Annotated in this window: 202 protein-coding genes, 4 tRNA genes, 1 other RNA gene, 2 pseudogenes and 1 riboswitch (1 of these 210 running past the window's edge); of the genes and pseudogenes, 107 read left to right on the forward strand and 102 right to left on the reverse strand. The window is 73.2% G+C overall.

Annotated elements, in window-relative coordinates; translation table 11 throughout:
- Positions 1–4 precede the first annotated feature (4 nt).
- From efeB to HFV08_RS17325, 3 genes are all read left to right on the forward strand, one after another.
- Positions 5–1300, forward strand: coding sequence for an iron uptake transporter deferrochelatase/peroxidase subunit (gene efeB, locus HFV08_RS17315; protein ID WP_168540517.1), 1296 nt, complete (start codon positions 5–7; stop codon positions 1298–1300).
- Positions 1301–1389: 89 nt separating this feature from the next.
- A complete protein-coding gene (gene efeU / locus HFV08_RS17320; RefSeq protein ID WP_168540519.1) occupies positions 1390–2346 on the forward strand; it encodes an iron uptake transporter permease EfeU in 957 nt (318 codons plus the stop codon).
- Entirely contained in the window at positions 2231–3223 is a 993-nt protein-coding gene (locus tag HFV08_RS17325; RefSeq protein ID WP_512700959.1) for an SCO2278 family lipoprotein, read from the forward strand. The genes efeU and HFV08_RS17325 overlap by 116 nt, the downstream gene beginning before the upstream one ends.
- Positions 3224–3256: 33 nt before the next feature.
- Here the strand turns inward: HFV08_RS17325 and HFV08_RS17330 are convergent, their stop codons facing one another.
- A complete protein-coding gene (locus tag HFV08_RS17330; protein ID WP_168540521.1) occupies positions 3257–3985 on the reverse strand; it encodes a bifunctional DNA primase/polymerase in 729 nt (242 codons plus the stop codon).
- 371 nt (positions 3986–4356) lie between these two features.
- Complete coding sequence (locus tag HFV08_RS17335) at positions 4357–5040, reverse strand: TetR/AcrR family transcriptional regulator (protein WP_168540523.1); 684 nt, start codon at positions 5038–5040, stop codon at positions 4357–4359.
- 176 nt (positions 5041–5216) lie between these two features.
- Between HFV08_RS17335 and HFV08_RS17340 the strand changes: the two genes are divergently transcribed.
- Complete coding sequence (locus HFV08_RS17340) at positions 5217–5429, forward strand: DUF6243 family protein (RefSeq protein WP_210430436.1); 213 nt, start codon at positions 5217–5219, stop codon at positions 5427–5429.
- Between the two features lie 46 nt (positions 5430–5475).
- Here the strand turns inward: HFV08_RS17340 and HFV08_RS17345 are convergent, their stop codons facing one another.
- On the reverse strand, positions 5476–6492 hold the full coding sequence (locus HFV08_RS17345) for a small ribosomal subunit Rsm22 family protein (protein WP_168540525.1): 1017 nt from the start codon (positions 6490–6492) through the stop codon (positions 5476–5478).
- Between the two features lie 245 nt (positions 6493–6737).
- Between HFV08_RS17345 and HFV08_RS17350 the strand changes: the two genes are divergently transcribed.
- Positions 6738–7694, forward strand: a complete 957-nt coding sequence (locus tag HFV08_RS17350; RefSeq protein WP_168540811.1) for an endonuclease/exonuclease/phosphatase family protein — start codon at positions 6738–6740, stop codon at positions 7692–7694.
- Between the two features lie 57 nt (positions 7695–7751).
- Here the strand turns inward: HFV08_RS17350 and HFV08_RS17355 are convergent, their stop codons facing one another.
- Together HFV08_RS17355 and HFV08_RS17360 are read right to left on the reverse strand one after the other, a co-directional pair.
- Complete coding sequence (locus HFV08_RS17355; RefSeq protein ID WP_312885667.1) at positions 7752–8918, reverse strand: serine hydrolase domain-containing protein; 1167 nt, start codon at positions 8916–8918, stop codon at positions 7752–7754.
- Entirely contained in the window at positions 8876–10303 is a 1428-nt protein-coding gene (locus HFV08_RS17360; protein WP_168540527.1) for a multidrug effflux MFS transporter, read from the reverse strand. Before HFV08_RS17360 ends, HFV08_RS17355 begins: the two co-directional genes overlap by 43 nt.
- 101 nt (positions 10304–10404) lie before the next feature.
- Between HFV08_RS17360 and HFV08_RS17365 the strand changes: the two genes are divergently transcribed.
- Entirely contained in the window at positions 10405–11418 is a 1014-nt protein-coding gene (locus tag HFV08_RS17365) for a Gfo/Idh/MocA family protein (protein WP_168540529.1), read from the forward strand.
- Between the two features lie 53 nt (positions 11419–11471).
- Here the strand turns inward: HFV08_RS17365 and HFV08_RS17370 are convergent, their stop codons facing one another.
- Positions 11472–12494 carry a GlxA family transcriptional regulator gene (locus HFV08_RS17370; RefSeq protein ID WP_168540531.1) on the reverse strand — a complete coding sequence of 341 codons (1023 nt, stop codon included), beginning with the start codon at positions 12492–12494 and terminating at the stop codon, positions 11472–11474.
- Positions 12495–13034: 540 nt separating this feature from the next.
- Here HFV08_RS17370 and HFV08_RS17375 point away from each other — a divergent pair.
- The 8 genes from HFV08_RS17375 (at position 13035) to HFV08_RS17410 (ending at position 20550) form a co-directional block, all read left to right on the forward strand.
- Positions 13035–14402 (forward strand): preATP grasp domain-containing protein, encoded by a 1368-nt coding sequence (locus HFV08_RS17375; protein ID WP_168540533.1) that lies wholly within the window; start codon positions 13035–13037, stop codon positions 14400–14402.
- Positions 14399–15703: a type III PLP-dependent enzyme domain-containing protein gene (locus HFV08_RS17380; protein ID WP_168540535.1), complete on the forward strand. Its 1305-nt coding sequence runs from the start codon at positions 14399–14401 to the stop codon at positions 15701–15703. The genes HFV08_RS17375 and HFV08_RS17380 overlap by 4 nt, the downstream gene beginning before the upstream one ends.
- 115 nt (positions 15704–15818) lie before the next feature.
- Complete coding sequence (locus tag HFV08_RS17385) at positions 15819–16100, forward strand: phosphopantetheine-binding protein (RefSeq protein ID WP_168540537.1); 282 nt, start codon at positions 15819–15821, stop codon at positions 16098–16100.
- Positions 16101–16112: 12 nt separating this feature from the next.
- Positions 16113–16931, forward strand: coding sequence for a hypothetical protein (locus HFV08_RS17390; RefSeq protein ID WP_168540539.1), 819 nt, complete (start codon positions 16113–16115; stop codon positions 16929–16931).
- Positions 16928–17566 (forward strand): holo-ACP synthase, encoded by a 639-nt coding sequence (locus HFV08_RS17395; RefSeq protein ID WP_168540541.1) that lies wholly within the window; start codon positions 16928–16930, stop codon positions 17564–17566. Before HFV08_RS17390 ends, HFV08_RS17395 begins: the two co-directional genes overlap by 4 nt.
- Positions 17563–18060 carry a hotdog domain-containing protein gene (locus tag HFV08_RS17400; RefSeq protein ID WP_312885668.1) on the forward strand — a complete coding sequence of 166 codons (498 nt, stop codon included), beginning with the start codon at positions 17563–17565 and terminating at the stop codon, positions 18058–18060. The genes HFV08_RS17395 and HFV08_RS17400 overlap by 4 nt, the downstream gene beginning before the upstream one ends.
- An 82-nt stretch (positions 18061–18142) precedes the next feature.
- Positions 18143–19582, forward strand: coding sequence for an MFS transporter (locus HFV08_RS17405; RefSeq protein ID WP_168540543.1), 1440 nt, complete (start codon positions 18143–18145; stop codon positions 19580–19582).
- On the forward strand, positions 19579–20550 hold the full coding sequence (locus HFV08_RS17410; RefSeq protein ID WP_168540545.1) for a 3-oxoacyl-[acyl-carrier-protein] synthase III C-terminal domain-containing protein: 972 nt from the start codon (positions 19579–19581) through the stop codon (positions 20548–20550). The genes HFV08_RS17405 and HFV08_RS17410 overlap by 4 nt, the downstream gene beginning before the upstream one ends.
- 159 nt (positions 20551–20709) lie before the next feature.
- On the opposite strand, the gene HFV08_RS17415 is transcribed toward HFV08_RS17410, so the two are convergent.
- Together HFV08_RS17415 and HFV08_RS17420 are read right to left on the reverse strand one after the other, a co-directional pair.
- Complete coding sequence (locus tag HFV08_RS17415; RefSeq protein ID WP_040254104.1) at positions 20710–21090, reverse strand: VOC family protein; 381 nt, start codon at positions 21088–21090, stop codon at positions 20710–20712.
- Positions 21091–21340: 250 nt separating this feature from the next.
- Complete coding sequence (locus HFV08_RS17420; RefSeq protein WP_168540547.1) at positions 21341–22108, reverse strand: SDR family oxidoreductase; 768 nt, start codon at positions 22106–22108, stop codon at positions 21341–21343.
- Between the two features lie 243 nt (positions 22109–22351).
- On the opposite strand from HFV08_RS17420, the gene HFV08_RS17425 reads away from it, so the two are divergent.
- Positions 22352–23452: a PQQ-dependent sugar dehydrogenase gene (locus tag HFV08_RS17425; protein ID WP_168540549.1), complete on the forward strand. Its 1101-nt coding sequence runs from the start codon at positions 22352–22354 to the stop codon at positions 23450–23452.
- A 70-nt stretch (positions 23453–23522) separates the two neighbouring features.
- On the opposite strand, the gene HFV08_RS17430 is transcribed toward HFV08_RS17425, so the two are convergent.
- Genes HFV08_RS17430 through HFV08_RS17450 form a run of 5 tightly spaced genes read right to left on the reverse strand, consistent with a single transcriptional unit; the run spans position 23523 to position 28159 of the window.
- Positions 23523–24206: a histidine phosphatase family protein gene (locus HFV08_RS17430; protein ID WP_168540551.1), complete on the reverse strand. Its 684-nt coding sequence runs from the start codon at positions 24204–24206 to the stop codon at positions 23523–23525.
- Complete coding sequence (locus HFV08_RS17435; protein ID WP_168540553.1) at positions 24203–25294, reverse strand: phosphotransferase family protein; 1092 nt, start codon at positions 25292–25294, stop codon at positions 24203–24205. Before HFV08_RS17435 ends, HFV08_RS17430 begins: the two co-directional genes overlap by 4 nt.
- Complete coding sequence (locus HFV08_RS17440) at positions 25291–26040, reverse strand: SDR family oxidoreductase (RefSeq protein ID WP_168540555.1); 750 nt, start codon at positions 26038–26040, stop codon at positions 25291–25293. Before HFV08_RS17440 ends, HFV08_RS17435 begins: the two co-directional genes overlap by 4 nt.
- The gene (locus HFV08_RS17445) at positions 26037–26903 is read right to left on the reverse strand and encodes an SDR family NAD(P)-dependent oxidoreductase (RefSeq protein WP_168540557.1); all 867 of its coding nucleotides are present in this window, start codon (positions 26901–26903) and stop codon (positions 26037–26039) included. The genes HFV08_RS17440 and HFV08_RS17445 overlap by 4 nt, the downstream gene beginning before the upstream one ends.
- A complete protein-coding gene (locus HFV08_RS17450) occupies positions 26900–28159 on the reverse strand; it encodes an acyl-CoA dehydrogenase family protein (RefSeq protein WP_168540559.1) in 1260 nt (419 codons plus the stop codon). The genes HFV08_RS17445 and HFV08_RS17450 overlap by 4 nt, the downstream gene beginning before the upstream one ends.
- Before the next feature lie 40 nt (positions 28160–28199).
- Between HFV08_RS17450 and HFV08_RS17455 the strand changes: the two genes are divergently transcribed.
- The gene (locus HFV08_RS17455; RefSeq protein ID WP_210430437.1) at positions 28200–28871 is read left to right on the forward strand and encodes a TetR/AcrR family transcriptional regulator; all 672 of its coding nucleotides are present in this window, start codon (positions 28200–28202) and stop codon (positions 28869–28871) included.
- Here the strand turns inward: HFV08_RS17455 and HFV08_RS17460 are convergent.
- Entirely contained in the window at positions 28868–29281 is a 414-nt protein-coding gene (locus HFV08_RS17460) for a hypothetical protein (protein ID WP_376770650.1), read from the reverse strand. The genes HFV08_RS17455 and HFV08_RS17460 overlap by 4 nt on opposite strands.
- Positions 29278–29550: a hypothetical protein gene (locus HFV08_RS31695; RefSeq protein ID WP_376770651.1), complete on the reverse strand. Its 273-nt coding sequence runs from the start codon at positions 29548–29550 to the stop codon at positions 29278–29280. Before HFV08_RS31695 ends, HFV08_RS17460 begins: the two co-directional genes overlap by 4 nt.
- A gap of 104 nt (positions 29551–29654) precedes the next feature.
- On the opposite strand from HFV08_RS31695, the gene HFV08_RS17470 reads away from it, so the two are divergent.
- Both HFV08_RS17470 and HFV08_RS17475 read left to right on the forward strand, forming a co-directional pair.
- A complete protein-coding gene (locus HFV08_RS17470) occupies positions 29655–30485 on the forward strand; it encodes a helix-turn-helix domain-containing protein (protein ID WP_168540816.1) in 831 nt (276 codons plus the stop codon).
- Entirely contained in the window at positions 30482–30691 is a 210-nt protein-coding gene (locus tag HFV08_RS17475; protein WP_168540563.1) for a DUF397 domain-containing protein, read from the forward strand. The genes HFV08_RS17470 and HFV08_RS17475 overlap by 4 nt, the downstream gene beginning before the upstream one ends.
- Before the next feature lie 87 nt (positions 30692–30778).
- Here the strand turns inward: HFV08_RS17475 and HFV08_RS17480 are convergent, their stop codons facing one another.
- On the reverse strand, positions 30779–32419 hold the full coding sequence (locus HFV08_RS17480) for an alkaline phosphatase D family protein (RefSeq protein WP_168540565.1): 1641 nt from the start codon (positions 32417–32419) through the stop codon (positions 30779–30781).
- 224 nt (positions 32420–32643) lie between these two features.
- On the reverse strand, positions 32644–32967 hold the full coding sequence (locus tag HFV08_RS17485; protein WP_040254073.1) for a nuclear transport factor 2 family protein: 324 nt from the start codon (positions 32965–32967) through the stop codon (positions 32644–32646).
- A gap of 401 nt (positions 32968–33368) precedes the next feature.
- Between HFV08_RS17485 and HFV08_RS17490 the strand changes: the two genes are divergently transcribed.
- From HFV08_RS17490 to HFV08_RS17510, 5 genes are all read left to right on the forward strand, one after another.
- Positions 33369–33962: a DoxX family protein gene (locus tag HFV08_RS17490; protein WP_168540567.1), complete on the forward strand. Its 594-nt coding sequence runs from the start codon at positions 33369–33371 to the stop codon at positions 33960–33962.
- A gap of 68 nt (positions 33963–34030) precedes the next feature.
- On the forward strand, positions 34031–34522 hold the full coding sequence (locus tag HFV08_RS17495; protein WP_246341829.1) for a MazG-like family protein: 492 nt from the start codon (positions 34031–34033) through the stop codon (positions 34520–34522).
- A 37-nt stretch (positions 34523–34559) separates the two neighbouring features.
- Entirely contained in the window at positions 34560–35168 is a 609-nt protein-coding gene (locus HFV08_RS17500; RefSeq protein WP_168540569.1) for a helix-turn-helix domain-containing protein, read from the forward strand.
- 14 nt (positions 35169–35182) lie between these two features.
- Positions 35183–35395 (forward strand): DUF6126 family protein, encoded by a 213-nt coding sequence (locus HFV08_RS17505; protein ID WP_168540571.1) that lies wholly within the window; start codon positions 35183–35185, stop codon positions 35393–35395.
- Between the two features lie 192 nt (positions 35396–35587).
- The gene (locus HFV08_RS17510; RefSeq protein ID WP_168540572.1) at positions 35588–35767 is read left to right on the forward strand and encodes a hypothetical protein; all 180 of its coding nucleotides are present in this window, start codon (positions 35588–35590) and stop codon (positions 35765–35767) included.
- Positions 35768–35796: 29 nt separating this feature from the next.
- Here the strand turns inward: HFV08_RS17510 and HFV08_RS17515 are convergent, their stop codons facing one another.
- Entirely contained in the window at positions 35797–36240 is a 444-nt protein-coding gene (locus tag HFV08_RS17515; protein WP_040254065.1) for an NUDIX hydrolase, read from the reverse strand.
- A gap of 460 nt (positions 36241–36700) precedes the next feature.
- On the opposite strand from HFV08_RS17515, the gene HFV08_RS17520 reads away from it, so the two are divergent.
- From HFV08_RS17520 to HFV08_RS17530, 3 genes are all read left to right on the forward strand, one after another.
- Positions 36701–37123, forward strand: coding sequence for an RlpA-like double-psi beta-barrel domain-containing protein (locus HFV08_RS17520; RefSeq protein WP_040254064.1), 423 nt, complete (start codon positions 36701–36703; stop codon positions 37121–37123).
- Positions 37124–37136: 13 nt separating this feature from the next.
- On the forward strand, positions 37137–37748 hold the full coding sequence (locus HFV08_RS17525) for a cell wall protein (protein WP_168540573.1): 612 nt from the start codon (positions 37137–37139) through the stop codon (positions 37746–37748).
- A 162-nt stretch (positions 37749–37910) separates the two neighbouring features.
- A complete protein-coding gene (locus HFV08_RS17530) occupies positions 37911–38813 on the forward strand; it encodes a MauE/DoxX family redox-associated membrane protein (RefSeq protein WP_168540574.1) in 903 nt (300 codons plus the stop codon).
- A 328-nt stretch (positions 38814–39141) separates the two neighbouring features.
- Here the strand turns inward: HFV08_RS17530 and HFV08_RS17535 are convergent, their stop codons facing one another.
- A complete protein-coding gene (locus tag HFV08_RS17535) occupies positions 39142–39552 on the reverse strand; it encodes a hypothetical protein (RefSeq protein ID WP_168540575.1) in 411 nt (136 codons plus the stop codon).
- 304 nt (positions 39553–39856) lie between these two features.
- Between HFV08_RS17535 and HFV08_RS17540 the strand changes: the two genes are divergently transcribed.
- On the forward strand, positions 39857–40906 hold the full coding sequence (locus tag HFV08_RS17540) for a CE1 family esterase (RefSeq protein WP_312885669.1): 1050 nt from the start codon (positions 39857–39859) through the stop codon (positions 40904–40906).
- A gap of 164 nt (positions 40907–41070) precedes the next feature.
- On the opposite strand, the gene HFV08_RS17545 is transcribed toward HFV08_RS17540, so the two are convergent.
- The 5 genes and pseudogenes from HFV08_RS17545 to bla form a co-directional block, all read right to left on the reverse strand.
- Positions 41071–41685 carry a hypothetical protein gene (locus HFV08_RS17545; protein ID WP_168540576.1) on the reverse strand — a complete coding sequence of 205 codons (615 nt, stop codon included), beginning with the start codon at positions 41683–41685 and terminating at the stop codon, positions 41071–41073.
- A 121-nt stretch (positions 41686–41806) separates the two neighbouring features.
- Positions 41807–42214, reverse strand: an RNA gene (gene rnpB / locus HFV08_RS17550) — RNase P RNA component class A.
- Between the two features lie 91 nt (positions 42215–42305).
- Positions 42306–43310 carry a non-homologous end-joining DNA ligase gene (gene ligD, locus HFV08_RS17555; RefSeq protein ID WP_168540578.1) on the reverse strand — a complete coding sequence of 335 codons (1005 nt, stop codon included), beginning with the start codon at positions 43308–43310 and terminating at the stop codon, positions 42306–42308.
- A 266-nt stretch (positions 43311–43576) separates the two neighbouring features.
- Positions 43577–44173: pseudogene (locus HFV08_RS17560) on the reverse strand (DNA polymerase ligase N-terminal domain-containing protein); the annotation flags it as partial.
- Positions 44174–44320: 147 nt separating this feature from the next.
- Positions 44321–45265 (reverse strand): class A beta-lactamase, encoded by a 945-nt coding sequence (bla, locus tag HFV08_RS17565; RefSeq protein ID WP_168540581.1) that lies wholly within the window; start codon positions 45263–45265, stop codon positions 44321–44323.
- A gap of 244 nt (positions 45266–45509) precedes the next feature.
- On the opposite strand from bla, the gene yaaA reads away from it, so the two are divergent.
- From yaaA to HFV08_RS17580, 3 genes are all read left to right on the forward strand, one after another.
- Positions 45510–46316, forward strand: coding sequence for a peroxide stress protein YaaA (gene yaaA / locus HFV08_RS17570; protein ID WP_168540582.1), 807 nt, complete (start codon positions 45510–45512; stop codon positions 46314–46316).
- 290 nt (positions 46317–46606) lie between these two features.
- Positions 46607–47356, forward strand: coding sequence for a hypothetical protein (locus tag HFV08_RS17575; RefSeq protein ID WP_040254057.1), 750 nt, complete (start codon positions 46607–46609; stop codon positions 47354–47356).
- Between the two features lie 27 nt (positions 47357–47383).
- A complete protein-coding gene (locus tag HFV08_RS17580) occupies positions 47384–48154 on the forward strand; it encodes a hypothetical protein (RefSeq protein WP_168540583.1) in 771 nt (256 codons plus the stop codon).
- A 70-nt stretch (positions 48155–48224) separates the two neighbouring features.
- Here the strand turns inward: HFV08_RS17580 and HFV08_RS17585 are convergent, their stop codons facing one another.
- The 3 genes from HFV08_RS17585 to HFV08_RS17595 are packed head-to-tail and all read right to left on the reverse strand — an operon-like array spanning position 48225 to position 51194.
- Entirely contained in the window at positions 48225–49529 is a 1305-nt protein-coding gene (locus HFV08_RS17585; protein ID WP_168540584.1) for a bifunctional RNase H/acid phosphatase, read from the reverse strand.
- A 43-nt stretch (positions 49530–49572) separates the two neighbouring features.
- Positions 49573–50316 (reverse strand): zinc ribbon domain-containing protein, encoded by a 744-nt coding sequence (locus HFV08_RS17590; protein ID WP_210430458.1) that lies wholly within the window; start codon positions 50314–50316, stop codon positions 49573–49575.
- On the reverse strand, positions 50313–51194 hold the full coding sequence (locus HFV08_RS17595) for a Nif3-like dinuclear metal center hexameric protein (RefSeq protein ID WP_168540587.1): 882 nt from the start codon (positions 51192–51194) through the stop codon (positions 50313–50315). Before HFV08_RS17595 ends, HFV08_RS17590 begins: the two co-directional genes overlap by 4 nt.
- A 359-nt stretch (positions 51195–51553) precedes the next feature.
- On the opposite strand from HFV08_RS17595, the gene HFV08_RS17600 reads away from it, so the two are divergent.
- Entirely contained in the window at positions 51554–51913 is a 360-nt protein-coding gene (locus HFV08_RS17600) for an SCO0607 family lipoprotein (protein WP_246341830.1), read from the forward strand.
- Between the two features lie 321 nt (positions 51914–52234).
- Positions 52235–53980, forward strand: a complete 1746-nt coding sequence (locus HFV08_RS17605) for an alpha/beta hydrolase (RefSeq protein ID WP_312885670.1) — start codon at positions 52235–52237, stop codon at positions 53978–53980.
- Between the two features lie 160 nt (positions 53981–54140).
- Here the strand turns inward: HFV08_RS17605 and HFV08_RS17610 are convergent, their stop codons facing one another.
- Together HFV08_RS17610 and HFV08_RS17615 are read right to left on the reverse strand one after the other, a co-directional pair.
- The gene (locus HFV08_RS17610; protein WP_168540591.1) at positions 54141–55394 is read right to left on the reverse strand and encodes a PucR family transcriptional regulator; all 1254 of its coding nucleotides are present in this window, start codon (positions 55392–55394) and stop codon (positions 54141–54143) included.
- A gap of 163 nt (positions 55395–55557) precedes the next feature.
- A complete protein-coding gene (locus tag HFV08_RS17615; RefSeq protein ID WP_168540593.1) occupies positions 55558–57039 on the reverse strand; it encodes an MFS transporter in 1482 nt (493 codons plus the stop codon).
- A 281-nt stretch (positions 57040–57320) separates the two neighbouring features.
- Between HFV08_RS17615 and HFV08_RS17620 the strand changes: the two genes are divergently transcribed.
- From HFV08_RS17620 to HFV08_RS17640, 5 genes are all read left to right on the forward strand, one after another.
- Positions 57321–59069: a fatty acyl-AMP ligase gene (locus HFV08_RS17620; RefSeq protein ID WP_168540595.1), complete on the forward strand. Its 1749-nt coding sequence runs from the start codon at positions 57321–57323 to the stop codon at positions 59067–59069.
- A 425-nt stretch (positions 59070–59494) separates the two neighbouring features.
- The gene (locus HFV08_RS17625) at positions 59495–64081 is read left to right on the forward strand and encodes a type I polyketide synthase (protein ID WP_168540597.1); all 4587 of its coding nucleotides are present in this window, start codon (positions 59495–59497) and stop codon (positions 64079–64081) included.
- A gap of 159 nt (positions 64082–64240) precedes the next feature.
- On the forward strand, positions 64241–65269 hold the full coding sequence (locus HFV08_RS17630; protein WP_168540820.1) for an alpha/beta hydrolase: 1029 nt from the start codon (positions 64241–64243) through the stop codon (positions 65267–65269).
- 420 nt (positions 65270–65689) lie between these two features.
- Positions 65690–66895, forward strand: coding sequence for a hypothetical protein (locus tag HFV08_RS17635; protein WP_168540599.1), 1206 nt, complete (start codon positions 65690–65692; stop codon positions 66893–66895).
- A gap of 45 nt (positions 66896–66940) precedes the next feature.
- A complete protein-coding gene (locus HFV08_RS17640; protein WP_168540601.1) occupies positions 66941–67114 on the forward strand; it encodes a hypothetical protein in 174 nt (57 codons plus the stop codon).
- 246 nt (positions 67115–67360) lie between these two features.
- Here the strand turns inward: HFV08_RS17640 and HFV08_RS17645 are convergent, their stop codons facing one another.
- Entirely contained in the window at positions 67361–68215 is an 855-nt protein-coding gene (locus tag HFV08_RS17645; protein WP_168540603.1) for a MaoC/PaaZ C-terminal domain-containing protein, read from the reverse strand.
- 260 nt (positions 68216–68475) lie between these two features.
- Between HFV08_RS17645 and HFV08_RS17650 the strand changes: the two genes are divergently transcribed.
- From HFV08_RS17650 to HFV08_RS17680, 8 genes are all read left to right on the forward strand, one after another.
- Complete coding sequence (locus HFV08_RS17650) at positions 68476–69720, forward strand: sensor histidine kinase (protein ID WP_168540605.1); 1245 nt, start codon at positions 68476–68478, stop codon at positions 69718–69720.
- Positions 69717–70358, forward strand: coding sequence for a response regulator transcription factor (locus HFV08_RS17655; protein WP_168540607.1), 642 nt, complete (start codon positions 69717–69719; stop codon positions 70356–70358). The genes HFV08_RS17650 and HFV08_RS17655 overlap by 4 nt, the downstream gene beginning before the upstream one ends.
- Before the next feature lie 475 nt (positions 70359–70833).
- Positions 70834–72636 carry an MFS transporter gene (locus HFV08_RS17660; protein ID WP_168540609.1) on the forward strand — a complete coding sequence of 601 codons (1803 nt, stop codon included), beginning with the start codon at positions 70834–70836 and terminating at the stop codon, positions 72634–72636.
- A 92-nt stretch (positions 72637–72728) separates the two neighbouring features.
- The gene (locus tag HFV08_RS17665) at positions 72729–73412 is read left to right on the forward strand and encodes a class I SAM-dependent methyltransferase (RefSeq protein WP_168540611.1); all 684 of its coding nucleotides are present in this window, start codon (positions 72729–72731) and stop codon (positions 73410–73412) included.
- A 243-nt stretch (positions 73413–73655) separates the two neighbouring features.
- Entirely contained in the window at positions 73656–74660 is a 1005-nt protein-coding gene (locus HFV08_RS17670; protein WP_168540613.1) for an N-acetylmuramoyl-L-alanine amidase, read from the forward strand.
- Between the two features lie 189 nt (positions 74661–74849).
- Positions 74850–75665, forward strand: a complete 816-nt coding sequence (locus HFV08_RS17675; protein WP_168540615.1) for a DUF5336 domain-containing protein — start codon at positions 74850–74852, stop codon at positions 75663–75665.
- Between the two features lie 352 nt (positions 75666–76017).
- A complete protein-coding gene (locus tag HFV08_RS32375) occupies positions 76018–76104 on the forward strand; it encodes a putative leader peptide (protein ID WP_312885684.1) in 87 nt (28 codons plus the stop codon).
- A gap of 187 nt (positions 76105–76291) precedes the next feature.
- Complete coding sequence (locus HFV08_RS17680; protein WP_246341832.1) at positions 76292–77794, forward strand: hypothetical protein; 1503 nt, start codon at positions 76292–76294, stop codon at positions 77792–77794.
- Positions 77795–77891: 97 nt separating this feature from the next.
- On the opposite strand, the gene HFV08_RS17685 is transcribed toward HFV08_RS17680, so the two are convergent.
- Genes HFV08_RS17685 through HFV08_RS17695 form a run of 3 tightly spaced genes read right to left on the reverse strand, consistent with a single transcriptional unit; the run spans position 77892 to position 81087 of the window.
- Positions 77892–78962, reverse strand: a complete 1071-nt coding sequence (locus tag HFV08_RS17685) for a prenyltransferase/squalene oxidase repeat-containing protein (RefSeq protein ID WP_168540617.1) — start codon at positions 78960–78962, stop codon at positions 77892–77894.
- On the reverse strand, positions 78959–79690 hold the full coding sequence (locus HFV08_RS17690; RefSeq protein WP_168540619.1) for a class I SAM-dependent methyltransferase: 732 nt from the start codon (positions 79688–79690) through the stop codon (positions 78959–78961). Before HFV08_RS17690 ends, HFV08_RS17685 begins: the two co-directional genes overlap by 4 nt.
- On the reverse strand, positions 79684–81087 hold the full coding sequence (locus tag HFV08_RS17695) for a glycosyltransferase family 4 protein (RefSeq protein ID WP_168540621.1): 1404 nt from the start codon (positions 81085–81087) through the stop codon (positions 79684–79686). The genes HFV08_RS17690 and HFV08_RS17695 overlap by 7 nt, the downstream gene beginning before the upstream one ends.
- A 247-nt stretch (positions 81088–81334) precedes the next feature.
- On the opposite strand from HFV08_RS17695, the gene HFV08_RS17700 reads away from it, so the two are divergent.
- The 6 genes from HFV08_RS17700 (at position 81335) to HFV08_RS17725 (ending at position 88177) form a co-directional block, all read left to right on the forward strand.
- Positions 81335–81988: a TetR family transcriptional regulator gene (locus HFV08_RS17700; RefSeq protein WP_168540622.1), complete on the forward strand. Its 654-nt coding sequence runs from the start codon at positions 81335–81337 to the stop codon at positions 81986–81988.
- 30 nt (positions 81989–82018) lie between these two features.
- A riboswitch (cobalamin riboswitch) is annotated at positions 82019–82097 on the forward strand.
- Between the two features lie 132 nt (positions 82098–82229).
- On the forward strand, positions 82230–83480 hold the full coding sequence (locus HFV08_RS17705) for an SCO2321 family membrane protein (protein WP_168540624.1): 1251 nt from the start codon (positions 82230–82232) through the stop codon (positions 83478–83480).
- On the forward strand, positions 83477–84202 hold the full coding sequence (locus tag HFV08_RS17710) for an SCO2322 family protein (RefSeq protein ID WP_376770653.1): 726 nt from the start codon (positions 83477–83479) through the stop codon (positions 84200–84202). The genes HFV08_RS17705 and HFV08_RS17710 overlap by 4 nt, the downstream gene beginning before the upstream one ends.
- 11 nt (positions 84203–84213) lie before the next feature.
- Positions 84214–85476, forward strand: coding sequence for an energy-coupling factor transporter transmembrane component T (locus HFV08_RS17715; protein ID WP_312885671.1), 1263 nt, complete (start codon positions 84214–84216; stop codon positions 85474–85476).
- Complete coding sequence (locus HFV08_RS17720) at positions 85473–87305, forward strand: ABC transporter ATP-binding protein (RefSeq protein WP_168540626.1); 1833 nt, start codon at positions 85473–85475, stop codon at positions 87303–87305. Before HFV08_RS17715 ends, HFV08_RS17720 begins: the two co-directional genes overlap by 4 nt.
- Positions 87302–88177, forward strand: coding sequence for an ECF transporter S component (locus HFV08_RS17725; protein ID WP_168540628.1), 876 nt, complete (start codon positions 87302–87304; stop codon positions 88175–88177). The genes HFV08_RS17720 and HFV08_RS17725 overlap by 4 nt, the downstream gene beginning before the upstream one ends.
- A 64-nt stretch (positions 88178–88241) precedes the next feature.
- Here HFV08_RS17725 and HFV08_RS17730 read toward each other — a convergent pair whose 3' ends face one another.
- Positions 88242–89177, reverse strand: coding sequence for a LysR family transcriptional regulator (locus HFV08_RS17730; RefSeq protein ID WP_168540630.1), 936 nt, complete (start codon positions 89175–89177; stop codon positions 88242–88244).
- Positions 89178–89302: 125 nt separating this feature from the next.
- Here HFV08_RS17730 and HFV08_RS17735 point away from each other — a divergent pair, with 125 nt between their 5' ends.
- A complete protein-coding gene (locus tag HFV08_RS17735; RefSeq protein WP_168540632.1) occupies positions 89303–90547 on the forward strand; it encodes an MFS transporter in 1245 nt (414 codons plus the stop codon).
- 22 nt (positions 90548–90569) lie between these two features.
- Here HFV08_RS17735 and HFV08_RS17740 read toward each other — a convergent pair whose 3' ends face one another.
- Positions 90570–90794: a hypothetical protein gene (locus HFV08_RS17740; RefSeq protein WP_168540634.1), complete on the reverse strand. Its 225-nt coding sequence runs from the start codon at positions 90792–90794 to the stop codon at positions 90570–90572.
- Between the two features lie 243 nt (positions 90795–91037).
- On the opposite strand from HFV08_RS17740, the gene HFV08_RS17745 reads away from it, so the two are divergent.
- From HFV08_RS17745 to HFV08_RS17755, 3 genes are all read left to right on the forward strand, one after another.
- Entirely contained in the window at positions 91038–91253 is a 216-nt protein-coding gene (locus HFV08_RS17745) for a DUF397 domain-containing protein (protein ID WP_168540636.1), read from the forward strand.
- A gap of 202 nt (positions 91254–91455) precedes the next feature.
- Positions 91456–91641, forward strand: a complete 186-nt coding sequence (locus tag HFV08_RS17750) for a Scr1 family TA system antitoxin-like transcriptional regulator (protein WP_246341833.1) — start codon at positions 91456–91458, stop codon at positions 91639–91641.
- A gap of 3 nt (positions 91642–91644) precedes the next feature.
- The gene (locus tag HFV08_RS17755; protein WP_168540638.1) at positions 91645–91860 is read left to right on the forward strand and encodes a DUF397 domain-containing protein; all 216 of its coding nucleotides are present in this window, start codon (positions 91645–91647) and stop codon (positions 91858–91860) included.
- A gap of 37 nt (positions 91861–91897) precedes the next feature.
- Here HFV08_RS17755 and HFV08_RS17760 read toward each other — a convergent pair whose 3' ends face one another.
- The 16 genes from HFV08_RS17760 to HFV08_RS17835 form a co-directional block, all read right to left on the reverse strand.
- Entirely contained in the window at positions 91898–93130 is a 1233-nt protein-coding gene (locus HFV08_RS17760) for a lytic transglycosylase domain-containing protein (protein WP_168540640.1), read from the reverse strand.
- Positions 93131–93360: 230 nt separating this feature from the next.
- Positions 93361–94332 carry a hypothetical protein gene (locus HFV08_RS17765; protein WP_168540642.1) on the reverse strand — a complete coding sequence of 324 codons (972 nt, stop codon included), beginning with the start codon at positions 94330–94332 and terminating at the stop codon, positions 93361–93363.
- Positions 94333–94358: 26 nt separating this feature from the next.
- A complete protein-coding gene (locus HFV08_RS17770) occupies positions 94359–94886 on the reverse strand; it encodes an Rv1363c family protein (RefSeq protein ID WP_168540644.1) in 528 nt (175 codons plus the stop codon).
- Positions 94887–94926: 40 nt separating this feature from the next.
- A complete protein-coding gene (locus HFV08_RS17775) occupies positions 94927–95553 on the reverse strand; it encodes a hypothetical protein (RefSeq protein WP_168540646.1) in 627 nt (208 codons plus the stop codon).
- 3 nt (positions 95554–95556) lie between these two features.
- The gene (locus HFV08_RS17780; protein WP_168540648.1) at positions 95557–96069 is read right to left on the reverse strand and encodes a hypothetical protein; all 513 of its coding nucleotides are present in this window, start codon (positions 96067–96069) and stop codon (positions 95557–95559) included.
- The gene (locus HFV08_RS17785; RefSeq protein WP_168540650.1) at positions 96066–97364 is read right to left on the reverse strand and encodes an MlaD family protein; all 1299 of its coding nucleotides are present in this window, start codon (positions 97362–97364) and stop codon (positions 96066–96068) included. The genes HFV08_RS17780 and HFV08_RS17785 overlap by 4 nt, the downstream gene beginning before the upstream one ends.
- The gene (locus HFV08_RS17790) at positions 97364–98599 is read right to left on the reverse strand and encodes an MCE family protein (protein ID WP_168540652.1); all 1236 of its coding nucleotides are present in this window, start codon (positions 98597–98599) and stop codon (positions 97364–97366) included. Before HFV08_RS17790 ends, HFV08_RS17785 begins: the two co-directional genes overlap by 1 nt.
- Entirely contained in the window at positions 98596–99630 is a 1035-nt protein-coding gene (locus HFV08_RS17795; RefSeq protein ID WP_168540654.1) for an MCE family protein, read from the reverse strand. The genes HFV08_RS17790 and HFV08_RS17795 overlap by 4 nt, the downstream gene beginning before the upstream one ends.
- The gene (locus HFV08_RS17800) at positions 99627–100709 is read right to left on the reverse strand and encodes an MCE family protein (protein WP_168540656.1); all 1083 of its coding nucleotides are present in this window, start codon (positions 100707–100709) and stop codon (positions 99627–99629) included. The genes HFV08_RS17795 and HFV08_RS17800 overlap by 4 nt, the downstream gene beginning before the upstream one ends.
- Entirely contained in the window at positions 100706–101737 is a 1032-nt protein-coding gene (locus tag HFV08_RS17805) for an MCE family protein (protein WP_168540658.1), read from the reverse strand. Before HFV08_RS17805 ends, HFV08_RS17800 begins: the two co-directional genes overlap by 4 nt.
- A complete protein-coding gene (locus HFV08_RS17810) occupies positions 101734–102975 on the reverse strand; it encodes an MCE family protein (protein ID WP_168540660.1) in 1242 nt (413 codons plus the stop codon). Before HFV08_RS17810 ends, HFV08_RS17805 begins: the two co-directional genes overlap by 4 nt.
- Positions 102972–103778 carry an MlaE family ABC transporter permease gene (locus HFV08_RS17815; protein WP_040253993.1) on the reverse strand — a complete coding sequence of 269 codons (807 nt, stop codon included), beginning with the start codon at positions 103776–103778 and terminating at the stop codon, positions 102972–102974. The genes HFV08_RS17810 and HFV08_RS17815 overlap by 4 nt, the downstream gene beginning before the upstream one ends.
- 3 nt (positions 103779–103781) lie before the next feature.
- On the reverse strand, positions 103782–104573 hold the full coding sequence (locus HFV08_RS17820) for an MlaE family ABC transporter permease (protein WP_040253991.1): 792 nt from the start codon (positions 104571–104573) through the stop codon (positions 103782–103784).
- Positions 104570–105607 carry an ABC transporter ATP-binding protein gene (locus HFV08_RS17825; RefSeq protein ID WP_168540662.1) on the reverse strand — a complete coding sequence of 346 codons (1038 nt, stop codon included), beginning with the start codon at positions 105605–105607 and terminating at the stop codon, positions 104570–104572. Before HFV08_RS17825 ends, HFV08_RS17820 begins: the two co-directional genes overlap by 4 nt.
- A 284-nt stretch (positions 105608–105891) precedes the next feature.
- A complete protein-coding gene (locus tag HFV08_RS17830; protein ID WP_312885685.1) occupies positions 105892–107370 on the reverse strand; it encodes a DUF6801 domain-containing protein in 1479 nt (492 codons plus the stop codon).
- A gap of 81 nt (positions 107371–107451) precedes the next feature.
- Positions 107452–108051 (reverse strand): hypothetical protein, encoded by a 600-nt coding sequence (locus tag HFV08_RS17835; RefSeq protein WP_168540666.1) that lies wholly within the window; start codon positions 108049–108051, stop codon positions 107452–107454.
- 487 nt (positions 108052–108538) lie between these two features.
- Here HFV08_RS17835 and HFV08_RS17840 point away from each other — a divergent pair, with 487 nt between their 5' ends.
- Positions 108539–109747: a PucR family transcriptional regulator gene (locus tag HFV08_RS17840; protein ID WP_168540668.1), complete on the forward strand. Its 1209-nt coding sequence runs from the start codon at positions 108539–108541 to the stop codon at positions 109745–109747.
- On the opposite strand, the gene HFV08_RS17845 is transcribed toward HFV08_RS17840, so the two are convergent.
- Complete coding sequence (locus tag HFV08_RS17845; protein ID WP_168540670.1) at positions 109735–111966, reverse strand: bifunctional glycosyltransferase 87/phosphatase PAP2 family protein; 2232 nt, start codon at positions 111964–111966, stop codon at positions 109735–109737. The genes HFV08_RS17840 and HFV08_RS17845 overlap by 13 nt on opposite strands.
- Before the next feature lie 321 nt (positions 111967–112287).
- Between HFV08_RS17845 and HFV08_RS17850 the strand changes: the two genes are divergently transcribed.
- Entirely contained in the window at positions 112288–112956 is a 669-nt protein-coding gene (locus HFV08_RS17850) for an O-methyltransferase (protein WP_168540672.1), read from the forward strand.
- A gap of 79 nt (positions 112957–113035) precedes the next feature.
- Here the strand turns inward: HFV08_RS17850 and HFV08_RS17855 are convergent, their stop codons facing one another.
- On the reverse strand, positions 113036–113431 hold the full coding sequence (locus HFV08_RS17855; protein WP_168540674.1) for an FHA domain-containing protein: 396 nt from the start codon (positions 113429–113431) through the stop codon (positions 113036–113038).
- A 157-nt stretch (positions 113432–113588) separates the two neighbouring features.
- On the opposite strand from HFV08_RS17855, the gene HFV08_RS17860 reads away from it, so the two are divergent.
- Positions 113589–114023, forward strand: coding sequence for a DnaJ family domain-containing protein (locus tag HFV08_RS17860; RefSeq protein ID WP_168540676.1), 435 nt, complete (start codon positions 113589–113591; stop codon positions 114021–114023).
- A 206-nt stretch (positions 114024–114229) separates the two neighbouring features.
- The gene (locus HFV08_RS17870) at positions 114230–114760 is read left to right on the forward strand and encodes a GNAT family N-acetyltransferase (RefSeq protein WP_168540678.1); all 531 of its coding nucleotides are present in this window, start codon (positions 114230–114232) and stop codon (positions 114758–114760) included.
- 147 nt (positions 114761–114907) lie between these two features.
- On the opposite strand, the gene HFV08_RS17875 is transcribed toward HFV08_RS17870, so the two are convergent.
- Entirely contained in the window at positions 114908–117031 is a 2124-nt protein-coding gene (locus HFV08_RS17875; RefSeq protein ID WP_168540680.1) for an MDR family MFS transporter, read from the reverse strand.
- A gap of 761 nt (positions 117032–117792) precedes the next feature.
- Here HFV08_RS17875 and HFV08_RS17880 point away from each other — a divergent pair.
- The gene (locus HFV08_RS17880) at positions 117793–118809 is read left to right on the forward strand and encodes a peptidoglycan-binding domain-containing protein (RefSeq protein WP_168540682.1); all 1017 of its coding nucleotides are present in this window, start codon (positions 117793–117795) and stop codon (positions 118807–118809) included.
- A 332-nt stretch (positions 118810–119141) separates the two neighbouring features.
- Here the strand turns inward: HFV08_RS17880 and HFV08_RS17885 are convergent, their stop codons facing one another.
- Both HFV08_RS17885 and HFV08_RS17890 read right to left on the reverse strand, forming a co-directional pair.
- Positions 119142–119798: an HAD-IA family hydrolase gene (locus tag HFV08_RS17885; RefSeq protein ID WP_168540684.1), complete on the reverse strand. Its 657-nt coding sequence runs from the start codon at positions 119796–119798 to the stop codon at positions 119142–119144.
- 235 nt (positions 119799–120033) lie between these two features.
- Positions 120034–120615: a TMEM165/GDT1 family protein gene (locus HFV08_RS17890; protein ID WP_168540686.1), complete on the reverse strand. Its 582-nt coding sequence runs from the start codon at positions 120613–120615 to the stop codon at positions 120034–120036.
- A 620-nt stretch (positions 120616–121235) separates the two neighbouring features.
- Between HFV08_RS17890 and HFV08_RS17895 the strand changes: the two genes are divergently transcribed.
- From HFV08_RS17895 to HFV08_RS17905, 3 genes are all read left to right on the forward strand, one after another.
- A complete protein-coding gene (locus HFV08_RS17895; protein ID WP_168540688.1) occupies positions 121236–121898 on the forward strand; it encodes an HNH endonuclease family protein in 663 nt (220 codons plus the stop codon).
- 215 nt (positions 121899–122113) lie between these two features.
- The gene (locus HFV08_RS17900; protein ID WP_168540690.1) at positions 122114–124018 is read left to right on the forward strand and encodes an alkaline phosphatase D family protein; all 1905 of its coding nucleotides are present in this window, start codon (positions 122114–122116) and stop codon (positions 124016–124018) included.
- A 754-nt stretch (positions 124019–124772) separates the two neighbouring features.
- Positions 124773–125246 carry a DoxX family protein gene (locus HFV08_RS17905; protein WP_168540692.1) on the forward strand — a complete coding sequence of 158 codons (474 nt, stop codon included), beginning with the start codon at positions 124773–124775 and terminating at the stop codon, positions 125244–125246.
- 300 nt (positions 125247–125546) lie between these two features.
- Here HFV08_RS17905 and HFV08_RS32380 read toward each other — a convergent pair whose 3' ends face one another.
- On the reverse strand, positions 125547–125732 hold the full coding sequence (locus HFV08_RS32380; protein ID WP_312885674.1) for a hypothetical protein: 186 nt from the start codon (positions 125730–125732) through the stop codon (positions 125547–125549).
- 607 nt (positions 125733–126339) lie between these two features.
- Between HFV08_RS32380 and HFV08_RS17915 the strand changes: the two are divergent.
- Positions 126340–126942, forward strand: a pseudogene (locus HFV08_RS17915) (DedA family protein); the annotation flags it as partial.
- A gap of 263 nt (positions 126943–127205) precedes the next feature.
- On the opposite strand, the gene HFV08_RS17920 reads toward HFV08_RS17915, so the two are convergent.
- On the reverse strand, positions 127206–127439 hold the full coding sequence (locus tag HFV08_RS17920; protein WP_168540696.1) for a DUF2277 domain-containing protein: 234 nt from the start codon (positions 127437–127439) through the stop codon (positions 127206–127208).
- 233 nt (positions 127440–127672) lie between these two features.
- On the opposite strand from HFV08_RS17920, the gene HFV08_RS17925 reads away from it, so the two are divergent.
- Positions 127673–128023, forward strand: coding sequence for a DUF8825 domain-containing protein (locus tag HFV08_RS17925; protein WP_168540698.1), 351 nt, complete (start codon positions 127673–127675; stop codon positions 128021–128023).
- Positions 128024–128160: 137 nt separating this feature from the next.
- On the opposite strand, the gene HFV08_RS17930 is transcribed toward HFV08_RS17925, so the two are convergent.
- Positions 128161–128232 (reverse strand) — tRNA-Val (locus HFV08_RS17930).
- Between the two features lie 218 nt (positions 128233–128450).
- On the opposite strand from HFV08_RS17930, the gene HFV08_RS17935 reads away from it, so the two are divergent.
- The 4 genes from HFV08_RS17935 to HFV08_RS17950 all read left to right on the forward strand — a co-directional run bounded on the left by HFV08_RS17935 (position 128451) and on the right by HFV08_RS17950 (position 131861).
- Positions 128451–129260 (forward strand): DUF4097 family beta strand repeat-containing protein, encoded by an 810-nt coding sequence (locus tag HFV08_RS17935; protein WP_168540700.1) that lies wholly within the window; start codon positions 128451–128453, stop codon positions 129258–129260.
- A 210-nt stretch (positions 129261–129470) separates the two neighbouring features.
- Positions 129471–130835: a hypothetical protein gene (locus HFV08_RS17940; protein WP_168540702.1), complete on the forward strand. Its 1365-nt coding sequence runs from the start codon at positions 129471–129473 to the stop codon at positions 130833–130835.
- Between the two features lie 209 nt (positions 130836–131044).
- Complete coding sequence (locus HFV08_RS17945; protein ID WP_168540703.1) at positions 131045–131635, forward strand: DUF4383 domain-containing protein; 591 nt, start codon at positions 131045–131047, stop codon at positions 131633–131635.
- Between the two features lie 10 nt (positions 131636–131645).
- Positions 131646–131861: an FmdB family zinc ribbon protein gene (locus HFV08_RS17950; RefSeq protein ID WP_040253962.1), complete on the forward strand. Its 216-nt coding sequence runs from the start codon at positions 131646–131648 to the stop codon at positions 131859–131861.
- A gap of 88 nt (positions 131862–131949) precedes the next feature.
- Here HFV08_RS17950 and HFV08_RS17955 read toward each other — a convergent pair whose 3' ends face one another.
- Both HFV08_RS17955 and HFV08_RS17960 read right to left on the reverse strand, forming a co-directional pair.
- Complete coding sequence (locus HFV08_RS17955; RefSeq protein WP_168540704.1) at positions 131950–132594, reverse strand: response regulator transcription factor; 645 nt, start codon at positions 132592–132594, stop codon at positions 131950–131952.
- The gene (locus tag HFV08_RS17960; RefSeq protein WP_312885675.1) at positions 132585–133724 is read right to left on the reverse strand and encodes a sensor histidine kinase; all 1140 of its coding nucleotides are present in this window, start codon (positions 133722–133724) and stop codon (positions 132585–132587) included. Before HFV08_RS17960 ends, HFV08_RS17955 begins: the two co-directional genes overlap by 10 nt.
- 133 nt (positions 133725–133857) lie before the next feature.
- On the opposite strand from HFV08_RS17960, the gene HFV08_RS17965 reads away from it, so the two are divergent.
- Positions 133858–134538 carry a DedA family protein gene (locus HFV08_RS17965; protein ID WP_168540706.1) on the forward strand — a complete coding sequence of 227 codons (681 nt, stop codon included), beginning with the start codon at positions 133858–133860 and terminating at the stop codon, positions 134536–134538.
- Here HFV08_RS17965 and HFV08_RS17970 read toward each other — a convergent pair.
- From HFV08_RS17970 to HFV08_RS17980, 3 genes are all read right to left on the reverse strand, one after another.
- Positions 134453–135256: an HAD family hydrolase gene (locus tag HFV08_RS17970; protein WP_376770657.1), complete on the reverse strand. Its 804-nt coding sequence runs from the start codon at positions 135254–135256 to the stop codon at positions 134453–134455. The two genes, HFV08_RS17965 and HFV08_RS17970, sit on opposite strands and share 86 nt — an antisense overlap.
- Positions 135257–135333: 77 nt before the next feature.
- On the reverse strand, positions 135334–137826 hold the full coding sequence (locus tag HFV08_RS17975) for a phosphoribosyltransferase (protein WP_168540707.1): 2493 nt from the start codon (positions 137824–137826) through the stop codon (positions 135334–135336).
- A 209-nt stretch (positions 137827–138035) separates the two neighbouring features.
- Positions 138036–139217, reverse strand: coding sequence for an HpcH/HpaI aldolase/citrate lyase family protein (locus HFV08_RS17980; RefSeq protein ID WP_168540708.1), 1182 nt, complete (start codon positions 139215–139217; stop codon positions 138036–138038).
- A 220-nt stretch (positions 139218–139437) separates the two neighbouring features.
- On the opposite strand from HFV08_RS17980, the gene HFV08_RS17985 reads away from it, so the two are divergent.
- Positions 139438–140244, forward strand: a complete 807-nt coding sequence (locus tag HFV08_RS17985; protein WP_168540709.1) for a TerD family protein — start codon at positions 139438–139440, stop codon at positions 140242–140244.
- A gap of 141 nt (positions 140245–140385) precedes the next feature.
- Here HFV08_RS17985 and HFV08_RS17990 read toward each other — a convergent pair whose 3' ends face one another.
- From HFV08_RS17990 to HFV08_RS18015, 6 genes are all read right to left on the reverse strand, one after another.
- The gene (locus tag HFV08_RS17990; protein ID WP_168540710.1) at positions 140386–141126 is read right to left on the reverse strand and encodes a TerD family protein; all 741 of its coding nucleotides are present in this window, start codon (positions 141124–141126) and stop codon (positions 140386–140388) included.
- A gap of 222 nt (positions 141127–141348) precedes the next feature.
- Positions 141349–142485, reverse strand: coding sequence for a DUF475 domain-containing protein (locus HFV08_RS17995; protein WP_168540711.1), 1137 nt, complete (start codon positions 142483–142485; stop codon positions 141349–141351).
- Positions 142486–142560: 75 nt separating this feature from the next.
- Entirely contained in the window at positions 142561–143136 is a 576-nt protein-coding gene (locus tag HFV08_RS18000; protein WP_168540713.1) for a TerD family protein, read from the reverse strand.
- Between the two features lie 213 nt (positions 143137–143349).
- On the reverse strand, positions 143350–143925 hold the full coding sequence (locus HFV08_RS18005) for a TerD family protein (protein WP_168540715.1): 576 nt from the start codon (positions 143923–143925) through the stop codon (positions 143350–143352).
- A 113-nt stretch (positions 143926–144038) separates the two neighbouring features.
- Entirely contained in the window at positions 144039–144497 is a 459-nt protein-coding gene (locus HFV08_RS18010; RefSeq protein WP_040258261.1) for a peroxiredoxin, read from the reverse strand.
- Positions 144498–144708: 211 nt separating this feature from the next.
- Positions 144709–145146: a DUF3052 domain-containing protein gene (locus HFV08_RS18015; RefSeq protein ID WP_040253944.1), complete on the reverse strand. Its 438-nt coding sequence runs from the start codon at positions 145144–145146 to the stop codon at positions 144709–144711.
- Between the two features lie 429 nt (positions 145147–145575).
- Between HFV08_RS18015 and aceE the strand changes: the two genes are divergently transcribed.
- On the forward strand, positions 145576–148320 hold the full coding sequence (gene aceE, locus HFV08_RS18020) for a pyruvate dehydrogenase (acetyl-transferring), homodimeric type (RefSeq protein WP_168540717.1): 2745 nt from the start codon (positions 145576–145578) through the stop codon (positions 148318–148320).
- Positions 148321–148378: 58 nt separating this feature from the next.
- On the opposite strand, the gene HFV08_RS18025 is transcribed toward aceE, so the two are convergent.
- Together HFV08_RS18025 and HFV08_RS18030 are read right to left on the reverse strand one after the other, a co-directional pair.
- Positions 148379–148780 (reverse strand): peptidase inhibitor family I36 protein, encoded by a 402-nt coding sequence (locus HFV08_RS18025; protein WP_052482591.1) that lies wholly within the window; start codon positions 148778–148780, stop codon positions 148379–148381.
- Positions 148781–148984: 204 nt separating this feature from the next.
- A complete protein-coding gene (locus HFV08_RS18030) occupies positions 148985–150604 on the reverse strand; it encodes an MFS transporter (RefSeq protein WP_168540719.1) in 1620 nt (539 codons plus the stop codon).
- A gap of 142 nt (positions 150605–150746) precedes the next feature.
- Here HFV08_RS18030 and HFV08_RS18035 point away from each other — a divergent pair, with 142 nt between their 5' ends.
- The 3 genes from HFV08_RS18035 (at position 150747) to HFV08_RS18045 (ending at position 153731) form a co-directional block, all read left to right on the forward strand.
- Positions 150747–151397: a TetR/AcrR family transcriptional regulator gene (locus tag HFV08_RS18035; protein WP_168540721.1), complete on the forward strand. Its 651-nt coding sequence runs from the start codon at positions 150747–150749 to the stop codon at positions 151395–151397.
- A 165-nt stretch (positions 151398–151562) separates the two neighbouring features.
- A complete protein-coding gene (locus HFV08_RS18040) occupies positions 151563–152783 on the forward strand; it encodes an alpha/beta hydrolase (protein WP_168540723.1) in 1221 nt (406 codons plus the stop codon).
- 66 nt (positions 152784–152849) lie between these two features.
- Entirely contained in the window at positions 152850–153731 is an 882-nt protein-coding gene (locus HFV08_RS18045; protein ID WP_210430441.1) for a DUF4429 domain-containing protein, read from the forward strand.
- A 264-nt stretch (positions 153732–153995) separates the two neighbouring features.
- Here the strand turns inward: HFV08_RS18045 and HFV08_RS18050 are convergent, their stop codons facing one another.
- Both HFV08_RS18050 and HFV08_RS18055 read right to left on the reverse strand, forming a co-directional pair.
- Positions 153996–155006, reverse strand: coding sequence for an aldo/keto reductase (locus tag HFV08_RS18050; RefSeq protein WP_168540727.1), 1011 nt, complete (start codon positions 155004–155006; stop codon positions 153996–153998).
- A gap of 6 nt (positions 155007–155012) precedes the next feature.
- Complete coding sequence (locus HFV08_RS18055) at positions 155013–155480, reverse strand: MerR family transcriptional regulator (protein ID WP_168540729.1); 468 nt, start codon at positions 155478–155480, stop codon at positions 155013–155015.
- Between the two features lie 184 nt (positions 155481–155664).
- Here HFV08_RS18055 and HFV08_RS18060 point away from each other — a divergent pair, with 184 nt between their 5' ends.
- Positions 155665–156474 (forward strand): serine hydrolase domain-containing protein, encoded by an 810-nt coding sequence (locus HFV08_RS18060; protein WP_168540731.1) that lies wholly within the window; start codon positions 155665–155667, stop codon positions 156472–156474.
- Between the two features lie 38 nt (positions 156475–156512).
- On the opposite strand, the gene HFV08_RS18065 is transcribed toward HFV08_RS18060, so the two are convergent.
- Positions 156513–157202, reverse strand: a complete 690-nt coding sequence (locus tag HFV08_RS18065) for a pirin family protein (RefSeq protein WP_168540733.1) — start codon at positions 157200–157202, stop codon at positions 156513–156515.
- Between the two features lie 82 nt (positions 157203–157284).
- On the opposite strand from HFV08_RS18065, the gene HFV08_RS18070 reads away from it, so the two are divergent.
- The 5 genes from HFV08_RS18070 to fabF all read left to right on the forward strand — a co-directional run bounded on the left by HFV08_RS18070 (position 157285) and on the right by fabF (position 162246).
- Positions 157285–158490 carry a PucR family transcriptional regulator gene (locus tag HFV08_RS18070; protein WP_168540735.1) on the forward strand — a complete coding sequence of 402 codons (1206 nt, stop codon included), beginning with the start codon at positions 157285–157287 and terminating at the stop codon, positions 158488–158490.
- Between the two features lie 89 nt (positions 158491–158579).
- Positions 158580–159515: an ACP S-malonyltransferase gene (locus HFV08_RS18075; RefSeq protein WP_168540737.1), complete on the forward strand. Its 936-nt coding sequence runs from the start codon at positions 158580–158582 to the stop codon at positions 159513–159515.
- 17 nt (positions 159516–159532) lie between these two features.
- A complete protein-coding gene (locus HFV08_RS18080) occupies positions 159533–160564 on the forward strand; it encodes a ketoacyl-ACP synthase III (protein WP_168540739.1) in 1032 nt (343 codons plus the stop codon).
- A 75-nt stretch (positions 160565–160639) separates the two neighbouring features.
- On the forward strand, positions 160640–160888 hold the full coding sequence (locus HFV08_RS18085) for an acyl carrier protein (RefSeq protein WP_040253918.1): 249 nt from the start codon (positions 160640–160642) through the stop codon (positions 160886–160888).
- Between the two features lie 92 nt (positions 160889–160980).
- On the forward strand, positions 160981–162246 hold the full coding sequence (gene fabF, locus HFV08_RS18090; RefSeq protein ID WP_168540741.1) for a beta-ketoacyl-ACP synthase II: 1266 nt from the start codon (positions 160981–160983) through the stop codon (positions 162244–162246).
- Between the two features lie 91 nt (positions 162247–162337).
- On the opposite strand, the gene HFV08_RS18095 is transcribed toward fabF, so the two are convergent.
- Positions 162338–162832 carry a DUF3145 domain-containing protein gene (locus HFV08_RS18095; RefSeq protein WP_168540743.1) on the reverse strand — a complete coding sequence of 165 codons (495 nt, stop codon included), beginning with the start codon at positions 162830–162832 and terminating at the stop codon, positions 162338–162340.
- Between the two features lie 403 nt (positions 162833–163235).
- On the opposite strand from HFV08_RS18095, the gene HFV08_RS18100 reads away from it, so the two are divergent.
- The 3 genes from HFV08_RS18100 (at position 163236) to HFV08_RS18110 (ending at position 166489) form a co-directional block, all read left to right on the forward strand.
- On the forward strand, positions 163236–164144 hold the full coding sequence (locus HFV08_RS18100) for an SGNH/GDSL hydrolase family protein (protein WP_168540824.1): 909 nt from the start codon (positions 163236–163238) through the stop codon (positions 164142–164144).
- A 92-nt stretch (positions 164145–164236) separates the two neighbouring features.
- Positions 164237–165232 carry an aldose epimerase family protein gene (locus tag HFV08_RS18105; protein ID WP_168540745.1) on the forward strand — a complete coding sequence of 332 codons (996 nt, stop codon included), beginning with the start codon at positions 164237–164239 and terminating at the stop codon, positions 165230–165232.
- A 105-nt stretch (positions 165233–165337) separates the two neighbouring features.
- Positions 165338–166489 (forward strand): acyltransferase family protein, encoded by a 1152-nt coding sequence (locus tag HFV08_RS18110; RefSeq protein WP_168540747.1) that lies wholly within the window; start codon positions 165338–165340, stop codon positions 166487–166489.
- A 143-nt stretch (positions 166490–166632) separates the two neighbouring features.
- Here HFV08_RS18110 and HFV08_RS18115 read toward each other — a convergent pair whose 3' ends face one another.
- Together HFV08_RS18115 and HFV08_RS18120 are read right to left on the reverse strand one after the other, a co-directional pair.
- A complete protein-coding gene (locus tag HFV08_RS18115; protein WP_168540749.1) occupies positions 166633–167463 on the reverse strand; it encodes an EI24 domain-containing protein in 831 nt (276 codons plus the stop codon).
- Positions 167464–167560: 97 nt separating this feature from the next.
- Positions 167561–168595 (reverse strand): NADP-dependent oxidoreductase, encoded by a 1035-nt coding sequence (locus HFV08_RS18120; RefSeq protein WP_246341835.1) that lies wholly within the window; start codon positions 168593–168595, stop codon positions 167561–167563.
- Positions 168596–168684: 89 nt separating this feature from the next.
- On the opposite strand from HFV08_RS18120, the gene HFV08_RS18125 reads away from it, so the two are divergent.
- A complete protein-coding gene (locus tag HFV08_RS18125) occupies positions 168685–169134 on the forward strand; it encodes a MarR family winged helix-turn-helix transcriptional regulator (protein ID WP_168540753.1) in 450 nt (149 codons plus the stop codon).
- Between the two features lie 83 nt (positions 169135–169217).
- Here the strand turns inward: HFV08_RS18125 and HFV08_RS18130 are convergent, their stop codons facing one another.
- Positions 169218–170027, reverse strand: a complete 810-nt coding sequence (locus HFV08_RS18130; protein ID WP_168540440.1) for an SCO2400 family protein — start codon at positions 170025–170027, stop codon at positions 169218–169220.
- 151 nt (positions 170028–170178) lie between these two features.
- On the opposite strand from HFV08_RS18130, the gene HFV08_RS18135 reads away from it, so the two are divergent.
- From HFV08_RS18135 to HFV08_RS18160, 6 genes are all read left to right on the forward strand, one after another.
- Positions 170179–170817 carry a hypothetical protein gene (locus tag HFV08_RS18135; RefSeq protein WP_168540755.1) on the forward strand — a complete coding sequence of 213 codons (639 nt, stop codon included), beginning with the start codon at positions 170179–170181 and terminating at the stop codon, positions 170815–170817.
- A 94-nt stretch (positions 170818–170911) separates the two neighbouring features.
- The gene (locus HFV08_RS18140) at positions 170912–172063 is read left to right on the forward strand and encodes a MerR family transcriptional regulator (protein ID WP_168540757.1); all 1152 of its coding nucleotides are present in this window, start codon (positions 170912–170914) and stop codon (positions 172061–172063) included.
- 201 nt (positions 172064–172264) lie between these two features.
- On the forward strand, positions 172265–173713 hold the full coding sequence (locus HFV08_RS18145; RefSeq protein WP_168540759.1) for an acyl-CoA synthetase: 1449 nt from the start codon (positions 172265–172267) through the stop codon (positions 173711–173713).
- Positions 173714–174583: 870 nt separating this feature from the next.
- Positions 174584–175618: a rod shape-determining protein gene (locus tag HFV08_RS18150; protein WP_168540761.1), complete on the forward strand. Its 1035-nt coding sequence runs from the start codon at positions 174584–174586 to the stop codon at positions 175616–175618.
- 31 nt (positions 175619–175649) lie between these two features.
- Positions 175650–177344: a GAF domain-containing sensor histidine kinase gene (locus HFV08_RS18155; protein WP_168540763.1), complete on the forward strand. Its 1695-nt coding sequence runs from the start codon at positions 175650–175652 to the stop codon at positions 177342–177344.
- 232 nt (positions 177345–177576) lie between these two features.
- Positions 177577–177650: transfer RNA gene (locus HFV08_RS18160), tRNA-Ile, on the forward strand.
- 252 nt (positions 177651–177902) lie between these two features.
- On the opposite strand, the gene HFV08_RS18165 is transcribed toward HFV08_RS18160, so the two are convergent.
- The 12 genes from HFV08_RS18165 to HFV08_RS18220 form a co-directional block, all read right to left on the reverse strand.
- The gene (locus HFV08_RS18165; RefSeq protein ID WP_168540765.1) at positions 177903–178499 is read right to left on the reverse strand and encodes a DUF2690 domain-containing protein; all 597 of its coding nucleotides are present in this window, start codon (positions 178497–178499) and stop codon (positions 177903–177905) included.
- A 324-nt stretch (positions 178500–178823) separates the two neighbouring features.
- Positions 178824–179168 carry a helix-turn-helix domain-containing protein gene (locus HFV08_RS18170; RefSeq protein ID WP_168540767.1) on the reverse strand — a complete coding sequence of 115 codons (345 nt, stop codon included), beginning with the start codon at positions 179166–179168 and terminating at the stop codon, positions 178824–178826.
- A 237-nt stretch (positions 179169–179405) separates the two neighbouring features.
- Positions 179406–180476 carry a methyltransferase gene (locus HFV08_RS18175; RefSeq protein WP_168540769.1) on the reverse strand — a complete coding sequence of 357 codons (1071 nt, stop codon included), beginning with the start codon at positions 180474–180476 and terminating at the stop codon, positions 179406–179408.
- Positions 180477–180886: 410 nt separating this feature from the next.
- Positions 180887–182749 (reverse strand): serine/threonine protein kinase, encoded by a 1863-nt coding sequence (locus tag HFV08_RS18180; RefSeq protein ID WP_168540771.1) that lies wholly within the window; start codon positions 182747–182749, stop codon positions 180887–180889.
- A gap of 368 nt (positions 182750–183117) precedes the next feature.
- Positions 183118–184758, reverse strand: coding sequence for an AMP-binding protein (locus HFV08_RS18185; RefSeq protein ID WP_168540773.1), 1641 nt, complete (start codon positions 184756–184758; stop codon positions 183118–183120).
- A 161-nt stretch (positions 184759–184919) separates the two neighbouring features.
- Complete coding sequence (locus HFV08_RS18190) at positions 184920–187796, reverse strand: type 1 periplasmic-binding domain-containing protein (RefSeq protein WP_168540775.1); 2877 nt, start codon at positions 187794–187796, stop codon at positions 184920–184922.
- Between the two features lie 698 nt (positions 187797–188494).
- Positions 188495–190531: a hypothetical protein gene (locus HFV08_RS18195; RefSeq protein WP_168540777.1), complete on the reverse strand. Its 2037-nt coding sequence runs from the start codon at positions 190529–190531 to the stop codon at positions 188495–188497.
- Positions 190532–190690: 159 nt separating this feature from the next.
- Positions 190691–191482, reverse strand: coding sequence for a DUF6114 domain-containing protein (locus HFV08_RS18200; protein ID WP_168540779.1), 792 nt, complete (start codon positions 191480–191482; stop codon positions 190691–190693).
- Positions 191473–192111 carry a DUF6230 family protein gene (locus HFV08_RS18205; protein WP_168540781.1) on the reverse strand — a complete coding sequence of 213 codons (639 nt, stop codon included), beginning with the start codon at positions 192109–192111 and terminating at the stop codon, positions 191473–191475. The genes HFV08_RS18200 and HFV08_RS18205 overlap by 10 nt, the downstream gene beginning before the upstream one ends.
- A gap of 372 nt (positions 192112–192483) precedes the next feature.
- Entirely contained in the window at positions 192484–193110 is a 627-nt protein-coding gene (locus tag HFV08_RS18210; protein ID WP_168540782.1) for a DUF6230 family protein, read from the reverse strand.
- 370 nt (positions 193111–193480) lie between these two features.
- A tRNA-Asn gene (locus tag HFV08_RS18215) sits at positions 193481–193553 on the reverse strand.
- Between the two features lies 1 nt (position 193554).
- A tRNA-Asn gene (locus tag HFV08_RS18220) sits at positions 193555–193630 on the reverse strand.
- Between the two features lie 146 nt (positions 193631–193776).
- Here HFV08_RS18220 and HFV08_RS18225 point away from each other — a divergent pair.
- The 4 genes from HFV08_RS18225 to HFV08_RS18240 all read left to right on the forward strand — a co-directional run bounded on the left by HFV08_RS18225 (position 193777) and on the right by HFV08_RS18240 (position 199496).
- Entirely contained in the window at positions 193777–194079 is a 303-nt protein-coding gene (locus HFV08_RS18225) for a hypothetical protein (protein ID WP_040253872.1), read from the forward strand.
- A gap of 102 nt (positions 194080–194181) precedes the next feature.
- On the forward strand, positions 194182–195627 hold the full coding sequence (locus tag HFV08_RS18230; RefSeq protein WP_168540783.1) for an FGGY family carbohydrate kinase: 1446 nt from the start codon (positions 194182–194184) through the stop codon (positions 195625–195627).
- Between the two features lie 207 nt (positions 195628–195834).
- Positions 195835–197571 (forward strand): ABC transporter ATP-binding protein, encoded by a 1737-nt coding sequence (locus HFV08_RS18235; RefSeq protein ID WP_168540784.1) that lies wholly within the window; start codon positions 195835–195837, stop codon positions 197569–197571.
- A 17-nt stretch (positions 197572–197588) separates the two neighbouring features.
- Positions 197589–199496 carry an ABC transporter ATP-binding protein gene (locus HFV08_RS18240; protein ID WP_168540825.1) on the forward strand — a complete coding sequence of 636 codons (1908 nt, stop codon included), beginning with the start codon at positions 197589–197591 and terminating at the stop codon, positions 199494–199496.
- A 70-nt stretch (positions 199497–199566) separates the two neighbouring features.
- On the opposite strand, the gene HFV08_RS18245 is transcribed toward HFV08_RS18240, so the two are convergent.
- Positions 199567–200442: a PhzF family protein gene (locus tag HFV08_RS18245; RefSeq protein WP_168540785.1), complete on the reverse strand. Its 876-nt coding sequence runs from the start codon at positions 200440–200442 to the stop codon at positions 199567–199569.
- Positions 200443–200698: 256 nt separating this feature from the next.
- Between HFV08_RS18245 and HFV08_RS18250 the strand changes: the two genes are divergently transcribed.
- Positions 200699–201175, forward strand: a complete 477-nt coding sequence (locus HFV08_RS18250; RefSeq protein ID WP_168540442.1) for an MmpS family transport accessory protein — start codon at positions 200699–200701, stop codon at positions 201173–201175.
- 126 nt (positions 201176–201301) lie between these two features.
- Entirely contained in the window at positions 201302–203974 is a 2673-nt protein-coding gene (locus tag HFV08_RS18255) for a protein kinase domain-containing protein (protein ID WP_168540786.1), read from the forward strand.
- A 31-nt stretch (positions 203975–204005) separates the two neighbouring features.
- Here the strand turns inward: HFV08_RS18255 and HFV08_RS18260 are convergent, their stop codons facing one another.
- The 5 genes from HFV08_RS18260 to HFV08_RS18280 all read right to left on the reverse strand — a co-directional run bounded on the left by HFV08_RS18260 (position 204006) and on the right by HFV08_RS18280 (position 211170).
- The gene (locus HFV08_RS18260) at positions 204006–205316 is read right to left on the reverse strand and encodes an RNA polymerase sigma factor (RefSeq protein ID WP_168540787.1); all 1311 of its coding nucleotides are present in this window, start codon (positions 205314–205316) and stop codon (positions 204006–204008) included.
- Positions 205317–205449: 133 nt separating this feature from the next.
- Positions 205450–207354 carry a DNA primase gene (gene dnaG / locus HFV08_RS18265; protein WP_168540788.1) on the reverse strand — a complete coding sequence of 635 codons (1905 nt, stop codon included), beginning with the start codon at positions 207352–207354 and terminating at the stop codon, positions 205450–205452.
- 58 nt (positions 207355–207412) lie between these two features.
- On the reverse strand, positions 207413–208675 hold the full coding sequence (locus HFV08_RS18270; RefSeq protein WP_168540789.1) for an NAD(P)/FAD-dependent oxidoreductase: 1263 nt from the start codon (positions 208673–208675) through the stop codon (positions 207413–207415).
- A 201-nt stretch (positions 208676–208876) separates the two neighbouring features.
- A complete protein-coding gene (locus tag HFV08_RS18275; protein ID WP_168540790.1) occupies positions 208877–210265 on the reverse strand; it encodes a deoxyguanosinetriphosphate triphosphohydrolase in 1389 nt (462 codons plus the stop codon).
- 110 nt (positions 210266–210375) lie between these two features.
- A complete protein-coding gene (locus HFV08_RS18280; RefSeq protein ID WP_168540791.1) occupies positions 210376–211170 on the reverse strand; it encodes a sirohydrochlorin chelatase in 795 nt (264 codons plus the stop codon).
- A gap of 291 nt (positions 211171–211461) precedes the next feature.
- Between HFV08_RS18280 and HFV08_RS18285 the strand changes: the two genes are divergently transcribed.
- Complete coding sequence (locus HFV08_RS18285) at positions 211462–212160, forward strand: SanA/YdcF family protein (RefSeq protein WP_312885680.1); 699 nt, start codon at positions 211462–211464, stop codon at positions 212158–212160.
- 253 nt (positions 212161–212413) lie between these two features.
- A complete protein-coding gene (locus HFV08_RS18290; protein WP_168540793.1) occupies positions 212414–214639 on the forward strand; it encodes a molybdopterin oxidoreductase family protein in 2226 nt (741 codons plus the stop codon).
- A 171-nt stretch (positions 214640–214810) separates the two neighbouring features.
- Here HFV08_RS18290 and HFV08_RS18295 read toward each other — a convergent pair whose 3' ends face one another.
- The 3 genes from HFV08_RS18295 to HFV08_RS18305 all read right to left on the reverse strand — a co-directional run bounded on the left by HFV08_RS18295 (position 214811) and on the right by HFV08_RS18305 (position 216756).
- Positions 214811–215236 (reverse strand): gamma-glutamylcyclotransferase family protein, encoded by a 426-nt coding sequence (locus HFV08_RS18295; protein WP_312885681.1) that lies wholly within the window; start codon positions 215234–215236, stop codon positions 214811–214813.
- Positions 215233–215634 carry a divalent-cation tolerance protein CutA gene (cutA, locus tag HFV08_RS18300; protein ID WP_168540794.1) on the reverse strand — a complete coding sequence of 134 codons (402 nt, stop codon included), beginning with the start codon at positions 215632–215634 and terminating at the stop codon, positions 215233–215235. Before cutA ends, HFV08_RS18295 begins: the two co-directional genes overlap by 4 nt.
- Positions 215635–216108: 474 nt before the next feature.
- Positions 216109–216756: an NADPH-dependent FMN reductase gene (locus HFV08_RS18305; RefSeq protein WP_168540795.1), complete on the reverse strand. Its 648-nt coding sequence runs from the start codon at positions 216754–216756 to the stop codon at positions 216109–216111.
- A gap of 396 nt (positions 216757–217152) precedes the next feature.
- On the opposite strand from HFV08_RS18305, the gene HFV08_RS18310 reads away from it, so the two are divergent.
- From HFV08_RS18310 to HFV08_RS18345, 8 genes are all read left to right on the forward strand, one after another.
- Entirely contained in the window at positions 217153–217686 is a 534-nt protein-coding gene (locus tag HFV08_RS18310) for a hypothetical protein (protein WP_246341836.1), read from the forward strand.
- Between the two features lie 243 nt (positions 217687–217929).
- Positions 217930–218562: a class F sortase gene (locus HFV08_RS18315; protein WP_168540796.1), complete on the forward strand. Its 633-nt coding sequence runs from the start codon at positions 217930–217932 to the stop codon at positions 218560–218562.
- 166 nt (positions 218563–218728) lie between these two features.
- Entirely contained in the window at positions 218729–219979 is a 1251-nt protein-coding gene (locus HFV08_RS18320; RefSeq protein ID WP_168540797.1) for an NAD(P)/FAD-dependent oxidoreductase, read from the forward strand.
- A 112-nt stretch (positions 219980–220091) separates the two neighbouring features.
- A complete protein-coding gene (gene nirB, locus HFV08_RS18325; protein ID WP_246341862.1) occupies positions 220092–222653 on the forward strand; it encodes a nitrite reductase large subunit NirB in 2562 nt (853 codons plus the stop codon).
- Positions 222650–223024 (forward strand): nitrite reductase small subunit NirD, encoded by a 375-nt coding sequence (gene nirD, locus HFV08_RS18330; RefSeq protein ID WP_210430444.1) that lies wholly within the window; start codon positions 222650–222652, stop codon positions 223022–223024. The genes nirB and nirD overlap by 4 nt, the downstream gene beginning before the upstream one ends.
- 177 nt (positions 223025–223201) lie before the next feature.
- Positions 223202–223786, forward strand: a complete 585-nt coding sequence (locus HFV08_RS18335; protein ID WP_168540799.1) for a TetR/AcrR family transcriptional regulator — start codon at positions 223202–223204, stop codon at positions 223784–223786.
- Between the two features lie 173 nt (positions 223787–223959).
- Complete coding sequence (locus HFV08_RS18340) at positions 223960–224736, forward strand: SDR family NAD(P)-dependent oxidoreductase (protein ID WP_168540800.1); 777 nt, start codon at positions 223960–223962, stop codon at positions 224734–224736.
- Positions 224737–224920: 184 nt separating this feature from the next.
- Positions 224921–225247 (forward strand): hypothetical protein, encoded by a 327-nt coding sequence (locus tag HFV08_RS18345; protein WP_168540801.1) that lies wholly within the window; start codon positions 224921–224923, stop codon positions 225245–225247.
- 95 nt (positions 225248–225342) lie between these two features.
- Here the strand turns inward: HFV08_RS18345 and HFV08_RS18350 are convergent, their stop codons facing one another.
- Both HFV08_RS18350 and HFV08_RS18355 read right to left on the reverse strand, forming a co-directional pair.
- Entirely contained in the window at positions 225343–225921 is a 579-nt protein-coding gene (locus HFV08_RS18350; protein WP_168540802.1) for a hypothetical protein, read from the reverse strand.
- 147 nt (positions 225922–226068) lie between these two features.
- Positions 226069–226200, reverse strand: partial view of an oxidoreductase gene (locus HFV08_RS18355; protein ID WP_168540803.1) — the end only. The gene runs 798 nt beyond the window's last position; 132 of the gene's 930 nt are visible here — the last part of the coding sequence; its start codon lies off the right edge, out of view; its stop codon occupies positions 226069–226071.

Here is a 226200-nt window from a genome sequence, read left to right on the forward strand (position 1 = left end):
CACCATGACCGGCAGCAACTCCGCCGCGGGGCAGGGCCCGGAGGCCGAGGAGACGGGCAACTCCGGTAAGCCGTCCCGGCGTTCGCTGCTGGGCTGGAGCGGGGCCGGCCTCGCGCTCGGTGCCGCGGCGGGCGGCGGCGCGGTGGCCCTGGTCCAGGACGGCGAACAGGCGGCCCCGGCCGCCGAGTCGGGCGCGGCGGTGGACTTCCACGGACCGCACCAGGCCGGGATCGCCACCCCCGTGCAGGACCGGCTGCACTTCGCCGCCTTCGATGTGAAGACCGGGGACCGGGCCGAGTTCGTCCAGCTGCTCAAGGACTGGACGGCCGCCGCGGCCCGGATGACCGCCGGGCACGCGGTGGGCGAGGGCGCCTACGGCGGGCTCGCCGAGGCCCCGCCCGACGACACCGGCGAGGCGCTCGGCCTCCCGCCCTCCCGGCTGACCCTCACCCTCGGCTTCGGCCCGTCCCTCTTCGCGAAGTTCGGCCTCACCGACCGGCGTCCGAAGGCCCTGGTGGACCTGCCGAAGTTCCCCGGCGACAACCTGGACCCGGCCCGCGGCGGCGGCGATCTGTGCGTCCAGGCCTGCGCCGACGACCCGCAGGTGGCGGTGCACGCGGTGCGCAACCTCGCCCGGATCGGCTTCGGCAAGGTCGCGGTGCGCTGGTCGCAGCTCGGCTTCGGCAAGACCTCCTCGACCACGCCGAGCGCCCAGACCCCGCGCAATCTGATGGGCTTCAAGGACGGCACCCGCAATATCGCGGGCACCGACACCGCCCGGCTCGCCGAGCACGTCTGGGCCCGGGCGGGCGACGGCGCCCCCTGGATGGCCGGGGGCTCCTACCTCGTCGCCCGCCGGATCCGGATGAACATCGAGACCTGGGACCGGACTTCGCTCCAGGAGCAGGAGGACGTCTTCGGGCGGGACAAGGGCGAGGGCGCCGCGGTCGGCAAGGCGCGCGAACACGAGGAGCCCTTCCTCAAGGCGATGAAACCCGACGCCCATGTACGGCTCGCGCACCCCGACTCCAACGACGGCGCCACCCTGCTGCGGCGCGGCTACTCCTTCACCGACGGCACGGACGGCCTCGGGCGCCTGGAGGCGGGGCTGTTCTTCCTCGCCTACCAGCGCGACGTACGGACCGGGTTCATCCCGGTGCAGCGCCGCCTGGCGCGGGCCGACGCGCTCAACGAGTACATCCAGCACGTCTCCTCCGCGGTGTTCGCGGTGCCGCCCGGGGTGCGGGAGCCGGGCGACTGGTGGGGCAGGACGCTGTTCACCGCGGACCGGCGGGACTGACAACGGATGCCGGAGCAGAGGGAGTTCAGGGCCCGGCGGGACGAGATGAGCGGAGGCCGGCGACAGGGCCGGCGACACAGGGAGCACGCATGTTCGCCAACTATCTGATCGGCCTGCGCGAGGGACTCGAAGCCAGCCTGGTCGTCTGCATCCTCATCGCCTACCTGGTGAAGACCGAGCGGCGGGACGCCCTGCGGCCGGTCTGGGCCGGGATCGCGGTCGCCGTGCTGCTCGCGCTCGGCTTCGGCTGCGCGCTCACCTTCGGCTCCCAGGAGCTGACCTTCGAGGCGCAGGAGGCGCTCGGCGGTTCGCTCTCCGTCGTGGCGGTGGTCCTGGTGACCTGGATGGTCTTCTGGATGCGGCGCACCGCCCGGCATCTCAAGGCCGAGCTGCACGGAAAGCTGGACGCGGCCCTGCAGATGGGCACCGGCGCCCTGGTGCTCACCGCCTTCCTCGCGGTGGGCCGCGAGGGCCTGGAGACCGCGCTCTTCGTCTGGGCCTCGGTGCGCGCCTCGGGCGACGGCACCCACGCCCCGCTGCTCGGCGTGCTGCTCGGGCTGCTCAGCGCGGTGGTCCTCGGCTGGCTCTTCTACCGGGGCGCCGTCCGCATCAATCTGGCCCGCTTCTTCACCTGGACCGGCGCGATGCTGGTGGTGGTCGCCGCGGGTGTGCTCGCCTACGGCTTCCACGACCTCCAGGAGGCCCGCTTCCTCGGCGGTCTTCAGAACAAGGCCTTCGACATCAGCGGGACCCTGCCGCCGGACAGCTGGTACGGCACCCTCCTCAAGGGCGTCTTCAACTTCCAGCCCGACCCGACCGTCCTCCAGGTCACGGTGTGGACGCTGTACCTGGTCCCGACGCTCGCCCTGTTCTTCGCCCCGGTAGGGTTCGGGCCCGGGAAGGGGAAGGTGACGGGAGTCGATGAGCAAGGTGCGCAGGGTGGGCCGGGTCGCGGCGGCAGCGGCGACGGTGACGGCGCTGGCCATGACGGCGAGCGCGTGCGTGACGGTGCACGGGGAACGGGAGATCATCCCGTCGGCGACTGAGGGCGAGGCCGCGGCCGCGCTCGAGGAGTTCACCGCCGCCTACAACAAGGCGGACAAGGAGTTCGACCCCTCCCTGGACGCGGGGTACGTCACGGGACCGCTCGGCGCGATCAACCAGGCGGGGCTGAAGGCGAAGCACAAGAACCACCCCGACGGCAACGAGCGGCACGCCCCGCTGAAGCTGACGGACGCGAAGTTCACCATCCCCAAGCAGGCGGGCTGGCCGAAGTTCTTCCTCGCCGACACCGACTCCAACCGGGACCGCGACGACAAGTCGGCCTACGACAACCGCTGGTTGCTGGTCTTCACCCGTACCGGCGCCGACGCCACCTGGAAGGGCACCTATCTCTCCCTGGTCGGCCTGGACGAGGTGCCCCGGCTGAAGAAGGACTCCGAGGGGCTCGCCGAACCGGTGAAGCCCGCGGATGCCGCCCTGCTCGCCCAGCCGCGCCGACTCAGCGGCGCCTACACGGAGTTCCTCGGCAAGAAAGGCGCCGAGGAGACCTTCGCCCCCGGCTCGCACACCACCCGCTGGCGCGAGAACCGGGCCAAGTCCGCGTCCAGGATGGGCTATTCACGCCAGTACATCGACCAGCCGATGACCGAAGGCGCCTTCGCCCCGCTCGGCCTGCGGACCGTGGACGGCGGCGCCCTGGTCTTCTTCTCCACCCACCACTACGAGAAGACCACCGCCGCCAAGGGCCTGGACCTGCGGCTCACCGAGGACCAGAAGGCGATGATGACCGGCGAGGCGAAGCAGTCGGTCACCCTGGAGCGCGTCTCCAACCAGTCGGCCGTGGACCCCGCCAAGGGCGGCAAGGGCAAAGTGGACATCCTCGGCCGCATCGAGGGCCTGACCGGCGCCCGCGGCGAGTAGCGGGGCGCCGCCGCGGGCCGGGAGCGGTCGCGCTCAGCGGCGCGAGGGCCAGGGCGCGGCGTCCTCCGCGTAGGAGTCGCCCACATGCCGGGCGCAGGCGTCGGTGAGCGCTTCGAGCAGGGTCAGCGGGTCGGGGAGCGGATGCTCGGGGCCGCGCAGCCACCGTACGTCCCGCTCGCCGGGCAGCCGCGCGGGCGGCAGCAGGACGTAGGAGCCCCGGCAGTGCCAGCGCAGTCCGGGGTGCTCGTCCATGGTCTCGGGGTGGCAGTCCAGGGCGCAGGGCCACCACTCGTCCTCGTCCTCGGGGGTGCCGCGGGTGGCGGTGAAGAAGAGCATGCGGTCACCGCCTGACTCGGCGACCGGGCCGACGTCGATCCCCTCGGAGAGCAGGCGCTCCAGGGCTTCGGCGCCCGCGGCGAGGGGCACGTCGAGGACGTCGTGGACCATGCCCGTCGCGGTGATGAAGTTGGCCTCGGGGTCGGCCAGGGCCCAGCGCTCGATCTGCGCCCGGTCGGTGGTCGACTGGGTCTGCCAGGCGAAGGAGACGGGGTGCTGGCCCGGGGTGGGACAGCCGATGCGCTCGCAGGAACATCGGAATCCGGCGGGATGCGCCGCGGGGGCTATCGGCATCCCGGCGGCGGCCACGGCGAGCAGCAGCGCCTCGCGCTCCTCACCCGGTACCGCCTCGTCCTCCTTGGGGCGGCGGCCTCGTAGCCACTGGGAGATCCTGCTCTGCCCTCGGCGGCCGAACTCAGCGCCCATGCATCCCCTCGCCTCGTCGTGGAAGCCCACAGATACCTCCCATGGTCGCACCATCCGATGCCTGGGGTGGCCACAGTCCGCTTCCGGTCCGTACGGGAAGAAGTACACCCCGGGGAGTTGGCGCACTATGACAGGAATCGCCCGCTATCGCTGTCATCGGGGTCACATCTGTGCACCGGCCGCCGGTCCGCCGGCCGGGTCCCCACGTCAGGACCCCGGGGTGACGGCGTCCCGACAAGGAGGAGGGCCCGGAGCGGGGCGGGGTTGCCCGGCGAGGCGGCCGGGTTCTTACGATTCCCTGACGGCTCGCCGCCCGCCGCGCGCAGGGGGCGGGGCGGACCGGGCCGCCGGGAGTCGGCGGCCGCCGGGGGTCAGCGGGGCGAGAGGCCGCCGAGGGCGTAGTCGACCAAGGTGTCCGTGTACTCGTGGGTCAGCGGCCCCGACCGCTGGAGCCACCGCTGGGCGAGCGGCGAGACGAAGAGCTCCAGGGCGATACGGGGATCGACGTCCCTCCGTACCTGCCCTTGCTCCTGCGCCGACTTGAGCCGCTCCACGTACAACTGCAGCTGCGGTTCGAGGAGTTGGGTCACGAAGGTACGGCCGAGCTGCTCGTCCACCACGCCCTGGGCGGCCAAGGCCCGTGCGGGCGCCTCGAATCGGGGATCGAGCATCTCGTCCACCGTGGCACGCAGCACCAGCTTGAGGTCCGCCGCCAGGTCGCCGGTGTCCGGGAAGACCCACTCCTCGCCCAGTTCCTCGGCGGCCCGCTGGGACAGATCGAGGAAGGCCTCAAGGAGCACCTCGCCCTTCGACGTCCACCAGCGGTAGATCGTCTGCTTGCCCACCCCGGCCCGCGAGGCGATCGCCTCGATCGTGGTCCGCGGATAGCCGACCTCTCCCACCAGCGCCAGCGCGGCATCGTAGATGGCGCGGCGCGAGCGCTCGCTGCGCCGGGTCGAGTCGGGCGCCGGCCGGCCCGGAGCCTGGTTGCCGGGCGTGGTCCGCGGCGGGGTGGCGGGCTGGTCGGGCACGGGGGCGGAGGAAGTCGGGGACATACCGCGAATCTACCCCCCACCGAGCCCGGCGAGACGCACCGTCTCAATTCACTGGACAGGACACCGCCGCCGCGCGCACAGTGGAGGCCATGGAGAACGAGACGATACGTCTCGACTCCCCTGCCACCCCGCGCTCGCGGCCGTGGCCCGCAGTCCACCAGTGGAGGTGAGACCCCATGGCCCGCAAGGGAAACATGCTGGGCGTCGGAGGCACCCGCAACAAGCTCTCCCGAGGCGCCCTGCGCGGAAACGGCCGCGGCCCCGGCTTCTCCGGTCAGGACCCCCAGACCCAGAAGCGCGAACTGCTGCGGAAACTCCAGGAGCAGCGGGGCGAGGGACGGCAGACCGGCGAAGCCGAGTCGGCCCCGGAGACCGAGACGGAAGGCTAGGTGGACGGCCTCGGCCCCGGCCCGGGGGCCTGGGCCGGATGAACCCTCACTCCTCGCCCGGCTGCTCCCCCGGCGGCCAGCCGTCACCCCAGTCGATGTCGCGGGCGGCGCGGTAGAGCGGCCCCTGCCGCTTGGTCACCGTCCTGCGGCGCAGCCCCGGCTCGCGCTCGCACAGGTCGAGCAGGACCTGCCCCTTGCGGATCTGCGGCTTGCGCACCACCCGCGCCCCGACCGGGTCCACCGGGAAGCGGGTGGCCGCGACATAGCTGAACTTCTCGTCCTCGTACGCGAGGGTGCCGCCCTTGACCTGCCGGTGCAGGGAGGTGCGGCTCAGCCGTACCGAGAAGTGGCACCAGTCGGTGCCCGGCACGATCGGGCAGTCGGCGGCGTGCGGACAGGGCGCGGCGAGGTGGAACCCGGCGCCGATCAGCTGCTCGCGCGCCTGGAGGATCCGGGCGTACCCCTCCGGCGTGCCCGGCTCGACGACGACCACGGCCTGCCCCGCCCCGGCCGCCGCGCGCACCGCCGACTCCCGGTCGGCGTCGGTGAGTTCACCCAGTACATAGGAGAGGGTGACCAGCTCGGCGGGCGGGACCTCCAGGCCCGTGCCGATCCGGGCCCGCCGCCAGGCGGTCTCCGCCAGCGGCGCGAAGTGCCCGGCGAGTTCGCGGCCGAGCGCGAGCGCGGGCTCCGCCCAGTCGAGCACGGTGACGGGCCGCCGCCCCTCCCAGGTGGCGTTGACCGCCCAGGTGGCGGCGCCGGTACCGCCACCGAGGTCGGTGTGCGAGGCGGGCCGCCACTCGGGCGCCACCGCGGCCAGCGCCGCCAGCGCGGAACGCACCGCCTCGAAGGTCGCGGGCATCCGGTACGCGGCATAGGCGGCGACATCCGCCCGGTCCCGCAGCACCGGGGCACCGGTCGGGGTCCGCCCCCGATAGCTGGCGATGAGCCGGTCGACCGCCTGCGCCGCCTGCCGGGGCGGCAGCCCGTCGAGCAGACCGGCGAGGGCGACGCGCAGCGCGTCGGCGGGGGCGCCGTCGGTGGCGGCGAGAGCGGCGTTCACCTGGGAGATCTTAGGGGGCCGCGCGGGGTGGGCGGTCCCCCGGTGGCACAGGGGGCCGCCCGCGTGCCCGTACCCGCTCCGGAGCGGCGGGGCGGGCCCGGGTGAGCCCGCGAGGGGTACCCGCCCGACGTTCTCCTCCGTGGGCCAGAACCGTTGTCCCCTCCCTCCTCGTCCTCCACGGCAGAGGCCGGAGGAACGGCCCGAGGGAACGGAACGGGAGACCAGTGGACCGGTCGCGCAGCGATATGTTCTCCGCGCTCAAGGCGGCTCTCCCCGGCTGCTTCCGGCGCGGCCGGGTGCTCGCCGTCCTCGCTGTACTGACCGCCGGGCTGCTCCTGTTCCCCGGGGCCGTACCCAACCGCGTGGGTCACCTCGGCAGCCTGCTCGAAGCCTTTCTGCCGTGGCTCGGGCTGGTGGTCGTGGTGTTGTCCGCTCTTGCGCTGCTGCGGCGTTCGGCGCTCGCGCTGGTGGCGCTGACGCTGCCGGTGGCGGCCTGGGCGTACCAGTTCGGCGGGCTGCTGCTGCCCGGGCCGGGGGCCGGTTCGGGAGAGCTGGTGGTGGTGCAGCACAACGTCAGCGACACGAACCGTGAACCGGCTGCGACCGCACGGGAGTTGGCCCGGGCCGAGCCGGATCTGCTCGCGCTCGAAGAGCTGGTGGCCGAGGATCTGCCGGTCTACGAGAGGACGCTCGCCCGGGACTTCCCGTACCACGCGGTGCGGGGCACGGTCGGTCTGTGGTCGCGGTATCCGCTCGCCGAGGTGCGCCGCCTGGACATCAAGCCCCGGGCGGTGGAGGAGGGTTGGCGCCGGGCGCTGCGGGCGGAGGTGCGGGTGCCGGGCGGTGCGGTAGCCGTGTATGTGGCGCATCTGCCCTCGGTGCGGGTCGGGGCGGGCGGTCTCGCCTCCTCCTGGCGGGACGAGAGCGCCGGGCTCCTGGGGAAGGCGATCGGGGCCGAGCGGCTGCGGCGGGTGGTGCTGCTCGGTGACCTCAACGGCACGGTGGACGATCGCGGCCTGGACCCGCTGACCTCCCGACTGGGCGTGGCCCGGCGGGGCTTCGCCTTCAGTTTCCCGGCCCGCTTCCCGGTGGCCCGGATCGACCAGGTCATGGCCCGCTCGGCGACGGTGCGCCACATCCGCACCCTGCCGGCCACCGGCAGCGACCATCTCCCGGTCGCCGCGCGGATCCGTCTCGGCTGACGGGCTCTCACCTGTTGAGGGCTGACGCACCCTCAACCGCCTTGACCAGCAGACGCGTTACACCACCCCCCGCGCCAACTGCGTACCGGCAGCCGCCCGTGGGCCGTTGTCCGGTGGGGTGCGGCGCGGGTGGACGGTGTTGGCGAGCAGGACGAGGAAGGTGTCGCTGGCGGGGTCGAGGACGAGGGAGGTGCCGGTGAAGCCGGTGTGTCCGGCGGCGCCGCGGCCCGCGAGTTCGCCCATGAACCAGGGCTGGTCGATGCCGAAGCCGAGGCCGGGGGCGGAGAGCATCAGCTCGACGTAGTCGGGGCCGAGGATGCGGGCGGTGCCGTAGGAGCCGCCCGCGAGGAGGGTGCGGCAGAAGACGGCGAGGTCGCGGGCGGTGGAGAAGAGGCCCGCGTGGCCCGCGACGCCGCCGAGCGCCCAGGCGTTCTCGTCGTGCACCCGGCCGCGCAGCATGCCCCGGTCGGCCTTGGCCCAGGGCCGCCGCTGGTCCTCGGTGGCCGCCGCCTCGGGGCGGGGGCCGAAGCCGGTGGCGGTCATGCCGAGGGGCCGCGTGATGCCCTGGCGTACCAGCCGGTCCAGGCCGCGCCCCGTCATGCGTTCCAGGAGGTGCTGGAGCAGCAGCATGTTCAGATCGGAGTAGCGGTAGGCGCCGCCGGGCTCGCTCACCGGTTCCTCGCGGCGGAGCGCTTCGAGACGGGCGGGGGCGTCCGGGCAGTCGTACAGCGGGAGTTCGGGGCGCAGTCCCGAGGTGTGGGTGAGGAGTTGACGTACCGTCAGCTTGTGTCGGGCGGCGGCACGGAAGTCCGGCAGATAGGCGGAGAGGCGGGCGTCGAGGCCGAGGGTGCCGCGTTCGAGCTGCTGGACGGCGGCGAGCGAGGTGAAGAGCTTGGTCAGCGAGGCCAGGTCGAAGGGGGTCTCGGTGCGCATCGGCACCCAGGCGTCCCGGGGCAGTTCGACGGGGCGGCCCGCGCTCTCGTCCCAGGCCGCGTAGCGCGAGGCCCAGCCGGAGGCGTCCTCGGCGGCGATCACCGGGCCGCGGCCCGCGAGCACGACCGCGCCCGCGCACCAGGGGCGGGGGCCGCGGTGCAGGGCGCGGACGTCGGCGACCAGTTTCTCCACGGCCCGGGGGTCGAGCCCGGCGCGTTCGGGCCCGGCGAGGCGGAGGCGTGCGGTGCTCAGCGGGCCACCTCCTGCCGTGGTGACCGCCAGGGGCGGCACAGTCCGAGGTAGCTGCCGATGGCGGCGAGGACGCAGCCGAGCTGGACCAGGGTCATCGGCAGCGCGGTGTCCTCGCCCGCGACCCCGGCGAGCGGGGAGAGCAGGGAGCCGAAGAGGAAGGCGGAGGTGCCGAGCAGGGCGGAGGCGGAACCGGCGGAGTGCGGGGTGCGCAGCAGGGCGAGGGCGTTGGTGTTGGGGGAGGTGACGCCCATGGCGGAGACCATCACGAACAGGGCGAGGACGAAGGGCACCAGACCGGTGTCCCCGAAGGCGCCGGAGACCAGCGCGATCAGGGCGAGGGTGGCGAGCAGGCTGACACCGAGGCCGCAGGCGAGCACCTTGTCGAGGCTGACCCGGCCCACCAGGATCTTGCCGTTCACCTGGCCCATGCCGATCAGTCCGACGGCGTTGAGGCCGAAGAGCAGGCTGAAGGTCTGCGCGGAGGCACCGTAGATCTCCTGGATGACGAAGGGCGAGGCGCTGATGTAGGTGAAGACCGCGCCGAAGGCGAATCCTCCGCAGATCATGTACCCGGTGAAGACGCGATCCGCAAGCAGGCCGCGGATGGCGCGCAGGGACTGGCCGACGCCCCCGGAGTGGCGGCGTTCGGGCGGCAGGGTCTCCGGGAGCGCCCGCCAGGCGAGCAGGGTCAGCCCGAGGCCGACCGCGGTGAGCAGGACGAAGACCCCGCGCCAGTCGGTGAGCCGCAGGACCTGGCTGCCGACCAGGGGGGCGACGATCGGCGCGGCCCCGGAGATCAGCATCAGGGTGGAGAAGAACCGGGCCATGTCCATGCCGTCGTAGAGATCGCGGACCACCGCGCGCGCGATGACCACGCCCGCGGAACCGGCGAGCCCCTGGATCAGCCGGAAGACGGTGAGCGAACCGGCGGTCGGCGCGAGGGCGCAGGCCGCGGTGGCGAGGACGTAGAGGACGAGGCCGGTCAGGAGCGGGCGGCGGCGGCCCCAGCGGTCGCTGAGCGGGCCGATCACCAGCTGTCCGAGCGCGAGTCCGGCGAGGCAGGCGGTGAGGGTGAGCTGGACGGTGGCGGCGGAGGTGTGCAGGGAGTCGGTGACCTCGGGCAGCGAGGGCAGGTAGAGGTCCATCGACAGCGGCGGTACGGCGCTGAGGCCGCCGAGGACGAAGGTGACGAGGAGCCCGGTGCGGCGGGCAGCCTTCGGAGCGGCCCCGCCGCCCGCGGTGGGTGCGGGTTCCGGTCCGGCCGCGGGGCCGGTTTCGGCCACGGGGGTCCGGGGGCCCGGGACGGCGGCCGGGTCCCCGGTGTCCGGGCCCGGGGCGCCGGTGGTGGCCGCGGGGCCGGGCGGCACCCCCGCTATGTGACCCTCGGCCGAACGCTCCCCCGTGCCCTGGTCACGTCCCCGCATCTGCCCTCCCCGGTTCTCGCCAATGGTGCTTATCCTCTCAGTTCGACGACGGTGGTCGAGACCAGTAGCGGCGGAGGCTCCGCCGCGGGAGAGGGCTCCGAATGGAACGCGTGCGCTGGGGCGTACTGGCCACGGGCGGTATCGCCGCCCACTTCACCTCGGGCCTGCTCGACTCCCCCGGGGCGGAGGTGGTCGCGGTGGGCTCCCGCAGCGAGGAGTCGGCGCGGGCCTTCGCGGACCGCTTCGGCATCGAGCGGGCCTACGGGGACTGGGCCTCGCTCGCCGCCGACGCGGAGGTCGACGTGGTCTACGTCGCCACCCCGCACTCGGCGCACCGGGCCGCGGCCGGGCTGTGCCTCGAGGCCGGGCGGGCGGTGCTGTGCGAGAAGGCCTTCACCCTCAACTCGCGGGAGGCCGAGGAGCTCATCGCGCTGGCGCGCTCGGGCGGCCGCTTCCTCATGGAGGGCATGTGGATGTACTGCAATCCGCTGATCCGGCGGATGCGGGAGCTGATCGCGGACGGGGCGATAGGCGAAGTCCGCACCGTGCAGGCCGACTTCGGGCTCGCCGGGCCCTTCCCCGCCTCGCACCGGCTGCGCGATCCGGCCCAGGGCGGCGGGGCGCTGCTCGACCTCGGGGTCTACCCGGTGTCCTTCGCGCACCTGGTCCTCGGTGAGCCCGAGCAGGTCACGGCGAGCGCGGTGCTCTCCCCCGAGGGCGTCGACCTGCGGACCGCGATGCTGCTCTCCTGGGCGGGCGGCGCGCAGGCGCTGCTGCACTGCGCGGTCGACTCCGGTACCGGGGTCACCGCCTCGGTCACCGGCTCCGCCGGGCGGATCGACCTGCCCGCGGGCTTCTTCCACCCGGAGCGCTTCGTGCTGCACCGCCCGGGCCGCGAGCCCGAGGAGGTGACCTCGCCCGAGGCCTCGGCCCTGCCGCGCGACAGCATGCGGCACGAGGCGGAGGAGGTGATGCGCTGCCTGCGCGCGGGCGAGCTGCAGTCGCCGCTGGTGCCCTGGGAGGGCACGCTCGCGGTGATGCGCACGCTGGACGCGGTGCGCGAGCGGACCGGGGTGCGCTATCCGGCGGATCTCAGCCCGGCGCCCGCGAGTTGAGCCGACCGTTCAGGGGTGCCCGGCGGATCGGGCCCTGATCCGCCGGGGCCCGCCTACGACCCGGCCGGCCGGCACTCCGGGCGGGCGCGGGGTTCGGCGGGGCGGTGCCGGAAGGTCCTGCGGTAGGCGCCGGGGGTGACGCCGAGGGCGGCGCGCAGCCGCTGGCGCAGGGTGGTGCCGGAGCCGAATCCGGCCTCGGTGGCGACCTGTTCGATGGGCAGGCAGGTGGTCTCCAGGAGTTGCCGGGCGCGGGCGATGCGCTGCTGGAGGATCCACTGCGCCGGGCTCACCCCGGTCTCGTCGCGGAACCGGCGGGTGAAGGTGCGCACGCTCATCCGCCCGTGCTGGGCGAGGTCGGGCAGGGCGAGCGGCTCGCCGAGGTGGTCCAGGATCCACTGCCGGGTGGGCCCCGTGGTGGCGCCCGAGGTCTCCGGCACCGGCGCCTCCACGAACTGCGCCTGCCCGCCCTCGCGCCAGGGCGGCACCACGCAGCTGCGGCTGGCCCGGTTGGCGACCGCGCTGCCGTGGTCCTTGCGGACGATGTGCAGGCACAGGTCGAGTCCGGCGGCGCCGCCCGCCGAGGTGAGGATGTCGCCGTCGTCCACATAGAGCACGTCGGGCAGCAGCTGCACCCGGGGGAAGAGGGCGCCGAAGCGCTGGGTGTACGCCCAGTGGGTGGTGGCCGGGCGGCCGTCGAGGAGCCCGGCGGCGGCGAGCACGAAGGAGCCGGTGCAGATGGTGACGAGCCGGGTGTCCGGGGCCGCTCGGGTCAGCTCGCGCAGCAGGGCGGGCGGCAGCGTGCCGTCGGTGAGCGCGGACGAGCCGGTCGGGGTGGGGATGACCAGGGTGTCCGCCCAGGCCAGGCGCTCGGTGCCGTGGGTCGGGCGGATGTCGTAACCGGTGCTGGTGGCCACCGGGCGGGCGCCCAGCGAACAGGTGGCCACCTCGTACAGCGAGCGGCCCATGGGGTCGGTCGCCGCGGGGAAGACGCGCTCGGCGATGCCCAGGTCGAAGGGGGTCACGCCGTCCAGCGCGAGGACGGCTACCCGGTGGGGGCGGAGGGTCTCTCCTGACATGGCCCAGTCCCTTCGTTTTTTGGCCCGCTTTTTCTGGCATGCGGGCAGGAGAATGCGGCAGTCTTCTCGGCAGAGGAAATGAACGTGAACCTGCCGGGCGGCAGGAAAAGCACATGAGCCTTCCCGGCGATGACATTCCCGACCATCAGCGACGTCCGCTCCCGCACATCACCGCGGGACCTCCGGACGCACTCGGTGCAATCCGAACCCGGCGCCTCTACTTCACTCTTCGCGGCATGGACGCATACCTCGCTCCGCCCCCTCGGGCGGGGCGACGCACATGAGCGGAGAAAAAAACCTTCCGACCGTTTCCGGTGGTGCGGAAGGTGCTGCGGCTCACCGCACAAGACATTCCGATACCCCCGTGGCACATCCCCGTTTTCGCTTTTCCGTCCGGCGGCTCCCGGACCGTCAGGGAGCTACCCGGACCGGAACACCGACATTCTCCGCGGAGGATCACTTCACCAACGTGGCTCATTTTATGGCCAGTTCGCGTCGGCAGAACAAGGGACGTCAAGAGGAATGAGGACTTCTTCACCCATGTCCAGCTATCTGCGCACCATGAAAGAGAGCGTTTCCGGAGACCCGAATGCTGTTTTCGTCTTCCTCTGCAACTTCGAGGTCGAACGGCGCTGGGCGCAGAGCTACACCGGACTGCCGGGCCCGCAGGTCTCCGGCAGCGACGAGACCGTGCAGCGCCTGGAGGAACTCGGCGCGCTGCTCGGCGCCGAGGGCGACTACCTGCTGCTGCGGAGCCCGCTCGACCCCGGCTTCCGCGCCTACGCCGAGGGGCTCGGGCTCGCACCGCCGAGCGAACTCGTCCCGGAGAACTTCCCGGAGGGGGCGAGCACCAGCGCCGCGGTGCTCGGCTCGCCGGTGCTGCTCGACCGGCTGCGCGCACTCGGGCGGGCCGGGGCCCATCTGATGCCGATGGGCACCTCCGCCGACGAGCAGAAGATCGCCGAGATCACCGGACTGCGCCTGGCCGGGGCCGACGCGGACCGGGCGGAGAAGGTCAACAGCAAGATCTACAGCCGCCGGATCACCGAGCAGCTCGGCCTGCGCACCATCCCCGGCGCCTGCTGCGAGAGCGTCGACGAGCTGGCCCGCGCGCTGGACACCGGGCTCGCCGCCGCCCCCGCCGTCATCGTCAAGGAGGCCTACGGGGTCTCCGGGCGCGGCCTGATCGTGCTGCGCGGCCGCACCCAGGCGGACCGGCTGCTCCGCATGGTCCGCCGCCGCGCCGAACGCACCGGCTCGGACCGCCTCGATGTCGTCGTGGAGCACTTCCTGCCGAAGCGAGCCGATCTCAACTACCAGTTCACCGTCGGCCGGGACGGCGGCGTGCACTTCGACTTCGTCAAGGAGGCGCTCACCGAGAACGGCATCCACAAGGGCCATCTGATGCCCTCCCGGCTCGACCGGGAGCAGATCGCGGACCTGGAGAAAACCTCTCTCGCGCTCGGCCGCCGGCTGTTCGAGGACGGATTCTTCGGGGTCGTCGGAGTGGATGCCCTTCTCGGCGAGGACTCGTTGGTCTATCCGGTCCTGGAGATCAACGCCCGGCTGAACATGTCGAGTTATCAGGGGCGCGCCACCGAGGCGCTGTCCCGGCCGGGCGGCGTCGTCCTCGCAAAGCACTATCCGCTGCGTCTCGAACGCCCGCTGACCTTCACGGAAATCCACGAGGCACTACAGGGTTTCCACAGAACCGGTACCGAAGACACCGGAATTCTCCTCACCTGCTTCGCCACCGTCAACGCTCAGGCCGCCGCCGCGACCGGTCCCTTCGACGGCCGCCTCTACACCCTGCTGTTCGCACCCGACCGGGAACGGCTCGGAAAACTCGACCACGGCGTGACCGAACGGCTCGGCGCCCTCACCGCGCGGAAAGGAAACCCCCGATGAGCCAGGAAGAATACGTACCCGGCAGCCCGGTCGACGAGGAGGAAAGGAGCTTCCAGGGAATTCCCGTCTCGGCGATCGCCGAGGAGTTCGGCACCCCCGCCTACGTCTACGACTCCGCGGTGCTGCGCGAGGGCTACACGCGGCTGCGCGGGCTGCTCCCGGCCGCCGTCGACATCTTCTACTCGCTCAAGGCCAACCCCAACGTCAGCATCTGCGGCGTCCTGAACCGCCTCGGCACGGGCGCCGAGATCTCCTCCCTCGTCGAACTGCGCACCGCCCTGCGGGCCGGGGTCTCCCCGCGGGACATCATCTTCCTCGGCCCCGGCAAGACCACCGCCGAGCTCGAAGCCTGCCTGGACGCCGGGATCCACGCCGTGGTCTGCGAGTCCCTGGAGGAGCTGCGGCTGCTCGACCGGCTCGCCGAGGACCGCGGGCTCGCCGGGGTGGGCGCGATGCTGCGGGTGAACCCCGAGTTCCACACCAAGGGCTCGGGCCTCGCCATGGGCGGCAAGCCCCGCCAGTTCGGCATCGACACGGCCCTGCTGCGCGCCGCCGCCCCCACCCTGGCCGGACTGCGGGCGGTACGGGTGCGCGGACTGCACGCCTATATGGGCACCCGCTTCCTCAACCACGCGGACGTGGTGCACAACACCGCCGAGATCCTGCGCACCTCCGAGGAGCTCGCCCGGGAGCTGGGCGTCACCCTGGACACCCTGGACTTCGGCGGCGGTCTCGGCATCGCCTACTTCGACAACGAGAAGGACCTCGACGTCGAGGCGCTCGCCGCCGGGCTGCGGGAGGTCGTCGAGCCCTTCGCCGCCCGCTTCCCCGACTGCCGGCTGATCATGGAGCTGGGCCGCTTCCTGACCGCGCCCGCCGGTACGTACGTCACCCGCGCCCTGTACGTGAAGGAGTCGATGGGCGAGCAGTTCGTGGTCGCGGACGGCGGCACCAACCACCACATGGCCGCGGTCGGCATCGGCAGCTTCGTCAAGCGCAACTTCCCCATCGCCTCGCTGACCCGCTACCACGCCGCCGCCACCGAGGAGTACACCCTCGCCGGACCGCTCTGCACCCCCAACGACGTCATCGGCAAACGCGTGGCCCTGCCGCCGGTACGGGCCGGTGACCTGATCGGCGTGGAGCGCTCCGGCGCCTACGGGCCCAGCGCCTCCCCGGTCAACTTCCTCAGCCACGGCCACCCCGCCGAGGTCCTGGTCCACGAGGGCCGCGCCCGGCTGATCCGGCGCCGCGCCACCGTCGACGACCTCCTGGAACCGCAGCGGCTCATCGACCTGTGAGGACGCCGCCGCCCTGAACACCCGTACCGGGCAGCCGAGTCGGCGATGCCCGCACCGCACCACCCGTACCGCACCCGCCCGTTCACCGCACCCACACCACAGGAGCACCCGCATCATGCAGCGCAACGAGGCCGTCACCGCCATCGAGTCCGCCCTCACCGAGGTCCTCGAACGCGAGGTCAGCGGCACCGAGGAGAGCGCCCGGCTCTTCGAGGACCTGCATCTGGACTCCACCTCCGTACTCGAACTGCTCATGTCCCTGGAGGACTTGGTCGGCATCGAGGTGGACCCCGACGAGCTGGACGCCGACGACTTCCGCACCGTCGGCACCCTCACCGACTTCCTCCTCACCGCCAAGGGCAGCCCGGCCGACGAGCCGCTCGCCGCGCGCGGCTGAGCGGGGCCCGGCATGCCGCACCTCACCGCCACCCGGCACCTGGTCTCCCCGCCGCCCGCGCCGCCGCCCGAGATCCCCTATCTGGTCCGGTACCACCAGGACCTGGTCCGGCCGTTCGGGGCGGAGGTCGACCCCGGGCGCTGGTCGGCGGGCCCCCAGGTCGGCTTCCCGCAGCTGGTCGACCACCTCCTCGCGGCGGCGGACGGCGAGAAGCTGGACCCCGATCTGATCGTGCTCGCCTACGCCCTGCCCGATCTGCACCCCTTCGTGACCACCGCCTCCTACCTCAACCACCGCCTCGGCAACCGGGCCCGCAGCTTCGCGGTCTCCGAACAGGGCCTGCTCGCCCCGTTCACCGCGCTGCGGATCGCCGCCGCCCACCAGCGCGGCGGGCGCGGCACCCGCGCCCTGATCGCGGTCCTCGAACAGACCTCGCTGCCGGTGTACGACCCGCTGGCGCACGACACCGGGCTCGTCGACTCCGCGGTCCTGCTGGCCGTGGACGCCGAGGGGGACGGCCACCCGCGGGTACTGCGCAGCGGCACCGAGGGCCAGCACCTCGGCGGGCTCGGCGCGGTCCTCGCGGAGGCACCGGCCGGGGCCCGGCTCCTGGTCACCGGCGCCCGCACCGAGGTGCCCGAGACCCCGGGGGTGGACGTCCACCGGGCCCGCCCCGACACGTACTGCACCGGCGTCTGGCTGGAGCTCAGCCGCCGACTGCCCGAGTGGCGCGAGCGGTACGACACCCTGGTCCTGCACGACGCCGACCCCCGCTCGGGCGCCCGCGCCACCGCCGTACTCGACCTGACCGGCACCGGAGGACCGGCATGACCCAGGCCCCGCCCCTGCCTCGGGTCCGCGAGCCGGACGCCGCGCCGGGACCGCCGCCCGCCGCCCCGGCGCCGGGCCTCGGCACCGACCTGCTCCGGCTCGACGAGGTCGACGCCCTGCTGCGGCGGCCGTGGCTGACCCGCTTCCTGTACGCCGAGTCCGAACTCGCCCTGGCCGCGGGCCTCGGACCGGCGCGCAGACGGGAGTTCCTCGCGGGCCGCTTCGCCGCGAAGGAGGCCGTGCTGAAGGTCCTGGACTGCGGGCTCTTCGGTCCGGTGCGGCCACGCCACATCGCGGTGGACCGCGCCGCCTCGGGCCGCCCGCTGCTCCGCCTGACCGGCAGCGCGGAGGCACGCCGCCTCGAACTCGGCCTGGGGGCACTGTCCCTGAGCATCAGTCACAAACACGACCTGGTCTTCGCCGTCGCCTTCGCCGTCCCCGTCCCCGTTCCCGCCCCCGTTCCCGTCCTCGCGGACGGTGGCCGGCCGGAACCACCGGGCCCGCCGGATCGGCAGGAGCAGCGGGACCCGCTCGGTCGACTCGACCCGCTCGACCACCTCGACCGGGTCGATGAACTGGACGAACTCGATCAGCTCGATCAGCTCGATCAGCCGGAAAGGAGCACCCCCTCGTGACCACCGCCCGTACCCCCGCCCCGCCGACTCCCCCGCCCGCCGTTCCCGCGCCCGTGCCCGTGCCCGCGAGCGAGCCGGCAGCCACCGACGAGGCCGGGCCGAGCGTCACCCTGCGGGTGCGCATCGGTGCCGGCGAGGCGCACTACGGTGGTGAACTCGTAGCGGGCGCACGGGTCTTGGAGCTGTTCGGCGATGTGGCGACCTATCTGACCATCCGCACCGACGGCGACGAGGGGCTGCTGACCGGATACAGCAGCGTCGACTTCACCGCCCCCGTGCGCGCCGGGGACTTCCTGGAGGTCACCGGCACTGTGCGGCACCGCGGACGGCTGCGCCGCACCATCGCCTTCGAGGCGCGCAAGGTGGTCGCCGCCCGCTACGAGGAGGGCGCCAGCAGCGCCGTCGTCCTCACCGAACCGCAGGTGGTCTGCCGGGCCACCGGGACGAGCGTCGTCCCGGTGGCGAAGGCCAGGGCCGCCCGACGAGCCGGATGACCCGGCGGCCCGGCCCGCGCCCGCGCGGCGGGGGCCGGGCCGCCCGTGGTCGTCCCCGCCACCGGCCGATCAGGAAGCACTGATGGACAAGCTCGACACCACCGCACCCGACACCCCCACCGAGACCCCCGACCCCGCGCCGCCCGCGCCCGCCGCCAACAGCCCCCGCCCGCGCGGCACTTCACGCCTGCCCTGGGTGTGGATCGTGCTCGGCGTGTCCTTCCTCGCCCTCACCGGCGCCTCCGGCTTCCGCGCCGTACCCGGCGTCATGATGGACCCCCTGCACGCCGAGTTCGGCTGGAGCCACGCCTCCATCGCCACCGCGGCCTCCGTCAACATGGTGCTCTACGGGGCCGTTTCGCCGTTCGCCGCCTCCTGGATGGAGAAGTACGGCATCCGGCCGGTGGTCAGCACCGCCCTGCTGCTCATCGCGGTCGGCAGCGCCCTGCCCACCGCCATGGGCGCGTCCTGGCAACTCACCCTGTACTGGGGCGTGTTGGTGGGCACCGGCAGCGGGGCGGTCGCGCTGGCCTTCGTCGGGACCGTCACCAACCGGTGGTTCGCCGAGCACCGCGGCCTTGTCACCGGGGTGCTGACCGCCGGGAGCACCGCGGGGCAGCTGGTCTTCATGCCGCTGCTGGCCTGGCTGGTGGAGCACACCGGCTGGCGGCTCGCCTCCTTCACGGTGGCCGCGGCCGCCATCGGGGTCATCCCGCTGGTCCTCTTCCTGCTGCGGGAGCACCCCCGGGACGTCGGCCAGCGCCCCTTCGGCGCATCCGGGGAAGAAGCGGCGGCCGACGCGGTCGGCACGGCCGGGGCGAAGGACCCCGAAGTCGCCCCCGCCCAGGCCGACTTCAACCCCCTGGGCGTCACCGGCCCCTTCCAGGTGCTGTGGCGGGCCGGCCGCGGGCGAACCTTCTGGATGCTCTTCGGCGGCTTCGCGATCTGCGGCGCCACCACCACCGGCCTGGTCCAGACCCACTTCATCCCGGCCGCGGGCGACCACATGATGCCCCAGACCACGGCCGCCGGACTGCTCGCCATGGCGGGCATCTTCGACCTGATCGGCACCGTCGCCTCGGGCTGGCTCACCGACCGCTTCAACCCCCGGGTCCTGCTCTTCGTCTACTACGGGCTGCGCGGCGGCTCGCTGCTCGTGCTGCCCTCGCTCTTCGACCGCAGCGCGACCCCCAGCATGCTCCTCTTCGCGATCTTCTACGGGCTCGACTGGGTGGCCACCGTCCCGCCCACGCTCGCCCTGTGCCAGGAGCGCTACGGCGCCGCCTCCGCGGTCGTCTTCGGCTGGCTGTGGACCGCGCACCAGGTCGGCGCGGGCGCCGCGGCGATCCTCGCGGGCGCGGTCCGCGACGAACTGGGCGACTACGCCTCGGCCTGGTACGGCGCCGGAGCCCTGTGCCTGCTCGCCGCCGTGATGGCGCTGGCCATCGGGCGCCGGGCCCCGAGTACCCCCGACCACGGCGGGCCGGGCACCGGCGCGCCGACCACCGAGGAGACCGTGTGAACCGCATCGCCACCGTGGCAGCCGTCGAATCCTTCCTGCCCGAACGCTCGTACGCCATCGAGGAGTTGGCCGAGCCGCTCGGCCTCAAGCGCGCCCAGGTACGGCTGCTGCGGAAGGTGCACGGACTGCGCCGGCTGCGCCTGGATCCGGACGGCGGGCTCCTCGACCTGGTGCTGCCCGCCGCCCGCCGCCTGGTCGCCCAGGTGCCGGACCCCACCGACATCCGCTATCTGCTCTATGTGCACTCCACCCAGGAGGTCACCCCCTCCCACCTGGACGCGGCCACGCTGATCCGGGACGCGCTCGGCCTGGAGCACGCCGCCTCCTTCGCGCTGACCCAGCAGAACTGCGCCACCGGCCTGGCCGCGATCGACCTGGCCGGACTGCTGCTCGACGACGACGGCGACCCCTACGCCCGCGCCCTCGTCGTCACCGGCGACAAGGCCTTCACCCCCGGCAACCAACTCCTCTACAACAGCGGGGCGTTGATGGGCGAGGCCGCCGCCGCCCTGCTCGTCGCCCCGCAGGAGGCGCCCGGCGACCGCGTCCTCTCGTACGCCACCAGGACGATGGGCCAGTACGCCGCCGGGGTCCTGATGTCCGTGGAGCAGTCCCGGGAGTACGGCAGGGACGGGGCCCGCGCGCTCGCCGAGGTGGTGCGGGAGGCGGTGGAGGAGGCCGGGCTCACCCTCGCCGACATCCACCGGGTGATCCCGCACAACGCCCCGATGAACGAGACCGTCGCCCTGCTCGGCATCGACCCGGAGATGGTCTATCTGGACCAACTCCCCGAGTACAGCCACTGCTTCGCCTCGGACGTCTTCGTCAACCACACCGAACTGCGCGCCACCGGCGGCCTGGAGCGCGGCCGCCACTACGTGTACGTCGCCTCCGGACTCGGCGCCACCTACTCGGCGATGGTCTTCCAGCACGGCGCCGAGGCCCTGCGCCCGGCCGCGGTGGCCTGAGCCTCCGGCCCCGGAACCGCCCCGCGTGCCCGGCACCCCGGCCGGGCACGCAAACCGGCCGCCCGCCTCCTCGGGTTCTTGGAGGAGGCGGGCGGCGGAACGCGGCGACGGTCGGCCGATCACGACCACCCGGGGGCGGCGCGTCACCGGCGAGAGGCGTCAGAGCGGCGCGAGACGCGTCCTGAGCAGGCAGAACTCATTGCCCTCGGGGTCAGCGAGGACATGCCAGGACTCCTCGCCGGTCTGGCCGACGTCGGCCCGGCGCGCACCGAGCTTCAGGAGGCGTTCCAGCTCGGCGTCCTGGTCGCGGTCGGTGGCGTTGACGTCGATGTGCAGCCGGGGCTTCCCGGGCTCCGGCTCGTCCCTGCGGCTGAGGACGATCGTCGGCTGCGGGCCGCCGAAGCCCTCGCGCGGGCCGATCTCCAGGCTGCCGTCCTCCTCGCGGTCGAGCACCACGAAGTCGAGCACCTCGCACCAGAACCGCGCGAGGAGCTCGGGATCGCGGCAACCGAGGATGAGCTCACTGATGCGGCATGCCATGGACGGACCTTCTCTCACCGTGGGGACTGCCGGGGCGCCCGCGCACAGCTCTCCGGGGCTCCCAGCAGCGAGGAAACTCCCGCGACGGTACCCGGCGGGGCGAGGGGTGACGAATGATTTCCGTCCCTCCCGGAGCCGGTCCACCGGGCGGGGGCGCGGGGCCGCGCCACCGGCCGTACACCCCGCCTCCCGAGGGGCCGCCAACTCCGCTCGCCCGTACGGGACTTGACGACCAGCGCCCCGCCCCGGCTCAGCGGATCTGCTCGGTCGGCCGTACGAGGATCTCGTTCACCGCGGCGTGGCGGGGCCGGGTCACCATGAAGACGACGGCGGCGGCGACGTCCTCCGGCTGGAGGAAGCCGTAGCCGCTCGGGCTGCCCGCGTCGGGGGCGTACTTCCGGCGGGCAGTGGTCAACTCGGTGACCACGATGCCGGGTTCGACCAGCCCGGCCCGTACGTGCGCGGGGGCGAACTCCTGCCGCAGGGCCTCGGTGAAGGCGCCGACGGCGTGCTTGGTGGCCGCGTAGACATTGCTGTTCGGGCCGGGCACCCGGCGCCCGCCGACCGAGCTGACGGTCACCAGGTCGGCGATGCCCCGCTCGCCCCCGGCGGCCCGCACCAGGTGGGGCAGCGCGGCGTGGGCGGTGTTGAGCACGCCGTTGACGTTGACCTCGACCATGGTGTGCCAGTCGCTCAACTCGGCCTCCAGGGCGGGACTCCAGACACCGGTCCCGGCGTTGTTGACCAGGATGTCGATGCCGCCGCCGTCCTCGGCCGCCGCGTCGACCGCGGCCCGTACCGCCTCGGCGTCGGTGACATCGGCCTCGTAGGCGCGGGCCCGGCCGCCGTCGCGGGCGTTGAGGGTCTCGGCGAGGCGGGTCAGCCGGTCGTGGCGCCGGGCGAGCAGGGCGACGTCCGCGCCCTCGGCGGCCAGCGCCTCCGCGGTCGCGGCGCCGATGCCGCTGGAGGCGCCGGTGACCACGGCGAGGGAACCGTGCAGCGGGGAGCCGTTCAGCATGGTGCGGTGCCGATCTGTCGTAGGGCCGCGACGGCCGGGCGGCCGCCCCGCGGCAAGGGTTCCACGGGCGGCGCCCGCCGGGCCGGTCGCCGCGCCGGACGAATATCCGCTCCCGGCCCTGTACCGGGGACCCCGGCTCACGCACCCTGAATCAGGGGCAACTCCCCTCTCGCAACACGGTGTTGCTCGCCGACGGCCGCCTCACCGGCCACCCCCACACCAGCAGCTCACCCAAGGAGCGACATGTCCGTACCCGCACGTACCAGGAAGAGGGCCGTACTGGCCGCCGTCTCGACGGCGCTGCTCGCGGCGGCCGGTCTCGGCGCCACCGGTGCCGCCGCCGCGCCGCCCGCCGGGGCCGCCGGTGAACCGACCGAGGTCAGCACCCTGTCCACCGGCTGGTCGATCCCCTGGGGCGTCTCCTGGCTGCCCGACGCCTCGGCGGCCCTGGTCACCGAACGCGACTCCTTCGGCCTCTTCTCGGTGACCCCCGACGGCACCCGCACCGAGCTGGGCACCGTCCCCGAGTCCGAGACCACCGGCGGCGAGGGCGGCCTGATGGGCGTCGCCGCCGACCCGGAGTGGGAGACCAACCACCGGGTCTACGTCATGCACACCTCGTCCGAGGGCAACCGCATCGCGCGGATGACCTGGGACGGCTCCTCGCTCGGCGAGTACACGGTGCTGCTCGACGGCATCGCCAAGAACCGCTACCACAACGGCGGCCGGCTCGCCTTCGGCCCGGACGGCTACCTCTACGCCACCACCGGCGACGCCCAGGACTCCGCCCTCGCCCAGGACGAGAACTCCCTCAACGGGAAGATCCTGCGGATGACCACGGACGGCGAGCCCGCCCCGGACAACCCCTTCGGCAACCACGTCTACAGCCTCGGCCACCGCAATCCGCAGGGCATCGCCTTCGACGCCCAAGGCAGGCTGTGGGAAGCGGAGTTGGGCGAGAACACCCATGACGAGCTGAACCTGATCAAGCCCGGCGCCAACTACGGCTGGCCGCAGTGCGAGGGCGACTGCGAGGAGCCGGGCACGACCGGCCCGAAGTACACCTGGAGCACCGCGGAGGCCTCCCCGAGCGGGATCGCCGTCGTCGACAACGCTGTCTACATGGCCTCGCTGCGCGGCGAACGGCTCTGGCGGATCCCGCTGGACGAGGACAGCGAGGAGGTCGGCGAGGCGAAGGCCTTCTACGTCGGCACCTACGGGCGGCTGCGCTCGGCCACCAAGGTGCCGGGCGCCGAGGAGCTGTGGCTGTCCACCACCAACGCGGACGGCAACGGCGGCCGGCCGCCCGGCTCGGACACCCTGCTGCGGGTCACGATCGGCTGAACGGGGCCGAGTCGGCCGTCCCCGGACCCGCCGCCCGGTCGGCGAGCGGGCCCGGGGCGGCCGCGGGCACTCAGCGGTACGTCAGCAACTCCCGGTCGTGCTCCAGGTGTTCGTGCGCGTTGAAGGAGACGCAGGTCATCCCGCGGCTGCCCGAGACCACCTTGGTGACCGCGGAGTTGGCCATCACCGGGTTCAGCCGCCCCCACAGCGAGTCGTCCCCGGCGAGCAGCCGGGAGACCACGGTGGCCAGCGGCCCGCCGGAGGTGACCACGAGCACGGTGCCCGGCAGCAGCGCGGCCCGGCCGAGCGCCGCCTCGACCCGGCTGCCGAAGGCCCGGAAGGACTCCGCGTACTCGCCCTCGTGGGCGCCCGCGCGCCAGCGGTCGGTGGCCTGCTCGAAGAACGCCTGGAAGGCCCGCCCGGGGTGCTCGGCGGCGGCGAGGTGGTTCGCGAGGACGGACCGGTCCCGGAACTCGGGCCGCAGCACCTCCAGTACCCCGTCGCCGTCGAACTCGTCCCAGTCCGCGTCCACTTGAGCGGGCGGCAGCTGCCATCGGGCGCCGTCGAGCAGCCCCGCCACGGTCTGCTCGTGCCGCTTCATCCCGCCGCGCAGCACCGCCGCGGGGGTGATCCCCCGGCGGGCGAGGGCGGCCCCGAGCAGCCGGGACTGCTCGTACCCGGTCTCGGAGAGCGCGTCGTAGTCGGCCGCGCCGAAGGAGGCCTGCCCGTGCCGTACGAGCAGCAGGACGCTCACCGGCCCGCCCTCCTGATGATCTTCAGGCAGCGGCGTTCCAGCATCCGGGTGGCCAGCCAGAGGTTGCGGAAGGCCGGGTTGGTGGTCTGCTTGCGGTGGTAGCGGTAGTAGATCTGCTGGCAGATGACCGCGAGCCGGAAGAGGCCGAAGACCTCGTAGAAGGCCCACTGCCGGTCGGTGACCTCAAGACCGGAGCGCTCGCTGTAGTAGCGCACCACCTCCGCGCGCGTCAGCATCCCGGGCAGATGCGTGGGCTGCCTGCGGAACTGCTGGAACAGGCGGGAGTCGTCGGCCTGCACCCAGTAGGCGAGCGCCCCGCCGAGGTCCATCAGCGGGTCGCCGAGGGTGGCCATCTCCCAGTCGAGCAGACCGGCCGGGCGGGTGGGGTCCTCCTCGCTGAGCACGACGTTGTCGAGGCGGAAGTCGTTGTGGATCAGGCAGATCCGGCGATCGGCGGGCTGGTGGGCGTCCAGCCAGGCCATCACCTTCTCGAAGGAGCCGACGTTCCAGGTCTTCGCCTTGCGGTAGCGCCCCGACCAGCCCGCCACCTGCCGGCCCACATAGCCCTCGCCCTTGCCGAGGTCCGCGAGCCCCGCCCCGGCCGGGTCGACGGAGTGCAGGTCGACCAGGAGGTCGATGACATTGGTGCACAACCGCCGTACCTGCTCGGGGCTCAGCTCCAGGCCGCGCGGCATCTCCTTGCGCGGGATGGGCCCGGCGAGCCGCTGCATCACATAGAAGTCCGAGCCGATCACCGACTCGTCCTGGCAGAAGGCGACCATCCGCGGCACGTGCGGGAAGACCCCGGCGAGCTGCGACTGGATGCGGAACTCGCGGCCCATGTCGTGGGCGCTCCTGGCCTTCTGGCCCCGGGGCGGGCGCCGCAGGATCAGATCCCGCTCCGGATAGCGCAGCAGATAGGTGAGGTTGGAGGCGCCGCCGCTGAACTGCCGTACCTGCGGGGTCCCTTCGAGCCCGGTGGCGTCCTCGGCGTGCGCGCGCAGCCACCCGGCCACCGCCTGGACGTCGAAGGCGTCCTCGCCGCGGACCTCACCGGCACCGGAAACCCTTGCGCGGGCCTCGGTCATACGAGCCTCCTCACCACCGACAGCGGCAGCAGCTTCATGGCCGTGGCGATCGGTACCCAGGGCCAGGCGGGGACATACGCCTTGGCCTTGCGCTTCTCGATCGCGGCGACCATGGCCCTGACCCCGCTGGCGGTGTCCACCATGAACCTGGTCTTCTGCTGGACATGGGCGTTCATCTCGGAGCGGATGTAGCCCGGGTAGACCACCGAGACGTCCACGCCCGGCACCCGTTCCGAGCGCAGCCCCTCGGCCATCGCGGCGACTCCGGCCTTGGTCGCCGCGTAGGTGGTCATCGCCTTGCGCATGCCGCGCAGCGCGGAGACCGAGGAGATCATCACCAGATGGCCGTGCCCCTGGCGGCGGAAGATCTCCATCGCGGCCTCCGACTGGGCCAGCGCGCCGACGAAGTTGGTCATCGCGGTCTGCCGGTTTGCGTCGTGGCGCCCGGTGCCGTACGCCGCGCCCTTGCCGAGCCCGGCGTTGACGATCACCCGCTGCACGGTGCCGAACTCGGCGGCGAACTCGCCGAAGACGGTGAACACCGCCTCGCCGTCGGTGACATCGAGCGCCTTGAGCGCCACCGTGCGCTCCGGGTGCCGCGCGGTGATCTCCTCGCGCAGCGCCTCCAGGCGTTCGGTCCGCCGCGCGCAGAGCGCCAAGTCCCAGCCGAGCGCGGCGAACTGACGGGCCATCTCCTCCCCGAGTCCCGAACTCGCCCCGGTGATCAGTACCGTTCGCCCGCTCATCGCTCACCCTCTGCCGCCGCGGGCGCCGACTCCTGTGCGCGGGCGGCCTGTTCGCGGTCCGCCCGCTCACGGTCCGCCTGCTCGCCGCCGCGGCGGAGCTTCTCCCCGAAGGCGAGCATCTGCCGTACGTACAGCGGCGCCAGGAAGCGCTTGGCCAGATAGGCGCGGCGGCCCGCCTTGTCGGTGAGGATCAGCGGGGTGCGCCGGTCGACGGCCTTGACCACGATCGCCGCGATCTCCTCCGCGCCCAGCCGCGATCTTTCGATCAGCTTGCGGGCGACCGACTGCATCATCGGGTCGCTGCCGCGCATCGAGGACGCCAGGTTCGTACGGAAGAAGGAGGGGCAGACCACCGAGACCGCGATCCCGAAGGGCTCCAGCTCGAAGCGGAGCGTCTCGCTGAGCGCGACCACCGCCGACTTCACCGCGTTGTACGAACTCATCGCGGGCGGATGCACCAGCCCCGCCATGGACGCGGTGTTCACGAGGTGCCCGGAGCCCTGCTCCTTGAAGAGCGGGGTGAAGGTACGGCAGCCGCGGACCACGCCGAAGAGGTTGATCTCGGTGATCCAGCGCCACTCGTCGAGGTCGAGCAGCTCGATCCGCCCGCCCGCGGCCACCCCCGCGTTGTTGATCAGGAGATCGAGCCCGCCGAACTCGGTCACGACCCGCTCCCGGGCCGCGTCCCAGTCCTCCTGCGAGGTGACGTCGAGCCGCAAGTACGAAGCGGAGGGCGGGAGTTGAGCGGGCGGCTCGGCGCCGATGTCGGTGACGAGGACCCGGTCGCCGCGGGCCGCGAAGGCGGCGGCGAGGGCGGCGCCGAGCCCGGAGGCACCGCCGGTGACCAGTACCCGGCGGCTCATCGCTTGGCCCCGTACTTGCCGAGCTCCAGGCGGGCGATCATGCCGCGGTGCACCTCGTCGGGGCCGTCGGCGAGCCGCAGGGCGCGGGCGTTGGTCCAGGCCGCGGCGAGCGGGAAGTCGTCGGAGAGGCCGCCGCCGCCGTGGATCTGCATGGCGAAATCGATCACCTGCTGGGCCATGTTGGGCGCCGCCACCTTGATCTGGCTGACCTCGCTCAGCGCGTGCAGCGGGCCGCCGGTGTCCAGCTTCCAGGCCGCGTGGAGGACCAGGAGGCGGGTGGAGTCGATGGCGATCCTGGCCTCGGCCACACGTTCGCGGTTGCCGCCGAGGTTGATCAGCGGCTTGCCGAAGCCGATCCGGGAGAGCCCGCGCTCACAGGCGAGTTCGAGGGCCTTCTCGGCGAGGCCGATGAGCCGCATGCAGTGGTGCACCCGGCCCGGGCCGAGCCGCCCCTGCGCGATGGAGAAGGCCTCGCCGGGCCCGGAGATGATGTTCGCCACCGGCACCCGGACGTCGGTGAAGCTGACCTCGCCGTGCCCGTGCGGCTCGTCGTGGATGCCCATGGTCGGCAGCAGCCGCTCGATCCTGACGCCCGGGGTGTCCCGGGGCACCAGGACCATGGTGTGCCGGTGGTGCCGGTCGGCGTCCGGGTCGGTCAGGCCCATCACGATGAAGATCTTGCAGTCCGGGTGGCCGACACCCGTGGACCACCACTTGCGCCCGTTGATGACGACCTCGTCGCCCTCGACCACGGCCCGCAGCTCCATATTGGTCGCGTCCGAGGAGGCCACCCCCGGCTCGGTCATGCAGAAGGCGCTGCGGATCCGGGCGTCGAGGAGCGGGTCGAGCCACTCGTCGCGCTGGTCCTGGTTGCCGTACTTCAGGAGCACTTCCATGTTGCCGGTGTCCGGCGCGTTGCAGTTGAAGATGTGCGGGGCGAGGAAGGAGCGGCCGGTCAGCTCGGCGATCGGCGCGTAGTCGGTGTTGCTGAGCCCGGCGCCGCCGAGGGTGCCGTACTTCTCGGCGTAGGGGCCCTCGTGCCCGGCGGGCAGGAAGAGGTTCCACAGGCCCTGCGCCCGGGCCTTGGCCCGCAGCTCCTCGATCAGCGGCAGCGGCTGCCAGGGGTCGCCCGCGCCCGCCCGGCGCGCGGCCACCTCCCGGTGGTAGCCCTCTTCGACCGGGTCGATCTCCGTCTCGATGAATGTGCGCACGCGCTCGATCAGGTCGGCGGCGCGGGCTGAGGGTGCGAAGTCCATACCGTTGACGGTAGAGGGTTACTAAGCAATGCTCAATAGTATGAGCGAAGGATCACCGCGCGGAGGATCATCTTCCGAGGAGACACCGGGAGCCTCGGGGGCCGCCCCGGAGGGCCCGGCCCGCAAGCCGCGCACCCGGATGGCGCCGAAGGAGCGCCGCCGCCAGCTGGTCGGCATCGGGCTGCGCAAGCTCGTCGAGCGGCCGATCCACGAGCTGTCCATCGACGAGGTGGCCCAGGAGGCGGGCATCTCCCGCGGCCTGCTCTTCCACCACTTCCCGAACAAGACCGCCTTCCACGACGAGGTGGTCGCCGCCGCGGGCCGCCGCGTGATGCGCAACACCGCCCCCGACGAGGGCCTCGCCCCCGAGCCCGCCCTGGAGCAGTTCGTCCGCCGCTATCTCGCGCAGATCGCCCGCCGCCGGGACTTCTACCTCGCCCTCGTCTTCGGCCGCGGCGCCGTCGCCCTCGGCGGCGAACGCGTGGAGAGCCTGCGCACCGCCATCGCCCAGCGCACCCTGGGCATCCTCGGCCTGGACGAGTCCGCCCTCCCGGTCGCCCACGCCTGGGCCGCCTACGCCGAGGACCGCGCACTCCAGTGGTCGGGACGGCCCGCCGGTGAACGAGCACGCACCGAGGACGAGGAAGTGACGCACTGCGTACGGGCGTTGGGGGCACTGCTGGGTCTGGAGCAGAGCGGCCCGACGGACTAGCCCGGGCCGCTTTCGCCCGGGTGGCGGTACAAGTGCGGGTAGAGCCGGGCCATTTCCGCTCCCAGCGCTTCCATGGTGGGGTCCACCACCTGCCAGGCGTGACCGGAGGGATGCCCGGCGAACAGCCAGCAGGCGTCGCCCCGGCCGTCCGTCGCGGGACACCAGGGCAGCCCGGTCAGGGTCGCGACGCTCCCGCTCTCGCCCCAACGGACCCAGATGCCCTCGCTGTTCAGGTCGTCGTCCCAGAGCATCTGCGCATGGTCCTCGGTGTGCCCCTCACCGAGTTCGCACAGGACGTGCCCGTCCTGCATCGGAAACCCGGGAACGGCGAACCGGGCGAGGTACTCGGGAGCCGGCAGCAGGGCCACCGCGGTGCACTGGCGCACGGTGGACTTCCGGCAGCAGCTCACAGCCGCTCACCTCGGCTGCGCGCGTTGGCGTAGGCGGTCCTGGCCCGTAACTCTTGGCCCCGGGTGGCCCGTTGGACCTGAGCGGGCTCGACCGTCCACTCGATCCCGCCCCCGATCGGCCGCAGCGACCACAGCCCGCACCACTCACCCCGGAACTCACCGATCCGCCCCCGCGCGTCCACCAGGAGCACGCCGAGCGCCGGAAGGCCCGGGGGACTCTGAGACTTCTGCGGTTCCCGCGGTTCCGGGGACACACATTCTCCGGGCACGGCGACTCCTCTCCGTAGCAATTCGACTACCGATGGCGGTCAGCGTGGCTTAGGATCGGACAGTCTTCAACGTGTACGGCTTGCACGGAGAGTTGGTGCGGTGACTGGTGAACCGGAAAGAGCTGGACCCCGAGAAATCACCGAGCGCGCGGTTCGGACAACGTCTTCGCATGTTGAGAGATGAACGAGGCTGGACGCAGGACGATCTGGCCGAGCGGATGGGGTACTCCGGAACGCACATTTCCGCCGTGGAAACTGGTCGACGGCCTCCAACTCCCCACTTCGCGAACAGTGCTGACAGGGCGTTCGGAACCGGAGACACGTTCGAGCGACAGGGACGGGCGGCGCGGAACAGTGCCTTGCTGGAAGGCTTTCCGGAGTTCGTCGCACAGGAGGTGCGTGCGACGGAGATCAGGCTCTTCGAAGTCGGCATCATCCCGGGGCTGCTCCAGACACCGGAGTACGCGGGGGCCATCGCCGCAGGCGCCGTACGGCGGGGAGCGATCACGGAACAGCAGGCAGAGGAGCGGCTGACGCTGCTCGCGAAACGGCAGGCGTCCTTGGAGCGGACTCCGGCACCTCGGATCTACGCGGTTCTCGACGAGGGTTGTCTCCGACGAACGGTAGGCGGACCCGACGTGATGACAGCGCAACTGGACCGGCTGGCTGACTTTGCCGACCTTCCTTCCACCGTCTTCCAGGTGGCTCCGTTCGACCTTGGTGAGCGTCGCTCGTTCGACCTTCCCGTGACGCTCCTTACGCTCCCGGACTGGTCCCATATCGCCTACAGCGAGTCCGCCCAGCAGGGGCAGTTGGAGCGGGATATGAGGTTCGTACAGCCCCTGTTGACGGCCTACCATCAGCTACAGGCCGAAGCCGCTTCCCAGTCGGCATCCGTGGCTCTGATCCAACAGTTACGAAAGGGCACCCCGTGACGACCGAAACCCCGCGTTGGTTCACGTCCTCGTACAGCAGCAACGGCGGCCAGTGCGTCGAGGTCGCCACCAACCTCCACGCGACCCACGGGCACATCCCCGTACGCGACTCCAAGAACCCCACCGGCCCCGTCCTCGACCTCCCCACCCCCGCCTTCACCTCCTTCGTGACCGGCGTGAAGAGCGGCGGGTTCGACCTCGTCTGAGCCCGGCCGTGCGGCTAGGCAAGAGCCCCGTAGCGCCTGAACTCGTAGGCGTGACGGGGCTCTTGGTGTCTCGGTGGGGGCCGGGAGTTATGCGGGCTTCAGGCCGGGGGCGCCCGCCTCGGTGACGAAGGAGGCCGCGGTGGTGACCGGGGCGCCGGGGGTGGTCACGTGGCTGACGGTGTGGAAGTCGGCGCGGGCGCGGACGGTGTCGAGGGCGACGGTGACGTAGCCGCGGCGGCCGTTGTAGTGCTTCAGGTGCGGGTTGGCCTTCATGTACGTGTCCCAGGTGTCCGGCTTCTCGGCGCCGTCCTTGCCGCTGGCGATGGAGGTGGTGACGATCTCGGTGCCGAGGTTGCGGGAGTCCGGGTCGGCGAAGTCCTTCTTGATGTCGAAGGCGTAGCTGACGTGGACGTCGCCGGTGAGGACGAGCAGGTTCTCCACCCCGGCGGCCTCGGCGCCCGCGAGGACCCGGTCCCGGGAGGCGGAGTAGCCGTCCCAGGAGTCCATGCTCAGCTTGGCCTGGGAGTTGAGGTCGAGCCTGCGCTCGGAGAAGGTGACCTGCTGCGGGACGACGTTCCACAGCGCCCCGGAGGTGCGGAAGCCGTCGGTGAGCCAGCGCTCCTGGGTGGCCCCGGTGATGGTCCGCTTCGGGTCGGTGGACTCGGGGCCCGGTACGTGGGCGGTGTCCCCGTAGGCCTGGTCGGAGCGGTACTGGCGGGTGTCGAGGATGTCGAACTGCGCCAACTGCCCCCAGTGCAGGCGGCGGTAGAGCCGGCAGTCGATGCCGCTGGGGAGCTGGGCGCGGCGCAGCGGCTGGTTCTCCCAGTAGGCGCGGTAGGCGGCGGCGCGGCGGATCAGGAAGGGGTCGACCGGCTGGTCCTTCTCCGGGATCTCGTCCGCGTAGTTGTTCTCGGTCTCGTGGTCGTCCCAGGTGACCACCCACGGGTGCGCGGCGTGCGCGGCCCGCAGGTCGGGGTCGCTCTTGTAGAGGGCGTACCGCAGCCGGTAGTCCTCAAGGGTCTCCGTCTCCTTGTCGAACAGCGCGGGCAGCTTCCGGTCGGTGTACTTGCGGGCGCCGCCGACCGCGTCCACCGCGTACTCGTAGAGGTAGTCACCGAGGTGGAAGACGACGTCCAGGTCCTCGGCGGCCAGGTGCTTGTACGCGGTGAAGTAGCCGTCGTGGTACGCCTGGCAGGAGACCGCGGCGAGGGTGAGCGCGGCGGTCGAGGAGGCCGCCGGGGCGGTGCGGGTGCGGCCGGTCTCGCTGACCCGACTCCCGGTGCGGAAGCGGTAGTAGTAGACCCGTCCCGCCTGAAGACCCGTCACCTCGACGTGTACGGAGTGGTGATACTCCGGGTGCGCGGTGACCGAGCCCCTGCGCGCGACCCGGCGGAACTTCTCGTCGTGCGCCAACTCCCACTGCACGGTGACCCGTTGGGCAGGCAGTCCGCTGTCGGCCTGGAAGGGTTTCGGGGCGAGCCGGGTCCACAGCAGGACGGAGCCGGGCAGCGGGTCCCCGGAGGCGACGCCGAGCGTGAAGGGGTTGTCGGTGATCCTGCGCGCGTCGTACTCGCGTGCGCTCGCGGCACCGGCCGGCGGGATGTTGGTGGCGAAGGCGAGCGCGGCGGCGGCACCGGTGGCGGTGAGGAAGCGGCGGCGCCCGAAGTGCCGGGCGGCTTCGACGAGTTCGGAGGTGTGCGACGGAGTCTGACGGCGTGCGGAGGTCATCTGGCTCTCCCCTGACGGTGGCGGTCAGGGGAATTGGAGTGCCGCAGAACGGCCGAGGACTGTCACGTACACGACTGCCCGATGTCGGTGGGATGAGGTCCGTATGGCCGGGCAAGGGCCGCGCGCATGGACGGTGAACGCGCGGCAAACCCCTGCACCGTGGACGAGTCGGCGGCCCGTTCCGCGCGCCCCCGGCCGGTGGGCAGGGGCGCGGGGCGGACGGATCAGGCCTGGCCCGTCTCGAAGCGGGTGATCTTGCCGTCGTCGACGAAGAAGGTCCACTTGGTGCGCATCTCGCCGTAGGTGTCGTTGCGGTAGACGGCGGTGAGGCTGCGGCCGTTCTGCGCCTCGCGGTCCACGTCCATGTGCCCGTGGCTGGCGAAGATCTCCCGGTCGCACCATTCGGCGAGGTCGCGGTCGGAGCCGTCGTCGGACATGGTGGCCCCCGGTGCGAGCGCCGCCTCGAAGGCCTCGCGGTCGTGGGCGTTCACCGCGGACACGAAGGCGCGCACGGCGGGGTCGCTGAGCCTGGTCACCTGAATCGGCATGTTCGTCTGCTTTCCCGGCACCGGACCTGCGCGGCCCGGCGACCGTACGGAGGAGTTCCGGCCGCCGGTCCGCCGCGCGGGGCGCCGGACACAGGGCGGCAGCGGCGTCGCGGCACGCGCACCGCCGCCGGCCCCGGGGCACGCGCCCCGGCGCGCTCAGCCAAACACCGGCCGACCGGGGCCGCCACGCGAGCGGGCAGGCGGGGTACGGAGGCGGGGGCTGCCGGTCCGCCGCCAATCCCGTACGGACGCGCCGATTGCCGGCCTGTCGACACATATACAGGCCCCGGCCGGCCACTCGATCGGACGCGAGAGCGGTCGCCGGGAGCGGGCCGGTGCCAGGGTGGAGAAGGCGTGCCCCGGGAGCGAGGCGCGTCCCCCGGAGCGAGGAGCCCCCCATCGTGAGCTGCTACGACCGCAAGGATCTGGGCCTGCTGCTGCTCCGCCTGGGCGCGGGCGGCGTCCTGGCGGCGCACGGCGCGCAGAAGCTCCTCGGCTGGTTCGGCGGCGGAGGCATCGCCGGGACCAGCGCCTTCATGGCGTCCATCGGCTACCGCCCGGCCAAGGCCAGCGCGATCGCCGCGGGCACCGGGGAGACGAGCAGCGGCGTACTGCTCGCCCTCGGGCTCGCGACCCCCATGGCGGGCGGCATCGCGGTCGGCACCATGGCGGGCGCCTCGGCGGCGCACGCGCCCCAGGGCTTCTGGTCGCAGTCCGGCGGCTACGAGTACCCGGTGGCCCTGGGCCTGATCGGCGCGAGCCTGGCCGTGGCGGGCCCCGGCCGCCTCTCGCTGGACGAGGCGCTCGGCGACCGGCTCGACCGGACGTGGATGGTCCCGGTGGCCCTGGCCACCGCGCTGGCCGGAGCCGCGGCGGTGATCGGCGCGCGCGAGCGGCGGCTGCGGGACGAGGAGAAGGACGGGGAGCCGGACGGGGACGAGGCCGGGGACGAAGCCGGGGACGAAGCCGGGAGCGAGGCGGCCGGGCCGGCGTGAGCGAAGGGCACCCCCTCGGCCCGGCTCCGCAACTCCTGGTCACCCCGCGGGAGTTCTAGGCTCTCGCCATGGACCAAGGGCAGCCGCAGCACTCTCCTCCCCCGCCGCACCCCGCACCGGGAGCGCCGCCCGGCGGGTCCGCCCCCGCCGCACCCGGGCAGTGGGAGACCGTCGACGCGCTGCACGCCTGGCTGGAGGAGAGCAACCGGCGGGCTCCCGCGGAGACCCTGCTGCTGCGGGTCCTGAAGCTCTCCGAGGAGGTCGGTGAGGTCGCCCAGGCCGTGATCGGCGCCACCGGCCAGAACCCGCGCAAGGGGCGCTCGCACTCCTGGGCGGACGTGGAGGCGGAACTCTGCGATGTGATCATCACCGCGATGGTCGCCCTGCGCACCCTGTCCCCCGAGGCCCGGCACCTCTTCGACGCGCACCTGTCGCGGGTCGCGGAACGCTCACTCACCGCCACCCGGCCCGCCGCCACCGCTCCGGCTCCGGCTCCGGCTCCGGCTCCGGCTCCGGCTCCGGCTCCGGCTCCGGGGGAAATTGCCTCAGAGGCAAATTAGTTGCCCCTCGGGTGATCCGGTGCTTGGCTCAGGACTCATGGAACCCGCATTCTCCGCCGCAGGCGACCTGTCCGGCGTGGCCGCGCGGTTGCGTGAGCGGCGGCGTGCGGCCGGGCTCACCCTGGAGGCCGCGTCCGCCCGGGCCGAGCTGTCCCCCGCCCACCTCTCACGCCTGGAGACGGGACAGCGCCAGCCCTCGCTGCCGGTGCTGCTGAACCTCGCCCGCTCCTACGGTACGACCGTCTCCGACCTCCTCGGCGAGACCCCCGCCGAGCACAGCCCCGTACTGCGGGCCGCGGACGCCGAGGCCACCGACACCGGCGGCTGGACCTACCGGCCGGCCGGGAACCCCTCGGGCGCGCTCCAGGCGCTGCGGGTACGCGTCTCCCCGCGGGCGCAGCGCGGGCTGGTGCGGGTGCACCCCGGCGAGGAGTGGCTCTACGTGCTCTCCGGCCGACTCGCGCTGGCCGTGGGCGAACGCGCCTACACCCTCGGCCCCGGCGACTCGGCGCACTTCGACTCCCTGGTGCCGCACCGCATCGCCACGGCCACCGAGGAGGCGGTCGAGATGCTCTTCGTCCACACCCTGCTGCGCGGCAACGCGACCGAGGTGTGCCTGGGCGGCACCACCCTCCGCACCCCCTGAAAGGCGGCACCACCATGCCCGAGACCGAGCCCTCCCCCGCGCCCGCCTCTCCCGTACCCGCCTCCCCTTCGACCGCCTCTCCCTCGGCCGCGGCCGGTCCGGCGCCCGCCCGCCACCGGGAGGCGAAGTTCCCCCGCGCGCACGCCTTCCGGCTCTTCGTCTACCTCGCCGGAGGCCATCTCTTCGCCGCCTTCCTGTGGCTGCTCTTCGCGCTGGGCGGCAAGTGAGCCCGGGGCGTACCGCCCGGTGACGTACGGCCCGGCCGCGTGCGGACGGGAACGTACGGTCCGGAGAGGGGCGGGGCGCATGAGGCGGAGGGGTACGGGAGGGGCGTATTCCCGGAGCGGCGGAAAGTGACCTTGGCCTCCTCGGCCGAGAATCGGCTGTCCCCCAAGCGCCTCGGGGCATATTCTCTTCACATGTCCTCCACCTCCCCGGCCCCAGGAAAATCCCGTCCGGCAGACGTCGTGAACGAGGAGATCCGCGCGCTGTGGATGCGGGCGGAGGGGCAGTTGACGGTGGAGCAGCGCCAGCAGTACCAGGAGCTGGTGACCGAGTGGGCCGAGGCCGTACGTGAGGAAATCGTAAAGGCGGCCTGAGCCCGGCCCGAGGCGCCCGGAGCCGGTGGCTACCGCCCACTCTCCGCGCGCCAGGTCAGGACGGACTTCTTGAAGCCCTCCGCCATGTGCAGGGCGTCGAGCTCGTCCAGCGGGAACAGCCCGATCCGGCCCGACTCCTCGGCGGCCAGCGGGACTTGGTCGGCGGAGCGCACGGTGCAGCCGTAGGTCACCACCAGCGACCGCTGCCCGCGCCGCCCCTCGTGGACCCAGACCCCGCCCTGCACCAGGGGGCCCACCTCGACCAGCCAGCCGGTCGCGGCGAGGAGTTCGCTCTCCAGGGCGCGTTCGGGGCTGAGATCCGCGGGCAGGCCGCCGTCCGCGCTGCCGATCTCCAGACGGCGTCCGGGCAGTTCCCACTCACCCCGCTCATTGCCCAGGAGCAGCACCCGGCGCTCGGCGTCGATCAGGACACCCTTCACGAAGACGGGCCAGACGGGCGGGGTGAAGGTCATGACGGCTCTCCGGGGCGGCTCGGGAAGATGATCGGTTCGCGCCCACCTTCCCCGATGACGGGGCGGAAGCCCAGGGCGCCGGGGTCCGGGCCCCGGCGAGCCCACCCGCTTGCAGGCTCCGGCGGCCGCCGGGGACGGTCTTCGAGGCCGCGCCCACCGCTCGGGGGCGAGGTTCAACGTCCGTACGAGCTGGGGCAGTTCCGCACGGCCGCGCGGACCGCGGCCGAGGCCGCCCCGGTCCGCGCGCCCCACCCCCCGCGGGCCCGGGCGGACCGGCCCCGCCCGCCTCTATGCAACCCGCGTAGATGCGCGCATCATGGGGTTGCTCCGCGCGCGCCACCCCCTCCGGCCGTGGCGCGGGCGCCCTCGTACGACCCCCCGCACGGACAGTCGGCCGGAGCCTGTACGCGTGGACATGTCATGCACTTGTCAACTCCATCCCCCAAGGAGGGACAACACGATGGCTTGCGGATCGACCAGCCTCTGGGCCGGTGAGACGAGCTGGTTCTGTTGCGGAAACGCCTGGGGCCCGTGCGGCAGCGCGGGCGGCGGCGCCTGCGGCAACTGCCAGTCGAGTGCCAACCACGGCGCCTGGCCCAATGCCTCACAGGCCTGCTGGAACATCACCCGGCCCGATCTGTGCGGCGAGAACATCCCCAGACGCGGCTGCGGCGCGGTGATGAACGTCAAGCACGCCTGCTCGGGCGCGACGGTGTGCATCACCATCACCGACTGCGGACCGCGCACCAAGGAGTGGTGCGGCGAGCAGGCCTGCTGCAACGGCGCCTGCCGCGTCAACCGGGTGCTCGACCTGACCCCGGCCGCCTTCTCGGCGATCGGCAACCTCAGCTCCGGCAAGCTGCCGGTCTACATCTACGAGTGAGGAGGAGACCGCGATGAGCACACGACAGGACCGCAGCGGGCTCGGCCGCCGGCGCTTCCTCACCACCGCGGCGCTCAGCGGCGCCACCATCGTCGGCGCGAGCGCGCTCGGCGGACTCGACGCCGACGCGGCCTTCGCCGCGGAGCCCTCCCTCGACCCGGCGATCGCCAAGTCGAGCTTCGTGGAAGGGCGGATCACCGGCATCACCGGCAGCATCCTGGAGGTGGCCGGCTCCCAGGGCGGCCACTCGCGGGTGCAGATGACCAACGCCACCAGCGTGTGGAAGGGCCGGGCCACCACGGCGGCGGTGATCGAGATCGGCGACGGACTCTACGCGCGCGGCGTCGACATGCCCGACGGGGTGGTCGCCGCCGACGCGGTGTGGGTGAACATCGTCAACCTCGACACCCAGATCCGCGGTATCGCCAAGAACCGCATCCATCTCGCCCACGGGCAGCACGAGTTGGTCGGCAACGTCCTCGCGGACACCAGCGCCTCCTACGCGGGCCGGGGGCTCACCTCCGACCTGTCCCGGCTGCGCATCGGCCAGCACGCCCAGGTGCTCGGCGCCTGGCGCCCGTCCGACGACTCCGTGGACGTCGTCCGCATCTCCGTCGGTCACTGAACCCGGGCCGTTCCGGGGGTCCTCGGGCCCCCGGAACCGCCAAGTCCGCCACCTGGAAGTCCACTTGCGGACAGGTCACTCCTGGAGACAGCGCGGAGGCGTCGGCTGGGGACACGCTCCCTGGAGACAAGTCCGCGACGGAGACGAAGAGATGAGGCACAGATGCTGTCACTGACAACGGGCCTCGCCCCCCTGGTCCTCGCGGGCCTGCTCGGCTGGACCGGCGCGGTGAAGGCCTTCAGCAAGGGCACCGCCCGGACCGCGCCGAAGACGGCCCTGGCCCGGCTGCTGCGCAGCAGCGACCGCGCCACGACCGTGCTGCGCGCCACCGGCGGGGTCGAACTCGCCCTCGCAGCAAGCCTGTTGGCCGTACCCGCGACTCCGGCGCCCGGGGCGGCGACCGCGCTCCTCGGGGCCGGTTTTCTCGGCTACCTCGGCTACGGGCGCCTGAAGGCGCCGGAGTCCTCCTGCGGCTGCTCGGCGGACGAGAACGTTCCCGTCACCTGGCGGTCCTTCGCCCGCGCCGGACTGGTCCTCGCCGGGGGCGTCGCGGCGGCCCTCGCGGACGCCTCTTGGTGGTCGGCGCTCGGGGACCGCCCGGCCGCGGGGCCGGTGTTCCTCGCGGTCTCGGCGCTCGTCCTGTTCGCGCTCTCGGCGGACCTGGACCGCTGGTGGCTGCTGCCGCTGCGGCGCACCCGGCTGCGGGTCTTCGGACATCCGCTGCTCGGCGGCGCCCCGGGCGAGCAGGTGCCGGTGGCCGCGACGGTCGAACTCCTGGAGAACTCCCTCGCCTGGCAGGCCGCCGCACCGGTCGTCCGCTCCGCCCTGCTGGACCACTGGGAGGAGGAGGGCTGGCGGATCCTTCTCTACTCGGGGGTGTACGGCTCGGGTGGAGACGCCCGCCCGGTGCAGGTGGTCTTCGCCCTGGACGCCACCGCCGGACGCGACACCCCCGGCGACCCGATGGTCCGCGTCAGCTACGTCGACGCGGACACCGGCCAGGCCCTCGCCGCCGAGGAACTGCAGACGGTGCCCCGCCGCTCGGCCCTGCCGATGGCGGGCTGAGCGCGGGCACGACACAAGGGTTCCCCCGGCCTGCGGGCCGGGGGGCGGCTCCCTGGGCCCGCGGGCCCAGGGAGCGAGCGGGGCCGGACCTGCGGCGGCTGGTCCGGCCCCGTGTCATGCCGTCCGCGGGATGGGCGGCGGCCGGGGCGAGGGGCGGGGCGGGTGCGTCGGGCGACGTGCCGTCGGTGCGACCTGCCGTCAGCGGCCTGCCGCCGGAGCGGTCCGCCGCTGGTGCGGTCCGCCGCTGGTGCGACGTGCCGGTCACCGCGACCGAACACCTCACCGCGACCGCACCTCACTGCGACCGGCCGTCACCACGACCGGGCCGTCAGCGCGACTTGCCGTCCTCGGAAGGCTCCTTGGGGTCGACTCCCGTGTACGCGCTGCTGTCCTTGCCACCGCTCGGCCGCCCGGAGCGGCCGCGCTCGCCGTGGCTGTGGTGGCCCTTGCCCGAGGAGCGGGCGGCGCGTTCCTCCCCGCCCCGAGAGGGGCTCTCGCCGGTCTTGTCGGAGGGGGCGAGGCTCGCCTTGCGGGCCGCCTCCTTCTCCGCGGGCGGAGTGCGCCGGCTCTCGTCGCTCTCGGGCGCGTACTTTCCGGCGTGGAAGGAGCGGTGCGCGCTCGGATTGCTCTCCTGCTTCTCCGCGTCGATGTCGGGGGACCAGCCGTGCTGCTCGGTCCCTCTGTGCTCGCTGGGCCCCTCGCCGTGCCGGGGGTGGGAGCGCTTCGGCGTCTTCGGCATGGCGCCTCCCGATCAGATCGTCTCCCTCCACCCTCCCACTGCCGACGGCCTGCGTCATCCGCTCGCCGGGCGGGGGTACGGGCCCGAGGCCGCCGGGTCACCCGCGCCTTCCTCTCCTCCCCTCAACCCGCGCTCCCGGCCGCCTGGTTGCGGTGGCCCGCGGGAACTCAATGAACGCAAGCTAGGCGCCGCCCCGCGGCTTCGCGAGCATGCTCAGCACTCGGTCCCGGGACGGGCCGGGTGAGCAGCTCCGCTCCATTCCGCATGCCCGGGGCATCCGGCCCCGCCGAGCACAGGGAGAGCCGTGACCCTCCGCAGAACCACCCGGACCAGCACCCCCGCGGCCCGCCGCGCGCACACCCCCAGGACCTTCCGCACCGCCGCGCCCCGAACCCTCTTCGCCGCGCTGGCCGCCCTCGGCTGCCTGACGGCCGGCCTGACCGCACCGGCCGCCGCGAGCGCGAAGGCGTACGAGAGCGCGGGCACCGGCTCCACGCACCGGCCGGGGCAGACCCAGAGCGACGGCTGCGGGCAGCAACCGCCCGTGCCGCCGGGCGAGTCGACCCGCCGGACCCTCACCTCCGGCGGTCACGAGCGCTCCTACCTCGTCCACCTGCCCGCCTCCTACGACCCCGGCGAACCGCAGCCGGTGGTGCTGTCCTTCCACGGGCACGGGCGCACCTCCGAGTACCAGGAGTCGCTGACGGAGATGTCCGCCCTCGACGCCCTCGTGGTGTACCCGCAGGGCCTGACCGGCACCGACGGCGAGAGCGCCTGGCAGGGCGCCCCCTACTCGGCGGAGGCGGACGACGTGGCGTTCACCGGCGAGCTGCTCGACCTCCTGGAGGCGCAGTTCTGCGTCGACACCTCCCGGGAGTACGCGGCGGGCAAGTCCAACGGCGGCGGCTTCGCCGGGCTCCTCGGCTGCCGCCTCTCCGCGCGCCTCGCCGCGGTGGCACCGGTCTCCGGCGCCTTCTATCCGCAGGGCGGCCCCTGCGAGCCCGAACGCCCCGTCCCCGTACTGGACTTCCACGGGCAGCAGGACACCACCATCCCCTACACCGGGGACCCCGCGAAGGGACTGCCGCCGCTCCAGGACTGGCTCACCGGCTGGGCCTCCCGCGAGAACTGCGACGCCGCCCCCGAGACCACCGCGCCCTGGCCCAATGTCAGCCGCCAGCGCTGGACGGGCTGCGCCGAGGGGTCCGAGGTGGTCCACTACGCCGTCTCCGACCTCGGCCACGACTGGCCCAGCACCACCCCCAACGAGGACTCCGAGGTCCCGACGACCTTCGACGCGACGCCGCTCATCTGGGAGTTCTTCCAGCAGCACCGGCTGGAGCCGGGAGCCTGAGAGGAGCGGGCGGGCGCGCGAAGCCCGGCAGGCGCGCCTGCCCGCTCGCCTCACCTCTCCGCCGGTAGCACCCGCCCGCTCGTCTCGCTTCTCCGCCGGTGAGCGCGCCTCACCGAAGAGCACACCCCGTGACGTCTCATTACACCTCGTGACGAACAACCCCGTTACGCCTGCCCGCCCCGCCCCCGGGCCCGCCGCTCCCGTACGTACTCGGCCTCCGCCTCCGCGACCGACTCGGCCTGCTCCCGCTTCAGCTCCAGGGACTCCACGGCATGGCCGTAGGCCTCGTTCGGCTCGGGCAGCGGCTCCTCGCGCTGCCAGGCGCCGACGCACTCCACGGCGTGGCTGAGGATGCCGCGCAGCACCCACGCGCGGGAGCGGGCAGAGGCGCGGCCCCGGTAGGCGTACTCCAGGCCGGACTGCCAGGCGTCCAGCAGGTCCAGGCTCTGGTGGAGGCGGGCGCGCAGGGCCTCGTCGCGGAGGACGCCGACGGCAATGCGCGCGGGGGCGGTGAGGTCCTCCAGCTTCTGGTCCCAGGTCCGCTCGGCGGCGTCGGACTCGGCGAACTCCTCGGTGTCCGGCGCGAGTTCGTGGGGCCCGGGCACCTCGCGGACGTGCCGCTGGAGCTTGCCGAAGGTGTCGGACAGCGTGGCCATCGCGACGTCCTGCTTGGCGTCCAGACGCGCCTGGCGCTCGGCCGCCAAGGCTCTGGACTGCGCCTGCCGCGTACCGAAGTAGCCGGCCCCCGCGCCCACCAGAGCACCGACGAGTCCGGACACAGGAGAGAGCCAGTCCACGGGTCCCCGCCCCTCTTGGTCTGCCGACCTTGTTCCGCCGGCCTTGATCTGCCGACCTTGACCTGCTGACGGATCTGGTCGGGTCCGGGCCGGAGTTGAGCGGCAGACGAGTCGGGCTGTACGCCGGGTTCTGTCGCCCGGGTGCCTCGCGGCGCCCGGGGAGACGGCCATCCATCTAGGGCCGGTGTTGCCACCGGCCTCGTGCGGTCTACCCGCGGACTCGGGCGGGCCGCCCTCGTACATCCGCGCAGGGCCGCGACCGCGGCCCCTTTTGACCTTGCTCCGGGTGGGGTTTACCTAGCCGCCTGAGTCACCTCAGGCGCTGGTGGTCTCTTACACCACCGTTTCACCCTTACCGGGTCGTACGGGTACGTCCCGGCGGTCTGTTCTCTGTGGCACTGTCCCGCGGGTCACCCCGGGTGGCCGTTAGCCACCACCCTGCCCTGTGGAGCCCGGACGTTCCTCGGGAAGCCCCCCGAAGGGGACTCCACGCGGCCGTCCGCCCGGCTCGTCTGCCGTGCCGCCCATGGTACCCGCCTGCCACCACCTTGCTGCCCGGCGCCCGCGGCCCTGAGTCCCGGGCCGGTGCCGCCGCCGGGCGCTCAGGGATGCTCCCGTACGACCTCTCCGGCGGGCTTGTCGGTGCGCAGTCCGAGGAAGCGGGGATGGCGGAGCATGCCGTCGCGGGTCCACTCGGTGAAGCCGATCTCCGCGACGAGCACCGGCTCGGCCCAGTGGGCGCCGCGTTCGCCGACCGGACCGGCGAACGGCGAGGTGGGGCGGGCGAGTTCGTCGAGGAGGGCGCGGATGCGGAGCAGGGCGGTGTGGTCGAAGCCGGTGCCGACCTTGCCCGCGTACCGCAGGCGGCCGTCCGCGTAGTGGCCGAGGAGCAGCGCGCCGAAGCCGGTGCGGGCGCCCCCGGCGGTGGTCCAGCCGCCGATGACGAGCTCCTGGCCGCGCCCGCACTTCAGCTTGAGCCAGTCCGGGGAGCGCCGCCGCAGATAGCGCCCCTCGGCCCGCTTGGCGATCAGGCCCTCCCAGCCGCGGGCGCAGGCCGCCTCGAACTCCGCCGGTCCGGCCTGGTTGCGGTGCGGGGTGAAGCGGATGGGCGGATGGAAGTCGACGGCGCGGCGGAGCAGGGACTTGCGGGTGCGCAGCGGCAGCCGGGTCAGGTCGATGCCGTCCAGGCGCAGCAGGTCGAAGACGTAGTACGTGACGGCGACGCCACTGGCCCGGGCCCGGCGCGGGTCGGTGAGCTGCATGCGCCGCTGGAGGCGGGCGAAGTCGGTGCGGCCGTGCGCGAAGGCGACGATCTCGCCGTCCAGGGTGAGGGCCTCGCCGGGCTGGGCGGCGACCGCCTCGGCGATCTCGGGGTAACTCCCCTGCACCGCACGGCCGGTACGGGAGAGCAGCCGGACCCGGTCCCCGTCGCGGGTGGCCAGGGTGCGGACGCCGTCGAGCTTGCGCTCGAAGAGCCAGCCGGCGCCGAACTCCCGCCGGTCGCTGAGCACCGCCAGCATCGGCGAGGCCGCCGTCTCGACCGGCGCCGGGGCCACCCCGAGCAGCCGCTGCTGGGCCTCGGGCAGGGCGCGCAGCAGCTCGTTCATGACGCTTCGCGGCCGGGGGGCGACTGCGCGGTGCTGCTGGACGGCGGTGCATCCCCGCCACCCGTGCGGTCGCCGCCGCTCTCGCGGTCCCTGCCGCTTCCGCTTCGGCCTGCGCTGCTCTTGCGGTCCCTGCCGCTTCCGCGGTCTCCGCCGCTCCTGCGGTCCCCGCCGCCCGTACGGCCTCCCTCACCTTCCGTGAGGTCTCCCCCACCCCCCGTACGGTCCTCGCCGACCGTCTCCCAGGTGTCCGCCGGGCGCTCCGGGGTCGACTCGGCGGCCACCTGGCGCAGGGTGCGGCCGGTGCGGGCGGAGCGGGCCCGTTGCGGGTCGGGGGCGTCGTGGCCGTCGGCGCGGGCGTCCTTCTTCTTCACCAGGAGCCAGGACTCGCGGTCGCCGGAGTCCGGGCCGCCGCGGAAGCGGGTGAGCGCGTAGCCGCCGTGCAGCTTGGAACCGTGCAGCCGGAAGGTGGCGTGCCCGTGGTCCAGGGCCTCGGCGAAGGTCCGGCCCTTGTCGTCGGTGCTGCCCGCCAGCGGTTCGTAGGTGCCCTCGTCCCAGACGATCACGGTCCCGGCGCCGTACTCGCCCCGGGCGATCACCCCCTCGAACTCCCGGTACTCCATCGGATGGTCCTCGGTGGGCATGGCCAGGCGCTTGTCGTGGATGTCCGCGGAGGGGCCCTTGGGCACGGCCCAGGAGCGCAGGACCCCGTCGACCTCCAGGCGGAAGTCGAAGTGCATGGCCCTGGCGTCGTGGATCTGCACCGCGAAGACCGGCCTCCCACCGGGTCCCGCGCCCTCGTGGGTGTCGGCGCCGCGCGGCTCCCGGGTGCGCCGGAAGTGCCGCTTCTCGCGGTACGTGGCCAGCTTGCCGCCCTGCGCCCCGTCGCCGCCGGTGCCGGTTGCTCGGTTCTCGCTCACGTCCGCCGCCTCCCGCCGGGCCCTGCCGCCTCCTGCCTCCACTGTCACGCGCCTCGGCGGCGCCCGCACGGCACGCGGGCCGCACGCGGGGTGTCAGGTGAGCACCGTCACCGCGTACGCGGTCGCCTCGGCGAGGAGTTCCTCCTGGTGGGCGGCGTCCTCGGCGGGCTTGCTCGACATGAGGGCGAGGAGGAGCGGGGCGGACTTCGGGGGGTACAGGACGGCGATGTCGTTGAGGGTGCCGTAGTCGCCGGTGCCGGTCTTGTCGGCGACGGTCCAGCCGCGCGGGACGCCGGCCCGGATGCGGCGGGCGCCGGTGGTGTTGCGCTCCAGGAGGTCGCGGAGGAAGGCGCGCTTGGCGGTGGGCAGGGCGCCGCCGAGCAGGATCTTGCGGTAGCTGGTGCCGAAGGCGCGGGGCGAGCTGGTGTCGCGGGGGTCGCCGGGGGTGGCCTCGGTGATCGCGGGTTCGGTCCGGTCCATGCGGGTGACCCGGTCGCCGAGGCCGCGCGCGTACGCGGTCAGCTCCGCCGGGCCGCCGAGGTCGCGCAGGAGCAGATTGCCCGCCGTGCCGTCGCTGAACCGTACGGCTGCGTCGCAGAGTTGACGGATCGTCATGCCGGAGTCGAGATGGCGGGCGGTGACCGGGGCGTGCTTCATCAGGTCGTCCTCGGTGTACCGCACGAGGGTGTCCAGATGCGAGAGCGGGTTCCGGTCCAGGACCGCGGCGGCCGCCAGCGCCTTGAAGGCCGAGCAGAAGGCGAACCTCTCGTCCGGGCGGTGGGCGATCGTGGCGCCGGTGCCCGTGTCGAGCGCGTACAGACCGAGCCGGGCGCCGAACTTCCGCTCCAGGGCCATGAGTCGGACGCGTTGCTTGTGCTGCCGCTCCTCTCCGGGACTTCCGGAAGAGGGGGAGGAAGGGGAGGGGGCGGACGAGGCGGGGGCGCTCTCCTCGGCGCATCCGGCCAGGGGGGCCAGGGGCAGGAGCGCGGCGGCGCCGAGGAAGGCGCGGCGGCCGAGCGCCGGGGGCGAGGACGTCATGGGCTCCCCTCCACGGGTGGGCACCCGGCCCACCTCGATGAACACGGGTGAACTGCGAAGGTACCAAGCCCGGTTGAGCCGGACGCCCCTGACGAGGCCGGATCGGCGGTTCCCCCGCTCCCCCGCCCCCGGCCCTTGCGGGAGCGAAGCGGGCTGCCGGGGCGCGGGGCGGGCGTCGTCCGGGCGGTGCCGGGCCGCGTACCCTGGGGGCCGCTCGTCCGCTGTCCTCCCGGGAGATCCGATCGTGCTCGTGCTGCTGCCGCCCTCCGAAGGAAAGGCCTCCTCCGGGCGGGGTGCCCCGCTGAAGCTGGAGTCGCTGTCCCTGCCGGGGCTGACGGCCGCGCGGGAGGCGGTGCTCGCGGAGCTGGTCGAGCTGTGCGCGGCGGACGAGGAGCGGGCCCGCCGGGTGCTCGGCCTCAGCGAGGGCCTGCGCGGGGAGGTCGCGAAGAACGTCGAGCTGCGCACCGCCGGGGCGCGCCCGGCCGGGCAGATCTACACGGGTGTCCTCTACGACGCCCTGGACCTGCCGAGCCTGGACGCGGCGGCGAAGCGGCGGGCCGCGCGTTCGCTGCTGGTCTTCTCGGGGCTGTGGGGCGCGGTGCGCACCGGCGACCGGATCCCCTCGTACCGGTGCTCCATGGACGTCAAGCTGCCCCGGCTCGGGGCGCTGGGCGCGCACTGGCGGCCCGCGCTGGCCGAGGCGGTCCCGGAGGCGGCGGGCGGCGGGCTCCTGCTCGACCTGCGCTCCTCCTCCTACGCCGCCGCCTGGAAGCCGCAGGGGGAGCTGGCCGCGCGTACCGCGACGGTGCGGGTGCTGCACGCGCAGATCGACCCGGCCACCGGGGCTCAGAAGCGCTCGGTGGTCAGCCACTTCAACAAGGCGACCAAGGGGCGCCTGGTACGCGATCTGCTCGGCGCGGGCGCCGCCCCGAAGAACCCCGCGGCCCTCGTGGCGGTGCTGCGGGACCTGGGCCATGTGGTCGAGGCACGGGAACCGGCGCGGGCCGGGCAGCCCTGGGCGCTGGACGTCGTGGTGACGCAGATCCACTGAAGCAGGGGTCCACCGGAGCAGGGGATCACCGGAGCAGGAGATTCACCGGAGCGGGGGATCCCCCCCCCAAGCAGGGGACGCGCCTCCCACTTCTCGTTCCTTTCCTCCAACTCCCTTTCCTTTAGGGGTGGTTGACACCCCAATCGCCCTCTCGCCGGGGCAACTCCGAGCCGCCACAATGCCGTACACGCACGGGGCGGGCGGGCCGAGAGCCCGTACTCCCGCACGGTTCCACGCCCGAAAGCGCACGGACGGTGAGAGCAACCACGGCGAGTGGAGAAGGAGTTCTCGTGAGACTTCCGCCAAGAGGGCGCGCGCGGCGCCGCGCCTCGTGGATCGGCTTCGGCTGGGCGGCCGTCGCCCTGGCGGTCGCGGGCATCGTCGCGCCCGCCGCCGGGGCCTCGCACCACAACACCGATCCCACCCAGACGCACGTACGGAACATGCACTACGCCTCGCCCGGGGCGGACGCGCCGGGTTCGCTGGACGAGCAGTACTGCGGTGAGGTGACGGGGAGTTCGTATCTGACGCACGCGCAGGCGACCTCCTTCCTGCGGGACACCCTGGTGAACCAGTCGGACGAGAAGATCTGGGACGGCACCGGCGACTACCGCATCGACCTCTGGCTGGCGCCCAACTCCTGCTCCTCGTACCCGCAGCCGGAGCGCAACAGCATCGAGATCGAGTACCACTACGCGGCCGACTGGAGCAGCGTCTGCGGCGGGAGCTACGGCTACTACAACTGCGCGCAGAGCCAGAACCCGCTCTACAACGCCGACTACGGCCACACCGACTACCAGTGGAAGGTGATCCGCCTGGTGGACTCCTCGGGCGGCCAACTCAACGAGAAGGGCCGGGCGTTCATCAACCACGAGACCGGCCATGCCTGGGGCCTGCTCGACCCGCGCTTCGAGGGCGACTGCCACACCCCGAGCATCATGCACGGTGTGCGCACCGGCTACGGCTGCGAGAACTGGCCCAACTGGTGGCCCAGCAGCTACGACTTCGCCTCGGTCGTCGAGTCCATGAACGGCGGCTGAGCCGTCGCGAGGAGCGCAGCGGAGGGGATGACCACCATGACGCGCACCACCGCGGAGGAGGGAACCACCATGAGAGGCAAGCGACTTCGGGCCGTCACCGCGGCCGGGCCCCGCAGACGGGCACTGCTCCATCTGACCGCGATGGCCGGGGTACTCGGCCTCGCCGCCGGGTTCCTCGCCCAGGGCGCCAGCCCGGCACACGCCGAACTCACCCCGGAGAACGGCCTGTTGGTGAGCACCCGGGAGGACTTCCGGCTCTGCGTGGACACCACCGGGGCCCGGGCCGCCGCCGGTTCGGCCCGCGGCGAGCTGGCCGCCTCGGTGGCCCGGGTGCAGCAACACCCCGACTGGCAGGCGGCGTTCGGCGCTCCCACCACGGCCAGGGCGGCGGTCGCGGACTCCTGCCCCGAGGCCCGGCTGCCCGGCCGCCTGGACCGGACCTCGGTGGTCGGCCCCGGGGTGACCGAGGAGCCGAGCAAGTACCGGACCTGGGTGCATGTGCTGGACGCGGACACCGCCGACCGGCTGCTGGGCCGGGGGGTCAACTCCCTCAACGTCTCGGCGGAGTTGATGCGGGTGAGCGAGCGGGAACTCGCCACCGTCTCCACGGCCGTCCTGGTGCGCGCCGGCCACCTGGACGACCCCGCCTTCCGCGACGGGGCCCTGACCGAGGGCATCGGCCTGCAACCGCGCGACGGGGCGAAGGACACCTCGGACCGGATCCCCTCCGTCAAGGGCACCTCCAAGGACGCCTCCAAGGGCACCTCGGAGAAGGCGGCGGCCCAGCCCGGCCGGTGAGCCGACCGCGTACGGTACGGCGGCCCGCCACCCTCCGGCGGGCCGCCCCTTCCGGCGGGCGTAGGCGCCCCTAGCCGCGCAGATGCCCCGTGTCGTTCAGGAGCCGCAGCGAGGCGTTGCCGTCCGCGTAGTAGGCGAGGGCGGAGAGCGAGGCGGCGGAGAGCTCCATCCGGAAGAGGGACTCGGCGGGCGCCCCGAGGGCGAGCCGGACCAGGGTCTTGATCGGGGTGACATGGCTGACCAGGAGGATGGTGCGCCCGGCGTGGGCGGCGAGCAGCCGCTGCCGGGCCGCCTCGACGCGCACGGCGACCGCCTCGAAGCTCTCGCCGCCGCCGGTCGGCTCGGCCCCGGGTGAGCCGAGCCAGGCGGCGAGGTCCTCGGGGTGGCGGGCCTGGACCTCGCCGAAGGTCAGGCCTTCCCAGGCGCCGAAGTCCGTTTCCCGCAGGCCCTCTTCGACCGTGACGGGCAGCCCGAACCGGTCGGCGGCCGCCTGCGCGGTCTCCCGGCAGCGGGCCAGCGGTGAGCTGACGACCGCCTGCACGGTGCCCCGGGCGGCGAGGGCTGCGGCGGCCCGCCGCGCCTGCTCCCGGCCCGCCGCCGACAGCGCGGGATCGCTGCCGCCGCTGCCGGAGAAGCGCTTCTGCGGGGTCAGCGCGGTCTCGCCGTGGCGCAGCAGGACGAAAGTGGTGGGGGTGCCGAGGTCGGCGGGGGCCCGGGAGCCCGCGGGGGCCGCGGACGTCGCCGCGGCGGCCGGGGCGGCGCTCATGGCCGGGGCGGCCCCCAGGTCCTCGGCGGGGCCGGTGGCGCCCCCGGCCAGGCTCTCGGCGGCGTTGCGGTCGGCGGCCTCGGCGGCATTGCGGTCCGCGCCCCCGGCCAGGTTCTCGGCGGCACTGTGGTCGGCGGCCCCGGACGGGGCGGGCCGGGCGTCGAGTGCGGCGGTGGAGTCGGCGGGCGACCACCGTTCGCCGCGCTTGCCCGCGTCCATGGCCTCGTTGGCGAGCCGGTCCGCGTGGGTGTTCCGGGCGCGCGGGATCCACTCGTAGGCGACCTGCCCGGGCGGGAAGACGGCGCGGGCCTCGGCGGCGAGCGGGCGCATACCGGGGTGCTTGATCTGCCAGCGGCCCGACATCTGCTCCACGACCAGCCGGGAGTCCATCCGCACCCGTACCGAGGCCTCGGGGTCGAGGCGGTGGGCCGCCCGCAGCCCGGCGATCAGGCCGCGGTACTCGGCGACGTTGTTCGTGGCCACGCCGAGGTACTCGGCTGCCTCGGCGAGGGTCTGCCCGGTCGCGGCGTCCAGGACGACCGCGCCGTAGCCCGCCGGGCCCGGGTTGCCCCGGGAGCCGCCGTCCGCCTCCACGATGAACTCGTTCATGTGCGCGTACCCGCCGTATCCCCCGGAGCCCGGAAACCGCGCCCTACAGTCCGGACTCGGAGGTGCGGACCAGGATCCGGCGGCAGTTCTCGCAGCGCAGCACGGCGTCCGGGGCCGCCTTGCGCACGTCGTTGATCTCGGTGATGTTGAGCTCCAGGCGGCAGCCCTCGCAGCGGCGCTGGAAGAGGCGGGCCGCGCCGATGCCGCCCTGCTGCTCGCGCAGCTTGTCGTAGAGCTTCAGCAGGTCGGCCGGGACCGAACCGGCGAGCCCGGCGCGCTCCTTGGTGACGCCCGCGGCCTCCTCGTCGAGCTCCCGCTGCGCGCTGTCCCGGCGGGCGACGGCGTCCCCGGCCTTGGCCTCCACGGAGGAGACCCGCCCGGTCAGCTCGGCGACGCGCTCCTGCACGCTCTCGCGGCGCTCCATCACCTCCAGGACGATGTCCTCCAGGTCGCCCTGCCGCTTGGCGAGGGAGGCGATCTCGCGCTGGAGGTTCTCCAGGTCCTTCGGGGAGGTGACCGCCCCGCTGTCCAGGCGCTGCTGGTCGCGGGTGGCGCGCTGGCGCACCTGGTCCACGTCCTGCTCCGCCTTGGTCTGCTCGCGGGCGGTGTCGCTCTCCTCGGTCTGCGCGGCGACGAGCAGGTCGCGCAGCTGGGCGAGGTCCTTGGTCAGCGACTCGATCTCGGCGTGCTCGGGCAGCGAGCGGCGCTTGTGGGCGAGCTGCTGGAGTCGTACGTCCAGGGCCTGGAGGTCGAGCAGGCGGATCTGGTCGGCGGGCGCTGCGTTCAGTTGGGGGCTCCTGCGGGGTCGGGGGCCGCCTCGTACGCGGCCCCGTGCGAGGCGGCGTGGGCGGTCCACGGGTCGGTGACCGTCTTCGAGACGTGGACGCGCAGTCCCCATCCGTTGCGGTCGGAGATCTCGTCGAGCTGGGCTGCGGCCAGCTCGCACCAGGGCCACTCGGTGGCCCAGTGCGCGGCGTCGAGCAGCGCGAGCGGTCGGTGGGCGTGGTCCGCCGCGAACTCCGACGCCGGGTGGTGGCGCAGGTCCGCGGTGAGGAAGGCGTCGACCCCGGCGGCGGCGACCGCCCCGAAGAGGCTGTCCCCGGAGCCGCCGCTGACGGCGACGGTACGGACCGGGGCCTCGGGGTCACCCGCGAGCCGGATGCCCTGCGCGGTGGCGGGCAGCCGCCGGGCGGCGAGCGCGGCGAACTCGCGCGCGCTCAGCGGGTGCGCGAGTTCGCAGACCCTGCCGAGACCGCGGCGGCCCTCGGGGTCGCCGGCGTCGGGCACCAGCGGGCGCAGCACGCGCAGATCGAGGGCTCCGGCGAGGGCGTCGGAGACCCCGGGGTCGGCGGTGTCGGCGTTGGTGTGGGCGACGTGCAGGGCGATGCCGTTCTTGATCAGCTGGTGGACCAGGCGGCCCTTGGCGGTGGTCGCCGCCACCGTGGTCGTCCCGCGCAGATACAGCGGGTGGTGGGTGACCAGGAGCTGCGCACCGGTCCTGACCGCCTCCTCGGCGATCTCGCCCACCGGGTCGACGGCGAAGAGCACGCGGTCCACCTCGGCGTCCGGATCACCGCAGACCGTACCGACCGCGTCCCAGCTCTCGGCCCGCTCGGGGGGCCACAGGGCGTCGAGGGCGGTGAGGACTTCAGACAGACGGGGCACGCGTCAAAGGCTACCTGCCGAGCGGAGTGCCTTCCCCCGGGCGGGCGGCCTGCCCCCGGGGCACCGGATCAGGAGCGGCCAGTACGGCTCAGAGCGGGGCGAAGGTACTCAGAATCGGCGGCTGCGGGATGAGTAGCGGAGCGGATGCCCGGGACGGCGGGCCCGGGAAGAGTGCGGGAGGCAGGCAGGCGGACGGACGGACAGGCCGACAGACGCATCCGGTGATTACCGAGACGCGTCCGGTGATTCCGCCGGACCAGAGGCGCGGGATGCCGGGCTGACGAAATACCGGGCTGCCGAGCCGCCGATTTGTCGAGTTGTCGAGTTTTTGAGTTGCAGAGATCTTGAGGAGACTGATCATGGGCACCCAGCAGACCCGTACCGGGCAGCGCACCGCGAGGGGACCGGCGCGGTTGCCGGCCGCCGCCCGCCTCGCCGCCCGGACCGCCGGGCTGGCCGCCGCCACCGCCCTGGCCGGGGCCGGACTTGCCGCCTGCTCGATCGAGGAGGCGTCCTGCGGGGGCGGCGAGTACCCCGTGCAGGCGGTCGGCAGCACCGGCAGCGCCTGCGCCGAGAAGGGCGAGAAGCCGCCGAAGGGCTATGTCCGCTACCCCGAGGGCAAGGTGCCGGAGAAGGTCGGGGACAAGTGGGACACCTACTGGAACACCCACATCATCGAGAAGGACGGCGGCGTCCGGAAGGCCCGCGAGGGCGAGTAGGCGGCAGCGCTCCGGGACGGGCGGGGGCGCGAGGCGCGAGGCGCGAGGGAACGGCCGCCGGTCCGGTACGGCACGGCGAGGGCGAACGGCCACCGGTCGGCTGCGAGTGCGGGACGTGGCGCGCCCCCGGCCAGGGCCGGGCGCCGTCCCGTAGGTGACGACCCCCAGGCGGATCCGGGGTACGCATCCGATCCGCGCGGGTTGCGTACCGGAGGCGTCTGCGGGTGCCGCTCCAGGGCTGCCTCCGGGCCCTCCCGGATGTCCCGCGCGGCGCGGGCGGATGGGATGGGAGGCCTTCAACAAGGCCTGGAGGCAAGCATCGTGACAGCCCATCAGCAAGACGCCGGGGAGCGGTACGCCCGGTGGCACCCGCGCGGCAGAGGCCCGCTGTTCGGCCGGGGCGCGGCGGCGGCCCTGGTGCTCGCCCTCGCCGGAACCGGGCTCGCCGTGGGCGCACCGGCGGAGGGGAGCGGCGCGGACACGGCCGGGGCGGGCACCGCCCAGCGCGCCGGGGCGGCGCACACCATCGACTGGCGGCCCTGCGACGGTGACGGCAAGAGCAAGGGCGGCGCCAGCAAGACCGGTCGGGGCGACGGTGACCCGGGCCAGGACGGGAGCGAGGACCGCAGCGGGGCCGGGAGCGAACCCGGCGCCGAGTGCGGGACCCTGCGCGTCCCGGTGGACTGGGCGGAGCCCGGCGGCGCCTCCTTCGACCTGCACCTGGCCCGGCGCACCGCGGGCTCCCCCGGGAAGCGGGCGGGCTCCCTGGTCTTCGGCCCCGGTGGACCCGGCGACTCGGGGGTGGAGCGGATCCGTACCGGGATGAGCCGCTTCAGCGAGACGCTGCGGGACCGCTTCGACGTGGTCAGCTTCGACCCGCGCGGGGTGGGGCGCAGCAATCCGGTGGTCTGCTCCGCGGAGCTCCTCGCCCGGCAGCCCTCGCCGCTGATCGGGAGCGAGGCCGCGTTCGCGGAGACGGTGCGCTACAACCGCGTCCTGCGCGAGGACTGCCGCCGCCGCACCGGCCCGCTCTTCGACCATGTGGACACGCTCAGCATGGTCAAGGACCTGGACGCGGTGCGGGCCGCGCTCGGGGAGCGGGCGCTGACCTTCCACGGCAGCTCGTACGGCACCCTGCTCGGCGAGCAGTACGCGGAGCGGTATCCGGGGCGGGTGCGGGCCATGGTCCTGGAGAGCGTGGTGGACCACAGCGCGGGCACCGGGGACTTCCTGCGCAGCCAGGCCGCCACGGTCCAGGACTCCTTCGAGGAGTTCGCGGCCTGGTGCGACCGTACGGAGAGCTGCGCGCTGCACGGCCGGGACGTACCGGAGGTCTGGGGCAGGCTGCTCGCCCGCGCCGAGGCCGGGAAGCTGCCCGACCCCGAGGACCCGGCGCGGGCGCTGTCCGCCTTCGAGGTGAGCGTGCTCGCGATGAAGCGGTTCTACGACCCGCAGTGGGCGGAGCTGGCGCAGACGCTGGCCGCTCTGGACGGGACCGGGGACGTGCGGCGGCAAGCGGACGGTCCGCCGCGAGCACAGACGGGCGAGGCACCGCGGGCGCGAGCGGACGAACGGCAGGAGAAGAGGAAAGGGAAGAGCAAGAGCAAGGGGAAGGGCGCGGCAGGGGCCGGCGTGGCGCCCAACCCCTTCGAGGTGTTCTGCCAGGACTGGGACCTGCCGGCCGCCGACTACCCCGCCTACGCCGCCCAGTTGCGCCGGGTGGCGGAGGTCGCGCCGGACATGCGGTACCCGCGTGCGCTGATGTCGGTCTCGGCCTGCCTGGGCGGTCCCTCGCCGGTCGCCAATCCGCAGCACCGGCTGCGGGTGCCGCCGGGTGCGCCGATCCTGCTCACCAACTCCCGCCACGATCCGGCCACCGGCTACGACTGGGCCGCCTCGGTGACCCGGCAGCTCGGCGGGCGCGGCGTACTCCTCGGCTACGAGGGCTGGGGCCACGGCACCTACACCAGCAGCCCCTGCGCCCGGCGGGCCGTCGACCGCTACCTCCTCACCCGCGAGACCCCGGCACCGGGGACCCGTTGCCCGGCGGTGGAACCCGCGGGGTGAGCGGCGCCGCCGGTGCTCCAACCGGCTGATGAGGGAAGGGAGTTGGCGAGCAGGGCCCAAGCGGTCTTCGCAACCCGAGCCCGACCGGTCTCAAGAACCCGAGCCCGACCGGTCTCAGGAACCCGACCCGGCCCGGAGGCGAACTCCCCGCCCCCGCCGCTCACTTCGGCGCGCTCCGCTCCCCCTCCGGCCGCAGACTCCTTGCCTGCAGGGCGAGTTGCATCTCGAACTGGACCTGGGGATCGTGCAGCCGGGGTCCGAAGACCTCGTCGAGCTGGCGGAGCCGGTAGCGGACGGTCTGCGGGTGGACGGCGAGGCGGGCGGCGACCTCGCTGGCGTTGTGGCCGCTCTGCAGCCAGCAGAGCAGGGTCTCGGCGAGCCGTTCGCGCTGCGGCGGGCGCACCTCCTCCAGGGGGGTGAGGTGGCGCGCGGACAGGGCGTCGATCAGGGACTCGTCGCGGAAGAGCAGCAGGGTCGCCAGATGGTCGGTGCAGCGGACGAGTCCGCCGTGCGGCAGGATGCCGCGCCGGGCGAGTTCGAGGGCGTCGACGGCCCAGCGCAGCGAGCGGGCGCCCTCGGCGAGCGGGACGGTGGGCCCGACCGCCGCGGTCATCCCCTGGAGGGCGGCGGCGATGGCCCGGGCGCGGCCGGGGCCCTCGGGGTCGGGGACGACGATGCGGCCGGGGAGTTCGTCGAAGCGGGCGAGGAACTCCCGCGGCACGATGGGCCGTACGGACTCCGGGGTGGCGGCGTGGTCGGTGACCACCACCGCGATCTCGCGCGGCAGTTGCCACTGGGCGGCGTGCGCGAGGTCGCCGATGGCCTCGGCGGCGACCGGCGGATCGGCGACCAGGAGGTCGATGAGACGGCTGCGGCGCAGCTGGAGTTCGCCCGCGGCGTGCAGCCGGGCCTCGGTGTATCCGGCGGTGGTGGCGGCGGCCATCTCGTCCAGGTGCAGCAGCAGGGCCTCGCCGAAGGCGGCGAGCACGGGCTGCGGCACCGAGTCGGCCTCGACGAGGGCGTTGACCCGCCGCCAGGTGACACGGGCGCCCAGGCGCAGCGCGGACTGGAAGGAGTCGAGGCTGCGCCCCTCCTCGGCCTCGCCCTTGCCGATGCGCTGGTAGGTGGCCTTCACGGACTCCCAGTCGGTGTCGGACTGGACGATCCGGGCGATGAAGCCCTGCAGCGCCGTCTCCACGCCCCGGTGCACGACATGCATATAGGTGTCGTTCATGGGGCGGGCGTACTCGGGGATCTCGGTCCTGATGGCCCGCACGATCTCCTCGGTGATGCCGGGCAGGTGCGGGCGCAGCAGTTCGTCGAGGCCGGAGGCCAGTACCCGGAAGGGGGTGGCGGCCGGTTGTGGCGCGCGCTGCGTCGGCACGGCGCGCGGGTGCGAACGGATCGGGCACATCGTCGCTCCCTCGGCTGGAGAAGGGGGTGCGGGACGGGTCACCGCGTCGGCCCCAGCCAAGTTACGGACAAGTAACACGCCTTCCTAGTCATCCGCCCACAGGACTGGCGGCGAGGACTGTGCGCCCGGCACAAGACAGCCCGGGGAGGAAAGGAACGAATACTCATCTACGGGACGTAGGGCGGGTGTTCGGACCGCCGCTCTTGTACGGAACGGAGGGTCGGGCCCCGGCGAGGACGCGGCGGGCGGGCCGCCGGTGCCGGCCCCGGCGGCGGAAGGCGAACCAGGTGACCACCGCGCCGAGCAGCACGCAGAGGGCGGCGATCCGCAGGCCCGCGTGGTAGCCGTCCAGGAAGGCGCGGTCGGGGTGGGTGCCCGCGCCGAGCGCGGCGCGTTCGCGGCGGGCGAGCACCGCGCCGACCAGGACGACGCCGAGGACCCCGGAGATCTCCCGGGCGGCGCTGAGCAGCCCGGAGGCCGTGCCGGTGTCGGATGCGGGGACCTGGGCCACCGCCCGTACGGTCATCGGGGTGGTGAGCGCCGAGCCCGCGCCGATCAGCAGCAGCCCGGGCTGGAGGTCCGCGTAGGAGGCGCCGAGCCCGGCGGTGGAGACGAGCAGGAGCCCGGCCGCGACCGCGGCGAGACCCAGCGCCATGGAGACATGCGCGCCGAGCGCGGCGGCGGCCCGTTCGGCGAAGGGGGTGGCGAGCAGCAGGGCGAGCGCCAGCGGCAGGAAGGCGAGCCCGGCGCCGGTGGGGGTGAAGCCGAGGACGCGCTGGAGGTAGAGCGCGGTGAAGAAGAAGACGCCGTTGACGCCGATGCCCCACAGGATCTGGGCGACGGCGCCCCCGCTCAGCGCCCGGTCGCGCAGCAGCCCCGGGGTGACCAGCGGGGCCGCGGCGCGGGATTCGGCGTATCCGAAGGCGAGGGTGAGGGCGGCGGCCAGACCGAGGCAGAGCGGGACGGGGGCGGCCCGGAAGCCGTGTTCGCCGCCCTCGACGAGTCCGTAGGTGAGCAGCAGCAGGGCGAGCGAGGAGAGCAGGGTGCCCGGCAGGTCGAGGCGGCCGCGCGGCGAGGGGGCCCGGCGCTCGCGCGGCGGCACCGCGGGGACCAGGAGCAGGGCGAGCACTCCGAAGGGGACGTTGAGCAGGAAGACCCAGGTCCAGTCCCCGTGCTGGGTGAGCAGTCCGCCGACCGCGGGCCCGGAGGCGAGCGCCAGGGCGAGGGCCGAGGTCCACAGCCCGATGGCGGTGGCCCGGCGCGCGGCGGGCAGGTCGGCGGCGACCACCGCGAGCGAGGCGGGGATCACCAGGGCGGCGCCCGCGCCCTGCACCGCGCGGGCGGCGATGAGCTGGGCGCCGCTGCCCGCGAGCGCCGCGGCGGCCGAGGAGAGGGTGAAGACGGTGAGGCCCGCGGCGAGCGCCCGCCGGCGGCCGAGCAGATCGGCGAGCCGCCCGCCGAGGAGCAGCAGGGCGCCGAAGCTGAGCACATAGCTGGTGGCCACCCACTCCAAGTCCGTGACGGACAGGCCCAGTTCGCGCTGGACGGTGGGCAGGGCCACATTGATGACGGTGTTGTCGAGGGTGGTGAGGAATCCGGCGACGGCGACCATCGCCAGCACCGCGAGCAGCCGGGCACGGCCCATCCGGGGGCCTCCTTTCCTTGCCGGGACGACTGGTCGGACAACTGGTCGGACAACTGGCCAGACGACTGGTCAGGGGGCGGATTCTCCGGGTGGCGGGGGTGCGGGGGCTGCTGTCCGGAGCGCCGATCGGCCCGGCCGCGGTTGTCAACGGCCTGATAAACGCGGCCCGTTGCTCTGTCAGCAGACCGTCTAACCCACCGGCCCGGGTACGCCGGAACCTGGTCGTCCCCCGTTCCGGGAGCCGTTGTCCGCGTACCGCGATCCCTCAGGCTGGAGCCGGCATGACGTCCGATTCGCCCCCCACGGGCCCGCTGCTCACCGATCACCTGCGGCACTGGGCCACCGCGCGTGCCCATCAACGCGCCTTCACCCACGTCGACTTCCCGGGCCCCACCGCCCCCGGCACGCACCGCAGCCTGAGCTGGCGCGCCCTGGACGAGCGCGCCCGGGCCGTCGCGGACGGGCTGCTCCGGGTGACCGCGCCGGGCGAACGCGCCGCCCTCGTCCTGCCCCAGGGACTCGACTACGTCAGCGCCTTCCTCGGCTGCCTCTACGCCGGGGTGATCGCGGTGCCGCTGTTCACGCCCGAACTGCCGGGCCACGAGGGGCGGTTGGCGAGCGTCCTGCGCGACTGCGAGCCCGCCTGCCTGCTCGTCACCTCGGCGGGCGGGCCGACGGTGGCGGCCTTCGCCGCCGAGCACGGGCTGCCCGAGGCGGCCCAGCTCCCGGTCGACGAACTCCTGACCCCCGGATCCGGTCAACTCCCCTCGCCCGCACCGGAGGACATCGCCTACCTCCAGTACACCTCGGGCTCCACCCGCACCCCCGCGGGCGTGATGATCAGCCACGCCAATGTGCTCGCCAACGCCCGCCAGGGCATCGCCGCCCTCACCCCGGCGGCCCTGCCGGTCACCACGGTCGGCTGGCTGCCGCTCTTCCACGACATGGGCCTGCTGCTCAGCGTCGCCGCCCCGGTGACCGGCGGCTTCCCCTCGGTCCTGATGGACCCGGTGGCCTTCCTGGAGGAGCCCGCCCGCTGGCTGCGCCTGCTCGGCGGCTACCCCGGCGCGATCAGCGCGGCGCCGAACTTCGCCTACGACTACTGCGTGGCCCGCACCGACGAGGACACCGTCGACGAGCTGCGCCTGGACCGGGTACGCGCCCTGCTGAACGGCAGCGAACCGGTCCGCGGCACCACCCTGGAGCGCTTCGCCGCGCACTTCGCCCCCGCGGGTCTCGCCCCGGAGGCGCTCTGCCCGGCCTACGGTCTCGCCGAGGCCACCGTCTTCGTCACCAGCGACTCCCCGGACCGGGCGCCGGTCACCGTGCACTGCTCGGCGGCGGCGCTCGCCGAGGGCCGCGTCGAGCCGGGCACCCCGGGCGAGGGCCGCACCGCCCTCCTGGTCTGCGGCCCGCCCGCCGGGCAGGAGATCCGCGTCGCGGACCCGGCGACCGGCGCCGTCCTCGGCCCCGGCGCGGTCGGCGAGATCCAGTTGCGCGGGCCCAATATCGGCCGGGGCTACTGGAAGAAGGGCCGGCTCAGCGCCGACTGCTTCGGGGTGCACGCCCCCGGCGAAGGGGCCGGGGAGGGCGGCTGGCTGCGCACCGGGGACCTCGGCGCCCTGCACGAGGGCCGCCTCCTGGTGACCGGACGCCTGAAGGACCTGATCATCGTGGACGGCCGCAACCACTATCCGCAGGACATCGAGGAGACCGTGCAGTCGGCTCTCGCGGTGGTGCGCCGCGACCGGCTCACCGCGGTCGGCGTGCCCGCCGGGGACGGCGCCGGCGAGGAACTGGTCGTGATCGCCGAGCACCGCAGAGGCCTCGCCCCCGGCCCCGCCGAGGCACACGAGGCCCTGGCGCTGGCCCGGGCGGCGGTCTCCGCCCGGCACGGGGTACGCCTCGCGGACCTGGTGCTCGTGGCGCCGGGCGCGGTCCCCCGCACCTCCAGCGGCAAGGTCGCACGCGCCGCCTCCCGCGCACGCCTGACCAGCGGCGGCTTCGCCGCGGTGGAGGCGGGGCGATGAGCGGGGCGGAGGGCGTGTCCGTTGGGGGAGCTGGGACGGGGCGGCCTGGCGCGGGGGTGCCTGCCGCAGGGCCGCGCGCCGTGGGGCTGCCCGCCGGGTGGGGTGCGGGGGCGCCGGAGGAATCGGGGCGGGCTGCGGGAGATTCGGGCCGGTCTCCGGAGGGATCGGGCCGGGCTGGTGGGCCGCCGGACTCCGGCCGGGCCGGTGGGCCGTCGGAGGACTCGGGCCGGGCTGCGGGCGTGCGCGGCGAGTCCGGGCGGAGGTCGGGACCACCGTCGGGACCACCGGAGGACTCGGCCCGGAGCACGGCATCACGGGGTGACTCCGGCTGGGCCGCAGGATCACCCGACGACACCACCCGGAGCACGGGATCACGGGCCGACTCCGCCTGGACCGCAGGACCACCCGACGACACGGTCCGGGCCGTGGAACCACCGGACGACACGGTCCGGGCGGCCGTGCAGCCGCCGGACAACTCCGTCCCGTCCGCCCAACTCCCCCATGCCCACGCCCCGTTGACCCAGGCGGACGACACCCGCGAGCGCCCCGCTCTCCTCCCGGGCGCGCCCGACCGGGCCGCCCTGCGGGCCGCGCTCACCGACCATCTGCGGCTGCGCCACGGGATCGACCCGGCGGACGTCGACGACGACCGGCCGCTCGCCGAACTCGGCCTGGCCTCCCGGGACGCGGTCGCCCTGACCGCCCGCCTCGGCGACCTGGTCGGGCACCGGCTGCCCGCCACCCTGCTCTGGGAGACCCCGACCCTCGGTGCCCTCCTCGATCGTCTCGATCGCGGGGAGGCCGGGCACGGCGGTCGTACCGAAGCGGTCGGGCGCCCCGAGTCCGTGCCCCTGGAGGGCAGTTCGCCGGTCGCCGTGATCGGGATCGGCTGCCGGTTGCCGGGCGGGATCCGTTCGCCGCGGGCCTTCTGGGAGTTCCTGGGCGAGAGCGGCGACGCGGTCGGCGAGGTGCCCGCGGGCCGGTGGGAAGCCTTCGTACCCCAAGACGCCGAGCTACCGGCCGAGTTGAACCGGTACGGGGCCTATCTCGGCGGGATCGGGGAGGTCGCCGCCTTCGACGCGGAGTTCTTCGGCATCGGCGCGCACGAGGCCACCGCGATGGACCCGCAGCAGCGCATCCTCCTGGAGGTGAGCAGGGAGGCGCTGGACCACGCGGCGCTGCCCGCCGACTCGCTCGCGGGCAGCAGGACCGGCGTCTTCGTCGGCATCAGCGGCAACGAGTACGCCCATCTGACCACCGCCGCCCTGGAGTCGGTGGACGCCTGGACCGCGCCCGGCGGCTCGCTGAGCGTCAGCGCGGGCCGTCTCGCCTACACCCTGGACCTGCGCGGGCCCGCCCTCGCCGTGGACACCGCCTGCTCCTCCTCGCTGGTCGCGGTGCACCACGCGGTGCGCAGCCTCGCCTCGGGGGAGAGCGACACCGCGCTCGCCGCGGGCGTCAACCTGCTGCTCTCCCCCGCCGTCACGCTCGGTCTGCAACGGGCGGGCGCGCTCTCCGCGGACGGGCGCTGCAAGGCCTTCGACGCCGCCGCGGACGGCATCGCGCGGGGCGAGGGCTGCGGGGTGCTCGTCCTGAAGCGGCTGGCCGACGCCGAGCGCGCGGGCGACCGGGTACTCGCCGTGATCGAGGCCTCCGCGGTCAACTCCGACGGCCGCTCCAACGGGCTCACCGCGCCCAGCGCCGAGGCCCAGCGCGCCCTTCTCCAGGAGGCGCACCCCACTCCGGCCCTGGTGGACTACGTCGAGGCGCACGGCACCGGCACCCCGCTCGGGGACCCCGTCGAGGCGGGCGCGCTCGGCGCGGCACTCGGCTCCGGCAGCGGGCGCGGCGCCGACCAGCCGCTGCTGATCGGCTCGGCCAAGACCAACCTCGGTCATCTGGAGGCCGCCGCCGGGATCACCGGCCTGATCAAGACCGTCCTCGCCCTGCACCACGGCGAGATCCCGCCGCAGCTGCACTTCACCGAGCCGGGCCCGCACGCCGATCTGCCCGCCCTCGGCCTGCGCGTGGTGACCGCCGCCGAACCCTGGCCGCGCTACGCGGGTACCGCCACCGCCGGGGTCTCCGCCTTCGGCTTCAGCGGCACCAACGCCCATGTCGTCCTGCGCGAACACCGCCCCGCCGCCCGCGGTCCGCGCCCGCCGAAGGCTCCGCGGCAACCCGCCGTGGTCCTGCTCGACGCGCCCACCGAGGACCGGCTGCGCGCCCGCTCGGCCGAACTCGCCGCCTGGCTGCGCGGATCCGAGGCGCGGGCGGTACGTCCCGAGGACCTCGCCCGCACCCTCGCGGGCCGTACCGGCAAGGGCCGCCGCCGGGTGGCGGTCGTCGCCCGGGAGCGCGCGGAGATCGCCACCGCCCTCGACCGCCACGCGCGCGGGCAGGCCGACCCGCACCTGATCACCGGCGGCGGTCAGCCCCAAGGACCCGGCGCGGTCTGGGTGTTCTCCGGCTACGGCTCCCAGTGGCCCGGCATGGCACGCCAACTCCTCGGCTCCGAACCCGCGTTCGCCGCCGCCGTGGCGGAGATCGAGCCGGTGCTCGCCGCCGAGACAGGTCTGTCCCTGCGCGCCTGCCTGACCGGTGACGGCCCGTCAGGTCCGCCCGACCTGACCGCGATCGACGTGGTGATGCCCCTGCTCTTCGGCATCCAGGTGGCCCTGGCCCGGCTCTGGGAGTCCTACGGGCTGCGGCCCGCCGCCGTCCTCGGGCACTCGCTCGGCGAGATCGCCGCGGCGGTGGTGGCCGGAGCCCTCGAACTCCGGGACGGCGCCCGGGTGGTCGGGGTGCGCTCCCGGCTGCTCGCCACCGTGTCCGGGGGCGCGATGGCGGTGGTGGACCGGCCCGGCGAGGCGATCGAGGCGCTCAGCCCCGAACTCCCCGGACTGCGGGTCGCGGTGCACTCCTCCCCCGCGCAGTCGGTGGTGACCGGTCCGGCGCCCGAGGTACGGGCCCTGGTCGAACGGGTCACCCGGGAGGGCGGCTTCGCCCGGCTGATGCCGGTGACGGTGGCCGGTCACTCCGCTGAAGTCGACCCGCTGCTCGGCGAGTTCCGCACCGCCCTCGGCCAACTCAGCCCGCAGGCGCCCCGGTTGCCGCGCTACTCCACGGTCACCGAGGACCCGCGCGCCGAGGCCCCGGGCGATGCCGATTACTGGGCCGCGAACCTGCGCCGCCCGGTGCGCTTCGCCCAGGCGGTGCGCGCGGCGGCCGAGGACGGGCACCGCGTCTTCCTCGAAGTCGCCCCGCACACGACCCAGTTGCACCCGCTGACCGAGACCCTGCGGGCGGCGGGCGCGGCCGACGCCCTGGTCCTCGGCACCCTGCGGCGGGAGGCGGACGAGGCGCTCGCCTTCCGCTCCGCGCTCGCCACCCTGCTCGTGCACGGCACCCGCCCGCCCGGACTGCGCGAGACCCTGCACCCGCGCGGCCGCATCACCGAGGTCCCGGCACCCCATTGGCACCACCGCACCTTCTGGCCCGGCCGCACGGCGACCACCCCGGAACCCGCCCCGCCCGGCACCGGCACCGGCACCGGCACCGGCACCGGCACCGGCACCGAGGAGTCCGGCACCCTCCCCCGGCTGCGCCGCTGCGTCGCCGCGGTGATGGGCTACGGCCCCGAACGCCTCGACGCCGACCTGCCGTTGACCGACCTCGGCCTCGACTCCCTGACCGCGGTCCGCATCCGTACCGCCGTGGAGCGGGAGTTCGACGTGAGCGTGCCGCCCGCGGTACTGCTCCGCCAGGGCACCCTGCGCGCGGTCGCCGAACTGCTGGGCGCGGAGGCATCCGTACGGGACGAGGCATCCGTACGGGAGAGGGAAGCACCGCCCGTACCGGAGAGGGACGGATCGCCCGTACCGGAGAGGGACGGATCCGCCGTGGAGGAGAAGGCGGGTGCCTCGGTTGAGGCACCCGCGCGGGAGGCCACCGCGACACCGCCGGGCGCATCCGCCCCGGAGACCCCCGAGGCACCGGCCGAGCCTGCCCCGCGCGAGCCCGCCCCGCACGAAACCGCCCCGCGCGAAGCCCTCTCACGCGAAGCCGCCGCACCGCCCGTCACCACGTCCCCCGACCGCCCCGCGCCCCGGCGCATGACGGCGGGCACCACCTCCGGTCCGGTCCGCGGAACCCCCGGCCGTCTGCGGACCTTTCCCGGCACCGGTCCCGGGGTGCCCCTCTTCCTCGCGCACGCGGCCGGGGGTCTCGCCGATGTCTACGGGCCGCTCGCCGAACGCCTCGACAAGGTGCGCCCGGTGTTGGGCTTCGACCGGTGGGAGGACGAGTACGGGCTGTACAGCAGCGTCGGGCGCGACCGCGTGCACGGCGCGTACGCCGCGGACGATGTCTCGGTGCGCGCGGTCGAGTTCGCCGCCCGGATCCGCGAGGTCCGCCCCGAGGGGCCCTGGCTGCTCGGTGGCTGGTCCTACGGCGGGCTGCTCGCCCAGGAGGCCGCCCGGCTGCTCTCCACCCGCGGCACCGTCGGGGCCCTGGTCCTCTTCGACTCGGTGCTCCCGCTCCCGGCGCCCGCCGCCCTCGACCCCCTCGCCCAGGCCCGCGCACGCTTCGCCGCCTTCGCCTCCTATGTCGAGGAGGTGTACGGCGAGCCGCTGCCGCTGCCGTACGAGGAGCTGGCGCGGCTCGACGACACCGGGCAGGTCGACCTGGTCCTCAAACTCCTGGAGCAGGCCGTCGAGTTGCCCGCCTCGGTCCTCGCACACCAGCGGACCTCCTACCTCGACCTGCGCAGCGGGGAGCGGCACCGGCCGGGACCGTACCCGGGCCGCACCCTGCTGTACCGGGCGAGCGAGGCCGCCCCGCACACCGTGCGCGATCCACGTTACGAACGCGGGGACGAGGCGCTCGGCTGGGACGCGTACTGCTCCGCGCTGACGGTCCGTCCACTGCCGGGGCACCATCTCGCGCTCCTCGACCCGCCGGTCGTCGACACCCTGGCCCGCCTGCTCGCCCACGATCTGTCCGGCTACTAGGCCATGAGGGAGCAGGAGGGGACGCCCCTCCTCCGCCCCGGCCCCCAGACGCGCCGCCCGGTTTCCTCACCCTCCGCCGGACCGGGCGGCGCTCAACCCCACCGCCCTCCCCCGCCCGAACCCCGCGACCCGTACCCCCGTACCCCCGACGAGGTGACCATGCCGTCCTCCCCGCGCCACCGTGCCCGCAGAACTGCCCGGCGTACGAAGCTGTTCGCCCTGGCCGCCGGCGTGCTGCTCGCCGGTTCCGGTGCGCTTCTGGTGCCGGAGGCCTCCGGCGCCCCGGCCGCGGACGCCGGGCGGCACCGGACGGCGGAGGGGGCCCGGATCCTCGCCGAGGAGAAGGCCGGCGCGCGCACCCTCGACCTCACCGTCGCCTCGCCCGCCCTCGGCACCACGGCCCGGGTCCGGGTGATCCTGCCGAAAGCCTTCGACAGCGAACCGGAGCGCCGCTGGCCCGTCCTCCTCCTGCTCCAGGGCGCGCACGACGACTACACCTCCTGGACACGCGAGACCGGGGTGGAGTCCTTCCTCGCCGACAAGGACGTCCTGACCGTGCTGCCCTCCTCGGGCCCGACCGGCATCCCCACCGACTGGTGGAACTTCGGCCTGCCCGGCGCACAGGACTACGAGGCCTTCCAGACCGAGGAGTTGGGGCGGCTGCTGCGCGAGCGCTTCCGGGCGGGTGAGCGGCGCGCGGTGGCCGGGGTGTCCACCGGCGGTTACGGCGCCCTCGCCCTGGCGGCCCGGCATCCCGGCACCTTCGGCGCCGCCGCCTCCTACAGCGGCATCACGGACACCACGGCCTTCGGCATGCCGACCGTGCTGAGCGCCATCGTCGCGCGCGAGGGGAAGCTGCCCGGTGCGCTGTGGGGGCCGCCGCTGCTCGCCCGGGCCAACTGGAACCGGCACAATCCGGCCGCCCTGGTGGACTCCCTCGACGGGACCGGGCTCTACCTCTCGCAGGGCAGCGGGCTGCCGAGCGAGGACTTCGGCAACCTGGAGGCGGCGGTCCTCGAAGGCACCCTCTGGGGCCAGGCGCAGGGCTTCGCGCGGAAGCTGAAGGCCGCCGGGATCCCCGCGCGGGTGCACTTCTACCAGGGCGGACTGCACGCCTGGGAGTTCTGGGAGCGGGAATTCACAGCTTCATGGCCCACACTGGCCGCCGGGCTCGGACTCCCCGGCTGAGGGCGACGCTCGCCGGCCCGGCTGTGGGGGCCGGGCGGGCGATGTGGCGGTGCGCCCCCGGGGAGCGGGGCCCACCGCGGTGGCCGGTCCCCGCTCGGGGGCCGGCCACCGGTGCCGTACCGGATGCCACCGCTGCCGTACCGGATGGTGAGCGGTGCCGTACCGGAAGGTGAGCGGCGGCGCGAACCGGACGGAGACGGTGCTGCCCCCTGGGGCGTGCGCCCTGGCACGCCCGGGCGCGCGGATGGTCGTAGCGCCCGCGTGTGCTGCTTTCCCGCGCGCCCCTGTGCGCGCGAGCACACCCCCTTGGGCGCCCTCAGGGAATCTCCCGAAGCACCACTCTTCTGTGTGAACCGGACGGTCTCCGTTGCCGCGAGGGGCCCGGCGAAAACTAGCTTCGTGCGCCGGAGGTGACCCACGATGACGGCCTGTGCCCTCGAAACCGCGACCGGCGGCCCGGACAGTGCGACCCGGCACCCGCAGTGCTCGATCGCCGCCGACGGCTCCTATGCCGCGCGGCTGGCCACAGATGGAGAATCCTTTTACCCGGAGCGCTGGACCCTGGGCGGACCCGAGCCCTACGCGGTGCCGCTGCCCTCGGCCCGCACCGAGGAACCCGGCGCCGCGGTCCAGCCCCTGGCCGACGGCCGGGTCCTGATCCACCGGCCGGAGGCGGAGAGCCACGCCTTCGCGCTGCTCTACCCCACCGGGCCCGGCACCGGCGAACTCCCGCTCGGCACCGTCGAGTCGGCGGGCCTCACCCTGCTGCCGCCCACCCCGCAGGGCCACGCCGCCTACGCCCTCGCGGTCCGCGCCGAGTCCACCGACCTGTGGCTGGTGGCGGGCGGGGCGCGCGGCCCGGAGCTGGTGGCCGAGGTGCCGGGGCGCTGCTCGGGCGGGGTCTGGCTGGACCGCGCGGGGCGGATGCTCGCCCTGGACCGGGAGAGCGGCGGGCGGACCAAGACCGTCACCGTCGACCTCCAGCGCGGCGGCGAGGTCTCGCCCTTCCTCCAGCTCACCGAGGAGAGCAACGACCGGCTGCTGCTCGCCGACCTGGACAGCGGGCTGCTCCTGCTGCGCTCCGACGCGCCCTCGCCGGGCCGCGAACGCCTCGGCTGGGGCGTGCTCGGCAGCACCCTCCCGGTGCGCTTCCCGGCCTGTCTGCGCCTGCCGGAGTGCACGGTGACGCCGATCGCGGTCCAGCCGGGGCAGACCCTGATGCCGGAGACCGCCGCGGTCGCCCTGCGCATCGAGGGCCCATCCGGGGGCCGGCTCGGCCTCTGGCGCCCCGTCGACCGCACGCTCACCCAACTCTCCCCTCCGCAGGGCTGGTTGACCGGCGCCGGGCTCTGGACCGCGGGGGGCGTGCTGCGGCTGCCGTACGTCACGAACGCGGTGCCCTGCGGAGTGGCGCGGGTACCGGCGCCTCCGTGGCCGGGCCGTGCCGAGCTGCCCGGCCCGGGGGTGGGGGCGGGCCGGGCCACGGGGGCGGCGGAGCGGCAGGCGCCGCCGCCCCCGGACGGGGACGGACCGCCCGCGGGCGGCGGGCGGAACGGGAACAAGAGCCCGGCCCGGCCGGTTCCTCTGCGTGAGGCGCCGCTCGGGCCGAAGGAGACGGCTCGTTAGACTCGGCTGCCGCCATGAACGACCTTGTGACGGAGTGACCTTCCGATGACCGACGCTCACACCGAGCAGCGCACCGAGACGGACGAGAACCAGGCGGCCGAGGGGGCGGGTCGCCATCGCGGCCCGGTCGCCGAACAGGAGCAGGAAGCGGCCCCGCACGGCCGCCACCGCAGGCAGCCCGCCCAGTCGGCCGCCCCGGCCTCCCACGGCGGCGCCTGAACCGGCCCGCACCACCCGGCCGCCCACACCGGCCAGCAGGGCCCGGCACCCCACGGTGCCGGGCCTTCGCCGTCCGCGGGGGCACCAGGACCCCGCCGTGCAAAGAGGCATGCGAGGCGCGCGGCCAGCCTCGGGAATCACCCCCGATGCCCGACGCCGGACTCCCAGAAGCGCGTGATGGCCGGCCCCCAGGAGTGCGCGGAGTCTCGGACGTGCGCGACGCCGGAGCCTCCGCGACTCCCGCCGTCAGGAATGCGTGACCACGGTGTCGGTGAGGACCGGCGCGTCCTCCCGTTCCACCGCGGTGACCTCGGCCCGTACGGAACCCTCCGCCGCCCACATCCGGATCCGCAGCGTCTCCCCGGGGAAGACGACCCCGGCGAAACGCGTGCGATAGGAGCGGACCCGGGCCACCTCACCGCCGAGCACGGTGTCGACGACAGCCTTCAGGGTCATCCCGTACGAGCACAGGCCGTGCAGGATAGGGCGTTCGAAACCGGCGAGGCGGGCGAACTCGGGGTCGGCGTGCAGCGGGTTCCAGTCGCCGGAGAGCCGGTAGAGCAGGGCCTGCTCCTCGCGGACGGCGCGCTCCACGGTGTGGCCGGGCGCGCCGGTGGGCGGGTCGAGGCGGGCGGCGGGGCCGCGTTCGCCGCCGAAGCCGCCCTCGCCGCGGACGAAGATCCGCGCCTCGCCGGTCCACAGCGGGCCGTCCGCGTCGGCGGCCTCGGTCCGCAGCACCAGGACGGCGGCCTTGCCCTTGTCCCAGACGGCGACGACCCGCGAGGTGGTCACCGCCTCGCCCTCGACCGGCAGCGGCCGGTGCAGCTCGATGTGCTGGCCGCCGTGCAGCACATCGGTGAGATCGAGGTCGAGGCCGGGTGCACCGAGCGCGCCCACGAAGCCGAGGCCGCCGCCCGCGACGGTGGCGAAGCTGGGCAGTACGTGCAGCGAGGACTCCAGGGTGTAGCGCAGTTCGGCGGGGTCGGTCGCGGGGACTCCGGCGCCGAGACCGAGGTGGTAGAGCTGCACGTCCTTGTGGCCCCAGCGGATCGTCTCGGAGACCGGCTCCGCGGCGAGCGCCTCGGCGGCATCGATGGGCATACGGTGCTGCTCCTCGGGGCTGGGCGCGGCGGCCCGCGCGACGGTGACCCGGCCGCGCACACCCCGGAGTTCCGGAACGCACCCCTCCTGGCCTCCCCTTGTATAGCCCAGCGCCCCGCGGTTGGGAAGGGCGGCGCAACGGACCGCCTGACGCCGCGTCAGCTCCCGTGACGGCCCCCGCACGACCGTGACATTTGTCCTGCCCAGGAGCGGACAGCCGACTCTGCCGCCGCCGTCCGCGGACTCCGTACCGTCGGGGTATGACGTACACGGGGCACACGGCGGAGCCGACGGCAGACGGGGCGGCGGGGCGCGAGAAGCCGCGGGCGGCGGGGCGCGAGAAGCCGCGGCGAAGGCTCTGGCGCGGGCGGCGGGACGGCGACCGGCCCGGGCCGGCGCCGAGCGGCTTCACCCTGCTGCCCTGGCTGCTGCTCGGTCTGGGGTCGCTGTCCCACCTGCTCCAGGGCAAGGCCTCGAACCCGGTGATCGGCGGGCTCGGCCTGCTCGCCTTCAACTCCCTCTACATCGCGGTGGTCTTCCGCGCCTTCGACCGCGCGAAGCGGGACAGCACGGCGACCCGGGTGGCGCTCGCCGCCCTCGGCCTGGTCACCCTGGCGCTCGCCGCGGGGTACGGCGGCAGCTGGCTGACCTTCTTCCCGCTGTTCGGGCTCGCCTGCGGATCGGTCCTGCGCGGACGGCCGCTGATCGCGACCGTGCTCGCGCTGACCGTCCTGTCCGCGGCGGTCGGCGCCTGGAAGGGCGGCTGGCAGGGCTTCACCATCTCCTACGGCGCCCTGCTCTCCGCCATGGTCACCGCCGCGATCCTGGCCCTGTCCGAGACCGTGGTCGAACTGCGCGCCACCCGGCAGGAACTGGCCCGTACCGCGGTGGAGAAGGAGCGGCTGCGCTTCTCCCGCGATCTGCACGACCTGCTCGGCCACACCCTCTCGGTGATCGTGGTCAAGTCCGAGGTCGCCCGCCGCCTGGCCCCGCGCGACCTGGCCGCCGCGCTCGCGCAGATCGACGAGATCGAGTCGGTCGGCCGCCAGGCGCTCACCGAGATCCGCGAGGCGGTCACCGGCTACCGCGAGAGCAGCCTCGGCGCCGAACTCGACCGGGCCCGCGAGGCCCTGCGCTGCGCGGGCATCGAGACGTCGGTCCGACAGTCCGGCCCGCCGCTCGACCCGCACTCGGCCGCCCTGCTCGGCTGGGTGGTCCGGGAGAGCGCCACCAACGCGGTACGCCACTCCCGGGCCGGGCACTGCGAGTTCACCGTGGAGGCCGAGGGCGAGGAGGTGCGCCTGGTGGTCACCGACGACGGCCGGGGGCCCGGCCCGGGCACGTCCGGCACCGCGGGCAGCGGGCTGCGGGGTCTGGCCGAACGCCTCGCCGCGGTAGGCGGCTCACTGGAGTCGGGGCCCGCGGAGGGGCAGGGCTTCCGGGTGGTGGCCCGGCTTCCCCTGCCCGCCGCCGGGCCGGTCGACGAGCCTAGCCTTGGCCCATGACCGAGACCGCCGAGGCGCACTCCCCCACCGGGTCCGTACGGGTCCTGCTCGCCGAGGACCAGGGCATGATGCGCGGCGCCCTCGCGCTGCTGCTCGGCCTCGAACCCGACATCGAGGTGGTGGCCCAGGTCGCGCGCGGCGACGAGATCCTGGCGGCGGCCCTGGACAGCGCCCCCGATGTGGCGCTCCTGGACATCGAACTGCCGGGCCGCAGCGGGCTGGACGCCGCCGCCGAGCTGCGCGCCCGCTGCCCCGGCTGCCGGGTGCTGATCCTCACGACCTTCGGCAGGCCCGGCTATCTGCGCCGCGCGATGGAGGCGGGGGCCCGCGGCTTCCTGGTCAAGGACGGCCCGGTGGAGGAACTCGCCCGGGCGGTGCGCCGGGTGCTGCGCGGCGAGACCGTCGTGGACCCCGCGCTGGCCGCCGCCGCGCTGAGCGCGGGCCCGAGCCCGCTCACCCGGCGCGAGGCCGACGTACTGACCGCGGGCGCCGACGGCTCCACCGTCGCCGACATCGCGCACGCCCTGCACCTCTCGGAGAGCACCGTACGCAACTACCTCTCCGCGGCGATCGGCAAGACCGGCACCCGCAACCGCACGGAGGCGCTGCGCGAGGCCCGCAGCCAGGGCTGGCTCTGAGGCTGCCGGGGGGAGAGACCGGCCGGTCCCGCGCCGCGCGCCGCGGCCTGCCTCGCGGCCCCCGCGACCGGAGTTGTCCACAACCGGGTGGCTGTCCACAGGCTCCCCCGCGCCGCCCGGCGAGGGTGTCCAATGAAGGCGTCCGAGGAGAGAGGGACGTCCCAGGGGAGGGGGACGCCCGCGAGGTGGAGCAGGAGGGGGACGTCTGAGGAGGGGGACGTCTAATGAAACGGTCAAGGATTCCGCCGGAGGGCCCGCCCGGGGAATAGCCGCGCCGAAGAGGCACGTTCACCGTGCAACTATCTTCTTTCCGACCTTGTCTCCGTGTCTCCGTACGGCCTGACCTCCGTACGGCCCGACACCTCCCGCCGGACGGTGCGCGCCGCTGCCGTCGCGCGCCCGGCGGCCCTTGTTCAGACCCGGCACCTGTTCAGCCCCGGCCTGGCGGCCACGGCCTTCCTGGAGCACGCACGCGATGACGCAGACCGATCCGCACGACAGCACCACCGCCCCCGCGGCCGTTCCCCTGTCCGTACTCCCCGACGACCCCGACAAGGGGCCCCGGGGCACCGGCCTGGTGCCCGTGCTCGCCTTCGCGGGGATCGTGGTCGCGGTCATGCAGACGCTGCTCGTGCCGGTGATCAAGGACCTGCCGGTGCTGCTCGGCACCTCACCGAGCAACGCCACCTGGGTGCTCACCTCCACCCTGCTCTCGGGCGCCGTCTCGACCCCGATCATGGGGCGGCTCGGCGACCTCTACGGCAAGCGCAGGATGCTGCTCCTGAGCCTGGCCGTAATGGTCGTGGGCTCCCTGATATGCGCCTTCACCAGCGATCTGATCCTCATGATCGCGGGCCGCGCGCTGCAGGGCTTCGCGATGGGCGCCATCCCGCTCGGCATCGGCCTGATGCGCGACGAGCTGCCCCGCGAGAAGCTCGGCTCGGCGATGGCCCTGATGTCCTCCTCCATCGGCGTCGGCGGCGGTCTCGCCCTCCCGCTGGCCGCCGTGGTGGCGCAGAACACCGACTGGCACACCCTGTTCTTCGTCGCCGCGGGACTCGGCGCCGTGTCGATCGTGCTCACCCTGCTCACCGTGCCGGAGTCCGCCGTACGGGCCGAGGGCCGCTTCGACGTCCCGGGCTCGCTCGGCCTCTCGGTGGGGCTGATCCTCCTGCTGCTGCCGGTCACCAAGGGCAGCGACTGGGGCTGGGCCTCCGGCCGGGTGCTCGGGCTGTTCGGGGCCTCGGTGGCGGTGCTCCTGCTGTGGGCCGTCTACGAGCTGCGCACCACCGCTCCCCTGGTCGACCTGCGCACCACGGCACGCCGCGAGGTGCTGCTCACCAACCTCGCCTCGATCATGGTCGGGGTCGCCTTCTACGCGATCTCCCTGGTCCTGCCGCAGGTGCTCCAGCTGCCCGCCTCCACGGGGTACGGCCTCGGCCAGTCGATGGTGGTGGCCGGTCTGTGCGTGGCCCCGCTCGGCCTGACGATGATGCTCACCGCCCCGCTGTACGCGCGGATCTCCGCGAAGCACGGCCCGAAGACCACGCTCATCCTCGGCATGCTGATCATCGGCCTCGGCTACACGGCGGGGCTCGGCATGATGAACGCCGCCTGGCAGACCGTGGTCCTCTCGATCGTGGTGGGCGGCGGCATCGGCCTCGCCTACTCCTCGCTGCCCGCGCTGATCATCGGCGCGGTGGACCCCTCCGAGACCGGCGCCGCCAACGGCCTCAACACCCTGATGCGGTCCATCGGCACCTCGGTCTCCAGCGCCGTCATCGGCATGGTCCTGGCGCACACCGCACAGCAGTCCGGCCCCGTGGCGATACCGACGATGGAGGGCTTCCGGCTCTCCTTCCTCATCGCGGCGGGCGCGGTCGCGGCCGGTCTGGTCCTGGCCCTTTTCCTGCCCTCGCAGCGCAAGACCGCCCTGGACAGGACCGTCGCCGCGGAGCCGTCCACCGCCCCGGCGGGCGCCCGGCAGCAGGACGGCTTCCACGGCCGGGTGCTCGACGCCGCGGGCCTGCCGCTCGCCCTGGCCCGGATCACCCTGATCGACGGACGCGGGCGGCGCGCCGGGGCCACGCACAGCGACACCGGGGGCCGCTTCACGCTGCCCGCCCCGCACAGCGGCACCTTCGTCCTCGCCGCCCGGTCCCCCGGCCACGGCCCGGGGGCCTGCTCGGCGACCTATGCCGGGCCCGGTGACCTGGTCGAGGTCGAGATGCGGCTGCCCGCGGCGAGCGAGGCCGAGGAGGCACCGGCCGCGCGCTGAGCCGCGCGCCCCGGGCGCCGGGCCCGGGGCGCGGTACGGCAGCATGGGCCGCGCACGCCCGCGCGCACGCGCCGTACCGCAGGAGGAAGCCCATGGCCGCCGAGGCCGCGCCGAAGACCCCCGAGCCGGAGGTGCTCGCCGCCTTCGAAGCCGCGAAGGGCTTCATGCCGCTGGACGAGGGCCTCGCTCTGTACGCGGCCGCCGCCGAGGCCGCCGCGCTCGGGCTGCCGCTGCTCGAAGTGGGCACCTACTGCGGGCGTTCGACGCTGCTGCTCGCCGCGGTCGCCCGTGCGGCCGGGCTCACCGCGGTGACCGTGGACCACCACCGGGGCAGCGAGGAGCAGCAGCCGGGCTGGGAGTACCACGACCCGGAGCTCGTCGACCGCGCCCCGGGCCTGGACAGCCGGATGGACACCCTGCCGGAGTTCCGCCGCACCCTGTACCGGGCGGATCTGGAGGAGCATGTGGTCGCCGTGGTGGGCCGCTCGCCGCAGGTGGCCCGGCTCTGGCAGGGCGCCCTCGGCCTGGTCTTCATCGACGGCGGCCACACCGACGAGCACGCCAACGGCGACTACGAGGGCTGGGCGCCCAAGGTCGCCGAGGGCGGCACCCTCGTCATCCACGACGTCTTCCCGGACCCCGCCGAGGGCGGCCAGGCCCCGTACCGGATCCATCGACGCGCCCTGGAATCGGGCGAGTTCACGGAGATCTCGGTGACCCGTTCGCTCCGGGTGCTGCGGCGGACGGCACCGGCGGCCGCCGGAACCCACAGCTGACGCCGGTCGCCGCTCCCCCACCCCGGGGCCCGGCTTCCGCCCCCTTTCCGCTCCCGCCCGTCATTCCGCTCCCGCCCGGAGGCGGGCCCCGCCCCGAAGGCCGGGACGCAACCACGAAAGCCGGCACGGACCCCGAAGGCCGGTACGGAACCGCGGGCTCCGCCGCACCCGTACCTCCGTACGGCCCCCGGGAAGCGGCGGTCCCCGGCGCGAGACACCCGGGATGCCCTAGGGTCGGGCCCTGTGTCGTATGTGACCCCGGACAGCGATCCCCGCCCGCCGCGCCGCAATCGCCGCGCCCTGACCGTGACGGCGGCGGCCCTGGTGCCCGCCGCGCTCATCGGCTGGCTGGTGTGGCAGGCGACCGCCGACTCCGGTGACGGGAAGCCGCAGGGCGGGTCCGCGCCCTCCGTCTCCGCCTCCTCGCCGAGCGCCGGCCCCAGCTCCTCCCCCGATGCCTCGGCCTCCGCCACCGATCCCGGCGGCAAGGACAAGGACGGCGGCAAGGACAAGGACAAGGGCCGCGGTGACGGCAAGGAAAACGGCAAGGGCGAAACCGGCAAGGGGCGTTCGGGCCCGCTCAAGGGAAAGACCGTGGTGATCGATCCCGGTCACAACACGGGCAACAGCTCCCATACGGCGGAAATCAATCGCCAGGTGAATATCGGCGCGGTCAGCAAGGAATGCGACACCACCGGCACCGCCACCAACGGCGGTTATCCGGAGGCGAAATTCACCCTGGACGTCGCCCACCGGCTGCGGACCCTGCTGGAGGAGCAGGGCGCCACCGTCCGGTTGACGCACGACGGCGACCGCCCGTGGGGTCCCTGCGTCGACGAGCGCGCCCGGATCGGCAACACCGCGGGCGCCGACGCCGCGGTGTCGATCCACGCCGACGGCTCCGCGCCCGGCAACCGCGGCTTCCATGTGATCCTCCCGGCCTCGGTGCACGCGGGCGCCGCGGACACACGCAAGATCACCGCCCCCTCACGGGAGTTGGGCGAGCGCATCGCGGGCAACTTCCTCCGCGTCACCCGCAGCGCCCCCTCCAACTACATCGGCGGCGGCACCGGCCTGGACACCCGCAGCGACCTCGGCGGGCTCAACCTGTCCACGGTGCCGAAGGTGTTCATCGAGTGCGGCAATATGCGTGACGCGAAAGACGCCGCTCTGGTCACAAGCAGTGACTGGCGCCAGAAAGCCGCGCAAGGGATCTCCGAGGGCATCCAGAGCTTTCTGCGCAGGTAGCACGGTCCAGGGTATGGGCCGGGTAAACACGCCCCGCCGACTGACGATATGGTCACCCTTACGATGGGGGGCCATCCCCGCGCTTCACACCGCGATGTCCGGCCAGGAAGCCGACTTCCGACAGCGCCTGATCCGACTGCGGTGCCAGCGACGCCTCCACGGACGAGACCACCTGACGAAGGACCTGAAGTGAACATCCGATCCCTCACTCGAGGCGACGGCGTGGTGATCGGAGCAGCGGTGTTGCTGTTCATCGCCTCGTTCCTCGACACCATCGACGACTTCGGCGACGACACCCCCATGGCCTGGGACAACCTCGGCCTCGTCATGAGCGTGTACGTCGCGGGGATCGCCGGTGCGGCCCTGATCGTCGTCGCGCGGGGCCTGCCCACTCAGCCGAAGGTGCTGGGCATCGACCTCGGCCAGGCCGGTGTCGTGCTGACCGTCGCCTCCGCCTGGGGCGCGCTCTGGTCGCTGATCGACCCGGGCACCTTCGTGGACGGCGGACAGAACGTCCCGGACATCGACGCCGGTGCCGGTCTGATCCTCGGCTTCATCGCCGCCCTGGTGCTGGCCGCCGCCGCGGTCGCCACCCTCGTGCTCCCGGCCCTCAAGGCCCCGCTCGCCGGCACCCCCGGCCAGGCCGCTCCCCAGCCCTACGGCGGCCAGCCGCAGGGCGGTTACGGCTACCCCGGTGGCCAGCCGCAGCAGTCCTTCGGCGGCCAGCAGCCCTACGGCGCCCCGCAGCCGGGTCAGCCGCAGCAGCAGGCGGCCCCGGCTCCGGCCCCGGCCGCCCAGGGCGGGGCGGACTTCACGCCGTTCTGGTTCGCGGTGCCGGTGGCCCGCCCGCTCTTCGGTGAGGACGGTGCGCCGACGCCGATCGCCGAACTGGCCCCCGGTACCTGGTACCTGGCCGTCGAGCAGCGCGGTCCGAACCTGATCGCGCAGACCCAGGACGGCCGCCGCGGCGTCCTCCAGGACACCTCCGGCATCCAGCGCGGCTGAGGCCCCGCACCCCGCACGGCAGTCCCCGAAGGCCCCCGTTCCTCGGAGCGGGGGCCTTCGCCGTGCCCGGAACACACGCCGCCCACGCCTGAGGACGTTCGGCGCGCGCGTGGCGCACGGTCACGCCAGACCCTCGACCGACCCACCGCCCCCCTCCCAGCCGGGCTCCGCGGTCGTCGTTCGCCATGTCCGTCGTCGTTCGCCATGCCTGTCGGCCTTCCGAGTGCGGGCCCCGCCGTCTCTCCGCCCGCTCCGCCGCCTCTCCGCGCCGGACGTCCTCCCTGGTCCACCCTGCGGGACGCCGCCCGGAAGGCCTTGACCCCGCCGAGGTGCGGCTGCTTCGATCACGCCCATGAAGCCCCGGCGCCAGCTGCTCACCCGCCGACGTCATGTCGACCTCGCGCGGACCTCCGGCGCCCTCTGTACAGCCGCGCGCTGAACCGCCCGCGCCGAACCCGGCGGTGGCTTCGCCCCGGCGGTGACCGCACCCGCACGCCTCGCCCATCCCGGGTCCGGCTCCGGGTCCGGCTCAGAGCCGTACGGCCAATTCCCCTTCACCTCCAGCAAGTTGACCCCGCCACTTGCTCTCCCCTGCCCGCCCACCCGCACGGACGGACCCGTCCCCCATGCCCCACGCACCGCACTCCCCCGCCCCCGGTTCTCCCGCCCGCCCGGGTCCGCTCCCCCGGCGCCGGGCCCTGCTGTCCGCCCTGGTCTGCGTCCTCGCCCTCAGCCTCGGTGCCCTACCCGCCGGGGCGGCGCCGAGCGGTGGCGAGCGTCCCACGGTGCCTCCGCACAACCCGTACGCCGGTCCCGACGGCACGGCGACGATGCACGGTGACACCGGGTCCTCGGACACCACCCCGCTGGCCGGGCCGAGTGCGGGGGCTCTGGACTCCTCGCGGACCGGGCCCGGTTCCGCCTGCCCGACCGTGCTCGTCGGCTCCGACGGGTATCCGGTCGCGCTGTGCACGCCGATCCTCGGCCAGGTGCCGACGGTCCACCTGCTCGACCCGGAGGACGGCCGCTCGCTGGCCACCCTGCGGCTCACCAAGGGCTCGCTGCTCGGCGGGGTCTACGCCTATCTCGACCACCGCGACCGGCTGGTCGTCGCGGACGGCAGCCGGGATCTGCTCCGTGTCGGACACCGCCAAAAGGCCTCCGGGGAATGGGAGTTGGCGATCGAGCGGCGGCTCTCGCTGGCCTCCGCGCTGCCCGAGGGGGACGCGGTGACCGGGCTGTCGCCGGACTGGCGGGGGCGGGTCTGGTTCGCCACCGGCGGTGGAGTGGTGGGCGTCGCCGACGACCGCACCGGCCGGATCCGCTCCCGGCAGCTGCCGGCCGGGGAGCGCATCGCCAACAGCATCTCCACCGCCCCCGAGGGCACCGCCGTCACCACCACCCACGCCACCTATCTGCTCACCGCCGGGGCCGGGGGCAGGCCCGAGGTCGTCTGGCGGCGGGCGTACGACCGCGGGCAGGCGCGCAAGCCGGGAATGCTGAGCCACGGCAGCGGCTCCACCCCCACCTTCCTCGGCCCGGGGAGCGGAACCGACTACCTCGCGATCGTCGACAACGCCGATACCACCGTCCATCTGAAGGTCTACCGGACCGGCACCGGCGAGCAGGTCTGCTCGGTGCCGGTACTGCGCGCCGCGGGCGGCCCCGGCAGCGAGAACTCCCCCGTCGGGGCGGGCCGCAGCGTCTTCGTCGCGGGCACCTACGGCTATCCGTATCCGGCGGTCCCGGAGGGCGCCGGTGAGGCCGTCCCCGCCACGGCGGACTTCGCGGGCGGGCTGACGCGGGTGGACGTACGGCCGGACGGGACCGGCTGCGAGCAGGTCTGGGACACCACCCTGCGCTCGGCGGCGGTGCCGAAGCTGTCGACGGCCGACCACCGGCTGCACACCGTGCTGCGGGACCCGTTGATCCCCGGCACCAAGGGCACCGGCCTGCTCGACCGCTACCGCTACGCCCAGATCGACCCCGGCACCGGCCGCGTCACCCGCTCCCGGCCGATCGGTCGCGGATTCCCGTACGACACCCTGCAGATGGCCGGGACCCTCGCCCCGGACGGCAGCTACCTCCAGGGCAGCGTGACCGGAGTGGTGCGGATCTCGGCGCGGTGACCGCGGGGCCCCGCACCCGGCGGGGCCCCTCTCACCGCGGCGGGCCTGAACCTCAACCACCCCTGGACTGTGGAGGAGTTGAGCTGCCCGGAGGGGCTCAGCAGCAGTCCGGGGCGAGTCCGCGCGGCAGGCGTTCGCCGGAGAAGACCGCGCAGGTGGCCTCGTCGCCGCCGAGGGCGGCGACCGCGAGGAGGACGGATCCGGCGGTCCAGGTGGTGAGTTCGCGCGGCCAGATGGCGGCGTCCTCGAAGACGTAGCCGGTCCAGTAGAGGCCGCTCTCCGGCTCGCGCAGGTGCTGGATGGACTGGAGGATCTCCAGGGCGCGGTCGGATTCGCCCACCGCCCAGAGTGCCAGGGCGAGTTCGGCGGATTCGCCGCCGGTCACCCAGGGGTTGGGGACCACGCAGCGCACCCCGAGGTCCGGCACCACGAAGCGGTCCCAGCCCGCCGCGATACGGGACTTGGCGGCCTCGCCGGTGACCGCGCCGCCGAGGACCGGGTAGTACCAGTCCATCGAGTAGCGGTCCTTGTCGAGGAAGAGCTCGGGGTGCGAGCGGATCGCGTGGCCGAGCGCGCCGAGCGCCAACTCCCAGTCGGGCTGCGGCTCTTCGCGCTGCTCGGCGAGGGCGAGCGCACAGCGCAGGGCGTGGTGCATCGAGGAGCAGCCGGTGAGCAGCGCCTCGGTGACGGGCGTGCCGTCCGCCTCCCGCTTCCAGCCGATCTGCCCGCCGGGCTGCTGGAGCCCGAGCACGAACTCCATCGCCCGGGCCACCACCGGCCACATCCGGTCCAGGAAGGTGTCGTCGCCGGTGGCCAGATAGTGGTGCCAGACGCCGACCGCGATGTACGCGGTGAAGTTGGTCTCGCAGCTGCGGTCGCTGACCTCGTCGAAGTTGCCGTCGGTGTAGGCCGCGTACCAGGAGCCGTCCGGGTTCTGGTGCCGGGCCAGCCAGTCGTAGGCGCGCCAGGCGGCCTCGTGCTCGCCGGAGGCGTCCAGCGCCATGGCCGCCTCGGTGTGGTCCCAGGGGTCGAGGTGGTGGCCCCGGAACCAGGGGATGGCGCCGTCCGGGCGCTGGGCGGCGAGGATCCCCCGGACCGTGCGGGCGGCCTCTTCGGCCGTGAGGACGCCGTCGAGGACGAGGTGTTCGGTCCGCTCGGGGCTCGTCACGCCTCGGCCTTCGGCAGGTGGGGCTTGGTGGCGTAGGCGACGAAGCTCTTGCCGACGACCGGATTGAGCAACTGCTCCGCGAGGCGCGTGGCCAGCGGCTTCTTCATGATGTCCCAGACGAGCAGCTTGTGGTACGCGCGCACCGGCAGCGCCTTGTCGTTGTCCACCCCGAAGGCGCACTTGAGCCACCAGTACGGGGAGTGCAGCGCGTGCGCGTGGTGGGTGCCGTAGGGCTTGAGTCCGGCCTCGCGCATCCGGTCGAGGAGTGCGTCGGCCCGGTAGATGCGGATGTGGCCGCCCTCGACCTCGTGGTAGGCGTCGCTCAGCGCCCAGCAGACCTTCTCGGGGCCGTAGCGGGGCACGGTCACCGCGATCCGGCCGCCGGGGCGCAGCACCCGGACCATCTCGGCGAGGACGCCCTTGTCGTCGGGGATGTGCTCCATGACCTCGGAGATGATGACGACGTCGAAGGAGTCGTCGGGGAAGGGCAGCGCGAGCGCGTCGCCCTCCATCGCGGTGGCGGTGGCGCCCACCGGGGCCTCCCCGGCCTCCTTCATGGCGGCGAACCAGGTGGCGACCTCGCGGATCTCCTCGGCGTTCCGGTCGAGGGCGACGACCTGCGCCCCGCGCCGGTAGCACTCGAAGGCGTGCCGCCCGGCCCCGCAGCCGAGGTCGAGCACGCGATCGCCCGCGGCGAGCGGGAAGCGGGAGAAGTCGACGGTCAGCACGTGGCCCTGCTTTCGCGATCCGGTACGGCGATTTCCTCGGCCGCCGGGCGGGCGGCGGAGACGGGGCGGCGCGCGGGGGCGGCGCCGGAGCGTGCGAGGGCCTCGCGGTAGCGCTCGACGGTGCCCCGGGCGGCCTCGGCCCAGGTGAAGTTGGCGAGTACGCGTTCCCGGCCCGCGGCACCCAGCCTGCGGCGCAGCGCCTCGTCGCCGAGCAGCCGCCCGAGGGCCGCGGCGAGCGCGCCGGACTCGCCGGGCGGCACCGCGAGGCAGGTCTCCCCGTCGGCTCCGGCGACCTCCGGGATGGCGCCGCCGGTGGTGGCGACGAGCGGGGTGCCGGTGGCCATCGCCTCGGCGGCCGGGAGCGAGAAGCCCTCGTACAGCGAGGGCACGCAGGCCACTTGGGCGGAGCGGACCAGGTCGACGAGTTCCTCGTCGGTGATGCCCTTGACGAAGTCGACGGCGCCTTCGAGCCCGTAGCGCTCGATCATCTGGGCGACCGGGCCGTCCTCGGCGCGCTTGCCGACGACGACGAGATGGGCCTCGGGGACCTCGGTGCGCAGCTTGGCGAGGGCCTCGACGAGGTGGACGAGCCCCTTCAGCGGGACGTCCGCGCTGGAGGTGGTGACGATCCGGCCGGGCACCTCGGCCACCGCGGGGTCGGGGCGGAACAGGCCGGTGTCGGCGCCGATGTGCACGACATGGACGCGGGAGGACGCGACGCCGAGGTGGTCGACGATCTCCTGCCGGGAGCTGCCGGAGACGGTGAGCACCGACTCCAGCCTGCGGGCCACCCGCTTCTGCATCCGGGTGAAGGCGTACCAGCGGCGCACCGAGGCCCGGCGGCGCCAGTGCGGGGCTGCGTCCAGCTCCAACTGCCGGTCCACGGTGATCGGATGGTGGATGGTGGTGACCAGCGGGGCGCCGAGGTCGCCCAACAGCCCGTATCCGAGGGTCTGGTTGTCGTGCACGACGTCGAACTCCCCCGCGCGGGCGCGCAGATGGCGACCGGCCCGCAGCGAGAAGGTGAGCGGCTCGGGGAAGCCGCCGGTGAGCATGGTGGCGACTTCGAGGGCGTCGATCCAGTCGCGGTACTCGCCGCGCGCGGGTCTGCGGAAGGGGTCCGAGGGCCGGTAGAGGTCCAGGCTCGGCAGCTCGGTCAGGCGCGGATTGGGGGCGCCGCCGGTGCCGTTCCGGTCGAGGACGGGGTAGGGCTGGGCGCCGATGACCTCGACCTGGTGGCCGAGGAGGGCGAGCTCCCGGGACAGGTGCCGTACGTAGACGCCCTGGCCCCCGCAGTACGGGTTGCCCTTGTAGCTGAGCAGGGCGATGCGCAGCGGCCGGTCACCGTCGGGGGCGGAGCCCGCGCGATGGCCGTCCTTCCTGGCCTCAGCGGTCACTCCGGGCCCCCTTCTCACGGCTCTTTCACGCGAGACTACGCGCGGCGCTAACCTAGAACAAGTTTCAGAGTGGAGCATTCCGGAACGCTCGGAGGATCGAATTTACCGGCTGGTAGCCCGTACTGTGCCGGGCGGACCAGGTGATTCGCGCCACGGCCGAGCCCCCTGCCATGCTGTGCCGTCCGGGGGCAGCGCGGCCCCGGCGCGGCGACGCTCCCGCACCCGGCAGCCCGCACGGAACGGACAGATGGCAACGCACGCACGGCCCTCGCATCCGGCCTCCCCGCAGACCGAGCGGCAGGCGGCCCGGCGCCGCCGGATGCTGCGCGCGAGCGCCGAGCTGGCCGCGCGGGGCGGCTTCGACGCCGTGCAGATGCGCGAGGTGGCCGAAGTCTCGCAGGTCGCCCTCGGCACCCTGTACCGCTACTTCCCGTCCAAGGTCCATCTGCTCGTGGCGACCATGCAGGACAAGCTCGGCCAGCTGCACACCACGCTGCGCGAGCGGCCCCCGGACGGGGCGGGCCCCGCCGAACGGGTCGCCGAGACCCTGATGCGCGCCTTCCGCGCCCTCCAGCGCGAACCGCTGCTCGCCGACGCCATGGTGCGCGCGCTGACCTTCGCCGACCGCTCGGTGAGCGCCGAGGTCGACCAGGTCACCCGGCAGACCATGGCGCTCATCCTGGACGCCATGGGCCTCGCGGATCCGAGCCCGGCGCAGCTGTCCGCGGTCCGGGTGATCGCGCACACCTGGCACTCGGCGCTGATCACCTGGGTCTCCGGCCGCGCCTCGATCACCCAGGTCGGCTTCGACATCGAGACGGTGTGCCGCCTCATCGACCTCACCTCGGCCGGGCCGCCCGAGGAACCGCCGGGCCGGACCGCCCCCGGACCCGACCGGTAAAGTGACCGCGTCGTTCTCATGCCCGCCTCGGGGGAAGCCGGTGGAAACCCGGCGCTGACCCGCAACCGTGAGCCGTCCGTCCCCGAAACGGCGGCGAGCCGGAATGCCCGGGGCGGATATGACCGGCTCGCGTCACCGGGACCCCGGTGACAGGCACCGTCGAGGCATACGGGGCCGCAGCCGCCCGGTGCTCCGTGTGCCGTGCCGCCCGGCTCCGCCACAGGGAGAGGCACCGCCGCTCATGAACGTTCGCCGCACCGCAGCGGTTCTCGCCGCCGTCGCCGTGACCGGGGCGGCCACCGCGCCGGCCGCGCTCGCCGAGACCCCGAAGCCGTCCCCCTCGGTGGCCCTGCCCTCCGGCCTGTACGGGAAGGCGGACCCGCAGTTCGACGGGGTCTGGCGGCAGTCGCTCGCCTTCCTCGCCCAGCACACCGCCTCGGTGCGGCCCGCGGACAAGGCGGTCGACTGGCTCACCGGACAGCAGTGCGCGGACGGTTCCTTCGCCCCCTTCCGCGCCGACGCCGACGCGGCCTGCGGCAGCAAGACCCCCGTGGACAGCAACAGCACGGCCGCCGCGGTGCAGGCCCTCGCCGCGCTCGGCGGGCACGAGAAGACCACCGGCAAGGCCGTCGGCTGGCTGAAGTCGGTGCAGAACAAGGACGGCGGCTGGGGCTACAACCCGGGCGGCGCCAGCGACACCAACTCCACCTCCCTGGTCATCGGCGCCCTGAAGGCCGCGGGCGAGGACCCGGCCGCGGTGCGCAAGGGCGGCAAGTCGCCCTTCGACGCGCTGGACGCGCTGACCGTGCCCTGCACCGTCAAGGACGGCGGCGGCGCCTTCGCCTTCCAGCCCGGCAAGTCCGCGGGCGGGCAGCGGCCGGGCCCGCTGGAGCCCAACGCGGACGCCTCCGCCGCCGGGGTCCTCGGCAGCCTCGGCAAGGGCCTGGCCGCCACCGGGAGCGAGAAGGACGCGGGCGGCGCCTGCGTCGAGCCCGGCGCGGCCACCCCGAAGGAGTCCGCGGCGGGCGCCGCGGACTACCTGGAGAAGGAGCTGACGGGCGGCACCCATCTGATGTCGGTGATGCCGGGCGCCGAGAAGAAGCCCGACTTCGGCAACACCGCGGACACCGTGGTCGCGCTGGCCGCCGCGGGCCGCCCGGACGCGGCGGAGAAGGCGTACGGCTGGCTGGAGGAGAACGCCGCCGACTGGGCGCGCGGGGGCGGTCCCGCCGCCTACGCGCAGCTGGTGCTCGCCGCGCACGCGGTCGGCGCCGACCCCCGCGCCTTCGGCTCCACCGACCTGGTCGGCGCGCTCGGCGCCCAGGGCCCGGCACCCGAGTCGCAGAAGGACGGCAGCGCCGAGGACGCCGGGCAGGACAAGGAGAAGGACGAGGACGGCAACAGCGTCTGGTGGATCGTCGGCGTCGGGCTCGTCGCCGGTATCGGCGTCGGCTTCCTGTTCAGCAGCCGCAACAAGAAGCAGGGGAAGTGACCGGCCGGGTCCCGGAGTCGGCGGCCCCGGCGGACGGGCGCCGCACCCCGGCACCCCGCCGCGCGACCGCCCTGGCCGCCCCGGTCGCCGCCGTACTGACCGCCGTACTCGCCGTCCTGCTCGCGGCGGCGCCCGCGGGGGCCGCCGGTTACCGGTACTGGTCCTTCTGGGAGCGCGAGGACAACGCCTGGCGGTACGCGAGTCAGGGCCCCTCGCTGACGCGCCCCGCGGACGGGTCGGTGCAGGGCTTCCGGTTCTCCGTGAGCGAGGACTCCAAGGACGCCGCGAAGCCGCGCGGCGAGGCCGGCTTCGGCACGGTCTGCGCGGACACCCCCGCCGAGAAGGGCCGCAAACGCCTCGCCCTGGTCCTCGACTTCGGCACCCCGGCCGACGCCCCCGGGCGCGAGTCGCCGCCGAGGCCGCGCACCGTCTGCGCTCGGGTGCCCGCCGACGCCACCACCGCCGAGGCGCTCGCCGCGGTGGCCAGACCGCTGCGCTACGACAGCAAGGCCCTGCTCTGCGCCATCGCGGGCTACCCGAAGTCCGGCTGCGGCGAACAGGTCTCGGGCGAGGCCGAGCACGAGCCCGGCACCCGCGGCGAGACCGGGGACGGCTCCGGCGACGAGGACGGCGGCCCCTCCTTCGGCCTGATCGGCGGCGGCGCCCTGGTCGTCCTGGTGGCCGTCGCCGCCGGGGTGCAGGCCAAGCGCCGCCGCGGCTGAGGCCCGCCGCCGTGCCCCGCACCACCGCCCTGCCCCGCCGCGGCCCGCTGCGCCCGGCCCCCCTCGCGAGCCGCTCGGGCGCCCTGCACCCCGGGGCCTGGTGGCTGTGGGCGCTCGGCCTCGGCACCGCCGCCTCGCGCACCACCAATCCGCTGCTCCTCGGCCTGCTGATCGCGGTCGCCGGGTACGTGGTCGCCGCGCGCCGGACCTCGGCGCCCTGGGCCCGCTCGTACGGGGCCTTCGTGCGCCTGGGACTGGCGGTCCTCGGTATCCGGCTCCTGTTCGCGGTGGTCCTCGGATCGCCGATCCCGGGATCGCACGTCCTCCTCACGCTGCCCGAGGCGCCGCTGCCCGACTGGGCGCAGGGCGTGCGGATCGGCGGCCGGGTCACCGCCGAGGGCCTGGTCTTCGCCGCCTACGACGGGCTCAAGCTCGCCACCCTGCTGATCTGCGTCGGCGCCGCCAACGCCCTGGCCAGCCCCTTCCGCCTGCTCAAATCGCTGCCGGGCGCGCTCTACGAGGTGGGGGTCGCCGTGGTGGTCGCGATGACCTTCGCCCCGCAGCTGATCGCGGACATCGGCAGGCTGCGGGCGGCCCGGCGGCTGCGCGGGCGCCCCGACAAGGGGCTGCGCGGACTCCTCCAGGTCGGACTGCCGGTCCTGGAGGGCGCCTTGGAGCGCTCGGTGGCGCTCGCCGCCGCCATGGACGCCCGCGGCTTCGGCCGCACCACCCCGGTCTCCGCCGCGCTCCGGCGCACCACCGGCGCCCTGACCCTCGGCGGCCTCCTCCTGGTCTGCACGGGCACCTACGGACTGCTCACCGAGGACGGCTCCGGTTACGCACCGCCCCTGCTCGGCGCGGGAGTCGCCGCCGTGCTCGCCGGGCTGCGCCTCGGCGGCCGCCGCTCGCCGCGCACCCGCTACCGCCCCGACGTCTGGGGCGCCCGGGCCTGGCTGGTCGCCGCGAGCGGGGCCGCCGTCGCCGCCGTGATGATCTGGGCGGGGTCCGCCTACACCGAGGCCCTGCGGCCCGGGGTGGTCCCGCTGGTGGCGCCGGAGCTGCCGGTGTGGCCGGCCGCGGGCATCCTGCTCGGCCTGCTGCCCGCCCTGGTGGCACCGGTGCCGCCGCCCGCGCAGCGCCCGGGCCGCACCCCGGAACCCGAAGCGGAGCCAGCCGCCACCGGCAGCGCGGCGCCCCGCCGCGACCGGCTGCGCCCCGCGCCCGCGGACCCGCACACCCCCGAACAGCCGCCCGGCGCCGAGGAGTTCACATGATCCGCTTCGAGGAGGTCTCCGTCACCTACGACGGAAGTGACCGACCCGCCCTCGCCGGGGCCGACTTCACCGTCCCGGAGGGCGAACTCGTGCTGCTCGTCGGCCCCTCGGGCGCGGGCAAGTCCACCCTGCTCGGCGCGGTCGGCGGACTGGTCCCGCACTTCACCGGCGGCACCCTGCGCGGCCGGGTGACGGTGGCGGGCCGCGACACCCGTACCCACAAGCCCCGCGAACTCTCCGACGCGGTGGGCACCGTGGGCCAGGACCCGCTGGCGCACTTCGTCACCGACACCGTCGAGGACGAACTCGCCTACGGCATGGAGTCCTTGGGCCTCGCCCCCGCGGTGATGCGCCGCCGGGTGGAGGAGACCCTCGACCTGCTCGGCCTCGCCCCGCTGCGGGACCGCCCGCTCGGCACCCTCTCCGGCGGGCAGCAGCAGCGCGTCGCCATCGGCTCGGTGCTCACCCCGCACCCGCGCGCCCTCGTCCTCGACGAACCGACCTCCGCCCTCGACCCGGCCGCCGCCGAGGAGGTGCTCGCCGTGCTCCAGCGCCTCGTACACGACCTCGGCACGACGGTACTGATGGCGGAGCACCGCCTGGAACGCGTCGTCCAGTACGCCGACCAGGTGCTGCTGCTGCCCGGCCGCGGCGAGCCCCCGGTGCTCGGCGACCCGGCCGCCCTCATGGCGCGCTCCCCCGTCTTCCCCCCGGTGGTCGGCCTCGGCCGCCTCGCGGGCTGGTCCCCGCTGCCGCTCACGGTCCGCGCCGCCCGCCGCCGCGCGGCCGAACTGCGCGGGCGCCTCGCGCACCGGAGTCCACCGGCCGACAACGGGCGCGCGGACAGGGCGAGTTCGGGCGCGGAGGAGGGCCCGAGCGCAGAGGGACCGGGCACGACAGGATCGGGTGCTGCGGCATCGAGCGGTGCAGGAGCGGGCGCTACGGGATCGGCGGCACCGAGGTCGGTGGCATCGGGATCGGCGGCATCAGGGCCGGGGACAGCCGGACCGGGCGCGGTCCGACCCGGCGCGGCCGGACCGGACACCCGCCGATCGGACAAGAAGGCACCCGCCCCGGCCCCCGTCGCCGTGGTGCGCGGGCTCGGGGTGCGCCGCGGCCGGGTCGAGGCGCTGCGGGGCGTGGACCTGACCGTACGGCCGGGTGAGACGGTGGCGCTGATGGGCCGCAACGGCGCGGGCAAGTCCACCCTGCTCTCCGCCCTGGTCGGCCTCCTCGCCCCCACCGCGGGCACCGTGCACGTCCAGGGCCTCGTCCCCCACCGCACGGCGCCGCGTCAACTCCTCGGCCACGTAGGCCTCGTACCGCAGGAGCCGCGCGATCTGCTGTACGCGGACACCGTCGCGGCGGAGTGCGCGGCGGCCGACCGGGACGCGGCGGCGGCGCCCGGCAGCTGCCGGGACCTCGTGACGCGGCTGCTGCCCGGGATCGGGGACGGCACCCATCCGCGGGACCTCTCCGAGGGCCAGCGACTCGTGCTCGCCCTCGCCGTGATCCTGACCGCGCGGCCCCCGCTGCTGCTGCTCGACGAGCCGACCCGCGGCCTCGACTACGCCGCCAAGTCCCGCCTCGCCGGCATCCTGCGCGAACTCGCCGCCGAGGGCCACGCGCTCGTACTGGCCACCCACGACGTGGAGTTGGCCGCCGAGATCGCCCACCGGGTGGTCATCCTGGCCGAGGGCGAGAGCGTCGCCGACGGGCCGACCGCCGAGATCGTGGTCTCCTCGCCCTCCTTCGCCCCGCAGGTGACGAAGATCCTCGCCCCGCAGCAGTGGCTCACCGTCGCCCAGGTCGAGGAGGCGCTGACATGAGCGGCCGGAGCACCACCGAGCACCCTGAGGCCCCCTCCCGGGCGGCGGTACGCGCCGTACGGATCGGCCCGCGCTCGGTCCTCGCGCTGGCCCTGGTGAGCGCCGTGGGCGTGGCGGCCTTCGGCTGGCCGCTGCTCGCGAGCCGGGAATCGGGGGTCAACGCCCATGCGCAGGACGCCCCTTGGCTCTTCGCGGGGCTGCTCGTGCTGCTTGTCGGGGTGGTCACGGCGGCGCTGTCCGAGTCCGGGCTCGGCCCGAAGGCGGTCGCGATGCTCGGGGTGCTCGCCGCGACCGGGGCGGCCCTGCGCCCGCTCGGCGCCGGTACCGCGGGCCTGGAGCCGATGTTCTTCCTGATGGTGCTCAGCGGCCGGGTCCTCGGACCGGGCTTCGGCTTCGTCCTCGGCTCGGTGACCATGTTCGCCTCGGCGCTGCTCACCGGCGGAGTGGGGCCCTGGATGCCCTTCCAGATGCTGTCCATGGGCTGGTTCACCATGGGCGCCGGACTGCTGCCGGGCCCGGCCCGCCTGCGCGGCCGCGGCGAACTCCTGCTGCTCGCCGGGTACGGAGGCCTGGCCGCCCTCGCCTACGGCACGATCATGAACCTCTCCGGCTGGCCCTTCATGGACTCCCTCAGCTCCGGCGTCGCCTTCGACCCCGACCTCGCCCTGCACGAGAACCTGGCCCGCTTCCTCGCCTACTGCCTCGCCACCTCCCTCGGCTGGGACCTCGGCCGCGCCGCGCTCACCGTGGTCCTGACCTTCACCCTCGGCGGTACGGTGCTGCGCGCCCTGCGGCGGGCGACCAGGCGGGCGGCGTTCGAGGTGCCGGTGATCTTCGAGGGGGCGGGCCGGGAGCCGCGGCCGGACGACTGACGCCCTGACCCCCCTGTCCCCCATGGGCGGAACCTGTGGCAACTCCCCCGCCGAGTACGCCTGTTCAGCGGGGCAGCACCCAGCCCGGTGTCCAGGTCCCGGCGGCGCCGTGACCGGCCGCGGTGGCGGCGAGATGGGCGCGCAGGGTGGCCAGGGCCGGGTGGGGGTTGTCGCGGTGCCACAGGAGCGAGTGCGGGTAGACCGGGGTCGGATCGGTCACCGGGATACGGCGCAGTCCGTGGCCCGCGGGCCAGATGAGCCGGGTGTGCTCGCCCATGAAGGTGGCCAGGGCCGGGGTGTCGGCGATGGTGTCGAGGAGCGCGTCGGAGCCGAAGTTGGGACCGGTCGCCTCGATGGTGAGGCCGAACTCGGCGGTGAGTTCGTCGTAGTAGGCGCCCCACTCGGTACCCGGGACGATGCCGGGCATCCAGATCCGGTGCCCGGCGAGCTGGTCGAGGGTCACCGACCGGGCGCCCGCCAGCGCGTGGGCGGGGCCGGTGAGGAGCTGGAGCGGCTCGTCGAGCACGCGGACGGAGGCGATGTCCTCGTCGAGCGCGTGGCCCGGGGCGGTGACGGCGCGGAAGGAGGCGTCGATCGCCCCGGAGCGGACAGCGCCGAGGGCCGCCTCGATCTCGAACAGCATCACCACGTCGAGGTCGACCTCCGGATACGCGCGGTGGAAGCCGCGCATCAGGCCCGACTGGGCGCCGCGCGAGGCGAGCACATCGACGCGCAGCGGACGGCGGCCGGGGCGCACGGAGGCGACCGCGCGCTCGGCGACCCGCAGCAGCTCGCGGGCCTGGGGCAGGAACGCCTGCCCGTCGATGGTGAGTTCGGCGCCGCGCGGGGCACGGGTGAACAGCCGTACATCCAGGGCGCGTTCGAGCGCGGCGATGCGCTTGGAGACGGCCTGCTGGCTGACCGCCAGCTCGGCGGCGGCCCGCTGGAACTGACCGGCTTCCGCGACGGCGACGAAGGTGCGTACGGCTTCGAGGTCCACGCCGATCCACCTTAGGCAACAACCACCGGTTGTACACATGCGCCCGTGCGGTTGTTTGACCTGCGGCGGTGCCGCTCGCTTGGCTCTCCCGGTCAACGCCGGTTTGTTCGGGGGGAGCGCGGAGCATGGTGGGCGGCAGACCGCTGGGCCGGGAGTTCGGCTGGCTGTGGGCGGCCTACGCGGTGAGCGCCTACGGCTCCGGGCTCGGCTTCGGTGCCCTGCCGCTGATCGCCGTGCTGGCCCTGCACGCGACTCCCGCCGAGGTGTCCGCGCTGTCCGCGGTGGGGCCCGCGGTGGGCGCGCTGATCGCGGTGCCGCTCGCCCCGTGGGGGGAGTTCCGGCGCAAACGCCCCGTCATGATCGCGACGGACCTGATCCGCTGCGCCGTCCTGGCCTCGGTCCCGGTCGCCTACGCCCTCGGGTGGCTCGGTCTCGCCCAGCTGCTCGTGGTCTCCACCGTGGTCGCCGCGGCCAGGATCGCCTTCACCGCGGCCGGGGGCGCCTACCTCAAGTCCCTCGTCCGGCCCGAGGACCTGCTCGTGGCCAACTCCCGCTTCGAGTCCACGAACTGGAGCTCCCTCGCCGTCGGCCCACCGCTCGGCGGCGCGGCGATCGGCCTGTTCGGCCCGGTCGCCACCGTCCTCGCCGACGCCCTCAGCCACCTGCTCTCCGCCCTCGCCCTCACCGCGATCCGCGACCGGGAGGAGACACCGCGGCCCACCGGGAAGAGCCCGGTCCGGGCGGCCGGGGTGCTCGACGGCTGGCGGCACATCCTCGGCCATCCCGGCCTGCGGGCGCTCTACCTCAACAACCTGCTCGTCTCCGGCCTGATCATGGCCACCGAGCCGCTCCTCGCCGTGCTCCTCCTGCGCCAACTCGGCTTCCCGCCCTGGCAGTACGGACTCGCCTTCGCCGCCCCCTGCCTCGGCGGACTCCTCGGCTCACGGCTGGCCCGCCGCGTCGTGGCCCGCCACGGCCGCCACCGGGTCTTCCGCACCGTCGGCACCCTGCGCGTCATCTGGCTGATCGGCCTGGCCTTCGTCCGGCCCGGCGTCCTCGGCCTCGCCACCGTGATCGTCCTGGAGCTGGCGATCATCATCAACATGAGCCTGTACACCCCGGTGCTCGCCACCTACCGGCTCGAACACACCCCCCTCCATCTCGTCACCCGCACTCTCTCGGCCTGGTCCATCGGCCAGCAGGCCGCCATCGCCACCCTCACCGCCCTCGCCGGCCTGCTCGCCGACGCCACCAGCCCCCGCACCGCACTCACCACCGCGGGCCTGCTCATCCTGGCCACCCCGCTGCTGCTGCCCCGGGACGAGGAGACCGGGCGGGGGGTTCCGGACCCGTTGCGGACCATCTCCTGACCGCTCCGCGGCGGCCCGGTTCTCAGTGCCCCGTGCGATCCGTCCGGTCCGCCCGGTCCCGGATCCACTGGGCCAGTTCCCGCACCAACGGCACCGAGGCGCGGCCCAGTTGGACGAGCGGCTCCCCGGTGATCGTCGGCAGGTCACCCCGCAGCGAGGGCAGGGTGAGCCCGGCGAGCCGAAGCGCGTCGGCGAGTTCGCCCGCGGCCTGCTCGCCTTCTTGGGGGCCTCTTCTTGGGGGCCTCATGGCGCGACTACAGAGACCTGATCTCGCTGCCGAAGAAAGGGCGCCCCGGATCGAGGTACGCGGCGAACGACGCCGAGCACTGTCGCGGGAATCCCTGGACGGGGACACCTGCAGCACTACGCTCTTGCGAAGACTGAACGTCGCAACGGCCAACGCCAGTAGAGCGCGACCCCGCGCGCAACGGCCAACGCCAGTAGAGCGCGACCCCGCATTCAAGCCGCCCTCAAGGAAGCGATGCAGAGAATGAATTCCTCCCTCTCCTCCGCCTCACCCGGCGAGTTGACGTGGACCAAGTCCTCATACTCCGGCACCAACGGAAACTGCCTGGAGACAGCCCAACTCCCCGGCGAATCCAGGGCAGTCCGCGACAGCAAGATCCCGCACGGACCGGTGCTCGGCTTCTCCGCCGCCCACTGGGCCAAGTTCACCGCCGGGGTGAAGGCCGGGCAGATCGCGTAACCCCGGCGCTTCTCCACGGGCGCCCCGCCGGTCAGGTGCGCTCGCGGTACTCGTGAGGCTCGGCAAGACGCAGGAGTCCTCGTCCTCTTCTCCCGGAGTGGTGGTCGGCGAGGGCGAGTCGTGGGTGCCGGGCTTGTGGTGTTCGTAGAGGGAAGGGCGAAGTCGCCATGAATTGCTGCCTGTTCGGACCGCCTTCGTCATCATGACCTTCCCCGCCACCGCGGAGACCGACATCATCTACACCGAGTCGCCGACCAGCACCTTGTACTACGAGGAGTCGAGCGACGTGGACACCTACACCACGCTCTTCCGCAGACTCAACGTCGCGGCGGCACATGCCAGTAAATCCCGGGCTCTTGTCCAGGACGCCCTCAAGGAAACGAGGTAGAGAATGAATCTCCCCTTCTCCCGCCGGTCCGTCGACGAGTTGGTCTGGACGAAATCCTCCTACTCCGGCACCAACGGCGACTGCCTCGAAGTAGCCCAACTCCCCTGCGCCCGCAAGGCAATCCGCGACAGCAAGATCCCGCACGGACCGGTGCTCGGCTTCTCCGCCGCCCACTGGGCCAAGTTCACCGCCGGGGTGAAGGCCGGGCAGATCGCGTAACCCCGGCGCCTGCCGTCGGACGCCCCGCCGTGCCCGGTCAGGGGCGGCTCGTGGTACTCGTGGGGGTTGGTTCGCCGCAGGGGTCCCCGTCCTCTTCTCCCGGAGTGGGGGTCGGGGAGGGCGAGTTGGGCGGTGTCGGGCTTGTGGTGTCCGTGGGGCAGTCGGAGGGTTCGCCCGGGGCGGTGGGTGTCGGTTCGCCGGTGGGGGAGCCGGAGCCGGTCGGGTCCGGTGAAGGGCCGCCGGTGTCCGAGGGGTCCGGGCCCGGGCTGGTGCTCGGGTCGGGACGGTCCGGGTGGCCCGGGGCCTGGCTGCCGGAGGAGGTGGGCGAGGGCTTCGGGCCGATGATGATGCCGCCGCTCCCCTTGCCGCCACCGCCCTCGCCGCCGACCGGGCGGGTCGCCGGGGTCTTCCCTCCCGCGCCCGGGCTGGCCGGGACCACACCCGTGCCGTCCGGTACCGCGTGGACGGCGTTGCGGTAGAACTCCAGCCAGTACCGCACGAGTTGGAGGTACTCACGGGAGTGGTTGTAGCTGAGCACCGCACGGTCCAGGTCGGCCGGTACGGACAGGTCGCGGGGGCCCGCGCACAGGTAGTGGCCCGCGGCCAGCGCCGCGTCGAAGACGTTGTCGGGGTCGCGGCGGCCGTCGCCGTTGCCGTCGGCGCCCCAGCGGGCCCAGGTGGTGGGCAGGAACTGCATCGGGCCCACCGCCCGGTCGTACACCCGGTCGCCGTCGTAGGCGCCGCCGTCCGAGTCGCGGATCAGCGCGAAGCCCTTGCCGTCGAGCGCCGGGCCGAGGATCCGGCCGCGGGTGGTGCCGTCCGCGGTCACCGCGCCGCCGCTCGCCTGGCCGGACTCCACCTTGCCGATGGCGGCGAGCAGGTGCCAGGGCAGCCGGCAGCCGGGGTCGCTGCGGCGCACCGAGGCCTCGGCCCCGCGGTAGGCGGCGAGCACGGTGGCCGGGATGCCGGACTGGGCACGGATCTGCACGGCGTCCGGCACCATCCCGATGCCCATCTCGGCGCCGAGCGGCGGCAGTTCGGTGTGGTACGAACCGTCGCCCGGCCCCTCGGCCGGACCCGGGGCCCGCGCGGGTGCCGTGCTCTCCCCCGCCGTCCCGTCCCGGTCGGCGGCCTCGCGTACGAGAGCGGGCGCGCCGGAGGCGGTGAGCAGGGCGACGGCGGCGACCGCCACCGCGGTACCGCGTGCTCCGTGCCGCAGCCTACGCAGCCGTCGGCGCGGTCGTCGGGATCCGCGTGATCCGCCTGTCATGGTCGTCCTCTTCCGTGTGCGTGCGGGGCCGGGTCCGGATAGGTGAGGGGCGAGGGGCTGCTGGTACTCGTCGCCGACGTTCTGCGGTCCATGGAGGCGGAGATGCCGCCCACGGCCTCCATGGCGTGGTGTGTGAAGGGCCGGGTCCTTTCCGATGAGGAGGCGGCCCAAGAGGCTGCGTATGCAGTGGAGTTGTGAGGTCGGCGCCGGGTGACGGCGACGCGGGCCGTTCAGGAGCCGAAGGTGTCGATGCCGGAGACCAGCCAGCGGCCGTCCTTGTGGAGGAGGTCGAGGGTGAACACCGCGCCCGCGTAACTCGCCCCGCCCTCGGTGGAGTCGGAGCCCGCTGCGTCCTTGCCGTCCTTCGCGTCCGGCTGCTCGTCCTTTCCGCTCTGCTTCTTCGGCTTGCTCTTCGCGGGCCCGCCCGCCGTGCTGACGCCGGCCTGGTCCGCGTAGACCAGGACCCTGGCCCGGTCGCCCTCGATGCGCTCCACCGCGCTGTCGGTCACGGTCGTGGTCAGCACCAGCTTCTGCTTCGGCGCCTGGGCTCTGACGTCTGCGAGCAGTGCGCGGTGCTGGTCAACCGCCTTGCCGGTCAGCAGAGTTGCCGCCGCCTCGGCCGCCTTGTCCGGGTCCGCGTAGTCGTACGAGAACAGGGACCCGACCAGCTCGCCGGCCTTGCCCTTGACCTCGCTGGTGCGGGCGAGGTCGGTGAGGGCCGTGTTGCGGCCGGCCGGGTCGTCCTCCAGGGCGGCCGAACGGCTGAAGCCGAGGCCCGCGAAGGCGCCGAGGAGGAGGGTGAGGATGCCGAGCACGGCGAGCAGGAGGCGGGGGGTGCGGGTGGGGGCTGCGGCGGTGGGAGCGGCGGGCTTCCCCGGTTCCGGCCCCGGCTCCTCCGGCTCCGAGCCTGACTTCGACTTCGACTTCGACTGAGGCTCCTCCCCTTGCGGGGCCTCTGCCTCCGACCGTGTCCCGCCTGGCTCCGGTGGCGGCTCCGCCTGCGGGCTCTCCCCCCGCAAGCGTGCGTCGGCGGCCTCTTCCGGCTCCGTCCCCGGCGCCCCCGGCGCGGGCAGGGTGCCGAGGGAGCCCGGGGCGGTGGTCGACGCCGGGGCAGCCGAGCGGGTGGGCGGGGTCTCGGCGCGGACGGTGCGGGCGGCGCTGAGGCGGCGCTGCCGGTTGAGGTGGTGGCGGGTTGTCGACATCCTTGCGGTCCTCCCGGGTCGCCGGTTCAGCCGGTCGCGGTGTCGCCGACCGGGGCCTGGCCGAGCGCGCTGAGTTTCCAGTCGCCCGCGGTGCGGGTGAGTTCGCCGACCATGCGGCTGTCCTTGTCGCTCGGTTCGCCCTCGGGGGCGCGGACCGTGACGCGCAGCGCGATGAGGACGCGCGCCTTGCCCGCCCGGTCGTCGAGTTCGGTGACGGCTCCGGACAGCACCCGGGCGGTGGTGACGGTCTTCGCCTGCTCGACCTGCTTCTCGAAGTCCGCGCGCCCGCCGACGAGTTGCTCGTGCAGTTCGCCGGTGGTCGACTGCTCCCACAGGTCGAGCCCGCCGGAGAGCCTGCGGTGGTCGAGGGTGTTGAGGTTCTGCACCGCCTGCTCCCCGGCGGCGAGCACCTCGTCCCGCTCGGCCGCGTAACCGCCGGAGTCCTCGTGTGCGGCCCCGTACCAGGACCAGCCCGCCCAGGCGGCGAGCGAGCCCGCGAGCAGGGTGAGCAGCACCGCCGCCAGGAGCAGCGGGTGTGCGATCGGCCGTGTCATGCCTCAACTCCCCTGTTTGCGTGGTCTGTTGCGCGCGTGCTCAGCGGGCTGCCAGGTCGACGATGCGCCACTGCCCCTCCTGGAGCCGGGCGGTCACCGCGAGCTGGGCGGCCGCGTGCGTCGGCTTCTCCTTGCCGCGCCGCGCCGACTGGTCGAGGTAGACGAGGAGTTGGGCGCTGTCGCCGTCGAGGTGCGCCACCCCGGCGCGTACGACCTCGGTGGTCAGGGTGATGAGCTGCTCGGCGACCCGGGCCCGCAGCTTCCCGAACAACTCCTCGTACTGTCCGGCCGCCTTGCCGCCGAGGACCTCGCGGGCGGAGCGTTCGGTGGCCGCGGTGCCCTTCGGGGTGTAGGAGAAGATCTTCGCCAGGGCGCTGCTGACCTCGCCGGTCACCTGGGCGGTGGCCCCGCGGTCGGTGAGCGCCTTGTTCCCGGCGGCGCCACCGCGTTCCTGGTGGGCCGCCACCAGGAGCCCCGCACCCGCGAGCACCAGGACCAGTGCCCCGGCCAGGGCGGCGATCAACAGCTTTGGCAGGGGCGGCCGTTCGCCTTCGGGAGCTGCCGGGGCAGCCGTCACCGGCCCGGCGTCCGGCGCGTCCGGCGCTCCCGGTGCCTCCGGCGCGGTCTCGTCGGCCGCCGTCTCCCGGGTGCTCTCCTCGATCGCCATGGTTCAGTTCCTCCCGGCCGTGCCGACGGGTACCGCGCCCAGCGCCTTGAGCTTCCAGCCCTGGCCGGTACGGGTGAGGACGGCCTCCAGCCGTTTGCGGTCGCTGCCGGGCTGTTCTCCCTTGGCCCCGGTGACGTCCACACGCACCGTGGCGAGCAGCTTGGCGGTGCCCGCGCGGGTGTCGAGGGCGGTGAGGGCGGCCTCGGTGACCGTGGAGCGGGTTCGGGTGCCCAACTCGGGCCGAGAACGGGCGAGTTCGGTGCGCAGGGCTCCGGTGGAGGCCGACTGCCAGGCGCGCAGGCCCGCTTCGGCGGACCGCCGGGTGCGGGCGTCGAGGGAGGTGAGTGTGGTGATGCCGGTGCGGCCCCGGTCGAGGACGGTGTCGCGGGTCCGGGAGTAGTCGGCCGAGTCGTCGGTGCGGGCCTCGGCGTAGGACCAGGTGGCGTAGCCGCTGAAGAGCAGGGCGAGGGCGAGGGCGCTCGCGGCGAGGAGCGTGCGCGGGCGGTTCGGGCTCATCGCGTGTCCCCCTGGGAAGGCTTGTCGAGCAGGTCCATGCCGAGGAGTCCGGCGAGGTCGGTGGGGCTGTGCGGGTCGGCCGGGAGGCCGAGGGCGCCGGGCAGCCGGGCGCCGGCCCGGCCGGGGCCGGCGTCCGCCTGTGCCCCGGAGGGCAGCGAGCCGGGCTTGACCGGGTCCGGTACCGCGCCCCCGCCGGGCGCGTGCGCGGAGCCGCGGACATTGACCCCGCTCGACGCCGAAGTGGTGCAGGCGGCGCCGGAGTTGAGGGGTGGGGCGGTGCCGAGGTCGAGGCCGTTGCGGTAGCGCGTGGCGCCGTAGCCCTCGGTGCAGGGCAGGGGCTTGAAGAAGGTGACCGACATGCCGAAGTCGGCCTTCCCCCCGTCGATGGCGGTGGCCCCGGCGGCGACCACGGCGGGCACCTTGACCAGGAACTCTTCGGTGCCGCGCTGCCGGGTCACGGCGACCTCGGAGGTGGTGAGCAGATTGGCGAGGACCACGCCGAGGCTGGGGTCGAGGTCCCGGAGCACCCCGCTGACCTGGGTGGCGGCCTCGGGTGCCGCCTGGATCAGCTTGCGCAGGTCGGCGTCGGAGCCCTTGAGCGCGGCGTTCAGGTCGCGGGCGCCGGTGGCGAAGTCCCGTATGGCGCGGGCCTCTTCGGCCTGGGTGCGCAGCACGGTCCGGCCGTCCTGGAGGAGCCGGGTGGTGGCGGGCAGGTTCTGGTCGGCGGCCTCGACGAAGTCGGCGCTGTTGTCGAGGAGGACCTGGAGGTCGTCGCCGCGGCCCTCGAAGGCCTTGCCGAATTCGTCGACGACGGTCCGCAGGGATTCCAGCGGCACCGACCGGGTCAGCGCGTTCACGCTGCTCAGTACGTCGGTGACCGGGGCCGGGACCTTCGTCGACCGCTGGTCGATCTCGGCCCCGTCGGTGAGGTAGGGGCCGCCCTCGCGGTCCGGCTGGAGGTCGATGTACTGCTCGCCGACGGCGGAGAGGCCGGCCACCACGGCGCGGGTGCCGGAGGGGATCCTCGGGGCGGACTTCCTGATCCGCAGTTCGGCCTCGACGCCCTCGCCGGTGAGCGAGAGGGGTCCGACCCGGCCCACCGAGACGCCCCGATAGGTGACGTCGGAGTGGGTGAACAGGCCGCCGGTGCGCGGGAGTCGGACGGTGACCGTGTAGTAGTCGGCCACCCCGGCGAAGCGGCCGAGGTCGGCGTACTTGATGCCGACGAAGGCGAGCACCAGGCTCCCGGCGAGGAGGAAGGCGAGGTTCTTGAGGTGGGTGGAGAGGGTCAGCATCAGCGGGTACCTCCCGGGGAGGCGGCCGGGGTCCCGGAGGCGGCGGGCGCCGAGGCGGAGGGGGCGGTGACCGAGGGCAGCGGGAGCGGGGTGCCGGTGGCCTTCCCGGTCTTCCCGGTGGCCGGGGTCCGGGCTCCCGCCGAGGGGGTGGGCGAGGGGCCGAGGACCGGGGGGATGACGGTGGTGCCGGGGACGGCGGTCATGTCGAGGTAGATGTTGAGGTAGTCGCCCTTGACGCCGCGCAGCACCTCGTCGGTGAAGGGGTAGGTGAGCAGGACCTGGAGGGAGTCGGGGAGGTCCTTGCCGGAGTCGGCGAGTCTGCCGAGGACGGGGGCGAGGGCCTTCAGGTCGGCGACCAGGTCGTCCTTGGAGCGGTCGACGGTGTCGGTGGCGACCGTGGAAAGGGTGTCGAGGGAGCGCAGCATCGTCATCAGCGCGCCCCGCTGCTTCTCCAGGGTCTTCAGGCCGGGCGAGAGTTCGGTGAGGACCTTGCCGACGGCCTCCTTGCGGGTGGCGAGGCGGGCGGAGAGCTTGTTGACGCCGTCCAGGGCGCCGGTGATCGCCCCGCGGTTCTCGTCCAGTTCGGTGACCAGGGTGTCGACCCGCCGCAGCAGGGAGCGGATCTCGGGTTCCCGGCCGCCGAGGGCCTTGTCGAGTTCGGTGGTGATGGTCTTCAGCTGGTTGACGCCGCCGCCGTTGAGCAGCAGGGAGAGCGCGCCGAAGACCTCTTCGACCTCGGTGTTGCGGCCGGTGCGGGAGAGCGGGATGACGGCGCCGGGCTTGAGCGCGGCCGGGGCGGGCTGCCCGGCGGTTCCGCTCTTCTTCCCACCGGGGGCGAGGAGTTGGACGTACTTCTCGCCGAGGAGGCTGGACTGCTCGACGCGGGCGCCGGAGTTCGCGGGCAGCCGTACCTTGCCGTTGATCCGCATCCGTACCCGGGCCGTCCAGGCGTTCTCGGCGAGGTCGATGCGGGTGACGCGGCCGACGGCGACGTCGTTGACCTTCACCGCGGACTGCGGGACCAGGCTGAGGACGTCGGCGATCTCGGCGGTGATCTCGTAGGGGTGGTCGCCGAGGTCGGCGCCGCCGGGCAGCGGCAGGTCCTCGATGCCGTCGAAGCCGAGGCCGCCGGTGGCGGAGCAGCCGCCGGCCGCGAGGGTGAAGCCGAGGGCGAGCGCGAGCAGGGCGGCGGCGGGGGCGCTCACCAGGCGCAGCCGCTTCAGGCCGGGCTTCATCGCCCTCCTCCCTTCGGCTGTGCGGCGCCCACGGCCGGGAAGGGCAGCAGGGGGCCGCCCATGCTGAGTTCGTTGAGGTCGGCGCGGCCGTCGAGGGTGCGGTGCTCGGGGTTGTAGGCGTTCAGGAGGTTCCCGGCGGCGAGCGGGGCGGTGTCCAGGGCCTCGGCGAGCGAGCGGCGCTGGTCGACGAGGGCCTGGGTGACCGGGACGAGGCGGTCGACGTTCTTCTTCAGTTCGCCGCGGTGGTCGTCGATGAAGGTCTTCACCTTGCCGAGGGCCTTGCCGAGTTCGCGCAGCGCCCCGGAGAGGTCGTTCCTGTTGTCGCCGAGGAAGCGGGTGACGTCGCCGAGCGACTCCTGGGCCCGGCGCACTCCGCCGTCCTTCTTCTTCAGCAGGGTGGTCAGGCGCTGGAGTTGGGTGAGGGTGGCGAAGAGGTCCTTGCTGCTGCCGTCGAGGGTCTTGGCGGCCTTGCCGAACTGCTCCAGGGAGTCGCCGATGGCCTCGCCGTTGCCGTCGAGGTTGGCGGCCCCGGTGTCCAGGAGCGCGGAGAGCGCGCCGTCCTTGTTGGCGCCCTCGGGGCCGAGGACCTCGCTGAGTTCGGTGACCGATTCGTAGAGCTGGTCGATCTCGACCGGGGTGGCGTTGCGGGCGGCGGCGAGGGTGGCGCCGTCCTTCAGCTGGGGGCCCTTGGTCCAGGCGGGGGTGAGCTGGACGTAGCGGTCGGCGACCACGCTGGGCGCGACGATCACCGCGCGCGCCCCGGCGGGCACCTTCACCCCCGCGTCCACGGCGAGTTCGACGCGCACCTGTCTGCCCTCGGGATGGACCCCGGTGACCGAGCCGACGCGTACTCCGAGGATGCGCAGGTCGGAGCCCTCGTAGAGGCCGACGGAGCGGGTGAAGTAGGCGGTGAGGTGGCGCTCGCCGCCGCGGTCGAGGACGCCGAGTCCGGCCAGCGAGCCCGCGGCGAGCAGGGCGAGGACGAGGGTGCCGATGACGATCCGGCGGCGGGTGAGGCGTTCCGCGGTCACCGGTCTCCCCTTTCCGTGGCGGTCTGCTGCTTCGGCGGCATGCAGCCCTCGGCGGGCCCGGAGCCCTCGGGCAGGTAGTTCCTCGGGACGACTCCGCACAGGTAGCTGTCGAACCAGCGGCCGTTGCCGAGGGTGTTGCCGACCAGCCGGTAGTAGGGGCCGACGGCGGCGAGGGTGCGGTCCAGGCCCTCGCGGTTGTCGACCAGGACCTGGGTGACCCGGCCGAGTGCCTTCAGGGTGGGGCCGAGTTCCCTGCTGTTGTCGTCGACGAGTCCGCCGAGTTCGGTGCCGAGGGCGCGGGTGCCGCGCAGCAGGCCCTTGATGGCGGCGCGCCGGGCCTTGAGTTCGCCGAGCAGGTCGCCGCCGTCGTCGATGAGCGTCTCGAAGCTGCTCTTCTTCCGATCGAGGGTCTTGGTGAGGCGGTTGCTGCCGCGCAGCAGCTTCGCGAGCGCGGCATCGCGGGAGGAGAGGGTGCGGGAGAGCGCGGAGAGTCCGCTGACGGCGCGGCGCACCTCGGGCGGCGAGTCCGCGAAGGTCCGCGAGATGGTCTCGAAGCTCTTCGCGAGCTGCCGGGTGTCGATCTCGTCGAGGGTGCCGCTGAGGTCCCCGAAGGCCTCGGTGACGTCGTACGGGGAGGTGGTGCGGCTCAGCGGGATGCGGCGGCCGGGGTCCTGGGGGCCGGTGCCGAGCGGGTCGAGGGCGAGGTATTTGTCGCCGAGCAGGGTCTTGATCGCGATGGCGGCGGTGGAGGCATTGCCGACCCAGGCGTCCTTCACCTCGAAGCGCACCCGGACCGTGGCGCCGTCCAGGCCGACCGAGGTGACCCGGCCCGCCTTCACCCCGGCGATGCGGACCTCGTCTCCCTCGGCGAGCCCGGCGGCCTCGCGGAAGGAGGCGGTGTACTCGGTGCCGCCGCCGATCAGGGGCAGCCGGTCGACGTTGACGGCGGCGGCGCCGATCAGGGCGAGCAGCAGCAGTCCGACGAGGGCGACACCGACCGGGTCGCGGTGCCGCAGCGGGGTGAACAGGGGGCCGCGCGGGCGGCGGTCCGGATCGCGGTGCCGGGAGGGCCATTTCATGCCCCGCACCTCTCTTCGGTGACGGGGATGCCGGTGGGCGGCTTCGAACCGTCGGAGGTCTCGACGCCGCTCACGCGCGCCTCGCAGAGGTAGAGGTTCAGCCAGGAGCCGTACGAGGCGAGCCTGCTGAGGGTGGTCAGCTTCTCGGGGCTGCGCTGGAGGAAGTCGGTGAGCTGGGTGCTGCCCTCGCCGAGGTTGCGGGAGAGCCGTCCGAGGGCGGTGATGTCCTTCTTCAGCGGGGCGCGGCCCTCGCCGAGGAGTCCCGCGGTGGTGGTGGTCAGCTCGTCCATGGCGCCGACGGCCTCGCCGAGCGGCTTGCGGTCCCCGGCGAATCCGCTGACCAGTTCCTTCAGCGTGTCCACCAGGTCCTCGAAGCCGGATTCCCGGGAGTTGACGGTGTCCAGGACGGTGTCGAGGTTGCGCACCACCTCGCCGATCACCTTGTCCTTGGCGGCGACCGTGGTGGTCAGCGAGCCGACGTGGGTGAGCAGGCTCTCGACGGTGCCGCCCTCGCCCTGGAGCACCTGGACGAGGGAGCCGGCGAGTTCGTTGACGTCCTTCGGGGAGAGGCCTTCGAAGAGCGGTTTGAAGCCGTTGAAGAGGAGGGTGAGGTCGAGGGCGGGATGGGTGCGGCCGAGCGGGATGGTCCGCCCGGCGGGCAGGGTGCGGCCGACGGGTCCGCTGCCGCGCTCCAGGGAGACGTAGCGCTGGCCGACCATGTTGAGGTACTTCACCGAGGCGGTGACGGAGGCGGGCAGGCGGTGGTCCTCGCGGACGCTGAAGGTGACCTGGGCGAGGCGCCGGTCGACGATCTCGATGTCCTCGACCTGGCCGACCTTCACGCCCGCGATGCGCACGCTGTCGCCCTCGATCAGCCCGGTGGTGTCGGTGAAGCGCGCCTTGTACGTGAGTGAGTCGCCGACCGGGCCGCCGGCGATGCTCAGCGCGAGGACGGCGGTGGTCAGCGAGGTGACGAGGACGAAGACGAGGGATTTGACCAGCGGCCCGGCCAGTGAGGCGCGTCTCACTTCACCGTCACCTCCGTGCCCCGGTAGAGGGGTCCGGCGAGCAGGCTGCTCCAGTCGGGCAGGGGCTGCTCGCCCTTCTTCGCGGTGGGCGCGAGCAATTCGGTGACCAGGGCGTTCTCCTGCGGGGAGTTGGCGGGCCCGAGGTCCTGCCCGGCGGCTTCGGCGAGGGCGGGGGCGCGCACCGGGCTGCCGAGGTAGGGCACCGGGTAGCAGTGCGGGCCGCCGCCGGAGCCGTAGACGGGGGTGTCCCGGCCGGGCCGGTAGGCGCCGCGGGAGGGCACGGTGGTGAGGGAGACGTGCAGGCCCGGCCGGTCGGTGCCCTTGCCGAGGGCCTTGTCCATGGCGGGCACGAACTGGGCGAGGGTGCGCAGGGTGCAGGGGAAGGAGGGGGCGTACTCGGCGAGGAGTTCGAGGGTGGGGCGGCCGGTGGCGGCGAGCCGGATGAGGGTGTCCTTGTTCTGCCGCAGGAAGGCGGTGAGGTCCTCGGACATCCGGGTGGTGCCGTCGTAGGTCGCGGCGAGCGCGGCTTCCTGCTCGGCGAGGGTGGAGCTGGTGGTGGTGAGGTCGTCCAGGGCGCGCACGATGTCCGGCGCGGTCTCCGCGTAGACCGCGGAGACCTTCACCAGCTGCCGCAAGTCCTCGTTGAGGGCGGGGAGTTGGGGGTTGAACTTCTTCAGGTGGGCGTCGAGCCTGCTGAGGGTGGTGCCGAGCTTCTCGCCGCGTCCCGAGAGCGCGCGGGAGACCGCGGTGAGGGTCGCGGAGAGCTTGTGCGGCTGGACCGCGGTCAGGGTCGGCAGCAGGTTGTCGAGGACCTCCTGGAGTTCGACGGCGCTGCGGGAGCGGTCCTGCCCGATGACGGCACCGGCGGCGAGGGTGCGGCCCGCGGGCCGGGGCGGGGGCACCAGGGCCACGAAGCGTTCGCCGAAGAGGGTGGTGGGCAGCATCTGCGCGGAGACCTCGGCGGGGACCCGGTCCAGGGTGCCGGGCCGCATGGCGAGGGTGAGCCGGGCGCCGGTGGCGGTGGCGTCGATGCGGCGGACCTCGCCGACGACGACTCCGCGCAGCTTGACCTCGGCGCCGCGGTGCAGCTCGTTGCCGACGCTGCCGGTGAGCAGGGTGACCTCGTCGCTGTCCTCGAAGTCCTTCTGGTAGACGGAGACCGCGAGCCAGATCAGCAGCACCGGCACCAGCAGGAAGGCCACTCCGGCGCTCCGCCGCCGGGCGGCCCCGGCGTTCATCCGGCCACCTTCACGGTGGTGGTCGCGCCCCAGAGGGCGAGCGAGAGGAAGAAGTCGGTGACCGAGATCAGCACGATGGCGTTGCGCACCGAGCGCCCGACGGCGACCCCGACCCCGGCGGGTCCGCCGCCCGCGGTGAAGCCGTAGTAGCAGTGCGCGAGGATCACCAGGACGCTGAAGACGAAGACCTTCAGGAAGGAGAGCAGTACGTCCGAGGGCGAGAGGAAGAGCTGGAAGTAGTGGTCGTAGGTGCCGCGGGACTGCCCGTTGAAGAAGACCGTCACCCAGCGCGAGGCCAGATAGGAGCTGAGCAGGCCCATCGCGTAGAGGGGGATGATCGCGACGGTCCCGGCGATGATCCGGGTGGTCACCAGGTACGGCATGCTGCGGATCCCCATGCCTTCGAGGGCGTCGACCTCCTCGTTGATCCGCATCGCCCCGAGCTGCGCGGTGAATCCGGCGCCGACGGTCGCGGAGAGCGCGAGGCCCGCGACCAGGGGGGCGATCTCGCGGGTGTTGAAGTAGGCGGAGACGAAGCCGGTGAAGGCGGCGGTGCCGATCTGGTTGAGCGCGGCGTAGCCCTGGAGTCCGACGACGGTGCCGGTGAACAGCGTCATCGCGATCATCACGCCGATGGTGCCGCCGATGACGCCGAGCCCGCCGGAGCCGAAGGCGACCTCGGCGAGCAGCCGCTGGACCTCCTTGAGGTAGCGGCGCAGGGTGCGCGGCACCCACAGCAGGGCGCGGGCGTAGAAGAGGAACTGTTCGCCGGAGCGGTCCAGCCAGGCGAGCGGGGAGGCCATCGCTCAGCCTCCCTTCGGCGGGACGATCTGGAGGTAGAGGCCGGTCATCACGGTGTTGACGAAGAAGAGCAGCAGGAAGGTGATGACCACGGACTGGTTGACCGCGTCCCCGACGCCCTTGGGCCCGCCGCGCGGGTTGAGCCCCCGGTAGGCGGCGACCACGCCCGCGATGAAGCCGAAGATCAGCGCCTTGAGTTCGCTGATCCACAGGTCGGGCAGCTGGGCGAGGGCGGAGAAGCTGGAGAGGTACGCGCCCGGGGTGCCGTCCTGCATGATCACGTTGAAGAAGTAGCCGCCGAGGGTGCCGACCACCGAGACCAGTCCGTTGAGCAGCACCGCCACCAGCATGGTCGCGAGCACCCGGGGCACCACGAGCCGCTGCACCGGTGAGATGCCCATGACCTCCAGGGCGTCCAGCTCCTCGCGGATCTTGCGGGAGCCGAGGTCGGCGCAGATCGCGGAGCCGCCGGCCCCGGAGATCAGCAGGGCCACGATGAGCGGGCTCGCCTGCTGGATGACGGCGAGGACACTGGCGCCGCCGGTGAAGGACTGGGCGCCCAACTGCTGGGTGAGGGAGCCGACTTGGAGGGCGATCACGGCGCCGAAGGGGATCGAGACCAGGGCCGCGGGCAGGATGGTCACGCTCGCCACGAACCAGAACTGCTCGATGAACTCCCGGAACTGGAAGGGCCGTCGGAAGGCCGCCCGGCACACCTCGGCCGCCAGGGTGAAGAGCCGGCCGGTCTGCCTCAGGGGGCCGAGCAGCGGGGAGGGGGTGCGCGGCGGGGCGCTCATGTGCCGCTCCGCCGGGTGGGCAGCGGGGGCGGTGGGGTGAGGGTGGCCTGCTCGGCGTCGGACCGGCCGGGCGCGGTGGCCCCGTAGGCCTTGCGGATCTCGGCGCGGGCGGCGGGCGGGAGCTGGTCGAGGAGGGTGAGGACCCGGCGGCGGCGGCGCTCGGCGGCCCGCCGGGGGCCGAGTCCCGGGGAGGGCTCCAGCTGCGGGGCGAGCGGCGGGAGGGGGGCCGAGGCGAAGCCGTCGGCGGCCTCCCGGGCGAGGGTGGCCGAGTCCTTCTCCTCGGTCATCCCGATGGGGCCCTCGCGGCGGCCGTTGAGGAACTGCGCCACCACCGGTTCCTCGCTGGTGAGCAGGACCTCCCGGGGGCCGAAGGTGACCAGGCGGCGCAGGTAGAGCATGCCCATGTTGTCCGGCACCGTGGAGGCGATGTCGAGGTTGTGGGTGACGATCAGCATGGTGGCGTCGAACTCGGCGTTGAGGTCGATGAGCAGCTGCGAGAGCAGCGCGGTGCGCACCGGGTCGAGGCCGGAGTCGGGTTCGTCGATGAGGATGATCTGCGGGTCCAGGACCAGGGCGCGGGCGAGCCCGGCGCGCTTGCGCATCCCGCCGGAGATCTCGCCCGGCAGCTTGCCCTCGGCGCCCAGGAGCCCGACGACCTCCATCCGCTCCATGACGATGCGGCGGATCTCGGACTCCTTCTTGCGGGTGTGCTCGCGCAGCGGGAAGGCGACGTTGTCGAAGAGGGTCATGGAGCCGAAGAGGGCGCCGTCCTGGAACATCAGGCCGAAGAGCTTCCGGGTCTCGTAGATGTCGCGTTCCGCTCCGCCCGCCATGTCGACGCCGTCGATGAGCACCCGTCCCCGGTCCGGTTTGAGCAGCCCGATGAGGGATTTCAGAAAGACGGTCTTTCCGGTGCCGGAGGGTCCGAGCATGACGCTGACTTCTCCGGCCGGGAGGGTGAGTGACACGTCCTGCCAGATTTCCTGTTTTCCGAAGGACTTGGTGAGGCCTTCGACGACCACTTCGATTCCCATCACACCTCCCGGTCCTGTGTACTGCGCGACAGAAGCTGAGCGAAGAACTGCAAAACGAGGAACTGGAACACGAACGCGAGCGAGGTGAAAGCGCGCCGGAGCCGAGACGCGAAGGCGGCGCGGCGAAGCGGTGCGGGGCGGCAGTTCGCGGGAACCGTATGACCGGCTTACTGCCGAGTACAAGCGGTCGAACGGCAACTTTCCCCTCGTTTAGGCAAGTTGGTGCGGTTCTTGTCATCGGCTGACAAAGCACCCCGGGCGCTGCTGTCGGCCGCTGAGCAGAGTCAGCGCTCGGGGTCCGTGGCGGGCAGCGGCGGTACGGCCGGCGGGCACCAGGCCGTCGTGGTGGGGGTGCAGGTCTTCTCCTGGGCGAACTCGACATGGTTGCCGGGGCCGGAGATCGCCGCGGTGAACAGCGGGTCCAGGTCCTCGCCGCCGGTGCCGCAGCCGCTGAACTCCGGGATGGCGATGTCCCCGCGCAGCCGCCCGCCGGTGAGGACGTTCGCGTACTCCGGGGCCTTGCCGCGCAGCACCACCTTGAACGGCTCCTTCGTACGGCAGTCGGGGCCGACGTCCAGCGGGGTGCCGTTGACCTTCACGTCGTGCAGCCGCAGCGACTGCCGGAAGGCGATGACGGCGAAGTCCGTGCGGGTGCCGCCCGCCGGGCGGTAGCTGCCGGTGGAGATGCTGAGCGGGCCGTTCTCGAAGGAGACCTTCGCGGTGACCGGCTGGAAACCGAAGGTCAGGAAGGTGGATTCGGCGTCCGGCAGGTCCAGGGAGGCCAGCGAGTCGATCCGGGAGTAGTTGTCCGGCCGGGTCACCGACTGGGTCTGCAGCGAGACGATCACATTGGTGACCGCGGGCTGCCGCTCCGGGTCGTTGATGACCATCGCCCCGTTCAGCTTCCTCACGCTGGCGTAGCCGAGGGCGTACGCGCAGCCGTGGGCCGGGGCCCGGCCGGGGACCGGCGGCGGCGCGTAGTCCGGCGGGGGCAGCGCCTCGCTGAAGTCGATCTCGCCGGTGGGCAGTTCGGGCGGGCAGGACTCGGCCCCGGCGGCGGGCCGCACGGGGTCCACGTCGATGCCGTCGCCGTCTTCCGGTCGGCCGGTGGGCCCCGTCCCGGGCGCCTCGGAGCCGGTGGCCGGATCGGTGGGCCCGCCGGGTCCGGTGACCCGTACGGTCGCGAGGCGGGTGTCCTCGCCGGGGGCCGCCGCGCAGTCCAGGGTGCGGGTGGGCGGCGCCTCGGCGCGGTCCGGTCCGGTGGCGGTCAGGGCGAGGGTGAGCCGCCCGGCGGTGAAGCGCGCCTCGCCCGCGGAGCCCACCGTCACCGAGGGCACCGGGCCGGTGTGCGCGAGGACGAGGGGCTGCCCGGGGCGCACCTCGGCACCGGCCCCGAGGTCCTGCCAGCGCGCGGTCGCCGTCTCGGAGCCGTGCGCCACCTCGACGCTCAACGCGGCGGTGCCGGTGAGGTGTCCGGGGTTCTCGGGGAAGAGCGCGGTGACCTCCTCCGGGTCCAGGGTGATCCCGACCGAGACCGCCTGGGGCCGGATCGGGCTGCCCGCCTCCGCGGCCGCCGGGAACCGCGCCTCGATCACCGCCTCGGCGCGCAGCTCACCCCCGGCGAACCGGCAGTCGTAGTCCGCCGTACCCGCCGCGTCGACCTCGTCCTCCGAGGCCGCGCCGGGGCCCGCGAGCAGTCCCGTCAGCAGCACGACCGCCGCCGCCGAGGCCAGCCGCGCCGCCCGCCGCCGCTCCACCGTCACACGCCTCAACTCGCCCTGCCCTCCTGCCGGGAGCGGGGCCCGCGCCCGGGCGGGCCCCGCGTGGTCGCTGCCGTGCCGCGGTCAGTCCAGGGTGATGGTCTGGCCCGGGGTGACCGCGTAGGCGGCCTCGAAGGAGGCCACGTCGCCGTCGTTGATCAGGCCGAGGCAGTTGGCGTTGGAGGCGGTGAGGTCGCCGCCGCCGTCCACCACGAGTTCGCTGGTGGCGTTGTCGAAGTAGCCGGTGACGTCGCCGCTGAAGTCGGCCGAGCAGCCGGTGCCCTCGATGTGGGCGGTGATGCCGGTGATGGTGCCGTCGACGCGGTCCGGGTCGCCGGAGTTCACGCCGGAGACGTTGATCGCCCAGGGCGTGCCCGAGGCGGTGACCTCGAAACTGATCCCGGCCAGGCCGCAGTTGTCGAAGGTCAGCGAGTCGATCTGACCGATGCCGGCGCCGTTCAGGCCCGAGCCGCTCTTGACCGAGCCGGTCGCGTCGGAGCCGTCACAGGTGAGGGTGGCCGCGGGCACCGTCAGCGTCGGAACGTCGGCGTGGGCCGTGATGGCGCCGCCCGGCGCGACCGTCCAGGTGGCCTGGGCCCCGGCCGAGGCGGAGGTGGCGGTGAGTCCGAGGGCGAAACCGCCGGCGGCGGCCACGACGGCGAATTTGCGCGCAAGCTTGTGCATGAATTCGAGTCCTTCCGGATTTCCTGCCGCACCGGGAATCCGGGGCCGAATACAGCCCCGGATTCGGGCACGGCGCACTTCGCGGAATCGGCCGACCAGTCCCATTGATCAACCGAGCGAGCACCTTGCGCCGTTGACGCTACGAGCGAGTAACCGAGGGCGGCAAGTGATGCGCGAAAGAATCAAGAAGGGCGATTGCCCGGGGTCGCCTTCTTGTCTTTCCCTGAGGGCCCGGCGCATTCTTCTTGTCGCCCGGTGAGCAACTGCCGCCCCCGCCGCGGCGGTCGCGGACCCTACCGCCGCGGCCTCGCACAGTCCATGCTCGATACAACTCTCAGCGTCACGACTCTGTCCTTGTCCGTAACCGTCGTCTATGTTCAACAGCCGCACGCCCTACGGATCGCGCCCCACCCCCACCGCCCGTACGCGGGCACGCAGGTCCCCCCACATCGTCTGGATCCGGACGACGGAGCAACCAGGGAGAGACATGCCCAGATCCATCGAACCGGCCGTCGGCGGCGAGGCCCTGCGCCCGCTCCCCACCGAGTTCGCCGTGGTCCTGCAGCCCGAACTCCCCTCGCTGATCAAGGAGATCAGGCTGGAGGTCACCCGCGCCTATCCCGAGTACGCGGCCCTGCTCGACGGGCCCTACGGCGAGTCCATCCGCTTCGGTGTGGAGCAGAGCCTGTCCGTCTTCGTCGAACGGGTGGCCTCGCCGAGCGCGACCTCCTCGCTGCGCGACGAACTCTGCCGCGGCTTCGGCCGGTTCGAGGCCTACGAGGGCCGCAACCTGGAGTCGCTCCAGGGCGCCTACCGGCTCGGCGCGCGGCTCGCGCTGCGCCGCGCCCAGAAGCTCGGCCGCCGCTACAGCCTCTCCCCCGCGCTGATCCTCTCCTTCGCGGACGCGATCCTCAGCTACGTCGACGAGCTCGAAGCCCTCTCCCGCGACGGCTACATGGAGGCGCAGGCCCGCAACGGCACCCGCGACGAGACCCGCCGCCGCCGGCTGCTGCACCTGATCCTCGCCGGGCGGCCGGTGCCGCAGGGCGCGCTGACCGAATTAGCCGAGCAGACCGGCTGGCGGCTGCCGGAGCAGGTCACCCTGGTCGCGCTGCGCGGTCCGCTGACCCTCGCCCAGGGCGATCTCGACATCGATGTCCTCTTCGACCTGAGCTATCCGCAGCCCCACCTGCTGATTCCGGGCCCGGTCGACGAGGACCGGCGAAGATCCCTGGGGTCCGCTCTCGGCGCCACCCGCGCCGCCGTCGGCCTGACCGTCGACCTCGCGGACGCCGCCGACTCGCTGCGCTGGGCCCGCCGCACCCTCGAACTCGTCGAGTCCAAGATGATCGCGGACTCCCCCCTGGTCTTCGCCCGGGACGAACTCACCACCCTGTGGCTGCTCTCCGACCCGGCCCTCGTCGCCCATCTCGCCGCCCTCGAACTCGCCCCGCTGGACGGGCTGCCCGCCTCCCGCCGCGACCGCCTGGTGGAGACCCTGCGGGTGTGGCTGACCACCCGGGGCACCGCCGACCAGGTCAGCTCCCTGCTCGGGGTGCATCCGCAGACCGTCCGCTACCGGCTGCGCAACATCGACTCGCACTTCGGGGACCGGCTCGCCGACCCCGGGCACCGCTTCGCCACCGAGGCCGTGCTGCGGGCACTGGAACTGCAGGGCAACCGCTACGCGGACTGAGAGGCGTGCGCGGGCGGGGCCTCGGGGTGGTCGCCGCCCTCGGCGGAACCGGACTCGCCGGGCCCGGACCCGTCCGTGCCGGACTTGCCGCCTGACCCGGAGCCGGGCTCCGCGCCGCCGAGCCCCTGCGCGTGTTCGTGCTCGCGGGCCGAGGCGCGTGCCGTGGCCCGGGCGTCCTCGGCCGCCGCGAAGGCGGGGATCGTCCGCGGGCGCGGGCCGGACAGCAGGTGGACCAGGCCGAAGCCGGTGCCGATGACGACCGCGCCGCCGACCGCGTCCAGGATCCAGTGGTTTCCGGTCGCCACGATCGCGGAGATGGTGAACAGCGGGTGCAGGGTGCCGAGCGCCTTCATCCACCACTTCGGCGCGAGCGCGACGATGACGATGCCGCACCACAGCGACCAGCCGAAGTGCAGGGAGGGCATGGCGGCGTACTGGTTGGTGAGCGCGGTGAGCGCGCCGTAGTCGGGCTGGCTGAAGTCCTGGACGCCGTGCACCGTGTCGATGAAGCCGAGGTCGGGCATCAGCCGCGGCGGGGCGAGCGGGTAGAGCCAGAAGCCGACCAGCGCCAGCAGGGTGCCGAAGCCGAGCGCGGAGCGGGCCCAGCGGTAGTCCACCGGGCGCCGCGCGTAGAGCACCCCGAGGATGCCCAGCGGCACGAAGAAGTGGAAGGTCGTGTAGTAGAAGTCGAAGAAGTCCTGCAGCCAGGAGACCTTCACCACCGCGTGGTTGACCCAGTGCTCGACGTCGATGTGCAGGAACTGCTCCAGCGAGTAGACCTGGTCACCGTGTTTCTCGGCGGTGTCCCGGCCGCCCGCCGCCACGGTCCGGATCTCGGAGTACGCGGTGTAGCCGACCCTGATCAGGGCGAGTTCGAGCAGCAGATTGGGGCGGGTCAGCACCTTGCGCCACACCGGCAGCAGCGGCACCCGGCGGAACCGGGTGGGCCCCGGCGGCACCGAGTCGGTGGGGATGGGCCGCGCGTAGAAGACGGAGTCCCGCGAGAAGAAGGGCAGCACACAGGCGGCGGCGACCACCGCGAGCAGGACGAGGTTCTCCCGGATCGGGGTGAGGATCACATCGTCGGGGACCAGGACCGAGGCGGGCAGGGTCATCACCAGGACGACGGCGACCGGCCACATCGGCCGCGCCGAGTCCCGCCGCCCCATCCGGCCCGAGACCGCGAGCAGCAGCCACAGGAGCTGGTGCTGCCAGGCGGTCGGCGAGACGGCGACCGCCACACAGCCGGTGAGCGCGACGGCGAGCAGCAGCTGCCCGTCGCGGGCGTAGCGCACCGCCCGGCGCAGACCGGTGACCGCGACGGCAGCGGCGAGCAGCAGGAAGAGCGCGATCTCCACCGGGCCGTCGAGACCGAGCCTCAGCAGGGCGCCGTGCAGCGACTGGTTGGCGAGCGCGGCCGGATCACCGCCGAGCCCCGCGCCCGCGAGGTGGTGGAACCAGTACGTCGAGGAGTCGCTCGGCAGCGCCGCCCAGGCGAGCAGGGTGCAGGCGAGGAAGGTGGCCGCCGTGGTCAGGGCGGCCCGGCGGCGCTCGGTGCACCACAGCAGCACCGCGAAGAGCAGCAGGGTCGGCTGGAGGGCGACGGCGACACCGACCAGGACACCGCTCGCCCGCTGCCCGCGCACCGCGAAGCAGCCGAGCAGGACGAGCAGCACCGGGATCACGCTCGTCTGCCCGAGGTAGAGGGTGTTGCGGACCGGCAGCGACACCATCAGCAGGCAGATCGCGAACGGCGGGGCGAGCAGCGCCGTCCGCCGGGACACCGGCCCCGGCAGGGCGCGGGCGGCGAGCAGCGCCACCACGACGACCAGGAGCAGGGTCCCGAAGGTCCAGCCCCAGCCGAGCGCGTCCTCGGCCGCCCGGGTCAGCGGTCGGAGCACCATCCCGGCGAAGGGGGTGCCGGTGAACTGGTCGGAAGCGTAGAGGGAGCCGCTGACATGCAGGACGCCCTCGGAGCCGACCCAGGTCTCCAGGTCGATGAGCCGCTCGTCGGGCGGCAGCCTGAGGACCGCGGCCACCTGCCGCACCGCGAGGACGGCCGCCATCAGCCACAGACCGATCCTGACGAGCGCGAAGCGCGTCCTCGCGGTGTCCGCGCCCGCTGCCCCGAAGGCGCCGCTCACCTCTGACTGCCGCACATCTGCCACGCCCAAGTCGCTCCGCCCCGCTCCTCGCTGGTGCCACGCCCGCAGTGACATGGTCCCATCCGGCACCTCACGGTCCCCGTCCAGGGAGACGCGGGCAACCGGGGCTTCACCTGACAGCCGCCGCTGATCCGGCCCGAAGACCCCGAACCCGGCGCCCCTGAAGGCCCCGAGGACGATGATGCGCGGCGGATGATTCTCACTCAAGTCGAACAGAGTCCTGCCCTGGACACCCCAATCGGGATGCTTCCTCGAAAACCGCCGGTCACGCCCCTGTGGACAGACTTTTCCACAGCCTCACACAGCACCCAACGTAACGAGCTATGTTCGTCACAGTTCCTTAGCACGGCTAACGAGAAAGACCGGTGACCCCGCATGAGCGACCAGTTGTGGACCGCAGTCGACGCCTACCTCACCTCGGAACTCGCCCCCGCCGACGAGGCGCTGGCCGCCGCCGAGCAGGACAGCGCCCGGGCGGGACTGCCCCCGATCGCGGTGGCCGCCAACCAGGGCAAGTTCCTGCACCTGCTCGCCCGGATCCAGGGGGCCCGCCGCGTCCTGGAGATCGGCACCCTCGGCGGGTACAGCGCGATCTGGCTGGCCCGCGCCCTCCCCGAGGACGGCAGGCTGATCAGCCTGGAGTTCTCCCCCGAGCACGCCGAGGTGGCCACCAGGAACCTGGCCAGGGCCGGCCTCGACAAGATCACGCAGGTGCGGGTCGGCGCCGCCCTCGACCTGCTGCCCGTGCTCGCCGCGGAGCAGCCCGAGCCCTTCGACCTCGTCTTCATCGACGCCGACAAGGTCAACAACGCCCCCTACGTGGAGTGGGCCCTGAAGCTCACCAGGCCCGGCAGCCTCATCGTCGTGGACAACGTCGTCCGCGGCGGCCAGGTCGCCGACCCCGACAGCGAGGACCCGTCCGTCCTCGGCACCCGCGCCGTGGTGCGGCTCGTCGCGGAGCACCCCCGCCTGGAGGCGACGGCCCTGCAGACGGTGGGCACCAAGGGGTACGACGGCTTCCTGCTCGCCCGCGTGCGGGACTGAGAGCGGCGGGAGGGGCAAAGGCAGCGAGGAGGTGGTGAGGGGGTGAGGCGACCCGGGTGGTTGCGGCTACGGGGTTTGGTCAGGCCTCGTGGTAGAAGCCCAGGTTGACGGTGCGGGCGCTGCTCAGGTCCTGGACGACCAGTTCACCGGAGCCGCCGCGGGGCAGGGCGGCGCTGCCGCCGTAGTCGAGCTCCCGCTCGGTTCCGCCGGTGATCAGGCGTACCCGGGAGGAGGGTTCGGGGTGCGAGCCGCGCAGCCAGCCGACCGTCCACCCGCCGTCCGCGTCGCAGCCGAACTCCAGGTGGACCCGGGAGACGAACAGCCAGTCCTCGGGCGTCACCAGCCTGCACTGAGCCCGGTCCCGGCCGAGGCGCAGGACGGCACCGGGGTGGCTCGGCGCCTCCACCAGCTGCATACCGGCGGTGGCTCCGGAATCGGCGTCCCCCGACACCGTGGCCATCGTGAGTTCGAGCATGGTCAAGGCCTTTCGCGTCACCGGCCGACGGGCCCGTCCCCCGCCGCCCGTGGGCAGTCGGCACCGTCGCCGCCGCATAGTAGGACGCGCGAGGGCCGCCCGGCGATGCGCGTGACGGAGCACACATGTTCCCGGGGCTTCCTGGGAGACTGGAGGTATGACGGAACGCAAGCCACCCGGCGTGAGTTTCGAGAGCTGGGTCGACAGACAGATCCGCGAGGCCGAGGAACGCGGCGAGTTCGCCCGACTCGCCGGTGCGGGAAAGCCACTGCCCTCGGGCACCGACACGACGTACGACGAGCTGTGGTGGATCAAGGGAAAGATGGCCCGCGAGGGCCTCGCCCCACTCCCCCCGACGCTCGCCCTGCGCAAGGAGGCGGAGGACGCCCTGGACGCGGCGTACGCGGCGCCCTCCGAGCGGGCGGCCCGCCGGATCGTCGAGGCGGTCAACGTCAAGATCCTGCGCTGCCTGCGGATGCCGCCGCCCGGCCCGCCGCTGGGGATCAAGCCGTTCGACCTCGACGAGGTGGTGGCGGAATGGAAGGTGCGGCGGGGTGGAGGGGCGCGGGCTGGGGAGGGCGGGGTGGCGTAGGAGGGGGTAACGAGGGCGAGGGTGAGGGCGGCAAGAGGGGTGGGGGCGTTGGGGAGGAGGGGAGGGAGGGGGCGGGGGGGGAGGCCCCCCAGGTGGGAACACCGTCAAAGCGGCGACCCGAGCCAGGGCCCGGCGAGAGGAACACCACCGAAGCCCCGGTCGAATTTCGTTTGCCCGCCAGCCCCCCGGCGCTCCCACAATGCGGGATGACTTCCTGGACCGTCGCCCCCGAGCCCTTCGACTCCCCGGTGGCAGCCGCGCTCTGGCGCGCGTACTACACCGAGGTCAGCGACCGCTGGTACCTGCTGCACGAGGGCGCGCCCACCCCGCCCGAGGAGCTGGCGAAGGGCATCGCCTCGACCACCGGCAGCGAACTCGCCCCGCCGCACGGCCAGTTGCTGGTGTCCCGTTACGGGGGCGAGCCGGCCGGATGCGCCGGGGTACGACTGGTGGACGCGCGGACGGCCGAGCTGACGCGCGTCTTCGTGGGCCGGGCCTGGCGCGGCAGAGGCGGCGGGAGCGCCCTCCTCGACGCGATCGAGGAGGCGGCCAGGGGCCTGGGCGCCGACCGCATGATCCTCGACACCCGCGACGACCTGGTCGAGGCACGCGCCCTCTACCGCCGCCGCGGCTACCGGGAGACCGACGCCCACAACAACGAGCCCTACGCCGACCACTGGTTCCGCAAGGACCTGAGGCAGCGGGCGGAGACCGGAACACCTGCGGGGAAGCGCTGACGTATCCGCGCCGGGCGACGGATCTCCGATTCCCCCTCACGCTGCCCGGTGGACCGCCGAGGGACCCGCAGTTCAATGCCCCCGAGGACGGCCTGCTCAGACGGCCTGCTCAGACGACCTGCTCAGACCGCCTGCTCAGCCGAGAGGTCACCGCGTACCGCGCCGCGTGGCACCCGGAGCAGCAGAGTGCGAGACGCTCTGCTGCGCGACACCCCGCGGCGGCGCGCCCTGCTGCGGGCGTTCGCCGTCGCAGCCGCACAACTCCCCGTTGAGTTCGCCGACCAGGGCGGTGAGGTCCCTCGGCCTGCTGTCGTTCCACCAGTCGCCGAGCAGTTCCGCGAGGGAGTCCTCACGTGCCCGCGCCAGCCGCCGGGCGGCCTCGCGGCCCTGGGGTGTGAGGACGAGCGGCAGTCCCGCCCGTACCGCGAGGCGCCGCTCCTCCACCTGCCGGGCGCCCTCGGTGATCAGGCGCTGCGGCACCCCGGTCCGGGCGGCGAGCAGACCCGGTTCCGCGGAGCCGTAGCGCTGCAGGCGCAGCAGAAGCCAACTGGCCGCGGGCACAAGGTCGTAGCCCGCGCGTTCGGTGATCTTGACGTAGATCTCGTGGCGTCCTTCCCGGCTGCCGAGTACGGACAGGGCGCGGGCCACCTCGTCGCGGGAGGAGCGTTCGACCGGGTTGCAGACGAGTGTCTCGGTGGCCTCCGGGGCGGTCACCGACTTGCGCAGTGACTCCGGCCGGAAGAAGAGGGCGAGGAGGAAGGCGAGCAGTGCCACGGGCGCGCCGTAGAGGAAGACGTCGGTGATCGACGAGGAGTAGGCCTGGAGCACCGGTTCGCGGAGTTGCTCCGGCAGCCCCCGTACGGCGCGTGGATCGTCCTGGAAGGACTCGGGGCTTGTGCCGCCGGGCAGTTGGCGGCCGCGCAGTGCGGAGTCGAGCCGGCCGGTGAGCAGGTTCGCGAAGACGGCGCCGAAGATGGCCACGCCGAAGGAGGCGCCGATGGACCGGAAGAAGGTCACGCCGGAGGTGGCGACGCCCAGGTCCTCGTATGTCACGGCGTTCTGCGCGATCAGGATGATCACCTGCATGACGAGGCCGAGACCGAAGCCGAAGACGAACAGCGAGGCGCTCACGGCGAAGTCTCCGCTGGACAGTTCGAGGCGGTGCAGCAGGAGCAGCCCGGTGGCGGTGACCGCGCCGCCCGCGAGGGGGAAGAACCGCCAGCTCCCGGTCCTGCTCACGATCTGCCCGGAGCCGACGCTCGCGAGGAGGGTGCCGACGACCATGGGCAGCAGGTGCACGCCCGCCATGGTCGGGGAGACGCCGCGGACGACCTGGAGGTAGGTCGGCAGATAGGTCATCGCGCCGAACATCGCGAAGCCGACCACGAATCCGATCACCGCGCACAGCCGGAAGTTGCGGATGCCGAAGAGCTTGAGCGGCAGGACGGGTTCCTCGGCGCGGCGTTCGACGGCGACGAGTACCGCGATGAGGACGACGGCGAGCGCCGCGAGGGCGGTGATCTGCGGCGAGAGCCAGTTCCAGGTGGTGCCGCCGAGGGAGGCGACCAGGATGAGGCAGGACGCGGCGCCCGCGACGACGAGGGTGCCGAGGTAGTCGATGGTGTGCCGGGTGCGGCGGACCGGGACGCGCAGGACGGTGGCGATGACCACGAGGGCCACCGCGCCGAGCGGCAGATTGACGTAGAAGACCCAGCGCCAGCTGAGGTGTTCCGTCAGTACGCCGCCCACCAGCGGTCCGAGCACGCTCATCGTGCCGAAGACGGCGCCGAACAGGCCCTGGTAGCGGCCCCGTTCACGCGGCGAGACGAGGTCGCCGACCAGGGCCATCGACAGCACGATCAGCCCGCCGCCGCCCGCCCCCTGGAGGGCGCGGAAGCCGATCAGCTGGCCGAGGTCCTGGGCCACGCCGCAGAGCACGGAGCCGGTCAGGAAGACCACGATGGCGAGCTGGAAGAGTCTCTTGCGCCCGTACTGGTCGCCGAGTTTGCCCCACAGCGGGGTGACCGCCGTCGAGGCCAGGAGGTAGGAGGTCACCACCCAGGACAGGTGGTCGATGCCCCCGAGGTCGCCGACGATGGTCGGCAGCGCGGTCGCCACGATGGTCTGGTCGAGCGCGGCGAGCAGCGTACCGAGCAGCAGCGCCCCGATCGAGATCAGGACACCTCCGCGGGCGGGCGCGGCATCGGGGCCGGGGCCGGAACCTCCACCCGGCGGCGACGCGGCGGGCCCGGCCTGTGCTTCCTCAGCCATGCTGTGCTTCCTCAGCCTGGGGACTCCCGAGCCGGGAAGCTCCGCGCCCTGCTGAGCACGGACGGCGTCGCTTCCCTCGTCCCCATCCTCAGGGGTGCGGTACGGGTCGGCCTCCTGACCGGATCGAGCCGCCGTCACGGGGAGCGGCTGCGCCGAGCACATAGCGCGACGGCATAATCTCCGGTGCCGCCGCGGCACCCACGCACACGCGTGCACCTGCCGCGGCCGACCGGGAGGGGTCCCTTGTGAGCGGACAGAACTGTCCTGACTGCGGCTCGGCGCACTCCTCCGAGACCGGCCAAGCCTGCGGCTGCCGCCCGCAGAGCACGAAGGAGGGGGCAGCGGAGCGCACTCTGGAGATGCGGGCTGTGGGGGCGGGGGCAGAGGGCGCCGGGTCGCGGGCGGAGGTACGGGGTGCGCGGTCCGGGACGGAGGTGCGGGGCTCGCATTCGGGGGCGGAGGTACGGGGCTCGCATTCGGGAGCGGAGGTACGGGGCTCGCATTCCGGGATGGAGATACGAGGCGCGGAGCCCATAGCGGAGATACGCGCTACCCGGTCTACGGAGCGAATACGGACCGATGAGCCCGCGGCGGAGATGCGCGCGGCCGAGCCCTCGGCACAGACGCATGGCGCCCAGTCCACGGTGAAGGCCCCGGTGAAGGTCCCGGACGCTGAGCCTACGGAGCAGATGCGGACCGCTGAGCCTCCGGTGCAGGTGCGGACCCCTGAGCCTCCGATGCAGGTGCAGGCCGCTGAGTCCATGGCCGAGCCCCAGGCCGTTGAGTCGACAGTGCAGATGCGGGCCGTCGAGGGCGCGGGCCAGCCTCAGGCCGCCCAGCCCTCGGCGCAGCCCCAGGCACAGACTCAGGCTCCCCAGTCCTCGGTGCAGACCCAGGCCACCCAGCTCTCGGCACAGCTCCAAGCCACCCAGTCCCCGGCGCAGACCCGGGCCGCCGAGCACTCCGCGGAGACGCGCACCGCTGGGCCCACGGGACCGGCGGAACCCACGGGTCCCACGGCGGAGGCACGCGCCGCCGAGCGCAAAGAGGCGCGTGCGGCCGAGGCCGCCACGGCCTCGGACTACACCCCGCTGCGAGTACGGCCCTACGTCTCACTCTCCGAGTCGGACGAGCCCCCGCACACGGGCGTGGTGTCCCAGCCGCTGCCGCCGTTGGCGACGCCGGGCGGGGCGGCGGCACGGCAGACGGCCGGGCAGGCGGGTGTTCTCGCCGCGGGCGGCAGGCGCCGATGGTCCGGCCGCCGCCTCGGTCTCGTCGCCGCGCTCGGCACGACCGCCGGTGCCGTCGTACTCGGGCTCCTCGTCACCGACGCCCTGTCCGGCGGCTCCGAGGACGACGAGGCGATACCCGAGGCCCGGTCGAGTCGAGCGCAGACCTACGTTCCCGATCCCACCCCCAGTTCCTCGGCACCGGCGAGCCCGAGCGCGACCCCGTCGAAGAAGCCCAGCCCCACGCGCACCACGGCCCCGCCTCCCCCGCCGCCGCGCCCGAAGCCGACCACGTCCCGCAGCGCGATGCGCCCCAAGCCGGTCGCCGTCCCCGTCCTGCGCGCGGGCAGCCGGGGCCCCGAGGTGGCGGAACTCCAGCGGAGGCTCCGCCAGGCATACCTGTACGCGGGACCGTACGACGGCGTATACGACACCCGGGTCGAGAACGCGGTCCGCGGCTACCAGTTCACCCGCGGCATCAGCTCCGACCCTTCGGGCGTGTACGGAACGGCCACGCGCAAGAGCCTGGAGGGGAACACGAAGGGGTGAGCCGGCGAGATCGGCGAGATCGGCGAGATCGGCGAGATCGGCGAGATCAAGGTAGTCGGCTGAGCGGGCAGGAGGCTGAGCGGGCAGGAGGCTGAGCGGCGCGGCGGGTGAGCCAGCCGCTCCACGGGGGATCAGCGGCGCGGTCAGGGTTCGACGCCTGACCGGCAGCCACCCCACCTGACAGGTAACAGGTGACGGATGACAGATGACGGATTTCACTATCTGTCATCCGTCACCTGTTACCTGTCACCACAACCGACAGCGCCACTACCGCCACTGCCAACACCCCCGCCCCACCTACAGCCCCCACCACTCCCCCACCCCACTCCACCTCACCCCACAAAAACCTCCACCCCATCCCCCACCCCAACCACCCGCACCCCCGTGAGATCCGGAACCACCACATCCGGCTCATGCGCGGCCGCACGCGAACCGATGCCCACGACCCTCATCCCCGCCGCCCGGCCCGCCGCGATCCCCGCGCCCGAGTCCTCGAAGACGACGCAGTCGGCGGGCTCGACGCCCAGTTCGGCGGCCCCCTTGAGGAAGCCCTCGGGATGCGGCTTGCTGGCGCCGACCGACTCCGCCGTGATCCGCACCCCGGGCATGGGCAGCCGGGCCGCGTTCATGCGAACGGTGGCGAGGGGGAGGTTCGCGGACGTGACCAGCGCGTGCGGGAGGCCGACGAGCGAGGCGAGGAAGTCGGCGGCGCCGGGGATGGGCACCACGCCCTCGACGTCCTCGGTCTCGGCGGCGAGCAACTCGGCGTTGTCGGCGATGTTCTCCTCGACGGAACGGTCGGGGAGCAGCAGCGCCATCGAGGCCTGCCCCTGCCGCCCGTGGACGATCCGCATCGCCTCGTCGCCGTCGATCCCGTGCTCGGCCGCCCAGCGCCGCCAGAGGCGCTCGACCACCGCATCCGAGTTGACGAGGGTGCCGTCCATGTCGATCAGGAGGGCGCGGGCGGACAGGACCGTGGTGGCCGGCATCGACTGACTCCAGTGCATCGGATCGCCTGCGGTCCCGAGCGCCGACGGGCGGGTCACCCCGCAGACCGCCGCACACCCGAAACCTTTGTTCACCAACGATACAAAGCGTCCACCGCAGACCCAACACAGACTCGACCCAGGAACAGATCCGGCCCGAGACGGGACAAGAACAGATCCGCCCTCAGATCTCGAGGAAACCGCCCGAGAACAACCGGGCCCGGCCCGGGCCCCTCACTCACCCAGTCGCAGCCTCATAGAGACTCCAGACCCCCAACCCGAGCATCAAGAGCGCGGCGACCTTGGTGATCAGCTTCAGCGGAACCCGCTTCATGAGGGCCTTCCCGCCCAGGATGCCCAGCGCCGCCACGGCCCAGAGGGCGAGCACCGCGCCGATGCCCACGGACAGGGGGTCGTCGTACCGTGCGGCGAGGTTCGCGGTCATGATCTGCGTCAGGTCACCGAACTCGGCCACCAGGATGAGCATGAAGCCGGCGCCGGAGACCTTCCAGAAGCTCTGGTCGGCGGGTTCGCGTACATCCTCTTCCTCCTCGGAGCCCTGCCGCAGCAGCATCGCCGCGCCACCGAGGAAGAGCAGACCGGTCACGAGGTGGACCAGTCGCTGCGGAAAGAGTGTCAGCACGCTGCCCGCCGCGACGGCGAGGACGACGTGCAGGGTGAAGGCGGCGGCGACACCGGCGAAGACGTACGAGGCCCGGTAGCGGGTCCCGAGCACCAGCCCCGCCAGCGCCGTCTTGTCCGGCAGTTCGGCGAGGAAGACAACGCCGAAGACGAGCGCCGTCACGCTGAAGCTGATCACAGTTCCTCATATCGGTCGGGCGCCACCCCACCGAGAGCTGCTGCATGTCGCGAACCTCGGCAGGGCAGCGCACATGAATGTCCCGTACCCGAGGGCACGGCATGGCACTGCTGCCGAAGGTCTCGCTGGCGGACACGGTCTCCGTGTGCCGCTCCGGGCGCCGGCTCAGACGAGCTGAGCAGTATGTCGACGGTCCGGCGAAGAGCTACTCCCCTTCTGCGCCTCACACCATACGGGACACCCCCCGCACCCCTTCAAGTGCCGCCGCCCCCGCCAGTACCCACGACCACACCCCACACACCGGCACCGATCGCCACCCCTCCCCCTCACGTGACTTCCGCCACACGCCCGACGCCCACCCCCAGCCACGCCCGGCCCCACTTCACCCGCACCGGCACCCGGCCTCCCGCAGCCCTCGACCACCGCCCCCTATCAGCCATTTGGCCGCCTTCTTCCCCAAGTCGTGGCACGAGACGAACAGATGACGGATTGCCGCCCCTCTTGAGACTCCGCGCCGTTGACGCGACCCTGTCACCTGGCGCACACCTCCACGAAACCCCGCGCCGACAGCATGGCCGGGCCCCACCCGGTCAACGTCCCCCCACAACGAGGGAGTTCACATGTCCGTTTTCTACGCGCGTGGAACCCTGACCAAGCGGCGTCTCGGCGTGCTCGGCGCGCTCACCGCAACCGTCTCCGCGCTCGCGGTGATGACCGGCCCCGCCGCCCAGGCCTCGCCCCCCACGCCCGTCGACGCCGCCACCGCCCGCACCTACCTCTCCGAACTGACCGTGGCCGCCGAAGGCTCGCTGGACGGCTACGACCGCGACCAGTTCCCGCACTGGATCACCCAGGACGGCTCCTGCGACACCCGCGAGACCGTCCTCAAGCGGGACGGCGAGAACGTCGAGACCGACTCGGACTGCTCGGCCAGCTCCGGCAGTTGGTTCTCGGAGTACGACGACGAGACCTGGACCGCCTCCGGTGACGTGGACATCGACCACGTCGTGCCGCTGGCCGAGGCCTGGCGTTCCGGCGCCAACGACTGGACCACCCCGGAGCGCCAGGGCTTCGCCAACGACCTCAGCGAGCCCCAGCTGATCGCCGTCACCGACAACGTCAACCAGTCCAAGGGCGACAAGGACCCCTCGGAGTGGATGCCGCCGAGCTCCTCGTATAACTGCACCTACGTCCGGATGTGGGTCCAGGTGAAGCACCACTACGACCTGACCATCGACGACGCCGAGAAGAGCGCGCTGGAGTCCACACTGAGCGGCTGCTGACCCGCACCGCGCAGCCGGAGGCGTCCCCTGCGGACGCGTTCCCTCCGGGCATCTCCTCCGCGCCCGGCGCCTCTCCACCGGAAGAACAGCGCCGAGAACCCGTGCGCTGACGATCGGTGCACCGGGGCAGAGAGGGTGGGCCGGCTCACATGGGCCGACCCACCCCTCCCGGCCGTTCCGTGCCGTACGGTGCGGCGATGGAGGAGAGTGAGCACATGGCAGCGCTGCGCCTGGGACCGGTACTGAGGTATGTCGGCGCCTCCAGCGCGACCGTCTGGGTCGAGACGAGCCGCGCCTGCACGGCGGAGGTGCGCTGCCCGGGCGGAGCCGGTGGTCGCTCCCGCACCTTCTCGGTCGCAGGCCACCACTACGCGCTGATCACCGTGACCGGGCTGCCGTCGGGCACGGACACCGCCTACGAGCTGCTGCTCGACGGCGAAAGCGTCTGGCCGCTGGCCGACCGGCGCTTCCCCGCCAGCGTCATACGCACGCCCATCCCCTCCCTGGACACCGCGGCTCCCACCATCACCGCCGGACACCCGCACCGCGCCCAGGACACCGAAGCCAAGGCGGACGCACCGCCGACCGTACCCGCGAGCCCGTCCGCGAACGCGGGCACGGACAAGACCGCCGCTCCGGAAGCAGACGGACGCACGGACGGAACCCCGGACCCCGCAGGGAGCAGGACCCCCGCTCCGGAAATCGGCCCGAACCCGCCCGGCGACGGAAAGCTCCGCATCGCCTTCGGCTCCTGCCGCTGGTCCGCCCCGCCCGCGGACGTGCAGAACCGGGTGGGTCCCGACGCCCTGGACACCCTCGCGGCCCGCATAGCCGCCGATCCGCACGCCGAACGGCCCGATGTCCTGCTCCTCCTCGGCGACCAGGTCTATGCGGACGAGACCTCCGAACCCACCCAGGAATGGCTCGCCTCCCGGCGCGACCTCGACGAGCCGCCCGGCACCCAGGTCGCGGACTTCGAGGAGTACACCCGCCTCTACTACGAGTCCTGGCTCGACCCGGAGGTCCGCTGGCTGCTGTCCACCGTCCCCAGCCTGATGATCTTCGACGACCACGACGTCATCGACGACTGGAACACCAGCGCCGCCTGGCTCACCGAGACCCGCGCCCAGCCCTGGTGGCGGGAGCGGATCCTGAGCGGCTTCATGACGTACTGGATCTACCAGCACCTCGGAAACCTCACCCCGCAGCAGCTGAAGGACGACCCCGTCTACGCGGCGGTGTGCGCCGAGCCCGAGGCGACCGAGACGCTCCGCTCCTTCGCCGCCCGCGCGGACGCCCGGGTCGCCGCAGACCGGGAGACCGCCGAGGAGACACCCGCGGAGGGGCTGCGGTGGAGCTACCGGCGCGATTTCGGCCGGGTGCGGCTGCTGATGGTGGACACCCGTGCCGCCCGCGTCCTGCAGGAGGACCAGCGCGCGATGCTCGGCCCGTCCGAGGAGGCCTGGCTGCGCGAGCAGGCCACCGACGAACCGGGTTCCTACGACCATCTGCTGATCGGCAGTTCGCTGCCCTGGCTGCTGCCCCACCTGGTGCACGACGCCGAGGTCTGGGACGCGGGGCTGTGCCGGGGTGAGCGCGGCGGCCCCTCGGGGCGCTGGGCACGCTTCGGCGAGAAGCTGCGCCAGGCCGCCGACCTGGAGCACTGGTCGGCCTTCCCCGCCTCCTTCGACGCCTTGGCCGATCTCCTCGCCGAGGTGGGGTCGGGGCCGGGCGCCCCCGCGACCGTGTGCGTCCTCTCCGGCGATGTGCACCACGCCTATGTCGCCGAACCTTCCTGGCCGACGGAGAGCCGCCCCTCGGCCCGCGTGCTCCAACTGACCTGCTCCCCGGTGCACAACTCCGTTCCGGCCTACATGAAGGCAGGCTTCCGCTTCGGCTGGAGCGCCCTCGGCCGTGCCCTGGGCAGCCTGCTGCTCCGGCACGCCCGCGCACCGCGCGCCGCCGTCAAGTGGCGCCGCACCGGCGGCCCCTGGTTCGGAAACCACCTCATGACCCTGGAGATCCAGGGCCGTTCGGCGCGCCTGCGCCTGGAACGTGCCCGCCTCAGCGGCACCGACGACCGGCGCCTCGAAACGATACGAGAGACCCCACTCAGCTGAGCAGCACCGAACCGGACCGACCGGCCCTCCGGGCCGAGGTGACCGGATCGGTCCAGGCCGAGGCGAACCGACCGATCCAGGCCGATCCGAACCGAGCGGTCCGGGGCAGTGCGAATCGAGCGGTCCGGGGCCGTCCGAACTGAATGGTCCAGGGTGGTCGGAACTCAGCAGTCCGGGAGAGTCCGAAACGAGCAGCCCACGGCGGTCCGGGGGTACAGGCCACGCCCCCGTCGCCCGACGAGGCAAGGCCTCCTCACCACCCGCCCAGCACCACAGCGCGCCCTGACTCCCGCGCGAGCCCGGCCGCCCGACGAGGCCGAGAGCACCACCTGCACGCCGCCGCCTCCACACTCCGTGCGAGCACAGCCCCCTGCGCAACCTGCGGCTCCACGCCCTCTCCCCCCTCCTTCTCCTTGCCCTTCTCCTCACTCTCCCCCGCACCCCGAACTCGCGGCCCTCCTGGTTGAACAACAGCGCCGCCCCGTCCGTACCACCACGCAGCAGGTCGGCGAAGCGATCGCGCGGCACCGCCGCGTCCACAGAGCACATCGCCCCGCAGCCCTAGTGGCCCGTACATGTACCTCCGCACCCACCTCACGCCTTCCCCTCCCCCTCTCGATCGAATTCCGCTTGGAGACTGTTGAACTCGCAAGCATATGTTAGGGTCGCCTAACCTTCTCCGAGTTGTGTCCGCACGAGCCGTACTGAGCTGCGCGGACCACTCGGCCATGCCCCCACCGAAGGAGTCCCGACCATGACTGAGACCCTCAACAAGGCCCAGCCGTATGCCATCGGTGCATTCCGGATCGTCGTCGGCCTGCTGTTCGCCTGCCACGGAGCGGCCTCCCTCTTCGGCGTTCTCGGCGGTGCCGCGGGCGGCGGCACCATCGACGCCGGAACCTGGCCGGGCTGGTACGCGGCAGTCATCCAGCTGGTCGGCGGCAGCCTGGTCCTGCTCGGCCTCGGTACCCGGGCGGCGGCGCTCGTGGCCTCGGGCTCCATGGCCTACGCCTACTTCAAGGTCCACCAGCCCGAGGACCTGTGGCCGATGCTGAACGGCGGCGAATCGGCCGCGATGTTCTGCTGGGCCCTGCTGCTCCTTGTCTTCACCGGCTCCGGCACCTTCGGCCTCGACCGCCTCCTCGTCGCCTACGGCCGCAACCGCGGTACGGCCGAGTCCCACCCCGAGGGCGAAGAGGCCACCCGCCGGAACACCGTCACCGCCTGAACCCCGGCCGACCCGGCGGCACATGCGCCGACACCGTCCCGCAGCACGCGCGTCGGCACCCGCCATGACCACCGAGGCACGACACCACCCCGGCACCGCGCCACGACACTCAGCCCGCCTTCGCCCGACACCTCCCCCCCCCTCACCCCATCCAGCCCCGATCAGGCGGCGGCCCGCACCCACCCGGGGGCCGCCGCCCCGGCCAACCCCTTTTCCACGACCCTCACTTGAAGGCCCTCAAGGACCTCGTGGAGGGCGGAAGACCGCTTTCCCATACGCCGGAACGGAACCGCGATCACCTCACCCCCGCGGCTCGAACGGCCCGGTGAAACAGGCCAGCCGCTCCCCTGCTCCGCCCGGTTCCTGGTGGATCACCACGGAGTTGGCCTCGCCCGGCCTGAACCCCCACTGGTGGTGCGCCGCGGCGAAGCCCTCCCCGTGCCCATCGGACGTGAAGTCGAGCCACACCTCGTTGTGCGGGTTCACGTAGTCCGGGTCCTCCGAGGGCTGAACCGGATCCTTGCGATGCCGGTAGTGCCCGCCCGCGTCGGCCGGATCGGCAGTACAGCCACCGGTGTGCGCATGCGCCCCGTAGGCGTGACCGGGCCGCAGTCCTCCGACCGCAGTTCGACCACCGCCCCCTGACGGCCGCTGTCCTGCACGACCTGGATCCGCGCCCCGGGCGGAACCCACCGCGAGTCGTACGTCACCGCCGGCGACCGCCCTGCCGAAGCCGGTGCGAACTTCCCTTCCCCCCGCAGCACATGCCCCGTACCGGGGACGGCCACCGAGCCTGCCGTGGCAAGCACAGCCGCGGCCGCGGCACCCGCCAGAACTCCAGCCACCCTCGTCACCCCACTCCTCGAACTCGATTCCCCCGTCGCCCACCCCTCCGTCCCGCCTGAGCCGTCGGCGGGGGAATCCGTCAGCCCCCGTCGACCGAGGGGCGCAGCCGGGTGAACGTGATGTACCGGACAGCAGGGCTTATTGGCGGACGGCCGACGGCACGCGCGGCGTACGCTGTTGGGCGGTCCGGCCGCCCCAAGCCCTCACCGAGGCAGGGCGGCATTGTCTTGCCGACGGGGGAGTCTCGGTGCTGGAGAGTCTGGGCGCGCTTGTCGGCAGCCCGTGGATCTATGCGGCGGTCGCCGTCTCCGTGCTCCTCGATGTCTTCCTTCCTGTGCTGCCGAGTGGTGTCCTCGTGATCACCGCGGCCACCGCGGCGGCGGGTTCCGGAGTCGCCGCCACCGGAGAAGTGCCGCACGAGGTCCCCGACATCCTGGCGTTGCTCCTCTCCGCCGCGACCGCCTCCGTGCTCGGCGACCTCTTCGCCCACCAACTGGCCGCGCGGGGCGGCAGCCGTCTGGAGAACGCCCTCGCGCGCTCCCGGCGCCTGGCGAAGGCACACGCCCAACTCGGCGCGGCACTGGCGCGCGGCGGCGGCCCTCTTGTCGTCCTCGCCCGCTTCGCGCCCGCGGGCCGTTCCCTGGTCTCGCTCGGGGCGGGTGCCGCGAACCGCCGGATACGCGAGTTCTTGCCCTGGTCCGCGGTGGCCGGTGTCGCCTGGGCCCTCTACAGCGTCGGCCTCGGCTACTTCGGCGGACAGTGGCTGGGGGCGACCTGGCTGGCCACGGGTGTTTCGCTGCTCGCGTTGCTCGCCTCCGGGGCCGCGGCGGCCTTTGTGATGCGCCGACCGCGTACCGCCGGCCCCTCGGCGGCCCCCACGGGCTTCATCGGCGAGGGAACGGTCCCGTTGCCGACCTCCTCCTCGGCACCCCACTCCGCGATCGCACGGAACGACTTCCCCGGCAGGAGCACCGTCCCGATACCGGGCCGGTCACACAGCGCCCCGACTCCGGAACCGGCGCGACGACCTCGTACGGACGCCTAGCGGCCTGACGATCGGCCTCAGCAACTCACCATGTCCGGACCCCCCTTGCTCACTTTCTCCGTGTTCGCTCAACTCGCCGCTTGACGACTTCCCTGCCCCCGCACCTGCAGGTCGGACAGGAGCTCGGCCGTCGCCTCGGCGACCGCGTCGACCGCCCGCTCGAAGACTTCACGGTTGTGCGCGGCGGGTGCGCGGAAACCGGAGACCTTGCGGACGTACTGCAGGGCAGCGGCTCGTATCTCCTCCTCGGTGGCTTCCTCGGGGAGGGCCGGGGGACGGAGCGTCTTGATGCTTCGGCACATGCCCCCAGTGTTGCGCAGCGGCGCCGATCCCGCGGAGGCCTGTGGATAACTCCGCAGAGGGCCTCCGGAACCGGGCGGATCCCCCTGACTCGCACCGCTCCAGCGGACCGGGAGGCCGTCGCGATCACGGACGGGCAGGGGTTCGTCACCCCGCGAACGGTCCGCACGGCACCTTCGAGTGAAGAGGCCGGTTCGACTCGCTTCTCGAATTCGAACAGACGTACCATTAGCGCGTGGCTGCGACCTACGACTTCCCGAGCGATCTCCTCGCGGGCCAGGAGGAGCTGCACCAGGTGCGGGCAGAACTCCTCAACCTGCTGAAACGACTCCCCTGGTCAGTGGAGCCCCTCGACGGATTCAGCGACACACAGGGGTGGCGCATGGTGGAGCGTCCCGCCTCACCGGGGTGGAGTCCTGCCGAGCAGGCCGAGGTGGAACTCTTGCGTAAACGGGAACGCGAACTCGCCGTCTTCGTGACCTGTCACCCGTACTGGACCGGCATCGCGGGCTCCGACTCCGTGGACGCCCGCATGGCGCTCAAACACGCCCAGGACCGGGAGGCCGACGAGGACCCGGGCGCCTGAACACCCGCAGTCGCCTGAACACCCGCGATGGAGCGAGCTGCTCCCGAGCCACCCGACCTGAGGGCTCGCGCTTCAGCGGGGCCGCCGGGAACGCCGAGTGCCCCGGCCGGAGTTCGGCCGGGGCACTCGGATCCCGGTGGGCGCGGACGGTTTCGAACCGCCGACATCTGCCTTGTAAGGGCAGCGCTCTACCACTGAGCTACGCGCCCGGGTGAGCCGACAGCCTACCCTGCCGGGGCCGCTGCCTCACAAACCCGTTGTGGCCGGGGGTTATCCCCACCTCGGACCCTCCGGTCCACCGGCTGCCGCGAGCCGCTCGCCTTGCCTACTTTCGAGGTGCGCGCTCGGCACCGGACGACCGAAGTCCCCGCCGACCGCGAACCGACCGCCTCCACGCGGGAAAACAGGGAAGTTCAGGGGGACCACCATGCACGCCCAGTCGCACCGAGCACGCTTCCGGCGCACCTCACTCGTGCTCACCGCAACAAGCGTGGCGGCGGCCACAGCGCTGCTGAGCGGTTGCGGGGCGCAGGCGAGCAGCGACAAGACGCCGGAGCGCCGGGCCTTTGCACTGCAGGGCAAGACCCTGACCATCGACTCGGACGACTCCGCACTGGAACTGGTGCCGGCGGACGGGGACAAGGTGCGGGTGACCCGCTGGTTCGAAGGCTCGGTCGTGCTCGGCGGCGACCCGAAGGTGACCTGGTCGATGAAGGACGACCGGCTCTCGCTGCGCATGAAGTGCTCCGGCGTCGTCGCCGACTGCGCCGCCAAGCACCGGGTCGAGATCCCCCGGGACGTGGCCGTGAAGGTGAGCAACTCCGACGGCAGTGTGCGTGCCGTGGGCTTCCGCAGCCCGCTGAGCGTCAAGACCTCCGACGGCGGCATCTATGTGAGGGACTCGAGGGGCGCCCTGGATCTGCGGAGCCACGACGGCTCCGTGCGCGGTGAGGGCATCCGTTCCGGTCAGATCAAGGCGGACACCCACGACGGTTCGGTGGACCTGGGCCTGCGTACGGTGCCCGACCGCGTCGACGCCAAGAGCCACGACGGTTCGGTGACGCTCGGCCTGCCCACCCGCGGTGCGGGAACGGGCGGCGGCAAGATCGCGTACCGGCTGGACACCGGGGCCCACGACGGCAGCGTCGATGTCGGCGTACCGCGCGACGACCGGAGCGCCCATCGCGTCTCGGCACACAGCTGGGACGGCAAAGTCACGGTGCGCAGCGCGAACTAATCGGCCCGTGTGTTCGTCCTTACCGGGTGGGACAATGTCCCGGACGGGGCGACGACAGCACGGGAGAGGGAAGTGACGGCGAGACCCGCGGAGCCGTACACGCCGCACGCCCTGCGCAAGCCTGCGCAAACGGATGCCGGACACCGGCAGGCGGGGGCAGCGGCGGGCGGCAGCGCTCCTCGCCTCGCGGGCGCCTCCTCGCCCGGCCCCGTGCTCCCCAGGCCCTCCGCCCGCGGAGCCTTCGCCCGCGGCGCGCAGAGTGCGCGCGAGGTGCTGGGCCTGGCCCTTCTGCCGCTCCTCGCCGCGGTCGTGCTGCCCGCGGCGGTGGCCGGCGGCGGAACCCGTCGCTGGTTCGGCGGGCGTTCGGAAGGCCAGCGGGCCGAGGCGCAGGCGGCCAAGGACGCGGCGGCCACGGCCTTCTACGAGCTGGACACCGCGCAGCGGGACCTGCGCATCTCCATCGAGACCATCGTCGCCGTCGACGATTCCCCGGCCGCCAGACGCGCCGTCTCCGACTTCGAGGCACTCGGCCATCGCATCGACGAGTGCAGCCAGCAGTACATCACCGCCGTCGACAGCTACGACCTCGACCGGGACGATCTCGACTCCTCCACGGCAGCGCAGGCGAGGAACGCGCTGACCCACGCCAGGAGCGAGCTCGACCGCACCCGCCAAGACCTCGACCGCTTCGGGCAGAGCCTCGGCCCGCTGCTCGGCAAGGCCGAGACCCAGCTCGCACGGCTCGCCCCCTCCGTCGAGCGGGCCCGCCAGGCGCTGCTCGCCGCCAGCAACGCCCTGGACGCCGCGCGGGGCACCGGCCTCAAGGCGGACGACCTCGCGGCCCGCCTCGCCGCTCTGGGCCCCGAGCTGACCCGCCTCAACGAGGGCGCGGGCCGTCATGGCGTCCCCGAGACACTCAGCCGCGCGGAGCAGGTGGCCCGCGAGTCCGAGGCCGTACGCAGCGAAGCCGAGCGCCTGCCGGAGCGCGCCGCCGAGATAGACCGCCGCCTGGTCTCCCTGCGCACCCGCGCCCAGGCCCTGACCACCCGCTCCGGCCAGGTCGAACCGATCCTCAGCGAACTCCGGCGGCGCTTCACCGCGGCCTGCTGGCAGGACCTGCAGCAGGTGCCCCAGCAGGCGGTCGACCACGTCCAGCAGGCCGAGCAGAAGCTCAAGCAGGCGCAGTCCGCCCGCGAGGAACAGCGCTGGCCCGACGCCACCTCGCTGCTGTCCACCGCACGAGCCCTGCTGAACACCACCGACGAGGCGGTCTCGGCCGCCGGTGACCGGCTGAACCGGCTGAACGCCGTCGCGAAGGACCCCCAGCAGGAGGTCGACCGCACCCGTTTCGCCATCCGGGACGCCCAGCGCCTCGCCATGGCGGGACGGCAGACCCCGGACCCCCGCCACGCCGGCCCCCTGGACAACGCCGTCGCCCGGCTGGAACGCGCCCTCACCGGTCTGGAAGGACGCCACCCGGACTACTGGCACTTCCTGACCGAGACCGAGGCGATCCGGCACGACGTGGGGCTCGTCGTGAACGACATCCGCGAAGAGCGCGGCGCGGGAGCCTGAGACCTCCCCCCTGACGCGCCGACCAGGCCGCCCGTGGGTGGTTCCGCTGGAAATCCTCCCGCTTCGGGCGGATGCTGAAGGCAGAGGCGCCTCCCGCGCAGCTCGCTGTACGAGGTGTGATCCCGGTATCCCACCTCGCGGGTGCCGTCCGGAGCGAAAGGCACTGTGGGAGAGGCCTCACCGAGTGCCCAAGGCGCAAGGAGGCTGAGATGGTCACTCCTCACCCGAACCTCAGGGCCAAGCGACGGATCTCCTTCGACGATCACCTCCCCACCGATCACAGCCTGAACCAGTTCTACCGAATCGGTGCCGGTCTCATGGGCCTCGTGCTGCTCGCCTTCGGCATCCTGGGACTGATCGACCGCATCGGATTCTTCGACCGCGGCGGCGACACCGTCGCCGGGCTGAACACCAACGGCGCCCTCAGCGTGCTGTCCATCTGCGTGGGCGCGCTGCTCTTCATCGGCATGGTGATCGGCAAGAACATCGCCTCCACCGTGAACATGGTCGTGGGCGTCGCCTTCATCCTCAGCGGCTTCGTCAATCTCGCGCTGCTGGACACGGACTACAACTTCCTCGCCTTCGGCATCGAGAACGTCCTCTTCAGCTTCATCGTGGGCGTGGCCCTGATGTTCTTCGGGATGTACGGCAGGGTCGGCAGCAAGCTCCCCCACGACAACCCGTACTGGCGTGCCCGGAACCCGGAGCAGGCCGAGCAGGAGGACCGGCTGAGGAGTCTGCGGCGCAGCGGTGCCACCGAGGTCGGCAATCGCCAGGGCCCGCCGTCCCTCAGCCGCTAATCTGGTCCGCATGCCTCGCTACGAATACCGCTGCCGGACCTGCGGCGACACCTTCGAACTGTCCCGTCCCATGGCCGAGTCCTCGGCTCCGGCCGATTGCCCCGCGGGCCACGACGACACGGTCAAGCTCCTCTCGACGGTCGCCGTGGGCGGCGCTGTCTCCTCACCGGTCCAGGCGCCGTCTTCCGGCGGTGGCGGGTGCTGCGGTGGCGGTTGCTGCGGCTGAACCGGCGGCGCCCGTACACCGAGAGAGCCGTGGAAGCGGTTGGTGCTCATCTGCCCTGTCCCCCATGGTGATGGTTGTGGTGATCGGTCTACGTGCCCAGGTAGCGCAGGACGGCGACGACCCGGCGTGAGTAGCCCGTGCTCCGGGCCAGTTCCAGCTTGTCGAAGATGGCGTTGACGTGTTTCTCCACTCCGCTCTGGGAGATGCTGAGCCGCTGGGCGATCGCCGGGTTGGAGTGCCCCTGCGCCATCTGCGCGAGTACATCGCGCTCGCGTGAGGTGAGCCGGGCGAGGTGGTCGGATTGCTTGCTGTGCCCGACCAGTTGCCGCACGACCTCCTGGTCGAAGGCCGATCGACCGCTCGCCACCCTCTCCAGCGCGTCCAAGAACTCGTCGATCTCGACGACACGGTCCTTCAGCAGATACCCCACTCCCGCCGATTCGACGGTGAACAGTTCCCGCGCGTACCGCTTCTCGATGTACTGCGAGAGCACCAGGACCCCCACGTCGGGCCACCGTCTGCGGATCTCCAGTGCCGCCCGGAGGCCCTCGTCGGTGTGCGTGGGCGGCATCCTCACGTCGGCGACGACCACATCGGGCTGCTGCTCGGCCACGGCCTCCAGGAGCCGTTCGGCGTTGTCCACCGCCGCCAGCACCTTGTGCCCCTCTTCGGTCAGGAGCCGTTCGAGTCCCGCCCGCAGCAGAGTGGAGTCCTCGGCCAGGATCAGTCGCACGGCAGCTCCGCGGTGATCACCGTCGGTCCCCCGAGGGGACTGCGGACCTCGAATCGGCCGTCCAGGGCGGCAGTTCTGCGAGCGAGGCCGGTGAGGCCGCCACCTCTCGCGTCGGCTCCACCCGAACCGTCGTCTTCCACTCGTGCTCTCACCATGCCGTCATCTTCTTCGATCACCACCTCGATACGTGTCGCCGAGGTGTGCTTCACCGTGTTCGTCACGGCCTCGGCGACGACGAAGTACACCACCGCCGCCACCGAAGGCCGCGGGTCGACCGCCATGCGGTAGTCGAGCTTCGCGGGTACGTCCGAACGCTCCACGAGGGTCTCCAGTGCTGCTCTGAGTCCCTCGTCGTCCAGGGTGGCCGGGTAGACGCGCCAGGCCACCTCTCTCAATTCGGCGAGTGCGAGGCGGCTTTCCGTGTACGCCTGCTCCACCAGTGCCTGGGAGTGTGTCGGCTCCCGGCTCCGTCGGGAACGGGCGAGGAGTATCCCCACGGACACGATCCGCTGCTGCACTCCATCGTGTAGGTCCCTTTCGATACGCCTCCGCTCTTCGTGTACTGCTTCCACCACTTCCGCGCGGCTGGTGAACAGTTCGTCGATCCGTCTCCGGAGTTCCTCCTCCGGCCCGGGCCCGAGGAAGTGGCGGGCCAGTCCCCGTTCGAGCGCCCCCACCCCCACGAGTCCGTGCGCCGCCATGAAGAAGAAGACCAGCCCGGCGAGACTGCTGAACAGCAGAGCACCGGGATGCTCCACGTCCGTGAGGATCCATCCGAAGACGATCCCCGATCCGTAGCCGCCTCCGAGCAGAGCGCACAGCAGCACGACGACTCCCAGCAGCCCGAGGGGCCACCGTGCGGCCAGGTAGAGAAGCGCGCGTCCGTCCGCGTAGCTGTGTGTGCACCTCATCCCCAAGTACGCCCCCAGCCGGGCGCGTTCACACTCGACCAGGCGGCGCCCTGCCGCACGGATCGCTCCGCGTACCGTCCGCCGGGTGCGCGGGTGCAGCTGAGCGAGGCCGGCGACGACCAGGGCGAGCACCACGAAGAGGAGCTCGGCGGCCGCCAGCAGGGCGCCGAGCACGAGTCCGAGGACGAGCCTGAGCCCGCTGCGCACCTGTGCAGTCACAGTGGGTAACGTAGCGGGTGCTCGCAGCCCGGCGCACTGCGGAAAACCGCAAGGATCCACTGCGGTGTGCTTCAAGAAAACCTTGCGGTGCACCTCAGTGTGCGGAAACCGGCCCCTGCCTACCGTTTCACGCATGATCGAAAGCAGCGGACCCGACTGGCTCGAGGGCCTCCTCGGCGACTTCGGGGCACCCGGCGCGGGCCTCGCCATCGCCCTGGAGAACCTCTTCCCGCCCCTGCCCAGCGAAGTGATCCTCCCGCTCGCGGGGTTCGCGGCGAGCACCGGGCAGATGAATCTGTACGCCGCGCTGGTGTGGACGACCGCGGGATCCGTCGCCGGAGCTCTCGCCCTCTACGGCGCAGGAGCCGCACTCGGGCGCGCACGCATCCACCGTCTCGCGAGCCGCGTCCCTCTGGTGAAGGTCCACGACGTGGAGCGTGCCGAGGCCTGGTTCGCCCGCCACGGCACCAAGGCGGTGCTCCTGGGGCGCATGATCCCCTTGTTCCGGAGCCTCATTTCGATACCGGCGGGCATCGAACGCATGCCGCTCCCGCTGTTCCTCGGCCTCACCACCCTCGGCAGCGCGCTGTGGAACACCGCCTTCATCACCGCCGGTTACACGCTGGGCGAGCGATGGCCCGAGGTCACGGACTTCGTGTCCGTCTATTCCAAAGGGGTGCTGATACTCGCCGCAGCGGCGGTGGCGGCCTTCGCCCTGATACGCATACTCAAGCCCGGCCGCGGGCGGCGACGCGGGCCAACCGGCGGAGAATCTCCTCCCCCGCCGCAGCACCGGTCTCGGGAACCACGGTGAGCTGCGGGGCCGCCCATCCCGCGTCGGCCAGTTCACCGTGTCCGGGCCGCCAGGACAGGTCGGCCGCGAGCAGGAGGTCCGCGTCCAGCAGGGAATCCCCGGCGGCCAGGGTGAGAGCGGCGCCCGTCCGCCGGGCCAGCTCCCGCATCGCCGCACTCTTGGTCAACGGCCGCGGCACGGCGTAGATCTTGCGTCCCTGGAGGGAGACGGTCCACCCTCGGGCCTCCGCCCACTCCCCCAGTTCCTTGACCCAGCCGTCGGGGAGGAAGGCACGCTCCACCACCAGATACGCGAACAGGTCCTCCGCCACCCGTTCCTTGAGCAGCCACGCGGGATCCGCGGCGGACCGCAGGTGATCGCGTACCTCGTCGAGAGGCGCGCACTCCCGGGCGATCTTCCGCGTCACCTGGTCGTGCCACTCCAGGTCGGGGACGCCGTCGACCAGGATGTGCCCGCCGTTGGCGCAGATCGCGAACCGCGGGCGCGGGCCGGGCAGATGGATACGCCCGTACTGCTCGCGGGTGCGGGTGGTGGTCGGTACGAAGACGGTCGCTCCGGCCAGCTCGGCCAGCAGCCGTGCCGCCGTCTCCGTCATATAGGAGAGGGGCTTTCCCTCGTAGACCTCGACGCACAGGAGCCGTGGCGCCTCGGCGTCGGGAACGCCGAGTTGCAGGGCCGCGGAGGAGTAGATGAGCGTCCGGTCGAGATCACTCGCCACCAGGGTGGCACCGGGCCCGGAAGAAGGAGGTCGCAGTGACAGAGGCGCAGAGGGCGTCGGGCGGGGCTCGGACTCGCTCACTTCGCCGCCACCGCCTTGCCGTCCGTCCCCGTCGCGCCACGGGTGAAGCGGGGGTGGATCAGGCCGATGCAGGTGTAGGGAAGCCCGTCCACCTCCTCGACGGGTACGCCGCGTTGCTCGGCGAGAAGCCGCACATGGTCCAGGTCCGCACCGGCTCCGGTGCGGGCGAGGATCTTCCAAGGCACACGGCGCAACAGCACACGGGTCGTCTCACCGACCCCCGGCTTGACGAGGTTCACATCATGGATGCCGTACTCCTCACTGATTCTCTCCACCGCGGCCCACCCTTCCCAGCTCGGGCTGCGGTCGGTGGAGAGGAGTTCCTTCACCCGCTGGTCGACGGCCGCGGCGACTTCGCCGAAGCGTGCCGTGACGGCGTCGAGGAAGACGCCCGAGACATCGGCGTCGGCCAGCTCGGCATAGAACTTGGCACCGTGGAAGTCGGAGGGGCCCACCAGGTCCGGGCGGAGCACAGTCCGCGAGACGAGGCCGGAGACGGTGGAGTTCAGGCAGGCGGAGGGGATCAGGTAGTCCTCGCGGGTGCCGTAGGTGCGGACGCAGGAGCCGGGGTCGGCGAGGACCGCGATCTCCGGGTCGAACCCTTCGACGCCTTCGGAGCGCTCGAAGTCCCTCACCGCCTCGGCGAGTTCACGGGTGATCGCGCCCTTGCCGGTCCAGCCGTCGACGAAGACCACGTCCGCCGGGTCGTGATGGGCGGCGAGCCAGCGCAGGGCGTTGGTGTCGATGCCTCGGCCGCGGACGATGGACACGGCGTAGTGGGGCAGTTCGAGGCCGTGCCGGTGCTGGGCGTACCTGCGCATGAGCACGCCGACGGGGGTGCCGGCCCGGGCGAGGGAGACCAGGACGGGGCGCCTCGTGCGCTCGGCGAGCACCGTCTCGGTCACGGTGCCCACGGCCAGGGCGATGCGGTCGGCGGAGGCTTCCAGCGCCGACTGGAACAGCTCCTGGTAGGCGGGGCTCGGCTGGTACTCCACGGGGAGGGACTCCGCGTAGTGGGCGCCGCCGTTCTGGATCGCCTCTTCCCGTTCCTCCGTCGGCGCCTCCAGCTGTGTCCGGGAGAGGTCCTGGAGGAGCCAGCCCACCTCCTCGGGAGCGTAGGAGGAGAACTCTGGGCCACGGAGCGGCTCGGGCAGCACGTGGGGCCTTTCCGTGGCGCGGTGCGCGGACGCCGGGACATAGGACGGGACGACCGCGAGCAGCACCTGCCCGGTATGGGCCGCGAGACGGCTCAGCAGGCCGTGGGGGGCGCTGAGTTCGGGGGTGTCGGCGGTGGAGTCGACGACGGCGAGGACGGCGTCGAAACCGGCGCCCGCGACGTTGTAGGCGTACCTGTCACCCGGACCGTCGTCGGGATGGTCGTGGGAAGGGAAGGTGAGGCGGCTGCGGATGGCGTAGCCGGGGTCGTCGATGGCGAGGACGGGCGACCGGGTGGTCGTCGAGAAGCGCACCTCGACTCCGGGGAGCTGTTCCTCCAGGGCGAGGGCGAGCCGCAGGGGCGTGTACATCAGCTCCTCGCAGCCGAGGACGAGCACCTTCGGGGTCCTGGCTGGCGGGGTGGTGCCCGTGGCCCGCCCCTCGGAGCCCAGGCGGGCCCGCAGTTCCTCGGCGATGCCTTCGGCCATCTTGGGCAGGGCGGTCTCGAGGACGCTCCGGTGGCCCGGCAGGAAGCCATGGCGGCCCCCGTCCGGGAGGTCCGCGGGCCAGCCGAGACCGAGACGGGTGAACCGTGGCGAGGGGTCCTGGCCGCTCGGTTCGGTACCTCCGGCCGGCGACTCCTGCTCGGCCGAGGACGCCGCAGACCGGTCCGGTGCGGGCGCTCCGTCAGGGTGGCCCTCCACACGGCTCTCATGGGCCTCGACCAGTGCCTGACCGGCGGTGAGGACATCGGGGGGCAGGCTCACCGTGCCCCGGGCGGCGGCGATCAGGTCGATCCGGGCGCCGATCTCCTCCGCGAAATCGGCGAGGCGCTGCCGGTCCTGCGGGGCGCGCATGTCGACCAGGGCCACGATGACGTACCGCTCGCGGGGGTACCGCCCGTGCAGGGTGCGGATGGTGTTGAGGACGGTGTTCCCGGTGGAGAACTCGTCGTCGACCAGGACAAGGGGGCCGCTGCCCGCCAGCAGTTCGGGGTCCTCGGGAAGGAGGAGGTGCGAGGTGGCGTGCGAGTGGGACTCCTCGAATCCACCGGCCTGGGGCACACCCGGCACCGGGCGCCGCGTCGAGTGCAGATAGGGCGCGGAGCCCAGTCCGTCGGCGACGCAGTGGCCGAGTCCGGTGGCCGTCTCGGCGTAGCCGAGGACGACGGAGGAGGCCGCCTGATCGGGGCCGAGGAGTTCGAGGACCCTGAGGCCGAGGTCATGGCCGGAGCGGTGGACCACGGAAGGGAGTTGGGGGACGTGCTTGCCGAGGACGTTCGACACGAGGAGGTGGGCGCGCTTGGGGTTGCGGCGCAGGGCGAGGCCCAGCATGTCCCGTAGCCGCTCGACGGAGCCCGGAGACTCGGGCCCCGGAGAGGAGGAGCCCGGCGACTCAGACCGCGGCGACCCAGGCCCCGGAGTGACGGACCCCGGTGACGCGGACCGGGCCGACTCCGGGCGCGGGGGCGCGGAGTCCTCGCTCGGGAGGAGGTCGACACCCAGTCGCTCGGCCACCCATGATCCGGACCATGCCACGGTGTTCACGCTCCCTTGCGTTCGGCCGGGGCTCCGGCGGCGAGCAGTTCGACGAAGCCGACGTCCTCGTTGGCCACGCCGAAGACGGCGGCGCGTTCCAGGGTGCGCTCGGCCCAGGCGCGGTGCGGCTTCACCTCGTTCATCTTGTTCGTATAGGCGGAGCGCAGGACTCCGCCGTCGAGTTCCGGACGCAGGATGTCCCGGGCGTCGCTGTACTCCTCGTGGCTGACCACGGACAGGGCGTGCACGGGCGGCACATGAGAGGGGTGGATGCAGGTCTTGCCGAGGAGGCCGTTGGCACGGTCGAGTTCGATCTCGCGCAGCAGGCCGTCCATGTCGTGCTCGATGAGGGCGGTACGCAGTTCCTCCGCCCGGCCGTGGAAGGGGCTGCGGCGCAGCTGGGGCTTGAACATGCGCTGCTGGACCCGGAAGTACTCCCACACCGGTCCGCTGACGGTGAAGCCCGTGCCGTCCGCGCGGGCGAGCTGGTTGACCACATCGGCGATGACCGAGGCGACGATCTGCACGTCGTACGCGGTCATGTCGGGGGTGCGGCGCAGTCCGTAGGTGGAGCAGAAGTCGGTCACGCCGAGGCGGAGGGCGAGGACGCGGTCGCGGTACTTGTCCACGGTGCGGGCGATACCGGCCAGGGCCTCGCGCCGGGTCTCCAGGTGCATGAGCTCGGGTGACTCGAGGACCGGCATGGCGTAGAGGCGGCGGCTGCCGAGGGCCTCGGCGTCACCGAGGGCTTCGAGGAAGGGGACACCCCGTTCCTCGGTGAACTTGGGGAGCACGAATCCGGACAGGAGCCGGACGTGCGGGCCGAGCCTGCGGACCAGGTCGGGTATCTGCTCGGGGGTGCGTACCCGGATGAAGAGCAGGGGCGGGTCGTCCGTCGCCCTCGGCTGGTCGGCGAGAGCGGAGAACTGGCGTATCAGGTTCTCCTCGGCCTCGGGCACATCGGCGTCGCCTATGGAGTCCTCCAGGCACAGCACCATCGAGACCACACCGCGGTCCGCCTGTTTCACCACGTCCTCGGCGAGGTGCGGCCTGGTGGCGGGGCTGTACAGCGTGGCGCCCAGGGCCACGGCGAGCATGCGCGCCGGTGACTCGGACGTGAAGGTGCGCGGCTCCTGGTGGAAGAGACGCTGCCGCACCTCCGGGGCGATGTGCCCGAAATGACGCATGGGACTCCCTGGTGGCGGAGGAGGCAGGACAAGATGTGGCCGGTAATAGTACGTAGGAATGCGTGTCCGGGGTTCCCGCTGAACATGAAGTTCCGGTAACCCGGCCGTGTCGGCGGCGCGCACGGGCGACCCCGGGGCGCGAAGCCCGGTGGCGTCCCCGCCCCGTCCTCGCGACGTCCCCGCGTTGTCCTGCGAGGGGCCGGGAGGGCAGGATGAGCGCATGACGCACGCGATGCTGAAGGGGGCGAACGTCCCGATCGAGGCCACATCGGTGCGTGCCCTGCTCCGATGGGCGCCCGGCCAGGGCGTGCCGGATGTCGATGTCTCGGCGCTGCTCCTCGGTCCGGACGGACGGGTGCGCTCGGACGAGGACTTCGTCTTCTACAACCAGCCCCGCCACCCCTCGGACCGGGTATGGCGGCTGGGCAAGAAGCGCGCGGGCGACCACGTCACCGACAGTGTGCAGGCGGACCTCGCGGGAATGGGCCCCGAGGTGCACCGCATCCTCCTCGTCGCCTCCGCGGACGATGTGCCCTTCGACCAGGTCCGGGCGCTGCGCATCCAGGTGCACGACGCAGCCTCGGAGGCCGAGCCGCTGGCGTACTTCGACATCACCCCGGAGACAGGTGCCGAGACGGCGCTGATCTGCGGGGAGATCTACCGGCGCGGAGCGGGCTGGAAGTTCCGCGCGCTGGGTGAGGGGTATTCGAACGGGCTGGTCGGACTGGCGACGGACTTCGGCATCTCCGTCGACGAGTCCGAGCCCTCGGCCCCGGACTCCGCCCAGGCCCCGCCTCCGGTCGCACCCGAGCCGGTGGCAGCCCCGGCGGCTTCCCAGGCCCAGACCCACGCCCACCCGCCGCCGCCCCAGGGGCCGCCGCCGCAACCGGCGTACGGCTACCCGCCCTCGGCGCCCACCCAGCCGGCGCCGCTGGGAGCCGACCCCGCCTACGGATACCCGCAGCCCGTGGGCGCGGACCCGGCCTTCACGATGCCGCCGCAGGGCCCGCAGTTCATCGGCCGCTGACCCGGGGCCCCGGCCGCCGGGCGGAGCGTCCGGCGGCGGAACCGGGCACCCGGTCGCAGGACCCGGCACCCGGCCCCGGAGGCGGGGCACAGCGCGGGAGCCTGTCCGCTCACCGGCAGCGCGCCGGCGCCCCCGGCCGTGCTACTTGGCCGTCTTGTAGCCGCGGCCCCATTGCAGGCCCCAGCCGTACAGGCGGTCGAGTTCGGCCTGGAAGCCGTAGACGAACTTGACCTCGCGGCGCACCGTCAGTTCGCCCTTGACGTTCTCGATCAGGAGGACGGCGCAGGAGCGGGACTGCGCGGCGCGCTCCTCCAGGCTGATCTCGATCCGGGGGCCGTTGCTCGGGTAGAGGGTGACCTTGGCGTGGGTGCGGTCGAAGGCGGGGGTCTGGTCGTAGATGTAGACGAAGACGAGCAGCCGCTTGATCGACTCGCGGTGGTCCAGGTTGATGTAGATCGTCTCGCCGGAGGGCGAGCCGAAGCGGTCGTCGCCGCTGAGCTTCACATAGGGCGGGGTGTTCAGGTCGCCGAAGAAGCCGCCCAGGGGCTGGACCACGCCCTTCTCGCCGTCGACCATTTCGTAGAGGCAGCCGATGTCCAGGTCGACGTTGACCACGCCCTGGGTGTGCGCCTGCACGACCTCGGGCTTGAAGAGCGTGAGCGGGTTGCGTAAGAGGCTGCCGCCGCTGCGCGAGGACTTGCCCATGAAGTCGGAGGTGCGCATCCGCCAGGAGAGGTTGACGCGGAGGTTACCGCTGTCGGCGCCCTGCTTCGTGAGCGAGACCGCCGGGCTCCGTTTGGTCAACTCGATGGCGTTGCTCGCCGCGCTGCCCGAGTCGAACACCGTCGACCGACCGCGCCACAGACCGTCCCAGAAGGCCATTGCGCCCCCACCTCTCCTCGCGAGGAAGTCCCCTGCCCGCAGGGTGCCCCCTGTCCGTCTTCGGCATGCTCGCTCCGGCACGCCTGCGGGGCGGCCCCGAGGAACCTGTCCTCGACGGCCGCCCCGCACTGATGCATTCCTCTTCCCGTGCCCTCTCACGCACCCCGGTCCGCGTTCGGCCACCGGCAGTTCAGGAGCACGGCCCGGACGGGATCGGACCCGTCAGACGGAGACCTCGGTCTTCTCGTCCGATTCCTCTCCCCCGGCGGCCTCGATCTTCTTGTTGCGGCGTACCGAGGACCAGAAGGAGGCGGCGATCAGGACGACGCCGACCAGGCCGGTGACGACCTCGTTGATCTGGTACTGGATGGTGACGAGGAGGATCAGGGCGAGCGCGCCGATGGCGTAGTGGGCGCCGTGCTCCAGGTAGACGTAGTCGTCCAGGGTGCCCTGGCGGACCAGGTAGACGGTGAGCGACCTGACGTACATGGCGCCGATGCCGAGGCCGAGGGCCATCATCACGATGTCGTTGGTGACGGCGAAGGCGCCGATGACTCCGTCGAAGGAGAAGGAGGCGTCGAGGACTTCGAGGTAGAGGAACATGAAGAAGGCGGCCTGGCCGCTGAGTTTGACCGCGGAGACGTTCTTGCCGCGCTTCTTGGCCTCTTCCTCGGCCTCGTGCTCGCGCTCCTCGGCCTCTTCGAGACGGTTCTCGAAGTAGCCGGAGAGCCCGCCGACCACGAGGTAGGTGATCAGACCCGCGACACCGGCGAGCAGGACCGTCTCGGCCTTGTCGGCGTGGCCGCCGCCGTGCTGGTGTGCGTTGGCGGCGAAGGTCAGCGCGGCGATCATGAGAACGATCAGGGCGATGCAGACCGAGAGCATGTCGACCTTGCCGAGCTTGGCGAGCGGCCGCTCCAGCCAGCTGAGCCACTTGATGTCGCGCTCCTCGAAGATGAAGTCGAGGAAGATCATCAGCAGGAACATGCCGCCGAAGGCCGCGATCGACGGGTGGGCGTCGGTCACCAGCTCCTGATAGCGGTCCTTGTCGGTCATGGCGAGATCGACCGCGTCGATCGGGCCGATCTTGGCGCTGATCGCGACGATCACGACGGGGAAGACCAGCCGCATGCCGAAGACGGCGATCAGGATGCCGACGGTGAGGAAGATCTTCTGCCAGAAGGCATTCATCTTCTTCAGGATTCCGGCGTTGACCACGGCGTTGTCGAAGGACAGCGAGATCTCGAGGATGGCCAGGATCGCGACGACCCCGAACGCGGTCCATCCCCCGTAGAACACCGCTGCGACCAGACCGAGCGCGGTGACCGCGAACGACCAGCCGAAGGTTTTCAGAAGCACTGGCTACCCAATCGTGTGTGTGGGGGTCCCCCCGGAGGATCCGGGGGAGGGTCTCCCCCCTCGCCGTACCCGGCTTTACGAAACATTGACCCCGAAGTCTAGAGCGATGCCTCGCAGGCCCGACGCGTACCCCTGGCCCACGGCCCTGAACTTCCACTCACCGTTGTACCGGTACAGCTCGCCGAAGATCATCGCCGTCTCGGTGGAGGCGTCCTCGGACAGGTCGTAGCGTGCCAGTTCCTGGCCGTCCGCCTGATTGACGACACGGATGAAGGCGTTGCTGACCTGGCCGAAGGCCTGGCCGCGGTTGTCCGCGTCATGGATGGAGACCGGGAAGACGATCTTGTCGCAGTGGGCCGGCACCTTGGAGAGGTCGACGAGCAGCGACTCGTCGTCGCCGTCGCCCTCACCGGTGAGGTTGTCACCGGTGTGCTCCACGGAGCCGTCCGGACTGGTCAGATTGTTGTAGAAGACGAACCACTCGTCGCCGAGCACCCGCCCCGACTGGCACAGCAGCGCGCTGGCGTCGAGGTCGAAGGGGGCTCCGGTGGTGGAGCGCGCGTCCCAGCCGAGCCCGACCATCACCTGGGTGAGATTCGGTGCGGCCTTGGAGAGGGAGACATTGCCCCCCTTGGCGAGTGTGACGCCCATGTTCGTGGTCCTCCCCGATGGTGGTGATCCCCGTTGATACCCCACCCCGCGGTCCTCACGCCCGGTGCACGCGACGGGGGCGGGGTGGCTGGACGGCATCCGGCGGCCCGCGCCTCGGGCGGGACCCTCCGGCACCGGCCGATGCCCCGTGCGCGTCCGGCGCCGCACGGTGGTGTGCGGCGCCGGACGGCGGTTGGTGCCTCGCTTACGTCCTCAGACGTTCACGCCGAAGTCCTGCGCGATGCCGCGCAGACCCGAGGCGTAGCCCTGGCCGATGGCGCGGAACTTCCACTCCGCGCCGTGCCGGTAGAGCTCACCGAAGACCATGGCGGTCTCGGTGGAGGCGTCCTCGGAGAGGTCGTACCGAGCGATCTCGGCCTCGCCGGCCTGGTTGACCACGCGGATGAACGCGTTGCGCACCTGGCCGAAGGACTGCTGGCGGTTCTCCGCGTCATAGATGGAGACCGGGAAAACGATCTTCTCCACCTCGGCGGGGACCCCGGCCAGGTTGACCTTGATCTGCTCGTCGTCGCCCTCGCCCTCACCGGTGATGTTGTCGCCGGTGTGCTCCACCGAGCCGTCGGGGCTCTTGAGGTTGTTGAAGAACACGAAGTTCTGGTCGCTGGCGACCTTGCCCTCGGCGTTCGTCAGGATGGCGCTGGCATCGAGGTCGAAGTCGGTGCCGGTGGTGGTGCGCACATCCCAGCCCAGACCGATCGTGACCGCGGTCAGGCCCGGTGCCTCCTTGGTCAGCGAGACGTTGCCGCCCTTGCTGAGGCTGACTCCCACGAGTCCTCCCTTGGTATGCAGGGGCCTGGCCCCCGTCGTGCGTTGGCTTCTTGTGACAACGAGTGGATCCTAGTGACGGGTTCCCCGCCACGGCCCTCCTTGGGGCGCAGGAATCACAGGGTGTCGAGCGCCTTGACGTAGTCGTTCAGGTCGCGGGCGTCGGGCAGGCCGTTCTCGACCGTCCAGCGCACCACGCCCTCCTTGTCGATGATGAAGGTGCCGCGCACGGCGCACCCCTTCTCCTCGTCGAAGACGCCGTAGGCCCGCGAGGTCTCGCCGTGCGGCCAGAAGTCGGAGAGCAGCGGGTACTCCAGGCCCTCCTGCTCGGCGAAGACCCGCAGGCTGAACGGGGAGTCGTTGGAGACGGCGAGCAGCTGGACCTCGTCGTTGACGAACTTCGGGAGTTCGTCGCGCAGGGCGCACAGCTCGCCGGTGCACACGCCGGTGAACGCGAACGGGTAGAAGAGCAGCACCACGTTCTTCTCGCCGCGGAAGTCCGCGAGCCGCACGGTCTCGCCGTGCTGGTTCTTGAGCGCAAAGTCCGGGGCCTTGGTGCCGACCTCGATCGCCATGGTCACGCCATCCCTTCCACGGGGCTGTCGGAGGCTGTTCAGGTGACCCACCCTACGCAGTGATCCCCCCGGCCCTCGCGGCACGTCCCGGCTGCGACCCCTCGGCGGCCGGCCGTCATGGGCGCCGAGGGCACGAGCCGCCGGAAAAGGGCGCGGGCCCGTGCCCCGGAGCGATGTCCGGGGCACGGGCCCGCTGGTGAGGTCTCGGCCGCTAGCGCTTCTTGGCGGCCGCCTTGGGTGTGACCAGGCGGCTGCCGGTCCAGTCCTTGCCGACGCTGAGCGTCTTGGTCTGGGACAGGCCCGCGGTCTGCGCGGCCTCGTTGATGTCGCTCGGCTCGACATACCCGTCGCGGCCGGTCTTCGGCGTCAGCAGGACGAGGGGCGCGCCCTCGTCGATGAGCGTCGTGGCATCGACGAGGGCGTCCGTCAGGTCGCCGTCGTCCTCACGGAACCAGACGACCACCGCGTCGGCGACGTCGTCGTAGTCCTCGTCGACGAGTTCCTTGCCACTGGTCTCCTGGATCGCCTCACGGAGCTCGTGGTCGACGTCCTCGTCGTAGCCGATCTCCTGGACCACCTGTCCGGGCTGGATACCCAGCCTTGCGGCCAGGCTCGTCCGCTCCTCCGCGTGGTCCGCGGTCGCGCTCACGGATTGCCTCCTGATCATGTTTCGGAAGTGTCGGGGACCTCGCGCGTACGCGGGGCTTTGGCCGTAGTCCACACGTGCGGGACGGATCGCGCAAGTACCCGGCCGTGCAGACCGCCGAAACGGTGACGTTCCGGGCCGTGTCACCGCAACTCATGGCATGACTCCACGGTAACGGGTCTCGGACGCCCCTTCGGAATGAACCCTTTCGCGGCTTTCCTCCCCGACCCCTCCCGGCCCGCGCGTGACCGCGTCCAACACGCGGAAAGCCCGGGCAAAGAGGACATGTCATCCGAAGATCCGCCGCCGGGCCCGGAAAGGTTGCGGTTACCAATGAGTAGAGATGACGTACGCCCCCGCGAGGTCCACGATGGGAGCGGCATACCCGCAGCACCAAGCCCCCTCAGTGCCCCCAGACAGCGAAGGAACAGCGTGGCTTCCGGATCCGATCGCAATCCGATCATCATTGGCGGCCTTCCCAGCCAGGTCCCGGACTTTGATCCCGAAGAGACCCAGGAGTGGCTCGACTCCCTCGACGCGGCCGTCGACGAGCGGGGCCGCGAGCGCGCCCGGTACCTCATGCTCCGGCTGATCGAGCGGGCCCGCGAGCGCCGCGTCGCCGTGCCCGAGATGCGCAGCACGGACTACATCAACACCATCGCCACCAAGGACGAGCCGTTCTTCCCCGGCAACGAGGACATCGAGCGCAAGGTCCTGAACGCCACCCGCTGGAACGCGGCCGTGATGGTCTCGCGCGCCCAGCGCCCCGGCATCGGGGTCGGCGGCCACATCGCGACCTTCGCCTCCTCGGCCTCGCTCTACGACGTCGGCTTCAACCACTTCTTCCGCGGCAAGGACGAGGGCGACGGCGGCGACCAGATCTTCTTCCAGGGCCACGCCTCGCCCGGCATCTACGCCCGGGCCTTCCTGCTCGACCGGCTGAACGAGCAGCAGCTCGACGGCTTCCGGCAGGAGAAGTCGCGCTTCCCCGAGGGGCTTTCGAGCTATCCGCACCCGCGCTCCATGCCGGACTTCTGGGAGTTCCCGACCGTCTCGATGGGCCTCGGCCCGCTCGGCGCGATCTTCCAGGCCCGGATGAACCGCTATATGGAGGCGCGCGGCATCGCCGACACCTCCAAGTCGCACGTCTGGGCCTTCCTCGGCGACGGCGAGATGGACGAGCCCGAGTCGCTGGGCCAGCTCTCCATCGCCGCCCGCGAGGGGCTGGACAACCTGACCTTCGTGGTCAACTGCAACCTCCAGCGCCTCGACGGCCCGGTGCGCGGCAACGGCAAGATCATCCAGGAGCTGGAGTCGCAGTTCCGCGGCGCGGGCTGGAACGTCGTCAAGCTCGTCTGGGACCGCACCTGGGACCCGCTGCTCGCCCAGGACCGCGACGGGCTGCTCGTCAACAAGCTCAACACCACGCCGGACGGGCAGTTCCAGACGTACGCGACGGAGACCGGCTCCTACATCCGCGACCACTTCTTCGGCGACGACCAGCGGCTGCGGGCCATGGTCGAGAGCATGTCGGACGACCAGATCCTGCACCTGGGGCGCGGCGGCCACGACCACCGGAAGATCTACGCGGCCTTCTCCGCCGCCAAGGCGCACAAGGGCCAGCCGACGGTGATCCTCGCGCAGACCGTCAAGGGCTGGACCCTCGGCCCCAACTTCGAGGGCCGCAACGCCACCCACCAGATGAAGAAGCTCACGGTGGCCGACCTCAAGGGCTTCCGCGACCGGCTGCACCTGCCCATCCCGGACAAGGAGCTGGAGAGCGGACTGCCGCCGTACTACCACCCGGGCCGGGACTCGGAAGAGATCCAGTACATGCACGACCGGCGCAAATCCCTCGGCGGGTACGCACCGACCCGGGTGGTGCGCGCCAAGCCGCTGCCGCTGCCCGAGGAGAAGACGTACGCGACCGTGAAGAAGGGGTCGGGTCAGCAGTCGATCGCCACCACCATGGCCTTCGTACGGCTGCTGAAGGACCTCATGCGGGACAAGGAGATCGGCAAGCGCTTCGTGCTGATCGCGCCGGACGAGTACCGCACCTTCGGCATGGACTCCTTCTTCCCGAGTGCGAAGATCTACAACCCGCTCGGCCAGCAGTACGAGTCCGTGGACCGCGAACTCCTGCTCGCCTACAAGGAGTCGCCGACCGGGCAGATGCTGCACGACGGCATCTCCGAGGCGGGCTGCACCGCCTCGCTGATCGCGGCCGGCTCCGCGTACGCCACGCACGGCGAGCCGCTGATCCCGGTCTACGTCTTCTACTCGATGTTCGGTTTCCAGCGCACCGGTGACCAGTTCTGGCAGATGGCCGACCAGATGGCGCGCGGATTCGTCCTCGGCGCGACCGCCGGGCGCACGACCCTGACCGGTGAGGGGCTCCAGCACGCCGACGGGCACTCCCAGCTGCTCGCCTCCACCAACCCGGCGTGCGTGGCCTACGACCCGGCCTTCGGCTTCGAGATCGCGCACATCGTCAAGGACGGCCTGCGCCGGATGTACGGGCAGCCGGAGCCCGGCGAGGACCCGGACGTCTTCTACTACCTCACCGTCTACAACGAGCCGATCAAGCACCCGGCCGAGCCCGCGGACGTCGATGTCGAGGGCATCCTCAAGGGCATCCACCGGCTGCGGCCCGGCCAGGAGGGCGCGATCCCGGCGCAGATCCTCGCCTCCGGTGTCGCGGTGCCCTGGGCGCTCACGGCGCAGGAGATCCTCGCCCGCGACTGGAACGTGAAGGCCGACGTCTGGTCGGCGACCTCCTGGAACGAGCTGCGGCGCGAGGCCGTCGAGGTGGAGCGGCACAACCTGCTGCACCCCGAGGAGGAGCAGCGCACCCCGTACGTCACCCGCAAACTCGCGGGCAGCGAGGGGCCGTTCGTGGCCGTCTCGGACTGGATGCGCTCGGTGCCGGACCAGATCGCGCGCTGGGTGCCGGGCACCTACCAGTCGCTCGGCGCGGACGGCTTCGGCTTCGCGGACACCCGGGGCGCCGCCCGGCGCTTCTTCCACATCGACGCCGAGTCGATCGTGGTGGGCGTGCTCACCGAACTCGCCCGCGAGGGCAAGCTGGACCGCTCGGTGCTCAAGCAGGCCATCGACCGCTACCAGCTGCTCGACGTCGCCGCCGCGGACCCGGGTGCCGCCGGAGGCGACGCCTGAGAAGCGACGCCGGTCAGGAATCGCGGGGCCCGGAGGACTTCCTCCGGGCCCCGCGGTTCTAGCGCTCCCAGATCTTGAACGCCCGTACCCGGTACGGCGCCTGGGGCGTGTAGCTGCCCTTGCCGGGATAGGTGTCGAACTCCCCGGTCTCGGCGCACTCCTCGGACTGGTAGGTCGTCACCGGCCGCCCGGTGCGGTTGGCGAAGGACTGGGCGCCCCCCTTGCCGGGCAGCACCACGCAGCTCTCGATCGGGGTGCCGGAGAGCTCGTAGGTGCGCCGGGCGCCCTTGAACTCCGCCTTGTCCCACAGGCACAGCTCCCCCGCGGCGCAGGAGCCGAGCGCCGCCTTGGGCGCCGAGCGCGGGGCCGGTGCCGAGTGGGCCGGTGCCAGGGCGAGGCAGGAGAGTGCCGCCGCGGTGAGGGTGATGGTCAGGTTCCTGCGGTTGACGTATCGCGTCATGGTGGTGCCCCCGTGTCGGAGTGGATCAGTTGAGGAGCACCCTGATCTGCGGATCCGGCCCCGGGGAAGGGGCAACGGCGGCGATCACCCTGATAGGGGAAAAAGCCCCGCCGGGGTCCCGACGGGGCTTTCCGAACGCGGAGTTGACGCTCCGCGTGGCCGGATGCGGGCCCCTCCGCTCGGGCGGGCCCGCACTCGGCCGACTCAGATGTGACCGCCCGCGGCACCCGCCGCCTCAGCGTTCTGGCCGCGCTTGGTGAACAGGGCGACGAACACCGCGACCACCGAGACACCCGCCGCGACCAGGCAGGCAAGGCCCATCCCGGACATGAAGGTGTCGTGCGCGACGGTGGTGATCTTCTCGGCGAGGGAGGCCGGGGCGCCCTGGGGCACCGGCGCGACCCCGACCTGGACGGCCTCCTTGGCCTTGTCGAGCTGCTCCGGCGGCACCGGCGGCAGCTTCGCCTCGGCCATGTTCCCGGCCAGATCGCTGTCCACCTTCGAGGCCATCACGGCGCCCAGAACGGCCGTACCGAGGCTGCCGCCGATCTGCATGGCGGCCTGCTGGAGGCCTCCGGCGACACCCGAGAGCTCCAGCGGGGCGTTGCCGACGATGACCTCGGTCGCGCCGACCATCACCGGGGCGAGGCCGAGGCCGAGCAGGGCGAACCAGATGGACATGGTGAGGCTGCTGGTGCCGGCCTCCAGCTCGGACATGCCGAACATCGCCGTGGCGGTGCAGACCATGCCGCCCGCGAGCGGGATCCGCGGGCCGAGCTTGGTGATCAGGGCGCCCGCGACGGGGGAGCCGACGATCATCATGCCGGTGAGCGGCAGCAGGTGAAGGCCGCTGTCCACCGGGCTCATGCCGTGCACGTTCTGCAGGTAGAAGGTGACGAAGAAGAGGCCGCCGAGGAAGGCGACGGCCATCAGGACCATGAGGATCACACCGGCGGACAGCGCCACCGAGCGGAACAGGCCCATCGGGACGAGGGGTTCGGCGGTCCTGGTCTCCCAGAGCGCGAAGACGACGAAGCTGACCGCGGAGACGGCGAGGAAGGTCCAGGTGCCGCCGTCGCCCCAGCCCCACTCGGGCGCCTTGATGAGGGCCCAGACGAGACAGAACATGGCCGCCGAGAGCAGCAGGATGCCCGGGATGTCGAAGGACCGGGGCGCCTTCTCCGCGCGGTGGTCGAGGATGATCAGCACGCCGAGCACCACCGCGAGGGCGCCGACCGGCAGGTTGATGAAGAAGACCGACTCCCAGCTGACGTGCTGGACGAGCAGGCCGCCGATGATCGGGCCGCCGGCCGTGGAGGCGCCGATGACCATGCCCCAGATGCCGATCGCCATGTTGAGCTTCTCGGCGGGGAAGGTGGCGCGCAGGATGCCGAGGGCGGCGGGCATCAGGAGCGCGCCGAACAGGCCCTGCAGCACCCGGAAGGCGACCACCGCGGCGATGCCGCTGGACAGGCCGATGGCGCCGGAGGCCAGCGCGAAACCGGCGGCGCCGATCAGGAAGGTCTGCCGGTGCCCGAAGCGGTCGCCGATCTTGCCCGCGGTGATCAGGGCGACGGCGAGCGCCAGGAAGTAGGCGTTGGTGATCCACTGGACGTCCGCGAAGGAGGCGCCCAGATCCGCCTGGATGGCAGGGTTGGCGATGGCGACGATGGTGCCGTCCAGGGCGACCATCGTGACACCGAAGGCCACGGTCAGCAGGGTCAGCCAGGGGTGGCCGCGCAGCCGGCCGGCCGCGGCTGCGGGGGGTGCGGCCGGCGTGCTGTCCGCCGGTTCCTTGGGGTCGACGGTGGTCTGACTAGTCATACGGCCGAGGCTAATGTCAGCGGCTGACGCGAAGCAATCCGATTAGCCGGGCGGCCAGTTGTCTACCGCGTCACGTCGCGGGCGCGCCCCGGTGCCCGCGTAGGATCCGCCGCTCGACACCCCGAAGGGAAACGTCACGGAGATGACCACGGAGTTCCCCGCCCCGGCGCCCGGCCTGCGCGCGCGCAAGAAGCAGCGCACCCGGGACGAGCTGCTGCGCGCCGCCCTCGAACTCTTCACCTCCCAGGGCTACGAGGAGACGACGGTCGACGAGATCTCCGAGGCCGTCCAGGTCTCCCAGCGCACCTTCTTCCGGCACTTCAGCAGCAAGGAGGACGCCGCCTTCCGCGTACAGGACCTCATCGAGTCGCACTTCGTCACCACGGTGAGCGGACGGCCGCCCGGTGAGGCCCCGCTGGAGGCGATGCGGCGGGCCGTGCTCGACGCCTGGAACACGGTCGGGGAGGCGATCGAGGCGCTGGTCCCGCTGGAACTGCACATGCGCACGTACCAGTTGATCGAGTCCACGCCCTCGCTGCTCGCCACCCATATGCGCCGCTCGGCCGATCTGGAGGAGGTGCTCGCGCGGGTGATCGCCGAGCGTGAGGGGCTCGACGTGGACGAGGACCCGCGGCCGCGCCTCGTGGTGGCCGCCTTCAGCGGGGTGATGCGGATGACCGGCCGCAGATGGGGCGCCGGGAACGAGGCGACCGTGGAGTCGATCCGCGAGATCACCGCGGCCTACCTGGACCGCTTCGAGTCGGCGCTCGCCGCCGATTGGCACCGGGGGTGACACCCGGGCGGGCCGGTGTGCCCGCCCGCGCGGGCCCGAAGTCCCGTCGCGCAGCGTCACAAGCCCTGTGGGACTGGTCCGTTCTGCCCCAAAAGCGGCATGGATAAGGTGACCTGGGCCACCCGTTTCACGGTGCGCGGCGGGGTTCTCCTAGGGTGTCCCGCAGTGACTTCCTCCGACACTTCCACCCAGCTCACCGTCTGGCGCACGCTGCTCGCCCTGGCCGTCGTCTTCGTCATGCTGGCGACGACCGGCTGGACCGCCGTGCGCCACCACCGGCCCGCACCCTCCCCGGTGCAGGCCGCCTTCGACGCCTGGGAGCAGGGAGGAATCGGCGGCCGTCCGCTGCCCTCCGCGCACGCGGCGCCCGAGCGGCAGCACCGCTTCTTCGCCTCGCTCGACGGCCGCCAGGAGCGGTGGCTGCTGCACCGGTACCCGCTCGCCGTCGGCAATATGAACGGCGCGCCGGTGAAGCTGCGCTACCGGGCCAACCGGATCGCCCTCACCGACGCCCGCGGGGTGGAGCTGCGGCGTATGCGGGACACCCGGCTCTCCCCCTACGGACGGCACGAGGCGGGCCGCCGGATGCACCGCCTGGAGGCGCTGCTCCGCCCGGAGCGGCACATCCTCGCCTTCGATCCGCTGGGCTCGGGCCGGGTGGCCGAGGTCTACGGCGACCTGGAGAAGGCCGAGCGGGTCTCGGTCGTGGTCCCGGGTGTGGACACCGACCTGCTGACCTTCCAGCGCACCGAGCGCAGATACAGCGCGCCGGCCGGGATGGCCGAGGCCCTGCACCGCGCCGAACGCGCCGCGAGCCCGGGCACCCGTACCGCGGTGATCGCCTGGGCCGACTACACCACGCCCAGCGGGATCGGCATGGACGCGGTGACCGCGGGCAAGGCGGAGGCGGGCGCCGAGCGGCTCAACGCGCTGCTGCACCGGCTGCCCGGACGTTCACCGGTGGCGCTGTACTGCCACAGCTACGGCTCGGTGGTCTGCGGGCTCGCCGCCGGTGAACTGCCGGGCCGGGTGCGGGACATCGCGGTCGCGGGCAGCCCGGGCATGCGCGCCTCGCACGCCGGGGACCTGCACACCCGGGCCCGCGTCTGGGCGGTGCGGGACAACGACGACTGGATCCGCGAGGTGCCCTTCCTGGAAGTCGGCGGCCTCGGGCACGGCGCCGACCCGGTCTCCCCCTCCTTCGGCGCACGGCGCCTGTCCGCCGATCTCGCGAAGGGCCACGCGGGATACTTCCTCCCCGGCACGGACAGTCTGGGAAATTTCGCCGCAATCGGTACCGGCGCCTACGAGTCGGTGCGCTGCGCACAGCAGGATCCTGCGTGCCGGAACGGTCTGACGGACGTCCTGGGCGCCGAACGCGCGTAGATACGTGCAAGAAGTGCGGTCGTCGAAGAGGCGACGTGAAGGGGCCCCGCGCATACGATGACCCGCATGGGTGACGTACTGGCTGGACTTCATGCCGCCTGGGAGTTCGAACCGGACTCCGTGCTCATCCGCTTCGAACGGGGGATCCGCACGCCGAAGCTCTTCCAGGCGCTCGGCGAACGCCGCATCCCCCTGGAGGCGATAGCGGCGGTGACACTGACTCCCGGGCGACGCGGTTCGGTCGTCCTGCACGCCGTGCCGAGACCCGGTGCCGACCCGCTGATGGAGGCGGCCGCCGGGCAGCTCAAGGAGGGCTGCGACCCCTACCGCCTGGTGCTGCCCGCGCAGCAGGAGACGCTCGCCGAGTACTACGCCGACGAACTGCGCGGCCGCCTGGTCGAGGACGCCGCCGAGGAGTCGGACCGGCACCTGGTGGCGCCGCCCGAGCCGCCCCGGCAGTTCAAGGCCTACGACGGCAGGGCGGTCTTCGACGGCGGCGCGGTCTCCTTCCGCTGGTTCTGGACCGGCGCCTCCTCGGCCAAGTGGAAGGCCGGGGACCAGAGCTACCCGGTCGACGAGCTCACCGGCGTCGAATGGCGCTCCCCCGAGGTCTTCGAGGGCCATCTGCGGCTGCGGCGCCGCGAGGACGAGTGCCAGTCCGACCAGCCCGCGCAGCCCGACCAGGACCCGGCGGCCGTGGTCTTCGGCCTCGGCTACGGACCCGTGCACGAATCGCTGCCCTTCGCCGCCGCGGTCCTCTCGGCGATACGTTCCTCCAACGGCGCCCTGAAGACCCGCAAGGTCCCCGAGCCCGCCCGCACCGGCGCCCGCAGCGACCCGGCGGACATCGCCGACCGCATCCGCCACCTGGGCGAGCTGCACCAGGCCGGCCTGGTGACCGACCGCGAGTTCAGCTCGAAGAAGGCGGAACTGCTCGCGGAGCTGTGAGCCCGACGGTGCCGTGATCGCGCGGGAGCCGTGGCCTCACGGGTGCCGGAAGGCCGCGAGTGCCGTGATCGCCCGAGTGCCGTGACCTCACGGATGCCGTCGCCTCACACGTGCCCTGGCCTCACGGATGCCGAAAGCCCATGGATGCCGAAAAGCCCGCGGGCCGGGAGGGCGCCTGAGCGCCGCCCCGGCCCGGAGCCGGTGGTGGTGCGGTGAGCGGGTGCCGCCTTACCGGGCGGCCGGGTCCCGCTCGGTGGAAGCGGCTCAGTCCCGTCCCGCCGAGGTGAAGGACATGTCCGCGTAGCGCTCGCCCGCCACCTCGCCCGCGAGGGGCTCCAGGGCGGCCAGTTCCTCCGCGGTCAGGACGAGGCGGGTGGCCTCGGTGTTCTCCTCCACGCGGCTGCGCTTGCGGGTGCCGGGGATCGGCACCACGGTCAGCCCGTGCACCTGGGCCCGCTGCTGCACCCAGGCCAGCGCGATCTGCCCGGCGCTCGCCGAGCGGGCCTTGGCGATCTCGTGCAGCGGGGCGAGCAGGGCGGCGTTCGCGGCCGCGTTGTCCCCGGTGAAGCGGGGCTGGGTGCGCCGGAAGTCGTCCTGGCTCAGGTCCTTCTCGGCGTTGACGAAGGAGCCGGTGAGGAAGCCCCGGCCGAGCGGCGAGTACGGCACCAGGGCCACGCCCAGCTCGGCGGCGGCCGGGACCACCGCGCGCTCGATGTCCCGGCTGAACAGGGACCACTCGGACTGCACGGCCGCGATGGGGTGCACTTCCTGCGCGGCGCGCAGCTCCCCGGCGGTCACCTCGCTGAGTCCCAGGTGCTTGACCTTGCCCTCGCGGACCAGTTCGGCCATCGCGCCGACCGACTCCTCGATCGGCACGTTCACATCCCGCCGGTGCATGTAGTAGAGGTCGACGGCCTCGACGCCGAGGCGGCCGAGGCTCCCCTCGATGGACTGGCGGATGTAGGCGGGGTCGTTGCGGATGGTGCGCCGGGAGGGGTCCTGGGGGTCGATGGTCAGGGAGTACTTGGTGGCGAGGACGACCTCCTCGCGGTGGGCGGCGAGGAAGGGGGCGAGGAACTTCTCGTTCTCCCCCGAGCCGTAGACGTCGGCGGTGTCGAACAGGGTGACGCCGAGTTCGAGTGCGCGCTCCAGGGTGGCGCGCGCCTCGTCGGCGTCGGTGGGCCCGTAGGCCCAGCTCATGCCCATGCAGCCGAGGCCCTGGATGCCGACCTCGGGTCCGCTGGTCCCGAGCTGTGCGGTGGCGATGCGGGTCATGTGGTGTCAGTGCCTCTCCGACGCGCGGGGCGCGTCAGCGTAGATGCTGATCTTGTGGTCGAGGACGGCGAGCGTGTCCTGGAGCTCGGCGATCCGGGCCAGTACGTCACGGCGGGTCTCCTCCAGGAGCGCGGACCGCTCCGCGTAGGTGCTCTCGCCCTCCCGTACGAGTTCGGCGTAGCGCACCATCCCGGCGACCGGCATGCCCGTCAGACGGAGCTTGCCGACCAGGTCGAGCCAGTCGAGGTCACGGTTGCGGTAGCGGCGCTGCCCGGTGTGGGAGCGGTCCACGTGCGGCATGAGCCCGATGCGCTCGTACCAGCGCAGGGTGTGCGCGGTCAGTCCGGTGAGGGCGACGACCTCGCTGATCGTGTAGTGGTCCTGCCCCTCGGGGCGCGGATGGACCGGCGGCCGGGGAGAGCAGAGCTGTTCCGCCCGGGCCTGGGTCGCGGCCGTGGTCTCGGTCACCGTCATGCCTCCACGCTAGAACCTTGGAGTGCGCTCCAAGCAAGCACCGGCCGGCGGGCGCGGCCGGGACGTCGCGCCAAGGGCCCGGCCGAAGCCGCTCCGGCTGCCCCGCGGCCGGGTGCGCGCCGGGGTCCGGCCCGCCCCGCGCCTGGCTGCCGCACTGTCCGGGCCGCCCGATAGGCTCGCCGCCATGGAGAGCCTGGCCCTGACCGAGAACTGGCCCGTACCGACCGCCGCCGCCGCGGTCGTCCGCGCGGACGGGAGCGTGGCGGGTGTCCGCGGGCCCGCGGACACCCGGTTCGCGCTGGCCTCGGTGACCAAACCGCTGGCCGCGTACGCCGTCCTGGTCGCCCTGGAGGAGGGCGCGCTCGAACTCGACGAGCCCGCCGGGCCCGAGGGCGCGACCGTACGGCATCTGCTCGCGCACACCAGCGGGCTCGCCTTCGACGAGCACCGCGTCCAGGCGGCCCCCGGCGAGCGGCGGATCTACTCCAACGCGGGCTTCGAGGTGCTCGGCGAGCATCTCGCGAAGGCCTCCGGCATCGACTTCACGGAGTATCTGCGCCAGGCCGTGCTGGAACCGCTCGGCATGGGCGCCACCTCGCTCGACGGCTCGCCCGCCAAGGACGGCGTCTCGACCCTGGCCGACCTGACCCGCTTCGCCGCCGAGCTGCAGGCGCCCCGGCTGCTCGACATACGCACCCTGGCCGAGGCGATGACCGTGCAGTACCCGGGCACCAAGGGCGTGCTCCCCGGATACGGCCACCAGAGCCCGAACGACTGGGGGCTCGGCTTCGAGATCCGGGGCGCCAAGTCCCCGCACTGGACCGGGCGTTCGTCCTCGCCGCGGACCTTCGGCCACTTCGGCCAGTCCGGGACCTTCCTGTGGGTGGACCCGGACGCGGGGGCCGCCTGCGTGGTGCTGACGGACCGGGACTTCGGGCCGTGGGCCGTCGAGGCCTGGACGCCGTTCACGGACGCGGTGCTCGCCGAACTCTGAGGCGGCGCCCGCCGGAAGGCGGGTCCGCGCCACGGCGCTCAGCCCGCCGCCGGTGGCGCCCAGCCCGCCGCCATCTCCCACAGCAGCACCTCGGCCGCCCGCCCCGCGGTGAGCAGGCGGTCCTTCGCGCCGGTGATCCGCGCCGCGTCGCCCGGGCCGAGCTGCGCCGGGTGCGCGCCGTCGAGGGTGACGGCCCCGCGCACCACGTGCAGATAGAGGAAGTCGGCGTCCGGGACCGCGGTCCGCTCACCGGCCGCGAGCCTGCGGGTGTGCAGCAGGGCACCGGCGGCGGGCAGGGCGTAGGGCGTGGAGTCGGCTATGCCCCGCACGATCGTGTAGGACGGTTCGCCGCCGGGCTCGCGCGGGGCCAGCCACATCTGGACGAAGACCAAGGGGCCCTCGCCGTCGTTGCGTTCGACATGGCGCACTCCGCCGCCCGCGCTGAGGTGCTGCACATCGCCGGGGCGGACCAGGGTCTCGTGGCCGGTGGAGTCGCGGTGGGTCAGCTCGCCCTCGACGACCCAGGTGACGATCTCGGTGTGGCTGTGCGGGTGCTCGTCGAAGCCGGCGCCGGGGGCCAGGCGCTCCTCGTTGCAGGCGAGGACCGCGCCGAAGCGCAGGTTGTCCGGGTCGTAGTGGGGCCCGAAGCTGAAGGCGTGCCAGGTGCTGATGCCCCGGCCCGGGTCGCCGCCTGGATAGCGCTCACCGGAGCGCCGTAGGTCCGTCACAGCCTCCACGGTAGGGCCTTTCGCGGCGGGGGCCCTCACCCCGGCGCCGCACCCGCTTGCCCCGATGAGGCAGTCTTGTCCCGTGCCAGAACCCGAAGAGAGCTCCCCCTCACCCGCCGCCGCGAAGGGCCATCCGCACCCCGCGACCCTCAAGCGTCTGGAGAAGTCCTCCGGCTCACTGGCCGCCCAGGCCATCGCGCGGATGGACGAGACCCTGCCCTGGTACCGGGCGATGCCGCCGGAGAACAGGTCCTGGATCGGGCTCGTCGCGCAGGCCGGTATCGCGGCCTTCACCGAGTGGTTCCGGCACCCGGACGCGCCCCAGGCCATCTCCACCGATGTCTTCGGCACCGCGCCCCGCGAGCTGACCCGGGCCATCACCCTGCGCCAGACCGTGGAGATGGTGCGCACCACCATCGAGGTCATGGAGTCCGCGATCGAGCAGGTCGCGGCGCCCGGCGACGAGTCGATGCTGCGCGAGGCGCTCCTCGTCTACGCCCGCGAGATCGCCTTCGCCACCGCGCAGGTCTACGCCCAGGCCGCGGAGGCCCGCGGCGCCTGGGACGCGCGACTCGAATCCCTCGTGGTCAACGCGGTGCTCTCCGGCGAGGCCGACGAGGGCGCCATCTCCCGGGCCGCCGCGCTCGGCTGGAACTCCCCCGAGCACGTCTGCGTGGTCCTCGGCACCGCGCCCGACGGGGACAGCGAGCTCACCGTGGAGGCGATCCGGCGCGCGGCGCGGCACGCGAAGCTCCAGGTCCTCACCGGGGTGCTCGGCACCCGCCTGGTGGTGATCGCGGGCGGCAGCAACAACCCGCTCCAGGTGGCGAAGTCGCTGATCGGGCCGTACGCGGCGGGCCCGGTGGTGGCCGGTCCCGTGGTGCCCGACCTGCTGGCCGCGACCCGTTCCGCGGGGGCCGCCGCGGCGGGCCTGAAGGCCTGCTCGGCCTGGCAGGACGCGCCCCGCCCGGTGCTCGCGGACGATCTCCTGCCCGAGCGCGCGATCGCCGCCGACCCCGCGGCGCGCGAGCAGCTGGTGGAGGAGATCTACAGACCGCTGGAGGAGGCGGGCTCGGCCCTCCTGGAGACGCTGAGCGTCTATCTGGAGCAGGCCAGCAGCCTCGAAGGCGCCGCCCGGATGCTCTTCGTTCACCCCAACACCGTGCGCTACCGGCTCCGACGTGTGACTGACGTCACCGGATGGTCACCTTCCGATGTACGCTCCGCCTTCACCCTGCGGATCGCCCTCATCCTCGGACGTCTGGCCGACAGGGAGACCCAGACCTAGCCTCTTGTCGGATACCCACAATTACCCCCACGGTTCTTCGTCCCTGTCCCCACGGGCGGGCGGGGCCGTCCTCACGAGAGAGTGTGAGTGTGCTCGTACTCGTCGCTCCCGGCCAGGGTGCCCAGGCCCCCGGCTTCCTGACCCCCTGGCTCGAACTGCCCGGCGCCGCCGACCGCGTCGCCGCGTGGTCGGACGCCATCGGCCTCGACCTCGCCCACTACGGGACCGAGGCCGACGCCGACGCCATCCGTGACACCGCCGTGGCACAGCCGCTGCTCGTGGCCGCCGGACTGCTGTCCGCCGCCGCCCTCGGCGAGGTCGCGCCCGGCGCCGTCGCGGGCCACAGCGTCGGCGAGATCACCGCCGCCGCCTACGCGGGCGTCCTGGACGAGGTCGCCGCGCTGAAGTTCGTACGGGCCCGGGGCCTGGCGATGGCCGAGGCGGCCGCCGTGACCGAGACCGGCATGGCCGCGCTCCTCGGCGGCGACCCCGAGATCGTCCTGCCGCACCTGGAGAAGCTCGGCCTGACCGCCGCGAACGTCAACGGCGCCGGGCAGCTGGTCGCCGCGGGCACCGCGGAGCAGCTCGCCGCACTGGCCGCGGAGAAGCCCGAGGGCGTGCGCCGGGTGGTGGCGCTGAAGGTCGCGGGCGCCTTCCACACCCGCCACATGGCCCCTGCGGTGGAGGTCCTCCAGGAGAGCGTGCGGGAGCTGACCGTGCGCGACCCGGAGTTCACCTATGTCTCCAACCGGGACGGTCGGACCGTCTCCACGGGGGCCGAGATCATGACGCGCCTGGTGGGGCAGATCGCGAACCCGGTCCGCTGGGATCTGTGCCTGGAGAACTTCAAGGAGCAGGGCGTCACCACGTTCATCGAGGTGTGTCCCGGCGGCACCCTCACCGGCATCGCCAAGCGCGCCCTGCCCGGCGTGCGGACCCTGGCGCTGAAGACCCCGAAGGACCTGGACGCCGCGCGTGAGCTGATCGCGCAGTCGGCAGCCTCCGCCGGACCGGCGCAGGCGTGACAAGGAGCCACGAGAGCATGGCGAAGATCCGCGCCGCCAAGGGCGCTCCGTACGCCCGCATCATGGGCGTGGGCGGCTACCGCCCCACCCGTGTCGTGCCCAACGAGGTCATCCTGGAGCGGATCGACTCCTCCGACGAGTGGATCCGCTCGCGTTCCGGCATCGCGACCCGGCACTGGGCGAACGACGAGGAGACCGTCTCGGCGATGTCCGTCGAGGCGGCCGGCAAGGCGATCGCCGACGCCGGGATCTCGCCGGAGCAGGTCGGCGCGGTGGTCGTCTCGACCGTCTCGCACTTCGCGCAGACCCCCGCGGTGGCCACCGAGATCGCCGACAAGGTGGGCACCCGCAAGGCCGCCGCCTTCGACATCTCCGCGGGCTGCGCGGGCTTCGGCTACGGACTCACCCTCGCCAAGGGCATGATCGTCGAGGGCTCCGCCGAGTACGTCCTGGTCATCGGCGTGGAGCGGCTCTCCGACCTCACCGACCTGGACGACCGCTCCACCGCCTTCCTGTTCGGCGACGGCGCGGGCGCGGTCGTGGTGGGCCCGGCCACCGAGCCGCACATCGGCCCCAGCGTCTGGGGTTCGGAGGGCGACAAGTCCGAGACCATCAAGCAGACCCTGCCGTGGACCGACTACCGCGTCGGCGATGTCGCCCACATCCCCCTGAACGCACGGGGCGAGGTGAAGTTCCCCGCCCTCACCCAGGAAGGCCAGGCGGTCTTCCGCTGGGCCGTTTACGAGATGGCCAAGGTCGCCCAGCAGGCGCTGGACGCGGCCGGGATCAGCGCGGCCGACCTGGACGTCTTCATCCCGCACCAGGCCAACATGCGGATCATCGACTCGATGGTGAAGACCCTGAAACTGCCGGAACACGTCACGGTCGCCCGGGACGTCGAGCACACCGGCAACACGTCGGCCGCTTCGATTCCGCTTGCGATGGAGCGGCTTCTGGCGACCGGCGAGGCGAAGAGCGGCGACACCGCTCTCGTCATCGGCTTCGGGGCGGGTCTCGTCTACGCTGCCACGGTCGTTACTCTCCCGTAGGCAGCGTACGGATCTTCCGTATGTCCTCCGTTTCAAGTCGCCACACCCTCTGATACACACCGAAGGAGCGCCACAATGGCCGCCACTCAGAAAGAGATCGTCGACGGTCTCGCCGAGATCGTGAACGAGATCGCCGGCATCCCGGTCGAGGACGTCCAGCTGGACAAGTCCTTCACCGACGACCTGGACGTCGACTCGCTGTCCATGGTCGAGGTCGTCGTCGCCGCCGAGGAGCGTTTCGACGTGAAGATCCCCGACGACGACGTCAAGAACCTCAAGACCGTCGGTGACGCGACCGAGTACATCCTCAAGCACCAGAGCTGAGAGTCCGCCGGGCACCCGGAGCCCGGACGCTCCGCCACCCGGCGGTGGCGCCGCCTGAAACCCTCCTGAACCGCTGGAGAAAGAGAATTCCTGTGAGCTCGACCAATCGCACCGTGGTCATCACCGGTATCGGCGCAACCACACCGCTGGGTGGCGACGCGGCCACCACCTGGGAGGCACTCGTCGCCGGCCGCAGCGGCGTCGGCCTGCTCCAGCAGGAGTGGGCGGCGGAGCTGCCGGTCCGTATCGCGGCGCAGGCGGCCGTCGACCCGGCCGAGATCCTGCCCCGGCCGCAGGCCCGCAAGCTGGACCGTACGGCGCAGCTGGCGCTGATCGCCGCCGCGGAGGCCTGGCAGGACGCCGGGTACTCGGGCCGCGCCGGCGAGGAGGCCGAGATCGCCCCCGAGCGGCTCGGCGCGGTCATCGCCTCCGGCATCGGCGGCGTGACCACCCTGCTCGACCAGTACGACGTGCTCAAGGAGAAGGGCGTACGCCGCGTCTCCCCGCACACCGTGCCGATGCTGATGCCCAACTCCCCCGCCGCCAACGTCGGTCTGCAGGTCAACGCCCAGGCCGGGGTGCACACCCCGGTCTCGGCCTGCGCCTCGGGCGCCGAGGCGATCGGCTACGCGGTCGAGATGATCCGCACCGGCCGCGCCGACGTGGTCCTCGCCGGGGGCACCGAGGCGAGCATCCACCCGCTGCCCATCGTCGCCTTCGGCAACATGATGGCGATGTCCAAGAGCAACGACGACCCCGAGGGCGCCTCCCGGCCCTACGACGCCGACCGCAACGGCTTCGTGATGGGCGAGGGCGCCGGAGTCGTCGTCCTGGAGTCCGAGGCGCACGCGAAGGCGCGCGGGGCGAAGATCTACGCCGAGGCCGTGGGCCAGGGCGTCTCCGCGGACAGCCACCACATCACCCAGCCGGAACCCTCCGGCAAGGGCATCGCGCACGCCCTGCAGAACCTGGTCGACAACAACGACCTGAAACCCGCGGAGATCGCGCACGTCAACGCGCACGCGACCTCCACCCCGCTCGGCGATGTCGCGGAGATCAAGGCGCTGCGCCAGGTCTTCGGCGACGACGTCGACCACATGGCGGTCTCCGCCACCAAGTCGATGACGGGTCATCTGCTCGGCGGCGCGGGCGGCGTGGAGACCGTGGCCACGGTCCTCGCGCTGAAGAACCGGCTGGCCCCGCCGACCATCAACATCACCAACCTCGACCCGGAGGCCGACGCGGACGTGGTCCGCGACTCCCCCCGCCCGCTGCCCGAGGGCCCGATCGTCGCGCTCAACGACTCCTTCGGCTTCGGCGGCCACAACGTGGTGCTCGCCTTCCGCACCGTGCAGTAGTCCCGGACCGCACCACGCCGGTGGCCCGCCCCTCGTCCCGGGGGCGGGCCACCGGCGTATCGGCAACGGGAAGGATCTGCGGCGGGGCGGCTCAGACGACCTGGTGCAGCCAGCGGACCGGGGCGCCCTCGCCCGCGTACCGGAAGGGCTCCAACTCGTCGTCCCAGTCCTTGCCGAGGAGCCGGGACAGCTCGGACTCCAGCCGGCTCTCGCCGCGCTGGGCCCGGGTGAGCGCGGCGCGCAGCCGGTCCTCGGGGACCAGGATGTCGCCGTGCACACCGATGACGGCGTGGAAGATGCCCAGGGCGGGGGTGGCGCTGTACCGCTCGCCCTCGGTGCCCTCGGCGGGTTCGGCGGTGACCTCGAAGCGCAGCAGGTCCCAGCCGCGCAGGGCGGAGGCGAGGCGGGAGGCGGTGGCGCTCTCCCCGCGCCAGGAGAACTCGGCTCTCCAGGTGCCGGAGGCCGCGGGCTGGCGGATCCAGTCGAGGTTCACCCGCGTACCGAGCACGCTCGCGACCGCCCATTCGACGTGCGGGCACAGCGCGCGCGGAGCCGAGTGCACGTACAGAACTCCCCGTGTCGTCACCGGTACCTCCAGTCGGTACGAGTTCGCCTCCGTGCGGCCTCGCGACCTTGCCGAGCGATTTCCCCAAATCGGACATAGCTTGCGTGATGTAACTTAGCGGAACCGGTGCCGTGTGGCGTCACCGGTCCGAGTGGCCTCGTCGCCACCGGGGTGACGCCGGCGCCTTCCCCCTGCGGAAGGGGCCCGGCACCGCCACGGGGCGAGGCTACCGTGCGGCGCTGTGCGGAGTACGGCGGAGCGGCCTTCCTGTTACCCGCGGATACAAAGCCTTCACCCGGGAGGATGCCGGTGCCCGGCGCATAGGGCGGGGCCCGGGTGGGCAGGGCCTCACCGAGCGGCGGAACTCCTGGCGCCGCCCGCACGTCAAGCAGGGGACGGAAGAGACGGACCGACCGGGATGGTTATGCGAACCAGCCGCAGGCACACCGCAGTTGCCGGTACCGCACTGCTCGCCGCCGTGACGCTCGGCGGCTGCAGTCTGCTCGGCGACGGCTCACCGGAACCGGGCGCTTCTTCCACCCGGTCGGCCCAGGGCCCGAAGGCGGAACCGGCCTGGGACGTCTCGCCGCGTTCGATGGCCGCCGTCGGGGACTCCATCACCCGGGGCTTCGACGCCTGCAGCGTGCTCTCCGACTGCCCGGAGGCCTCCTGGGCGACCGGCAGCGACAAGGAGGTGCGCAGTCTCGCGGTGCGCCTGCTCGGCACCGGCGCGGCCGAGCACAGCTGGAACTACGCCCGTTCGGGGGCGCGGATGGCCGATCTGCCCGCCCAGCTGGACCGCGCCGCGGCGCACCGCCCCGAGCTCGTCACCGTGATGGCCGGGGCCAACGACGCCTGCCGGGACTCCACCGCCGCGATGACCCCGGTCGAGGACTTCCGCGCGCAGTTCTCCGCCGCGCTGCACCGGCTGCGCGAGGACCTGCCGCGCACCCAGGTGTACGTGGCCAGCGTGCCCGACCTGAAGCGGCTCTGGTCGCAGGGGCGCACCAACCCGCTGGGCAAGCAGATCTGGAAGCTCGGCATCTGCCCCTCGATGCTGGCGGACGCGGACGACCTCGCGCCGAAGGCCACCGAGCGCCGCGCCACCGTGCTCGACCGGGTCGTCGCGTACAACAAGGCGCTGCGCGAGGTGTGCGCCGAGGACAAGCGCTGCCGCTTCGACCAGAACGCGGTCTTCGACTACCCCTTCGGCACCGGCCAGTTGAGCCCCTGGGACTGGTTCCACCCCGGCAAGAACGGCCAGTCGCGGCTCGCCGAGATCGCCTACCGCGGGATCACCGCGAAGGACCCCGAGGTCCGGGCCGCGCCCTGATCCCGCGCTCCGGCTCCGGGCCTGCGACACGGTCCGCGCCCCGGGTGCCGGGCCTGCGCCGGGCGGCCGGGCGCGGCGCATACCCTCGGTCCATGCGCAGAGAAGACTTCGGCACCCTCGACGACGGTACGGCCGTCCACCGCTGGACCCTCGAATCCGCGGGGGTGCGGGTGCGCGTCCTGACGTACGGCGGCATCGTGCAGTCGGCCGAGGCTCCCGACCGGCGGGGCCGCACCGCCGAAGTGGTGCTCGGCCACCCGGATCTGAAGGGCTATCTGACGCACACCGGGCCCTACTTCGGCGCGCTGGTGGGGCGGTACGCGAACCGGATCGCGGGCGGCCGCTTCGTCCTGGACGAGCGCAGCTACTCCCTGGCGCCCAACGACGGCGAGAACAGCCTGCACGGCGGCGCACACGGTTTCGACAAGAAGGTCTGGGAGGCGGAGGAGGTCGACGACGGCCTGCGCCTGTCCCGGGTGAGCGCGCACGGCGAGGAGGGGTTCCCCGGCCGCCTGGAGGTCTCGGCGACCTACTCGCTGGACGAGAACGGCGCCCTGCACGTGGCCTACGAGGCGGTCACCGACGCCCCGACCGTGGTCAACCTGACGAACCACACGTACTGGAACCTCGGCGGCGTCGAGGAGGGCCGGGCCGCCTCGACCGCCGAGCACCGGCTGCGGATCGTCGCGGCGCGGCTGACCCCGGCGGGCCCGGACGGCATCCCCACGGGTGAGTTCGCCCTGGTGGAGGACACCCGTTTCGACTACCGCAGGGCCCGGCCGCTCGGTTCGGGGCTCGACCACAACTTCGTCCTGGACAAGGGGGTCACCCCGCTTCCGGAGGAGTTCGCCGAGCTGGGCGACCCCGGCAGCGGGCGGGTGCTGACGCTGTCCACCACCGAGCCCGGCGTGCAGGTCTACACCGGCGACCACCTGGACGGCGAGCCCTTCGGCCCCGGTCAGGGCGTCGCCCTGGAGACCCAGCACTTCCCCGACTCCCCCAACCGGCCCGGCTTTCCGCCCACCGTGCTGCGGCCCGACGAGGTCTACATGTCCGAGACGGTGTACGCGCTCGGCGTCCTCGACTGAGCCGCGCGCAGCGGGCGTCCACCCGGCACGGACGGGACAGAGGGGGCGGCGGCGAGTGATTCCCGCCACTTCGGATTCACAGGTTCGGCCACTACGGTTTCGCAGATGCCCCACGCCGGACCTGAAAGAGCCGCCGCCACGTCCGCTCCGCAGGACTTCGCGTCCGCCCGCGCCTCACCCGCCGCGGCGGACCGGGCGCGGGCACCGGGCGCCGGACCGGCCGCTCGGCAGGACGGCGGCAGGCCCGCCCCGGCGGTCCGGGACCCCTTCCTCGACAACGCCAAGTATCTGACGATCCTCTGTGTGGGCGTCGGCCACTTCCTGGAGCCGCTCAGCCACGGCAGCCGCTCCACCGAGGCCCTGTACTTCGCGATCTACGCCTTCCACATGCCGGCCTTCATCCTCATCTCCGGCTATCTCTCCCGCAGTTACACCGGCACCCGCAACCAGGTGGTCCGCCTGATCGCCGGGGTGGCCCTGCCGTATCTGATGATCCAGTTCTGCTACACGCTCTTCATGCGCTGGGCCGCCGACGACCCCGACCGTGAATTCGCCTTCAACAAGCCGGGGTTCGCGCTGTGGTTCCTGGTGGCGCTGTTCCTGTGGCGACTGACGACCCCGCTGTGGAAGAACCTGCGGCATCCGCTGGCCGTCTCCCTGGTGGTGGCCGTCGCCGCGAGCATGACCCCCTCGATGGGCGAGGACTTCTCGCTCATGCGGATGTTCCAGTTCCTGCCGTTCTTCGTGCTCGGACTGCTGCTGCGGCCCGAGCACTTCTCCTTCCTCGGCCACCGCGCGGTACGCGCCGCCGCGCTGCCGATACTGCTCTGCGCGCTGGTCGTCGCCTACTGGGCGGTGCCGCGGATGGACCCGGCGTGGTTCGGCCGCACCCGCTCCGTCGACGAGTTCGGGGTGCCGACCTGGGCGGGCGTCGTGATGTTCGTGGCGCTCTTCGGCGCCGGTCTGTTGATGAGCGCCTGCTTCCTCGCCTGGGTGCCGCGCCGCCGGACCTGGTTCACCGCACTGGGCGCGGGCACCCTCTACGCGTATCTGCTCCACATCTTCCTGGTGAAGTCCTCGCGCGAGTTCGACTGGTACGAGCCCGAGTGGCTGCAGCAGCCGCTGAGCCGGGTCCTCGTCGTCCTGCTGGCCTGCGCCGTGATGACCGTGCTGTGCACTCCGGTGGTCCGGCGGGCCTTCCGGTATCTGGTGGAGCCGCGGGCGGGGTGGCTGTTCGTGCGGGTGGAGGGCAAGTAGGGGCGGGGGAAGGAGGGGTGGGTGGGGGGTGTGTGACGGGTGACAGGTGACAGATGACGGATGACGGATGACGGATGACGGATGACGGATATTGATATCTGTCATCCGTTATCCGTCACCTGTCACATGTCACCCGCCATCGCTCACCCACCACTCCTCCACTCCCCTCCGGCCACCTCAGCCCGCGCGGCCCCCGCGGCACCAGCCCGGACGGCTTCCGCCTCCCCCGACTCCTCCCCCAGCAGCCGCCGGGCGAGCAGGGTGGCCCCCGCGACCGCGCCCGGCATCAGGAACACCGCGACGAAGGGCACCAGGAAGGTGGCGGCCAGGGGTGCACCGAAGCCCCAGACGAGGCGCTTGTGGGAGCGCAGCAGGGCGAGGCGTTCGCGGAGTTCGACGCCGCGCCGCTGGAGGGCGATGGCGGTCAGCTCCTCGGTGAGGAAGAAGCCGGTGACGAAGATTCCCACCACCGGGACCACGGTCTGCCCCGCCACCGGCACGAAGCCGCAGGCGAAGAGGAGCACGCCCCAGAGCCCGGCCCGCAGAAGGATCCGCAGACTGTCGCGGGCGGAGATCCACAGCTCGCGCAGCAGGGGCAGGCCGGACTCGGGGGCGAGGCCGTCCGGGGAGACGCTGCGGTCCACGCGTTCCGAGAGCTTCTCGTAGAAGGGCTGGCCGACGAGGAGGGTGACCGCGGTGAAGGTGAGCACCGAGAGCAGGAGCGCGAGGGCGAAGAGGACCACCGTGAGCAGGCCCCGGAACAGGCCCTGCCAGGGCGAGGACCAGTCGTCGGCGAAGGGTGTCGCCCAGCCGACGAGCTCGGAGCCCCACAGGGCGAGCGAGGTCAGCGCCGCCGCGTAGAGGACCAGGGTGAGGAGTCCGGGCAGCAGCCCGAGTCCGTAGCTCCGGCCGTGGGCGGCGACCCACCGCTGCCCTTTGACCAGTTGTTCGAAGCCCGCCCCGAGATCACCCATGACCGGCACTTTACCCGCGGGGCGGTGCCGCTTCCGGGGGTGCCCCCGCGAGGGCCGTGTCCCCGGAAGCGGCGCCTTCCGCGAGCCGCTGGCGCTCTCAGCCGAGGGTGACGAGCGCCTTGCCGGAGTTCTCGCCGCGGAGCATGCCGAGGAAGGCCTCCACGCCGTTCTCCACGCCCTGGTAGACCTGTTCGCGGTAGGTGAGTTCGCCGGAGCGGATCCAGGCGGAGACCTCCTGGACGAACTGCGGCTGGAGCGCCTTGTGGTCGCTGACGAGCAGGCCCTGCAGGCGCAGCCGCTTGCCGATGATCTGGGTGAGGTTGCGGGGCGCGGGGGTCGGCTCGGTGGTGTTGTAGACGGAGATCATTCCGCAGATGACGGCGCGGCCGAAGACGTTGAAGGAGGAGAGCGCGGCCTCCAGGTGCTCGCCGCCGACATTGTCGAAGTAGAGGTCGATGCCCTCGGGGGCGGCCTTCTTCAGCTGCTCGGCGACCGGACCGTCCTTGTAGTTGAAGGCCGCGTCGAAGCCGTACTCCTCGGTGAGCTGGCGCACCTTCTCGGCCGAGCCCGCGGAGCCGACGACCCGGGCAGCGCCCTTGAGCCGGGCGATCTGGCCGACCTGGCTGCCCACCGCGCCCGCGGCGCCGGAGACGAAGACGGTGTCGCCGGGCTTGAAGGAGCCGACCTCCAGGAGACCCGCGTAGGCGGTCAGGCCGACCATGCCGAGCACCCCGAGGTAGGCGGAGAGCGGGGCGAGCGAGGGGTCGACCTTGGTGGCCTGGGCGGCCGGCACCTCGGCGTAGTCGCGCCAGCCGAGGGGGTGCAGCACGGTGTCGCCGACCGCGAAGCCCTCGGCGGCGGAGGCGACGACCTCGCCGACCGCGCCGCCGTCCATCGGCTGGTCCAGGCGGTAGGGCGGTACGTAGGACTTGGCGTCGTTCATCCGGCCGCGCATGTACGGGTCGACGGAGAAGTGCAGGTTGCGCACCAGGACCGAGCCCTCGGCCGGGGCCGTCAGCGGGATCTCGCGGAGCGCGAAGTCCTCGGGGACCGGCCAGCCCTCGGGGCGCCGGACCAGGTGCCAGGCACGGGCGGCGGCGGGGAGGGCCGGGGCGGAGGGGGCGTCGGACATAGGGGTCACCTTTCGGAATGCTTCACCAGGTGAAACAAACATGCCTCTGGATATTTCATGGTGTCAAGTAACTGGGTAAGGTGGTGTCCATGGGCACAGGCAACACCACCCCGGACCCGCTGACCCTGGAGGTCGTCGACCTCATCGGCAGTGTCGTGGCCCGCTACCACCAGGAGTACGAGGAAGCGGCGGCCCGTCACGCGCTGACCGGCCCGCAGGCCCGGCTGCTCGGCCTGCTCTCCCTGGAGCCGCTGCCCATGCGGCGCATCGCCCAGCGGCTGAAGTGCGAGCCCTCGAACATCACCGGGATGGTGGATCGCCTGGAGGCCCGCGGCCTCGTCGAGCGGCGCCCCGCCCCCGACGACCGCCGGGTCAAGCTCGCGGCGCCGACCGAGGAGGGCCTGCGCACCGCCCGGGGCCTGCGCGAGTCCCTGGACTTCGCCCGCGAACCGCTCTCCGCGCTCACCGAGGCGGAACGGCTCGCCCTGCGCGATCTGCTGCAGCGCATGCTCGGCGACGAGGGCGAGAACGCGGGCTGAGGACGAGGCCGGAGAGGACGGCCGAGAAACCGGCGGCGCTGGAACCGGACCGCCGGGCGGGGCTCAAGCCGCCGCCGGGTGCCTCACAGACACCACCACAGCCAGGGGTTGCAGGTCTCCGAGGGCTCTTCGGTGGGCGTGGGTTCCTCGGTGGCGGGCGGCGGAGTACTGCCCGGGGCTTCGGTGGTGCCGGTGTCGGGGGGTGTGGTGGCGCCGGGCTCCGAGGGGGTGCCCTCGTCCTCGGTGTCGCCACCGCCCGGTGTGCCGTTCTCCTCGTCGCCCTTGCCCTTGCCGTCCTTCTCCGCGTCCCCGTCCTTGCCCTTCTCCTTCTCCTTCTTGCTCGACGAGGGCGAGGCGGTGCCGGAGGCGGACTCCCCGGCGGAGGCTCCGGGCGAGGGGCTCTCGCCGGGCGCGCTGTCCTCGCCCCCGGCCGAGGCGGAGCTGCCGTCCTCGCCGGTTCCCCCCTCGGGCACCGAAGCGGCCCTGGGCGTCTGGAAGGGGGCCTCGATAGCGAGTTCGGCGAGGCTCAGGGCGCCCGCGGCGAGGACGATCCCGGTGGCCACGAGCAGGACCCGGCGCCGCTTGCGCCGGTGCGTACGGTTCTTGGCGTTCTTCGCGCGCCGGCCGCCGCCGCGGGAATCGCGCGGGCCCTCGGTCCCGCGGGAGTCGCGCGGACCCTCGCTCTCCGCCTTCCTGGCGCGGGAGTTGCGGGCCCGCCGGTTCTGCGCGCGGCCGCCGTGCGAGGCGGGAGCCGGGGCGCCGGCCTCGCCCTCCCCCCGGGGCTCGTCGGCGCGGGCCCGCCCGTACGCGCGGCAGGCCTCGGCGGGAGTGGCGCAACCCGGGCAGACAAGGGCGCCGTTGAGATGCCGACGGCAGGGCTGGCAGTAATCCATGACGGTCGAAGGCTAGGGCGCGGGCATGACACACCGGAAGCGCGCGCTGTGAAAGTTGTGTGCAAGGGGGTTTGCCGTCGGCGTGGTGCCTGACCAGGAGGCCGGGGCGCACGATACGGACCTCTCGGCCGGGATGGGTCAGGATGGGGACATGCCCACCGACCCGAGCGCCGGTCCGCCTGACGGGAAGCGGCCGGAGCCCTTCACCCCGCTCGACTTCCAGCTGGTGCTGTTGCGCCGGATGGCCGACCACCACCCGGAACTCGTCGAGGAGGCCCGCCGCGAGCTGGGCGCCTCGGCCACCCGGATGCGGAAGGCCAACCGCCGCTGGCAGGCGATGCTGCGGTCCCCGGGCGGGAGTCGCGGCGCCGGTCTCCACCGCTCCGTACTCGGCCCGCCCGAGCGCGAACTCACCCGCCGGTTGGGCGAGTTGGAGTGCACCGCGCTGCTCTGGCCGGTGCCGCTCTGGCCCTCCCTGCGCTTCGAGGTGCTGCTCGCGCCCGGCGGCGCCCGCTGGAACGAGTGGCTGATCCGCGCGCCGGGAGCCGGTCCCGCCGCCCCGCGCACCACGGCGGACCTGCGCCCCTGGACGTACACCGTGGCGGAGGTGGCGGGCGCCTTCGCCCCGGCCCGGCCCCTTGAGGGCACCGCGCCCACCCGCTGGGGCCTGGCCTTCGAGGCACCCGACGCGCAGGGGCGGCGGCGGGCCTGCGTCGCCGAGTTCACCTGGGGCCTGCTCCAGCGCTTCCGTATCCGCGACGAGGAGACCGAGGCACCCGCAGGCCCCTGAGAACCGGGCACCGGACGTGCCGCTTGACCTTCCCCTTCGGGCAAGCCGCAGCATCGGGAGCACCGGGCGAAGGGCCCGGTACGAGGAGGACGGCATGCGGCAGGGACCAGGGCGGGACGAGGACGGGCGGCGGCTGCTGACCATCGGCGCCTTCGCCAGGGCCGCCCGGCTCTCACCGAAGGCGCTGCGGCTCTACGACGAACTGGAGCTGCTGCGCCCGGCCGAGGTCGATCCGGACACCGGCTACCGCCGTTACGCCCCGGGCCAGTTGGCGCAGGCGCGGCTGGTCGCCTGGCTGCGCCGGCTCGGGATGCCGCTCGCGCGCATCCGCGAGGTGACCGCGCTTCCCCGGGCCGAGGCCGCCGCCGAGATCCGCGCCTACTGGGCGGGGGTCGAGGCGGAGACGGCCGCCCGCCGGGATCTGGCCGCCTTCCTCGTGGACCAGCTCTCGCGCCCGTCGCCCACGGCGGCGCCGGACGCACCGGGAAACGGAGAACCACGGATGACCTCTCGGACACTCTCCCTGCGCTTCGCCTCGGCGACCGACGCGGGACTGATACGGCCGGTGAACCAGGACGCGGCGTACGCGAGCGCGCGGGTGCTCGCGGTCGCGGACGGCTTCGGGGCGGGCGGCGCCGAGGCGAGCAGCGCCGCCGTGGAGTCGCTGCGGCAGCTGGACGGGGCCGACGTCCCGCCCGGCGGCGTACTGAACCTCCTGGAGGACGTGAGCCTGCGGGCCGACGAGGCGGTGCGCGAGGCCGCCGAGGGCGACGCCTCGGTGGGCACCACGCTGACGGCGCTGCTGTGGACCGGCGCCGAACTGGGCCTGGTCCACATCGGGGACTCCCGCGCCCTGCTGCTGCGCGAGGGCGAGCTGCTGCGCATCACCCAGGACCACACCCCTGTCCAGGCCCTCCTGGACGAGGGCCGCCTCACCGCGCAGGAGGCCGCCTCCCATCCGCAACGCGCCCTGCTGACACGGGCGTTGACCGGCGCCGGAGCGGTCGGCGCGGGCACCCCCGGTGACCGGTCGCCGGACCTGCGCCTCCACGAGGCGCGGCCCGGCGACCGCTGTCTGCTCTGCTCGGACGGGCTGTACTCGGTGGTCCCGGCCGAGGAGCTGCGCGCGGCGCTCGCCGCGGCGGACACCCCCGGGGACGCGGCGGCCGAACTGGTGCGGCTGGCCCGTGCGGCGGGCGGTCCGGACAACATCAGCTGCGCGGTGGCCGACGTCCCCACCCCGTGACCCAGGTCTCGCTCCGCCCCCCGGTCCGCGCCCTGGGCACCCCTCAGTCTCCGGGCGGCCGGACCGGGCGCGAGGCCCCGGTGGTACAACGGCCGGGTGGATCACGGCACCGCGGCCACCGGCGACCACCCCGGACCGCCGCGGGCCGCCCCCTGAACACCGATGACCACCGATGACCGCCGAAGGCAAGGAGTACGCGTCATGCCCCCTCTGTTCCCGGCCCTCCAGCAGGGCTCGGATCTGCCTGCCGTCCAGTTCGGCGAGCGCTCCCTGAGCTACGGGGAACTCTTCGCGGCCGCCGAGGCGCTGGCGGCGCGACTGGACGGGGCGGTCCGGGTGGTGGTCTGGGCGACCTCCTCGCTGGAGACCGCGGTGGGCGTGGTGGCCACGCTGAGCGCGGGGGTGCCGGTCGTCCCGCTGAACCCGAAGTCCGGCGCGAGCGAGCTGGGGCACATCGTCTCCGACAGCGCCCCCTCCCTGGTGCTCGCCGCCCCCGGCGACGAACTCCCGCCCGCCCTCGCCGACTTGCCCCGGATCGACATCGACGTGCGGGCCACCGCACCCGCGGACCGCACCCCCGTCGCCCGGGCGGAGGACGATCCGGCGCTGGTCGTCTACACCTCCGGCACCACCGGCCCGCCCAAGGGCGCGGTGCTCTCCCGCCGCGCGGTCGCCGCCACCCTGGACGCGCTGGCGGACGCCTGGCAGTGGACCGAGGAGGACGTCCTCGTGCACGCCCTGCCGCTCTTCCATGTGCACGGGCTGATCCTCGGCGTCCTCGGCCCGCTGCGCCGGGGCGGTGCGGTGCGCCACCTCGGACGCTTCGGCACCGAGGCGGTCGCCAGGGAGCTGACCAAGGGCGGCACCATGCTCTTCGGGGTGCCGACCATGTACCACCGCATCGCCGAGTCCCTGGAGACCGAGCCCGAGCTCGTCGAGGGGCTGCGCCGGGCCCGGCTGCTGGTCTCCGGCTCGGCGGCGCTGCCGGTCCACGACCACGAGCGCATCCACGCCGCCACCGGCTGCCGGGTGATCGAGCGGTACGGCATGACGGAGACCCTGATCACCACCTCGGTACGGGCGGACGGCCGGCCCCGCGCCGGAACCGTGGGGGTGCCGCTGGCCGGGGTCGAACTGCGCCTGGTGGACGAGCAGGACGGACTCGTACCCGAGGACGACCCGGAGGGCGTGGGCGAGATCCAGGTGCGCGGCCCGAACCTCTTCACCTCCTACCTCAACCGCCCCGAGGCGACGGCGGAGGCCTTCGCGCCGGGCGGCTGGTTCCGCACCGGGGACGTGGCGGTGCGGGAGGCGGACGGCTATGTGCGCATCGTGGGCCGCAAGGCCACCGACCTGATCAAGAGCGGCGGCTACAAGATCGGCGCCGGGGAGATCGAGAACGCCCTGCTCGAACACCCGGGGGTGCGCGAGGCCGCGGTCACCGGCGAACCGGACGCGGACCTCGGCGAGCGGGTCCTCGCCTGGATCGTCCCCGCCGACCCGGCCGCGCCGCCCGCCCTGGCGGAGCTGTCCGACCACGTCGCCGCCCGCCTCTCCCCGTACAAGCGGCCCCGCGCGGTGCGCTATCTGGACCGGCTGCCGCGCAACGACATGGGCAAGGTGCTCAAGCGCACGCTGGGCAACGACTGAGCGCACGGGGCGAGTTGACGCCCCCCCCCGCCCCCTGGGGCAGCGCACGGAACCGTACATACGAACAGGCAAGCAGGTGTTCCCTTGAACAGGTGATCATCGCGCGAGAGATTGCGCGGGGTCCTCGTGACGGACGATGCTTACGGTGCGCAAGTGACGGGCTGCAGACCGTGATTGCGACTCCCGGGCTCATGTCCCGAACGGAGTACGGGAGTTGGTCCCACACAGCACGACCATCAAGGAGAACCACGCACCATGAACTTCCTCACTGACGTCCTCGCCGGTCTGATCCACCTCGTGGGCTGGCTCGTCTGAGCCGAGACCCACGAGGACCGGCCGACGTCGACCCGACGTCGCAGGCGGCGCCGTCTCCCCCGTCCCAGGGGAGGCGGCGCCGCCGCGTGCGGGGGCCTCTCTTCCGGGGCAGGCCCTCGCGTCGGTGCCCGAGGGCCGTCCTGCCGCCCTGCCCGTACGGCGTCCCCTTCGTACACCGTCTAGTACGCCGTCCTACTCGTACGCCGTCCCGTCCCCCGCGCCGTCCCGCGCGGACCGCTCGCCGCGGGAGCCGCACCGCGGCCGTCCACCCCTCGGCCTCCCGGCCCCCGGGCTTCCCGGCTTCCCGGGCTTCCCGAGCACCGCGGGCCTCCCCCGCCCCGAGCCCCGAGCCCCGAGCCCCGAGGGGACCCCACCCCGGAAGCACCCCCGCACCCCAAGATCACCCAGTCGACCCAAGAAGGGTCCCCCCGCCGCGACTTCACCGCGACGGCCCCCGCCCGGACCAGCTCAGCGCGCGGATATGCCCGTTTCGGCGGACGATTTTCCCAGGACCGCCGACCGGCGCTCCGTCCGGTCGCCCTCGGGAGGATCACCATGACCGCCAGTCTGGAGGCGCTGCGCCGCTGCCATCTCGCCGTCGACCTGGGTGCGGCCAGAACCCGGGTGTACGTCAAGGGCGCGGGCGTCGTCGTCGACGAGCCCAGCGCGGCGGCGGTGAACACCCGGACCGGCGCGCTGATCGCCGTAGGGACGTTCGCGGAGCAGATGACGGGCCGCACCCCCCACTACATCCGGGTGGTCCGCCCGATCTCCGGCGGCACGGTGGTGGACATCGAGATGGCCCAGCGCATGCTGCGGCACCTGATCGGCGAGAAGCTCCGCCGCAATCTGCGGCGCAACCTCCGGCTGCGGGCGGCCGTCTGCACCCCGCACGAGGCGGATCCGCTGGCCCAGCGCGCCGCGATCGAGACCATGGTGGGCCTCGGCGCCCGCCGGGTGGAACTGGTGGACACCCTGGTCGCCGCCGCCGTGGGCTGCGGTCTTCCGGTGGAACGCCCCGAGGCCACCATGATCATGGCCTGCGGGGCCGCGACCACCCAGGTGGCCGTCCTCTCCCTCGGCTCCATCGTGCGCGCCGAACGCGTACCGGTCGGCGGCGAGGCCATCGACCACGCGATCGTGCAGCACCTGCGGCAGGCCCATGAACTCGTCACGCCCAGCCAGTCGGTGCGCCCCCTGCAACTCTCGCTCTCCGGGGGCGGCCTGGCCCAGGACGGCCCCGCCTCCACCGAGGTGCACGGCCGGGACGTGGCCACCGGGGTGACCCGCTCGGTCCAGGTCGACAACGCGGCCGTACGCCGCGCCATCCGCACCCCGCTGACCGCCGTGCTCGACGGCATCGGCAGGGTGCTGCGCGACTGCCCGCCCGACCTGGTGGCCGACCTCGCCGACACCGGCATCATGATGGTCGGCGGCAGCGCCCTGCTGCCCGGCTTCGACGACATGGTGCGGACGTACACGGGCATGCCGGTGCACATCGCGGAGCGCCCCGAGATGTGCGCGGTACGCGGCGTCGGCGCCATGCTGGAGGGCGAGATCCGCCCCCTGGTGCTCGACCCCCTCGCCTGACCCGCCCGGAGCGGCGAAGGCCTCTCGCACCATGACCGGCCCCGACCGGCACGGCGAACCCCCGGACGAGGCGGTTCCGGCGAACGCAGCGGTTCCGGCGGATGAAGCAGCTCCTGCGGAGAAGGCGGTTCCGGCGGACGAGGAAGCCCCCGACGCCGAACTGCCGCGCCTGCCCCCGCTGTTCGAGGCCGTCCTCTCCATCGGCGGCGACATCGAACTGCCCGCCACCCTCCAGGGCGTCGTCGACCAGGCGACCTCCCTGACCGGCGCGCGCTGCGGGGTGCTCGCCGTGCTCGACCTCCTCTACGGCCGCCCGCCGGAGCTGTGGACCGCGGGCGTCGGCGCCGCCGACCGCTCCCGGCTGCGGCGGCGGCCGCACGGCCACGACGGACTCCTCGGCGTGCTCGGCCGGGCCGCCCAGCCGGTCCGCTTCACCGAGCCCGCGCTGCCCGGCGCCGAGGCCTGGCTCGGGATGCCGGTCCGGGTGGACGAGACGGTCTACGCGCTGCTCTACCTCGCCGAGGACCCGGCCGCCCCCTTCACCGAGCACGACTCCCAGATCCTGCGGCTGATCGCGGCGCACGCCGGGGTCGCCGTCGGCAACGCCCAGCTCTACGAGACCGCCCGCCAGCGCGAGCACTGGATCGCCGGCACCGCTGCCGTCACCACCGCGCTGCTCACCGGCGAGGGCTCCGCGGACGCGCTGACCATCGTCGCCGAGCAGGCCCGCCGCCTCGCCGACGCCGACGCGGGCGTCATCCTGCAGCCCACCGCCGAGGGCGGCATGGAGGTGGTCACGGCGGCCACCGACCGCGACCCGGGCGGGCTGATCGGCACCACCATCGAGCCGGGCAGCGAGATCCTGGAACAACTCCTGGCCGGCGAGCCGGTGTTCATCGACGGCTCCACGAACGACCCCCGGCTCGGCGGGCAGGTCACCGCCCACCGCTTCGGCCCCAGCATGCTGCTCCCGCTGGAGGCCGACGGGCGGCTCATCGGCACCCTGGCCCTGCCCCGGCGCCTGCGCGGCCGCCCGTACACCCATGTGGAGCGGCTGCTCGCCGCGCAGTTCGCCTCGCAGGCGGCGCTGGCGCTGGTCCTCGGCGAGATGCAGCGCAGCCGCGAACGCCTCGCCGTCTTCGAGGACCGCGACCGGATCGCCCGCGACCTGCACGATCTCGTGGTCCAGCGCCTCTTCGCGACCAGCATGATGCTGGAGTCCACCGAGCGCCGGTCCGGCGAGGACGGGGTACGCCATCTCCTGGGGCGGGCCGTCGACGAACTCGGCTCCACCATCCAGGAGGTCCGCACCACCATCTTCACCCTCCAGCAGCCCCCCGCGGACGCCCCCACCACCTTCCGCGGCCGGGTCCTCCTGGAGACCGCGGGCGCCGCCGCGGTCCTCGGCTTCCAGCCCTCGGTGCAGTTCTCCGGCGCCCTCGACCACGTCGTCGGGGACCTGGCCACCGGGCGCCTGCTCGCCACCCTGCGCCGCGCCCTGGCGACCGCCTCCCGCCGCGGCGGGGTCAGCCGCATCGAGGTCTCGGTGGCCGCGGTCCCCCTCCCGGACGGCCGCCCCGGCGTCCGGCTCCGCGTCCACGACGACGGCCGCCCCGACGAGTCCCCTCCTTCGGGCTCTCCGGGCAGCGGCGAGCACACTTCCGGTACGACGGTGGAGCGGGACCCGGACGGCGGCACGACGGTCACCTGGGAGTCACCGCTGTGAGGGGAGCGAGGGGTGCCGGGAGCGGACGCGGGAGCGGGAGCCGGTGCCACTCGTCCGGGGGCACCCGGCACTCGTATCCCGGTCCCCGCGCAGGGCGTTCGCCTGCGGGAACCGCCGGGGCACTACGCGCGTCCTCATGCCTGAAGCGAAGCCGACCACGCGACGCGGGAGATCGTATAAGCGGCTATGCTGCGGCAGACGGCGCGCACAAATGTGCGCGACTCGCCGTAACGGGGCGGTAGCTCAGCCGGTTAGAGCAGCGGACTCATAATCCGTCGGCCGTGGGTTCGAGTCCCACCCGCCCCACCGCACGGTTCTGGCAGAGGACCGTTTCCACCCGCGGAAGCGTGGGGCCGGGGTCGCCACTCCGCGAGGGTGCTCCCCGTTCAGCCGCTGGCACCAAGACCGAGTGGACGCACGGGGGACGCGGGGCCGAGCCGCCCGGTCTGTCCCGGATGGCCGGATGAAGGGGCGCCTTCCGCGGGCCCTCACCGTTGAGAACGAGGCAGGCAACAGGCCCTGCGCCCTGACCTACGACGCCTACGACGCCTACGACGCCTACGACCACGGTGCCTCGTCGGTCGCGGTGAAGCAGTACTTCTTCCAGGTGCCCTTGCGGCTCTGAGCGAGGGTCGGCACCGCGCACGCTCGTACCTTGAAGGTCTTGCCGACCACGACCATGGGCGTGAACTGGTCGTGGTCGGACTCCACCACCGCGCTCTGTGCGCCGTCGGCGGAGGACACGTTGACCTCGTCGCCCACTTCGCCGGTGGTGATCCGCGCCCACACCGCGCCGCACCGCCGGGAGTAGCGGAAATGCAGCGTGGCCGGGTTGTTCTCCTCGCGCTGGTAGGTCACCGCGTCCGCGGTGCAGCCGCCGGTCTCCTTCGGACTCTTGCCCTCGCACCCCTTCCCGGGGCAGGGCTGGGCCGCGGGCGGCGAGTCGGGCGGGAAGATCTCCCCCCACAGGCCGGTGGCCAGCGCGGTGGTGAAGCTGCCCAGGACCACGGTCAGGATGCTCAGGGTCGCCGTCGCGTGCGAGGCAGGGTGCCAGGCAAAGCGCCAGCCTCGGCCGATCCGGCGCGCGGCACCACTGCGCAGGCGGCTGAACCAGCCCGGCGGCGGTGTGGGAGCCGGGGCGGGATCGGTGCTCATGCCGCCCCGAGGTGCGTCCGTGCCCGCGCACGGGTTGCCCTCGGACCCGCGACCTGGCGGTACGGGGGCACTGCGGCTCCGTAGGCTCTGCTGACGCCTGCTCCGGGTGTGGTCATGCCGGCTCACCTCACCTTGGGTGACCACCGCGATGGGCGGGGACCCTGTCAGGTTCCCGGAGGGCACTGACGGCACGTCAGACGACTACCGGCCATTGTCCAGACCATTCATGGTGGTGATTCCCGGGGCGAAGAACGGACCCCCGCGGACGGCCGCCCGACCAGGACCCCTCGGCCGCCGGTCCGCGTCCCCCTCCCCACGCACTCCCTACGGCCGAGCCCGCCGCCCCGCCACCCCAGGCACCGCACGCTGCCCCCCGGGCAGGCCCCGCTGCCCCGGCACCACGTGCTGCGCCCCCGGTCTCGGTGCCGCGGGTGTGCGCATGCGGCGGCCGAGGGCGATGCCCAGTTGGAAGCGGTTGTCGACGCCGAGGGTGTCCATCAGGGAGCGGAGGATGTTGGTCACGGTACGGGGGCTGACCCCGAGGCGGTGGGCGGCACTGGCGTCCGTGTGGCCGGCGATCAGCAGGGAGATGAGTCTGCGCTGCCGTTCGTCGAGCGGCAGTGTCTTCTCTTCCCTGCCGCACAGCGGCCGTTCGAGCCTGCGGTCCATCCGGGTCCCCTCCCTGAGCGCGTCCCCGGGCACCGTGCCCCTCGGAGTGCCGAGGGGCACGGTGCCCGGCTGATCCGAGCTTGGGGTGTGATCCGTTCCAGAAGCCAGGAAAGCCGGGCTGTTGGGGACGCTGGAATACGAAAAGGGGTGCTGAGCTGCGCAAACATGGGCCGCCTGGAACGGGTGACTGGGACGGCCCGGGCCCGGCGGCGAGGGCGGAGTCACCCCCGCCGGGTGCTAGTCGGCCGGGGCCGCCTCGATCAGCCGGAACGCCTGCGGCGGCGGGAGGCTGCTGAAGACCGGGGCCTGGAAGCCCGCCGCGCGGCAGAGCGCGGTGAAGTCCTCCTCGGTGCGTTCCCGGCCGCCGAGGTTCACCAGCATGTTCAGATCGCTGAGGTACATCAGGGGCGGGGCGCCGGGCGGGACCACCGCGGGCAGCGTCGGCTCGACGAGCAGCAGCCGGCCCTCGGGCGGCAGCACGGCCCGGCAGTGGCCGAGGATCCGGGTGCACTGCTCGTCGTTCCAGTCGTGCACGACGCTCTTCAGCAGATAGAGGTCGCCGCCCTCGGGCACGGAGGCGAAGAAGTCGCCCGCCACACAGGAGGCGCGGTCGGCCACGCCCGCGCGCGCGAAGGTCCCGGCGGCCTGGGCGAGCCCCTCCTCGGTGTCGTAGACCACGCCGCGCAGGCCGGGGTGCTCGCGCAGGATCGCGGCGAGCAGCGTGCCGTCACCGCCGCCGACGTCGACCACGGTCCGGAACCGCCCGAAGTCGTAGGCGCCCGGCAGCACGGCCGCCGCCAGCCGCGAGCCCTGGCTCATGGAGGCGTTGAACTGGGCCGAGAGCGCGGGGTGTTGCTTCAGATGGGAGAAGAAGTCGGTGCCGAACACCGCGTCGAAGGAGGGTGCGCCGCTGCGCACGCTGTCGCCCAGGTGGTCCCAGGCGCGCAGCATCACCGGATCGGCGAACATCCGCACGAAGGCGGCCAGCGAGTCGGGGCGCGAGGTGCCGAGCAGGGCGCCGGTCGCGGTGAGCGCGAAGACGCCCTGCCGCCGCTCCTGGAGCAGTCCGAGCGCCGTGAGGGCGCGCAACAGCCGGTGCACGGACCGCGGTTCGGCCTCGCAGCCCTCGGCGACCGCCTCCGGCGTGCTCTCCCCCTCGCCGATCAGGTCGGCGATCCCCAACTCCACGGCGGTGTACACCGTCCGGGCCGCCATCGCCCCGAACATCAACTGCACCACACTGCCCGGCTGGGGCACCTCCGCACCCGGCGCCCCGGCCGCTCCCCGCTCCGCTTCTCCCGTTGCCATGCGCGCTCTCCCCTTCGAAAGTCGGCCTGCGAGTCGTCGAGCTTCCCGGGCGCGGACGGCAGGGAGCCGACCCGCACCCGCGACTCAACATAGGCAAGCCTAACCTCACTTGGGATCGCCGGAGCGGATACGCCGACGAGGGGCCAAGTACAACAGGCTGAGGGGCAGGGAGAGTTACCCAACCGACCTGCGGACGTCGGGAGTTGAGCCGAGTCAGCAGCGGAGACTGCCCCCGCGGGACACGCAACGGGCCCGGTACGGAGGTGAGTTCCCCGTACCGGGCCCGCCGCCGGGCCGCGCCCGAAACCGCTCGCCGCCGCCGATCCGCCGCTCGCGCCCGTCCACTCGCCGACTCGTCAACTCATGGGGCCCACAGGGCACATGGATGTCGGCTCACGGACCACCGTCTTCTACTCGTCGTCCTTCGGCGGCTCGGCGTTGCGCCAGATCGTGAGGTCGAGGGTGAGGTACCTGCTGGGGTCGTTCGCCCCGGACTTGCCCCGGTAGGTCGCCACCGCGACATGGCCCGAGTTGCTCATCACGCAGACCTGCGAGCCGTTGGTGAGCTGGTCGAGGCCGATCTCCTCGGTGTAGCGGGTCTCCCCGCGGCAGGTTTCGAGGGAGCCCTTCTGCGAGTTGTTCAGCAGCACCAGCTTGCCGTTGTCGGTGCCGAGACGGTTCTCCAGGTCCGCGCCGTCGCTGTAGTCGTAGAAGAGGTCGCCGCCGCTGTAGCTCGCCCCGCTGTCCTCGCCGTCGATCGGGTTCGGCGGGGCGTCGGCGAGCATCACGTAGTAGTTGTCGGTGATGTCGATGCCCTGGTACGAGACCGGCTTCGGGTCCGGCCGGTCCTTGCCGCCCGAGGAGCCGCCGTCGGAGGAACCGCCGCCGGAGCTGCTGGTGCCGGGCGACTTGGCGTCGTCCTTCTCGGAGTCGTCGGGCACCAGCGCGCCGATGACCGCGAGGACCACGATGGCGCCCACGATCGAGGCCGCGACGATCAGCCCCGGCCTGCGCTTCTTCGGCTGCGGCGGCATGCCCCAGGGCTGCGGCCCGCCGATCACCGGCGGCGGGGTGGGCACGAAGCCGCCGCTGCTGAAAGGCGGCGGGGTGCCGTGGTTGAAGGGCGGCGGGGTGCCGTGGTTCACCGGCGGCGGGGTGTGGTAGCCCGGCGCGGGCGTCGGCGGCGGGGTGCGGTACCCGGGCGGCATCATGCCCGGGGCGGACCCCGCGGTCTGGGTCGGCGCGGAGGGCGGGCCGAAACCGGTGGGCGCGTACGGGCCTGCGGCGCCCGGCGGCGGGGTGTGCGGGGAGTGCTCGGTCGGGGTCGGCGGGGCGGTGGGCTGCGGCGGCGGGGTCTTGGCCGGCTCGGGCAGCCTCAGCCGCTCGGTGATGGAACCGGCGACCGCCTGCGGCAGCCAGTCCTCGCCCTGCCGCAGCGGGGTGGGCGAGAGCTCGTGGCACAGCTCGATGACCTCGGGCAGCGTGGGCCGGTCCGCCGGGTCGCGGCTGAGGCAGCGGGTCACCAGCGGCCGCAGTTCCTCGGGCAGCCTGCTGAGGTCGGGGTCCTCGTGCACGATCCGGTAGAGCACCGCGTGCGAGGGGCCGTCACCGTAGGCGGGCGCGCCGATCGCCGCGTAGGCCGCGATCTGGCCGAGCGCGAAGATGTCCGTCGCGGGCGTGACCGTACCGGCCGCCGCCTGTTCCGGCGCCATGAAGGAGGGAGTGCCGACGGTGACGCCGTTGCCGGTGAGCGCGGTGGCGTCGGCGGCGCGGGCGATGCCGAAGTCGATGACGCGGGGCCCGTCGGAGGCGAGCAGGACGTTGGCGGGCTTCAGGTCGCGGTGGACGATGCCCGCCCCGTGGATGACGTGCAGCGCCTCCGCGACGCCGACCGTCAGCAACAGCACGCTGCGCAGCGGCAGTCCGCCGTGCCGGGAGACGGCGTGGGCCAGGGAGGGGCCCGGTACGTAGGCGGTGGCGAGCCAGGGCTGCGCGCCCTCGGTGTCGCAGTCGATGACGGGCGCGGTGTACAGGCCCTGCACCCGCTGCGCGGCGTGCACCTCCTGCTGGAAGCGGCGCCGGAACTCCGGGTCCTCACTGAACTCGGGCCGGATCACCTTCAGCGCGATGGGCCGCCCGCCGGGCGTGTACGTGAGGTACACCTTGCCCATGCCGCCCGCGCCCAGCACGGCCGCGAGACGGTAGCCACCGACAACGGCCGGGTCGTCTTCCTTCAGCGGCTGGAAGAGATCGGCCGAAGGTGCACTGCTCATGACGAACCATCCCCTGTTGGCGGCAGCGCGGATCCTGCCTGTTCCCCGAAGTCAACCGGGAGCGTACCGAATTCCCGCTCCGCTCCTTTCCGCCCCTCGGCAACAATCCCGCCACAGAACGCCGTTCGGTTTCCCGCCACGCGCCGAGTGCCCGGATTGTCCGCCCGCGCCGCCGAGTCCGCAGGTCAGCCCGCCGTGCCGCCGCCGGGCAGCTCGCCCGGTCCGGACACCGACCGGTGCGGACCGGGAGCGGGGGCCGGCGGATGCTCTCGCCGCCCGGCCGTGTCCCCGGACCCGGCACACCCCCCATGGCGTCGTGGGGAGGCGGCCGGGCCGGGGGTGGCCTGCGGACGGGCGGCGGGTGCGGGTCAGTAGACGGTGACGCTGGCGCGGGTCAGGCCGAGGCGGTCCTGGACCTGCTTCTTGTCGGGCTTGCCGACCGCGTTCAGCGGCATCTCGGGGAGCAGGTGCAGCTCGCTCGGCGCGTAGAGAGGGCCCTTGTGGGAGGTGACGAACTCGCGGATCAGGGCCGGGTCCAGGGTCCGGCCGGGTGCCGGGACGATCGCGGCGTGCACCTCCTCGGCGTCGTCCGGGCGGCGGACGCCGAACACCATGCACTCCTGGACGTCGGGGTGGGTCAGCAGGAAGCCCTCCAGTTCGGCGGGGAAGACCTGGTGGCTCCCGGCGAGTTTGATCACCTCCTTGTAGCGGCCGCAGAGGAAGAGGTAGCCCTCCTCGTCGAGGTAGCCCGCGTCCCCGGTCCGCAGCCAGCCGTCGCTCAGCACCTCGGCGCTGAGCGCGGGCTGCTCCCAGTAGCCGCTCATGAGCTGCCAGGACCGCACCCGGATCTCTCCGACCTCTCCCACGGGCAGCCGCCGGCCCGCGGCGTCGCGGACCACGAGTTCCACCCCGGGTATCGGGCGGCCCGCGGTGATCTGGCCCATCCGGCCGATCCGCCGGTGCTCGTGCGGCCCGGCCTCGCAGATCAGGCCGACCTCGGTCTGCCCGTACCAGCCGTGGAGCACCGGGCCGAAGACCTCCGCGGCGCGTTCCGCGCGGGCCGGGGACAGCAGGTGCCCGCCGTAGCCGAGCCAGCGCAGGCTTCCGGTGCCGGCCGTACCGGCGCGGGGGTGGTCGAGCAGCTGTCCCAGCATGGGCGAGAGCAGCCAGACGTCGGTGACCCGCTCCCGCTCGATGGTGTCGAGCACGGCGCCGGGGTCGAAGCCGCGGTGCAGGACCACCCGTCCGCCCGCCAGCAGGACGCCGTCCACGGTGGTCCCCGCGGAGTGGGCGATGGAGGCGCAGGCGAGGAAGCAGAGGGCCTCGCCGTCCTCGCCGGGGCGGGGCGGGCGGGAACGCATCAGGGCGGCGCGGTCGGTGACGACCCTCAGGTACTTCTCGAAGGTCACGCAGACGTTCTTGGGGGTTCCGGTGCTCCCGCCGGTCATCCGGATGCACCAGTCGTCCTCGGGCCGGGCGGCGCTCGCGACCGGTGTGCCGGAGCGGCGGGCGGCGCAGGCGGTGAGGTCCGCTGCCGGTCCCCCGGGCCCGCCCGGACCGAGGAAGAGCACAGGCCCCAGGACCTGCTGGGACAGCAGGCTGCCGGCCAGGTCCCGCAGTGCCGGGTCGACCAGCCACATGGTGGTGCCGACGCTCCGCCCGATGCGCGCCACGACCTCCGGGGCGAGCTGGGTGTGGATGACCTCGTGCAGGAAGGCGACCCGGGCGCCGAGCAGGTTCGCCGCGTAGCGGGTGACCAGCGCCTCCGGCCGGTTGCCCGACAGGACGGCCAGGGTGCTGCCCCGGCCCACGCCCCGCGCGGCCAGTTCGGCCGCTGTGCGGTACACGTCCTCGTACAGGGTCCCGGCGGTGGTGCGGCGCCCGTCCGGATCGGTGAGGACGGTGCGGCCGGGGTCGGCGGCGAGCGCTTCCAGGACTGCCTCGACGTAGTTGCGGAACGGAGGCGGAGAGTCCGGTGCGGCCGGTGTCCCCGCAGCGCTCTGGGTCATGAACCACTTCCTCATGAGAACGGAAAGTTCAGGTCAGCGCGAGAAAAGCGGCGGGACGGCAGGTGCCGTCCCGGAGCGCCTGCTTACTGCCCACACCGCGCGGGGCGAAACCGGCGGTGCGCCGGGCGGCCTGCGCACCCGCCCGGGCGCTCCGCCGGCGGTCAGCTCTTGGGGCAGTCCTGGGCCAGCTTGTCGGTACTGCCCGCCGCTTGGCGGAGCTTCACGGTGGCTATGTTGCTCCCGTCCTTCCCGTGGCCGACCTGCATGAGGGTGATGCCGTATCCCTTGCGGGGACGGTGGGGGGCGATGCCGGTGAAGTCGATGGTGCCGGTCGCCAGCCCGCTCACCTTCTGCTGGCGCAGGTTGGCCCAGGTCTCCGCTCTGTTCCGGGGGCGCCCGTCGGCCGTGGCCGCGTGGTAGAGCACCTCGGTGGCGTCATGGGTGAGCGCGGTCTGGCCGTTGGCCAGATCGGGTGATCTCCACGTCGCTTTGCCCTCGGGGCCGAGGTCCTTGAGGCCGAGGTCCTTCTTCACACCGGCGGGGAGCTGGTTCAGCCGGCTGTAGAAGTCGGTGCTGCGGGCGGCGGCACATTCGAGGGCGGTCAGGATCGGGTAATAGAAGGTCACATTGCGAGGAATCGGGATCGCGTCAGTATTGAGTTTGGCCTTGGACAGGTCGTCGCCGCCGAGGACGGCGATCGGGTGGTCTTCTCTGCAGTTGAAGCGCAAGCCGTTGAGGAGTGTCGTGACATCGTCGGAGCGGCCCGCGAAGTACACCGCCCTCGGGGGGATCTGGTCGTCCCCGCACATGTCCGCGATCTGGTCGTCCATGGTGGCTCTGCCGTTGGGCAGTTCGTAGTCGTCGAGCATCGTCACGTCGAAACCGGCAGCTGTGAGCATCTCCTCCGAGTACTTCTTCTGCTCCCTGGTGTACTGGTCGTGGCTCGCGGGAGTACGAGCGAGGACCACTGCGCGCGGCTTCGAGCCGGACTGCGACTCGTCCGCCAAGGGCTTGGCGATGCCCAGGAGTTGGTCGTTCTGCCACTTGTCCGTGGCCGCGAGTCCGAAGAAGTTGGGGTAGTCCTCGGCCAGGTTCGTACTGGAGTTGGTGCCGGAGACCACCGGGAGCGAGGCCTTCCGCAGCTCCGCCTGCACCTCCTCGCTGTCGGTCATGTCCCGGCCCATGCCGACGACGCCGACAATCGACGGGTCGCGGCGGGAGAGGTCCACGAGGCGGTCCACCAGCGTCCGCTGGTTGTACATGTCCTTGCCGCCGTTGGCGACAAGGATCTTGAGCTTGACGGACTCGTTCCGGTTGGCCCGCTGCACGGCGTAGGCACCGCGCAACTCCTCCAGGCCCTTGACAAGTTCGTCGTCGACGCCGCTGAGTGGACCCGCGTAGACGAGGGTCACGTGCGGGTCGTCACCGATCTCGGCGTTGGCCTCCCGGATCAGTTTCTGCACCTTGGCCACGCCCTCGAAGGAGACCGAGCCGGTGGCGACGCCGACGCACTCGGTGTCCTGCTGGTTCTGGGCCCTCTTCCGCACCGAGTCGTGGTTGCTCGCGAGCAGACCGCCGTCGCAGTACGTGGCGGCGCGGTGCCGGTCCTCCACCACGGCACCGGCCGCCACCGCGAGGAGCACCAGGACCAGCGCAGGGAGCGACCACAGCCAGGTCCAGCCGGGCCGTCCGGCCCGGCTCAGCGAGGGGCGGGAGCTGCCGGGGCCCGGCGGCGCGACGGAGACCGGCACCCGGAGGACCCAGGGGAGCTGGCCGGTGGCGATGCTCGGCGACTGGTTCACCCGGCGGGCCCGGTTCCACTCCGTGTACCAGCCCGGGAGTTTGGCGTCGAGAGGGGCGGACGCAGCGCTGTTCCACTCGACCGTGTGTTGGAGGTCGTCCACACGGTCGAGGGGCACAGTCGCCACGAGGAGCAGCGGATCCAGCTCACTGCGGATGCTGCGGATATCGCTGAGGGCCTTGATCAGCTCGATGCCGCCGTTCCGGTCGTCGGCCTTGGGCAGCAGCAGCACGGGCGGCGTCGGGCGCTTGCGGCCGCGCAGGTCCAGACTCCAGACCCGGTGCGCGTCCCGCAGGTCCTCGCGCAGTGCGTGCACCCGCAGGTGGAGGTGGCGACGCTGGGCATCCTCGTCGGCCCCCGCCGCAGCCGCACCGTCGAGCAGGGAGCCGGCCGCTATGTCGGTGGCGACGGCGTTCAGCCGCTGGCGGACCGAGCCGGGCGGCCAGAGCCGGAGGGTCCGCCAGCGCCTCCCCTCGCGCCGGTCGGCGTGCGGCCCCTGGTTGAGGTAGGTGGTGCCGAGGAACCAGCGGATCTCCCGGCGCAGCCCCAGCAGCAGGGGCGCCTTGCCGGGCAGCACGCTGAGGACGACCACCAGGACGAGGACGAGGACGGTGAACGCCACGGCGTACCGGACATTGTCGCCGACCTGCGTCGCGAGGAGGGCGATCAGCAGGGCGGGCACCGTCTTGGAGCCGTCCTTGGCGGCCTCCCGGAACCGGGCCGACGGGCGGGTGCCGTTGGGCCGCCAGCCCTGGGAGTTGAGCTGCCCCATCATCTGGGCCGACTGGACGTTGTCGCCGCGCAGGCCCTGGACGGCGTCCTCGATCGTCGACAGGAGGGCGCTGCGCGGGAACGGGTAGCGCCGGTACTGGCGGTTGTCGCCCACCCACGTGCTGTGCTCCACGCGGGGGTTTCCCTCCCTGGCTCCGCCCCCGAGTTCCCGTACGATCCGCAGCGCGTGGTCCCGCGCTCGCCAGACGGGGGCCTCGGGGCCGGTGCCGTCCTCTCCCCCGACCGCGAAATCGGACCGCACCTTGGCGAACGGCACGCCGTGGCTGGCGAGTTCTTCGCCGATCGGGTTGAGGATCTGCCCGAAGTCCGCGTTCTCGTCCGCCGCGTTCTCCTGGGCGGCGGGCCCCTCCGCACAGGACCGCGCAGGGTGCAGGACCACCTCCGGGAGCGCCATCGGATTGCGCTTACGGAAACCCTGGGACAGGTCGTTCAGTATTTCGATCACTTGCTTCGTCGCGGCGAACTGCCGCCCGCTTCCCGGCTCTCCGCGCTGTGTCAAGCTGGCCTCCCCCGTGTTGCGATCCGTCCCGGGCCGGATCGCAACCGTCAGTGCCTGTGGGTGCACAGAGGTTACGCACGGTGGCGCCGCGGCACCAGGTGTGTCCGGTTAGCAGCGCGGCCCCGGGTGCCGGGGCCCACGATCCCGCGCCGGGAAGAACCCGGCGCCTGGACTCGGGAGTTGGGTCGAAGCGCGCGTCCGGGACCGGGCACGGGAACGCACGGAAGCGAACAACGGCGAACACGAATTGGCCGGATACGCACGCCCGTTCCCCGGGTCTCCTCCCCCGGCGCGACGACCGCGACGGCCGAGAATCACCGCGCCGAGGCCCCGGAGACACACCACGCACGGCACCGGCCGCTGGCAGAACCTCACCGCACGCCCCGTCAGCCGCCGACGGCAGCCGGGTCCCCGGGCCTCAGCGGCTGGAAAAGACCGGCCGGAGGTGCACTGCGCAGGGCGGACTCTCTCCCTGCCGACGGCGACGCGGATCCCGCCGACTCCCCGAAGTCACCCGGGGGCGTACCGAATTCCGCCTCCCGCTCCTTCCGCCGGCGGACGGCAGTCCCGCCGCGGGGCCGGGAGGGGCACGAGCCGCGCGCCGGGCGCCCGCGCTGTCCGAAGGGTCTGCCGGGCGGCCGTCCTCACCGCTTCGCGGGCTCCTCGTGGCCGGGTCCCTCCCCCGGTCCGAACACCGACTGGTGCAGACCGGGAATGGTCAGGCTGTCCGTGCGGAGCAGCTGGTTGTGCGCGATGACGTCGGTGAAGAAGATCGGGATCGGCAGCGTCAGGCCGGGCGGCAGCGGCGGGGGCATGTCGGGGGTGAAGGTGATCGGCAGCAGCCCGAGCAGGTTGCCGCTGAGCAACTGGGTGAGCAGCACCACCGGTTCACCGGTCGCCGTCGTGGTGCTGCCCTCGCCGTCCTCGGTCCGCAGGGTGCCCAGGCAGTCCGGGTACGGGTTGGGGCTGTCGCGCGGCACCCGGCCGATGCCGGGCAGCCCGATGTCGAGCAGCGGCAGCCGGAGCCCGGGCAGCCCGCGGTAGTCAGGGCGCCGCGGCTCCCGGAACCCTTCCTCCCCGGGGCACTTGGCGCCGACCAGCGACTGGTCCTGCTGAAGGTCGTTGATGTCGAGCCGGAAGGCGGTGAAGGCCAGCACCCGGCGCGGGCCCGCCGCGGTGTCCACCTCCCGGATGCCGTGGTACGTCAGCCCGGTGAGGACGAGCAGCGGCGTCCGCACCGCCGCGGGCCACACGGCCGTACGCTGCGGCAGCGCGGCCCCGCCGAGCCCGCCGCCGCCCAGGCCGAGCGAGAGGTCGGGCAGACACCAGGGGGACTTCTGGCCCCCGGGACCGATCGTGAGGTTCAGCGGCAGCAAGGACGACAGAGGGGAGGAGGGGGAGAGGAGATTCCCTCCACCGCCGCTCGCGAGGGACGGCAGCGGAACGCTCAACTGCGAGGGGCGGCGGGCGTCTTGACCGTCCTCGGACTCGCCGTCCTCGTCTCGGCCCTCGGCCTTGTCGCCGTCCTTGCCCTTGTCCTTGCCCTTGTCGCCGTCCTTGCGCTTGCCTTTGCCGCTGTCCCTGTCCTCGCGGTCCTTGCCTTCCCGGTCCCTGTCTCTGCCGTCCCTGTCTCTGCCGTCCTCGGCCTTGTCCTCGGCCCCGTGGTGACCGCCGTCCTCGTCGCCCTTGTGCCCCTTGCCGTCCCCATGACCCGGGTGATCGCCGCCCCGGCCGCGCTTCCCCTGGCTGCCGTCCCCGCCTTCCGGCCGGTGCCCGCCTCCCCCTCCGCCAGGCTTACGGTCGCCCTCGCCCTCGGAGCCTCGGACACCCCGGGACCGATCCGGCCCGGGCTGCGACTCCGGCTGCGAAGACCCCCCGCGGCCTTCGGTGGGTGACGCCCCCTCACCCTCCGGCGGCCCGGGCTGCGCCTGCGGATACCCGCCCGGTGGCGGACCGCCGGGTGCCCCGCCCTGCTCCTGGCCGCCGTCCCTGCTGTTCAGGCCGAGCAGCCCGGTGACCTTGCCGAGCAGGCCCTTCTTGCGCGGCGGCGGCGCGGGTTCGTATGCCGGTTGTGGTGGAGGCGGGCCGGGTTCCGCGGCGGTGGGCGGCGGCGCGGGCCGCGCGGTGGGGCTCGGGGTCCGCGGTTCCGGCAGTACGGCGGGGTGGTTGCCCTCGTGGCGCAGCGAGAGCCCGAGGTGCACGCCGACCTCGTTGCGCGCGGACGGGTGCTCCCCCGCGCCGTACCGCTTCTCCCGCCCGCTCTTGGCGCCCGGTTCCTTCTTCCCGGCGTCCGGCGCCTGCGGTGCGGCACCGCCGTCCGCCCCGGGGTCTTCCGCTCCCCGGCGGGCGGTGCGGCCGAGCGAGACACCGAGGCCCTGGCCGTACGGGGCGCCGCCGGTGGCGAGCCGGAGCCCGTCGAGCAGTGAACACACCGACTCGGCCTGGTGCGCGGCGGCTTCGGTGAGGCCCAGCGGCTTCTGCGCGCTGCTGCGGGCCGGTTGCGGCGGCGCCGCCGGTACCGGTGCCTGCACCCCGGTGGCGAGCAGCGCCCCCGCCGGGAGCACCCCGAGGGCGCCGATGCCGGTCCGGGGGAAGCGGGCCAGCGCACCGAGGCGCGCGCTCCCCTGACGGCCGGCCCGCTGTCCCGTACCGGCGGCCTTGCGCGCAGCGCTCCTACCCACCCGTCTCGCCTCCGCTCACTCGCATGGCCGGGCCCCGGGAGGACTCCCCGGCCGACCGGACTGCCGTACTGCGCCCCGGACTCGGCCGTCCGGCAGCGGATCCTTCCTCCCCGGTGTTCTCCGCCCCGCGCGGCCACCACCGCCGCGGGCGCCGTCCGCTCAGCGGGACGGGGCGGCCTCGGCGGAACCGGCCGCGGAGGGTGCCCCGGCGGGTCCGGCGTCCGGGCCGGGGCCCTCGGTCACCGGCGGGAGTTCCAGGGTGGAGTCGGGCTCCTCGGCGGTGCCCGGGGCACGGGCCGCGGTGGCGCCGCCGGGGCGGGGGCTGTCCGGATCGGCGGGCGGGCGCCTGCTGCCTCCGCCGCCGTCCCCCTCCCCGGGGGCCTCCGGGCCCTCGGCCGGACTCCCGCCGTCCGCCGCGGACTTGCGGGTGTCGATCAGCGTCCAGCCCTTGCGGCGGTTCCAGCGCTGCCGGTCCCGGGTGCGGTGCTCCCCGTCCGGCACCCAGCTGACCGCCATCGCGCCGCCGAGCACGCCGAACACGAAGCCGATGAGGAAGCCGCCGAGGTTGGAGAGGATCAGCGAGGCCACCGCGAAGATCAGGACGGCGATGCCCGCGAACATGCGGTAGCCGGGGGCCAGCCACAGCGTCAGCCCGAGCACGACCAGGAAGAGCCCCATCAGCAGGCCCGAGATCCCGGCGACGCCCTCGTGGACGAGCAGGCCGAGCGGCGCCATCGGGATGGAGAGCAGTTCCACCCCGGCGAGCAGCGTCCACAGCCCCGCCCAGAAGGGCCGGGTCCGCCGCCACTGCCGGAAGGAGCGCCTGCCCGGTGGTGCCTCGCGCTCCGGCCGCGGTCCCCAGCCCTCTTCGGCGCGGCCGCTCTCCGGGGCCGGTGCGCCGCGCGGGTTCCCCTCGCGTTCCGGGCCGCCGCCTGTGCGGTTCAGAAGCACGAGTGGTCGCCCCGCTTCACGGTCAGGTGCAGTCCGGGCAGTTTGAAGGTGGCGGCGCTCACCGACCTCGTCTCCTGGCGCAGCCGCTTGATGTCGATGGTGTCCGACTGGAGCGCGAACCCGCCCTCGGGGCCCGCGACTCCGGGCACCGCGTCGACGGTGGAGGCGTCCCGCCCGATCTCGATGTTCTTGAAGGAGGCGTCGCCCTTGAGGTCGTGCGCGTCCGCGATGAGCCGGTCGGCGTGCACGGGGGTCCGGCCGGTGCCCGCCGTCAGGCTGAGCGTCACCGGGCCGAGCACCGGCACCTGCTGCACCACCGACTGGCACAGGTTGCGCAGATCCGCCGAGCGGACCCCGGTCAGCGCCTCCGGGTAGGTGGCGCGCTTGCCCCGGTCGAGGACCCCGTACTGCTGGAAGCCCTTGCCGGAGAGGCTGTCCGCGGAGATCTGGAAGCTCTGTCCGGAGACGGTGAACGAATTGGCGGAGACGCCGAAGGAGGCGGCGAGGGCACCGGTGGCCATCGAGGCGACGACGCCGCCGGAGACCACGAGCGTCGGCACCATGACGACCGCGAGCCGCAGCCATCTCGTACGACCCGGGGCGGGGGCCCTGTCCTGACCGCTGATCATCTCTGTCTTCCCTCTTTTCAGGACTGGCCGGAGCCACAGCCGAGGGCTCGGAGACGATCCGGATGCCCGCCAGGTCCTGGTCCGACGTCGACCGTGGGGCCCTCTGCGTGAACACATTCAGGCAAACGGAACATACGACTGGACAGGGAGGGATCGAGGGAGGAAAGGAGTCACCGGGGCGGAAATGGACCCGTTCAGTCCAGCACCCGTCCACAGGGGCCGCCGGAGCGCAAGGCGGGGCGGTCGGTTCGGGTGACGGCCCGGACTGAGGTTCGGCGGGTGAGCGGCCCCCGGGGCGCTGGATCAGCGGGCGCGGGACTCGGGCGATGGATCAGCGGGCGCGGGGCTCGGCAGCGGGACGGGAGCGCGGGCTCAGTAGCAGGAGTGGTCGCCGCGCTTGACCGAGAGCTTCAGGCCGCTGAGCTTGAAGAGGTCGGCGCGCACCCCGATGGCGTCCTGGCGCAGCTTGGTGATGCGGACCCGCTCGGCCTCCTGGCCGAAGGAGCCGTCGGGTGCGCCGCGCATCCGCTTCGAGGTGTTGGCGTCGTTGCCGATGACGATGTCCCGGAACTCGGCGTCGCCGGAGATGTTGTTGGTGCGGATGACCAGACCGTCGACGTGCACCTGCTTGTCGCCGCGGCCCGCGCGGATCAGCGTCGTCACCTTGCCGACGCCGGGCAGGTCCGCCACCGTCGACTGGCACAGGTCCCGGATGTCGGCCTTGTCAATACGGGTCACCGCGCTGGCCTTGTCGCCGCGCGCGGTGCTGTCGACGTCGACGTACTGCGCGAATCCCCTGCCGTTGAGGCTGTCGGCGGAGATCTTCAGCTGCTGCCCGGAGAGAGCGAGCGACTGGGTGGAGACCGCGATGGCCGCCGGGACGACACCCGCGCCGACCCCCGCGATGAGGACGCCGGACAGCAGGGCGGTGGGTACGGCGACGAAGGCGAGCCGCTTCCAGCTGGTGTGTCCGGTGGAACGGGCCTCGGGCTGCTTCACCGCGGGTCACCTCTTCTGAGGGCACGGCGCCTCGGACAACGGCGCCTGGGCGGTCCGCGCCAGGGGGAATCCCGGAGCCGGACCCGTGGCTCCATGGGAACCCGGCCCGCGGGGTTCGGCAACCGAAGCCCCGCCCGCCTCCGGCGCGCACGCTCCGCGGCCGGGCACACACCGGTGGTACGGGTACGCGGCGAGGACGCATGCCGGCGCCGGAGGCGGGCAGATGACGCGGTGTCAAGGAGAACGCCGTCGGCCGCGGGAAGTCCGCACCGGCAGCACGGAGATCCGGTCCGGCGCGGGACGGCGGACGGAGAGAGGAGAGGTGGCACCGCAGACGAAAAAGGACCCCGTCTGGGGCCCTCTCCGGCTGCTCCCCCGACTGGACTCGAACCAGTAACCTGCCGGTTAACAGCCGGCTGCTCTGCCAATTGAGCTACGGAGGATTGGCTCCCCCGACTGGACTCGAACCAGTAACCTGCCGGTTAACAGCCGGCTGCTCTGCCAATTGAGCTACGGAGGATCGCCTCTTCGCCTCGAACGTGCCTGCCTGCGTGATCGCCGGGCGGCGCGCGTTCGCTGCGACACATACATTAGCGCAAGCAGGGGGGTGCTTTGCCAATCGGTATCCCCCCGCGACCGACGACGTCGCAAGGAAGGGTGGCAGCCATGCGCTACCGGCTCACATTCATTGCCGGACTGGCCCTGGGTTATGTACTCGGGACCCGGGCCGGACGCGAGCGCTACGAGAAGCTGAAGAAGTCCGCCCGCCAGGTCGCGCAGAACCCCGCGGTGCGCAATGCCGCGGAGTCCGCCGCGCAGCAGGGCCGCTCGGTCGCGGGCAAGGCCTTCGACTCGGCGTACGACAGGGTCGGCGAGCATGTGCCGGCCTCGGTCCAGGGGCGGGTTCGCTCGCTGCGGGAGCGCACCCAGCACAACGGCCACGACGAGTGGGGCGCCGGCACCACCTGAGCGTCCCCGCGGGCTCCGGCAGGCGCCGCGCACCGGTCCCGTACCGGAGCGCGGCGCCTGCCGCTGTCGAGGCGGAGGCGGGTGTGCGGCACAATCCCCGGCATGGGGATAGTCGCCGGGCTGGACAGTTCGCCCGATTTCACACGCATCGTCGTCTGCGACACCGACACGGGTGCCGTGCTGCGCCAGGGCCACGCCGCGCACCCGCTGGACGAGTCCGCCGGGCCCCGGCCCTCGGACGTCGACCCGCAGAACTGGCTGCTCTCCCTCGGTGAGGCCGCCGCCGGGGGCCTCCTGGAGAAGGTGGAGGCGATCGGCGTCTCGGCGCAGCAGCACGCGCTGGTCCCGCTGGACGCCAAGGGCAATACGGTCCGGCCCGCGCTCACCGGCAACGACCGGCGCGCCCAGGTGGCCGCCGCCGACCTGGTCGACGCGCTCGGCGGCCGCGAGGCCTGGGCCGAGGCGGTGGGCTGTGTGCCGGGCGCCGCCCAGCCGGTGGCCAAGCTGCGCTGGCTGGCCAGGACCGAGCCCGAGGCGGCGGGGCGCGTCGCCGGGCTGCTCCAGGCGCACGACTGGCTGGTGTGGCAGCTGCTCGGCCGGCCCGCCCGGCGCACCACCGACCGCGGCGGCGCCTCGGGCACCGGCTACTGGTCGGCGGCCTCCGGCTCCTACCGGCCGGACCTGGTCGAACTGGCCCTCGGCCACCAGGCGGCGCTGCCCGAGGTGCTCGGCCCGAGCCAGGCCGCGGGCACCACCCCCGAGGGGCTGCTGATCTCCGCGGGCACCGGCGAGACGATGGCGGCCGCCTTCGGCCTCGGGGTGCGCCAGGGCGACGCGGTGGTCTCCCTCGGCGCCTCCGGCTCGGTGATGGCGGTGCACGGCGAGCCGCTCGCCGAGACCGGCACCATGATCACCTCCCTCGCCGACGCCACCGGCGGCCATCTGCCCGTGGTGCACACCCTCAACGCGGTCCGGACCCTGCGCGGCACCGCGGAACTCCTCGGTGTCGGCCTGGACGAGCTGTCGGCGCTCGCGCTCAAGTCCACGCCGGGCGCGCACGGCCTGGTCCTGCTGCCCTATCTGGAGGGCGAGCGGACCCCCAACCTGCCGCAGGCGGCGGGGACGTTGACCGGTCTGCGCCGGGAGTCGATGAAGCCGGAGCACCTGGCGCGGGCCGCCTTCGAGGGCATGCTGTGCGGCCTCGCGGACGCCCTCGGGGTGCTGCGCGGCCACGGGGTCGAGGTGCGCCGGGTCTTCCTGCTCGGCGGCGCCGCCGATCTGCCCGCCGTGCAGGCCATCGCCCCGGCGGTCTTCGGCACCCCCGTGCTCGTACCGCAGCCCGGGGACTACGCGGCGATCGGTGCCGCGCGGCAGGCCGCCTGGGCGCTCGGGGTGCATCAGGGCCGGCTGGATCCGCGGGTGCCGCCGCGGTGGCGGGACGCGGAAGCCCAGGTCTGCGAGCCCGGCGAGGAACTCGGCGTCGGCCAGGCGGTGCGCCAGCAGTACGAGGCGGTGCGCGACCAGGTCCACCCCGGCGCCTTCGGCTGACCGGCGGCGTCCGGGCACCGCAGGTGCGGTGCGGGCGTGCGGTGCGGAGGTGCGGTGGATCAGCGGCGCCGTGCGGTGGATCACCCGTGCCCGGCGGCTTCTTGAACCGCTCTTGGCGAAATCCCCAGGAGTAACGCCCGGGGCCTGACGCACGATGTGGGGACGGTGTTCGCACCGTCCCCCCGCCGCCGAGCCGAGAGACCGCACGTGCTCATACGACTGCTGCGGGCCTATCTGGTCCCGTACCGAAAACCGATCGGACTGCTGGTGCTGCTGCAGTTCCTGCAGACCTGCGCCACGCTCTACCTGCCCACCCTGAACGCCGACATCATCGACCACGGTGTCGTCAAGGGCGACTCCGGCTACATCCTCTCCTTCGGGGCGGTGATGCTCGCCGTCACCGTCGTCCAGATGGTCTGCAACATCGGCGCCGTCTACTACGGCGCGCGGACCGCCGCCGCGCTCGGCCGGGACCTGCGGGCCGCCGTCTTCGACCGGGTGCAGACCTTCTCCGCCCGCGAGGTCGGGCAGTTCGGGGCGCCCTCGCTGATCACCCGGACCACCAACGACGTCCAGCAGATCCAGATGCTGGCGCTGCTCAGCTGCACGCTGATGGTCTCCGCGCCGATCATGTGCGTCGGCGGCATCGTGATGGCGCTCGGCCAGGACGTGCCGCTGTCGGCGGTCCTGCTCGCGGTCGTCCCGGTCCTCGCGCTCAGCGTCGGCCTGATCGTGCGCCGGATGCGGCCGCTGTTCCGCAGCATGCAGAAGCGCCTGGACACCGTGAACCGGGTGCTGCGCGAGCAGATCACCGGCAACCGCGTCATCCGCGCCTTCGTCCGCGACGACTACGAGCGGCGGCGCTTCGGCGAGGTCAACACCGAGCTGACGGATGTCGCGCTCGGCACCGGGCGCCTGCTCGCGCTGATGTTCCCCATCGTGATGACCGTGGTGAACCTGTCCTCGCTCGCGGTGGTCTGGTTCGGCGCGCACCGCATCGACAGCGGCGACATGGAGATCGGCGCGCTCACCGCCTTCCTCGCCTATCTGATGCAGATCGTGATGTCGGTGATGATGGCCACCTTCATGTTCATGATGGTGCCGCGCGCCGAGGTCTGCGCCGAGCGCGTCCAGGAGGTCCTCTCCACCGAGAGCAGCGTGGTGCCCCCGGCCGACCCGGTGCGCGAACTGGCCACCCGCGGACGCCTGGAGATCCGCGCGGCGGGCTTCCGCTACCCCGGCGCCGAGGAGCCCGTGCTCCGCGAGATCGCGCTCAGCGCGCGGCCCGGGGAGACCACCGCGGTGATCGGTTCGACCGGCAGCGGCAAGTCGACCCTGCTCGGCCTGGTCCCGCGGCTCTTCGACGTCACCGAGGGGCAGGTCCTGGTCGGCGGCGTGGACGTACGGGAGATCGATCCGAAGCTGCTCGCGCGGACCGTCGGCCTGGTCCCGCAGAAGCCGTATCTGTTCGCCGGGACCGTGGCCACCAATCTGCGCTACGGCAATCCGGACGCCACCGACGAGGAGCTGTGGCACGCCCTGGAGGTCGCCCAGGCGCGGGACTTCGTGGAGAACTCGCTGGAGGGCGGGCTCGACGCGGCCCTCTCCCAGGGCGGCACCAATGTCTCCGGCGGCCAGCGCCAGCGGCTCGCGATCGCGCGGACCCTGGTGCAGCGCCCGGAGATCTACCTCTTCGACGACTCCTTCTCCGCCCTCGACTACGCCACCGACGCGGCCCTGCGCCGGGCGATGCGCCAGGAGACCGCGGAGGCGACCGTGGTGATCGTCGCCCAGCGGGTGTCCACCATCCGCGAGGCGGACCGGATCCTCGTGCTCGACGAGGGGCGGGTGGTCGGCAGCGGGCGCCACCACGAGCTGATGGAGTCCAGCGAGACCTACCGGGAGATCGTCCTCTCCCAGCTCACGGAAGCGGAGGCGGCCTGATGGCGGTGGCGGCGAGAATGATGGCCGGACAGAGCCCCGACCAGCAGTCGATGGACTTCAAGGGCTCCAGCAGGCGCCTGCTGCGGCAGTTCCGCGCGGAGCGGGTGACCCTGGGCGTGATGCTGTGCGCGGTGGTGGTCAGCGTCACCCTGTCGGTGATCGGACCGAAGATCCTCGGGCACGCCACCGACCTGATCTTCGCCGGGCTCGTGGGCCGGCGGATGGCGGGCGGCCAGAGCCGCGAGGAGGCGATCGAGCGGATCCGGCGCGCCGGGGACGGCGGTGTCGCCGACATGCTCAGCGGCCTCGACTTCACCCCCGGTCAGGGCATCGACTTCGACCGGATCGGGCTGGTCCTGCTCAGTGCCCTGTTCGTCTTCCTCGGCTCGGGCCTGCTGATGCTGGCGGGCACCCGGCTCGCCAACCGGGCCATCAACCGCACGGTCTTCCGGATGCGCGCCGAGGTGCAGGCCAAGCTCTCCCGGCTGCCGCTCTCCTACTTCGACAGCCGCCAGCGCGGCGAGGTGCTCAGCCGGGCCACCAACGACCTGGACAACCTGGGCCAGACGCTCCAGCAGACCCTGGGCCAGCTCATCAACTCGGCGCTGACCGTCGTCGGCGTCCTGGTGGTGATGTTCTGGATCTCCCCGCTGCTCGCCCTGGTGGCGCTGGTGACGGTGCCGCTGTCGTATCTGGTGGCCACCCGGGTCGGCAAGCGCTCGCAGCCGCACTTCGTGCAGCAGTGGCGCAGCACCGGCTCGCTCAACGCGCACATCGAGGAGATGTACTCCGGGCACAGCCTGGTCAAGGTCTTCGGCCGCCAGGAGGAGTCCGCCCGGCAGTTCGGCGAGCAGAACACGCAGCTCTACGAGGCCTCGTACCGGGCGCAGTTCAACAGCGGGATGATGCAGCCGCTGATGCTCTTCGTCTCCAACCTCAACTACGTACTGGTCGCGGTGGTCGGCGGGCTCAGGGTGGCCTCGGGCGCGCTGTCGATCGGTGAGGTGCAGGCCTTCATCCAGTATTCGCGGCAGTTCTCGCAGCCGCTGACCCAGCTCGCGTCGATGGCGAACCTGGTGCAGTCCGGGGTCGCCTCCGCCGAGCGGATCTACGAACTCCTCGACGCCGAGGAGCAGTTGCCCGACCGGGACCCCGCCGAGCGGCCCGAACGGCTGCGCGGCCGGGTGGAGTTCTCCCATGTCCGCTTCCGCTACGAGCCGGACCGGCCGCTGATCGAGGACCTGTCGCTGACCGTGGAACCGGGCCATACGGTCGCCATCGTCGGCCCCACGGGCGCGGGCAAGACCACCCTGGTCAACCTGCTGATGCGCTTCTACGAGACCACCGGCGGCCGGATCACCCTGGACGGCACCGACATCGCCCGGATGACCCGGGACGAACTGCGCTCCGGCATCGGCATGGTGCTCCAGGACACCTGGCTGTTCGGCGGCACCATCGCGGAGAACATCGCCTACGGGGCCTCCCGCGAGGTCAGCCGCGAGGAGATCGAGGAGGCGGCGCGCGCGGCCCACGCGGACCGTTTCGTACGGACCCTGCCGGAGGGCTACGACACCGTCATCGACGACGAGGGCACCGGCGTCAGCGCGGGCGAGAAGCAACTCCTCACCATCGCCCGGGCGTTCCTGTCCGACCCGGTGATACTCGTCCTGGACGAGGCGACCAGCTCGGTGGACACCCGTACCGAGGTCCTCATCCAGCAGGCGATGGCCCGCCTCGCGCACGGCCGCACCTCCTTCGTCATCGCCCACCGGCTGTCCACCATCCGCGGCGCCGACACCATCCTGGTGATGGCGGACGGGGACATCGTGGAACAGGGCACCCACCCGGAGCTGTTGGCCGCCAAGGGCGCCTACGCGGCCCTGTACGCGGCGCAGTTCGCCCAGGCGGTGGCGGAGGTGGACTGAACCGGGCGGCCCCGGGGGAACCGCTCCCCGGGGCTGACGGGGTGTCAACGCATCCCGCTCATCGCGCAGTTCAGCCGATGCGCGCTCCCGTGCCGCCGACCCGGACGCGCGGATCGCCCGCGCGCAGCGTCACCGTGAGCTCGCCGGGGCGGCCCAGGTCCTCGCCCTGGTGCAGGGTGAGGACGCTCTCCTCGGGGACCAGGCCGAGGTCCCGGAGGTAGGCGCCGAAGGCGGCAGCAGCGGCGCCGGTGGCCGGGTCCTCGACGACGCCGCCGACCGGGAACGGGTCCCGGACGTGGAAGACGGTGTCCGACGCCCGCCACACCAGCTGCACCGTCGTCAGGTCGAGGCGGTGCATCAGGGTTTCCAGGCGGGCGAAGTCGTAGGCGAGATCGGCGAGTCGGGCCCGGGTCGCCGCCGCGAGCACGAGATGGCGGGCCCCGGCGAAGGCGATCCGGGGCGGGAAGTCCGGGTCGAGGTCGGCCTCCGGCCAGCCGAGCGCGGCGAGCGCCTCCGCGAGGTCGGCCCCGGCGATCTCCTCCAGGTGCGGCTCGACGCTGGTGAGGGTGGCCCGTACCGCCCCGTCCTCCTCGGTCACCTCCACCGGCACGGTCCCGGCGCGGGTGGCGAAGACCAGCTCCCCGGGGCCGATCCGCTCGGCCAGGGCGACGGCGGTCGCGACGGTGGCGTGCCCGCAGAACGGCACCTCGGCACGGGGGCTGAAGTAGCGGATGCTGTACGCCCGCCCCTCCTGGCCTCCGAGTCCCGCCGGGGGCGCGGCCAGGAAGGCGGACTCCGAGTACCCGAGGTCGGCGGCGATGGCGAGCATGTCTCTGTCGTCGAGGGCGGTGGCGTCGAGGACCACACCGGCGGGGTTGCCGCCGTCGGGGGCGGTGGAGAAGGCGGTGTAGCGCAGCACCTCGGGCCGCGGGGCGTTCGTCGTCATGCCCCCGCAACGGGGGGCGGGCGGCCGGCTATTCCTCACCGGAGGCCGCCCGTCCGCGGCCGGCGCCGACTTCACCCGGCCGGGGGATCCCGGTGGCCGGGCGGCGTCTAGGATCACCCGGTCCCGGGTCGTCGAGTCCGCTCTCCTCGGCCCGCTCTTCTCCGCACGAACTACGACACGCACCATCTACGACACGCACGATCTACGACACGGGGGTACGCGGATGCGCGAGGTACGGCGAACGGCACGGCGTGGGGTGACGGCGACGGCCGCGGTGGCGGCGGCGGTCGGGCTGAGCCTGGTGCTCACCGGCTGCGGGGGCAGCGGGAAGTCCAAGTCCCGTTCGCACAAGGGCTCTTCCTCCCACAAGCACGACGACCACGACTCCGGCGCGAACGCCTCCGGCGGTTCGGGAACCGGCTCCGGCTCCTCCTCCGCGAAGGTCCGGCGGCAGATCACCCTGGAGGTCTTCGGCAGCGGCCGCTCCCAGGTGGCGTACACCCTGGACACCAACCACGTGGAGCAGGCCGCCCTGCCCTGGAAGAAGACCGGGACGCTGTCCCTGACCAAGGCCGAGCAGCAGGTCGGCCGGAGCATCGGGATCGTCCCGGGCTCGGTGCGGCGCGAGGACGGCAAGCTGGAGGCCGCTGCCTGCCGGATCACCGTGGACGGCAAGGTGGTCGTCGACAAGAAGGCGGGCGTCGCCAAGCCCTGCCAGTACGAGGTGAAGTAGGCCGACCGCGGCGGCTGCCGTCCCGTTCGACGGGGGGCCCTCGGCCGCCCTCCCCCGCCGGTCACGGGAACCGCACGGCCCCCGCCCGCCGTCTCCTGAGCGGACGGCGGGGTACGGGGGGCGTGGGTGACGGGGCGGCGGCTGAACGACCGGTACGAACTGCGGGAGTTGCTCGGTTCCGGCGGCATGGGCGAGGTCTGGCGCGCCCGCGACCTGCGGCTCGACCGGGAGGTCGCGGTCAAGCTGCTGCACCCGCGGGCCACCGGGGGGACCCTCGCCGCGCCCGACCGCGAGGAGCTGCTCGGCCGCTTCGCGCGTGAGGCACGGGCCGCCGCCGCGCTGGACAGCCCGTACATCGTCGCCGTCCACGACCACGGCACCGACCGGGACGGCGGCCCGTTCCTGGTGATGTCCCTGGTCACCGGCGCCTCCCTGGAGCAGATCCTGCGCGAGCGCGGCCGGGTGCCGCTGGAGAGCGCGCTCTCCTGGACCGCCGACGTCTGCCGCGCACTGGCGGCCGCCCACGCCGCGGGCATCGTGCACCGGGACATCAAGCCCGCCAACATCATGGTCACCGGGGCGGTCTCCGGCCCGGGGCGCAAAGCGGACGGTACGGGCCGGGAAGGATCCGCGGACGGTGCGGGCCGGGAGAGATCCGGTGGCGGGACGGGCCGGGAGGGATCCGGTGGCGGGACGGGCGGCGGCAGGGTGGGCCGCGGCCCGGACGCTCCAGGCGGCTCCGGCGGGGACGGTCGCAACCCGGGCGGTGGCGGCGCGGACCGCCACGGCACCGCCAAGGTCGTCGACTTCGGCATTGCCAAGTTCACCGAGGCCCGCGCCGCGGACCCGCGGCTCACCCACACCGGGCAGCTCCCCTTCGGCAGCGTCGCCTATATGGCCCCCGAGCGCTTCCACCGGCGCACCGCGGGCGACGGCCGCACCGATCTGTACGCCCTCGGCTGCGTCCTGTACGAACTCCTCGTCGGACGGCCGCCGTTCACCGGCGAGGCCGCCGGGATCATGTACAACCACCTGCACGACGAGCCGCTGCGGCCCAGCCGGGCCCGCCGTGAGCTGCCGGGGGCGCTCGACCGCCTCGTCCTCGACCTGATGGCGAAGGAACCGGCGGACCGCCCGGCCGACGCGGCGGAGGTCCTGGAGCGGATCGCCGCGCTACGGGAGGCGGCGGCAGCCGGGGCCGCGGGCGAGGAGTCCGCCTCGGGGCGGGTTGCTGCCGGGCGGCGGACGGCCCGCGAGGGGGCCGTGTCGGAGGAGGCCGGTGCGGGGGCGGGCGCCGGGGATGCCGGTGGCACCGTGGGCGCCGATGCGCGCCCCGAGGCCGCTCAGAAGCCCGGCACCACCGGCACCACCGGCACCACCGACGCCACCGACGCCACCGACGCCACCGACGCCACCGACGAGAGCGGGGCGCACGGAAAGCCCACCGCCGCGCACACCGATCCCGCCGACAAGGTCCCCGCCCGGCCCGCGCGATGGCCGAAGCCGCCGCGTCCGGTGGGCGATCAGGAGCCGGAGCCGGTACGGATCGGGTCGCCGGGCTGGTGGCGGGGTGGCCGTGGGGCGGCGGTGGCCGGCTGGACCGTGCTGGCGCTGATGGTGGTGCTGCCGGTGGGGGCGGGTCTGGCGCAGGGCGGGCCGCGGACCTGGAAGCCGACCGTGCACGATCCGGCGCCCACGGCGAGCCGGACCGCCGAGGGGCCCGCTCTCGGTGTCCTGAACGACTGGTCGGAGCCGGGCGATCAGCCCGAGGTGTGGCTGCGGGTGGTGCACGAGGCGCTCCGGGAGGCCGCGCGCCGGTCCGGTCGGCAACTGCCGCTCCGGGTCGTCTCGTTGGACCGGGCCGAGACCGCTTCCTTCAGCGACATGCTCGCCGAGCACCCGGGGCTGCTCGCCCTCGTCGGTGACACCGAACGGCTCGGCGGGGCCTCGGACAGCGCCCGGCGGGCGATGACGGTGGTGGACACCTGCGCCGGGCGCGGCACCCCGGGCGGCGCCTTCTCGCTGCCCGCGAGCGGCTTCGAGGTGGGGCGGCAGGGCGGCGAGTATCTGCGCAAGGTGCGCGGCGCCGGGACCGTCCTGGTGGGGGCCGCGGTGGCCGACTCCCGTCCGCCGCAAGGGAGTTCGATGGCCGAGGGTCTGCGGGCGGCGGGGCTCGGCGAGGTCACGCCGGAGGGTCTGACGCCCGATGCGGGCGCCACCGCCTTCCGCCGGGTTCTGGAGCGCACCGGCCCGGACGCGGTCGTCCTCCCCGACCGGCCCACCCCGGCCCAGGGCGGCTGGCCGCAAGTGGCGGGCGAGCGGGGGCAGTTGCTCGCGGTGCCGGCCGTCCACGCCACGGCCTGCTCGGCGCCCGCGGAGGTGGCGGCCACCGCGCGGCAGGAGAAGTCACTGCCGGAGGGCACCCTGCGCTTCCGGAGCTTCCGCGACGAGCAGCAGCCGGACTGCGCGGCCTCGGCACCACTCTGCCGCCCCTCCGCCGAGTTGAAGCCCCTGCTGCGCTCCCGCGGCGCGGCCGAGCTGTACGACGCGACCCTGCTGATCGCCGCGGGCCTGGAGAAGACCCTCGACGGGGACGGCGACCTCGGGCGGCAGGATCCGGTACGGGCCCGCGCGGCCCTGCGGCAGCGGCTCGGCACGGTGGAGGGCGAGGGGCTGCTCGGCCGCTACCGCTTCCGGGACCACCGGGCCGCGGGGCGTCCGGTCTGGGCCGATGTCCGCGAGCACGGCGGATGGCGCGAGTTGGGCACCGTACGGGAGCTGGTGGAGCGGCGGGGCTGACCGCCGCCCACCGGGTGCCCGCGCGGCGGTCTCACTCCAGATAGCCCCTGAGCTGGTCCGCGAAGGCGTGTTCGCGCAGGCGGCTGAGGGTCTTGGACTCGATCTGCCGGATGCGTTCGCGGGTCACCCCGAAGAGGCGGCCGATCTCCTCCAGGGTGCGCGGCCTGCCGTCGTCGAGCCCGTACCGCAGCTGGACGACCTTGCGTTCGCGTTCGCCGAGGGTGGACAGCACGGCGTCGAGGTGCTCGCGCAGCAGCAGGAAGGCCGCCGACTCCACCGGGGACGCGGCGTCGCCGTCCTCGATCAGGTCGCCGAGCGCGACATCGTCCTCCTCGCCGACCGGGGCGTGCAGCGAGACCGGCTCCTGGGCCAGGCGCAGCACCTCGCTGACGCGCTCGGGGGTCAGGTCGAGCTGGGCGCCGACCTGCTCCGGGCTGGGTTCGGTGCCGTGCTCCTGGAGCAGGCGGCGCTGGACGCGGATCACGCGGTTGATGAGCTCGACCACGTGCACCGGCACCCGGATGGTGCGGGCCTGGTCGGCGAGGGCACGCGACATCGCCTGCCGGATCCACCAGGTCGCGTACGTCGAGAACTTGTAGCCACGCGCGTAGTCGAATTTCTCGACGGCGCGGATCAGGCCGAGATTGCCCTCCTGTACGAGGTCGAGCATGGTCAGCCCGCGGCCCACGTACCGCTTCGCCACCGAGACCACCAGGCGCAGATTCGCCTCGATCAGGCGGCGCTTGGCCATCCGGCCCCGGACCACCAGGCGGTCCAGGTCGTGCGCGAGGCTGCTGTCGAGGTCGGCGGTGGTGAGGAGCTTCTCCTCGGCGAAGAGGCCCGCCTCCACCCGGCGGGCGAGCTCCACCTCGTCGGCGGCGGTCAGCAGCGGTATCCGGCCTATCTCGCGCAGGTACTGGCGGAACAGGTCGGAGGAGGGGCCGCCGCCGTCCTGGCGGGAACGCGCCGCCGCGGAGGCGGCCGGCACCTCCTCGTCCTCCGCGCCGGGGCCCGCTTCGGCTGCCGGCTCGGCTTCGCTCTCCGGCTCGGGCCCTTCGCCCGGCGGGTTCCCGGGGCGGCGGGCGGCGAGGCTCTGGGCGGGTACCGAGGCGATCGCCCCGGTCTCCGGGTCGACGAGCGCGGCCGGTTCGGACTCGTTCAGGGTCTGGGTCTGCACGACAGCGACCTCCAGGGGGAATCGCGGCAAAGGCGTGCGCCGGGCCACGCCGCCGTCGGAGCGCGCCGCGGCCTCGCCGCCGTGCGTTCCCGACGAGAGGAGCGGATTCGCGGAAGTCACAGGCCCGTTCGGACCGGTCCGGCCGCACTCCGAGGACTCAGGCACCGCCCCCAGTGTGGGGTACGACACATATCCGCCACGAGACTCGTGCGGTGACTTTTTGAATCCGAACCGTGACACCCTGCTCACTTGTGCGAAGGTTTCGCGCCAGGCGGACGGGGAAGCCCCCGGGTTCGGCTCAGAGTGCCTCGGCGCCGCGCTCCCTGAGCGCCTGCCCGTACTGCTGCATGATCCACAACTCGTTCTGCACCGCGGCCAGTTGGGCCGGGTCGCCGCCGTTGCTGAGCCGGGTCAGGGTGGACTGGATGTCGCGGATGCGGCGGTCCACGGCGCGCAGCCGGACCTGGACCAGCTGTATCCCCGCGTACAGCTCGTCGACGGTCCTGCGGAAGATCTGCTCGACCGCCAGCTCGGTGACCATCGAGCGGATGGTGTCGTCCGGCGCGGCCTCGCGCACCCGGGCCAGATAGGCGGGCGCGTCCTCCACCCCGGCCTGGGCGCCGCCCGCCTCCTCGACGGCGATCCGCACGGCCGCGTACGGCGGCGCGGTGAACTCGTCGGCCCCGTAGGCGTCGAAGGCCGGGGAGACCAACTCGGGCCGCTGGAGGGCGAGTTTGAGCAGTTCACGCTCGGTGCGGTGGGCGGGGCTGCGCAGGTGCAGGGCGGGGCCCGAGGGGGCGGCCGGTGCCGGGTAGGACTGCGCGGCCGAGCGGTCGCGGGGGGCGGCGCCCGGCGGGCGGCCGCCGCGGTCACGGGCCCAACGGGCCAGCTGGGCCACCCGTTTGACCACGAACTGGGTGTCCAGGATGCCGAGCATGCCCGCGAGCTGCACGGCGACCTCGTGCTGCGCCCCGGAGTTCTTGATCCGGGCGACCACCGGCGCCGCCTCGTCCAGGGCGGCGGCGCGGCCCGCCGGGGTGTCCAGGTCGTAGCGCGAGACGATCTGCCGCAGCGCGAACTCGAAGAGCGGGGTACGGGGTTCGGTCAGTTCCCGTACCGCGTCCTCGCCCTTGACCAGGCGCAGCTCGCAGGGGTCCATGCCGTCCGGGGCGATGGCGATATAGGTCTCGGCGGCGAACTTCTGGTCGTCCTCGAAGGCGCGCAGGGCGGCCTTCTGCCCGGCCGAGTCGCCGTCGAAGGTGAAGATCACGCGGGCCGAGCCGTTGTCCATGAGCAGGCGGCGCAGGATCTTGATGTGCTCGCCGCCGAAGGCGGTGCCGCAGGTGGCGATCGCGGTGGGCACGCCCGCGAGATGGCAGGCCATGACGTCGGTGTAGCCCTCGACCACGACCGCCCTGCTGGCCTTGGCGATCTCCTTCTTGGCGAGGTCGATCCCGTACAGGACCTGTGATTTGCGGTAGATCGGGGTGTCGGGGGTGTTGAGGTACTTCGGGCCGTTGTCGGACTCGTAGAGCTTGCGGGCGCCGAAGCCGACCACATCGCCGCCGATGTCGCGGATGGGCCACATCAGGCGGCCCCGGAAGCGGTCGATGGGCCCCCGGCGGCCGTCCTGGGAGAGCCCGGAGAGCACCAGTTCCTTGTCGCTGAAGCCCTTGCCGCGCAGGAAGCGGGTGAGGTGGTCCCAGCCCTGGGGGCTGTAGCCGACGCCGAAGTGGGCGGCGGCGGCCTGGTCGAAGCCGCGCTCGGCGAGGAAGGCGCGGCCCGTGTCGGCCTCGGGGCTGGTGTCCAGCTGCTCGGTGTAGAAGCGCGCGGCGATCTTGTGCGCCTCGACCAGGCGGATGCGTTCGCCGCGCTGGTTGCCGGGGCTGTAGCCGCCCTCCTCGTAGCGCAGGGTGATCCCGGCGCCGGAGGCGAGGCGTTCGACGGCCTCGGAGAAGGAGAGGTGGTCGACCTTCATCACGAAGGTGATGGTGTCGCCGCCCTCCTGGCAGCCGAAGCAGTGGAAGAGGCCCTTGGCCGGGGACACCTGGAAGGAAGGCGACTTCTCGTCGTGGAAGGGGCACAGGCCCTTGAGGTTGCCGCCGCCCGCGTTGCGCAGCTGGAGGTACTCGGAGACGACGGCGTCGATCGGGACCGCGTCCCGTACCGCCTTCACGTCCTCGTCATTGATCCTTCCGGCCACGGGGGGATTCTACGGCGGCACCCGCGGCCCGATGCACGGCAGGTGCCGCCGCGCACCCTCACGGGAGCAGCGACTCCAGCGGGGTGCCGGGGTCGGCGAGGACCTGGGCGTCGACCTGGTGGCGGGAGCGGATGAGCTGCTGGACGGTGTCGGTGACGTCCCAGACGTTGACGTTCATCCCGGCGAGCACCCGCCCCTCGGCGAGCCAGAAGGCGATGAACTCGCGCTTGCCCGCGTCCCCCCGGATCACCACCTGGTCGTACGAGCCGGGCGGGGCCCAGCCCGAGTACTCCATGCCCAGGTCGTACTGGTCGGAGAAGAAGTAGGGCACCCGGTCGTAGGCGACCTTCTGCCCGAGCATGGCGCGGGCGGCGGCCGGGCCGCCGTTGAGGGCGTTGGCCCAGTGCTCGACCCGCAGCCGGATGCCGAACAGCGGGTGCAGTACGGCCGCGGCGTCCCCGGCGGCGAAGATGTCCGGGTCGGAGGTGCGCAGCGAGGCGTCGACGGCGATGCCCCCGCCGTGCGCCCGGTCGACCAGGGCGAGACCGGCGGCCTCGGCGAGCGAGGTGCGCGGGGCGGCGCCGATGGCGGCGAGGACGTCGTGCGCCGGGTGCTCCTCGCCGTCGTCGGTGCGGACCGCGAGCACCATGCCGTCCTGGCCGACGATCTCGGTCAGTCCGGCGCCGAAGTGGAAGCGGACGCCGTGCGCGGCGTGCAGATCGGTGAAGAGCTGGCCCAGTTCGGGGCCGAGCGCCGAGTGCAGCGGGGTGGGCTGGGGCTCGACGACGGTGACCTCGGCGCCGTAGTGCCGGGCCGCGGCGGCGACCTCCAGGCCGATCCAGCCGGCGCCCGCGATCACCAGGTGGCCGTTGTCCCGGCCGAGGGCGGCGAGCACCTGGCGCAGCCGGTCGGCGTGCGCGAGCCTGCGCAGGTGGTGCACGCCCGCGAGGTCGGTGCCGGGCACGTCGAGGCGGCGGGGTTCGGCGCCGGTGGCGAGCAGCAGCTTGTCGTAGTGGAGCACGGTGCCGTCGCCGAGCCGGGCGGTGCGGGAGGCCCGGTCGATGCCCACCACGGTCTGCCCGAGGTGGAGTTCGATGTCGGAGCGCGCGTACCAGGCGGTCTCCTGGACGAAGGCGCTGTCCCGGTCGTCCTTGCCGAGCAGGTAGCCCTTGGACAGCGGCGGGCGTTCGTAGGGGCGTTCGCGTTCGTCGCCGACCAGGATGACGCGGCCCTTGAACCCCTCCGCCCGCAGGGTCTCGGCGGCCTTGGCTCCGGCCAGGCCCCCTCCGACGATGAGAAACGTCTGATCCGCGTCCACCACGTGCTGCCTCCTGATCGCCGAACGGCCACCTTCGAGCCTGAACCACCGGGCTCCTCGCGGGAAGGGGGAGTGCCCCGATCAGGCCACCGGCATTTTCTCCGGAGCCCACCGCCCGCCTGCCCGACCGTATCGCCCCGATTGCCGCGAACGCCCGGCCGCCGCGGCACCGGAGGCCACCGGAGGCGGCGGAGCCGGGCGCGGTCAGCGGTGGGCGGTGAGCCGGGCGTGCAGGGAGCGGGCCGCGGCGTCGGTGAGCGAGGAGATCTGGTCGACGACCACGCGCTTGCGGGCCCGGTCCCCGGCGGCGGTGTGGAAGAGCGCGCGGAACTGCGGGTCGAGCCCGTCCGGGGCGCGGGCGGCCAGCTGCTCGGCCAGCTCGGCGACCACCACCCGCTGGTCGGCACGCAGCCGCTCCTGGTCGGCCCGCTGCATCACATAGCGGTCGGCGACGGCCTTGAGCACCGCGCACTCCAGGCGGGTGGCGTGCGGGACGAGCAGCTCCGCGCCGTAGCGCACCAGCGGCTCCTTCGCCCGCTCGCCGGGGCGGGGGCCGAAGCGGGCCCGGGTCGCCACCTCCGCGGCCAGGCAGAAGCGCCCGATGAGCTGGCTGGTGGCGTCCTTGAGCCGGCCCTGCGCGAGGGCGGTGCCGTCGTAGCCGTGCGGCCACCACTCCTGTTCGAGCAGCCGGTCCAGGGCGGCGGTCAGCTCCGCGGGATCGGTGTCCGCGGGGACGTAGCGGCCGATCGCCACCTGGCAGATGTCCTGCCGCTCCGGTTCGGCGTACAGCAGATTGGGGTCGATGTGCCCGGCGTGCAGCCCGTCCTCGACATCGTGCACGGAGTAGGCCACGTCGTCGGCCCAGTCCATGACCTGGGCCTCGAAGCAGGTGCGGTACGGCGGGGCGCCCTGGCGGATCCAGTCGAAGACCGGCCGGTCGTCCTCGTAGACCCCGAACTTGGGCGAGGCGGCGTCCTTCGGGTGCCCGCCGCGCGGCCAGGGGTACTTGGTGGCGGCGTCGAGGGCGGCCCGGGTGAGGTTGAGCCCGACGCTGTACAGCTCGCCCTCGGCGGCCTCGGCACCCTGCGGGACCTCCTCGGCGGGCACGAAGTACTTGGGCTCGATCCGGGTGAGCAGCCGCAGCGACTGGGCGTTGCCCTCGAAGCCGCCGCAGTCCGCGGCGACCTCGTTGAGCGCCTGCTCGCCGTTGTGCCCGAAGGGCGGGTGGCCGAGGTCGTGCGAGAGGCAGGCGGTCTCCACCAGGTCCGGGTCGCAGCCGAGGGCGGCGCCCAGCTCCCGGCCGATCTGGGCGCACTCCAGGGAGTGGGTCAGCCGGGTGCGCGGGCTCGGGTCCCAGGCCGGGCTGAGCGGCTGCCCGCCCGGGGCGGCCTCGGCGGCGGTGCCGGGGGTGACGACCTGGGTCTTTCCGGCCAGCCTGCGCAGCGCGGAGGAGTGCAGCAGCCGGGCCCGGTCCCGCTGGAAGGCGGTACGGCCCGAGCGTTTGTCCGGCTCGGCCGCCCATCGCTCGGTGTCCGCCGCGCTGTAGGCCGAGGCCGGAAGGGTCTGCTCGTTGCCGCTGGTGGTGCCTGTCATGCACTGACAGTACGGGCAGCGGGCGGTGCCCCGGGCGCCGGGAGGGGGCGGGGCCGCCGGGCAGGGGTCGAGCACGGGGAGGACGGCCGCGGGACCGGCCGGGCGGGGCCTCAGGCGGGGGCGAGCGGGCGGCGCTCGGCGGGGGCGCCCGCGCGGGCCCGGTCGTAGCGGCGCAGGACGAGTTCGGCGAGGGCGGGGTGGTCGCCGATCGGCTCGGCGGCGATCCAGGGCGCGGCCGAGGCGCACTGCGCGGCGAAGCGGCCCGGGGCGGTGAAGTACGAGGCCACGGCGGCGCGGTCGCGGCCCAGGGCGCGCAGCTCGGCGAGCGCCTCGGGCACCGTGGGGGCGGCGGCGCAGGCGTAGGCCGGCAGGACGGGCACGCCGAGGCGCCGGGCGAGCAGCCCGGCCGCCTGCCGGGTGCCGTGCGCGGACTCCGGGTCGCGGGAGCCCGCGGCGGCGAGCACCACCCCGGTCCTGCGGCGCTCGGCGGCGGTCAGGACGGGCGGCCAGCCCGCCTCGCCGAGCCGGGCGTGCAGGGCCCGCGCGAGCAGCGGGTGCGGGCCGAGCGGCGCGGCGATCCGGGTGTCGAGATGGACGGCTGCCGCCGCCGCGGCCGGGATGTCCTGCTTGGTGTGGTACCCGCGGCCGAAGAGGAGCGGTACGAGCACGGCGGGACCCGGGTCGAGGTCGGCCAGGGTCTCGCCGAGCAGCGGGGCGTTCAGCTCGATGTGGCCGAGGCGGACCTCGGTCCCCGGCCGCCGGGCGCGCAGCCGCGCGGCGAGCAGCCGCACCGTGGCCAGCGCCCGGGGATCCCGGCTGCCGTGCGCGACCAGGACCAGCGGGGGCCCGGGGCCGCGGCGGCGCGAGGGTGCGGTGAGGTCACGAAAGGGGCTTGGCTCCGTCATGAACCGATCCTCACGAGGCCGGGTTGCTGCTCCGTTGCACAAGGATGACGACTGCTTTCCCGCCTGCTCACCGGCGGGGGGAGGGCGTTGTCAGGGGTCTCGCCTACGGTGGGGTCACAAGCTTGGACCTGGCTACTTGGGCCGGTCCAGAGCGGGGTGCACGGGGGTGCCATGCGGGGGTTCAGCGGCGGCGGGCGATTCCGACGGAGGACGCGGTACGGGGAGCGGCCCGGCGGGGGCGGGGCGCGCCCGCGGGCGGCGGCGACCGAGGGCGGGCCGGAGGCTGCCGGGGTGCGAAGTCCCTGGTGGGCGCGGGGGCGGGGGCGCCTCGGGCTGCCGCGGACCCGGGCCGGGCAGCGCCGGGCGGTGCGGATCCTCGTCGGGCTGTGCGTGCTCGTCCTGCTGCCGCCGGGCTGGCTCTTCCTCACCACCGGGGACCGGCTCCGTTCAACTGCGGAGGTGCCCCGCACCGAGGTGGCGGTGGTCTTCGGCGCCGGGCTCCAGGAGGGCAGGCCCTCGCGCTATCTGGCGCACCGGCTCGACACGGCGGCCGAGCTGTACCGCCGCGGCCGGATCAAGGTGGTCCTGGTCACCGGGGACAACAGCCGCGCCTCCTATGACGAGCCGGACGCGATGCGCGCCTACCTCACCCGGCACGGCGTCCCCGACGAGCGGATCGTCAGCGACTACGCGGGCTTCGACACCTGGGACTCCTGCGCCCGCGCCCACCGGGTCTTCGGCGTCGACCGGGCCGTGCTCATCAGCCAGGCCTTCCACATACGCCGGGCCGTCGCCCTCTGCGAGTCGGCGGGGGTGACGGCCTACGGCGTGGGCGTCGAGGACCGGCACGACCTCACCTGGTACTACGGCGCCACCAGGGAGCTGTTCGCCGCGGGCAAGGCGGCCGTGGACGCGGTGTTCCGCCCGGACCCGCACTTCCTCGGGCCCCGGGAGAAGGGAGTGGCCCAGGCGCTGGCGCGGGCGGAGTGAGCCGGGGGTGCCGGGTGCGGTTCCGTCCGATGGCCGGGCTGGGATGCCGTGCGGCGGCCGGGCGGGGATTCCGTGCGCCGGTCCGGCCCAGGTCCCTCCGCCGGTCCGGGCGATCCGGCTCAGGTCCCATCGCCGGTCCGGGCGATCCGGCTCGGGTCTCACTGCCCGTCCGGCCGGGCTGAGAGGTGCCCTTGCCCGGCGCGTAACCGGGCGGGGCCGGGCGGCGTAACACCCGCGCCGCAGGCTGGCGGGCATGCACTCCGCTCCGACAGCCGCGGCCCCCGGCGAGGGCACCCCCGCGGTGACGCCCACCCACTGCCCGTACTGCGCGCTGCAATGCGGCATGGGGCTGCGCGCCCGGGGTGCGGGGTCGGTGGAGGTGGTGGAGCGGCCGGAGTTCCCGGTGAACCGGGGGGCGCTCTGCGGAAAGGGGCGCACGGCACCCGAACTGCTCTCCCCCGGGCGCCGGTTGACCGGCCCGCTGGTACGGGACGCCGCCTCGGGCGCCCTGGTACCGGCGAGCTGGGAGCAGGCGCTCGACCGGATCGCCGAGGGGCTCCGGCGCACCCGGCGGGAGCACGGCGCGGACGCCGTCGGGGTGTTCGGCGGGGGCGGGCTGACCAACGAGAAGGCGTACGCGCTGGGCAAGTTCGCGCGGGTGGTGCTCGGCACCTCGCAGATCGACTACAACGGCCGGTTCTGCATGTCCTCGGCGGCCGCGGCCCACCAGCGGGCCTTCGGTCTCGACCGCGGGCTGCCCTTCCCGCTGGCGGACGTCTCCCGTACCGGCTGCCTGATCCTGGTCGGCTCCAATCTCGCCGAGACCATGCCGCCCGCCCTGCGCTACCTCACCGAACTGCGCGAGAACGGCGGAAAACTGATCGTCGTCGACCCGCGGCGCACCCGCACCGCACAAGCGGCCGACCTGCACCTGGCACCCCGGCCCGGCACCGACCTGGCGCTCGCCCTCGGACTGCTGCACCTGGTCGTCGCCGAGGGGCGCACCGACGAGGAGTTCATCCGCGCGCGCACCCGCGGCTGGGCCGAGGCGCGGGCCGGGGCGATGGCGCACTGGCCGGAGTACGTGGAGCGGATCACCGGGGTGCCGCTGCCGCGGCTGCGCGAGGCGGCGGAGCTGTTCTGCGAGGCGGAGTCCGCGATGGTGCTCACCGCGCGCGGGCCCGAGCAGCAGGCCAAGGGCACCGACACGGTCGGCGCCTGGATCAACCTGTGCCTGGCGACCGGCCGCGCGGGCCGGCCGCTCTCCGGGTACGGCTGCCTCACCGGCCAGGGCAACGGCCAGGGCGGCCGGGAGCACGGCCAGAAGGCGGACCAGCTGCCGGGCTACCGCAAGCTGACCGACCCCGCGGCCAGGGAGCATGTCGCCCGTGTCTGGGGCGTGGCGCCGGAGAGCCTGCCCGGCCCCGGGCGCAGCGCCTACGAACTGCTCGAAGCGCTCGGCGGGGACATCCGCTCCCTGCTCCTGATGGGCTCCAACCCGGTGGTCTCCGCCCCGCGGGCCGGGCACATCGAGGAGCGGCTGCGGGCCCTCGACTTCCTCGCGGTGGCGGACGTGGTCCTCTCCGAGACCGCCGCGCTCGCCGATGTGGTGCTGCCGGTGACGCAGTGGGCGGAGGAGACCGGCACCGTCACCAACCTGGAGGGCAGGGTCCTGCTGCGCCGCCGGGCGCTGGACCCTCCGGAGGGGGTGCGCAGCGACCTGTACGTACTCTCCGCCCTCGCGGAGCGGCTCGGCGTGGAGAAGGGCTTCCCCACCGACCCGGAGGAGGTCTTCGGCGAACTCCGCCGCGCGAGCGCGGGCGGCCCAGCGGACTACTCCGGCATCAGCTACCGCCGCCTGATCGAGGAACAGGGCGTGCACTGGCCCTGCCCGGAGGGGGAGGACACGGGGGACGGGGAGGGTGGTGCCGACCGCGGGGATGCCGGGGTCGGCAGCGACGGAACCGGCAGTGAAGGGCGTCCCGGTCGACCCTCGGGAAGGGACGCCCGGCCGCACCCCGGTACGCCGCGGCTCTTCCTCGACCGTTTCGCCACCGAGGACGGGCGGGCCCGCTTCGTGCCGGTCTCGCACCGGCCCTCCGCCGAGGAGCCGGACGAGGAGTACCCGGTCTTCCTGACCACCGGGCGGGTGCTCGCGCAGTACCAGTCGGGGGCGCAGACCCGGCGCGTCGACGAGCTGAACGCGGCGGCCCCCGGATCCTTCGTCCAGCTGCACCCGCGGCTCGCCGCACGCCTCGGCATCGCCGAGGGCGAGGAGGTGGCGGTGGTCTCCCGGCGCGGCCGGGCGGTCGCCCCGGCCCGGGTGAGCGCGGACATCCGGCAGGACACGGTCTTCATGCCCTTCCACTGGCCCGGCGCGGGCCGGGCCAACTCGGTCACCAACCCGGCGCTCGACCCGACCTCGCGGATGCCCGAGTTCAAGGTGTGCGCGGTCCGCGTGGAACGCGCAACCGGCTGAGCGGGGACGGGGCGAGGATCGGGTCCGGGACCGAAACCCGGGCCAGGGCCGGGGCCGAGACCGGGACAAGGCCGGGGCCCGGACAGCGGCCGCGGCAGATCCGGGTGCTCAGGCCGGGCCCGGAGGGTCCCGCCCCTCGCCCGCCCCGCGGAGACTCCCGAACCGCCACGACTAACCAGTCCGGCCGGACCAGTCGCCGCCTTCGATCCGCCTGCCGCGCTCCGCGAGCGAGAGCGCGAGCCGCCCCGCCGCGACATAGACCCAGGCGGCCGCCCGGCCCCCGTCGGACCGGCGCACCTCGCGGCGGACGCGGTCGTAGTGGTTCGCCGGGCCGCCCGGGACGTACCCCTCAAGGCGGTCCAGGTCGCGGGCCACGGCCTCGTACAACTCGGCGCGCGGGGTGAGGAGTTCACCGTGGACGGTGTCCTCCTCGCTGCCGCTCTCCACCAGGTACGGGAAGCCGGGGCCCTCATAGAGGACGGCACCGGTGAGGACCGCGGGGGCCTCCTCCTCGGTACGGCCGGACAGGAGTGCCGCGTGGTTGCGGGCGCCGGGGCGCAGGGTGCCGTAGACGAAGAAGGGCAGCGGGGTGCTCACCCGCGGGTCTCCCGCGCCAGCCAGTCGAGATAGGCGGCGCTGCCGCGGACCACCGGGGTGGCGATGATCTCCGGGTTCTCGTAGTCGTGGGCCTCGGTGAGCCAGCTCTCCAGGGCCGGGTAGCGGGCGCCGGTCGTCTTGAAGAGCACCTGCCACTCCGAGGCGTGTTCGACCAGGCCCTCCCACCGGTAGACGGAGGTCACCGGACCGTTGATCTGGGCGCAGGCCGCGAGCCTCAACTCCACGGCGCCGTCGGCGAGAAGCCCCGCCTTCTCGGCCGCGTCGGTCGTGGTGAGCACCGTCAGCCAGTCCGCGGGAGCACCGGCTCCCCCGGGGTCGGCGGGGGCGGCGCTCCCGGGCTCGGCGGGTCCGGGGGCGGGCTGGTCGGCCGGGGTCATGGGGGTCCCTCCACGCTGCGGGGCGGTGCGCGCCGGAACGGTGTCCGCGCCCGGGCCCGGCGCGCACGGCCCGTGGCGACAGCGAGCATGCCACGCACCCGCCCCGCGGAGTCGAAGGCACGGGACGGGACGGGACCGACGGGGCCGACGGGCGGGGGCCGGGTCCGGCACGGGGGCGGACCCCCACTCCCGTCAGGACGGGCAGGACGGGCGGGACGGTTACGGGAGTGAGGCCCGCCTCCCCACCTCCCGCACGGAAGCGGAACCCGCCCCGCGCACCGGCGGGCCCAACTCCCCTGCCCACAGCCGTCGATCTCGGTATGGGCCCGCCCCACTCCCTTGCCCGGAAACCTCAACTTCCGTACGGGCAGACCCACTCCCCACCCCGGAAGCTCAACCTCCCTACAAACGGACCCACTTCCCACCCGGGAAGCTCAACCCCCGTACAGGCGAACGCACTCGCCCCCAGGGACCTCAACCCCCGTACGGCCGGACCGTCTTGGCCTCGCGGAGGGCGAGGGCCCACCAGACGACCTGGTCGAGCATCGTCTTGGTGGCGGCCTCCGCCTCGGCCGGTTCGCGCAGGGTGCCCTGCTCGTCGAACTGGCCGTGGGCCCAGTGGAAGGAGACGGTGTCGCGGACGGTGACGGCGTGCAGTTCGGCGAAGACCTGCCGCAGGTGTTCGACGGCGCGCAGGCCGCCCGAGATCCCGCCGTAGGAGACGAAGCCGACCGGCTTGGCCTGCCATTCGCCGAAGTGGCGGTCGATCAGGCCCTTGAGGCCCGCCGGATAGGAGTGGTTGTACTCGGGTGTGAGCACCAGGAAGGCGTCGGCCCCGGCGAGCTTGGCGGTGGCCCGGTCCAGGCGTGCCGCGACCTCGGCCGAGGGCCCCGAGGAGGCGGCGGGCAGCTGCGCGTCGGCCACGTCGAGCAGTTCGACCTCGATATCGGGCCGCGCCTCGAACTGGTCGAGCAGCCAGGCGGCGATCGTGGGCCCGAAGCGGCCGTCCCGGTCACTGCCGAGGATCAGGGTCAGCCGGACCGGCGCGGGGGCGGCGGTCTCGGCGGCCGAAGGGGCGGGGGACGTCGTGGTGGCACCGGAAACGGTGTGATCGGTGTTCATGACCCGAGCCTCGTACCTCAAGCAAGCTTCAGGTCAAGCCCTCACCGCAACCGCCGCCGGAAGCCGCACGGGGACCCGCACCGGACCCGCGCGGGGCCCCACCCGGATCCGCACCACGGGCAGCCACCCCCGCGCCTCGTCATCCCACCCCGCCCCGCCGCGGATCACCCGTTCACCCCCGCGCCCCCAGGCCACCGGAGCGGACTACCCCGTACCCGTATGACCAGGCGGAACACACCTTTCGCGGCGTCAGGAACCCTGCGGAACAAGGGGTGCTGACGCCCGCTCAGGAGGCGTGGCCGCCGGGGCGCCGGTTATCTCGGAGGGCGGGGCGCGACCGGACGCACTGGCACACCTCCGTGCCGCCGGGCGGGCCCTCTCGGAGGAGCAAGCACCATGCGCCAAGTCCGGATGCTGGCACCCGCCGCCCTCGCCCTGGGTGCGGCGGGCCTCTCGGTCACGGCGGGGCTCGCCGCCGCTCCCGCCCGGGCGGCCGAAGGCCCGGGGCTGCGGGTCTACCCCGCCACCGCCGAACCCGGCGCCACGGTCACCGTGAATACCGCCGCCTGCGCCGAGGACGGCGCCGCCGACGGGGACGCGAGCGCCGTGGGCGCCGGAGCCTTCACGCTGGCCCCGAGCGCGCACGAGGAGGAGGTGATCGGGCAGTTCCAGGTACCGGCCTCCGCGCAGCCGGGTACGTACGAGATCCGCGCGAGCTGCCCGAGCGGCGCCGAGGCCAGCGGTGACCTGGTCCTCTCCCTCGCGGGCGCGGGCGAGGCGGTGCACCCGCGCGGACATGTGCAGTCCGGGGTCGGCGGCGCCCTCGGACCGGACCCGGTGCAGACCACGGCGGGCGTGGCGGCGCTGGCCGTCGCCGCCGCGGGCGGCACCTGGCTGCTGCACCGCCGGGCACAGGCCACCGGAATCTGACGGCCTCGCGGACACCCGACACCCATACCCCTCGGACCTCCCGGCGCCAGCCGGGCCGGCGCCACAGCCGCACCCCGACCTCACCGCCCCATCCCGTCCCCACCTCCGCCGAAGCCCGGCCCGACCCGGATACGCGCCGCCAGAAACCCCGCCAGAAGCCCGGACGGAAACTGCGACCTAAATCGCGACCGGAACCCGGACAGAGACCCAGGCGGACGCCCCCGCAGACAGAGAGCCCACCCCATGCACCGCATCAGCAACCGCTCCATAGCCCTGGTCAGCGTGCTCGCGCTCTGTTCGGGTGCCTGGCTGGTGCACAGCGGGACCAGCGGTGAGGGGCCGCCCCAGCCGAGTGCCGCGCAGGCCGCGCCCGCACGGCCCGGTGCGGGCAGCCGGGAGGCCGCCGGGCTCGCGGCCTCGGTGCCCGAGCGGATCCGGGTGCCGTCGATCCGGGTGGACGCGCCGCTGACCGGCCTCGGCCTGACCAGGTCGGGCAGCCTCGACGTGCCGCCGCCGGAGCGGAAGAACCTGGCGGGCTGGTACGAGCGCGGGACCACGCCCGGGGAGCCGGGCACCGCGATCGTCGCGGGCCATGTCGACAACGCGCGCGGCCCGGCCGTCTTCTACCGGCTCGGCGCGCTGCGGCACGGGGACCGGATCGAGGTGGACCGGGCGGACGGGAACACGGCGGTGTTCACGGTCGACGCGGTGGCGGTCTACTCCAGCCGGGACTTCCCGGACGAGAAGGTCTACGGTCCGGCCGCCCGGCCCGAGCTGCGGGTGATCACCTGCGGGGGCGGCTGGTCCGAGCGCACCGGCTACCGCGGGAACGTCGTGGTCTTCGCCCATCTGACCGCCGCCCGCCCGAGGCGCTGAGCCCGCCCCGACGGACCCGGCCCGGGGCGTCCTCCACCGCGGAACACCAGCTCACGCCCCGTTCCGGCGGCCTCACACCGTCCCCTCCCCCGCGCTGAGCGCAGCGTTCCGCACGGGAAACAGGAGGGAACCCGACGGGTAACACCGGCACCACACGCTGAGCGGCATGACCTCGGAAAAGCGTGTGGTGGTGATCGGCGCCGGGCTCGCGGGCGCCCGTCTCGCCCAGCGCCTCGGCGAACTCGGCACAGCCGGCGTCCCGGCCGCCCGGGTGACGCTGCTCGGCGAGGAGCAGCACCCCCCGTACAACAGGGTGCTGCTCGCCGAGGTGCTCGCCGGGCGGCTCGCGCCCGAGGTGGTGGCGCTGCCCGCGCCCGCCGGACGGCAGCTGCGGGTCAAGGCCGAGCGCATCGACCGGTCCGCGCGGACGGTGCACTGCGCCGACGGCACCCGGGTCGACTACGACCACCTGGTCCTGGCCACCGGCTCCAACCCGGTGCTCCCGCCGCTGCGCGGACTGCTCACCCCCGGCGCCACCGAACTGCCCGCGGGGGTGCACGCCTTCCGCACCATGGACGACTGCCTGGCCCTGTCGGCGGCGGTGCGGCCGGGGCTGCGGGCGGTGGTCGTCGGCGGCGGACTGCTCGGTGTCTCGGCGGCGCGCGCGCTGGCCCGGCGCGGCGCCCACGTGGTCCTGGTCCAGCAGTCCGAGCGGCTGATGGAACGTCAACTCGACGCACAGTCCTCGCAGTTGGTGCACCGGAACCTGACCGGGGCGGGCATCGAGGTGCACACCGAGTGCCGGGTGCGCGGGATCGGCGTACGGGACGGGCAGGTCGTACGGACCGAACTGGCCGACGGCTACCACCTGGGCACCGACCTGCTGGTGCTGGCCTGCGGGGTGCGGCCGCGCACCGGGCTCGCCGCCGAGGCGGGGCTCGACGTCCGCGAAGGCGTCCTCGTCGACGGCGCCCTGCGCACCGGCGATCCGCGTGTCCACGCCATCGGCGACTGCGCCGAGCACGAGGGCCGGGTCTACGGGCTCGCCGCCCCCGCGCTCGAACAGGCCGAGGCGCTGGCCCGCACCCTGGCCGGCTCCGGGCCGCCGGTCCGCTACCGCGGCACCCGGGCGCTGACCCGGCTGACGCTGGCGCCGGGCGGCCAGGACCCCCTGGATCTGGCGGTGTTCGGGCGGACCGAGCCGCTGCCGGGCGACGACGTCGTCCAGATCGGCGACGCCACCCGCGGCACCTTCCGCAAGGTCGTCGTCCGCGGCGACCGGCTCGTCGGCGGGGTGCTGCTCGGCGAACTCTCCGCGGTCGGCGCGCTGGCCCGCGTCTGGGAGGGCGAGGAGCCCCTTCCCGCGGAGAGCGAGGCCCCGCTGCTCCATCTGCTCACCCCTGACGGAGGTTCCTGACATGGCGGCGAACACCGCGACCACCGAGACGACCGAGACCCGCGCGGCGACCGGGGCGGGCGGCCCCGCCGAGTCCGCGGCGCGGCCCACCCTGGTGCTCGTCGGCCACGGCATGGTCGGCCAGCGGTTCCTCGAAGCGCTCGCCGAGCGCGGACTGACCGCGCGGCACCGGGTGGTGGTGCTCTGCGAGGAGCCCCGGCCCGCCTACGACCGGGTCCGGCTCACCTCGTACTTCAGCGGCCGCAGCCCCGAGGAACTCTCGCTCACCGAGGCCGGGTTCATGGCGCGGCACGGCATCGAACTGCACCTGGGCGACCCGGCCGAGTCCGTCGACCGCGAGGCGCGGACGGTCACCGCCCGCTCGGGCCTGCGCCTGTCCTACGACACCCTGGTGCTCGCCACCGGCTCGTACCCCTTCGTGCCGCCGGTGCCCGGCAGGGACGCGGAGGGCTGCTTCGTCTACCGCACCATCGAGGACCTGCTCGCGATCGAGGAGTACGCGGGCAGGCACGCCACCACCGGTGCGGTGGTCGGCGGCGGGCTGCTCGGCCTGGAGGCGGCGGGGGCGCTGAAAGGGCTCGGACTGACCTCGCACATCGTGGAGTTCGCGCCGCGGCTGATGCCGGTGCAGGTGGACGAGGGCGGCGGGGCCGCGCTGCTGCGCACCGTCGAGGGGATGGGCCTGGCGGTGCACACCGGCGTGGGCACCCAGGAGGTGCTGACCGGCGAGGACGGCCGGGTGCGGGGCATGAAGCTCTCCGACGGCGGTGAACTCGCCGCCGATCTGGTGGTGTTCTCCGCCGGGGTGCGCCCCCGCGACCAGCTCGCCCGGGACTGCGGACTGCCGGTCGGCGAGCGCGGCGGCATCGCGGTGGACGAGAGCTGCCGCACCGAGGACCCGCACGTCTACGCCATCGGCGAGTGCGCGCTCGCCAGCGACGGCCGCGTCTACGGACTGGTCGCCCCGGGGTACGAGATGGCGGAGACCGTCGCCTCCGCCCTCGCCGCCGAGGAGGCACCGCTCGCCTTCACCGGGGCGGACACCTCGACCAAGCTGAAGCTGCTCGGCGTGGACGTGGCCTCCTTCGGCGACGCGCACGGCGCCGCCGGGGACTGCCTGGACGTCGTCTACGCCAACTCCCGTACCGGGGTGTACAAGAAGCTGGTCGTCTCCGCCGACGGCACCCTGCTCGGCGGCGTCCTGGTCGGCGACGCCGAGGCCTACGGCACGCTGCGCCCGCTGACCGGTTCGGTGCCGCCCGTCGACCCCGAGCAGCTGGTGCTGCCTGCCGGGGCGGGCGACGCGGCCCCGCTCGGCCCCGGGGCGCTGCCGGACTCGGCGGTGATCTGCTCCTGCCACAACGTCAGCAAGGGCAGCATCCGCGAGGCGGTCACCGCGCACTCCTGCACCACCGTGCCCGAGGTCAAGAAGTGCACCAAGGCCGGTACCGGCTGCGGCAGTTGCGTCAAGGCGCTCGGCCAGCTGGTCACCGCCGAACTGGAGGCCGGCGGCGTCGAGGTCGACAAGGGCCTGTGCCGCTGCTTCGACCGGACCCGCCAGGAGCTGTACGAGATCGTGCTCGCCCTCGGCGTGACCTCGTACCGCGAACTCCTGGACGGGCACGGCCGCGAGGAGGCCCGGCGGGGCGAGGGCTGCGAGGTCTGCAAGCCGGTGGTCGCCTCCCTGATCGCCTCGCTCGCCCCGGCGGTCGGCGCCAGCGGCTACGTGCTCGACGGTGAACAGGCCGCGCTCCAGGACACCAACGACCACTTCCTCGCCAACTTGCAGAAGAACGGCTCCTATTCGGTGGTGCCGCGCATCCCCGGCGGGGAGATCACCCCCGAGAAGCTCATCGTGATCGGCGAGATAGCCCGGGACTTCGGCCTCTACACGAAGATCACCGGCGGTCAGCGGATCGACATGTTCGGCGCCCGGGTCGAGCAGCTGCCGGTGATCTGGTCCCGCCTGGTCGACGCCGGATTCGAGTCCGGGCACGCCTACGGCAAGTCGCTGCGCACGGTGAAGTCCTGTGTGGGCTCGACCTGGTGCCGCTACGGGGTGCAGGACTCGGTGCGGATGGCGATCGACCTGGAGCTGCGCTACCGGGGGCTGCGCTCCCCGCACAAACTGAAGTCGGCGGTCTCCGGCTGCGCCCGGGAGTGCGCCGAGGCCCAGTCGAAGGACTTCGGCGTCATCGCCACCTCCAGCGGCTGGAACCTCTACGTCGGCGGCAACGGCGGCGCCACCCCGCGCCACGCCGACCTGCTCGCCAAGGACCTCTCGGACGCCGAACTGGTGCGCCTGATCGACCGGTTCCTGATGTTCTACATCCGCACCGCGGAGCCCCTTGAGCGCACCGCGAGCTGGCTGGAGCGGATCGACGGCGGCCTCGCCCACGTCCAGGACGTGGTGGTGCACGACTCCCTGGGAATCTGCGGGCAGTTGGAGTCCCTGATGGCCGCGCACATCGCGCACTACCGCGACGAGTGGGCCGAGACCCTGGACGATCCGGAGCGCCTGGCCCGCTTCGTCTCCTTCGTCAACGCCCCCGACACCCCCGATCCCACCGTGCGGTTCGTGCCCGAGCGCGATCAGATCAAGCCCGAGCTGCCGCTCCTGAGCATCGGCGGCCGCCGCCCCGAAGCCTCCCTGGAAGGAAGTGCGCGCGTATGAGCACCGTGACCGAGGCCCCCGCGGCCACCGCACAGGTCCAACTGCGCCCGGGCGACGGGGAGGACGGGCCCGCCGACTGGGTCACCGTCTGCACGCTGGACGGGCTGCTCCCCGGCCGCGGTGTCGCGGTACTGCTGCCCGACGGCACCCAGGCCGCGCTCTTCCTGGACCACGAGGGCCGGGTGCACGCGATCGGCAACCGGGACCCGTTCACCGGCGCCGCGGTCCTCTCCCGCGGACTCACCGGCTCGGCCGGGGGCCGCCCGTACGTCTGCTCCCCGCTGCTCAAGCAGCGCTTCGACCTGGCCGACGGCCGCTGCCTGGACGACGAGTCGGTGCGGGTGCCGGTGTACGCGGTGCGGACCGTCTGAACCGTACGGACCAGTTCAGCGGGTACGGACCAGCCGAGCGGTACGGGCCGACCGAGCGGTACGGGCCGTGGGAACCGTGCCTGCCTGAACTGCCCCTGCGGGGGCGGGCGTTCGCCTCGGTGAGCGCCCGCCCTCCCCTGTTTGACCGATCGTTCCAGAAAACCTAGGCTCTGCCGCGTGAGCCGAACCAAGTCCTTCGATCCGGACGCCGCCCTCCGCTCGGCCCTCGACCTGTTCTGGCAGCGCGGGTACGAGGCGACCTCGATGGCCGATCTGGTGGACCACCTGGGCATCGGGCGCGCCAGTATCTACGCCACCTTCGGCGGCAAGCGCGAGCTGTACCTGAAGGCCCTGGAACGCTACGGCGAGCTGCACGAACCGCAGTTGCTCGCCACCCTGTCCCGGCCGGGCCCCGCGCTGCCCGCCGTGCACGCCCTCGTGGAGCGCTTCGCCGCCGAGGCCACCGCCGAACACAGCCGCGGCCAAGGCTGCTTCATCACCAACACGGCGGTCGAGCTCGCCCCGCACGACCGGGGCGCGGCCCGCCGGGTCGAGGCCAGCTGGGCCCAGCTGGAGACCCTGCTGCACGCGGCCCTGGAACGCGCCCGCGCGGGCGGCGAGTTGGACGAGGACGCCGACCCGGGCGCCCTCGCACGCCTGCTGCTCGTCCTGCTCCAGGGCATGCGCGTGGTCGGCAAGGCCTCCGGCGACCCTGCCCGGGTACGGGACGCCGCCGCACAGGCCCGCAGACTCCTGAGCTGATCCCGCGCCCGCCCGGAGACGGGAAAGCGCCTTTCGCGCCACGGAGTTCGCCATCCCTGCCCGCATAACAGAACGATCGGTCAAGTTGCTGAAGGCGCGGGAGGACTGCCCCCGCTGCTCCTCCCCTCCCTCCCCTCCCTCCCAAGTCCGCCCCGCCACAGAGGAGTTCATCCATGTCACAGCAGCAGTCCCGGGCCCGTTTCGCCTCCCGCAGCGCCCTGGTCACCGGGGGCGGTTCCGGGATCGGGCGGGCCGTCGCGCTCGCGCTGGCCGCCGAGGGGGCCTCGGTGCTCGTCACCGGGCGCTCCCCCGAGGCACTGGCGGAGACCGTCGCCCTCGTGGCGGAGGCGGGCGGCACCGCCCGGGCCCAACTCGCGGACGTGACACGGGCCGAGGAGATGCGGGAGGCCGTCGCGGCGGCCGTGCGGTACTTCGGCTCGCTGGATGTCGCGGTGAACAACGCGGGCGTCTTCCGCGGCGGCCCGCTCACCGAACTGACTGCCGAGGACTGGCAGTTGCTCCTCGCCACCAATGTCACCGGGGTACTGAACTGCCTCCAGGCCGAGATCCGCCGGATGCGGACCCAGCCGGAGGGCGGCGCCATCGTCACCATCGGCTCCAACCTGGGCGCCCACCTCAGCCACCCCGGCACCGCCGCCTACGGCGCCACCAAGGCCGCGGTCTCGGCGCTGACCCGGGGCGCGGCCCGCGAACACCTCGCCGAGGGCGTCCGTATCAACACGGTCAGCCCGGGCCCGAGCGCCACCGCGATGTCGTTGCGGCCCGGGGAGGGCGAGGCCGAGCGGGCCGCCCGGATGAAGGAGGAGTCGCCGCTGGGCCGGGTCTCCACGACGGCGGAGGTCGCCGCGGCCGTCCTCTACCTCGCCTCCGAGGAGGCCGCCTCGGTGGCGGGCTCGGACCTGGTGATCGACGGCGGCGCGGCGGCCTGAGCACCGACCGGGGAGCGCCGGTTCCGCCCGGCGCCCCCGGTCCCGGGCCTTCCGAGCCGCCCGGCGGTGCGGGGAACCGGCGGCCCTCGACCGGGCGTCTGCCCCTCGGGGCGTTATCCGGAGGGCCTGCGGGGTACCGGTTGATGTCCGCCAACCGTCCCCACTGGCAACGGAGTTGCTACCCATGAAGACCCTGACGACGCTCACGACCGGCAAGACGAACGCCGCGAACACCGCGAAGGGCCCGGCCACCGCGAAGAGCGCGAACCTCGCGAGGACCGGTCTGCGCGCGACCGCCGCGGCCGGGTGCCTGCTGCTCGCCACCCTCGGCACGACCGGCTGCGACAAGGACAAGGACTGCGACAAGGCGGCCCCGGCCGGGGCGGTCGTGGTGGCGCAGAGCCACCCGGACGACTCCGTCGTCGGCAAGGGCGGCCGGGGCGGCGGGAAGGGCGGCCGGGGCTCGGGCGGCCACCACTCCTCCGGCGGCGGGGACGACTGCGACGACTGACCGGCGGCCGCCCGGCGGTGTCCGGCGCCCGACGGCGAGCAGCGGCCGTCGGGCGCCTCAGGACTCCAGGAACACCTCAGGAGTCCAGGAGTGCCTCAGGACTCCAGGAGCGCCTTCAGCACGCCGAGCCGCTCCCGCCAGAACTCCTTGTAGGTGGCGACCGCCTCCACCCCGGGCAGGCGGCTGTGGCCCACGCCGAGCCGGGTCTTCTGCCCGGTGACGGCGGTCAGCCGCACCTCGATACGGCTCACTCCACCGAAGGCGTCCTCGAAGTCGGCGGTGACCGAGCGGGCGGGCCGGTGGGTGCGCAGCGTGAAGCCCTCCTCGGGCAGCCAGTCCCGCCGGATCCCGGGATCGGCGAAGGCCTCGATGACGCGCGCCGCCGAGGTGTTGACGGTGGTGCTCGCGCTCGCCTGCCACTCGCCGTCCCGGCTCTGCCCGGCGGCCCGCAGCCCGCGCTGCTGCTCGTAGCCGACGGTGATCGACTGGGCGTACCAGCCGCCGACCCCGTGCGCCTCGCGCACATGCCGGGCGATCTCGGTGTGGCTTCTCGCCGCGGCTCCCCAGTCGTCGAGGGCGGTGAACCAGTCGGCCCAGCCCCGCCCGGTCGCGGCGCGCAGTGCGCCGTCGGACACCTTCTCGGTGATGCGTTTGCCCGCGGTCGACTCGCTCATGGCGCCGACGCTAGAAGCGCACCCGGCCGCCCGCAATGCGAACGGCCACCGGTCTCGGCCCTCGGGCACCGGTGCAGCACAAGGCGCACGGCGCGCAGCACAGCGTACGGACGAGGGGCCGGGGAGCGCGGTCCGCGGCGGGCGGGCTCAGAGGCTGAGCGCGCCGTAGTGGACCCCGGTCAGCTCCTCGGAGGCCGTCCAGAGGCGTTCGCCCGCGGTGTCGTTGAGGGTCCAGGGAGCGCGCCAGGAGCGGGCCGGGGCGCCGCGCCACTGGAGCAC

It is taken from the genome of Streptomyces physcomitrii, assembly GCF_012273655.1.
In the GTDB taxonomy this organism is placed as follows: Bacteria; Actinomycetota; Actinomycetes; order Streptomycetales; family Streptomycetaceae; genus Streptomyces; species Streptomyces physcomitrii.

Excerpts from the sequence above, each read along its gene's own strand:
- HFV08_RS17850 (WP_168540672.1), top strand. The coding sequence starts at position 112,288 with ATGAGCGACCAGTTGTGGACCGCAGTCGACGCCTACCTCACCTCGGAA.
- HFV08_RS17650 (WP_168540605.1), top strand. The coding sequence starts at position 68,476 with ATGACGTACACGGGGCACACGGCGGAGCCGACGGCAGACGGGGCGGCG.
- HFV08_RS17755 (WP_168540638.1), top strand. The coding sequence starts at position 91,645 with ATGAATCTCCCCTTCTCCCGCCGGTCCGTCGACGAGTTGGTCTGGACG.
- HFV08_RS18310 (WP_246341836.1), top strand. The coding sequence starts at position 217,153 with ATGCGCCAAGTCCGGATGCTGGCACCCGCCGCCCTCGCCCTGGGTGCG.
- HFV08_RS17385 (WP_168540537.1), top strand. The coding sequence starts at position 15,819 with ATGCAGCGCAACGAGGCCGTCACCGCCATCGAGTCCGCCCTCACCGAG.
- HFV08_RS18085 (WP_040253918.1), top strand. The coding sequence starts at position 160,640 with ATGGCCGCCACTCAGAAAGAGATCGTCGACGGTCTCGCCGAGATCGTG.
- HFV08_RS18120 (WP_246341835.1), bottom strand. The coding sequence starts at position 168,595 with ATGTCCGACGCCCCCTCCGCCCCGGCCCTCCCCGCCGCCGCCCGTGCC.
- HFV08_RS17835 (WP_168540666.1), bottom strand. The coding sequence starts at position 108,051 with ATGCACAAGCTTGCGCGCAAATTCGCCGTCGTGGCCGCCGCCGGCGGT.
- HFV08_RS17375 (WP_168540533.1), top strand. The coding sequence starts at position 13,035 with ATGTCCAGCTATCTGCGCACCATGAAAGAGAGCGTTTCCGGAGACCCG.
- HFV08_RS17980 (WP_168540708.1), bottom strand. The coding sequence starts at position 139,217 with ATGCGTCATTTCGGGCACATCGCCCCGGAGGTGCGGCAGCGTCTCTTC.
- HFV08_RS17535 (WP_168540575.1), bottom strand. The coding sequence starts at position 39,552 with ATGCCGAAGACGCCGAAGCGCTCCCACCCCCGGCACGGCGAGGGGCCC.
- HFV08_RS17640 (WP_168540601.1), top strand. The coding sequence starts at position 66,941 with ATGACCGACGCTCACACCGAGCAGCGCACCGAGACGGACGAGAACCAG.
- HFV08_RS17740 (WP_168540634.1), bottom strand. The coding sequence starts at position 90,794 with ATGAGGCCCCCAAGAAGAGGCCCCCAAGAAGGCGAGCAGGCCGCGGGC.
- HFV08_RS18135 (WP_168540755.1), top strand. The coding sequence starts at position 170,179 with ATGCCCACCGACCCGAGCGCCGGTCCGCCTGACGGGAAGCGGCCGGAG.
- HFV08_RS17800 (WP_168540656.1), bottom strand. The coding sequence starts at position 100,709 with ATGAAATGGCCCTCCCGGCACCGCGATCCGGACCGCCGCCCGCGCGGC.
- HFV08_RS17660 (WP_168540609.1), top strand. The coding sequence starts at position 70,834 with ATGACGCAGACCGATCCGCACGACAGCACCACCGCCCCCGCGGCCGTT.
- cutA (WP_168540794.1), bottom strand. The coding sequence starts at position 215,634 with ATGACCCCGGCCGACCAGCCCGCCCCCGGACCCGCCGAGCCCGGGAGC.
- HFV08_RS17505 (WP_168540571.1), top strand. The coding sequence starts at position 35,183 with ATGCCCGAGACCGAGCCCTCCCCCGCGCCCGCCTCTCCCGTACCCGCC.
- HFV08_RS17945 (WP_168540703.1), top strand. The coding sequence starts at position 131,045 with ATGGTCACTCCTCACCCGAACCTCAGGGCCAAGCGACGGATCTCCTTC.
- HFV08_RS17480 (WP_168540565.1), bottom strand. The coding sequence starts at position 32,419 with ATGACCTCCGCACGCCGTCAGACTCCGTCGCACACCTCCGAACTCGTC.
- HFV08_RS17515 (WP_040254065.1), bottom strand. The coding sequence starts at position 36,240 with ATGACCTTCACCCCGCCCGTCTGGCCCGTCTTCGTGAAGGGTGTCCTG.
- HFV08_RS17510 (WP_168540572.1), top strand. The coding sequence starts at position 35,588 with ATGTCCTCCACCTCCCCGGCCCCAGGAAAATCCCGTCCGGCAGACGTC.
- HFV08_RS17615 (WP_168540593.1), bottom strand. The coding sequence starts at position 57,039 with ATGGGCCGTGCCCGGCTGCTCGCGGTGCTGGCGATGGTCGCCGTCGCC.
- HFV08_RS17785 (WP_168540650.1), bottom strand. The coding sequence starts at position 97,364 with ATGCTGACCCTCTCCACCCACCTCAAGAACCTCGCCTTCCTCCTCGCC.
- HFV08_RS18230 (WP_168540783.1), top strand. The coding sequence starts at position 194,182 with ATGGGGATAGTCGCCGGGCTGGACAGTTCGCCCGATTTCACACGCATC.
- HFV08_RS18275 (WP_168540790.1), bottom strand. The coding sequence starts at position 210,265 with ATGACAGGCACCACCAGCGGCAACGAGCAGACCCTTCCGGCCTCGGCC.
- HFV08_RS17630 (WP_168540820.1), top strand. The coding sequence starts at position 64,241 with ATGCCGTCCTCCCCGCGCCACCGTGCCCGCAGAACTGCCCGGCGTACG.
- HFV08_RS17950 (WP_040253962.1), top strand. The coding sequence starts at position 131,646 with ATGCCTCGCTACGAATACCGCTGCCGGACCTGCGGCGACACCTTCGAA.
- HFV08_RS17895 (WP_168540688.1), top strand. The coding sequence starts at position 121,236 with ATGTCCGTTTTCTACGCGCGTGGAACCCTGACCAAGCGGCGTCTCGGC.
- HFV08_RS17700 (WP_168540622.1), top strand. The coding sequence starts at position 81,335 with ATGGCAACGCACGCACGGCCCTCGCATCCGGCCTCCCCGCAGACCGAG.
- HFV08_RS17905 (WP_168540692.1), top strand. The coding sequence starts at position 124,773 with ATGACTGAGACCCTCAACAAGGCCCAGCCGTATGCCATCGGTGCATTC.
- HFV08_RS18130 (WP_168540440.1), bottom strand. The coding sequence starts at position 170,027 with ATGGATTACTGCCAGCCCTGCCGTCGGCATCTCAACGGCGCCCTTGTC.
- HFV08_RS17360 (WP_168540527.1), bottom strand. The coding sequence starts at position 10,303 with ATGCGGGGACGTGACCAGGGCACGGGGGAGCGTTCGGCCGAGGGTCAC.
- HFV08_RS17735 (WP_168540632.1), top strand. The coding sequence starts at position 89,303 with ATGGTGGGCGGCAGACCGCTGGGCCGGGAGTTCGGCTGGCTGTGGGCG.
- HFV08_RS17725 (WP_168540628.1), top strand. The coding sequence starts at position 87,302 with ATGAGCGGCCGGAGCACCACCGAGCACCCTGAGGCCCCCTCCCGGGCG.
- HFV08_RS18340 (WP_168540800.1), top strand. The coding sequence starts at position 223,960 with ATGTCACAGCAGCAGTCCCGGGCCCGTTTCGCCTCCCGCAGCGCCCTG.
- HFV08_RS18045 (WP_210430441.1), top strand. The coding sequence starts at position 152,850 with ATGGGTGACGTACTGGCTGGACTTCATGCCGCCTGGGAGTTCGAACCG.
- HFV08_RS17455 (WP_210430437.1), top strand. The coding sequence starts at position 28,200 with ATGAGCGAAGGATCACCGCGCGGAGGATCATCTTCCGAGGAGACACCG.
- HFV08_RS18175 (WP_168540769.1), bottom strand. The coding sequence starts at position 180,476 with ATGGCAACGGGAGAAGCGGAGCGGGGAGCGGCCGGGGCGCCGGGTGCG.
- HFV08_RS17335 (WP_168540523.1), bottom strand. The coding sequence starts at position 5,040 with ATGTCCCCGACTTCCTCCGCCCCCGTGCCCGACCAGCCCGCCACCCCG.
- HFV08_RS17720 (WP_168540626.1), top strand. The coding sequence starts at position 85,473 with ATGATCCGCTTCGAGGAGGTCTCCGTCACCTACGACGGAAGTGACCGA.
- HFV08_RS18100 (WP_168540824.1), top strand. The coding sequence starts at position 163,236 with ATGCGAACCAGCCGCAGGCACACCGCAGTTGCCGGTACCGCACTGCTC.
- HFV08_RS17790 (WP_168540652.1), bottom strand. The coding sequence starts at position 98,599 with ATGAAGCCCGGCCTGAAGCGGCTGCGCCTGGTGAGCGCCCCCGCCGCC.
- HFV08_RS17330 (WP_168540521.1), bottom strand. The coding sequence starts at position 3,985 with ATGGGCGCTGAGTTCGGCCGCCGAGGGCAGAGCAGGATCTCCCAGTGG.
- HFV08_RS17585 (WP_168540584.1), bottom strand. The coding sequence starts at position 49,529 with ATGAACGAGTTCATCGTGGAGGCGGACGGCGGCTCCCGGGGCAACCCG.
- HFV08_RS18010 (WP_040258261.1), bottom strand. The coding sequence starts at position 144,497 with ATGGCGATCGAGGTCGGCACCAAGGCCCCGGACTTTGCGCTCAAGAAC.
- HFV08_RS18350 (WP_168540802.1), bottom strand. The coding sequence starts at position 225,921 with ATGAGCGAGTCGACCGCGGGCAAACGCATCACCGAGAAGGTGTCCGAC.
- HFV08_RS17445 (WP_168540557.1), bottom strand. The coding sequence starts at position 26,903 with ATGAGCCGCCGGGTACTGGTCACCGGCGGTGCCTCCGGGCTCGGCGCC.
- HFV08_RS17665 (WP_168540611.1), top strand. The coding sequence starts at position 72,729 with ATGGCCGCCGAGGCCGCGCCGAAGACCCCCGAGCCGGAGGTGCTCGCC.
- HFV08_RS18055 (WP_168540729.1), bottom strand. The coding sequence starts at position 155,480 with ATGACGGTGACCGAGACCACGGCCGCGACCCAGGCCCGGGCGGAACAG.
- HFV08_RS17975 (WP_168540707.1), bottom strand. The coding sequence starts at position 137,826 with ATGCTGGGCCTCGCCCTGCGCCGCAACCCCAAGCGCGCCCACCTCCTC.
- HFV08_RS17440 (WP_168540555.1), bottom strand. The coding sequence starts at position 26,040 with ATGAGCGGGCGAACGGTACTGATCACCGGGGCGAGTTCGGGACTCGGG.
- HFV08_RS17485 (WP_040254073.1), bottom strand. The coding sequence starts at position 32,967 with ATGCCGATTCAGGTGACCAGGCTCAGCGACCCCGCCGTGCGCGCCTTC.
- HFV08_RS18305 (WP_168540795.1), bottom strand. The coding sequence starts at position 216,756 with ATGAACACCGATCACACCGTTTCCGGTGCCACCACGACGTCCCCCGCC.
- HFV08_RS17765 (WP_168540642.1), bottom strand. The coding sequence starts at position 94,332 with ATGTCGACAACCCGCCACCACCTCAACCGGCAGCGCCGCCTCAGCGCC.
- HFV08_RS17705 (WP_168540624.1), top strand. The coding sequence starts at position 82,230 with ATGAACGTTCGCCGCACCGCAGCGGTTCTCGCCGCCGTCGCCGTGACC.
- HFV08_RS17870 (WP_168540678.1), top strand. The coding sequence starts at position 114,230 with ATGACTTCCTGGACCGTCGCCCCCGAGCCCTTCGACTCCCCGGTGGCA.
- HFV08_RS17395 (WP_168540541.1), top strand. The coding sequence starts at position 16,928 with ATGACCCAGGCCCCGCCCCTGCCTCGGGTCCGCGAGCCGGACGCCGCG.
- HFV08_RS18240 (WP_168540825.1), top strand. The coding sequence starts at position 197,589 with ATGATGGCCGGACAGAGCCCCGACCAGCAGTCGATGGACTTCAAGGGC.
- ligD (WP_168540578.1), bottom strand. The coding sequence starts at position 43,310 with ATGAACGAGCTGCTGCGCGCCCTGCCCGAGGCCCAGCAGCGGCTGCTC.
- HFV08_RS17885 (WP_168540684.1), bottom strand. The coding sequence starts at position 119,798 with ATGCCGGCCACCACGGTCCTGTCCGCCCGCGCCCTCCTGATCGACATG.
- HFV08_RS17405 (WP_168540543.1), top strand. The coding sequence starts at position 18,143 with ATGGACAAGCTCGACACCACCGCACCCGACACCCCCACCGAGACCCCC.
- HFV08_RS17425 (WP_168540549.1), top strand. The coding sequence starts at position 22,352 with ATGTCCGTACCCGCACGTACCAGGAAGAGGGCCGTACTGGCCGCCGTC.
- HFV08_RS32375 (WP_312885684.1), top strand. The coding sequence starts at position 76,018 with ATGAAGCCCCGGCGCCAGCTGCTCACCCGCCGACGTCATGTCGACCTC.
- HFV08_RS17580 (WP_168540583.1), top strand. The coding sequence starts at position 47,384 with ATGACCACCATGACGCGCACCACCGCGGAGGAGGGAACCACCATGAGA.
- HFV08_RS17420 (WP_168540547.1), bottom strand. The coding sequence starts at position 22,108 with ATGCTGAACGGCTCCCCGCTGCACGGTTCCCTCGCCGTGGTCACCGGC.
- HFV08_RS17435 (WP_168540553.1), bottom strand. The coding sequence starts at position 25,294 with ATGACCGAGGCCCGCGCAAGGGTTTCCGGTGCCGGTGAGGTCCGCGGC.
- HFV08_RS17860 (WP_168540676.1), top strand. The coding sequence starts at position 113,589 with ATGACGGAACGCAAGCCACCCGGCGTGAGTTTCGAGAGCTGGGTCGAC.
- HFV08_RS17780 (WP_168540648.1), bottom strand. The coding sequence starts at position 96,069 with ATGAGCCCGAACCGCCCGCGCACGCTCCTCGCCGCGAGCGCCCTCGCC.
- HFV08_RS17935 (WP_168540700.1), top strand. The coding sequence starts at position 128,451 with ATGCACGCCCAGTCGCACCGAGCACGCTTCCGGCGCACCTCACTCGTG.
- HFV08_RS17985 (WP_168540709.1), top strand. The coding sequence starts at position 139,438 with ATGACGCACGCGATGCTGAAGGGGGCGAACGTCCCGATCGAGGCCACA.
- HFV08_RS18290 (WP_168540793.1), top strand. The coding sequence starts at position 212,414 with ATGCACTCCGCTCCGACAGCCGCGGCCCCCGGCGAGGGCACCCCCGCG.
- HFV08_RS17920 (WP_168540696.1), bottom strand. The coding sequence starts at position 127,439 with ATGTGCCGAAGCATCAAGACGCTCCGTCCCCCGGCCCTCCCCGAGGAA.
- HFV08_RS18050 (WP_168540727.1), bottom strand. The coding sequence starts at position 155,006 with ATGACCCGCATCGCCACCGCACAGCTCGGGACCAGCGGACCCGAGGTC.
- HFV08_RS17820 (WP_040253991.1), bottom strand. The coding sequence starts at position 104,573 with ATGAGCGCCCCGCCGCGCACCCCCTCCCCGCTGCTCGGCCCCCTGAGG.
- HFV08_RS17600 (WP_246341830.1), top strand. The coding sequence starts at position 51,554 with ATGGGCACCCAGCAGACCCGTACCGGGCAGCGCACCGCGAGGGGACCG.
- HFV08_RS18180 (WP_168540771.1), bottom strand. The coding sequence starts at position 182,749 with ATGAGCAGTGCACCTTCGGCCGATCTCTTCCAGCCGCTGAAGGAAGAC.
- HFV08_RS18205 (WP_168540781.1), bottom strand. The coding sequence starts at position 192,111 with ATGATCAGCGGTCAGGACAGGGCCCCCGCCCCGGGTCGTACGAGATGG.
- HFV08_RS18140 (WP_168540757.1), top strand. The coding sequence starts at position 170,912 with ATGCGGCAGGGACCAGGGCGGGACGAGGACGGGCGGCGGCTGCTGACC.
- HFV08_RS18080 (WP_168540739.1), top strand. The coding sequence starts at position 159,533 with ATGGCGAAGATCCGCGCCGCCAAGGGCGCTCCGTACGCCCGCATCATG.
- bla (WP_168540581.1), bottom strand. The coding sequence starts at position 45,265 with ATGACGTCCTCGCCCCCGGCGCTCGGCCGCCGCGCCTTCCTCGGCGCC.
- HFV08_RS18150 (WP_168540761.1), top strand. The coding sequence starts at position 174,584 with ATGACCGCCAGTCTGGAGGCGCTGCGCCGCTGCCATCTCGCCGTCGAC.
- HFV08_RS18105 (WP_168540745.1), top strand. The coding sequence starts at position 164,237 with ATGCGCAGAGAAGACTTCGGCACCCTCGACGACGGTACGGCCGTCCAC.
- HFV08_RS18035 (WP_168540721.1), top strand. The coding sequence starts at position 150,747 with ATGACCACGGAGTTCCCCGCCCCGGCGCCCGGCCTGCGCGCGCGCAAG.
- efeB (WP_168540517.1), top strand. The coding sequence starts at position 5 with ATGACCGGCAGCAACTCCGCCGCGGGGCAGGGCCCGGAGGCCGAGGAG.
- HFV08_RS18115 (WP_168540749.1), bottom strand. The coding sequence starts at position 167,463 with ATGGGTGATCTCGGGGCGGGCTTCGAACAACTGGTCAAAGGGCAGCGG.
- HFV08_RS18165 (WP_168540765.1), bottom strand. The coding sequence starts at position 178,499 with ATGAGCACCGATCCCGCCCCGGCTCCCACACCGCCGCCGGGCTGGTTC.
- HFV08_RS17880 (WP_168540682.1), top strand. The coding sequence starts at position 117,793 with ATGGCCGAGCCCCAGGCCGTTGAGTCGACAGTGCAGATGCGGGCCGTC.
- HFV08_RS17350 (WP_168540811.1), top strand. The coding sequence starts at position 6,738 with ATGTTCTCCGCGCTCAAGGCGGCTCTCCCCGGCTGCTTCCGGCGCGGC.
- HFV08_RS17520 (WP_040254064.1), top strand. The coding sequence starts at position 36,701 with ATGGCTTGCGGATCGACCAGCCTCTGGGCCGGTGAGACGAGCTGGTTC.
- HFV08_RS18145 (WP_168540759.1), top strand. The coding sequence starts at position 172,265 with ATGCCCCCTCTGTTCCCGGCCCTCCAGCAGGGCTCGGATCTGCCTGCC.
- HFV08_RS17450 (WP_168540559.1), bottom strand. The coding sequence starts at position 28,159 with ATGGACTTCGCACCCTCAGCCCGCGCCGCCGACCTGATCGAGCGCGTG.
- HFV08_RS17680 (WP_246341832.1), top strand. The coding sequence starts at position 76,292 with ATGCCCCACGCACCGCACTCCCCCGCCCCCGGTTCTCCCGCCCGCCCG.
- HFV08_RS18185 (WP_168540773.1), bottom strand. The coding sequence starts at position 184,758 with ATGACCCAGAGCGCTGCGGGGACACCGGCCGCACCGGACTCTCCGCCT.
- HFV08_RS18320 (WP_168540797.1), top strand. The coding sequence starts at position 218,729 with ATGACCTCGGAAAAGCGTGTGGTGGTGATCGGCGCCGGGCTCGCGGGC.
- HFV08_RS17365 (WP_168540529.1), top strand. The coding sequence starts at position 10,405 with ATGGAACGCGTGCGCTGGGGCGTACTGGCCACGGGCGGTATCGCCGCC.
- HFV08_RS17745 (WP_168540636.1), top strand. The coding sequence starts at position 91,038 with ATGAATTCCTCCCTCTCCTCCGCCTCACCCGGCGAGTTGACGTGGACC.
- HFV08_RS17655 (WP_168540607.1), top strand. The coding sequence starts at position 69,717 with ATGACCGAGACCGCCGAGGCGCACTCCCCCACCGGGTCCGTACGGGTC.
- HFV08_RS17415 (WP_040254104.1), bottom strand. The coding sequence starts at position 21,090 with ATGGCATGCCGCATCAGTGAGCTCATCCTCGGTTGCCGCGATCCCGAG.
- efeU (WP_168540519.1), top strand. The coding sequence starts at position 1,390 with ATGTTCGCCAACTATCTGATCGGCCTGCGCGAGGGACTCGAAGCCAGC.
- nirD (WP_210430444.1), top strand. The coding sequence starts at position 222,650 with ATGAGCACCGTGACCGAGGCCCCCGCGGCCACCGCACAGGTCCAACTG.
- HFV08_RS17620 (WP_168540595.1), top strand. The coding sequence starts at position 57,321 with ATGACGTCCGATTCGCCCCCCACGGGCCCGCTGCTCACCGATCACCTG.
- HFV08_RS17965 (WP_168540706.1), top strand. The coding sequence starts at position 133,858 with ATGATCGAAAGCAGCGGACCCGACTGGCTCGAGGGCCTCCTCGGCGAC.
- HFV08_RS17875 (WP_168540680.1), bottom strand. The coding sequence starts at position 117,031 with ATGGCTGAGGAAGCACAGGCCGGGCCCGCCGCGTCGCCGCCGGGTGGA.
- HFV08_RS17750 (WP_246341833.1), top strand. The coding sequence starts at position 91,456 with ATGACCTTCCCCGCCACCGCGGAGACCGACATCATCTACACCGAGTCG.
- HFV08_RS18155 (WP_168540763.1), top strand. The coding sequence starts at position 175,650 with ATGACCGGCCCCGACCGGCACGGCGAACCCCCGGACGAGGCGGTTCCG.
- HFV08_RS17775 (WP_168540646.1), bottom strand. The coding sequence starts at position 95,553 with ATGGCGATCGAGGAGAGCACCCGGGAGACGGCGGCCGACGAGACCGCG.
- HFV08_RS17855 (WP_168540674.1), bottom strand. The coding sequence starts at position 113,431 with ATGCTCGAACTCACGATGGCCACGGTGTCGGGGGACGCCGATTCCGGA.
- HFV08_RS18280 (WP_168540791.1), bottom strand. The coding sequence starts at position 211,170 with ATGACGGAGCCAAGCCCCTTTCGTGACCTCACCGCACCCTCGCGCCGC.
- HFV08_RS18025 (WP_052482591.1), bottom strand. The coding sequence starts at position 148,780 with ATGACGCGATACGTCAACCGCAGGAACCTGACCATCACCCTCACCGCG.
- HFV08_RS17525 (WP_168540573.1), top strand. The coding sequence starts at position 37,137 with ATGAGCACACGACAGGACCGCAGCGGGCTCGGCCGCCGGCGCTTCCTC.
- HFV08_RS18125 (WP_168540753.1), top strand. The coding sequence starts at position 168,685 with ATGGGCACAGGCAACACCACCCCGGACCCGCTGACCCTGGAGGTCGTC.
- HFV08_RS18060 (WP_168540731.1), top strand. The coding sequence starts at position 155,665 with ATGGAGAGCCTGGCCCTGACCGAGAACTGGCCCGTACCGACCGCCGCC.
- HFV08_RS17810 (WP_168540660.1), bottom strand. The coding sequence starts at position 102,975 with ATGAACGCCGGGGCCGCCCGGCGGCGGAGCGCCGGAGTGGCCTTCCTG.
- HFV08_RS17900 (WP_168540690.1), top strand. The coding sequence starts at position 122,114 with ATGGCAGCGCTGCGCCTGGGACCGGTACTGAGGTATGTCGGCGCCTCC.
- HFV08_RS18030 (WP_168540719.1), bottom strand. The coding sequence starts at position 150,604 with ATGACTAGTCAGACCACCGTCGACCCCAAGGAACCGGCGGACAGCACG.
- HFV08_RS18315 (WP_168540796.1), top strand. The coding sequence starts at position 217,930 with ATGCACCGCATCAGCAACCGCTCCATAGCCCTGGTCAGCGTGCTCGCG.
- HFV08_RS18110 (WP_168540747.1), top strand. The coding sequence starts at position 165,338 with ATGCCCCACGCCGGACCTGAAAGAGCCGCCGCCACGTCCGCTCCGCAG.
- nirB (WP_246341862.1), top strand. The coding sequence starts at position 220,092 with ATGGTCGGCCAGCGGTTCCTCGAAGCGCTCGCCGAGCGCGGACTGACC.
- HFV08_RS17760 (WP_168540640.1), bottom strand. The coding sequence starts at position 93,130 with ATGACAGGCGGATCACGCGGATCCCGACGACCGCGCCGACGGCTGCGT.
- HFV08_RS17635 (WP_168540599.1), top strand. The coding sequence starts at position 65,690 with ATGACGGCCTGTGCCCTCGAAACCGCGACCGGCGGCCCGGACAGTGCG.
- HFV08_RS17845 (WP_168540670.1), bottom strand. The coding sequence starts at position 111,966 with ATGTCACTGCGGGCGTGGCACCAGCGAGGAGCGGGGCGGAGCGACTTG.
- HFV08_RS17340 (WP_210430436.1), top strand. The coding sequence starts at position 5,217 with ATGGCCCGCAAGGGAAACATGCTGGGCGTCGGAGGCACCCGCAACAAG.
- HFV08_RS17840 (WP_168540668.1), top strand. The coding sequence starts at position 108,539 with ATGCCCAGATCCATCGAACCGGCCGTCGGCGGCGAGGCCCTGCGCCCG.
- HFV08_RS18345 (WP_168540801.1), top strand. The coding sequence starts at position 224,921 with ATGAAGACCCTGACGACGCTCACGACCGGCAAGACGAACGCCGCGAAC.
- HFV08_RS18170 (WP_168540767.1), bottom strand. The coding sequence starts at position 179,168 with ATGGACCGCAGGCTCGAACGGCCGCTGTGCGGCAGGGAAGAGAAGACA.
- HFV08_RS17500 (WP_168540569.1), top strand. The coding sequence starts at position 34,560 with ATGGAACCCGCATTCTCCGCCGCAGGCGACCTGTCCGGCGTGGCCGCG.
- HFV08_RS17495 (WP_246341829.1), top strand. The coding sequence starts at position 34,031 with ATGGACCAAGGGCAGCCGCAGCACTCTCCTCCCCCGCCGCACCCCGCA.
- HFV08_RS17530 (WP_168540574.1), top strand. The coding sequence starts at position 37,911 with ATGCTGTCACTGACAACGGGCCTCGCCCCCCTGGTCCTCGCGGGCCTG.
- HFV08_RS17645 (WP_168540603.1), bottom strand. The coding sequence starts at position 68,215 with ATGCCCATCGATGCCGCCGAGGCGCTCGCCGCGGAGCCGGTCTCCGAG.
- HFV08_RS18225 (WP_040253872.1), top strand. The coding sequence starts at position 193,777 with ATGCGCTACCGGCTCACATTCATTGCCGGACTGGCCCTGGGTTATGTA.
- HFV08_RS17815 (WP_040253993.1), bottom strand. The coding sequence starts at position 103,778 with ATGGCCTCCCCGCTCGCCTGGCTGGACCGCTCCGGCGAACAGTTCCTC.
- HFV08_RS18245 (WP_168540785.1), bottom strand. The coding sequence starts at position 200,442 with ATGACGACGAACGCCCCGCGGCCCGAGGTGCTGCGCTACACCGCCTTC.
- HFV08_RS17825 (WP_168540662.1), bottom strand. The coding sequence starts at position 105,607 with ATGGGAATCGAAGTGGTCGTCGAAGGCCTCACCAAGTCCTTCGGAAAA.
- HFV08_RS17390 (WP_168540539.1), top strand. The coding sequence starts at position 16,113 with ATGCCGCACCTCACCGCCACCCGGCACCTGGTCTCCCCGCCGCCCGCG.
- HFV08_RS17770 (WP_168540644.1), bottom strand. The coding sequence starts at position 94,886 with ATGACACGGCCGATCGCACACCCGCTGCTCCTGGCGGCGGTGCTGCTC.
- HFV08_RS17370 (WP_168540531.1), bottom strand. The coding sequence starts at position 12,494 with ATGTCAGGAGAGACCCTCCGCCCCCACCGGGTAGCCGTCCTCGCGCTG.
- HFV08_RS17610 (WP_168540591.1), bottom strand. The coding sequence starts at position 55,394 with ATGTGCCCGATCCGTTCGCACCCGCGCGCCGTGCCGACGCAGCGCGCG.
- HFV08_RS17990 (WP_168540710.1), bottom strand. The coding sequence starts at position 141,126 with ATGGCCTTCTGGGACGGTCTGTGGCGCGGTCGGTCGACGGTGTTCGAC.
- HFV08_RS17380 (WP_168540535.1), top strand. The coding sequence starts at position 14,399 with ATGAGCCAGGAAGAATACGTACCCGGCAGCCCGGTCGACGAGGAGGAA.
- HFV08_RS18000 (WP_168540713.1), bottom strand. The coding sequence starts at position 143,136 with ATGGGCGTCACACTCGCCAAGGGGGGCAATGTCTCCCTCTCCAAGGCC.